Origin of the sequence: Sedimenticola thiotaurini, assembly GCF_001007875.1 — a bacterium.
Taxonomy (GTDB): Bacteria; Pseudomonadota; Gammaproteobacteria; order Chromatiales; family Chromatiaceae; genus Sedimenticola; species Sedimenticola thiotaurini.
The window spans coordinates 57,672-288,357 of record NZ_CP011412.1 but is presented as its reverse complement, the minus strand read 5'-3'; the positions used below and the strand labels follow the sequence as shown (position 1 = coordinate 288,357).

The following is a 230,686-nucleotide window of genomic DNA, read 5'->3' as shown; positions in this document are numbered from 1 at the left end:
TGAAGCGTTCAACCATGATAAAACTGCTCGGCTTTTCAGCATTCACCCTGTTATCCGCTGCCACATATGCGGGCAATATGGATACCGCCCAGTTTGGTACCCTGGACCAGAACCAGGATGGACAGTTGACCGCTGAGGAAGCGGCCAAGGACGTGAGCCTGAGCGAGAACTGGACTACGATTGATAAGGATGCCAATGGGGCCATCGACCAGGCAGAGTTCAGCGCCTTTGAATCCATGCAGATGCAGGAAAACAAGCCAGCCGCTGAGTAATCAATCTGGTTAACTGAATGGACGTTTGCACAGGGAAGTGCGGACGCTCCTCTTCTGTATCGGTGATTCAACCGGCTACAGTTTCAGAACGGACTCTCGTTACCAATCTGACAGCGGCTCTGCGGAATAGATTCGGGAGGGTTAAACAGAGGAGTATTGGGACGGTTGCATCGCGAGACTAGCGACGACGACGTCCATTCGGCCGGGGGGTCTCAAAATTAACCTTCAGCAGGTTACCGTTAAACTCCCTGCCATTCAGGCCGGCGATAGCGGCACGTGCTTCGTGACCTTCCATTTCGATAAAACCAAAGCCTTTGCATTGGCCTGAAAAGAGGTCCATGACGAGTTTCAATGTCCGGACTGTACCAAACTCGGCAAATAACATCTGAATGTCGTTTTCACTGGTGCTGGATGGCAGATTTCCGATAAATATCTTTTTCAATACAACTCCCTACATAGTTGAGTGACACAACAAAGAACCCCGCCTAAGCGGGGTTCTCCAGTATCTATACAACGATACCAAGTCTAGCTGACTTTGCTTGCCTGAAGACCCTTGGGACCTTTCTCGACATTAAAAGTGACCGGCTGACCTTCCGCCAGGGTTTTGAAACCCGAGCCTTCGATCGCGTTGAAATGTACGAATACATCCGGGCCACCATCATCCTGAGAAATAAACCCGAAACCTTTGGCCTCGTTAAACCATTTTACTGTGCCTGTAGCCATAAAAATCTTACCTGTAATAAATTAACAATTTGCTTTTTGCTTACAGATAATGAAACGAGGAATTGAGGGGGTAACAAGATCGGAACAACCAAAACTGCTTATCACAAAAACTGTAGCTGCAGGTACTATAGGTGAACCCCCGCAGAATAGCCAGCATTATATTCGTTATTCTGAATAAATCCCGTGACCGCCACACCACCGGGCAATTCCACCGGCTCTATTTTGCCTTTTTCCCCTTCTTATCTTTCTTCTCTTTCTTCTCTTTCTTCTCTTTCTTTTCCTTCTTATCCTTTTTCTCTTTCTTCTCTTTCTTCTCTTTCTTCTTTTTCTTCTCTTTACTCTTCTCCTTGTCCTCGGATAATTTCCTGTCATCCGTCTTTTTATTGGATTTCTTCTTTTTCTTCTTTTGGTGGGCCAGTTCTTCATCCGGCTCCGCCTTCTTCTTGTTTGCTTTCTGCTTCTCTGTTTTCTCCTGTGCAGCCCCATCGCTGTGCACCGGGTCTTGGTCCAGCGCCACGGGACCGGCGCTTTGCTCCCCATCTGACTGCGGCTTTCCAGTCGCTGGCCGGGAAACAGTCCCATTCACGCCGCCGGGGGCGCTATCGGTTGGGAGAGCCGTCCCAACGTTAGAGCCGCTCTGCTCAGCCCTCTCCATACGCCTTAACAGCCGTCGCGCCCCCTTGACGAAGGCCTCTGCCCGTTTTTCCAGGGTCGGACAGACCTGTTTGAATTCAGCAATGGACATATTGGCCAGTTGCTCAATGGTATTGATCCCACACTGCCCCATTCTGGTGGCGGCACTCGGACCCACTCCCCTGACGCGCGTCAAAGGAAGTTGCTGATCATTCCACATAGCCGGATTACCTTTTCTCTATCGGATCGCGAAAGATAGGTGAATTTTAGCTTTTTCGCAATCAGGCCAGTACATCAGGAGGCCCCAATACATCTGCCTGTAACAATTAAATATTTATTATTATCAATGAGATATAACTCCCATAAAAAATATGCAAGTTTTATGTTGCACCGCAACATTCAGAGTGCTATGCTGCATCGCATCATCAATACAACCCCACACCACAAGGAAGGAAATCACGATGACTAACGAAATTTTTGAGAAATTCACTGCCCAGGCCCAGACCTTTTTTGCTCCTGTACAGGAGCTGAACAAGCTCTACATCTACAACATTGAGAAACTGTTCGAGATCCAGTTGAACAGCGCTCGGGATTACACCGAAATCTGTCTTGAGCAGATGCGTTCCGCCAGCGAAATTACCGACCAGAAAGCTCTGGAATCCTTCCTGAGCAAACAGGGCGATACCTTCAAGTCCATTGGCGAGAAAGTGATTGCCGACTCCCAGGCCGTTGCCAACATCGGCACCCAGTTCTCCACCGAAGCACAGAAGATCGCAGAGAAGAGCGTTGAAGTCGCTACCGCTGCCGTCAGCCAGGCACCTGCTGCAGCCAAAAAAGCAACTGTAGGTCCCAAGAAAGCCGCTTAATTCCGCTTTCTGAAGTTCAAAAACCGCTACCTGGTTATCCGGGTAGCGGTTTTTTTTATCCCTCTCAACAGGTCAGCCGGGATTCCCCTTCCTACCGCCTCAGACAACTATTACCGCTAACCATCCGGCAACAGAGGCTAAAGCTCCTGTGTCAGGTCATCTGCCCGGTACGGATGCGCCACCCCCCCGCAGACCCCGGCCATCCCCGGTCTGAATTCAACCACTCCCCTGTATACAGTTGCTTTGGAATTGCTGCCAAGCGCGGGAAGAGGGATTATACTTCTCTCAAGGCGCTGGAATTGGAAAGGATTTTGGGCAATGGAGATGGCGATTAATGCACTTCTCACGGAATAAGGCTGGCCAGTCACGGATAGGACATGAATATTTTGTTGCTTGATGACGAGCAGTTTATGCTCAAAATCCTTTCCCGGCAGTTGGCCAACCTAGGATTTAAAAAAATCACTCCGATATCCAACCCCATTCGCGCGCTGCTGATGCTGGAACAGGGCGATGAAATCTTCAATCTGCTGTTGCTGGATCTGCAAATGCCCGGTATCGACGGGGTGGAGTTCATACGACACCTGGACCGGGTCAGATACACCGGCGGGTTGATCCTGATCAGCGGTGAAGATGAACGGATTCTGCAGACGGCCAAAAGGCTTGCTGAGGCCCACAAACTGCAGGTCCTGGGGGCATTGCGAAAACCCGTGACACCCGACCAACTAAAAGCGGTTCTGAAAAGCGCCCCCAAAGGCAGCAGTCGCGCTCCGGGTAAGATCTATGACGCAAAAGCGCTGCAAAAAGGACTGGATAACCGGGAACTGGTCAACTATTACCAACCCCAGGTGGAGCTTGTTTCTGGCCGTTTATGTGGTGTGGAGTCCCTGGTTCGGTGGCAGCACCCGGAAGATGGACTGGTCTTTCCCGACCAGTTTATCGATACCGCTGAAGAGCACAACCTGATCGATGCACTGACCGGTCAGGTTCTCGACATGGCGCTGCAGCAGGCGGCACGCTGGCTTAAATCAGAGCTGTCACTACAGGTTGCGGTGAACATCTCCATGGATAATCTGGCCAACCTGGACTTTGCCGACGAGGTAGCATTTGCACTGGAGCGGGCAAACGTGCCCCACTCCAGTCTGGTACTGGAGGTCACTGAAAGTCGACTGATGAAGAACCCGTTGGCGCCACTGGATATTCTGACACGTCTGCGTCTGAAGCATATCGGTCTTTCCATTGACGACTTCGGTACCGGCCACTCCTCCCTTGCACAATTGCGGGATATTCCGTTTGACGAACTCAAGATTGATCGTGGATTTATTCACGGCGCATATCGGGAAGAGGCGTTAAGGGCCATCGTCGAGGCGAGTCTCGGTATGGCAAAACACCTGCGCATGAAAACGGTCGCGGAAGGCATAGAGGACCAGTCAGACTGGGATCTCATCCAATCCATGGGATGTGATTACGCACAGGGTTATTTCATTGCCAAGCCGATGCCGGCGGAACAGCTGGAGCACTGGATTACCGAATGGGAAGTACGGCGTCATAACCTGATCCCGGTCGTCTCATGAGCAGTCCGGGTCCAATAATGATCGCTACTGATGTAGTCACGGACGCGGAACTGGTCCGTGATCTACTTAAGAATGAGTTTGACCATATTGTTCTTTCCACGGATGCTGATCACACCGTTGAGGATTTTGAGAAACACCGACCAGCCCTTCTGATCCTGGCATTCAATCAACTGGAGAAGGCGAAACTCTACTATCTGGGACTCTACCGGTTGAGCGAAAAGGTCCATGACATCCCCCACCGAACCCTGATTCTCAGTAACAAGAATGACCTGAAATCGGTCTACACACTCTGCAAGAAGGCCTATTTCGACGACTTTATTCTGTTCTGGCCACCGCCCAATGATCCATTTCGTTTACCCTACTCGGTGTACCGCGCATTGAAAGAGCTGCAACAGGCCAACGAACCGACGGTGGAGGATTTTGCCGGTCCGGCCCGCCATCTGTCCGGTCTGGATGCCTTGATCGAAAAACATACCGAGACCGGCAACCGGTTTATGGAGCAGTCCGTTCAGTCGGCCCAACAGGCGGAATCAACGGCGCTGGACCGGTTGGAAAAATGCTACGCCTCCCTCAGTTCCAAGGCATCCGGCGATGCCGGGGCAACAGAGAACGGCGCGATTATTGAGCGGGAACTGGAGCAACTGAAGAAAGAGGGTATTGAGAAGCCCTTCAAACATCTGGACAAAGCCATGCAACCGATGCGCCAGTGGGCGGAGAATATGCGCACTGATCTGGAGCCACATCTGGAGGCGACCCGCACCCTGAGCAAGCTGTCCGCCCAGGTTCCCATCATACTTATGGTTGATGACGACAAGTTCCAGCACAAATTGATCAAGCAGATCTTGATCAATGAACGACTGAAGCTGGAGTTCGCCACATCCGGTACCGAGGCATTAGGCATATTGCGCCGCTGCCGACCTGACCTGATCCTGATGGATGTGAATCTCGACAATGAGAACGGCATCGAGGTCACCCAACGGATAAAGGCAGTCAAACAGTTTACCACCATCCCGGTGATCATGATCACCGGCGAAGGGGCAAAGGATATCGTGGTTGACAGCGTCAAAGCGGGTGCGGTGGATTTTATTGTGAAGCCATTTAACACCAGTACGCTGATTAAGAAGATTTACCGCTTCATCAATCACCCGGCAGGCATGTCGGACTGAAATCAAAGATCCGCGGTTCCGGACTACCATCGGTTCACCTGAATCAGACTGACAGATGACAGAGATATTCACCATTCTGGCTCTGACCATCGCCTCCGGTGGTTGCATTCCACTAGGTGGCCTGATCGCCAGCTTCGAGCATATCCGGCCCCACTGGCTGCAGCGGGAGTTCCGGCATTTTCTGATCGCCCTGGGTGGCGGCATTCTACTGGGGGCGGTCGCGGTGGTGCTGATACCAGAAGGTATTGCACGCATGGAACGGTCCCTGTTCTCCATACCACTGTTTCTGTTTGGCGGATGCCTGTTTTTCCTGATTGAACGGGCACTGGGGTTACGACGCCGGGAATCGCCTCAACTGATGGGCATGATCCTGGATTATCTTCCCGAAGCAATCGCGCTGGGCGGCATGGTTGCAGTCAGCTCCCCCTTGGCTCCCCTGCTGGCACTGTTGATCGGTTTGCAAAATCTTCCGGAAGGCTTCAACACCTACCGGGAATTGATTGCACACAATCGGAGTAACCGGCGAACGGTTCTGAAAGTAATGGGGGCCATGGTGCTTATCGGCCCACTGGCGGGTCTGGTGGGTTATCTCTTCCTGTCCGGTTACCCGGCGCTACTGGGTGGCATTATGCTGTTTGCCTCCGGCGGGATTGTCTACCTGATATTCCAGGATGTGGCTCCCCAGGCGCGCCTGAAGCGACACTGGGGTCCACCCCTGGGAGCGGTTGTGGGCTTCTCCATCGCCATGTTCAGTGAGATGCTGGTGGTGGCGTGACAGCCGATCCGTACTCCGGGCCGGCTGTCGCAGACAACCTGTACTAGTGCAGATCCCCCACCAGGGAGTTGCGAACATTATCCTCCAGTACCGTCTCTCCGGTATAGGCGGGATGGGTAATACCGACCCGAATGCTTGCGCCCTGCTTTGCTGTGGCCACCATCTCTGGGGTCAGCTCAAAGCGGACAAAATGGACCGAAGAGGTTTTATCTTCGGTGGTGCGGTCCAGATCCTCATTAGCCACCGGATGCACCTTCTCCAGTTCATCAACCTGCACCCAGAGCGCTTTCTCCACGCCGATCAGTCGGGCCAACGCTTTCCGCCGCTCCTCCACGTCACCGTACTCAATCATGAAAGTGGCTTTCCAGTTCTGTCCGTCCGGTATCAGGGGATTGTAGACATCCAGTTCATCCTGAATGCCTTCGGCCTCGAATATCCGTTCGATGCGGAGCATCTCCTGAACCTGGTACTGCATGGTGAGGGCGTCTTCAAAATAGAGTGCTGCATGTTCACCGATGGCGACCCGCCGATCCTTCTTGTGCTCCATCACCCGGGCACGGAACTCTGGACGTATACGGGCATACTCTTCCAGGCTGTAGAGATCCTGATGTGACAATTTACTCATGAGTGAAAACTCCTCGTTCTCGCTTAATCCATCCTCAGGTCCGTAGACGGTACATCCCTGTACCACCTCTTGCGCCATTACTCGTGTGCAATCGGTTTTTCCGTGAACAGATAGTCTTTCAGTTCATGGTCGAAAGTGGGGTCTTTGCGACGAATCCACTCCAGTACCATCGCGGCGTGCTCTTTCTCTTCATCCCGATTATGGGCCAGGATCGCCTTCAGTTCGGGATTCTGACAGGCATCCACCCGCTGGTTGTACCAATCCACCGCTTCCAGTTCCTCCATGAGCGATACGATAGCCCGATGCATGTCCCGGGTCTCGGTGGATAGCTCCTCAATCGGTTCGTGATAACCCTCGCTTGCCATTGGTTCTCTCCTTCAAAACAGTTCAAGTTCAAATGCCGTAAGCCTTTCTGAGCAGACTCATGGGGTGTTCGGTCTGGCTGCCATCCGCCAGGCCATGTTCAATATGATGCCCGGCCATGGGACAGTCACTACCGTAATGGTCCGCCTCGGCCTGCTTCACCCGGTTCACCACCGGGCGCACTATCTTCATGGAAATTTCGTGAAACTCTTTCTTCACCGCATAGGTGCCATCGTGCCCCGAACAGCGCTCAATAACTGTGACCGCAGTGTCGGGTACCAGCGCCAGCACATCGCGGGTTTTTGCACCGATATTCTGCACCCGCTGGTGACAAGCGGCGTGATAGGCCACCTTGCCGAGGGAGTGCTTGAAATCATTTTTCAGCTTGCCGTGTTTATTGCGCAGGAACAGATATTCAAACGGGTCATAGATCGCCTTACCCACCTTGATCACATCGGCGTTATCCGGGAACAGCAGTGGCAGCTCCTGTTTGAACATCAGGGCGCAGGAGGGCACGGGCGCAACGATATCCCAGCCTTCATCCACCAGTTTGGCCAACGCGGGAATATTGGCTTTCATCGCCTGTTCCACCGCATCCAAATTACCCAGTTCCAGTTTCGGCATGCCGCAGCACTGCTCCTTGGGAGCCAGGGTGACCGGGATTCCGTTATGTTCAAACACCGCGATCAGATCTTCACCGATAACCGGCTCATTGCGATTGCCGTAACAGGTGGCGAACAGGGCCACCTTGCCCTGGGTTGGTCCGGCTGGCTCGCCCTCCCCGCTGGCACCCACATGCTGACGCTGTCGCTTGCGCAGCGTATTGGAGTGATACTCCGGCAGCCGGGCATCAGCATGTACACCCAGAACCGATTCCAGCAACTTTCGGGTCGGCTTCGTCCTGTTGGCCGCATTGACAATACCTGCCACCACGGGAATGCCGGCCAGGGAGCCTACGGTGTCGGTGCTGGTGAGAATCTTGTCACGGGTCTTCATCTCACCTTTTTTGTACTTCACTGCCTTGGCCCGCAACATCAGGTGGGGAAAATCCAGATTCCATTCATGGGGCGGGGTGTAGGGACACTTGGTCATGTAGCAGAGATCACACAGGTAACAGTGATCCACCACCTGCCAGTAATCATCCTTTTTTACCCCGTCTATTTCGTAGGTCGGGGATTCATCAATCAGGTCGAACAGGGTGGGAAAAGCGTGACAGAGACTGACGCAACGACGGCAACCGTGGCAGATTTCATAAACCCGCTCCAGTTCATCCATCAGCAAGGCTTCATTATAATAGTCGGGCTCTTTCCACGCGATCGGGTGGCGTGTCGGTGCCTCCAGATTACCCTCTTTTACCGCCATATCAGCTCTCTCCTGAATTCCTTATTGCAGTTGAGTGGGCCGGGAACGATCCCGGCCCGGTATTAAAAGGCTACATTCACTCCATTTCGTCCAGCGCACGCTGGTAACGGTTAGCGTGGGAGCGTTCTGCCTTGGCCAGGGTCTCGAACCAGTCGGCCACTTCATCGAAGCCTTCTTCACGCGCGGTTTTGGCCATGCCCGGGTACATATCCGTGTACTCGTGGGTTTCACCGGCTACTGCGCTCTTCAGGTTGTCCACGGTACTGCCGATCGGCATACCGGTGGCAGGGTCACCACAGCTCTCCAGATACTCCAGATGACCGTGGGCATGTCCGGTTTCACCTTCAGCAGTGGAACGGAACAGGGCGGAGATATCGTTGTATCCCTCCACATCAGCCTTGGAGGCGAAGTAGAGGTAGCGACGATTGGCTTGAGATTCACCAGAAAACGCATCTTTCAGATTCTGTTCGGTCTTGCTACCTTTCAGTTCCATATCTATCTCCTCGTCAAATTTCTTTTGAACGCGTACTTCTGTCAGTACGTCGCTAAAGGATAGATGATGAATACTGTTTTATCTAATAGATTTTTTTTAATTTTATAATCGTTTTTTTTAATTTATTTATATCCCTCGCAAACAGCTCTCCAGACCGCCCGCAGCCGCCCGAAACCGCGTGTTTTGTCTATTTAATACCGCCCCCCGTCGCCGGGGCTCTAATCCACGTAGCTTTTACCGATCGCGGAGATCGGTAATGCAGTTGTCAGTTCCAGTTCCGGCACCCGCTTGGCTATCCAGGCAGTAAAGGTGTTGCTGTTGGGTCCCGGAAACACGGTGTACTGGTTTTTCCACGGATACTCCCGGGCTGCCTGCTCCACCGCGTCGATCAACTGATCCACCCCTTCGCCCCTGTACTCCTTGATAATCTCCGGTTTCTCACCAAACCAGTAACGGTCGGGAACATCCCGGGTAATCTGCATGACCGGCTCTCCACGCCGGGCGCGCCAGCCGATCACATCGTATACTTTGTAGGCCGGCTCTCCTGTGCGCTTTGCGGCAACCCAGGTGTGAATGGCGAACCATCCGCGCCAGCCCCAGGCATCCGCGCCATACACCTGCAACACCGCCTCCTGGGTGGTCTCAGGATCGGGGGCCAGATTTGCCGATTCCCGGCTGGCGCTGCGCCAGTCGCCGCTGGAGGAGCAGCCGGCAAGAATCAGCCCAAGCAGTAGTCCGGTGGTTAGTCGTTGCAGATACGTCAACAGTCTCTTCCCTTCTTAATAGAATCAGTAACCATGGGACGACCTGAATCCCACTTGGTTCCATACGGAGGCGTATGCCCCGGATTGTCGCTGGACGCCATCAGGATCACCTGTTCCGTTCAGCCGCCCCATCCCCAGAGCCTTTCTTCGCGGTGGCTTTTTTCGCCACGGTTTTTTTTGCCGCCTTTTTCTTGCTCGCCTTTTTTTTACTTGAGCGCTTCTTTACCACCGGTCTGGATGAAGGGACAACCCGTTTTTTACCACTCGCCGCCAGCTCATCCGCAGAAAAATCGTCCACACCGATCAGCGACATCACTTTTCTATCAAAGCTCCTCAACTGTTCGGCTTCTTCATTACTCAGAATGCCTTTCTGTTCCGCTTCTGCAATCAGGGATGGGGTGTCCTGTGCCACCAACTGACCACCCTTGCGGGCATCGAACACCTTGCGCTCCAGGGGCCTGACCGACTCGCTCAACTCAAGCGCCTCCTGCAACAGGCCGAGGGGATTGCCGGGTTCCACGGTTGTGTAGATTCCCTGACAGAGCCGGTCACGACTGTCACTGGGGCGCATAATCAGTTCAACAATCTGTTGACCCAGTTCGTCGGAGGGGGCCGAATAGGTACGGCCACGGGGAAAAATTAACAGACGCAGTATCCCACTCACCCAGCGATTCGGCAGATTGCGCAACAACCCGTGGAGCTGTTCCTGGGCGTTATACAGCAGGGATCGGCAAGCCCACTCCACCAGCGGCAGATCCTGCTCCGGGCTACCCTGGTTAACGTGGTGCTTCAGCACCATGGAGGCGAGATAGATGGCGCTGAGCACGTCGCCCAGTCGGGCCGACAGCAGCTCTTTGCGTTTCAGTGCCCCACCCAGGGTGAGCATGGCCACATCGGCCGCCAGCGCGAACGAGGCGCTGTAACGGGAGATGTGCTGGTAATAACGGTGCGTGGCGTCCCGGGTCGGCGCCTTCACGTAACGGGCCTGGGTCAGCGCCATCACCAGTGACCGGGCCGCGTTGCCCATGGCGTATCCGATATGGCCGAACAGCGCCCGGTCAAACGCCCGCAGTCCCGCCTCACCCTCCATGGCAGCCGCCTCCATCTCCTGCCGCACATAGGGATGACAACGGATTGCACCCTGGCCAAAGATAATCAGCCCCCGGGTCAGGATATTAGCCCCCTCTACCGTGATGGCGATGGGAATCCCCTGGTAATTGCGCCCCAGGTAATTCTTCGGCCCCAGCATAATGCCCTTGCCACCCTGCACATCCATGGCGTCGTTGGCGATGGCGCGACCCATCTCCGTGTTGTGATATTTCAGAATGGCCGCCGGCACGGCGGGCTTCTCCCCGGCATCGATAGCACCGATAGTCACATCGGAGGCAGCGGTCATGATGTAGGTGCGACCGGCCATGCGGGCCAACACCTCACCGACGCCATGAAACTTGCCTACCGGCAGTCCGAACTGACGCCGGATACGGGCGTAGGCACCGGAGGCGTAGACCGCCGCCTTGCCGGTACCGATCGCATTGGACGGCAAGGTGATACCCCGTCCCACCGAAAGCTGTTCCACCAGCATTTTCCATCCCTGCCCGGCCCGCTCGGGCCCGCCGATAATGGCATCCAGTGGCACGAACACATCCTTACCCTGGGTGGGACCATTTTGGAACGGGATATTCAAGGGAAAGTGGCGACGACCGATCTTCACCCCGGGCAGCCGGGTCGGCACCAGGGCGGCGGTGATGCCATACGCATCCTGCTCCCCGATCAGGTGCTCCGGATCGTACAGTCTGAAGGCCAGCCCCAACACAGTGGCAACAGGTGCCAGGGTGATGTAACGCTTATCCCAGTTGAGCCGGATGCCGATGATCTCCTGCCCCTCATATTCGCCCCGGCAGACTACGCCGGTATCGGTAATGGCGGTGGCGTCGGAGCCGACCCGGGGGGAGGTAAGGGCAAAACAGGGGATCTCTTCGCCGGCCGCCAGGCGCGGCAGATAGTACTCCTTCTGCGCCTCAGTGCCGTAATGGAGCAGCAACTCCCCAGGCCCCAGGGAGTTGGGCACGCCCACGGTCGAGGCAGCCACCAGGCTGCGACTGGCCAGTTTGCTCAGTACCCGGGACTGGGCCAGGGCGGAGAACTCCAGGCCACCGTACCGTTTTGGTATGATCATGGCGAAGAACTTTTCCTGGCGCATGTAGTCCCACACCTCCGGCGGCATATCCGCCAGTTCATGGGTGATCTGCCAGTCATCCAGCATCCGGCATAGGGTCTCGGTGGGGCCATCAAGAAACGCCTGCTCGGCTCGGGAGAGGCGGGGCGCCGGCAACTGACAGAATCTATTCCAGTCCGGTGCACCGGAAAACAGCTCCCCCTCCCACCAGACCGTGCCCGCCTCAAGGGCCTCCCGCTCGGTCTGGGACATGGGGGGCAGCATCTTCCGATAGATGTTCAGCAGCCGACGGGAGAGTCTGTCACGTCTGAACCGCTCCACGTTGAGCAGTAACATACCCAGGTAGAGCAGCCACAGCAGCAGCAACAGGAACCAGCCGCCGGCGCCGAACAGGGTGTAGGCGAGCAGAACGCCGCCCATTACCAGTGTGGCCCGTTTCAGGCACACCCGCCGATAAGCCAGCACAATAGCCGCAACCGGAAACAGCAGAAACCAGAAAAGTGTCGAAACCATCCCCTATATCCCCAGAAAACCAGATTCAAGTTGCCATCTCGGCGGCATGGATCATACCGACCCTACCGCACTTTAAAGAGTAGGTCAGAACAGTTGAGAGGTAAATGCGGTAAGGTCGTCGGACCGGACGACCTTACTGTGCAGCGGAAGAACTGGATCGCTTCAGGCTTGGGTTGCCAATTTAAAATGGTCACCCAGGTCCACCATCTCGCCGGAAAGTTCAGCCAGTTTCCGGGTTGATTGGCTGGTTGTGGCTCCGGACTCATGCACCTGAATGGAGAGGTCGTTGGCACTGACAATATTTCGATTGACCTCCTCCGCCACGGACCGCTGTTCTTCGGCGGCACTGGCGATCTGCAGATTCGCACCACTGATAATATTGATCCCCTGGGTGATCTGCCCCAGCGCAGCGCCCGCCTCCTCTGCCAGCACGACAGTGGATTCCACTTTTTCGGTTCCCTGCTGCATGGCACTGGCGGCGTTCCGGGTCCCAGTCTGCAGGCGTTCAATCATAGCCTGAATATCCTGGGTGGACTTGCGGGTCTTGTCAGCCAGAGTGCGCACCTCGTCAGCGACCACGGCGAAACCGCGGCCGTGTTCACCGGCCCGCGCCGCTTCAATGGCGGCATTCAGGGCCAGCAGGTTGGTCTGCTCAGCAATGCCATGGATCATATCGACCACAGAGCCGATCTCTGTCGAATCCGCTTCCAGGGCCCGCACTTCACCCGCCAGGCCCTGTATCTCCCCGGACAATTGACTGATGGCATTCACTACCTGGGAGACTTTCTGATTACCCTGTTGCGCCAGTTGATCCGCATCCTCGGCCTGCTGGGCGGTTTCGGTGGCGTTTTTCGCCACCTCCTGGATAGTCATGGTCATCTCGTTCATAGCGGTGGCCACCATCTCCATCTCGCTACGTTGCCGGGACAGCGCCTGCTGGTTTGACTCGGTAATGCCGGCAACCTCGTCAGAAGCCCCGTTTACCTGTCCTGCCATGGCAACCAGCCGCTGAATCACATCCCCCAGTTGCTGTTGCACCTGGTTGACACTCTCCGCAATCCGTCCGAACTCATCCCGGCTATCCAGCGTCATGGAACTGGATAGATCCCCTTCCGCAATCTTGCCTAACTGATTCTGAATCCGAATGGCGGGCCTGACCAGTTGGGAGTTGATGAACAGCAGGATGACGGCCGCGGTCAGGATAAAGATCACTGCCAGTATTGCCGCGCTCAGCTGCAACCCCTTTTTACTCTGCTCGATCTGTCGCTCAGCCGCATTGAACGCGACCTTACCGATCTCTCCGATCGCCTTCTCCAGTAACTGGGTCGGAGCGCGGTCGATACCCGCCACCAGGGCGTCGCTGGCCCGATGATCAAAGCCGGAGTCCTTGAAGCGCTGCAAACCCAGGCGATACTGCTCCCCGATAGCTTTATGGGCATTAAGAAAATCCGTCACCATCTGCCCGATCGGTCCATCAAGACGCTGTCGGAGCGTCTCCCCGGTGCGCTGGATATCGGCCTCTATATTTTCAAAACGGCTCCAGTACTTATCCAACTGCTGGCTGTCCGAACCCCGAAGCAGCACATTCTTCCACTCCTGGACCTGTTTCTTGAACTGAAAGGCCAGGCTCTCCACCTGACGCTCATTATCCACTTGTTGAAAAATCACCTGCTCCACATGCACGACACTCTGCCAGGCCGAGTAATATCCATACAGCACCACCGCCGTCACGATCATCATCGCGACGGCCACCAAGGTCAGCAATTTCCCCCGAATACTATTAAACTTCATCGCAAAACTCTCCGTAATACTATCCGTGACCGCACTTGACAATTGCTGAATATCCAGCACTGATTCGATAATTTCAGTATGTTGACTGCCGGTGGAAACCGACACTTGAAGCGGTTCAATCGGGCACAGGAAGATCCCGATGAAAGAAACCGATCAACCTTACCCGGTATCGGCGGAGCAACCGATCACTTGAGCGGTTTTCTATTGTTAGGGAGCGATATTCAACCCCGGGCCAATACTTTTATTCCTTGGCACATAAGGACTCGCTCACCGCAGATTCCGGCCGGGGTAATCATGCATAAAACGGATAACCAGTAGCGGCGATGTCCGGATAGGGTCCGGCAGCAGAAAGGCGGCTAGATGGCCAGTATCTCCAGCAATTCATCACTGCTCATCACCTGACAATAGATCATGTTGATGATCTCCAGCTCCCGGCGATGCAGTTGCTCCGTACCGGCGGCACAGCCGTCCTCAATGACGATCACGTTAAAACTCTCATCAGCCAGACTGCGCACCGTGGAGGAGACACACTGGTCGGTGAAGATACCGGTCATCACGACGTTTTTGACTCCCATATTCTGCAGTATCAGGCGCAGGTTGGTGCCGGTGAGTGCACTGTCGGTGGTCTTGGTCACCACTACTTCACCCGGCTGGGGAGAAAGCTCCGGGACGATCTGGGAACTCGGCTCATCTTTGGGCAGCAACAGGTAGTTCCAACCCGGCTTCTTCTGGCTCAGGGATCGATCCCGGCCATCGTCAAGCAGACAGGCGATACGGGCATGCAGCACATCCATGCCATGAGCGCGGAATCCCGTTTGCAATTTTTGTACTGTCGGTATGACTATCTCGCGCATTCGCTTGATAAAGGGAGACCAGCGCGTCCGCTGTACCGGATCATCGGCGAGTTGCATATAGATATTCTGGATATCTATAGTAAGCAGTACAGTCTCCTGGGGATTAAGCAACGGATCATCGGGCTCGGGAGCACCCTCATAATAGAAAGAGCGATAATCGGTTTTCCAGCCCATAGTTCCTCCTGTCGGTTGGAGCATTAATTGTGAATCCGTGCGGATTAACCGCGAATGTGCTTAGCATAACCCACAATCAAAAAAGGCGGGGCTAAGCCCGCCTTTTTACCGTCCAGGATAGATTGCCTCCCGGCTTGGGACAGAGACTACCTGTACCCGGCAAGCTCCTCACCGATTCTGGACATATCCTTTCTGGTTTTCAAGAACTCATAGAGGCCAAATGAATCTTTTCCATCAATAAACTCTTTCGGACTTTCGATTTTAAGCCTTGGGTTTGCTCCATTCCTTAACAGCAGTCTTACCAATCTCGGATGATTCAGCAAAATCGCCGCGTTCAGTGGTGATAGACCGACGGCATTTGGTTCGTTCAGGTTACATCCTGCATCAATTGCCGTTTGCATTACTGCGACTATCACTTGATTTGGCAGCCTTGGATGGTGATCGTAAGCATCGACCATCAGGCCAATGGTGGGACCCACTAACCTCTCCCCATCAGAAAGATAGCAACCATCTTTTCCGCTTGCCTCTAATCCGACGGAACGAAGACTTCCGGGCGATGCCCAGCTATGCATTACAGCCATACAAAGTAACGCGGCGAGTAGAATATTCTTCAAGAGGCCTCCTTGCATTCGCTTCCATATTCGAGTGGCGTGTTCGAGCCTGTGTTTTACAGGTTGACTACCCTAATCAATCTGTTCAGGGAGTCAACCAGAGCGCGGCAGGCTATAGCCTATTTCATGACCTTCGTCATATTTTTAATAGGTCTCGAATAGTTTGACACTCACACTCCCCATCAAGCGCCCACTCATAAGGTGTTTGTCCCTCTTTATCATCTTTGATTTGAATATCTGCACCACTATTTGTGAGAAGTTCTACCACCTCTTTTTCACATTTATACGCAGCCATATGCAGCGCCGTTGAGCCCCAGGCCCCTTTTTTATTAACGTCCGCCCCTTCCCTGATCAGATACTCCATAATATGGATATGTTTAATCGTTGAATGCAATACACCCGGCGCGTTGATCTCGGCCCCATGACACAACAACATTTCCACAAGCTCCAGATCACCTGTACCCGCCGCCCAAAGCAACGAGGTACCGTCTTCAGGATTACGCGGATTCAGGTTCGGATCGGCTCCCCGGCGAAGCATCTCTTTAGCATATTCCACCAGATTCTTATAGGCAGCCCGGAACAGTGGCGTCTGTCCATCATCACTAATGACATTCACTTCCGCATTGTGTTTAAGCAGGATATCTATGACAGGCCCATTCTTTTTCCCTACCGCTATAGATAAGGCACTCTCCCCTTTGGCGTTACGCGCATTAATATCGGCACCCTGATCGATTAACAACGCCATGACCTCTGCAAGCGGCCTGTAGGTACAACAAGTCAGGAGCGGAGTATCACCATCACTGTTTTTTTCCTCCATATTGATACCGGCATCCAAGATAGATCTCACCCGGTCTATATCGCCATCAAAAATGGCATCGTGGATAGAATGAATCACACCTAATACTTCCTTTTTATAACTACTTATTGATTAACAGCCAGGCCGTTCGACACCAACAAAGTCGGCAATATTTAAATCCAAACAAGCACCCTGTTATCCGCCTGACAGCAGCCCAAACGGCCAAGTCAAATTACCGCAATACATAACAGAATTACATACTATAAATTGATTTATAAGAAAGCCCGCAAACACACCTGTAGAACCCACCGCAAATATTCCAAAGGGGTTTAAGGCGCTACTTTTCAACCATAACCCTGTCAAGACAATACCTACTGCCAATCCTGGCAAGGAAAGCAGGTGACCCAGGCCCAGCAGCCCTTCAGGGTGTTCCGTGAATAGGTTGTGGTAGAAATAGGGGATGTACGTGGCCAGTATGGCAAAGCTAACCGCAGTCAAAAAGAGTGGTTTTGGCTTTATAGTTATTGCTAAAAGATATGCAACGGCAGGAAGCGCAATATAATACCAAAAGCCGACATACATAACGTCGCCGACCACGACAACAGTGCTAATACCAATTAGCGATATTACAACAAATAACGCGCTATCCATGAATTTACTACTCCTACGGCCAACACCAGACATATGGGACAATCCGCAGCGAAAGGATAGTGCGTCCCATCGGTGCACAATGGGCGTTGCGTTTTTCGACGCAAGGGCTATTCGAACATTGGGAAACCTTGGCCATTTTGCAGAAGGCGCGAACTGTTGTACAGCCACCTCATCTGCACCGGCCAGTGGATGATTACAACTTTCAGCCGAAAGAGGTAGCGATAGAGCATTACATTAGCTCGAACAGGGAGGCCCCGGTTCGCCGGTCGATAGTGATGTGCATTTCACAATAGATGGGCTCGTTGACCGGATCATCGCCACAACTGCAACCGACAATGATCTCGTTGAAAAACACTCCCACCTTGACCTGCAGTTGTGTCGGCGTCGCCGACTGCTGCAACAGGGTGATCTGGAGATTCGAACCATCCACATAACCACCCCGGGTCGCCTGTTGCAGCGGCAGGTTGTTCAACGGCAGGGCAAGCAGCTCCGTTTTCAGCGACTGCTCGAATCTGTTACTGGACCAGTCCCGCAGACTGTGGGGCAGCTTTACCAATGGGCCACCCGCTCACGGCTGGACATCGACACACTCCGTCTCCGGATTCTGATCGCTGCCGCTGTCTTTGCAATAGCGCAACCCGCCATTGGCATGCCCGATCCATGCGCGATGGTCGTTGGTGCTGATGTCGGTGACGGCGGAGCCATTGGCTTCCAGCACACCGGCGCAGGTGGTCCAGAACGGCACCGCAGTACCCCCACCTCCATTGCAGAAACGTACACTGCCATCGTCATAGCCAATCCAGGCGCCGTTAACGCCGTTGTTGCTGATCACTGTGACACCGGCAGCCGCCATGGCTGTGCCCATAGTCATGGCCAGCAGTAGCACCCCTATCCATAATCTGTTCATGATCACACCTCTCTCCATCCATTCGGGATCAGACGCGCTGACCCCACTCGATTAATCCATCCGCCCGGTTACTCCATTGTAGAACAGTTCCCTGTTCGGGCTGGCGCTGCCATATTCATTGAGTGACGAGACGTACCTGACTCCCCTGCCGGCTGGTCTGGATATCCAGGCGCAGCGACATCTGCTCTTTCAACTCCGCGACGTGGGAGATGATACCGATCATGCGACCGGATGCTTGCAGATCGATCAGAGCGCGGATCGCCAGGTCGAGGGATTCGGGGTCGAGCGAGCCAAAACCCTCGTCGATAAACAGGGTGTCGAGTCGGATGCCACCGGAGTAGGCCTGCACCACATCGGAGAGTCCCAGCGCCAGCGACAGCGCGGCCAGAAAACTCTCACCACCGGACAGGGTGGCGACGGGCCGGCATTTGCCGGTGTAGGCATCCTCCACTTCCAGATCCAGTCCGGAGGCCCGGTTGCCCTTGGCCCGCTCATTTTTGCGTAACAGCTGATAGCGACCTTTGCTCATCAGGTGCAGACGTCGACTCGCCTCCAGCAGCACGTCATCCAGCAGTACACTGAGTACGAAACGTTGCAGGCTGATCTTGTCACCGACCTGGCCATTGGCCACATCACTCAGGGTCCCCACCACGGCGTACTCCTGTTCCAGGGCCTGATGCTGACGCTGGTTTTCCGCCAGCTGCGCCGCCGCCCGTTGTAGCTGGTCCTGTCGTTTGTCCAGTTCGCGCCACGCCTGATCGGCACTGTTTCGCAGCGCCACCGCACTGCTAAGTTGCTGCTCCAGGGCCGGGATATCCGGTGGCGACTTACCCTCCAGGGCTGTCTGTTGCTGCTGCAAGGCGCCGGCAATCCGTTGACTGGCCTGCTCATAACCATCCACTTGCTGGCGCAGTTCCAACTGCTGCTGATCGGTCATCAGGGCTTGGGTAAACGCCTCCGGGCTCTCAAAGGGAGCGGTATTCAACGCCCCACGCCACCGCTCGCTGGCCTGTTGCGCATCCGCCTCCGCCGACGCCCGGGTTTGCGTGGCCGACTGGCAGGCCGCTTCGGCAGCGGCCCGCTCGCTGCTGGCCCGCTGGTGGTCGGCACGGGCCTGTTCAATGGCCTGTTCCAGGCCGGCAATCTGGATCTCACAATCTTTGATCGCCTGCGCCAGCGCACCCGGCTCCCGGTAGACGGCGGGTAACTCCTGTTCGGCCGCCTGTAACTCGCTGCGGGCGGCGGCCACCTCGGCCTGCTGCTTCATCAACTGTTCATTCAGTGCGGCCAGTTCCGTACGGAGTTGTGCGGTATTCTGTTTCAAGGTCCGCTCGCTGGCTTCGATCTGTTGCAGCTGTTGGCGGACCGTTTCCAGACGCTGCACCGACCCGCTCAACTGTTTTGCCCGCTCGGTGAGTTGCACCAGGGGTTCATCCTTGACCGTCCCGAGTTGCTGCTCCAGCTCCCCTATCCTGGCGACCAGGGTTTTCAGCTCGCTCTTTTTGCTGGCGTAGCTCTCGCGCTGCCGGGTTAACTGATCCTGAAGCATCTGCACCGCCTGACGTGCCTGTTCCAGGGCCTCCTGATCCGGCAGGTCGCTGTCGGACCGGGCCGGCGCCGGGTGCTCCAGACTGCCGCAGACCGGACAGGGCTGATCCAGCTTCAACTCCCGGGCCAACAGTGCCGCCTGCCCCCGGTGCCAGTCCAGCTCCATGTGACGGGCTTTTGCCTGGGCCGTGGTATGTTCGGCAGCCAGCTGCTTGCCGGTCTGTTCATCCTGCTGCAGTTGTTGATTGAGATTCAACAGATCGAGCCGCGTCTGCTCCAGCACCCGCCGATCCCGCAACTGCTCTTTTACCTGCTGCTGTTGCAGTGGCGCATCTTGCAACTGGTCGAGTTGTGCCTGCTGCGCCTGGCGCTTCTTATCGAGCTGCTCCTGTTGCCGGATAGACTGATCCAGTTTCGTCTGTTTGTGTGACAGGGCGTCGCTGGTCTTGCCTGCGTCCAGTTCTGCCCGTTGCTGCTTGTCGGTCGCTTCATCCAGCCGCGTGGCACGTTGCCGGTAACTCTGCAGCCTGGTCAGCTGGGCTTTCAGCTTATCCAGGGTTGCGGCGGACGCCTGCTGTTTTTCCAACGCTGCCTCAGCAGCCAGCAGCCCCTGCTTGGCCTGCGCCAGAGCATCCAGTGCCTGCTGTTGCCTCCTCACTGAATCCTGTCGCAGGCGATCGGCGGCGCTGTATTGATCAAACAGCGGCTTGAGCCGTTCGGCCTGCTGGGCCAGATCGAGTTGCTGTCGCCAGGCATCGATCTCTCCCTGCCGCTGATGCAGGGTGGTCGCCTGCTGTTGCAGATCGGCCAGCCGGTTAAAATCCTCCTGCAGATGCCGTCCCCGCTCCAGTGCAGCCAACGCTTCGCTGTGCTGCTGCTCCGCCTCCTTCCGTTTCCGGGCGGCCCGCTCCAGCTCCGGTTGCAACTCCTGGCGGGCCTGTTCAATCTGTTCCGGCTGCTCCAGATCCACACTGTGCAGAATGGTTTGCCGGGACTCCCGTACCTGCTCCACCCGGTGCCGGATCTCCGCTGACTGGCTCTTCAGACGCTCCTCCAGTTGTCTGTAGATGCGGGTCTGGAACAGCTGACTGAAGATCTCCTCCCGCTGTTTCGATTCCGCCAGCAGCAGCTCCCGGAACTTGCCCTGGGGCAGCACCATGACCTGGCGAAACTGATCCACGTTCAACCCGGTGAGCTGTTCAATCTCCCGGTTCGCCTCGGTCACCTTGTTCGGTACCAGCAGACGCTCCTCCCCGTTCGGCCCGATGACCCAGAGCTGCGCCTCGGTGGACTGAGTGGTGGTGCCCTCGCCCCGGGCCTTGGGCCGCTGCTGTTCCGGTACCCGCCGGATGCGGTAGCGTCGTCCGGCCAGTTCGAAGCTGAAGATCACCTCGGTCAGGGTGTCCGGCGCGGCGTGGTCGCAGCGCATCTGGCTGCCCTCCCGCTCGTTACCGGTGGTGCGGCCATAGAGCGCAAAACAGATGGCATCCAGGATGGTGGTCTTACCGGAGCCGGTCGGGCCGTTGATCAGAAACAGGGGACTATCCCCCAACTGATCGAACGGGATGGTCTGCACATCCTGGAACGGCCCGAAGGCGGACAGGGTAAGGCTCAGAGGGCGCATCTCAGCCGCCCCCCTCTTCCTGGTGGATCTGCTCCAGCAGGTCGGCGATCAGGCTTCGCTGTTCCGGCGTCAGGTTTTCACCCCGGACCTGCTGGTAGAAATCATCAAACAGTGCCAGCTCACCCCGTTTCAGCTGCTCCCGATGCAAGGTGCGCTGCTCACCGTTGGCCATCAGTCCGGGACGCTCCAGGTGCAGCACGTTGGGATAGACCTGGCGCAGCTTGCCCATGATATCCAGAATGGCGTGACTGTCGCTGAGACGTACCAGCAGATAGTCCTCCCGCTGCGGATCATCCGCACCCTGGGCCAGCAGGGTTGCCAGTTCCCCCTCCAGGATACGCATATCGTGCAAGGGTTGAATATCCACCTGCTCGATCCGGGTGACGCCGGAATCATTCAGATCCACCAGGGTGACCGACTTGTGGTGACGGGTTTCGGAGAAGGAGTACTTGAGGATGGAGCCGGCATAACGGATATGCTCCGCACCGCGAAACTGGCGACCGTGCAGATGGCCCAGGGCCACGTAATCGAACGGCTTGAAGTGCTCGGGGGAGACCCACTCGGCGCCGCCTATGGCCAGCGGCCGCTCCGACTCCGACGCCTCGCCGCCGGCCACGAAACAGTGGCTCAGCAACACGCAGGGTGAACGTCCGGCGTTATGGGCCAGGATCTGGCCGGTCAGAAACGCCATCGCCTGGTCGTGATTGGACACCTCGATGCCAAACAGCTGGCGGACGCTGGCGGGATCGGCATACGGCAGGGCATAGAAGGCCACTTCATGGCCCGGTTTACCGAGCAGGATCGGCTCCGGTTCCGGGCGCAGGTGGCCGACGATATGCAACCCGGCCCGGGTCAGGTGGCGGGCGCCAAAGGCCAGCCGTTCCGGGCTGTCATGGTTACCGGCAATCATGATCACCGGCACGCCCAGTTCCAGGCAGATACGGCTAAGCACCTCATCCAGCAGCGCCACGGCCGCCGCTGGTGGTACCGAGCGGTCGTAGATATCCCCCGCCACCAGTACCACGTCCACCTGCCGCGCTTCGACCAGATCGGTGATCTGCTGCAGGGCATGGCGCTGCTCATCGAGCAGGGAGAGATTGTGCAACTGGCGGCCGATATGCCAGTCGGCGGTATGCAGCAGTCTCATCGTGCCATCAACCGACGCCATCCGGCGATACCCTGCTCCATCAACAGGTAGTTGACCGGCACCAGGAGCAGCGTGATAACCGTGGCGAACAGGATACCGAAGCCGAGGGAGATGGCCATGGGGATCAGGAACTGGGCCTGGGTGGACTGCTCAAACAGTAGCGGCATCAGGCCGATAAAGGTGGTCAGGGAGGTGAGCATAACCGGCCGGAACCGGGCCACGCCGGCATTCAGGATCGCCTCCTGCAGGCTCTTCTCGCGCCGATGCTGATTGATAAAGTCCACCAGCACCAGGCTGTCATTCACCACCACGCCCACCAGCGCCATCATACCCAACAGACTGAGCATGGTGAGATCCATACCCATAATCCAGTGCCCGCCCAGCGCCCCGATGGCACCAAACGGAATGATGGACATCACCACCAGGGGCTGCAGGTAGGATTTAAAGGGGATCGCCAACAGGGCGTAGATCACAAACAGCATGATCCCCAGACCGATACCCATGGAGCCGAACGACTCCTGCTGCTCCCGCATCTCACCCTCGAAGCCGTAGCTGATGCCGGGATACTGCAACAGCAGCTGATCCATGAAGTCACTCAGCTCACTCTGCAGGATGGTCATGTTGGCGGTTGCCTTGTTGATATCGGCAGCGACCGTCACCGTCCGATAACGGTTGATGCGAATAATCGAGGTGGGACTCTTGCCCGGAATCAACTCCACCACCTGTCCCAGCGGTACGCTCAATCCGCTGGCGTTGGTGATACGCAGATCCTCCAGGCTGGCAACCGACTTCCGCTCCGATTCCGGGTAACGCACCATCACCCGGATATCATCCCGGCCCCGCTGTATGCGCTGCACCTGAAAACCGTAGAAGGCGTTCCGGATCTGGTTGATCACATCGGACCGGGTGAGCCCCAGGGCATGGGCCTCATCTTTCAGCTCGATCTGCAACTCCTGCTTGCCATCGGACAGGGTGTCGCTGATATCAAATACCGCCGGATAGAGGGCCAGCTGCTCCTTCACTTTGTCCGCCACCTCCGACAGGGTGGTGAAATCGAGACCTGACAACTGGATCTCAATCGGATCGGAGATACGACCGATCTCGGCCCGAAAAGTGAGATTCTCGGCACCGGGAATCACCCCGATCATTTTACGCCACTCCCGCACCAGTTCGATACTGGTCACCTGGGAGGTGCGATCCTCCGGTGCCACAATCTCGAACATCACCAAACCGGTGTGGGAACCCCCTCCCCGTGAACTGCTGCTGCCGGTGGTGGACTGGATATCCAGGATCAGATCGACCCCCTGCTCGTCACGGTACTTCTGCTTCAGGCTGAAAGCGGCGTCGGTAATCCTGCGGACATAGCGATCGGTCACTTCAAACGGTGTGCCGGTGGGCATGGTCAGGGAGGCCCGGGCCAGTTCACTCTGCACCCGGGGCCAGAAGGTAAAGCGGGTCCAGCCGGTGGAGACCAGGGTCACCATGATCAACAGAATGCCACAGAACAGCACCAGGGTGCTCCAGCGGTGGTTCAGGGCAAGTTTCAACAGGGGGCGATAATAACGCAATATCACCCGCTCAAAACCATCGGCGAAACTGTGTTGCAAGCGCTCCAACACTCCCGGCTGATGGCGTTCCGAACGCAACTTGATGTGCTTCAGATGGGCCGGCAGCACAAACTTGGACTCAATCAGGGAGAACAGGAAAATCGGGATCACCACGATGGGGATCTGGGCAAACAGCAGCCCACGGCGCCCCTCGATAAAGGCCAGGGGCAGGAAGGCGGCGATGGTGGTGAGAATACCGAAAGTGACCGGCACCGCCACCTCCCTGGTGCCCCGTATAGCCGCCTCCAGTCCGTTTTCCGCGTGGCGCAGATGGGTGTAGACGTTCTCCCCCGTAACAATGGCGTCATCCACCACGATACCCAGCACCAGCAGGAAAGCGAACAGGCTGAACACGTTGAGACTGACGTCGAAAAACGGCATGGCGACAAAGGCCCCCATGAAACTGACCGGTACGCCGATAAACACCCAGAAAGCGATGGAGGGCCGCAGGAACAGGGTCAGCAGCAGCAGTACCAGCACGCCGCCCTGGATGGCGTTGTTGGTCAGGGTCTGGAGGCGCTTCTTGACTATCCGGGAGCGATCCCGCCAGGTGGTCATCTCCACCCCCTGGGGCAGGGTGGCCTGGCGTTCCGCCACGTAGGCCTTCACCTTGTCCGCCACATCAATGGCGCTCTGATCACCCACCCGGTACACATCCACGAAGCCGGCCATCTTACCGTTGAAGCGGCTGCGCAGGGGCGACTCCTCAAAGCCGTCATTCACCCGGGCCAGATCCTTGACCCGGACAATACTGCCGTTCGGCTGGGTCAGCACAATGATGTCGTCAAACTGATCGCGCCGGTAGGCCTGCCCCTTGGAGCGGATCAGAATCTCCCCTGCATCGGCCTTGATATTACCGGCCGACAGATCCAGCGCACTGTCAGATATCGCCTGCGCCACCTCCCGCAGGGTGATGCCGTATTGGCGCAGGGTATCTTCAGAGACCTCGATGGCGATTTCGTAAGCGCGTACCGCGTCCAGCTCAACCTGGGTTACCCCCGGGATGCGCAGCAGATCATCCCGCACCTGTTCAGCCAGACCGCGAATCTCCCGCTCCGGGTAGTCACCGGCAATGGCCACGGTGATCACTTCACGGCGGAAGGTGGCCAGACTGACCACCGGTTTTTCCGCATCCGCCGGCAGATTATTGATGGCGTCCACCCGACTCTTGATATCGGCCAGCATCTCCCGGGGATCATAGCCGGTATCGATCTCCAGACCGATACTGGCACTACCCTCGGCTGAGCGGCTGGTGATCTCTTTGATTCCCTCCAGATCCTGCACCGCCTCCTCCACCAGGATGGCGATACCCTGTTCCGTATCCTCCGGCGTGGCGCCACGCAGGGTGATCTCCACATTGACCTGTTGTGCTTCCAGGGTGGGAAAAACCTCCAGCGGGATCTGGAAGTACAGGGATGACAGGCCAAGCACCAGCAGGCTCACCATCAACAGGTTGGCTGCGACATGGTTACGGGCAAACCAGGCAATCATGGGCAGGCCTTAATTAAGCGCGGACGCATCGACGGATCGTCCGGTGAGATTTTCAACCGGGGTGCGGGCCGTTTTGTCCGCCGCCACCTGTTTGACCGGAGTACCACTGCTGACCTGTCCCAGGGGCGTCAGTACCAGCTGGTCGCCCGCTTTCAGGCCACTGCCGATCAGCGACTCCTCCCCATTCTGCCAGACGACCTCTATTCCGGTACGCTGCAGCAGCCCCTGGTCAATCAGATAGACATAGCTGCCCTGGTAGATGGCCGAGTTGGGAATAACAATGGCGTCCTTGATGACCCGCCCCTGGATCTGTGCCGTGACATACTGACCGATCTTCAACTGGCGGCGCCCATCCTGGTCCGCCAGGTAGGGGTTTTCGATCTGTGCGGTGACGTAGAGCTGCTGACTCTGTTCGTCAATGGCACCCGCGGTGCGCACCAGCCTGGCCTGCCACTGCTCCGGCTGCGGCCCCAGGTTGTTGATTATGGTGACCGACGGCAGGGAGTCGCCGCCGACAGCCTGATTGCGATAGTTCTCCGGCAAATCCACGTAACCGAGCTCACTGTTTTTAAGTGGTAATTTCACCTCGACCCGATCGGTGGCGTAGATCCTGGCCAGCGCCTGGTTGCTGGAGACCACCACACCCCGATCCACGCTGCGGGAGAGTATGCGGCCGGCATAGGGCGCCTTGATCCGGGTCCGCTCCACCGCCAGTTGGGCCTGGGCCAGTTTCGCCTGGGCGGCATCGATCTGGGAACGGGCGGCGGCCACTTGCGGTTTGCGCAGGGCGTAATCGGAGGCCAGACCACGCTTGTTCAGGATCTCCCGATCCTTCCGGGCCTGGTCTGCCAAGGCCAGCTGCTCCTCCAGGTTCACCTTGGCGTTGGCCAGTTCGGCTGCCGCAATGTCCACCTGAATCCGGTAGTCCCGCGGATCAATGGTGACCAGGGTTTCTCCCGCTTCAAAGAACCCGCCATCGCGGAAATTGGGACTGATATCCATAATCTGGCCAGACACCTGGGCCACCAGTTCACCTTCGGTGCGGGGCTGGACCCGGCCAAAGGAGTTGAGCACCACCCGGTAGTCGCGGGGCAGCAGCTGCTCGGTCTCCACAGTGATAACCGGAACCGGCGGCTTGTCGCGGACCGCCGCTTCCGGTTTAAAATGGGTAATCAACTGAACGACGCCAATAAACAGGGCCAGTAACAGCAGCGGCAAGAGCTTGCGCATCCTCATACTCGACAGCAAAGTATTATTATAGATAGGCCAACCGCGACTTTTGACGGTTGCCCCTTGTAAACAGATAACCGGAAACCCGGATAGACTGCCCAAGATAGCGAATCGCCAATTCTAGGCGGTTCATCCTTCCAGGGAAAGACACCCGTCCGCCACTTCGGTTCCCGGATACGCCCCCCATCGCCACCCTATGGCCGCAAGCGACCAATTTCAGTGGGGTTCGCAGCGCAAACCCTCAAGTTAGTTTAATCTTGAATCTTCCCATGCAGACCGCATAGAATTATATTCCTATTTGATTAAGTCCTGCCCTATTCCGCTTTTTTTTACTATTCTGTCAGGTGGGGGGAGTAGAAATGGAATCTCACCCACCTGTATTCAAAGGTTACAGCCATCTATGCCGACAGAATTCCGCAAGGAGAAGACCGTCCTCATTATCGATGACAGTCCGATCAATATTGAGCATCTGGCACAGGTGCTGAAGTCAGAGTACAACATCAAAGTAGCCAACAGTGGTGCATCGGGTATAGAAGTCGCGCGCAAACAGCGTCCAGACCTGATCCTGCTGGACATCGTCATGCCGAACATTGACGGCTATGAGGTGTGCCGCCGTCTCAAGGCGGGGGATGGAACTCGCAAGATTCCCATCATTTTCATCTCCACCAAGACTGATGTGGAAGATGAGACCCGGGGGCTTGAACTGGGTGCCGTGGATTACATAACCAAACCGTTCCGCACACCGATCGTCAAAGCACGGGTGAGAACCCAGATCCAGCTCAAACACAACAGTGACCTGCTGGAAAAACTGGCCCTGATCGACGCCCTGACCAACCTGCCCAACCGGCGACGCTTTGAACAGATACTGAAGCGGGAATGGTCACGCTGCCGGCGCTCACAGGCGCCGATTTCCATCATGCTGCTGGATATTGATCACTTCAAACAGTTTAACGACCACTACGGCCACCCAGCCGGGGACCGCTGCCTGAAACAGGTTGCACAGGCCCTGCCGCTGCCACTGAAACGTCCGGCCGACAGTATCTTCCGCTATGGAGGGGAAGAGTTCATTGCCGTGCTGCCCGAGACCGAATACAGCGTGGCGTTGAAACTGGCGGAGAAGATGCGCCTCCAGGTCGCCAACCTGGCAATCCCCCATGCCCAGAGTAGCGATACCCATCCCTACATCAGTATCAGTATCGGTGTAACCGCAACAACGCCCAGTTCCAGAAGCAATCCAAAAATGCTGGTACAGCTGGCGGATACCATGCTCTACGAAGCGAAAAACTCCGGAAGAAACTGCGTAAGAGGAGAGGAATTCAGCAACCAGACAGATTCCCAGCCCAGTCCGGGAAGCGTCTAGTATGATCAGATTCACGGCATAGGACCTTTATCTGATAATACGATTGGGCACAGCTGTAACCAGACATAACGAAACAACCTGGCTCGGACAAGCAGCAAACGTCCGCTACCCAATTTTGATCCAGACCGCATATCAGGGGGACGTCTGAGTATCGTATGAGTATCCGACTGAAATTTGTTCTGTTCACCCTTGGTATGGTGATCATGCTGATTGTCCCCATTGCGGCAGGTGGTTACTGGATTATTAACCGTATTGTTTTCAATCTGTATGAAAACAACCTGCAGCGGGAAATCACCAACATCGACAACAGCATCAGAGCCAGGGTGAAGAGGCTGGAGCCGATCGGCATACTTTCGCAGGAGAACTTCCTTAAAGCGGAAAAAGGGCACCTGATTGATGAACTGAAAAGGTTTCAACTTGGGGAAACAGGCAGTCTGGTTATCCTGGACAGCGCCTCCAACACCCTGCTCATATCCGAGGCGAGTCGACACGCACCACCCCCCGTCGAACTGATTGAACAGGCACGTGTCCAGGATGGTACCGGCAGTTTCACCTACAACTCAAACAATGAGGCGATGTTTGCGGTATTTACGCGATCGATATGGAACTGGACCATTGTACTCACCATCACCCAGGCAGAGATGCTTATTCAGCGCAACCTGTTTGCGTTCTTCGGACTGCTGTTGACCCTGGTGCCGCTGATTGGGGTCAGCCTGCTCTTTCTGATCTTCTACCACCGTTTTTACAAACAGATCAGCCGAACCCTGGAAGCGCTGAAGCTGATTGAACAGGGCCGGCTTGATACGCGTATCAGCAATCCGGCAAACAATGAACTGGGGGAAGTCCAGACCGGTATCAACAGCATGGCCAGCACCCTGAACGACCTGATCACCAACCTGGAACAGCGGGTCAACCTACACACCCACGAATTACGTCATGCGAAGGAGCTGGCCGAGGCGGCCAACCGGGCGAAGGGGGATTTCCTGGCCAACATGTCCCATGAGATCCGCACTCCGCTGAATGGCGTACTCGGCATGTGCCAGTTGCTGCAATCCACTGAGATGACACAGAAGCAGCAGCTCTATCTGAACACCATCGGTGCTGCCGCCAACTCCCTGCTGGTGATCATTAACGACATTCTCGATTTCTCCAAGATAGAAGCGGGAGAACTGAAATTTGAAGAGAGCCCGTTCAACCTGAGCCAGGTGCTGGAGGAGCTTTCTGACCTGATGACCCCGGCCATGGAGCAGAAACACCTGCGCCTCATCTACGACACGCCAGGCGACCTGGATGATCAGATCATCGGTGACAGCCTGCGCATAAAGCAGGTGCTGACCAACCTGATCAACAACGCGGTGAAGTTTACCCAGCAGGGTCAGGTGGTGTTACGCATCACCCTGAAGCAGCAGACTCGGGACTACCTGGTCTTGCAGTTTTCCGTTGAGGATACCGGTCAGGGCATAGAGGCTGACCAGATCGAACGGCTGTTCAGGCCCTTCACCCAGGCGGATGCATCAACCACGCGGCGTTATGGCGGCACCGGCCTCGGCCTCAGTATCTGTCAGCGGCTGGTGAACAAAATGGGGGGAGAGATCAGCGTCAGCTCAGAACCTGGGAAAGGCAGCTGTTTCAGTTTCAATGCCACCTTCGGCCGACTCAAACATGACCGGAAACCATCCGGAAAGACAGCCGCCGTCCTGTCAAATAAGCGCGTCGCACTGATCTGCAGTGATCCCCTCACCGGCACGATTGCAGGCAGGCATCTGAAGGAGTCCGGCTGTGTTATCCGGCGCTTCGCCAGCCTCCAAGAATTTACCGACGCGCTGGGTGATACCAGCACCGACCATGGGCTGGACATCCTGATCATCGATGGGTCGGCGATCCACAGTGCAGATGATCTGCTGCAACCACTTCTGCAAAGCGGGCAGATACCAGATTCGCTCCCTACCCTGCTGCTCTACGACTTCGAAGATGAACGGCGAGAGATATTCAGCCAGGTACTGAAGAAACCGCTGATCCGGGAGAAATTGGATACCGCCCTGCTGGAGACATTGCAACCTGAGCGATCCAGCGCACGATCCAGGCAGTCCCCGGCACAAAAGTCGCAGATCGAACAACTGGCCGGGATGCACATCCTGCTGGTTGAGGATACGGTGCTCAACCAGCAGGTGGTGATTGAGATCCTCGATCAGCTACAGATCACCGTCAGTGTGGCAGACAACGGCAAGACCGCTCTGGCAATGCTGGAGGAACAGGGGATTGAAGCGTTCGATGCGATCATGATGGATATCCAGATGCCGGTCATGGATGGTTTTGAAACAACCCGCCGAATCCGCAAACATCCGCTGTTGAAGGCGATTCCGGTGATTGCCATGACAGCCAATGCCATGAGCGGCGATCGTGAACGCTGCCTGGCCGCAGGAATGGATCTCTATCTGACCAAGCCGATTAACCGGGATCAGTTGATCCAGGCGTTGAGCCAGTCACTGCGGCTGCTTGAAGACGATACCGGGGACACCGAGCTGAGCGAGCCACCATCAAACTCCGTAGCCACCATTGACCTGGCCATCCTGTTGAACCGATTTGATGGCGATCGCCCCCGGGTGCTGCGGCTGCTGCTTCAGGCTGAGGAGAGTTTCCAGTCAGACCTGCTGCAGATCCGGCGCTGCCTGGAAGAGGACGACTGGCAGGGTCTGGCCCAATCCCTGCACCGGCTCAAGGGGGTTGCTGGCAACATGGCCACCATGGGGCTGTATCACCGCTGTGCCACCATGGAGGCGGCCCTGGCCGGAGGTAAAACCGCCCAGTTGATTGCCCACTACCAGGAGCTGGAGAGTGAGCTGGACCGGGTCATCAGCCGCATCAGCGCCCTCTCTGAACAGTTGGCGGCTGAAAACAAGATGCAGCAGAACAGTGCTCCGGCCAATCATACGATTATCGACCTGCTGCCAATGCTGACGGTGCTGCGCAAACAGCTCATTGAGCATGACCTGGTGGAAAACAGTACAATCGACAGCCTCGAACAGCAGATCGACAATTTCGCCCACCCGGAAATCATCACCCTGCTGGTTCAGCAACTGCGGGCGTTCAACTACCCGGCAGCCATCAAACCGCTGGATCAGTTGATCAGGGAATTGGAGCTATCCCGCTAGGACGCGGCGCCCCGCAAACACTTGCCGATATAGGCCAGGTGCTCATGGGCCGCATGCCTGGCCTGACTGGCATCACCCGCACAGATCGCTTCATAGATCTCCCGATGCTGGTCATGGATGGCCTGGTAACTCTCCTCCATGGTGTATATTTTCTCCCAGTTATGCAGCACCACATCGCCCAGCAGATCAAACAGGCTCTGGGTCAGATGAATCAGCGCCACATTGTGGGAGGCATCGGCTACCGCCATGTGGAAGGCGGCATCCGCCTGGGCCTCCAGCTCCAGATCCCGTTGTTCATGGGCTGCCCGCAGAGCTTCAAAGCGCTCCCGGATCACCGCCTGATCCAGCGCCGAAGCCCGATTTGCCGCGTAACTGGCCGCCAACTCCTCCAGGCCATGGCGACACTCCATCACATCGGAAAGCGCCTCCGGATTATCCTTGAGCAGATTGGCCAACGGATTGGTGATGGCGGCACCCAGGGCATCCAGCACAAAAGTCCCCTCTCCCTGCCGACTGTAAATTAACCCCTGGGCTTCCAGTTTCAGCAGCGCCTCGCGCACCGACGGCCGGGATACTTTGAGCTGATCAACCAGCTCCCGCTCCGCCGGTAACTTGTCACCCGGTTTTAATACACCCTTGATAATCTGGGCTTTCAACTGCTCAACAATCGAATCCGAGACCCGGGCGGGTTTGATGGGTTGTAACTGCATGGCACTTCTCCGTTGAATGGGCGATCAGAAGCCCCCTCCCTGGGGCGTGACCTGAACGGAATCGGAAAACAAAATCGGCCGATTCCCTGTTGCCCATGGTCTACAGTTGATAACTGCGGGTAATCAAAAATGCACCGCATCCATGCATCGCGCAGGCACCTCTGGATCAGACCAGGTGAGGAGGTACCTTCCCTATTATATACAACCATTAATTTGTCTGACCATTTTTCAACCATAAAAATAAATAGCTGGTGAAACAATAATAACTATTTACTTTTTAAATAGTTAAGAGATCCATTCATTCCACACGCTAAGCGATTGTTATAGATCATATAAAATAGTTTGACTTATTATTTAACATACCTTTAAATGGTCTGACCATTGAAATAAATAACAATATGCCACACAACTCAGCAGCGTGCTAAATCAGTCGAGGAGAGAAACCAGATGAGCTATCGCTTAAGTGACTATCGGGATGTCGACCCCCAGGAGACCCTGGAGTGGATGGAAGCCATCGATGTGGTGCTGGAAAAGGAGGGGCCGGAACGGGCGCAATTCCTCATCAAGCGGACTATCGACAAGGCCACTGTGGCCGGAGTGGAACCGCCCAACTGCTCCCGGACCGCTTACTTGAATTCAATCCCGGTCAGTCGTCAACCCGCCCTCCCGGGGGACCCGGCGGTTGAAGCGAAACTGCGCGACATTATCCGCTGGAATGCCATGGCCATGGTGGTGCGGGCAAACCGCAAACCGGCGGCACCGGGCGGCCATATCGCCAGCTTCCAGTCCTCCGCGGTACTCTACGAAACCGGTTTCAACCACTTCTGGCGCGCCGCCAGCGATGTGCACGGTGGCGATCTGATCTACTTCCAGGGTCATGCGGCACCGGGCATCTACGCCCGCGCCTTCCTGGAAGGGCGCATCAGCGAGGAGCAACTGGACAGCTACCGCTTTGAAACCGACGGCAAGGGCCTCCCCTCCTATCCCCACCCCTGGTTGATGCGTAATTTCTGGCAGTTCCCCACCGTCTCAATGGGCCTGGGGCCACTGATGGCGATCTACCAGGCACGTTTCATGAAGTATCTGGAGAACCGGGGCCTGATCCCCAAATCGGATCGCAAGGTGTGGGTGTTCCTGGGCGACGGCGAGATGGACGAGCCGGAATCCCAGGGCGCCATATCATTGGCGGTACGGGAGAAGCTGGACAACCTGATCTTCGTCATCAACTGCAACCTGCAGCGCCTGGATGGCCCGGTCCGCGGCAACGGCAAGATCATCCAGGAGCTGGAGGGCAACTTCCGCGGCGCCGGTTGGAATGTCCTGAAAGTAATCTGGGGCGCGTCCTGGGATAAACTGCTCGCCCAGGATCACAACGGCCTGCTGCGCAAGCGCATGGAAGAGTGCGTGGATGGGGAATACCAGACCTTCAAAGCCAAGGATGGGGCCTATGTACGGAAATATTTCTTCGGCAAGTATCCCGAGCTGCTGAAGATGGTGGAACACATGACCGATGATCAGATCTACCATGATCTGATCCGTGGTGGTCATGACCCGCAAAAGGTGTATGCGGCCTACTCCGAGGCGGTCAAAGCGGTCGAGCAACCGACTGTCATCCTGGCCAAGACCGTTAAGGGCTACGGAATGGGCGAGGCCGGTGAGGGGCAGAACATCTCCCACCAGCAGAAAAAGCTGGGGAACGAACAGTTGAAGAAGTTCCGTGCCCGGCTGGAACTGGATATCTCGGAAGAGGATGTGCTGCAGGCCAACTACCTGAAGCCGGCCGACGACAGTCCGGAGATGCGCTATCTGCACAGCCGGCGCCAGGCCCTGGGGGGGTATCTGCCGGAGCGGCGCACCCAGGGCGACCGACTCCAGATCCCCGATCTCTCCATGTTCGACCTGCTGCTGAAAGGCACCGGCGCCCGCACCATGTCCACCACCATGGCCCTGGTACGCACCATGGTCTCCATCTCCCGCAACAAGGAGATCGGTCCGCGCCTGGTGCCGATCGTACCGGATGAGGCCCGAACCTTCGGCATGGAGGGGATGTTCCGCCAGATGGGTATCTACGCCCCGGAGGGACAGCTCTACACCCCCATGGATTCCAGCGACATCATGCCCTACCGGGAAGACCGGAAGGGCCAGCTGCTGCAGGAGGGTATTAACGAGGCCGGCGCCATGTCATCCTGGATTGCCGCCGCCAGCGCCTACAGCAATCACGGGGTCACCATGATCCCGTTCTACATCTACTACTCCATGTTCGGCTTCCAGCGCATCGGTGACCTGGCCTGGGCCGCGGGTGACCTGCAGGCGCGGGGCTTCCTGGTGGGTGGCACCGCCGGTCGCACCACCCTGAACGGTGAAGGACTGCAACATCAGGATGGACACAGCCAGGTATTTGCCAGCTTCATCCCTAACTGCGTCTCCTACGACCCCACATTCCACTACGAAGTGGCGGTGATTGTGCACGAAGGTATGCGCCGCATGTTCCAGGAGCAGGAGAACGTGTTCTACTACCTCACCACCATGAATGAGAACTACAGCCACCCCGATATGCCGGAGGGCGCCGAGGAGGGCATCCTCAAGGGGCTCTACCACCTGCGTAGCAGCGAGGCGGAACAGAAAGGCAAGAAGAAGGGCCTGCGGGTGCAACTGCTGGGTTGCGGCACCATCCTGAACGAAGTGATCGCGGGTGCCGAGCTGCTGAAAAACGATTTCAACATCTCCGCCGATATCTGGAGCGCCACCAGCTTCAATGAACTGTGCCGCGATGGTCAGGACGTGGAGCGCTGGAACCGGCTGCATCCGGAGCAGACGCCGCGGGTCAGCCACGTGGAGGCGTGCCTGAAGGATCGCGAAGGCCCGGTGATTGCCGCCACCGACTATATCAAGACCTTTGCCGAACAGATTCGCCCCTTCGTACCGGGCAGCTACCACACCCTAGGTACCGATGGCTTCGGCCGCTCCGACAGTCGTGAGGCGCTGCGTCACCACTTCGAGGTGGATCGTTACTATGTCGCCATTACGGCCCTCAAGGCGCTGGCGGACGAAGGCAAGATTCCGGTCAAACAGGTCAGCCAGGCGATTGAACAGTACGGCATAAACGCCGACAAGCCCAATCCGGTTATCGCTTGAACCGCGCACAGAATAAGGAGAAACAGACGTGACCATTAAAGAGATAGTTGTACCGGACATCGGTGACTTCACAGACGTTGAACTGATCGAGATCCTGGTTGCCCCCGGTGACGCGGTTGCCGTGGATGATCCCCTGATCACTCTGGAGAGTGACAAGGCCTCCATGGAGATCCCCTCCCCTGAGGCCGGTGTGGTCAAAGAGCTCAAAGTGGCGTTGGGAGACAAGGTCTCGGAAGGCAGTCCGATCCTGCTGATGGAGGTTGTCGCCGATGCCGGCGTGGCGCAACCGGCCGAGCCCCCTGCCGCACCGGCAGCGCCGCAACCGACGGCTCCGGTCACTCCGGACCCGGCCCCGACTCCGGCAGCTGCACCGGCCGCCGCCAGTGCCGCGCCGGCCGCCGATCTGCGCCATGTCTCCTTCGAGCGCACCCACGCCAGTCCGTCGGTACGCCGTATCGCCCGGGAGAAGGGCATTGACCTGAACACCCTGCAGGGTACCGGCCGCAAGGGCCGTATCACCCGGGAAGACCTGGCCAACGCCGGACAACGGGTCCTGCAGGCCCTGGTTAGTGGCCAACTGGAAGAACCAAAACCGGCCGCCCCAGCCGCCGGGTCGGGCATCCCGCCCATCCCCGAACAGGACTTCTCCAAGTTTGGCGAGGTGGAGTTCCAGCCCCTGAGCAAAATCAAGCGCCTGACCGGTATCAACCTCAGTCGCTCCTGGCTCAACGTACCCCATGTCACCCATCACGACGAAACCGACATCACCGAGGTGGAGGCGTTCCGCAAATCCCTCAAGGCGGAGGCGGAAAAACAGGGCGTACGGGTCACCCTGCTGAGCTTCTTCATGAAGGCCTGTGCAGCCACCCTGAAGGCCTATCCAACCTTCAACTCCTCCCTGGACGGCAGCGGTGAGAACCTGATCCTGAAGAAGTATTTCCATATCGGGGTCGCGGTCGACACCCCGAATGGCCTGGTGGTGCCGGTGATCCGGGATGTGGATCAGAAGAGTATTTTCCAGATCTCCGCCGAACTGATGGAGATGAGCGCCAAGGCGCGGGACAAGAAGCTGAAACCGGGAGATATGCAGGGTGCCACCTTCACTATCTCCAGCCTGGGTGGTATCGGTGGCACCGCCTTTACCCCCATTGTCAATGCGCCGGAAGTGGCCATTCTCGGTCTCACCCGCTCCCAGATGAAACCGGTCTGGAACGGCAGTGAGTTTGTTCCCCGCCTGATGCAGCCGATGTCGCTCTCCTACGACCATCGGGTGATCGATGGTGCCCAGGCCGCGCACTTCGTGCGTCACCTCGGCGTACTCATGAATGACGTGCGGCGGTTGCTGCTCTGAACTCTCCCAACGTACAACAAACGGAATATGACCATGAGCAACATTGAACAGATTCATGTCCCCAACATCGGGGAGTTCGACAATGTGGAGATTATCGAGATTCTGGTATCGGTAGGGGACGCGATCAACATCGACGACCCCCTGATCACCCTGGAGAGCGACAAGGCCTCCATGGAGATACCCTCACCTCTATCGGGAACGGTGCAGGAGATCCACGTCAACCTGGGCGACAAGGTCTCGGAAGGGAGCCTGATTCTGAGCCTGGAGAAGGCGGTAGAGCCGAAGGTCGCTGCCCAGGAGCCGCAACCCCTGGTGCAGAAGAACGCCAGTAGCGGTGCGGCGCCCGGTGATGCCGGAAAGACCGTCCTGAAGGATGTCTACGTGCCCAATATCGGCGACTTCGAGAACGTGGATGTGATCGAGGTACTGGTGGCACCAGGCGACCGCATCCATGAAGAGACACCGGTTATCACCCTGGAGAGCGACAAGGCCTCCATGGAAGTACCCTCCCCCGGCAGCGGTACAGTCCATTCAGTGCACGCCAAAGTTGGGGACCAGGTCTCCCAGGGCGACCTGATCCTCACCCTGGAGGTGGCCAGCCCCCGTGGCGCCGGCACCACGGCCACAGCCACAACCGATTCTGCCCCGGTTCCGGTCATTCCGGGACTGGCCGTCGATGACCAGCCAACCCCCTACATCGGCAACGCCGACCTGCAGGCCGACGTGGTGGTCCTGGGTGCCGGCCCCGGTGGGTATACCGCCGCCTTCCGGGCCGCTGACCTGGGCAAGAAAGTGATCCTGATCGAACGCTACAGCAACCTGGGCGGGGTCTGCCTGAACGTCGGCTGTATCCCCTCCAAGGCGCTGTTGCATGCCGCCAAAGTGCTGGAGGAGTCACGGGACTTCCGCAAGCACGGCTTGAAATTCGTTGAGCCGGAAGTGGATCTGGACGCCCTGCGGGAGTGGAAAAACGGCGTGGTCTCCCGCCTCACCGGCGGTCTGGCCGGGCTGGCCAAGCAGCGCAAGGTCCAGGTGGTGCACGGCTACGGCAGATTCATTGACCAGAACAATATCGAAGTCACCGACGCGGAAGGCGCCACCACCACCGTCGGCTTCACCCAATGCATCATCGCCGCCGGCTCCACAGCGGTGAAGTTGCCGTTCCTGCCGGAAGATCCACGCATCATCGACTCCACCGGCGCACTGCAACTGAAAGAGATCCCCAAGCGCATGCTGGTGATCGGCGGTGGCATTATCGGCCTGGAGATGGCCACCGTCTATCACGCCCTGGGCAGCCAGATCACCGTGGTGGAGATGCTCGACAACCTGATCACCGGCGCCGACAAGGATATTGTCAAACCGCTGCATAAACGGCTGGAGAAACAGTACGAGGCGATCTACACCCAGACCCGGGTCGCCAAGGTGGAGGCTCTCAAGAAGGGCTTGAAAGTTACCTTCGAAGGGGCCAAGGCGCCTGAACCGCAGCTCTACGACTCGATCCTGGTGGCGGTGGGACGCTCCCCCAATGGCCACAAGATCGAGGCCCAGAACGCCGGTGTGGCGGTGGACAAGCACGGTTTCATCCAGGTGGACAAACAGCAGCGCACCAACGTGCCCCATATCTTCGCTATCGGCGACCTGGTGGGCCAGCCCATGCTGGCGCACAAAGCGGTGCATGAGGGCAAGGTGGCGGCCGAAGTGTGTGCCGGTCTCAGCACCTTCTTCGACGCCTGGGTGATTCCATCGGTTGCCTACACCGACCCGGAGATCGCCTGGGTCGGCAAGACCGAGGCGGAGGCCAAGGCCGAAGGCATCAAGTACGGCAAGGGCACCTTCCCCTGGATGGCCAGCGGCCGCTCTCTCTCCCTGGGCAGGGACGAGGGGATCACCAAGATGATTTTCGACCAGGAGAGTGGCCAGGTGATCGGTGCCGGTATTGTCGGTCCCAACGCCGGGGATCTGATCGCCGAGGTGTGTCTGGCGATCGAGATGGGCTGTGACGCGTCCGATATCAGCCTCACCGTCCATCCCCACCCAACCCTGTCTGAGACAGTGGCTATGGCAGCGGAAGCGTTCGAAGGCACCCTCACCGATCTCTACATACCGAAACGTAAAAAGTAACAGCCGTCTCCGCCAAATGGCGGACCGGGGCAGGCAGATCTTGCGAAAGCGCTGCCTGCCCCGGTGGGCCAGGTGCGGATCAAACACCGTACCGCAAAACATCCCCGGCTCGACCAGTCGTCCGCGATGGATCCCCGGCACTTTTTCTTACCTGCATCAGGGTGACGGTCTATAGTTCCCTATAGCATTGAGTCATGGCCAGCACAGTTCACCTGTTCCGGCCGAAAGTTTTCCCAACCACGGAATCCCCCCATGCCCAGCAGCCGTTGTTTATACTCCCTCATATGCACCCTGTTCAGTTGCCTGATCAGCGGTACAGCCGCAGCGGTGGAACCGGGCCCGGTCAGGAGCGAACCACAGCAGTACAATCTTGGCTTGGGTCGCGTGATATTCACCACCCAGTGCATCAAGTGTCATGGCAAACCGGACTCCGGCGCTCCGCAACTGGGCGCCGTGAATGACTGGGAGGAGCGGCTCAAGCGACCGCTGCCCTTGCTGATCAGCCACGCTATCAACGGCCATGGCGAGATGCCGCCCAAGGGGGGCCTGGACGAACTCACCGAACACGATATCTCAGCTGCGGTGGCTTACGTGGTGAATCGCAGCCGTCGCCTGTTCGTGGAGTACGGGGGTCACTCCACCCTGCTGTTCGACAAGATCTGCAGCGAAGACAGACAACTGGAGACCTGCCAGCAGTCACGCCTGCATAACACCCTGCTGCTGCAGATGCTGTGGCTGATCACCGGGCAGAAAAAAGAGTAGTCAAACCGCTGTCATCAAGCTGTCGCATTCAGTTATTAGCCTGTGCCCTGATGCCATTATCAGGAGACAGAACCATGTATGAGACACTCACCAACGGTTTTTCTGAAGCCAGTTTCGAGCACGACGAGTTCGACTACAGCTACTTCGACCTGGATGATCTGGACGAGTTGGACGACGAACAGGTGCAGGACTATTTCGAGACCCTGTATCAGCAATAAACCCTATCCAGCCGGCGTTCCGGGAACGCTGATCAACTCACGCCTGGTGACGGTTCAGTCGACGCTCGATGCGGCGGAACACGAATACAATCGCGTAAGTGATAATCAGGTAGAGCACCGCCGTGGTGATATAGATTTCATAGACCGCAAAGGTCTTGGAGATGATACGACCCGCCACACCGGTCAGATCCAGCAGCGTGATCACGCTGACCAGAGAGGTGGCCTGCATCAGAAACACCACCTCATTGCCGTACATGGGCCACGCCAGGCGGATAGCCTTGGGTAGGATAATACGCCGGTACATCAGCACTTTGCTCATACCGCAGGCCCGGGCCGCTTCAATATCCCCCGCCGGCACCGCCTGGATGGCACCACGCAGGATCTCCGCCGTGTAGGCACCGGTATTCAGGGTCAGGGCCACCACCCCGCAGAAGTAAGCATCGCGGAAAAAACCCCACAGCCCCAGATCACTCAGCTCGGCCCGGAACTGCCCACTGCCGTAGTAGATCAGGAACAGCTGCACCAGCAGCGGCGTACCCCGGAAATAGAGAATATAGGCGTAGGCGGGCATCCACAGCACCGCATGGCGGGAGAGCCGCATCAGGGCGAACGGTATGGCAATCGCCAGCCCGATCAGCAGACTGATGACGGTGATCTCCAGGGTGAGCTGGGCGCCCTGAAGCAGTTTTGGCAGATTTTCCCAGATGACCTCCAGATCCATCATCACCTCCCCGCGACGCCGCGGTTGGCCCAACGTTCCGCCCGCTGCTGCAGCAGCATGGAGACCACGGTCAGTCCCAGATAGATCAGGGAGGCGAGCAGATAGAAGGTAAAGGGCTGGTGGGTGGCGTTGGCGGCGATCTTGGTCTTGCGCATCAACTCTTCCAGCTGAATGATGGAGACCAGCGCCGTGGCCTTGATCAGCACCATCCAGACATTGCCGAGACCGGGCAGCGCAAAACGCATCGCCTGGGGCAGCAGAATACGCCGGAAGGCGAGCAGGCGATTCATCCCCATGGCCCGGGCCGCTTCCAGCTGGCCGGGGTGAATGGAATTAAACGCCCCCCTGAACACCTCGGTGCTGAATGCGCCATAGATAAAACCGATCGCCAGGGTACCGGCCAGGAAAGGGTTCAGGTCGATGGTGATGTCGTGGCCGAAGCGCTGGGCGATATCCTGAATCAGGGTCGGGATACCAAAATAGACCAGCAACAGCAGGATCAGCTCCGGGATACCACGCACCACCGTGGTATAGGTGTCGGCCAGAAAATTGGCCAACCGGTTCCTGGACAGTTTCGCCCAGGAACCGAGCAGCCCCAGAAAAATGGCCAGCAGCATGGAGCTGAGGCCAACAGCAATGGTCAACCAGAGGCCGTCCAGTAGCAGGCCGCCATATCCTTTCAGGTCAAACATGGATCCGCCTGCCGCCTGGATAATACACCGTTAAAACGTAAAACTGCCGGCTCTGGTTAACCGACCGACTCATTCGCCATACACGTCGAAGTCGAAGTATTTATCATTGATCCGGGCGTAGGTGCCGTCCTCACGGATCTGTTTGATCGCCTGGTTCAGTTTCTCCAGCAACGCCGTATCCTCTTTCCTTACCGCGATGCCGATGCCTTCACCAAGATACTTTTTATCGGTATAGCCGGGGCCGACAAATTCAGCCGCCTGACCACTCTCTGACTTCAGGAACTCACCCAGTACAAAGGAGTCGGCCAACAGCAGGTCCACCCGACCGGACAACAGGTCCAGATTGGCCTCGTCCTGGGTGCCGTAGGCGCGCACTTCCACGATGTCTCCGAAACGACCACGCAGGAAATTCTCCGCGACAGTGGATGCCTGCACACCAACGATCTTGCCCTTCAGTGCCTCATCGCTGATCTCGAAATCGGTTCCCTTGGCCCGGGCGAACCGAACCGGGGTGGTGTAGTACTTGTCGGTGAAAGCGACTTTTTCCTTGCGCTCTTCAGTAATCGACATGGAAGCGATAATGGTATCGAACTTCTTCGACAGCAGAGCCGGGATGATGCCCTCCCAATCCGAGGTTACCCATTCACATTCCGCTTTCATTGCCGCACAGAGGGCTTTGCCGATCTCGACATCAAATCCGGCCAGTTCGCCATTCTTGTCGATCAGGTTGAACGGAGGATAGGCACCTTCGGTTCCCATACGGATCTTCATCGTTTCAGCCACTGCCAGGCCACTAATACAGAGCAGCAGCATCAGGAGCATGGCCCGTAGTTGGATATGTTTCATAGTCGTCCCCTTCGATTGAATTAACGATTACTGGCGGATTGCCACAGTAAATCGGTTGTTATAGATGACTGGCAAGGAATTGTCGACAACGTTCCGACGTCGGATTATTGAACACATCGGCAGGTGTGCCCTGCTCTTCGATCTGTCCCTGGTGCAGAAACAGCACTTTCGACGAGACCTCCCGGGCGAAACCCATCTCGTGGGTCACCACCAGCATGGTGCGTCCCTCTTCCGCCAGCTGACGCATCACCTTGAGCACCTCGCCCACCATTTCGGGGTCGAGGGCCGAAGTCGGTTCATCGAACAGCATCAGTTCCGGCTCCACGGCGAGCGCCCGGGCGATGGCGGCACGCTGCTGCTGACCACCGGAGAGCTGGGCCGGGTAGGCATCCAGCTTGTCACCGATACCAACCTTCTCCAGCATGGCGATGGCCCGCTCCCGGGCCTCATTTTTCGGCACTTTCAGCACATGCACCGGCGCCTCCATGACATTCTCCAGCACACTCATGTGACTCCAGAGATTGAAACTCTGGAACACCATGCCGAGCCGGGAACGGATCCGGTCCACCTGCCGGGGGTCGGCGGCGACCGGCTCACCACGGCGATTCTTTGTCATCTGAATCTGCTCCCCGTGAATAAAGACGTCCCCGGAATCGGGCGTCTCCAGGAGATTGATACAGCGCAGCAGGGTGCTCTTGCCCGAACCACTGGAACCGATCAGTGAAATTACATCGCCTTCAGTGGCCGACAGGGAGATACCCTTGAGGACTTCCAGATCACCAAAACATTTGTGGAGGTTATCGACCACCATGACGGTGTCGCGATTGCCAGTTGTCACTTGAGACATGAAAATATCCGGGCTTGTTGGCTGTTTTCGGCAGCATCCCTTGTCTCTGAGACGGGCTCGCTCTTTTTTCAGGGATACACTTCGCCGGGATTATAGAACAAAGCGTCCGTAAACAGTAGAATTGTTGCTTTTGCAATCACCCTTTCACACCGCCCTTACAGCCGATTAGCGAGTCCGCCCGATGAAATCACGCACCTGGCAAGCCGATGGCCTGTTGATGGTCACCGCCATTATCTGGGGACTCGCCTTTGTGGCGCAGCGCGCCAGCATGGAGCATATCGGTCCGTTTGTCTTCAACAGCGCCCGCTTTGCCCTGGGCTGCCTGTCACTGCTGCCACTGCTCTGGTGGCGCAGAAACGGCCCGGCTCAGCCGTTCCGCCCCCTGCTTCTGGGTAGTCTGGCGGCCGGTACACTGCTGTTTGCCGGATCGTCACTGCAGCAGATCGGCCTGGTCTACACCACCGCCGCCAATGCCGGTTTCATTACCGGGCTCTATATCGTTATGGTGCCGATCCTGGCCCTGTTCTGGCGTCACAAGACCGATGCCTACACCTGGATCGGCGCGTTCGTTTCCCTGGTCGGACTGTTCATGCTGAGCATGACGGATCAATGGACCCTGGCCTACGGGGATCTGCTGGAGCTGATCGGCGCCCTGTTCTGGGCCGGCCACGTGTTGCTGATCGGCTGGCTCTGCCGCCGGCTGGATCCGATCCGCCTGGCACTGGGGCAATTCCTGGTCTGTACCCTGCTGAGTCTCGGCGCGGCGCTGCTCTGGGAGCAGTTTGATCTGCAGGCCCTGTCCAACGTCTGGGTTCCAATCGGCTATGCGGGCATTCTCTCGGTGGGGGTCGCCTACACCCTGCAGGTGGTGGCACAACGCCACGCCCCGGCCGCCCACGCCGCTATCATTTTAAGCCTGGAGTCGGTGTTCGCGGCACTGGGGGGCTGGCTGCTGCTGGATGAGTCACTGGGCACCCGCGGTCTGCTGGGTTGCGCCATCATGTTGAGCGGCATGCTGATCTCCCAGTTACCGGTGATGCGGGACCGGTCCCGACCGGAACCGGCCTGACCGGAGGCCACTTGCATCACCCCGTTACAGAGGGGCTTCACCCACCTGTTCCCGACGTCCAACCAGGCGCAACAACAGTCGCCGGGGCATGATGATCAGCACATTTCCCGCCACCACCAACACCACGCCGGCGGCCGCCATCAGGCTCCAGTGATAATTTTCAAACAGGGTCGAGATACCCAGCGCCACGAGCGGGAACAGCACCGTGGCATAGGCCGCCTTCTCCGGCCCGATACGGCCCAGCAGAGTGAGATAGCTGCCGAACGCAAGCACCGAACCGAACAGGGCCAGATAGAGCAGGGACAGGTTATAGGCCATGGAGGGGTCGTAGACAAACGCCACACCCTGGAACAGGGCGTACAGAAACAGGATCAGGGCACCATAGGCCATGCCGAAGGCATTGCTCTGGATCACCGGCAGTCGCTGGCGCTGATTCCGGGCAGAGATAATGTTACCCAGGGAGGCGATGAAGGTACCCAGCAGACTCAGCACCAGCCCCTTCAGGGCACCACCGTTATGCTGCAGGTTAGCCACTTCAGGCCAGAATACCAGGGTAATGCCCAGCAGGCCGATGCATGCACCAACCACCATGGTGGCATTCACCGGTTTACGGAAAAACAGTGCGCTGTTGACAATGTTCATCAGCACGATGGTGGAGAAGATCACCGCAATCAGGCCACTGGTCAGCTCCGCCGTGGCCCAGTAGAAGATCAGGTAGTTAAGGCAGAACAGCATCAGGCCCTGCAGTGCCATCCAGAGGTGTTCCCGGCGCCCGAAGCGCAACGGCAGACCCCGCAGCAGACACCAGGCGAACAGGATCAGTGCCGCCAGTGTAAAACGGTAGGCAACCGACAGCTCGGGCGGCACCGCTCCCAACTGGAACTTGATGGCGTACCAGGTGGAGCCCCAGATAAATACCGCCGCAAAGTAGAGACTGACAGAGTGGGTTAACATGGGTAGGGGAAATTCCATGGGTGGTACAAAAAACTATCTTATACGCGCCCGGCATGTATTATTAAAGCCAATTATCATAATGGAAGTAATTAGCAACCGTAATGAAAGGTAACCCGTGCAGCGTGATATCGATATCGGTCTGATCCGTACTTTCCTGGCGGTGGCGGAGAGTGGCGGCATGACCCGGGCCGCCCAGACCCTCAACCTCACCCAGGGCGCGGTCAGCCAGCAGATCAAGCGGCTGGAGATCCAGTTCGGCAAACAGCTGTTTGACCGCCGGCAGAAGCAGATGCAGCTGACACCGGACGGCGAAAAGCTGATTGCCAGCGCCAATCGCCTGCTGGCACTGAATGACGAGGTGCTGCAGCTGATGCGTCAGCCGGAGTTCACCGGCAAGATCCTGCTCGGTGTGCCGCCGGATATCGTGCGTCCCTTCATGCCGCCGATCCTGAAACGGTTCAACCGGGAGTTCCCCAATATCCGGGTCACCCTGATCAGTGACTCGACCCCGGTACTGCTGGATATGCTGAAAAAGCAGCAGATCGACCTCACCCTCACCACCGAGTCGGTGCGGGGCGACCGGGACGAACTGCTGCTCACCGACGCCCTGGTGTGGATCGGCGCACCGAATGGTGAAGCCTGCCACCGGCACCCCCTGCCGGTCGCCCTCGGTCTGGAGTCCTGTGGATTTCGTGATTCCGCCGTGGCGGCGCTGAACAGCGCCGGGTTGGAGTGGATCTCAATCTGCCAGGTTGGCAGCACCGAACCGGTGATCGCCAGCCTGGAGGCGGACATGGCCATCGCCCCTTACATGTCCCAGGTGATCCCCGAGACCCTGAGCATGATCGACCCGGCGATCGGCCTGCCCGACCTGCCACGTTACTACATCAACCTGCGCCTGCCGGGGCACGGCGTCAACGTGATCGTCAGGGAACTGGCGCAACAGATCCGCACCGGCTTTGCCCAACGCTATCCGGCCCTGTAACCGGCCCACTGAACTATGCTTAAGGCAGTCCGGACAACACCGACCAGCAGGTACCGATCCACATGAAAATCGCCATTACCGGAGCGACCGGCTTCATCGGCAGGCGCCTCTGCACCGCACTGAACAGCGCCGGCCACCAGCTGATCCAACTGGGGCGCCAGGCACTGCAGGATGATATCGACCGGTTGGCCGGGCAACTCCAGGGTTGCGACGCCATCATCAACCTGGCCGGGGAGAACATCGGCCGACGCTGGAGCGAGGCCTACATGCAGGCTTTGTACGACAGCCGGGTACTGACCACCCGCGCGCTGGTGGAGGCACTGTCCCGGCTGGAGCAGCGTCCGGGCCTGCTCATCTCCACTTCTGCCATGGGCGCTTTTGACAGCCTGGGCCGCTACAGCGAATCCGACCCACCCAATGCAGGCGGCTTCTTCGGTCGCCTCACCCGTGACTGGGAGGCCGCCGCTCTACAGGCCGAAACCCTGGGTGTGCGCACCTTGATCTTCCGCCTGAGCCTGGTACTGGGTCGGGACGGGGGCATGATGAAACAGCTGCTGCTGCCTTTCCGCCTGGGGTTGGGGGGACCGATCGGTGACGGCAGCCAGCCCTTCTCCTGGATCCATATCGACGACCTGGTGCGCGCCTACAGCTTTGCCCTGGCCCAGCCGGAGATGGGCGGCATCTATCACCTCAGCGCCCCTGACAGCACCACCAACCGGCAGTTTACCCGGACATTGGGCCGGCAACTGCACCGCCCCGCCCTGCTGCCGGTGCCCCTGTTTATGCTCAAGTTACGGTTCGGACAGGGGGCCGAAGCCCTGGCCAGCGGACAGTATCTGATCTCTGAACGACTGCCTGAAGCAGGCTTCCATTTCCAGTACGACACCCTGGCCAAGGCGTTGCAGGAGATCACCGGTCCGGCGTGAGACAGAACCAACGAAGCAGAGGAGCAGACTTAAACCAAATGACAACAGATCGTTTCAGCCCGGTCACTATCGGTATCAGCAGCTGTCTGCTGGGGGAACAGGTACGCTACGACGGCGGCCACAAACAGGACCGTTTCGTGACCGAACAACTGGCCCCTTTCCTCCGTTTTATCCCCCTCTGCCCGGAAGTGGGCAGCGGCATGACCACGCCCCGACCGGCGGTACAGCTGGTGGGTGAAGCGGACAATCCCCGCGTGGTCGGGGTCAACCAGCCGGAGCTGGATGTCACAGCGCAGCTGCAAGCCTATTCGGAACAGGCGCTGGCCGGGCTGGATGGCATCAGCGGCTACATCCTCAAGAAAGATTCACCCAGCTGTGGCATGAAGCGGGTCAAGGTCTTTCCGGAATCGGGGGGCAGGGCCCGGCGCCAGGGCAGCGGCATCTTTGCCCGCGCCCTGATGAGCCGCCTGCCCGAGCTACCGGTGGAGGACGAAGGGCGGTTGAATGACCCGATCCTGCGGGAGAACTTCATCAATCGGATCTACGTCTACCGGGACTGGCAGCGGTTAATCCAGACAGGAGTTACGGCAGCGGGACTGATCGACTTCCACGCCCGACACAAGTACCTGGTGATGGCCCACTCCCAGGCGGCCTACAAGCGCCTCGGCCGACTGTTATCCAACCTGCCCAGGGAGGCGGTTGCATCCGCCAGCAGCGCCTATTTCAGCGAATTGATGAGCGCCCTGCGACGACCAGCCAACCGCAAGGGCCACAGCAATGTGCTGCAACACATCATGGGTTATCTGAAACGCCAGATCGACAGTCGTGACAAACAGGAACTGGGGGAGAGTATCGAACGCTACCGGCAGGGTGAGATACCCCTGGTGGTGCCGATCACCCTGTTCCGGCACTATTTCCGCCTCCATCCCGATCCCTACATCGCCCGGCAGGTCTACCTGCAACCCCATCCGGACGCCCTGGGCCTGAGAAATAATCTGTAACCGGCGATCAGTGCTCCAACCCGGCGGCATGGCGAACCGGCAGCTCCTGGGAAGTGGCCAGACTGCGGGCCACATCCTCCCAGAAGCGAGGCAACATGGGGTGTGGGTTTTCCCTGGAACGGTAGATGCGGATCTCCATGGGATAATGCCAGGTTTCATCCCCGGCAGGCACCAGTCCCTGCGCGCCCTGGCTGGCCAGCAGGCGGGCCGGCAGCCAGCCGATGCCATAACCCTCTGCCACCATCGCCTTGACGCTGACCGCCTGGGTGTTCTCATTTACGTTGAGCAGGTGGGGCAGACCGGGCCGGGCGCGGAAGCCGGCGGACAACACCCGCTGCAGAAAGGTCTGTTCACTGTAGCCGATATAGGGCAATGGGGCCGCGTCACTGCCGGGCAGGAGAAATTTCGGCTGGCCGTGGCGGTTCAGGGCGGTCACCGGCAGCAGGGTATCGGCAGACACCACCTGGTACTCATATTCGGGCCGGTCGAGCACCTCCAGGAAGTCGATATCAGGAGACCAATAGCAGAGGATCAGATCGCACTCACCCCGCTCCAGAGCCTGCACCAGCAGCCGGCCCGGCCAGGCGGTGGACTTGAGATTGACCCCCAGGTCCACATCGCTGTTGAGCGATTCAACCCAGTTACGGAAAAAGCTCAGATAGAGGGTCTGATGGGTGGCGAAACGGAGCTTGTTGGCTTCGCTCTGGATCATCTCCTGGCAGGTCTCCCGGGTCTCCCGAAGAGTGCGGGTGATCTTCTCTGACGCCTCCAGAAACACCTGCCCGGCGGGCGTCAGGGAGAGCGGCAGGGTCTCCCGGTCCACCAGTACCACCCCCATCTCCTCCTCCAGCATCTTGATACGCCGGCTGAAGGCGGGTTGGGAGATGTTCTGTTGTTCCGCAGCACGGGAGAAGTGGCGGGTCCGGGCCAGCGCAAGAAAATCCTCCAGCCAGCGAATCTCCATCAGTGCGCCGCTCCATGGCGTGCGCCCACCAGGCCCGCCGAATGGCCCGGCCCATCCGCGTTGACGAGAGTCATCTGGTAAGGAAGGTAAGGCATCGCAGGATCGTTTCCGCCGTCATCAAACTTCGCATAGTTTAACCCATTACTGCCCGATAGACTTTCACGGAAATTGGAATCGTGTCTCTATGGGTCAAAACGGCCCTTCCAGGGGCCCACTGATCAGCCAGCCCCGCTGCCCGACGCCTGCCAATTCAGCAGAGGAACAACAAAATTCCCACCAACACTGCATCCTTTTTATCCCTGCTCCGTCTTAACTATCTGGTAGGCAGATTAATGTCTATCAGCACCCAGAGTGGACTGGTTCCCTAACTCGCAGATAAGCCAGCCGATGCCTACGCAACAAGAGACGGAGTCTACCCAGATGACACAGCGCTATTCAAGACTGCACCATAACCCCGGTCGAGCCCGTTCCAATGAAAAGGGGGATGCCTGACCATGCCTGCAACCGAACCCGCCACCATGAAATCCTTAAGCCAATACCTGTTGCCCCTGGCGGCCCTGCTCCTCGCCCTTGTCGGCCTGGCCCTGTATCAGTGGATGAACAGCGAAACGCCACCTCAAAGCACAGAGGTTACTCTCCCATCCATTGTCGGCGACGGCCGCCCCACCCTGGTGGAGTTCGGCATGAACAGCTGTGCCAGTTGCAGGACCATGCACCGGATACTGGATGAGTTGGACGCAACCCATGGCGAGCGTCTGCGGATCATTCGGGTAAATATCCTGGAACAAAGCGATTTAACCCGTCAGTGGAAGATCATGGCCATTCCCACCCAGGTGTTCCTGGATGACGCCGGTCAGGAACTCTACCGGCATATGGGCGTCCTTTCAGCGCGGGCGATTGTGGAAGTTTTCACCACCCGGGGAGTGCCCCTGGAGTCAGTCGGTGATGAGTCATGATGGAGCTGTTGGCACCGCTGTCCGACGCACTCTCCGGTAGCGGCTGGATTGCGGCCCTGGCGGCCATGGGATGGGGGTTTGCCAGTATCTGGCTGAGTCCCTGCCACCTGGCAGGGATCCCCCTGGTGGTGGGTTATCTCTCCATTAGCGACAACACCCCAGCTCCCGACAGGCGCGTACGGGTGATTCTCGCCTTTGCCCTCGGCAGCCTGCTTAGCCTGATACCGCTGGGCGTGGTCACGCTATTGCTGGGACGGGTTGCCGGCGACCTGGGTATCTCCAGCAACTACCTGGTGGCGCTGATCTGCCTGGTTACCGGTCTCTATCTGCTGGAGTGGTTGCCGATGCCCAGCGGCCGCGGATTACCCCAAGTGACCTCCCGGGGCGCCTGGACCGCCCTGGTTCTTGGTATGCTCTTCGGCCTTGCCCTGGGACCCTGTGCCTTCGCCTGGATCGCCCCCTTGCTGGGAGTGGCCTGGATGCAGGCGTCTGCGGGGCTGGCCCTACCGGCGCTCCTGCTGATACTGTTTGGAATCGGCCACTGCGCCGGCATATTACTGGCTGCCGGTTCCCTGGATCGGGTACAGCGTTGGCTGAACGGTCTTGGCAGTTTTGCCTGGGGCCGCTCGATCTGCGGCGCTCTGTTACTGCTTGGAGCCGGCACGCTGGTAGTCAGCGCCTGATTCAGCGATTCGACAGGCTGTAGCAGAGCGACCATCTGTCGGCAAGGCGAAAGATCGGCCGCAGGGCTACCTCTCGACAGGACAGAGCGACCATTTACTCCCGGCAGGCAGCTACAGACGCCCCTCCTCCACACCGTGGCAGGCCACCTGGCTGCCGTCATCGTGCCAGATCAGTTGCGGTATCTCCCGCCGACAGCGCTCATTGGCATAGGGGCAACGTCCGTGGAAGACACAGCCCGGGGGCAGGTTGACCGGCGTGGGGACTTCCCCATGCAGCTTGATATGGGGCGGCTGGTTATCCTGCAGCCTGGGGATGGCGCTCAGCAGCGCCTGGGTATAGGGGTGCTTGGGGGAGTCAAACAGTCGTCGGGTTGGCGCCAGTTCGCACACCGTTCCCAGGTACATAACCGCCACCCGGGTACCGAAGTGCTCCACCACCGCCAGATCATGGGTAATGAACAGATAGGTGAGATCACGGCGCTCCTGGGCCTCCATCATCAGGTTCAGCACCTGGGCCTGGATCGACACATCCAGGGCCGAGATCGGCTCGTCGGCGACGATAAACTCCGGATCCAGGATCAGTGCCCGGGCGATGGAGATGCGCTGCCGCTGACCACCGGAAAACTCGTGCGGATAGCGCACGCCCCAGCCGTGATCCACACCGACCGAATCCATCACCTCCGCCACCCGTTCACGTACTTCGGCGGCGGAATAGTGGGGAAAATGGAAACGCAGCGGCTCTTCCAATGCCTGGGTGATGGTTTTTCGGGGATTGAGTGAAGCGTAGGGATTCTGGAAAATCATCTGCAGTTTACGCCGGTAAGGCAGCATGGCCCGGTCACTCAGATTGTCGATCCGTTCGCCCCGGTACACCACCTCGCCGGCGGAGGGCTTTAACAGCCCCATGACCACCCGCGCCACGGTGGATTTGCCACAGCCGCTCTCCCCCACTACGCAGAGCGCCTCCCCTTTGCGGACATCCAGATTGACGCCGTTGATGGCGTGTACAAACTCCCGTTTCCGCTGCAGCCTGCCACCGCTGAAGTGGAACTGGTCGAGCAGGTCACCGGACATATCAAACCGTTTGTAGAGTCCGCGTACCGTGATCAGGGACTCCCCGATACCCACCGCGTCGGCGGCCCGGGCCTCCTGTTGCAATGTCTGCCAGCTCTTTGCCATTTATATCTCCTGCCGGGCGGATTCCACCATTGCCTGAACCATGTGGCAGGCCACCGAGCAGCCGCCGGAACGGGTGAAGCCGGGGATCTCCGACTTGCAGATATCCATCACAAAATCACAGCGTGGGTTGAAGGCACAGCCGGCCGGAATATCCTGAAGCGACGGCATGGATCCCGGTATCTGATTCAGCCGATGGCCGGGTACGGTCTGCTGGGGCAGTGCATTGATCAGGCCCTGGGTGTAGGGGTGCTGCCCGTCATTGATGATCTCCTTGGTCGGCCCGGTCTCAATAATGCGTCCCGCATACATGACGATGGCCCGCTCGGTCACCTGGGAGACAATTCCCAGGTCATGGGTGATCAGCATCAGGCCCACGTTATTGGAGGCGCACAACTCCAGCAGCAGTTCCATGATCTCGGCCTGAATGGTCACATCCAGCGCCGTGGTCGGCTCATCGGCGATAATCAGGGCCGGATCCATCAGTAGGGCAATGGCGATGATGATCCGTTGGCGCATGCCGCCGGAGAGTTCATGGGGATACTGATCGAGCCGTTTTTCCGGCGACGGGATCTGCACCTGCTTGAGCTTCTCCACCGCAATGGCGCGGGCATCCCGGCGGGAGATGTTTCGATGCGCCTGGAGACACTCCACCATCTGCTGGCTGATGGTGAGCACCGGATTGAGGGTCATCATGGGATCCTGGAAAATCATGGCGATGCGGTTGCCGCGGATGGAGCGCATCTCACGGGGCGAGAGTTGCGCCAGATCCCGACCCTCAAACAGCACCTCACCAGCCGAGATATAGCCGGGCCGACTGAGCAGGTTGATCACCGCGAAGGCGGCCACCGATTTGCCAGCGCCGCTCTCTCCCACGATACCGATCCGTTCGCCCCGCTCCAGGGAGAAACTGATATCCCGCAGCGCCTTGACCGCCCCGTTACGCAGGCCGAAAGTCACTTCCAGATGGTTCACTTGCAGAAAAGACATCGGTCTAGCCCTTGTAGAGTTTCGGATTCAGCACATCCCGCAGCCAGTCGCCCAGCAGGTTCATCACCAGCACCAGGATCACCAGCACAAAACCGGGTATCACGGTAATCCACCAGGAGCCGCTGAAGATGTACTCGAAGCCACTTGAGATCAGGGAGCCCAGGGATGGCTGGGAGACCGGCATGCCAAGCCCCAGGAACGACAGCGACGCCTCGCTGATAATGGCGTTGGCCACCTGCACGGTGGAGATCACCAGCAGCGGCGACAGAGTGTTGGGCAGGATATGTCCCCACATGATGCGCCGGCTGGTAAAGCCCATCACCCGGGCCGCATCCACATACTCCTTGTGTTTCTCCGCCAGCACGGAGGCGCGAACGGTTCGCGCATACTGGGGCCACTCCGCAATACCGATCACCAGGATCAGCATGAAGATCGCCAGCTCGGCATAAAGCTCGGCACCGAAGGCGGCCTGAAACACCGCCAGCACCACGATAGCCACCATCAGGGTGGAGAAGCTGAGCTGGATATCCGCCAGCCGCATCAGGAAGCTGTCCACCCGGCCGCCGAAATAACCGGCGGTCAGGCCCACCAGCACACCCAGCAGACACTGCAGGATCACCGCACAGACACCGATCAGCAGGGAGATACGGGTGCCGTACAGCATGGTGCTGAGCATGTCCCTGCCCTGGGCATCGGTACCCAGCAGAAAACGCTCATCCGCCTCCTCCTGCCAGCTGGGTGGAATTTCCGAATCCATGATATCGATCATGGCCGGATCGTAGGGATCGTAGGGTGCAATCAGCGGCGCCAGCAGGGCGGCGACCGCGTAGAGCAGGAAGATCAGCAGACTGACCATCGCCACCCGGTCATTGACGAAGCTGTGATAGAGATGGCTGCGCTTGAAGCGCTGCCAGCGGCTGTATTCCGCTTCATTCACAGTGGTGGGAGCGGCTGTGTCGTTCATGATGCCCTCCCGGCCAGTTTGACGGTGGGATTAACCAGGCCGTAGATCAGGTCAACAACCGTATTGGTGATAACAAAAATCGCTCCCACCACGATCAGGTAGGCGACGATCAGCGGCGTATCTACCCGGTTCACCGCCTCCAGAAACAGAAAACCCATTCCCGGCCACTGGAAAACCGTCTCGGTCAGGATGGTGTAGGCCACCATGGTGCCGATCTGCACACCACCGACGGTAATCACCGGCAGCATGGTGTTTTTCAGCGCATGGACAAACCAGATCCGCATCGGTGACAGCCCCTTGGCCCAGGCATACTTGACATATTCGGACTGCAGGATCTCCATCATCTCGGCCCGAATCAGGCGCACAAACAGGGGCAGCATGATCGAGGCCAGGGAGACACAGGGCAGTAGCAGGTGCAGCAGGCCGTCCGCATTCAGAAAGCCGGTCTCCCAGCTACCGAACACATGCTCGGTGACGCCACGCCCGAACGAAGGCAGCCAGGCCAGCTCAACAGAGAACAGATAGATCGCCAGGATGGCGGTGAGAAACACCGGGATCGATATGCCGACGATACTTAACCCCATGGCGCATTTGGAAAACCAGCTTTCCGGCTTGATAGCCGCGTAGACACCGATCGGCACTGAAAAGAAGATAATAATCAGGGTGGCCCCGAACACCAGCTCCAGGGTCGCCGGCAGTTTCTTCAGGATCACCTGCAGGGCCGGTTCCTTGAAAAAGTAGGAGGTGCCCAGGTCGCCCTGCAGCGCCTTGCCAGCGAAGCGCAGGTACTGGGTGATGAACGGGTCATTCAGTCCCAACTCGTCCCGCAGCACCTGGCGCTGCTCCTCCGATACCGACTGCCCGACCAGCTCCCGCAGGGGATCACCCAGGTTGTCCTGGATGGAGAAGCTGAGCAGGCTGATCACAAACATGACAACCATCGCCTGGAACAGGCGTCTTATCAAAAACGCAAGCATGATCTGGATAACTCTCGGCTAGTGTCACTCAGACAGGGGTTGTACAACCGTTATGACATCGGGCGTATGGGTTGTTTTACCGGACCCCAACGCCCCCATCCGGAGGTCAGCAACTCAGGGATCAGTCCGGACTGATGCAGTGCCGGTGGCCCATTCAGCGGCATCACCGGCACTGCAATCATCCACCCGGCAGTCCCTACTCCTTGATCACCAGGTCGCCCAGGTAGGGGAAGTTCTGCACATTGACGATAGGAGCGATATCGACATTCCTGGCGGCAGCCCAGGCCAGGTTCTGCCAATGCAGCGGGACAAAGGCGGCGTCATCATAGAGAATCTGCTCCACCTCCTGCAGCATCGCCTTACGCTTTGCCGGGTCGGTTTCACTTGCGCTGCGGTTAACCAACTCATCAACCTTAGGATTGCAATAGTTGCCGCTGTTGTACTGACCCTTGCCGGTCTCCTCATTGGGGCACATGACAAGGAACTCGCTGAAGTTGGCCGAATCCTCGGTATCCGAATGCCAGCCGATCATCATGATATCCGCGGAGCGGGCGTCAAACTCGGGCCAGTACTGCGCCTTCGGCAGGGTCTTCAGATCCACCTTGATATTGATCTTGGCCAGCATCGAGGCGACCGCCTGGGCGATCTTTTCATCGTTCACGTAGCGGTTATTGGGTGCCATCATGGTGACGCTGAAACCCTTCTCGTAACCGGCCTCCTTCATCAGTTGGCGGGCCTTCTTCAGATCAAAACGGGGTTTCAGGCTCTCCTTGTGGCCCAGATAACCCGCCGGACTCTGCTGCGCCGCTACGGTGGCAAAGCCCTTCATGATCTTCTTCACGATGCCGGCATTATTCACCGCATGCACAATCGCCTGGCGGACCCGCACATCCTTGAACTCTTCACGCCGTTGCTGGTTGAGCTGGAAGGTGATCACCCGGGTACCACCGAGGGTAACCAGGTTGACCTTGTCATTGCCCTGGATCCGTTTATGGTCGTTGGGGGGCACCGGGGCGATAAAGTCCACATCACCCGACAGCAGGGCCGCCACCCGGGTGGGGGCCTCTTTGATCGGGGTAAAGACAATCTTGTCCACGTTGCCTTTTGAATTCTTGTCCCAGTAATCGGCAAAACGCTCAAACTCCACCCGGACACCCTGCTCCCGACTGGCCACCCGGAAAGGCCCGGTACCGGAGACATGGGTCGCTGCATAGGTACCGGCATGTTTTACCAGCCGGTCCTTGGGTTCACCGTTCTCATCGGTGCCGCTGTAGAACTTGGAGTCCATCGGGAAGATATAGGTGGCGCTGTGCAGCACCAGGGGATAGGCGCTCTTGGTGGTCAGATCGAAGGTATAGTCATCGATAATATTGACCTTATCAAACGGTTCGAAGATCGCCTTGAAGTCCGGACTGCTCTTGAGCCGGTTAAAAGTCCACTGCACATCCTGGGTGGTCAATTGGTTGCCGGAGTGGAACTTGACCCCCTCGCGCAGTTTGAATCGGACGGTTTTCTCATCAATCCGTTCCCAGCTCTCCGCCAGGCGCGGTTCAAAGGTCAGATCCTGGGTCCAGCGGACCAGTGGATCCATCACCATGTGTGACAGTTGCAGGGTACCGCCCGAAAGCTGCTCATGGGGATCGAGAGATACCGGATCGGCGTCGTAAGCCATTTTCAGCGTAGCCGCCTGGGACCCTGCAGCCAGTCCAAGAGCGAGTAGCGCGCCGCATAACAGTGAGGAGGTTCTTTTCATGCTCAATATCCCGATGTTGGTTATTGCTGTTTCCAGGGACCGATCAACTTCCACCGTCCAGTTCCCAGACGGTATGGATTGCCCGGCCTGACCATCTTTCAAGCATAGAGCCTAAAACCATGATAGGAAGGGTGACAATCGAAATCACGCAACCGGGTCATGCAAAATTCGCATAGCCTGCCCGAATAAGCCCGGCTATCCGGTCCGCCAGAGCGATAAATCCCCTGCCGATAAGACCAGGTACCCTTCAGCCCGAGCTGTTCTGCCGCTCCGCCAACTCCCCCGGGAGCACCTTAGGTGGTGGGCGATTCACCAGGTAGATACCCAGCCCGACCAACAGCAGCGCCGCCAGCAGTGCCGGCGAGAGCGGCTCATCCAGCACCAGATGGCCGGCCAGTACCCCAAACAGGGGGGTCAGAAAGGTGAAGGCGGTGAGACGGCCCGCCGGGTAGTGCCGAACCAGCCAGAACCAGGCCAGGTAGGTGACAAAGGCGATCCACAGGGTCTGGAACAGCAGACTGCCCAGGATCAGCGGGGTCAGGCGGGTAATGCCCGGCTCATTCGCCCCCCAGGAGGCCAGCAGCAGCAATGGAGCGGAGACGCCGAGTTGGTAAAGCAGGGTCTTGCTCGGCGCCAGGGAGCGCAGCACCGACGCCTTGATCACCACCGTAGTGGAACCCCAGAGCAGCGCCGCCAGTACCAGCATGCTGTCACCGATCAGCATCTCTGCGGACGGTAACCGGATGGACTCGCCAAACACCAGCAGGATGCCGGCAAACGCCCCCACCAGGCCCACCACCTGGAGCCAGCGCAGCCGTTCACCGGCGACGAAGAAGTGGGCACCGATGGCGACCACAAAGGGTGACAGGTAGAGAAAGATCACCGCCCGGGAGGCGGTGGTAAACTCCAACCCCCAGAAGATCAGCATAAACTCGCTGCCAAACAGCAAGCCGGCCAACACACCCCAGCGCCCGGAGCCATCCCGCTGCAGGATCGGGACACGCCGCAGCCACATCCACACCAGCAGTAGCAGCGCCGCACCCAGGGAGCGGATGCCGGCCTGAAAAAAAGGCGAGATACCCACGCTGGCCAGCTTCACCGCCACCTGCTGCAACCCCCAGCTGGCGCACAGTACCAGCAGCAGAAGCATGGCCAGGGGATCAAGATGGCTCTTACGATGGGGCATGGGCTGCGCTCGGATCGGGAGTGGACGGAGGAGTGGGCGGAATCAGTGACGCAGGCCGAGATAGGTACCGGCCGCTATCATGATGGACCCGGCCACCCGGTTCAGGCCATGCATGGCCCGTTCAGAGCGGAACTTTCGGCGTGCCCAGGAGGCGGAGACGGCGATCAGCATCAACCCCAGCATCAGGCCCAGCAGGGTGATCAGCGCCACCAGCGCAATATCCCGGGAAGTCAGCACGTTCAAATCCATAAAGGTCGGTAGAAAGGCGATATAAAACAGGATCACCTTCGGATTGGAGGCGGAAATCAGGAAACCCTGGACAAAGCTCTTCAACTGGTCTGCCGATTTCACCGCCCCGGCTTCAGCCGCCAGGCTGGGGCGGGTGTGCCACATCTTCCAGCCCAGGTAGAGCAGGTAAGCGGCCCCCAGGATCCGAATCAGGGTGAACAGTCCGCCCCAGTGCTCCGCGATGGCCGCCAGACCGTAACAGGCGAACACCAGGTAGACGATATCACTGATGGCCATCCCCAGAGCCAGAGCCACGCAGGCGGCCGCTCCCTCTGTCATGGCCCGCGCCAGAATGGCGAACACACCCGGTCCCGGAGTGATGGAGAAGATAAAGATGGCCACGAAGAAGGCCAGGGCACTTTCTGCCGACATAGGGGTAACGACCGCACCTGAGTTCGAATTAATCGAAAATCATACCCGATTAATCAACCGGACACAGCCGCCAGGCGATCTGCCCCACCCGACCATACTCCCTCAACTGCTGCAATTCCCCCCGGATTGGTGCTGTTATCAACTCCCTGCCGATCAGGTAGCATGGCCACTCTCCCCGGAGGAGCCGCGTCCCCCATGCCCAGACTTCCCCCCAACCCGACGTCACCCAGTTGGCGGACTCCGCTGCTGGTGATCATCGCCGGCTGCCTGATCGCCATGATCGGCTTTGGTATCCGTTCGGTATTCGGCCTGTTTCTGGAGCCCATGACTCTGACCTACGGTTGGAGTCGGGAGACCTTCGCCATTGCCATGGCGATTCAGAACCTGCTCTGGGGCATCGGGGTACCCGTAGCCGGGGCGATGGCCGATCGTTATGGCCCGACCCGGGTACTCTCCTTCGGCGCACTGCTCTATGGCCTGGGGGTCTGGGGCATGGCCACCAGCGACACCAGCCTGGGTCTGCAGCTGTTCGGAGGTGTGCTGACCGGTCTCGGCATCGCCTTCTCGGCCTTCTCCATCACCCTGGCCGCCATGGCCCGTGCGGTGGGGCCGGAACGGCGCACCCTGGTGCTGGGCCTGGGTACCGCCGCCGGCTCCCTGGGACAGGTGCTGTTCTCCCCGCTGGGTCAGCAGTTTATCAGCGCCTTCGGCTGGTCGGCCGCTCTGCTGATCCTGGCCGCCACGGCACTGTTGATTATCCCCCTGGCACTGGTTCTGCCGGGCAGTGACAGCCACCCGGGAGAGCCGCACTTCGATCAGAGCCTCGGTGCGGCGCTGCGGGAAGCGGCGGGGCATCGCGGCTTTGTGCTGCTCACCAGCGGCTTCTTTGTGTGCGGTTTCCATGTCGCCTTTATCACCGTGCACTTCCCCTCCTATGTGAAGGACCTGGGACTGTCGCCGGAGGTGGGGGCCTACGCGCTGGCCCTGATCGGCCTGTTCAATATCGCCGGCTCCTTCCTGTCCGGCGCCGCCGGTACCCGTTGGAGTAAGAAAAGCGGTCTTGCGTTTATCTATTTCAGCCGGGCGATCGTGATCACCGCCATGTTGCTGGCACCGAAAACCGATCTGACCATCTATCTGTTCGCTGCTGTGATGGGCATTCTCTGGCTCTCCACCGTACCACTGACCTCCGGCATCGTGGCCCAGGTGTTTGGTGTGCGCTACATGGCAACCCTGTTCGGCATTGTCTTTTTCAGCCACCAACTGGGCAGCTTCATCGGTGTCTGGCTGGGCGGCCGGCTGTACGATACCACCGGCACCTACGATGCGGTCTGGTGGGCAGGCGTGGTACTGGGACTGCTGGCAGGAGTCATTCACCTGCCGATCAATGAGCGCCCCCTGGCCCGACTGCTCTCGGAAGGTGATTAAGTTATATCCCTGTTTTCCTGGGGTATACTCCATACAGGGTTTTGATAGACTGATTATTTACCGTTATCTCCTGACCCGGCTTAGATTAACCAGATACGACACGGATACGCTCCGCGTCGCGGGCATGAATGACGCCATTCGAATCGATTAACTGCAACAAGGGCATTACATGACAGCACGCACCCAGATCGGCGGACTAAAAATCGCCAACGTGATCAAAGAGTTAGTAGAGAGCCAGATCTTACCCGGAAGCGGTATCAACAGCACCACCTTCTGGACGGAACTGGAGCAGATCGTCAATGACCTGACCCCGAAAAACCGTGCCTTGCTGGCGCGACGTGATGAGCTGCAGCGCCAGATCGACCAGTGGCATCAGAAACAGGCGGGCAAACCGCTGGACGCCGCCGCCTACAAGGCGTTCCTGATGGAGATCGGCTACCTGCTGCCGGAGGTGGAGGATTTCACCATCGAAACTGACAACGTGGATCCGGAGATCGCGGAAATGGCCGGACCACAGCTGGTGGTGCCGATCAACAACGCCCGCTACGCGCTGAACGCCGCCAACGCCCGCTGGGGCAGCCTGTACGATGCCCTGTACGGCACCGATGCCATCGAGCAGAGCGGTGACCTGGCCCTGACCGGCAGCTACAATCCGGCCCGTGGAGCCCGGGTGATCGAGGCGGCCCGGGAACTGCTGGACCAGGCGGTACCCCTGGCCGAGGGCAGCCACAAAGATGTGATCGAATATCAGATCATCACCGGAAAACTGTCCGCCACCCTGCGTAACGACAGCCGCACCGGGCTGGCCCAACCGGAAAAGCTGGTGGGATTCAACGGAGATGGTGATAACCCCACTGCCATCCTGCTGAAAAACAACGGTCTGCACCTGGAGATCCAGATCGACCGGCAATCGGAGATCGGCCACGACGACCGGGCCGGTATCAAGGACGTGATTCTGGAAGCGGCCATCACCACCATCCAGGACTGCGAGGATTCGGTCACTGCGGTCGATGCCGAGGACAAGGCGGAGGTCTACGCCAATATGCTGGGGCTGGTAATGGGTAACCTCAGCGCCGAGATGGAGAAGGGCGGCAAGCAGATCACCCGCCATCTGAACCCGGATCGCACCTACACCACCCCGGGTGGCGGCACCCTGACCCTGCCGGGCCGCAGCCTGCTGTTCTTCCGGAACGTGGGCCACCTGATGACCAACGAGGCGATCCTCGACCGCAATGGCGACGAGATCCCGGAAGGCATTATGGACGGCATGATAACCGCCCTGATCTCGCTACACGACCTGAAGGGCAACGGCAAATACCGTAACAGCCGAACCGGCAGCATCTATATTGTCAAACCGAAAATGCACGGTCCGGAAGAGGTCGCCTTCACCTGCGAGCTGTTCAGCCGTATCGAGGAGGCGCTGGGTCTGGAGCGCAACACCATCAAGGTGGGCATCATGGACGAGGAGCGCCGCACCACGGTGAACCTGAAGGCCTGTATCCAGGCGGCCCGGGAGCGGGTGGTGTTTATCAACACCGGTTTCCTGGATCGCACCGGTGACGAGATTCATACCAGCATGGAGGCCGGCCCGGTAGCCCGCAAGGAAGAGATGAAACAGCTGCCCTGGATCAAGGCCTATGAAGACTGGAACGTGGATATCGGCCTGCGCTGCGGTTTGAAGGGTCGCGCCCAGATCGGCAAGGGCATGTGGCCGATCCCCGACCAGATGGCCAATATGCTGGAAGCCAAGATTGCCCATCCCCTGGCTGGCGCCAACACCGCCTGGGTCCCCTCACCCACCGCTGCCACCCTGCATGCCACCCACTATCACCAGGTCAACGTGGCGCAACGCCAGGAAGAGCTGGCATACCGTGAACTGGCCAGCCTGGACGATATTCTGACCATCCCGCTGATGGGGGATCGCAGCTACAGTGCCGAAGAGATCCAGCAGGAGCTGGATAACAATGCCCAGGGTATCCTGGGTTATGTGGTGCGCTGGATTGACCAGGGTATCGGCTGCTCCAAAGTGCCGGATATCAACGATGTGGGCCTGATGGAGGATCGCGCCACCCTGCGTATCTCCAGCCAGCACATCGCCAACTGGCTGCGTCACGGCATCTGCAGCGAAGCGCAGGTGATGGAGACCCTGAAACGGATGGCCGCCGTGGTGGACCGGCAGAATGCCGGCGACCCGAACTACCGGAACATGGCACCGGAGTTCGATGGTGTTGCCTTCCAGGCCGCCTGTGACCTGGTGTTCAAGGGTTGCGAGCAGCCCAGCGGTTACACCGAACCGGTGCTGCATGCCCGTCGTCGTGAAGCCAAGGCCAAATATGCCCAGGCCTGATCAGAGCCGTTAACCCATACCACCGGGGCGCCCATCAGCGATGGGCGCCCCTTTTTTTACCGTGCAAAATCCCATCTGACAAACAAGGTAAAGACCCCTCCCTATCCTGGCAGCAGCTCCTATAATGATAATGGTTTGCAGTCACCCGACACAGGTACTGTTCAAGCCCTGCACCCGGTAACCCACGGGGTTCCGGCAAAAAGCCATAACAAAAATCCTGATCTTACAGGATGCTATAAACCAGAGAGGAGTAACAAAATGAGTAACATCGTCAAAGAGGTACTGTCCGCCAATAGCAGTTACGCAGCAGAGTTTGGTGACAAGGGTAATCTGCCCATGCCCCCGGGACGCCAGTTCGCCATTCTCACCTGTATGGACGCCCGACTTGACCCAGCCAAGTATGCCGGCCTCGCCGAGGGTGATGCCCATGTGATCCGCAACGCCGGCGGCCGGGCCAGTGACGACGCAATCCGCTCCCTGGTGATCTCCTACAAGTTGCTCGGCACCCGGGAGTGGTTTGTCATCCACCACACCGATTGCGGCATGGAGACCTTCACCAACGAGATCATGGGGGATCTGCTGTCCGGCAGCCTGAAAACCGCCACGGTAGATGCAGACGGCTGGCACGACAGCAATGCCGGCGGTGGAACCACTGACGGCAAGTACATCAACTGGCTGACCATCAGTGACCAGGCGCAAAGCGTGCTGGAGGATGTACAGCGTATCCGGAACAGCCCGATGGTGCCCGGGGATATCCCCATCTACGGCTACATCTACGACTGCAAAACCGGGAAGCTGGTGGAAGTACCCGAAGCGACCGCAGCGGGTAGGGCTCGCTAAACAGCAAAGTCAGCCCACCTAACTGCGGGCAGCCGCCCATGCTGCCCGCAGTGGGTGTCCCACCACGCAACCGGAGAACAATTCATGAGCGCATACCTGGTGGTAGACACCCGGATCAACAATCCAGACCGGTATGAAGAGTACAAAAGGCTGGCCAAACCGATTGCTGAAAAATTCGGCGGTGTCTATCGCGTCAGGGGAGGCGTCATGGATATCAGGCAGAGCGAGCTGTGGACACCCACCCGGATAGTGATCATCGAATTCCCCGACATGAGGAGCGCCCAGGCATTTGTGGACTCGGATGAGTATGCCCCGGTCAAGGCCATGCGTCTGGACAACGCCGACTGCACACTGTTTATCGTGGACGGCGGCTAACAGAATCTCCGCCCCTGTTCTGGCCTTCTCCTAGCGCAGGGATCGGTAGGTGGGGGGGCGCTTCCGTTTGGTCAGTACCAGTTGCCACAACTGCCCCTGGCGGGAGCGGAAATAGCCGGCGCAACTGTGCAGATAGTATTTCCACATACGGTAGAAACGCTGGTCATAGCGCCCCTGTAACGAGGGCCAGGCCGCATCGAAACGTTTCCACCAGGCCATCAGGGTGCGATCGTAGTCCCCACCGAAATTGTGCCAATCCTCCAGTACGAAACCGGGCTGAAAGGCCGCTATCAGGCGTTGCGGTGAGGGGATCTTGCCATTGGGAAATATATATTTGTCTATCCAGGGATCGGTGGCAATGGTGTCATTCTGCTCACCGATGGTATGCAGCAGGAAGATACCCTGATCATCAAGCACCCGGTCAACGGTCTGGAAAAAGGTCGCGTAATTCTTAGGACCGACATGCTCGAACATGCCCACCGAGACCACCCGATCGTAACGGCCGTCGAGATCCCGGTAGTCCATCAACTGAAGATTGACCGGCAATCCATCGCATCGCTGCCGGGCCAGGGTCAGCTGCTCCCGGGAGACGGTGATACCGTCAACGGTGACACCGTAATGTTCGGCCGCATGCCGGGCCAGACCACCCCAACCACAACCGATATCCAGCAGCCGCAGGCCGGGACGGAGATTCAGTTTCCGGCAGATCAGATCCAGCTTGGCCCGTTGCGCCTGCTCCAGACTGTCTGCCCGGGGCCAGTAGCCACAGCTGTAGCTCATGGTGGAATCCAGCATCGCGGTATAGATATCGTTGCCGATATCATAGTGCTGCTCACCCACCTGGAAGGCCCGCTTGCGTGACTGGCGATTAAACAGCAGATTGCGCAGCAACGCCCCCATCCAGCGCAACCGGATACGTCGATTGATGCGTTGATCCAGATCACTGGACAACAATCGGTAGATGGTTTCATCGAGTCGCCGGGAGGTCCAAAGCCCATCCATAAAGGACTCTCCGAATCCGAGCGACCCCTGCAGCAGGATGCGCCGGTAGACCGATGGATGGAACACCTGGATATCCCAGGGCCGGTCACCATTGAAATGCACATCCGCCTCGGCGGCCAGATCCCGCAGCACCTTCGGTGGTTCAACAGATCGCCCGGCTTCCCGACCGTTCCCGGACGATTGATTCGACGGCTCACCAGATATCAGATCTTCTGCACTAACCATAGGATTTCTCCCTGGACAAGTCTTATAAGCTGTTATCTATGTACGTCTGACTCAGATAGGATGAATGTACCAAAAGGGAAAATCTTCCGGCAACCCCGGCACCGGGCCAGCCAGGGGATCAGGCTACCCGAACAGGCTATAGTTAGCAAAAATAGCCAGGCGGTTTTATGATCCCGCATCATCCCGTGTTTGCCATCAAGGAGTCGTGATGCCCCGTCCCAAGTTCCCCGTGCACCAACTGTTACTCCGGTCGGTACAGGTTGCGCGGGATGAAGTGACCGCACTGCTCTGGTCATTCAGTTACTTCTTCGCCCTGCTCTGCAGCTACTACATCATCCGCCCCATGCGGGACGAGATGGGCGTGCTGGGTGGCGTGGAGAATCTGCAGTGGCTGTTTACCGGCACCCTGCTGGCCATGACAGCGGCGATCCCGCTGTTTGGCTGGGTCAGCTCCCGTTTTCCCCGGCGCCGCTTTCTGCCTTATGTGTACGGCTTTTTTATCCTGGCACTGCTGCTGTTTTACCTGTTAATGGATCAGCAGCGCGCCTCGCCGACCGTGGCGAGAGCCTTTTTTATCTGGGCCAGTGTGTTCAATCTGTTCGTGGTATCGGTGTTCTGGAGCTTCATGACCGATATCTGGGCCGATCATCAGGCGCGGCGCCTGTTCGGTTTCATCGCCGCCGGCGGCACCCTGGGGGCCCTGGCCGGCCCGGCCCTGACCACCCTGCTGGTACAACCACTGGGGGCAAGAAACCTGCTGTTGGTTTCGGCACTACTGCTGGTTTGGGCCATTTTCTGTATCGCCCGGCTGTCGCGCTGGTCGGGGAACCGGCCGACCGATCACCCGGTACCGGATGCGGACCAGTTGCTGGGCGGCGGTATCTGGGACGGTATCCGGCTGGTGATACGCTCACCCTATCTGCTGGGCATCTGCCTGTTAATGCTGCTGTTCACCACCCTGGCCACCTTCCTTTACCTGATGCAGGCGCAGATTGTACGGGACGCATTTTCCGATTCTGCACAGCGCACCGCGGTATTCGCCGCCATCGACCTGACCGTCAATGGCCTGACCCTGCTGCTGCAACTGTTCCTGACCAGTCGGCTGATCAAATGGTTCGGACTGGCCACCGTACTGGCCATTATCCCCCTGCTGCTCAGCATCGGTTTCACCGTGCTCAGCATGGCGCCGGTACTGATGGTACTGCTGGTGGTGCAGGTGATCCGACGGGCCGGGAACTACGCCATCATGCGCCCGGCCCGGGAGATGCTATATGTAGTGTTGACCAGAGAGGAGAAGTACAAGGCGAAGAATCTGATCGATACCCTGATTTATCGCAGTGGCGATGCGGTCAGCGCCTGGATCTACGCCGGCATGCGCAGCCTGGGCATGGGCCTTGGCGGCATCGCCCTGATCGCCGTACCACTGGCCCTGATCTGGGCCGGAATCGCATTTTCCCTGGGACGCCAGCAGGTGAAGCTGGCGGAGACCCGCCATTCTGAAGAGGTGTAAAACATGCCCCATCTACCAATCCTGAACCGTCGTCAGTTTATGCAGGCCAGCGCCAGCCTGGCCGCCGGTCTGTTACTGCCCGGCGGTGTTGCCGCAGCCAACCAGACCATACGCAAGGCGATCCCCTCAAGTGGCGAACTGCTGCCGGTGATCGGCATGGGTACTTCACGTACTTTTGAGACCGGCGGTGATGCCGACATGCTGGCCCGTCTGGGGGAGGTGATACAGGCGTTTTTCGATCACGGTGGTGGCATGATCGACTCCTCCCCCATGTACGGCTCGGCCCAGCAGGTGATTGGTCAGCTGCTGCCGACCATAAACGGGGAGAAAAATCTGTTTGCCGCCACCAAGGTGTGGACCCGCGGGCGGGAGAGCGGTCTCCGCCAGATGGAAGAGTCCCGGCGCCTGTGGGGTGTGGAGCGTTTCGACCTGATGCAGATCCACAACCTGCTGGATTGGGAGACTCACCTGGAGAGCCTGTTGCAGATGAAGGCCGATGGGACGATCCGTTATGTGGGCATCACCACCTCCCACGGCCGGGACCACAACGCTCTGGAGCGCATCCTGCAGCAGCATCCGTTCGATTTCGTGCAATTGACCTACAACCTGGGCAACCGGGAGGCGGAGTCACGTCTGCTGCCGATTGCCCAGGAACGGGGCATCGGAGTGATTGTGAACCGGCCGTTTCAACGCGGCGCCCTGTTCCGCAAGGTAAAGGGCAAACCCGTACCGGCATGGGCAGAGGAGTTCGGCTGTGCCAGTTGGGGACAGTTCTTCCTGAAGTTTGCCGTCTCCCACCCGGCGGTGACCTGCGCCATTCCGGCCACCACAAAGGTCAAACACATGCGGGACAATATGCAGGCGGGCTGGGGACAGCTTCCCGATCCCGAACAACGGGCGCGAATGATCACCTACTTCGCGTCACTGTGAAGAGCACCCGCGTCTTCAGCCGACAGGCAATTGCGCAAGCCATCGCCCCCGGGTTGCGGTTTGCCGCAGCGGCCTGGGGGTATCAGCAGGTGTTCAGCAGCTCGCTGACCCAGGTTTCAAACTGATCCGCCGGCAACGGCCGCTGGAAAAGGTACCCCTGGCCCAAGCGACACCCCTCCTGTATCAGAAACTCCCGTTGCTCTTCAGTCTCCACGCCCTCTGCAATCACCTCCATCTGCAGGCTCAGTGCCAGGGCGATTACCGCCCGGGTAATGGCGATATCGTTCAGGTCGCTGGGGATATCCCGGACAAAGGATTTATCAATCTTCAACTGCTCGATCGGCAACCGTTTCAGGTTGGCCAGTGATGAGTAGCCGGTGCCAAAGTCATCCATCGCCAGCCGAACACCCAGATCGCGCACGCCCCGCAACACCGCCGCCGCCTGATCGAAGTCATCCATCACCACACTCTCGGTCACTTCCAGTTCCAGGCAGTGCGGCGGCAGCCCGGTCTCATCCAGCACCCGCTGCACCAGTTGCACCAGGTTACCCCGCTGTATCTGGGGGGTCGCGATATTAACCGAGACACTGCCAAACGACAGCCCCTTGTCCAGCCAGGTTTTCGCCTGGCGACAGGCGGCATACAGCACCCATTCGCCGATCGGTACGATCAGGCCACTCTCCTCCGCCAGGGGAATAAAGCGATCCGGTGGTGTCAATCCCGATGCCGGCTGCCACCAGCGTAACAACGCCTCGGCGCCGATCAGGGTGCCACGCTCCATGTCCAGTTGCGGTTGATAGTGCAGCAGCAGCTCATCCTGCTCCACCGCCTTGCGCAGGTTGTTCTCCAGCAGCACCCGCTGCAACGCCTGTGCGGTCATCTCCTCGGTGTAGAAGGCGTAGCTATTGCGCCCCGCCTCCTTGGCCCGGTACATGGCGGTATCTGCATTACGCATCAACGAGCCACAGTCGCGTCCATCCCGGGGATAGACACTGATTCCGATACTGGGGGAGATAAACGCTTCCCGCCCCAGCAACTTGAAAGGGGCTTCAAAACTGGTGAGAATCTTCTCCGCCGCCGCCGCCACCTGGGACGGCTGCCCGCAATTCTCCAGCAGCACGATAAACTCATCGCCACCGATTCGGGCTACCGTATCTTCCCGGCGCAGGGACTCCGTCAGGCGTTTCGCAACCTGGCGCAGCAGTTCATCTCCCACCACGTGACCAAAGCTGTCATTGATATCCTTGAACCGGTCCAGGTCAATAAACAGCAGTGACAACTGCCGGCTGCTTCGGGTGCACTGGTCCAGTGCGTGACTGAGCCTGGCATGGAACAGCAGCCGGTTGGGCAGTTCGGTCAACGGATCATGGTGCGCCAGACGCTCCAGTTGTTCTTCCGACTGTTTAAGATGGGTGATATCGGAAAACAGCGCCACGTAATGGGTGGCGTTATTCTGATCATCGCTGATCGCGTTAATGATTAACTGGGCGGGATAGACGTTGCCGTTCTTGCGGCGATTCCAGATCTCTCCGCGCCAATGACCTTCATGGATAATTGAATGCCACATGGCACGATAAAAATCGGTATCGTGCCGGTCGGATCGCCACATACGGGGATTGGCGCCCAGCACCTCTTCCCGGCTATAGCCACTGATATCGCAGAACGACTTGTTGACATCCAGTATCCGCGCGTCCAGATCGGTTATCAGCATGCCTTCCGAGATATTTTCAAAAACCGCTGCCGACTGCCTTAATCGCTCTTCAGCCTGTTTGTTCTCCGTGATGTCGGTGGAGATACCGCATACCGCATAGATTTCTCCCTGGACATCCCGTACCGGAAACTTGATCGACAGGTAGGTGTGTATGCCGTCATCCTGATGAACCTGCTCCTCAACCTGCAGCGCGGCACCGCTTTCCCGCACCTGCTTGTCATTCGCCTGCAGCACCAGGGCCTGCTCGATGGGGAACAGTTCGGTATCCTGCCGGCCGATCACATCCTGCTGATCAACATTCAACAAACGTTCATACCGCTTGTTGACCATGAGGTAACGACCATCCAGGTCTTTCAGGTAGACCACTGCCGGCGCATTATCCAACATGGTCTGGTGGCGCTGTTCACTCAGGGCAAGGGCCTGCTGAGCCTCAACCTGGTTGGTGATATCCTGAATCATACCCAGGGACCGCAACGGTGTACCGTCTTCCGCAACAACCGTGTTGCAGTGCTCCCGGATAAACTTAATTCGCCCATTCGCCAGCAACACCCGATGCACCTGGTCGTAGGACTCCCGCCGCTTTAAAGACGCCTGGTAGGCAGTAGCCACAGCCTCCCGATCCTCCGGGTGGACCAGTGACATAAAAGTTTCAAAGCTGGGGACAAACTCCGATGGGTCGACTTCAAAGATCCGGTACACCTCATCAGACCACCAGAGCTTGTCCGCCACCAGGTCCATCTCCCAGTTGCCGCTGCTGGAGAGGCGTTGCACTTCGGTAAGACGCTCCTTGAACTCGCGCAGTTCGGTTTCGGTCCGCTGCCTGTCAGTGACATCGCGACCGATACCCAGTACACCGATCAGGCTCCCATCACTGTCATACATCGGTGTTTTGATGGTTTCCAGCAACTCCTGGCGACCATCATCGGCATAAGTGACCCACTCGTCATAGACAAGGGGGGTTTCCGACTCCATGGCCAGCCGGTCCTGTCGGCAAAAGAACTCCGCCTGCTCCCTGGAGACCAAGTCAAAATCGGTTTTGCCGATAATCTCCGCTTCGGGGACCCCGTACAGACGCTGCACCCGTCGGTTGCATACCAGATAGGCACCGTCGGGATCTTTCAGCCAAACCAGGTCAGGCAGAGTCTCTATCAGGCTGCGCAGCAGAGTCGCGCTAACACTCTGGGGATTATCGGACTTGGCAGCGCCAGTCATCCTATTCCCCCCGGTATCAGAGCTATGCCGGAGGGTGCGTTAAGCGGGCAATTCCTCAACTGCGTCCACTCTCCTTTCTGTGGTGTTGCTATCACTGTAAAAAGTAGCCAATCCATTTTTAAACCATGTCCAGTTTGAGTATTTACCAGTTACCGTCAGTTAACGGATAAATCCTGTTTATCTTTAATGATGCATGGCAACGAAATGATGCGTAGCAACAAATAGTACTCGACAGCGCCCAAGCCAGCCTCTACATTCTCCCCTTGGCAATTTGCAGAGTGTTCCAGAAACAATGATGACTCCGGGTAAAGCAAGCGACCAGAAGCATGCGGTCGCCAATCTGAGTAACCTGTATCGAATTTTCACCGTCCCCGAATCCCCGGACTCCACCCTGGGCAGGATTGATCAGGAGATCTCCCAGAACCTGAACGGTTTCCTGCGCAATCATATCGTTGCCACGGAGCAGGATCTGACAATTATCGAGCAGGGTTTCTCATCACCCAGGATTCCAGAGCAGCCGACCTTCGTGTCGGATTATACCGAATTCCTGCTGGATACGCTGGTTGCCCAGTCGGTACATACCGCGGCACCTGGATTTGTCGGCCACATGACATCGGCCCTGCCCAATTTCATGCTGCCCCTGTCACGCATCATGACCGCGCTGAACCAGAATCTGGTTAAGATCGAGACCTCAAAGGCCTTCACCCCCATGGAGCGGCAGGTACTGGGGATGCTCCATGCCCTGATCTACGGTAAAGATGATGCCTATTACCAGCACTGGATGCACGACCCGGAGTGCGCCCTGGGCTCCTTCTGCTCCGGTGGCACCCTGGCCAACATCACCGCGCTCTGGGTGGCCCGAAACAACCTGTTCCCGGCCGACGACGGTTTTCAGGGCATCGCCAAGGAGGGACTCTACCGGGCCTTCCGGCACTACGGGTGCGAAGGGGCGGTGGTACTGATTTCACAACGGGGGCACTACTCCTTCGGTAAGGCAGCCGACCTGCTGGGGATCGGCCGGGATTCCATTATCGCTATCCCCACCGATGCCGATAACCGGATCGATATCGGGGAACTCCAAGCGACCTGCGACCGGCTGAAGGAACAGGGCATCAGGATAATCAGCCTGGTGGGCATTGCTGGCACCACCGAAACCGGTAATGTGGATCCCCTGGACAAGTTGGCGGATATCGCCGAGCAGCAGGGTTGTCACTTCCACGTTGATGCCGCCTGGGGCGGACCGACCCTGTTCTCCGAGACCTACAAACCGCTGCTGAAAGGGATCGAACGGGCCGACTCGGTCACCATCGATGCCCACAAGCAGCTCTACGTGCCTATGGGCGCCGGCATGGTGCTGTTCAAGAACCCGGCCTCCCTCTCCAGCATCGAACACCATGCGGAGTACATCCTGCGCAAGGGCTCCAAGGATCTGGGCAGCCATACACTGGAGGGTTCGCGCCCGGGTACCGCCATGCTGGTCCACTCAGCCCTGAATATTATCGGCCGCAAGGGTTACGAACTGCTGATTGACAAGGGAATCGGGATAGCCCGTACCTTCGCTGCCATGATTGATGCCGATGCCGATTTCGAACTGATCACCGAACCGGAACTGAATCTGCTCACCTACCGTTATGTGCCAGCCCCGCTGCAGGCGCTACTGCCCAAACTGCCGGCCGGCGAACTCGCTGCAGTCAACCGGGAACTGGATGCCCTGACCATGCAGATCCAGAAAGTCCAACGGGCAGCCGGCCAGAGCTTCGTCTCCCGGACCCGGCTGTCCCGGCCGCAATACGATAATGACACCATCACCGTATTCCGGGTGGTACTGGCCAACCCGCTCACCACACCGGAGATCCTGCGGGAGATGCTGGCCGAACAGAAACAGATTGCGACAGAAGACCCGGAGGCCGCCGCGATAGTCGCCGGTTTGCTGGAGTCGGTTGCCGAAGACTAGCCCGGGGTATCGGCCGACTCGGCTTCCAGCAGGGGATAATCGGTATAACCGGCCGCACCACCACCATAGAGCGTCTGCTTGTCCAGACGCTGCAAGGGCGCATTGATTTTCAGACGCTGTACCAGGTCCGGATTGGCGATGAAGGGCCGGCCGAAGGCCACCAGCGCCTGCGGATCCGACTCGGTCAAAGCTTTGGCCAACTCCAGGTTATAACCGTTATTGGCGATATAGGTACCGCTAAAGCGCTGGCGCAGCCGGGTGAAATCGAAATCGGGATCGTGGTCACGGGAGGACATGGTGGCCCCTTCGATCACATGCAGGTAGACCGGAGCCAGTTGATTGAGCTGATCGAACACCGTTTCAAACAGGGCCAGATTATCCCGGTTGCTGACCCCATTGGCGGGACTCACCGGCGACAGCCGTACACCCACCCGTTGCGCACCCGCTTCAGCGATCACCGCCCCCATCACCTCCATCAGGAAACGGCTGCGGTTTTCAATTGAACCTCCATAACGGTCGGTGCGCTGATTGGAGCCGTCGCGCAGGAACTGATCGATCAGATAACCGTTGGCGGCATGGATCTCCACCCCGTCAAAACCGGCCGCCAGGGCGTTGGCGCTGGCCTGCCGGTACTCCTCCACAATGGCAGCGATCTCGTCGATCCGCAGTGCCCGGGGCTGGCTGGCCGGGATAAAGGCACCGTCAACAAAGGTCAGCGCATCAGCCCGGATCGCTGACGGGGCAACCGGTTGCGCGCCCCCCGGTTGCAGGCTGGTGTGGGAAACCCGCCCCACATGCCAGAGCTGCAGAAAAATATGCCCACCGGCGGCATGCACCGCTTCGGTCACCAGGCGCCAGCCGTCAATCTGTTCCTGGTTGTAGATACCCGGTGTATTCTGGTAACCCTGCCCTTGCTGGGAGATCTGCGCCGCTTCGGCGATGATCAATCCGGCCGAGGCGCGCTGGGCATAGTATTCCGCCATCAGCTGCGTCGGTACGCAACCGGCTCCGGCGCGGCTGCGGGTCAGGGGCGCCATGACAATGCGGTTGGTCAATTGGAGATTACCCAGACGGTAAGAGGCAAAGAGTGGGGCTTGCTGTGTCACGGGTGGAAAGTCTCTCTGGATGGGAGCAACAGGGATGGTCCCGACTGGAAAATGGATCCCGCCAGCGGCAGGAAGATACGGGGAGTGCCGGACGGGTCACTCCGGACCCGTCCGGCACGGCGTGTAGCGCTGTTGCGACTATTTCTTGCTGCGGAACTGTTTGTGACAACTGCCACAGACTTTACCGGTTTCGCCAAACTGGGCCTTAATTGCCGCTTCATCTCCCGTTGCAGCCACTTCCTGCAACTTGGCAGCCTCGTCCCTCAGACTCTGGATTTTGGCTTCGAACTCATCCCAGTTTTCCCAGATCTCCGGTTTCGCTTCGCTATCGCCCACCGATCCTTTGGGGTAACCTTCCGCCAAATCGAGACGGGTCGCCTTGACCAGTCCTTCGGCACGACTCTTGAACAGTTCGGCATCGAACGGCATCCTCCCCTTGACCATCGAACCCATCGGGCCCATGTACCACTTGAAGGTAGTCATGATCGACTCCCTGAAGTCAATCGCTCCCTGGATACGCACTTCGGCCTGACTGGCCGATGTCGCCGCACCCAGCAAGCTAATAATCAATGCAGATTGAAGCAGACCCTTTTTCATCCCTTATATCTCCTGAAAAATACCATACCATTAAAGGTGAATTCCGTATTGCCGGCCAGACCGGGAACTATTTAAAAATCATTCCAGTTCATCTGGATCGAGTAGCATGAAGTTCCGCCATTCGGGAGTCAAGTGCAGACGCTCAGACAGAGCGGTTAGCGATCCGCAGCTTTGCTGCAATAAAGACCGAATGGGGCACATGGAGCAGCTCCGACAGACGCCGGATCACATGCTCTTCGTAATGGTGCAGAGACTGGTCGGCAAAGGCGACCTGCCACAGGGACTCAATCAACTGGTTCTTCTGTTCGGGCGTGTAATGCTGATTGATCAGGCGGGTAAACTCAAAATAATCCGTGGAGTCGGCATGCTCGGACCGGGCCACATCCAGTAACTCCTCCGCCTGTGCCTGGGTCAGATCGAAACAGTCTCGCACCACTTTCAGCAGAGCAGCCTCCTCCTCCGGCAGTTGCTGATAATCAGACTCAGCCACTTCCAGTAACAGCACCGTCACCGCCAGTTGCAGGGCCTGTTGCGGCTCTTTCGCCATGTTGTCGAAATCGGGAACCAGATGGGTCTCAAAGAACTGCTTAATCTTGTCAATCATGCCAATCCGGCTCCTGTTTCATGCTCCACGGGAGTGTCATCGATAAAGGGCAGCGCAAGACAGAACTGGGTACCGCTGCCGACCGCACTTTGGACAGTGATCTGACCCCGATGTTTCACCGCCACCACTTTGACAAAGGCCAACCCCAGTCCGGTCCCCTTCTGCTGATTACCCTCTCCTCTCCTGACCTGTTGAAACGGGGCAAATATCCGCTGCTGGTCGGACTCCGCGATCCCCGGCCCCTGATCCCTGACCAGGCAACGCACCTCCCCCTCCCCGGTCTCAACCCGAAGCTCCACCACGCCTCCCACCGGACTGTGGCGCAGGGCGTTCTCCAGCAGATTGATCAGGGCACGCTCCAGCAGCATGCCATCCGCCTTGATCCAGGCGCTTTCGATCTCCATGTCACGCACCAGTCGAATCGACTTCTTCTGCGCCTCGGCATAGACCGCATCGACCGCATTCTGTCCCACTGTCACCAGGTCAACCGGCTGGAACTCGGCATAATCCGCATTCTCCGCTCTCGCCAGGCGCAGAAAATCGTCCGCAAGTTTCAGCGCCTTATGGGCGTACCACTCGATACGTTCGGCCATTTCGGCCCGATCCATCTGGCCAACCGCCGAGCGCTGTATCTCCAGCATGGAGATCATGGAGGCCAGGGGAGAGCGCAGATCGTGGGAGAGGAAATTGAGTGTCTCGGTGCGTCTGCGCTCGCTCTCTTTCAAGCGGGTAATATCGGAAAGAATGATGATCGCACCGTGGAAACTGCCGCCTGCCGCGGTCAGCGGCGACACCTGTATCAGCAGCTCATTACCCGCCACCAAGCGCCCCTCCAACGAGTGGCTCTCCCCCTGCACCAGCACCTGGCGAAACGCCGGAATCAGGCCCTCGCCATTTTTCATCTCGATCCGCTCGGACAGGGTGAGCATATCCAGGCTGGAGAGGTCGGCCTCCTGGGACATGCCGAGCAGCCGAACCGCCTGCTCATTGTTCATCACCACTTCGCCACCCAGATTGACCACCAGCAGGCCATCCACCATCTGGCGCAGAATATCCGATAGCAGACGCCGTACCGCCCGCAGGTCGGCGATAGCGGACTGGACCCGGCGCACCTGGCGCTCCACCCGTTCTATATTGCTCCTGCGTTCGCGCAGATGGGTGATGGCATACTGGCCCGCATAATCCGAGAGCAGTTGCAGCGAGGGACTGTCCGACACCGGCTCCCCATCCAGTACCACGCCCAGCTGCCAGTAGGTATCACCACGCGGTATCCGTATCCAGACCCGCTGCTGTTGGATCAACGGTTCCAGCGGAATCGCCAGCATGGGTGCGGTGGGCGGTGCGGTCCATTTTTCCCGGCGCAACACGGTTCCGTTGGCATCCAGCAGGATCCAGCCATGCAGGGGCAGCAGCATGCGCAGAAAAACGAGTCCCCGGGAGATGTGGGTGGTGGACGGGTGGAAGCCAATGCCCCGGGGCTCAGCGCGCAGGCGGGTCAGCTCCTGCTCGAAATAGTGTACCGTTCGCACCATGCGGCGCCAGCTCCAGAGCGGGAATCCAAACAGCAGACCGATCAGAATCGCCGTCGGCGGATACCAGAGTTGAAACAGGTGCAGCAGCAAGCCACAGATGGCCAGTGTCAGAAACGCCATGCCGGTAACCACCGGCAGCACCACGTTCGGTTTCAGCAGGGGGAATGAGAGAAACACCAGCAGCAGAAACAGTCCATCCAACTGGATCTGCCAATTCAGGGCCAGGGACTGGATGGTGATACCACGACGCAGCGCATCGATCAGGTTGGCGTTGACCTCCACCCCCGACATGGGTCGGCTATAGCCGGATACCGGGGTGGGTAACAGATCACCCAGTCCGGGCGCGGTGGCACCCACCAGCACTATCTTGTTGGCAAAAGTATCCTCGCTGAACTGGCCCGCCATAACATCCTGGTAGGAGACCCGGTGAAAATGGCCCGGTGAGCCGGCAAACGGCAGCAGGATATGGTGGTCCCGCACAATCGTGTTCGGATCGGCCGGCGTGCCGGACGGATTGCGGCTGCCGGGCAGCGGGTCTACCGCGTCCGGTTGCAGTGCCTGCAGCACCGCCACGCTGATACTGGGCCAGCGGGGTGATCCCAGCCCCTCACGGAGATACACCCGGCGGGCGATACCATCCGGGTCCAGGTCGATATCCACGTGGCCCAGCCCCCTGGCCTGCATCCGCAACGCCGGCATCGGCAGGGTCTCGCTCAGCCGGCCGTCATGACGTTCGATAATCACCGGCAGGAATACCCGGCCACTATCAGCCACCGCCTGTTCCAGGCGCAGATCCCCCTCCGGGTCCCGGTCATCCGGTTCGACAAACAGGATATCCATAAAGATGGCGCTGGCGCCCGCGTCACTCAGACGGTCAATCAGTTCGCCATGCAGGGCCCGTGGCCAGGGCCAGCGCCCGTACTTCACCAGACTGGCGCTGTCGATGGCGACAATCACCAGATCATCCGGTGCCGGGCGTGACCAGGCATCGAGCTGGGCGTCATAAAGCAGCTGGTCAAGCCGCCACAGCCACTGGGAGTGAACCATGTAGAGGATCCCGCCGGTCAGTAACAGCGATAACAGCAGCCACTCGGGTGAAAAGCGCAGCGGCCCGCGACCCACGCGAAGAATGGTGGACGCTACCCTACGCAGCATGGTCGGCACACCGGCACGGGACAGCGATATCTTGATCCGATCCTATCATCTGAACAGGTCATCTCCCTGCTGATCGACCAGCACCCGCGCCTTGCGCAGGGTCTCGGCAATGCAGGTTTCGTGGCTCGGCAGCAGGTCGGCACGGATAAAGTGGTGGATCTGTCCCGCCCGACTGATCCAGCCCTGTACACGGAACTGTCCATCCTCGGCCTTAGGCTCCGCCCGGATCTCGAACCCCTTGTACTCCAGGGTGGTCTCCAGCTCCGGTTCCGGCTCCTCTGCGCCGGCAGCAACGAACAGTGACTTCAGATATTCGATCAACCCCATGCCTCTTCCTCCCAGATCCTGTGGACATTTATCCCATATCATCCGGTTCACATAAAGCCCGGGGATTCCTCCCGCCTGGTCCTGGCAGCTATAGTGGGCCACTTATTGGTGCTCCGAAGCTGACCAAACTACACTCTGGGGTATTCTGCAGGAGACCAGCACAATGAAACGCATCAGAGCAGCAACCGAGCGCGGCCATAGCCGGCATGACTGGCTCGACAGCTACCACAGCTTTTCTTTCGCCGACTACCATGACCCGGAACAGATGGGGATCTCCATCCTGCGGGTGATCAATGATGACCGTATCGCACCGGCCGGCGGGTTTCCCACCCATCCACACCGGGATATGGAGATCGTCACCTACCTGCTGGATGGTGTGCTGGAACACAGGGACAGCCTGGGTAACGGCTCCCTGATCCGTCCCGGGGAGATCCAGCGTATGAGCGCCGGCAGCGGAGTACAACACAGTGAGTTCAACCACTCCGATCAACAACCGGTACATCTGCTGCAGATCTGGCTGCTGCCCAACCGGCAGGGGGTGGAACCCGGCTATGCCCAGAAGCAGTTCCCCCTCCCGGAACGTCGTAACCGGCTCCGCTTGCTGGTCTCCCCGGATGGCCGCGACGGCTCTCTGAGCGCCCATCAGGACGGCCTGATCTACGGCAGCCTGCTGGATCGGGATCACCCCATCACCCATGTTCTGGAGCCGGGTCGTATCGCCTATGTGCATATCGCCAGGGGTGCGGCGTCGATCAACGGCGAACAGCTCACCGGTGGTGATGCCATCGTGCTGGCGGATGAGCCTGAGGTGGCACTGACCGGCCTGGAGCAGGCAGAGATTCTGCTGTTTGATCTGCCTGCGGAGCCAGCCGCCCATTGATCGGACCATCCAGAAACTCAACCCGCTGTCAACCTGCCGCGAGCGCTCACGAAAGCGTATCATTGGCCAGCTTACGGATCCGCAACCGATAGACAGAGAAAGTGTACAGAGCCCCCGGCATACCCCTGGACTGTTCCGCCAATGAGTGACCTGGAGAGTTATCAATACCTGTTGATTGGCCTGATTTTTGTCTGGAGCGGTTTTGTCCGCTCCGGTCTCGGCTTCGGTGGCGCCGCCCTGTCTCTCCCCTTTCTGCTGCTGATCGACAATCGGCCGCTGATTTTCCTGCCCATTATCGCCATCCACCTGCTGGTGTTCTCCTCCTCCACTGTGCTGGTGAATGCTCGCCGCTCCCGGTCGGCCGAGGCCAGCGGTGAGGTCATGCGGCAGAATATCGACTGGGCCTACCTGCGCTATGCGCTGGCGGTGATGATCATACCGAAACTGCTGGGTGTGTTCGGTCTGATCACCCTGCCTCCAGCGATAATGAGTGGCATCATCTTCTCTATCGTGGCGGTATATGCGGTCGGCTATATCCTGAACCGTCCCTTCCGCAGCAAGAGCAAGAGCGTAGACGCCCTGTTTCTGATGCTGGGGGGTTATATCAGCGGCTCATCCCTGATCGGCGCCCCCCTGATCATCGCCGTATTCGCCAACCATGTGGATAAACACCAGCTGCGCGACACCCTGTTTGTCCTCTGGTTCATCCTGGTCACTATCAAGATGGCCGCCTTTATCGCCGTGGGTATCGACCTGCAGCTGATTCATCAGCTCTGGTTGCTGCCCTGCGCCACCATCGGTCACCTGCTGGGGTTGCGACTGCACCGCCGGATGCTGGACCGGGAATCGCCCCTGTTCTTCCGGTTGCTCGGTTCGGCCCTGCTGTTGATCAGCGTGGTGGGACTCCTGAAAGAGCTTTGGTAACAGCCACCCGGAACAGCCTGCCACCCCCGCCGGCCGTTTGCCCTGTCCCGCTTCTCCTGAGATGATTCGGGCCTAACCGGCAGTCGATTACGAGGAAGCCCCATGGAACGTATCACCATCTCCCTGGATGATGAACTGATCAGCCAGTTCGAGGAGTATCTGAAACGGCGTAACTACAGGAACCGCTCGGAGGCGATCCGGGATATGATCCGCGATACCCTGGAGGCGGATCGCATGGAACAGACCGACTCCAGCCACTGCGTCGGTACCCTCAGCTACGTGTTCAACCACGAGGAGCGGGAGCTGGCCCGGCGCCTGACCCATGCCCACCACCACCATCACGATGTTTCGGTCTCCACTCTGCACGTCCACCTGGATCATGAGAACTGCCTGGAGACCGTGGTGGTGAACGGCCCCACCCGCCAGGTGGAGGCGTTCGCCAACGCCGTCATCACCCAGCCCGGAGTACGACACGGCAGGCTCAACCTGATCCCGGTGGAGGTACATCAGGAGCACCACCACCACGGCAGCGGTGCCCAGAAACACAGTCACACCCACCCCCAGACCTGAAGCGGCAAACCAACCCGACACCGGCCGGGCGTCGACGTTTGTATTACAAATTATTTTTTTGTAATATTTCTTAATCTTCCCCCGGTACGCGGTAGGAACCCCCGACCGCTTTCACCTCTGGAGTTCGCCCATGTTTAAACGGTTTGCCCCCTGCCTGATTCCGGCCATTGTCGTCCTCTTCCCGTCGTTTGCCGCCGCCCACTTCCAGACCCTGATCCCGTCCCATGATCTGATCCATGAGGCAACGCCGCGGAGCATACAACTGGATATGCGTTTCACCCATCCCATGTCCCGGGGCCCGGCCATGGCGATGGGGGAACCGGTACAGTTCGGGGTGTTGGGACCCGATGGCCACCAGGATCTGCGTGACGCACTCACCCCCTATCAGGTAGCCGGTGCCACTGCCTACCGGGCCGATTTCCGCTTTAACCGGCCCGGCGATTACCTGTTCTACCTGCAACCCGCCCCTTACTGGGAGCCGGCCGAGGGGGTGATGATCGAGCACTACACCAAAGTGGTGGTGGATGCCTTCGCCGCGGAAACCGGCTGGGACAGGTCGGTGGGATTTCCGGTGGAGATCGAGCCTCTGACCCGTCCTTTCGGGCTCTGGACCGGCAACCAGTTCCGGGGCGTAGTGCAGCAAAATGGTCAGCCGGTGCCCTTTGCAGAGGTGGAGGTTGAGTGGCTGAATGACGGCAGCGTGACGCCGCCGGCAGACGCGTATGTCACCCAGGTGATCAAGGCGGATGCCAACGGCACCTTCAGCTATGTCATGCCCCGGGCCGGCTGGTGGGGATTCGCCGCGCTGCTGGAAGGGCCGGAGAAGATGAACAATCCCGCCGGTGAAGCGGTTCCGGTGGAACAGGGGGCACTGATCTGGGTATTTACCCGGGACATGCCATAGCCAAGGAGCCACCACAATCGCCCATATCCCTGACGGGGTGCTCTCCAGCCCCATACTGATCACCGGCGCCGTTGCCACCGCCGGCCTGTTGGCGGTGGCGATCCGGCGACTCGACTACGACCGGATACCCCAGGCGGCGGTACTCTCGGCCGCCTTCTTTGTCGCCTCCCTGGTCTCCATACCGGTCGGGCCCAGCAGTGTTCACCTGATTCTGAACGGGCTGATGGGATTGATCCTGGGTTGGGCGGCAGTACCCGCCATTTTTGTCGCCCTGATCATGCAGGCGGTCTTTTTCGGCTACGGGGGGCTGCTGGTGCTGGGGGTCAACACCCTGAATATCGCCCTGCCGGCGCTGCTTTGCGCGGCACTGATCGGCCCGGTACTGCGCCGTTCCAGCGGCAGGGCCACGCTGTTCTGGGGTGGTCTCGGTGGCGCCCTGGGGGTGCTGCTGACCGCTCTGATGGTAAGCTTCAGTCTCGGCCTGAGCAGCAGCGAATTTTTACCGGCGGCCAGACTGGTGCTGGCCACCTATGCACCACTGATCATTGGCGAGGCCGCCGTCACCGGCTTCGCCCTCGGTTTCATACTCCGGGTGGCGCCGGAACTGATCACTGTACGGGAGTAACCCGATGTCGCGTCTGTGCCTGATTATCCCGTTCCTGCTGCTCTGTAACGGCGTGGCCGAGGCCCACCTGCTGAAACTGTTTGCCTATGTTGAGGGCGATCGTATCCACGGCAGCGCCTACTTCGCCGGTGGTGCCGGCGTGGCGGACGCTCTGGTCACCATCAGCGATGCCGATAACCAAACAGTGGCGGAACTGAGGACCGACCCCCGGGGGACCTTCAGCTACCCGGTGACCAGCGCCGGGGAATACCGGCTGCGGGTCAACACCGGCGAGGGGCATCAGGCCGAGTGGCAGATCCATTCCAGCGAGTTTGCCCCCGCACCGGTCAGCTCAGTCACACCACCGGCAGCGACCGATCACAGCCCCGCGCCACAGTCTGGTTCCGTCACTCCGCCCGATACACAATTGGCCAGATTGATCGAGCAGGCCGTGGCCCGGCAGATCGGCCCCCTGCGTGAACAGTTGCAGCGCAGTGATGATCGGGCCCGGCTGAGCGACATCCTGGGCGGCATCGGTTTCATCTTTGGTCTGGCCGGGGTGGCTCTCTGGTGGCGCGCCAGGCGGGGAGCCCCCGACCGATGATGCAGCTGGCTCTGATTGACGAGGCATCCCGCCACAACCGGCTGGCCCGTTTCGATCCCCGCCTGCGGGTGATCAGCGCCCTGCTGATGGCCCTGACCCTGGTCTCCCTGGAACGGATCTCCCTGTTACTGCCCAGCCTGCTACTGAGCCTGGCTGCGGCCTGGTGGATCGGGCTGGGGGGTGCCTCACTGGGTAAACGGCTGCTGGCTATGGAGGGATTCATGATCCTGCTGCTGGTGATGCTGCCCTTCTCCATCCCCGGAGAGAGCCTGATCAGCCTGGGACCGTTCAGCGCCAGTGTGGAGGGGCTGCAGCGGGCACTGGGGATCGTACTCAAGGCCAATACCATCGTGATCCTGCTGATGGCCCTGGTGGGCACCCTGGAACCGGTGGTGCTGGGCCACGCTCTGGGCCAGTTGCGCTTACCGGACAAGCTGATCCACCTGTTCCTGTTTACCGTGCGCTATATCGGCGTCCTGTTTGAAGAGTACCGGCGCCTGCGGCTAGCCATGCGGGCGCGCGCCTTTGTGGCCGGCAGCAACCGACACACCTGGCAGACCTTCGGCTGGCTGGTGGGAATGTTGCTGCTACGCAGCCTGAAACGTTCCGAACGCATCCTGGCGGCCATGAAATGCCGCGGTTTCAATGGCCGCTTCTACCTGGCCAGACAGACGCTCTGGGGTCGCCACGACTCCCTGGCGCTGCTGCTGGTACTGGGAGTCGCCGGTACACTACTGCTGCTGGAGCAGATCCTATGAATGAAGCCCTGATCCGGTTGCAGGACATCGCCTTTGGCTACCCGGGACACCCGGTACTGTCCGGGATTGATTTCCACCTGCACGCCGGTGAGCGGGTCGCCCTGCTGGGGGGGAACGGTGCCGGCAAGACCACCCTGCTGCAACTGATGGTGGGGTTGCACAAACCCACCCAGGGAACGATCCACGCCTTCGGCCGGGAGCGTCACAGCGAGGCGGATTTCCGGGAAGTCCGGGCCCGGGCCGGGCTGCTGTTCCAGGATGCGGATGACCAGCTGTTCTGCCCGACTGTGCTGGAGGATGTGGTTTTCGGGCCACGTAACCTGGGCAAAACCGGGACCGAAGCGGAGGTGATAGGAAGACAGGTGCTGGACTCCCTGGGTCTCGCCCACTATGCCGACCGCATCACCTACAAACTCTCCGGCGGGGAAAAACGGATGGTTGCGCTGGCCACTGTGCTGGCCATGCAACCCCAGGTGCTGTTGATGGATGAACCGACCAACGGGCTGGATGAGAAGGCCGAACAGCGCCTGCTGGAACACCTGGAGTCGCTGCCCCAGGCGATGCTGTTTGTCTCCCACGACCGCAGACTGGTGGAACGGTTGGCCACCCGTGCGGTGGTGATCAAGGACGGCACCCTGAGCGAGGGGGTGATACACAGCCACCCCCATGTGCATACCCATTCCCATCTGCATATCCACGCCAGCGGCCTGGATGCCGGACATGAACACGATGACACCGTTCCCGGACACAGCCATCCCCATACCAACGACTGATCGCCACTGCACCCCATTCTGTACAGAACGATCCGGCACACCCCCGGACCTGGCCGGAAATCGACCCCGGGGGCGGCCAGAGAAGAATAGTATCTGTTGACAACACCACCGGGGGGTGGGATTTTGAACCAACCGCTCCAGAGCGGGTCAGTATCTGCCACATCGGCTACTAATGAGCGCACCTCCGGGGAGATCCGTGCTGAACCTCCTGATCCAATTTCGGCCACTGTCCAGGCTGCTGCCGATACTCCTGTTGAACCTGGCGGTCATCCTGCCCATTCTGGCGGCGGACCCGGTCGACCCACTGGAGTCCACCGCCCTGACCATCGAGAGCGCCCGGGCCAAGGTTACCGAGCTGGAAGCGATCGCCGGGCAGGAAGGGAGCGACAGCAAGGAGCTGGAGGTCTACCGCCAGATTCTGGACCTGCTGCAGCAGGCCGAGCGGGAGCAGAAGCAGGCAGAGCTGTACAAGCAGACAGTCGACAACGCTGAACAGCAACTCAAGGAGCTACGCAATGCCCTCAGCCTGTTCGCCGGCCAGAGCAAACCCTCCACCCCATCCGCCAATCTGACATTTGAGGAGCTGAGTCGACGCTATAACCTGGCCCAGTCGGAACGCCAACTGGCCCAGACCGAGCTGCAGGAGCTGGAGGAGCAGCGCAGCCGGCAGCGACTCCGGCCGGAACAGTCCGGTAAGGAGCTGGCAGATGCCAAGCGCTGGCTGGAGGAGATCGAACAGCAGCTGAGTGGCGAATCGGCAAACCGGCTCCAGGCGTCGCAAAAACAGCTCGCGTCAGCCACCCAGCTGATGCTGAAAAACAAGATAAACCGCCTGCAGATGGAGCGGCTCAGCCATACCCACCGCATGGACCAACTGGCGGTTCAGATTGAACTGGCCCAGGCCCGGTTGAAACAGGCCGACGCCCAGGTGCAGCAGTTCCAGGAGCAGACCTCCCTGGTGCAGTCCGAAGAGGCGCAGCAGGCCCAGCAGCAGGCGGCAATTGCCCAGCAGGAGGCAGCGGGGAAGCATCCGCTGATCCAGCAGTACGCCAACCAGAACAGCGCTCTCAGCCAGAAGCTGGCCCAACTGGCCAGCCGGACCGAAGCGATCACCCTGGAGCTGGAGAAGACCGTGGCCCGCAAAGAGGCGATCCGCCAGAGCCAGGAGCGGGTTCAGCAACAGATCAGTATCGGTGGCCTGGATGAACAGCCGGGCCGCGTCCTGCAGAAGCAGCGCACCAGCCTGCCCCGCCTGGCGGATATCGAGAAAAGCGTCGAGAAGCGACGCGCCGAGATCGCCACCGTGCGGCTGGAGTCTTTTCAGATCGATGATCAAAGAAAACAGTTACAGGCGGAACTCGAACATGACCTGATTGATGAACTCCGCCCGGCTGATCTGTCTGCCGCGGAGTGGAGCGGTATCCGCCTCGAACTGAAACAGCTGCTGGATGATCGACTGGTGCTGCTGGACAAACTGATAACGGCCTATGGGCGCTATGAGAAGACGCAGGCCGACCTCAACGCCGAACAGTTGCAACTCTACGACCGGGTGGCCCAGTATGGTGAACTGCTGGACCGCCATCTGCTCTGGATACCTTCCACCAGCCGAATATCCGCGGATACTTTCCGGGACACAATCGCGGCAATCGGCTGGTTCTTCTCCGCCCAGAACTGGCACAGCGCCGCCGATGGCATCATCAACGGCCTGGAACGCTATCCCTACCGGTTTATACTGCTGGTGATGATAATGGGCCTGCTGTTGGCCTACCGAAAGAAGATGCGCCGGCGGCTGGCTGAAATTGCCCCTGCTGTCGGCAATGTGACCCGGGACAGCTTCGGCAATACCGGCAGCGCCTTTCTCATCACCCTGCTGCTGGCACTGCCCTGGCCGCTGCTGATGGCCGCCCTGGGATGGTGGCTCACCAAGGGCTCCGATCACTCTTTCACCGTAGCGCTATCCATCGGACTGCGGCGCGTGGCGGTGTTCTTCTTCATCATCCAAATTGTCCGTTACCTGTTTATCAGGAACGGCCTGGCCGAAGTGCACTTTCGCTGGAACCCGGCACACGGCACCCATTTCCGTCAACACATGCATTGGCTGGTGGCTGCCCTGGTTCCCATCGGCTTTACTGTCGGGGTGTTTGAGTGGGTCGAGAATGACGCCTATATCAACTCCCTGGGGCGTTTGGCCTTTATCGCCGGGCTGCTGGTCATGACGCTGTTTTTCCATCGCATGCTCAACCCCTGGAGCGGTTTTCTGGCAACCGATGGCAACGACAATCGCACCACCCTGAGCAGGCTCTGGTATCCAGCGGTGGTGCTGGTCAACCTGAGCCTGGCCATACTGGCCTTTGAGGGCTACTACTTCAGTGCCCTCAACCTGGAGCGCATGCTCTATTTCTCCATGATCGGCGGAATATTCATCTTTCTGACCTACCACCTGCTGGAGCGCTGGTTACTGGTGGCGGAGCGCCGTCTGGCGCTGGCACGGGCCAGGGCCAGACGACAGGCGGCCCAGGAAGCCAAGCTCACCAAGGAGGCCGCCGAGGCCGCCGGTGAGGGGGTACCGGAACTGGCGGAGTTCGAGGCGATCAACCTGGCCACCATCAACGAACAGACCCGGCGACTGCTGCGGGTCGGTGCCGGCCTGCTGTTTGCCGTGCTGATCTACCTGATCTGGGAACAGCTGACACCCGCCCTCAGCTGGCTAAACACCGTGGTGCTGTGGCGGTTCGAAAGCGCCGGCGAGATCTCCGACATCTCCCTCTGGGAGGGTCTGGCGGCGCTGGCGGCGGTGGCCCTCACCATGGTTGCCGGACGCAACCTGCCGGGATTGCTGGAGATCACCCTACTGCAACCGCTGAGCCTGGACCTGGGCACCCGCTATGCGGTCTCCACCATCAGCCGCTATACCATCTACGGTGCCGGCAGTCTGCTGGTACTCAATCTGGTCGGCCTGCGGTGGGATGATGTGCAGTGGCTGGTGGCAGCCATGGGCGTCGGCCTCGGGTTCGGACTGAAGGAGATTTTCGCCAATTTCTTCTCCGGCATACTGATCCTGTTTGAACGCCCGATCCGCATCGGCGACACCGTCACCATTGGCGACATCAGCGGCACCGTCTCCCGGATCCGTATCCGCGCCACCACCATCACCGACTGGGACAACAAGGAGCTGGTGGTGCCGAACAAGAACTTCATCACCGATCCCCTGATCAACTGGACCCTGACCGATCCGGTGACCCGTATCGTCATCACGGTGGGCATTGCCTACGGCTCGGATACCGACAAGGCGCTGAAGATCATGACCGAGGTGGTGGAAAATCACCCTGAAGTGATGAAGGAACCCCGCTCCACCATCTTCTTCACCGGCTTTGGCGACAGTTCGCTGAACTTCGACATCCGCGTCTTTGTCAGCGACAACTTCAAGCGCATGCCCCTGTTGCACGATCTGCACATGGCCCTGAACAAGGCGCTGGCGGAGGGCGGTATCGAGATCCCCTTCCCACAACGGGATCTGCACCTGCGCTCAGTGGATCCGAAGATCGATTGGCAGGGCGGAGAGAAGCGATAACGGCGAGCTGTTCCAGCGCCACTCCACCCCACAATCCCTCCCTGACCAGACGGGGTGACTTCCCTTTGAACCCTTTTTCGATTTCCTGCGACAGAGTTGTACATCCAGCAACCAAACAGGGAAATCATCATGAAGAAACACGCTTTTTTATCCGCTATCGCTCTCTGCCTGGTGGCGTTCAGCGCAGGTTTGATCGGGACTGCCCTGGCGGCCCCGCAGAACCAGGCAAAACCCGTTGTACCCAAATTGGTTCTGTCAGCGACGCAGATTGTCAAACCGGCGCAGTGCGGAGCCGGTTTTACGCCAATCAACATCAAGCTGATGGAGCATGAGGGTAAAAAGTGGTACCAGTATGATTGTGCACAACAAAAAGTTATCAAACGCACCTGTAATGCGGACACAGATGTCATCAAGGTGAAGAATAGGTTTATCGACCTGCCTTCTGATGGTCAGAACAATGACTCCAAGATGTATCTGTCCTACACCTGCTTCAACTATGTACCGGTCAAGTAGCCGTTAACAACTCGAACTTTACAACACCAGACGCTGGGCTTCGGCCCGGCGGCTTTGCGCTTGTATTGAACTTTTTCGACTGGCATTATTATTGCACAATAATAAACCCATAAGGATATCGGTATGACTACGCTGGCAAGCCATGGGAGGCTATTGGTCTCCCTCAGTCTGATACTTTGCTGTCTGCAGACACAAGCAGCGGACGATATAGCTCTCCAGTTCCAACATCCGCCGAAGGGAAAACCCGTTAGTTATTTCAGTGTCGAAATCGGCGGTTACGATGTCACTCAGTTCGCACATTTCAGTGATACGGGTGTAACGGTGACTGTGGAGAGTGATCTGGAACCGGGCAACTACGAAGCCTATGTAGTGGCCTATTATGAGGACGGCGAGGTCGAAACCCTGACCGAAACCATGCTCAGCATAGCGCCCAAGAGCCATACCCAGTGGTCAATCAACTCCACCTTATCCACCCAGTACCGCGTTGATGAAGATGATCAGGCCGACTACAGCAATAGCGATCACTGGCAGAGTAATGCCGCTATTGATGGTGCGCTGACTTATCAGAATGGCAATGCCCGGGTGGACGCGCGTATCCAGGCCATTTATGACTCAATGCAGCAGGGGCACGTCCCCGAAAACCAATGGCAACTGGCTGATTACCAGGCCACCCTGTCTCATGATGGTGACCAGTATTCCACCGGAATACAGGTGGGCAACAACAGTGTGGAACAGGAGAGCCTGCTCTTCTCCGGCTATCAGCGCCGCAGCATCAACCTGTTCAGCAAGCGCCACGATGATCGATTTAAAGCATCCCTTTTTGGCGCGGTGAGCGAGACCACCAACAGTGCCGGGGAGGATCTGTTCTGGACCGATGAACAACAGAACCAGACCGTCGGCGGCACCCTTTCTTTCAGCCCCATCAGCAATCACCCGGAGCGCTTGATTATCGGTGCCAGTTACGTGGACGGTAAGGGGACCTCGGCCGGCAGCGGCTTTACGGTGATTGATTCTGATACCGTCTATGGCGGTCACAGCTGGGGCCTATCGCTCGATTCCATATGGATGAACCGTGCCCTCTGGCTGCACTGGGAGAGCGCCGCTTCAGATTTTGACAGTGACGGCCTTGAGTATGGCGATGACACCCTGAACGATAACGCCAGCAAGTTTCTGGTGCAGCTCAATTCCGGCGAGGCCATGCCCACCCTGGGACTGGATTACTGGCAGCTCAACCTGCAGCGCCAGCGGGTAGGTGAGTACTTTTACAGCATCGCCAATCTGGCGCTGCCCGGCGACCTGATCTCGCACCAGGCCACCTTCTCCGGCGGTGCCGGCTCCCTGAGTTTTAATGCGGACTTGCAGCAGCAGGAGACCAACGAATCTGACCGCAGTGATCGTGCCACCCGCAAAATGGATTATCGTGGACTGGACTTGTACTACACGCCCACCGTCGACACCGGGCAAGGTGTCTGGTCAACCCTCGGTGCACCAAGCCTGAACGCCTATTACCACTTCACTAAAAATACCCAACGGGATGGCGACCAACTGCTCAGCGGCATGGATATCGATAACACCCAGCAGGAGTACTCCATCGGCTTTACCCTCAGCCACGACACCTGGAACTGGGGACTCAGCTATGCCCGGGTGGATGTGGAAGACCGCAGTGAAGCGGTAATGCAAAATGCCGTCGAGATATATACCCCACTGGGTGATACCACGAATCACATGACCACGTTTCAGTTGGGGTGGTATCCAAACAGCCGCTTCAGCATCACGCCACAACTACAGTGGAATCGTTATCGCGAAAAGCGTAACGGCAATGAACAGGAGACGCTCAATGCCGGCTTTGATACCCAGATCGGCTTGATTCCCCGTAAGTTGACAATGAATCTGAACTATTTTTACGGTCGCTTCGACAACCAGTATGGAAACCCTGTTTATCTGGACAGCCGACAGGACACCCATACCGGTAACTTGCAATTAAGCTGGAAAGCTATTGAAGCGCAATCTCGTAAACCCGGCCTGGATCTGTTCCTGAAAGGCAGTTACGGCAGACAGGAGGACTCCATCAACACAAGCGACTATGAAAATTGGCAGATCCTGATGGGCTTCAGTGTCTACTGGTCTGGCAATAACGAGGGTTAAAAGAGCTGCCATGAAAAAACAACTGTTAACACAAACTACCTCCCGCCTGCTGGTCGCCCTGCTGCTGATCGGCAGTTGTCTGGGCCTGTTGTCCACGGCCCGGGCCGATGTCACTGCTGCCTCAGGTTCATCCTCCACCCTGGTATTGCAGGCAAACAGAAACAATCACTTCACCATTCAGTGGCACGTCAGCTCCACTTCCGACAGATTCTCATCCCAGGCGCGGGTGGAGAACCTGGCAACACCACTGGTAATTGCGGGTGCCATCACACCACCCGGGCAGGTTTACCCGGAGAGTTTCAATATCAGCGCCAGCCAGGTGCAAAGCTGGATCAACGCCGGCTACAAAACCATTGTTATCCGCCGCTCCTTTGCGGACACTAGTGGTGCCCCTACCCCCGGGATTAATGCCGATGTCCGTTTTCGCCTGAACGATAGTGGTCTACGCACCACCCGTGACCAGAGCCAGTTTGCCGTGCAGATGATGCAGCTGAGCTTCCCCAATCTCTCCAGCATGACCGTCGTGGAGTCCGGTGAAGAGTTGTTCAGCTACCTGGATGTAAATTACAGCGGAAGCGGCGTGCTGGAAGGTTACTGGCAACTGGCTGAGCCCGGCAGTACGGAAGCCAATCCCATCTACCGCACCCTGAAGCTGGAGCGCAAAACCCTGAACCAGCTGCAACACAGCCGCCTGATCAGCCCCAGGCTGCCCACCAATAAACCCGGCAAGTACCTGTTGCGTTTCTGCCTGCTGGATCGTGCCAATAGCGATGATACCAATCAGGATTGTGAAACCAGTGGCAAGCGGGTGGAAGTGCTGTACCAGGTCCTGATGAAGTCCGATATCGCCCTGACCATGATGACCCTGACCCCCAGCAGCCAACCCATCAACGGCGACACGCTCCTGGACTGGAGCCAGGTCGATGGTGCCGTGGTTTACCAGTTACAGGTATTCCAGCCGTCCGGGGATGCCTCCCCAGCCTTTGTCACCGGCATGCTGATTCCCAAAGGCAGCACTGAGACTACCCTGTCTCCCCTGGTGCTCGGCAAGCTGCAAAGCCATCAGCAATACCTGTGGCGGGTGAACGCCCTGGATCAGCAGGGTCAGATCATCGGTAAATCCCCCCTCAAGACCTTTGCCTTTGTCCAGCAATGAGCTACAGGATAAACAGTTGGGAGCTGACGCCTCGCCATGGATGACGACAAGGCCCTGCTACAGGGGATAATCGCGGGCCAGGAATCGGCACTGGAACGGTTCTATCGCAAATACTCCGGCATGGTTTACAACTTTGCCCTGCGCACAGTGAAAAACCCGGTGGATGCCAGCGAGGTAATGAACGAGGTGATGACGGAGGTATGGCACAAAGCCACCGGGTACACCGGTAAATCTTCCGTCAAAACCTGGCTGTTCTCCATCACCCACCACAAGGCAGTGGACATGGTGCGCCGTAACGTGCGCCATGACCACGAAGACGAAACCCATATTGATGAAAATTCACCGGACCGAATGGGCTGCTCCCTGGAAATCGGCGAGATCGCCCGGGAGAACCGGGGACACGTCAAGTTCTGCCTGGAGGAGCTGGGGCAGGGTCATCGTCAGGTTGTCTATCTCACCTTTTTTGAAGGTTGCAGCTATCCGGAAATAGCCCAAACCCTGAGTATTCCTGAGGGCACAGTCAAAACCCGCATGTTACATGCGAAAAAACTACTGCTGGCCTGTTTGAGTCGCTTCCTGTCGAAACTGGATTGAACCCTTTTCGCACCGCCAACGACAGATAGACCAACAGACCCAAGCGAGTGAGTGACATGAACGACAAGGCCAAAGACGACAAACTGATCGAACTGCTGCCCTGGTACGTCAACGGTACCCTGTGCGGCGAAGAACGCCAGGCCGTCGACGAGCTGCTTGAACGTTCCGCCGAGGCACGTGCCGAAAAAGCCATGCTGGAGTCCCTTCAGGATCATGTAAAGGCCCAGTGGAAATCGGTTGAACCTGGCGAGCTGGGTTGGAAACGACTGCAAAAAAGTCTGCACAAACCGCCAGTCGATAACCGCAAGGCCGGCACCGGTAACTTCTGGAATCGTTTCCTCGCTGCAGCCGCGGTGCTGGTTATCTGTCTGCAGGTGGGCATCTATTTCAAACCGATCGATCAGACACCGACCCAGGTACTGGGTGGTGACCCGCAGGTACAACAGCTGGATGGGCAACTGTTTCGCGTAGTGATCAAACAGGATGCGCTCTGGGGCGATATTGAAGCCCTGTTGTTCACCCTGCAGGCCCAGGTTGTGGATGGACCCTCTGCACTGGGGGTTGTCACCCTGGCGGTTCCCAAAGAGGCTGACAGCCAGGCTATTCTCAACCAGCTGACTGGCGCCAGCTTTATCGAGCACGCCCAGATCATTGGCCATGAGTAGGCCTCTGCTGCACCTGACATTGGGAATTTCACTGCTCTGGTCAGCAGCTGGTTTGGCCCAGAGCACGGACCCGGCAGGCGTTCCGGGATCTGCCAGCACAGCTGCAAACCCCACTACAACACCGGTCGTCATACGGGCCACAACCAGCGCACCGGATCAGCACCTCCAGCCTACCGGCGCACCTGTCGCGGATACCGCGCCTGACAGGGCTGCCGCTACCAACGCCGGTTCAATATCCGCAGGTAGCGCCACCGCAGGCAGACAACCGGATACCACAGGAACACTCCAGGATCGAGGTGAACCCGACGCTCCCCCACCGACCGGCCAGCGGGAACTCCAGCTGCTTGGCCAGCTCCCCTCCATGCCGGCTATCAGCAGTCAGCGGGAACGGGCAGGGGTACTGATCAAGTCGGAGATCCTGATCATAGCCAACACATTGGCTGAAGCCCAAACCCAGCAACAACTGCTGAGAGAGTACGGCCTGCGGATTAAACGCCGTCTGGTGTTGAAAAGCCTGTCCATGGTGCTGAGTGTTTATCGGGTACCCACAACCACCGATAGCGATGCATTACTGAAGCGGCTGCAGCAACACCACCCGCAACTCCAGGCCGAGTTCAATCGCTATTATTTTCTGCAGAGCAGTCGAGGCCGGGAATATGCGCGGCCGCTGACCGGCCTGCCGGACCCGGGGTCGATCGGTTCAGATCCCTACATCGCCATGCTGGATGGCAAGGTGGATACTCAGCACCCGGCATTACGCAACAGCCGGATCGAGAGTCTGGATATAACCGGTCAGGACACAACAGCCAGCCGCCATGGCACCGCCGTGGCGAGCCTGCTGGTGGGCCGGAATTTTGTCAGCGGCGCCCTGCCGGAGGCGCGCCTATTGGCCGTCAATATCTTCAAACCCGGAACCCAGGGTGAACTGCGTACCCGCACTGATTGGTGGTTGCAGGGGCTGGAAACTATTTTTGCCCGTATGGAAAGGCCCGACGCGCTGAATATGAGTTTTGGGGGCGGTGACAGCTGGATAATTGCCCAGGCACTGACTCGGTTTCACCAGGCCAACATAGTGCTGGTTGCCGCCGCCGGTAATGGAGGCCGGGATTCGCCCCTGCTCTTCCCGGCCAACCATCCCGATGTGATTGCCGTGGCCGCCGTCGATATCCAACACAGCAAAGCCAGGACCTCACCCGACAGCCCATTACTTGACGTGGTAGCCCCAGGAGTGGATGTCTGGGCCGCTGACCTGGGAGGCAAGGGCTTTTACGCCAGCGGCAGCTCCTATGCCGCGCCCTGGGTTACGGCGGTTCTGGCGGCTCACCCGGAGACCCTGCCCGCCCTCACAACAGATCTGGGCATCCCTGGTCGGGACCCGGTATTTGGTTACGGAATCATTCAGTGGAAAAAATAGTGAACCGTTTTGCTGCGAGCTTCGACTCAAAGGTGTCTGGATAACAAATTCAAATGGAGAGCACCATGAACACCAATCGTATTATAGCCACCAGCTTACTCGCCATCACGACCGGTGGCCTGAGCCTGCCCGGTTGGGCACTGCTGGACCGTGTCGAATATGTTGATATCCGCAAGGCTGATGGCATCCACATCAACGACGGAAAAATAGTAGTTGAGGCGACTAACGGGGAATACAACAAGGTTACCAGTGGCAATAGTGTTAACTACCACATGGAGATGAAAGCCGGCTGTAAAAACTACAACATCCTCAAGTCGACCGACATGGTCTTCGGAAACCCAAATATAGGCGGCGGTATTGCTGAGTACCACCCCTATTACACCGTCCACTTGTTCGCCAGGGGACAAAAATCGATCGGCTATACCAGCGCAGAGATGCAGGTTCCCTTGAGTGAACTGCCGTTCAATCCGGTCCAGCTGTGTAAGGATATGCTGCAAACCAAGCAGAATCAGGGCGTCAGCAAACTACAGGTGATGAACTCTGATCAGCACCTGTCCAGAAACATCGCTTTGTCCGCAGTAGCTTCCTGTGGCCCCAAGTCGAATGCGTCCAAGCGGTATTTTGAGAAAGCAACCACCAACGTCGCGGTGGATATCATCTGTAAGGCTTCCGGTGGGGTCGGTTCTATCAAAGCCAAGAGCACGCCGATCTCCGGTGCGAACAGTATCGGAGGTGGATATCAGCCGCTCATGATCACTCAGGCACAAATCACCACCAACAAAATTCACGACGCAGGCTATTGCCCCAGCGATAAGCAATTCACTGTCAGCTTCAAAGGCCATGGCAAAGGTTACATCCGTTACAGCATCGTCATGGGTGGCAATTCCGTCTACCAGTCGTTCCCTATCAGCTACAACAGTGACGAGGGTTACAAACAGCACCATTTCAGCTATACAGCAGCCCTGGATGAGAACAAAACCTGGGAGAAGATAAACAAAGAGTTTAAGCGCGATTTCAGCCTTTTGATTGAGGAGAAAGATGAGAACGCAAAAAAATTCACCTGGAGTAAAAAAGGTCACTTCACCGGCCTGAGCTGGTACTACACCTGCAAGCCGAAACCCGCGGTGCCTACAGTTAACCCGGGTTTCAAGGCCCCCGGCAGCACCCCGGTGATACCCGGTCAATTGACACCCAGGGCTCAGGCCACTTCGCCCAGCAAGCCGGTCCGGAAAATCACCACCACGCCCCCTGGGCCCCAGCCAATACCCCAGTTGCAGCTCAAATCCCCGACGAGTGAAGAGCAACCGAAAAGGGTGATCCGTTAAATCCCTTCCCCGCCAGATTCCACGGCGGGGAGCTGTTCCAGGCCCCGGCGTGATCACCTTCGGTCAGGATGCCCCGGACACCCCCTCCATGCGGGGGGTGTCCGGGTTCCAATTGTGGCCCTCCCCTGCAACCTTTAGAATGCCCGGATGAATCCAACCCCAGCCAGCCCGGATCGGCTCGACCAGACCCTCAACCGGGTGTTCGGTTACCGCCAATTCCGCCCCCACCAGCGACAGATCATCGAGCAACTGGTCGCCGGACAGTCCGCCTTCGTGCTGATGCCGACCGGTGGTGGCAAGTCGCTCTGTTACCAGATCCCGGCGCTGCTGCGACCCGGTGTTGGAATCGTCATCTCGCCGCTGATCTCCCTGATGAAGGACCAGGTGGACGCACTGCGGGCAAACGGGGTCACGGCGGCCTTTTACAACTCATCCCTCTCCCCGGATAACGCCCGCCAGGTGCTTGCCCAGCTGCACAGCGGTGAACTGGATCTGCTCTATATCGCCCCGGAGCGGCTGATGCGGGCCGATTTTATCGAGCGGCTGCGGGATATCGAGATCGCTCTGATCGCCATCGACGAGGCCCACTGTGTCTCCCAATGGGGGCACGACTTCCGGCCCGAGTATGCGCAACTGGGGGAGCTGGAGACACTGTTTCCCCAGGTCCCGCGGATCGCCCTGACCGCGACCGCCGACCCCCAGACCCGCAAGGATATCCTGCGGGTATTAAAGCTGGAGCAGGCGGCCTGCCACATCACCGGTTTTGATCGCCCCAATATCCGCTACTCGGTGCTGGAGAAGCACAACCCCCTCAGCCAGCTGCAGCAGTTTCTGGCCAACCATGCCGACGAAGCGGGCATCATCTACGCCCTCAGCCGTAAGCGGGTGGAGCGACTGACGGCCCAACTGTATGAGAAGGGCTTCCGTGCCGCCGCCTACCACGCCGGCCTGTCGGCCGAGCAGCGCGCCTGGGTGCAGGATCAGTTTCTGCGTGACGAGATCGACATTGTGGTGGCCACGGTCGCCTTCGGCATGGGCATCGACAAGCCCGACGTGCGCTTTGTGGTGCACTACGATCTGCCGAAAAATATCGAAAGCTACTACCAGGAGACCGGTCGGGCCGGGCGCGACGGTCTGCCGGCGGAGGCGCTGCTGCTGTTCGGTACCCAGGACATGGTGCTGGTGCGCCAACTGGTGGAGAGTGGTGACAACCCGGAGCGGGTACGGATTGAACTGCACAAGCTGAACACCATGATCGCCCTGGCGGAGAGTGTCACCTGCCGTCGCCAGGTACTGCTCAACTACTTCGGCGAGCAGATCGAGGGCTGCGGCAACTGCGATCTCTGCCTCGATCCGCCAGAAACCTTCGATGCCACCGAAGATGCCCGCAAGGCACTCTCCTGCGTCTACCGGGTCGGTCAGGCGTTCGGCATCCGTCACGTAGTAGATGTGCTGCGGGGTGCCGACACCGAACGGATTCGACGCCTTGGCCATGACCAGCTCAGTACTTACGGTATCGGCAGTGACAAGAGCGAGATCGAGTGGTCGAGCCTGATCCGCCAACTGATTCACCACGGTTACCTGCTGCAGGATATCGAACACTACTCGGTATTGCGTCTCACCCCCGAGGCGCGCCCGGTGTTGCGGGGTGAAAAGCAGCTGCAACTGGCGCTGCCCCGGACCCGGGAAAAAGCCAAGCGCAAAACCAGGGCGCCCCGGGGAGCGGCGGAAATCGGCCCCTATGACGAGGCGCTGTTCGAACGCTTGCGCAAGCTGCGTAAAAGCCTGGCCGACGAGGCAGGTGTGCCGCCCTACGTGGTGTTTGGCGACAACACACTGCTGTTGATGGCCAGGGACAAACCCACTGAGACCGACGAGTTCCTGCAGATCAGCGGCGTCGGCCAGACCAAACTGGAACGTTATGGTGACGCTTTCATGAATGAGATTGCAGCGCACTCGGCGTCCCGGCCATAACACCGTTGCCAGCCGGGCAAAAGCCCACAGGCGAGTCGCCCGACTTCCATGATCCCGCCTGTGGATTTTAAAGTGGGGAGAGGATAACCTCGACTAGAGGAATTACTGTCATGATCGGGTTTCATGGCCGAAATTGAACAGCGGTTACGAATCAAACGAATTCTCCTGTATGAAGACAGAAGTAAAAACCAGTGTTGATGGGCTTGAAATCGGGATGTTTGTATCCAGACTGGATCGTCCCTGGATCAGGACCCCGTTCGATCTGGAGGGAGTAAAAATCACATCGCCGGAGGATATTGAACGTATCCGCAAATATTGCAGCTATGTCTATATCGATGTGGAACAGGGCATCTCCCCCCATCCGCGCTACTGGATACTGGACAAAGCCGCCGATCAACAGCTATTCGGAGAGACGCCCAACCCCCAGTCCCAGGCAGCCATTGCGGAGATAAAACGGGAGTACCAGTCACTGCGCAAGACCACCTATCAGAACACGGAAGAGTTCCGTACCGAGATAGAGACCGCCACCAAGGCCTCCGAGTCACTCACCCATGAGTACAGGCAGTTGCTGGTGGACCTGGAGAAGGGCCGTGATATCGACCTGAGTGTGGTCAAGGCCGGTGTATCGGACATGGTGGAGAGTGTCAACCGCAATCCGGCCGCCATGATGTGGATCGTGCAGCTCAAGAAGCTGGACGAGTACACCTACTCCCGGGCGTTGGGTACCTCGGTCTGGTGCGCCACATTCGGTCGGCACCTGGGGCTGGAGATCAGCGGCATCAACAAACTGGCCCTCGGTGGCCTGCTGCTCGACCTGGGCAAGAGCCGTATTCCACCGGATATTCTGAACAAAAAGGGTGAACTGACCGATGCGGAACTGGAGATTATTCGCCAGCATGTCGACCAGAGCGTACGGGTACTGATTTCCGAGGAGAGGAAAAAAGGCGGCAAAAACAGCCTGGACTATGATGTGTTGCAGATGGTCGCCACCCACCACGAACGCTACGACGGCAGCGGTTACCCGCAGGGCCTGGCGAACAATGATATCCCTATGTACGGCCGGATAGCCGGCATTGTGGACAGCTATGACGCCATGACCAGCGAACGTCCCTACCGTGAATCCCGACCACTCTCTCCCCACGAAGCCATTACCGAACTGTACAGTCTGCGTGACGATAAATTCCAGGGGGAGCTGGTGGAGCAGTTTATTCAAACCGTAGGACTCTACCCCACCGGTTCCCTGGTGGAACTTAACACCGGACAGGTGGGGGCGGTCATCGAGACCAACGGACTGCGTCGGCTGCAACCTACGGTGATGCTGCTGCTGGATGAAAACAAGGAGCCCTACAGCCAGTTCAAACGGATCGACCTGACAACCACAGGGGAAGCATTCCGGGTCGAACGGGGATTGGAGCCGGGGGCCTACGGCATCAACATGCAGGAGCTGTTCCTGTGAGCGGTTTCACTCAACACCATGAATGACCTGCTCACCGGTCTCTATAACCGTCCCCGGTTCATGGAACTGCTCAACCAGATGGTTCAGGACGCGGTGGACTTCAGCGCCCCCATGGCGCTGCTGATTATTGACATTCAGCGCTTCCACAAAATCAACAGACACTTCGGCCATCACACCGGCGACGCGGTGTTGAAAGCGGTGGCCGAAGTGCTCAAACAGGTGCGACGCAAGGATGACTACCTGGCCCGCATCGGTGACGACCAGTTTGCCCTGATCCTGGATCGGGTGGCCAACGTCGGGCATGCCCAACTGGCCGCCATGAAGATCCAGCGCTTGCTCGATCTGCCCATCAACGTTGAGGGGCGGGATTTTCGTTGCAAGGCGGTTATCGGAGTCAGCCTCTGTCCCGCCAATGCCGATACCGCCACTGCCCTGTTACAGTCGGCCGAACTGGCACTGGCAGAAGCCAAGTACCAGGAGCAGCCGATCGGCTTCCCGAAACTGACCCGGGAGCAGGAGATCCCGGAGAACTGGGATATTGAGGTTGCCCTTGGTGATGCAATCAATCACTCCGAGTTACAGGTGTTCTTCCAACCCAAAATCTCCCTGGACACCGGCAGACCGGTGGGGGCGGAAGCCCTGGTTCGCTGGCAGAACAGAACCCGTGGCCTGCTCTCCCCGGACCAGTTTCTGCCGGTCGCGGAAGCGATCGGTTTCCTCAAACCCCTGACCATCTGGATGCTGAACAGCGCACTGCGGCTGAGCGGTGAGTGGACAGAGCAGTGGGGCCGGCTGTCGGTGTCGGTGAATATTCCCCCCAACATTCTGGCCCAACCCGATTTTGTCGATCTGGTGATGAGCGCCGAGAAACTCTGGCAACGGGACAACGTGGACCTCTGTCTGGAGGTGCTGGAACAGTCTTTCATCACCGACATCGACACGGTGTTTGAAAAACTCAACGCCCTGAGAAATCTGGGCATCGGGATCGCCATTGATGACTTTGGCACCGGCTACTCCAGCCTCTCCTATTTCCGGGACATTCCCACTGACGAACTGAAGATCGACCAGTCCTTTATCCGGGGCCTGAAGGATGATAAGGCCAATCTCCACATTGTCAGCCTGATTATCGACATCGCACACCGGTTTGAGTTACAGGTGGTTGCCGAAGGTGTGGAAACAGAGGAGGCGGCACTCTACCTGAAGAAAAACGGCTGCGACCTGGCACAGGGCTACTTCTTCGCCAAGCCCATGCCGGCCCGGGAGTTTGCCGAGTGGTTAAAAAACTATCGGCCTGAAAAAGCGTTTATGAAAGCAGCCAACCCCACTGGCTGAGCCGGTCTGCAACCCGGGCAATTAACATGTTAATCTAGCCCTAATACCAGAAAAGCGGGGCAAGACCGGGACAGAAACACCGCCGGTCAACAGACACCCGGAACAGGCCACCACAATAACAACATTGGCTACCTGTTTGGCAGCCGCAAATGAGCATCTGATATGGATCGACGCTGGATTACGCTGACCGGGGCAACCGTGATCGCCCTGGTACTCTATTGGGGGATAAACCTGGACGAACCACTGCGCATCGGTCTGTCCATACTCGCCTTTATCGCCCTGCTCTGGATTACCGAAACTTTCCACATCACCATCACCGCCCTGCTGATCCCATTACTGACCGTCGGCAGTGGGGTGTTCAGCGCCAGCGAGGCGCTGCGCAATTTCGCCCATCCGATCATATTTCTCTTCCTGGGCGGCTTTGCCCTGGCGGCGGCCCTGCACCGGCAGCAGATCGATGTCCGCCTCGCCTCCCTGGTGATGCGGGCGGCCCATGGCCAGCTATCCCGGGCAGCCCTGCTGCTGTTCGCCACCACGGCGTTTGTCTCCATGTGGATATCCAATACTGCCACCACCGCGATGATGCTGCCCCTGGCACTGGGTCTGCTTGCCCGCCTACCCTATGAAAAGTATCGCGCCACCCACTGGTATCTGCTGCTGGGCCTGGCCTATTCAGCCAATATCGGCGGCATCGGTACCCTGGTGGGCAGCCCGCCCAATGCCATTGCGGCCGCCGCCAGTGGCATCAGCTTTGTTGAATGGTTCAGCTTCGGTCTGCCGATCGTACTGGTGATGCTGCCCCTGGTGGTGATATTACTGAGACTGCTGTTACAACCGGACCTGTCCTACCACCTGGAACCGACCACGGAGCTCTCTGCCGAACAGGGCCCCCTGACCCTGCAGCAGCGCTTGACCCTGGGCGTATTCCTGCTCACCGTGCTGCTCTGGCTGCTCAGCCGGCCGATCTCAGAGCTGCTGGGTATCGGCGCAGGATTCGACTCCCTGGTGTCGATCATGGCGATTGTCCTGATCGCCGCCCTGCGACTGGTGGAGTGGAATGATATCGAAGGGTCGGCCAACTGGGGTGTACTGCTGCTGTTCGGCGGTGGCCTGACCCTTTCGGCCATGCTCAAGGAGACCGGCACCAGCGTATTTCTGGCGGAGGGGGCCGCCGGCCTGTTACAGGGGGCGCCCCTGTTGATGCTGCTGCTGGTGATCGTGCTCTTCATGGTCTTCCTGACCGAGGTGGCCAGTAACACCGCCAGCAGCGCTCTGATGGTACCGATCTTCGCCTCCATCGCCGAGGCGATGGGGGTCTCATCCACTGTGATGACGGTGGTGATTGCCATCGCCGCCTCCTGCGCCTTCATGCTGCCGGTGGCCACGCCGCCCAACGCCATCGTATACGGATGCGGCTATGTCCCCCAGGGGCAGATGATGCGGGCCGGGGTTGTGATGAACCTGGTGCTGGCCTGCCTGATCAGCCTGGGCGCCTGGTGGATCATCTGATCGACCTCCATCTCGCCGTCTCCACAACCGGCAGCTGAGCCACCCCGCCCGCCCTGTTGAAACAGGCGGTGACAATCCACATCCAATGGGGGAGACTGGCTCCATGGACAGAACCGATACTGCTTTGGTCTGGTTTCGCAGGGACTTGCGCCTGGCTGACAATCCGGCCCTGACGGCGGCGGTGAACCAGTGTGCCCGGGTAATCCCGCTCTATATTCACGCGCCCGACGAGGCGGCGCCCTGGATTCCGGGCAGGGCCAGCAACTGGTGGTTGCATCACAGTCTCTGCGCCCTGCAACGGGAGCTGCATCAGGCGGGCGCGAAACTGATCATCGCCACGGGCCCCACACTGGAACGGCTGCAGCACATAGTCCGGCAAACCGGGGCCACCCACCTGTTCTGGAACCGCAACTACGATCCCACCAGCATGAGCCGGGACCGTGACATCAAGCAGAGGCTGACCGGCCAGGGTCTGTCCTGCCAGTCGTTCAACGCCAATCTGCTGAGCGAACCGGCCAGTATCCTGACCGGCCAGGGCACCCCCTATAAGGTGTTTGGCGCCTACTGGCGAACCGTCAGCGGGCAGCTGCATCAGATACCGCCTCCCCTACCCCCTGTCCGACGGATCAGTTCACCATCGAAAGATCTGCCCACCCTGTCGCCCGGCGATCTGGCACTGCTCCCCCGGATACCCTGGGATGGTGGATTTCACAGCGTCTGGCAAACGGGCGAACAGGCGGCCCTGGAGCGCTGGGAACAGTTTCTGTTGCATGCACTGCCGGCCTATGACCGGTTACGGGACTTTCCCGACCGTGACGGCACTTCCCGCCTGTCGCCCCATCTGCACTTCGGCGAGATTTCGCCACGCCAGCTTCTGTGGGGTTTGCGGCAGCAGGCTGACCAGTCACCCGCCACGGTCACCCACCTGGAGCGAATCCACAGCCAGCTCGGCTGGCGGGAATTCGCCCACTATATCCTCTATCACTCACCCCGCAGCGCCAATCAATCGCTCGACCGCCGCTTTGAAAAGCTGGCCTGGAAGGCTGACGACGAACAGGATGCCGAGTTGCAGGCATGGCAACGGGGTGAAACCGGTATCCCGATTGTGGATGCCGGTATGCGGGAGCTGTGGCAGACCGGCTGGATGCATAACCGGGTCAGGATGCTTGTGGCCTCGCTGCTGACCAAGAACCTTGGCGTTCACTGGCTGCAGGGTGCCCGCTGGTTCTGGGATACCCTGGTGGATGCGGACCTGGCCAACAACAGCCTGGGCTGGCAGTGGAGCGCCGGCTGTGGCGTTGATGCTGCCCCCTATTTTCGCATCTTCAATCCGGCCACCCAGGCCAAACGCTTTGACCCTGAAGGCCGTTATATCAAGCGGTGGTTGCCGGAGCTGACCGGGGCCGGGAAAAACGTACTGTATAGCGGCCGACTCAGCGATGAGCCCTTCGACTATCCCCTGCCCATCCTGGATCTGAGCCGGAGCCGCCGCGATGCGCTGCAACGCTGGGAACGGATCAAGCGACAACAGCGCGAGTAATCCTGCCCAGCAAAGGCCGACCGGGACGGCTTGCTCCCGGCTCAACCACCGCTGCCACATCTCACCGCTGTTGATAGTCGAGCAACTCAAAGGTATCGGTATTGATGCGCTGCCCGGACGCCGCTGTAGTGGTGCGCACCATCTTCACATAACGTTTGATCCCGGCCGCGTACCAGATCTCGTATCGGATCCGCACCGGTTCCGCATCCTTTTGTGTCCGGCCACCGGAGGCGGCCCGGGCACTCCAGATCTCCAGCTTGAGTGCATCGTAAGTACCCGCTGGCAGTGTTACCGATTCCCGCCCCTCCACCTTGCCGGTGCTGTACCATTTGGTCCAGAAACTGTTGATGTCCGGGGTGGGTATGCCTTGCCACTCTGATTGGGCCGTGACACCTCCATAGGCATTCAGATAGGGACTGAACTCGCCACCTAAGTGGGGAGACTGGGTCACATAGGCCACCGGCCCGCGCACCTGCCGCTGGCCCAGGTTACGGTTCGAGTCCGCTTCAAGCCGTGACAACTGCTCCCCGACCCCAGCGGAGGTGACAGACACTAACGACACCCGGACGGTCTGTTTGGGTGAAGATGCCCAGCGCCCGCGAATCCGGTAGGTCCACTGATCCCCCACGTTGGGCAAACGGTTGTTCACGGGATCGCCGACGCCCCCATCCCCGGCCGTGGCCTCCGGTGTGACCACTGGCGCAGGTGGGCTCTCCGGGGTCGCCACCAGGCTGTCCGAGGCGCGACGATCCGCACCCTGGACAACGATTCTGAAGGTGGTTCGTTCGGTGATGGAAACCGTCACGCAACCGCGATGGGGATTTTTCAGGCGGCCTGGCCGGGGGCTGATGGTGGCCTGCTCCGCATTGGCGGTCCGGTAGCAGAGTTCAACAGCCTTACCACTCACCTTGCTGCCAAAGCGGAGAATTTTCGGCTCTGGTGGTGGGTCGGGTTTGGATACTACGGTTGGCGGTCCGGGAGACGCCAGGATCGGTTCCTTGACCGGTGGCACGACCTTTTCCACCACCTGGCCGATCAGGGCAACCGACAGCGGCGTCTCATTCACCGACTGGATCCCAAAGCGGATATTCAGCGGTCCGGTTTTAAGCGGTTTCACTACCAGTTCCACCCGGCAACTCTGGCCCGGAGCCAGTACCTCGGGACAGTGCTGAACAATGGTGAGTCCCGCCACCTTGGTCCCCTCCAGCCCGGGAACCGGCAGATCCCCATCGCCGCTGTTTCTCAATCTGATCAGCGCCGAGTCCTGTGTACCCAGGGTAATGGTTCCAAGGTCCACCTGGCGGGGGTCAACCTCCAACCGACCAGGCTTTGGATCAGCTGGGTGATCGATCTCCGGCGTGGGACCGGCAGCAATCACCACGGGTTCAGTGACCGGTTTCTGTTCGGATGAGGCGTCCTCAGCTGGATCGGTTGTCCGGGACGGCACATCCACCTGCCCCGTCTCCGGCGTGACGATGGGCACCTGTGCTTCCCGGGTGATGGCATTAATCGTTACATCATCGCCGTTGTCACCAGGTAACAACCAGCGTTCCGCCAGCCATCCTCCGACCAGAAGCAAAATCACGCCCACAGCCAACCAGCGCCACCGGGGGGGTGGCGGTGGTGGCGATGTTTCGAAGTCCGTCTCTTCGGATCCGGCAGTTGTCGGTGATGGCTCGACCACGGCATCCGGAAAGTAGATCTTATCCAGCGCTTCGATCAGGTTGCCGGTGCTCGCCTCCCACTGTTTGTGGCTGACTTCAATAGCCTGGCGGCGACTCAGCCCGGACAGCTCATCGGGCAGTTCATCGGCACGTGGCATCAGTGCCCCTTCCACCAGCACCGGCACTACCCGGATATCCCGTTTCAGAGCGGTACTGGTCTCCAGGCGAATAAAGTCGTTCGGATCATCCAGGCGACGGCGACCGCTGTTGTCCTGGATAGCAGTCCACTCCTTGCCGATCAGTACGATCAACACCTTGCAGGAGGTGACGGCACGCTCGATCGCGTCAACAAAATCGGTGCCGGGCGCGATACCCTCCACATCCATGAAGACACGCTCCGCTCCGAAATGGGCCGCTAACCTGTCGTACAGGCGACCGGCATAGCCGGCGGAATCTTCACGTCTATAGCTGATAAAAATCCCGTCCAAGACCCGACACCCCCACGGTTTCTCCAATGGCCCGGCCCCCATCACACTGACGGTTGCATATCCCGGTTGTCATTCAAGCATAGGAGAAACCGGGGGAATCAGAGAGAATTCTTGACCGCTGAACAGCACAACAGCAGCACCACTCCACGTCCCTGGCATCACTCAACGACCTAATCCGGCCTGAAAATTCAAAGAGTTGCGCTCCATCATGGCGCCCACCCCTCCACACCGCGTATCCTTTAGCCGAACCAACGGAGTTACACAACGCCATTTTTTCTCAAGCCGGTTGCCAACGCGCCACTGCCAGGGCAACCGGTAGACCGGAGCAAGGAGTCCCATACATGTTGTTGAAGCCAGCGCAGCTCTATCATGCGTGCAATCCCGACCTGCTGACCTTTGAAACGACTGAAGAGTTGGAGCACCTGTCCGAAACCATCGGTCAGGAGCGGGTCATTGAGTCCATCAGGTTCGGTGTCGACATGCCCCACTCCGGTTACAACCTCTACGTGATGGGATCCAACGGCCTGGGCCGCCACACCCTGGTGCATGAATCTCTGATCAAACAATCCATGGATACTGCCGTCCCCCTGGACTGGTGCTACGTAGCCAATTTTCAGGACCCACACAAACCGACCGCCCTGGGCATCCCTGCCGGCATGGGCCGGCTGCTGAGCCGGGATATGGAACAGCTGATTGACAACCTGATCAAGGCGATTCCGGCGGCCTTCCGGGGGGACGAATACCAGCGCCAGGCCCGGGAGATCCAGGAGGACTTCAGCCGGCGGGAAAGCGCCATGGTGCAGCGGCTCGGCGAGGAAGCCGAGCGGCTGGATGTGAAGCTGATGCAGGGCCCTTCCGGCTTCACCCTGGCGGCGCAGAAAGACGGCAAGATACTCTCACAGGAAGAGTTCAAGCAACTGCCGGAGGAGGAGCAGGCCCGACTGGGTAACAGCATCGAAACCATGAAACAGGCGCTCAAGGAGAGCATGAGCCACGTGCCGGAATGGCAACGGGAGATGCAGCAGCGCTTCAGTCAACTGAACCGGGAGACCATGCAGCTGACGGTTACCGAATTCATCAATGAACTGGTGCAACGTTACCGGGACAACAGCAAGATCAGCACCTACCTGGAGCAGGCCAAGCAAGATATTATCGAGAACGTGGATATCTTCCGCCAGGCTGGCGAGTCCAACGAAAAGAGCTTTACCGCCCAGGATCCGGAGTTCACCCGCTACCGGGTCAACGTACTGGTGGACAATGGGGATACCCAGGGTGCACCGGTGCTTTTTGAGGACAATCCCACTTACCAGAACCTGCTGGGACGCATTGAACACCAGGCGCGTTTTGGCGCCCTGCAGACCGACTTCACCCTGATCAAGCAGGGCGCCCTGCACCGGGCCAACGGCGGCTTCCTGATGCTGGATGCAGAGAAGGTGTTAACCAACCCTTTTGCCTGGGAAGGGCTGAAACGGGCGCTCCGCTCCCGGGAGATTCGTATCGAATCCCTGGAACGCCAGCTGAGCCTGATCAGTACTATATCGCTTGAGCCGGAAACCATTCCGCTGGACCTGAAGGTGGTATTGATCGGCAGCCGGAGCCTGTTCTATCTGCTGAAAGAGTACGATCCGGAGTTCGGCCTGCTGTTCAAAGTATCCGCCGACTTCGCTGAGCAGCTGCCCAGGGAGCACGAAAACGAGCTGCTCTATGCCCGCCTGATCGCCACCCTGCAGAAGAGAGAGGGCATTCGGGCGATCCAGCGGGACGGGGTGGCCCGGATCATCGAACAGCTGGTACGCCTCTCCAGCAACGGGGACAAAATCTCCCTCAGGATGAGCAGCCTGCTGGAGCTGCTGCTGGAAGCCGATCACCGGGCCGGGCTGCGCGACAGCAAACAGATTGAGCGGATGGATGTGGAGGCGGCCATCCAGGCCCGGCGATTCCGCAACAACCAGTACGAGGAGCAGCTGCAGGAAGCAATTCTGGATGGCACCCTGCGTATCGACACCAGCGGTATCCAGTTGGCCCAGATCAACGGCCTGACCTACCTGCAACTGGGGGATCACGCCTTCGGTGCGCCGACCCGCATCAGTGCCACCGCCCGCATGGGTGGCGGTGAATTCATCGATATCGAACGGGAAACCAAACAGGGCGGCCCCATTCACTCGAAAGGAGTGATGATCCTCTCCTCCTACATCGGCCAGCGTTATGCCAAGAACCAACTGCTCTCGGTCACCGCCAGCCTGGTATTCGAACAGACCTACGGGACCATTGAGGGCGACAGCGCCTCGGCCGCCGAGCTGTGCGCGCTGTTATCGGCCATGGGTGATATACCGCTGAAACAGTCTCTGGCCATTACCGGCTCCGTTAACCAGCACGGCCAGATGCAGGCCATCGGTGGGGTGTGCCAGAAAATTGAGGGCTTTTTCGATATCTGCCAGGCACGGGGCTTGACCCGGGAGCATGGCGTCATCATCCCCACTGCGAACGTTAAGGACCTGATGCTGAAACAGGAGATCGTTGAGGCCGCTGAAGCGGGTCTGTTCAAGGTTTACGCGGTAGAACATGTGGAACAGGCGATGGAGTTGCTGACCGGCCTGCCGGCAGGGGTCCCGGACGAAGAGGGTCTGTTCCCGGAGGGCAGCATCAACTATCTTATCCAGCTCAGGCTTGCCGAATGGATCACCCTGCGGCTGCACTATGCGGGACAGAGCTTGGACGGGGAACCCCGGGATTAGCCCTGGCGCGCATGGGACCCGTCACCGGGCGCACAGGGCTCCCCGGCAAACACAGCTGTTTCGGTTTTCCCCAATAGGCTACCAAATGGGTCTCACTTATGGTTGGTCTGCCGAAGTGCTGTGACAGTAAGGATCATGATTTCACGAACCCCCGTTAGCCTTATCCACCGTCTGCTGATCTGCCTGGTCGTACTCTGGGCCGGGTCGATCGGTGCCGATGAGAAAGGTGGCCGGGACTCCGGACAACCGTTGAAAATCGGTGTACTGGCGTTTCGCGGTGATCAGCAAACGGAGAAAAACTGGGGGCCCACCATCGACTATCTGAGCCTGGCGGTGCCCGGGGTCAATTTCACCCTGGAACCCCTCACCCTGGAGCAGATGGAACAGGCCGTCCAGACCGATCAGGTCAGTTTTATAATCACCAACCCCGGCAACTACGTCGATCTCGAGTACCGCTACGGCGTCAGCAGAATCGCCACGCTACAGCGTTTTCCCGATCAATCCCCCAGCGAGCGCACCTACTCCACCATCCTGGTCCGGGCCGACCGGGAGGATCTGCGGGAGCTGAGCGACCTGAAACACCAGAGCGTCATGGCCGTCAGTGCAAACGCCTTCGGCGGATTTCAACTGGCCTGGGGTGAAATGCAGCGCCATGGTCTGGATCCCTTCGCCGATCTGTCGGAACTGGTGTTCAGCGGTTTTCCCCTGGACAACATCGTCACATCGGTTCAGTCCGGCCTGGTGGATGCAGGCATTGTGCGGGGCTGTCTGCTGGAGAAGATGGACAGGGCAGGCCTGATCAACATGGCCGATTTCCGGGTGCTGAACGAAGGCATGGACAGCAGCGGCCAATGCCGGGTAAGCACCCCCGGCTATCCCGACTGGCCGCTGGCCAAACTGGCCAACACATCCGATCGATTGGCCAAACGGCTCACCATGACACTGCTGGCCATGCCCCGAAATCATCGCGCCGCCATCGCCGGAGAGTACTCCGGCTGGACCATTCCGGTGGAGTACCAGGCGGTCCACGACCTGTTTCGGGAGCTGCAGGTCGGCCCCTACGAATGGATGCGCCAGCCTACCGTTAACCTGCTCTGGTCCCGATACTGGCAGTGGTTTCTGATCGCCTTCATGGGGGTAGCCTGGTGGCTATGGCATGTGTATCGGGTTGAACAGCTCGTGCGGGTACGAACCACCCAGTTGACCGAGGCCAACACCCGTTTACAGACAGAGATGAACGAGCGGCAGCAGGCCGAGCAGAAACTGTTGAGTCAACAGAATGAACTGGCCCATGTGGTACGGGTCAGCACCGCCGGGGAACTGGCCAGCGGCCTGGCCCATGAGCTCAACCAACCCCTGTCAGCCATCAGCAGTTATGCCCAGGGCTGTATCTGGCGCCTGGAGTCAGGCCGCATCACCCAGGATGAGTTGCGGGAGATTATCCAGCGCATGGTGTCGGAAGCGGAGCGGGCCGGAGCCATCATCCAGCGCTTGCGCGGATTTCTGCGTAAGGAGCACGCCCTCTGCCGTCCCACCGACATCAATGGGGCGGTGCGTGATGCCATGGAGCTGTTCAACGCGGAAGCCAACAAGCGTGGTATCAGCCTGTCGCGCGATCTGCAGGAGGATCTTCCACCGGTATGCAGTGAAACCATCCAGCTTCAGCAGGTCATTATCAATCTGCTGCGCAACGCCGCCGACGCCCTGAAGGGTCTGCCGGCGGAACGGCTGCGGATAGAGCTGAGTACCCGCCACGACCCGGACGAAGGGATGGTGCACATCGATGTACGTGATTTCGGCCCCGGCATTGATCCCGACAGCAAGCCTCATCTGTTTGAACCCTTTTTCACCACTACTTCGGATGGCATGGGTCTGGGCCTGTCACTGAGCCAGTCGATCGTGGAATCCCATGGCGGCACCATCCGGGTGATCGACGATGTCCATCCGGGGGCCTGTTTCTCCATCCTGTTACCCGTCCACAAGGAGGCCTGTGATGCCGAATGATCCCGAACTGGTCCATATCATCGATGATGATGCCTCTATCCGCTCCTCCCTCACCTGGTTGCTGGAAGCGGTGGACATCGCCGCCCGCAGCTACGATTCAGCGGAGGCCTTTCTGGCCGATCTGGAGCCGATCAGCGTCGGTGTGCTGATCCTGGATGTGCGCATGCCGGGAATGAGCGGCATGCAACTGCTCGAACACCTGGTGGCCCAGGAGAGTACCCTGCAGATCATCATCCTCACCGGCCATGGCGATGTACCCATGGCGGTGCGGGCCATGAGCCATGGCGCCTTCTATTTCGTCCAGAAACCGGTCAATGGCCCGCAACTGGTGGAGAAGGTAAGGGAGGCGATGCTGAAGAGCCGCGCCGCCTACTCACAAAAAATCCGCCTGGATGACATCAAGACCCGGTTTGAACGGCTCACACCCCGGGAACGAGAAGTGATGGGACTGATTGTCTCCGGCTGCGCCAACAAGGTGATCGCTGCCGAACTGGGCGTGGTGGAACGGACGGTAGAGGTCCATCGCCATCGGGTCATGGAGAAGATGGAAGCCGCCTCCGTGGCCGACCTGGTGATGATGCAACAGACCCTGACACCGGACGTCGCCGAGTAACCGGAACGATCCAACCTGCCTGCCGACGATACCCCAACAGCAGCTTCTCCCCACCGAGCGGTAATCTGCCACCCGCCTCTCACCCTCCAGTGTCATGGGAATGCGGATTTGTTTCGGTTTCCCACAATACGGCTATCCACAATTTTTTAAAGGTTTAGCTGGATGTAGCCTTATTACCAGAAGAAAGCACTCCGTGTGCATTCATGGCGTCGATCAAAAGGGTATCAAAATGGACAGCTCTCGAAGAAAATTCCTGGCCACGGTCGCGACCACCGTAACCGCCCCGGTGTTGGGCAAAGCATCAGCCGCTCAATCGACAGAAACCGACCCGGACTCCCCCCGTTGGGTGATGGTTGTGGATCTGCGCAAGTGCATCGGTTGTCAGGCCTGTACGGTGGCCTGTTCCACGGAAAACCGGGTTCCGGACAACCAGTTCCGCACCCTGGTGAACCAGTATGAAGTGGAGAAGGAGAACAAACCCCGCAGTGCCATGCTACCGCGGCTCTGCAACCACTGTGAGAATCCGCCCTGTATACCGGTCTGCCCGGTGCAGGCCACCTATCAACGGGACGATGGCATTGTGGTGGTGGACAACACCCGTTGCGTGGGATGCGCCTACTGTGTTCAGGCCTGCCCCTACGATGCCCGCTTCATCAACCATGAGACCCACACCGCCGACAAATGCACCTTCTGCGTCCACCGCGTTGAGGCCGGATTGTTACCAGCCTGTGTGGAGACCTGCGTCGGTGGTGCACGCATCTTTGGCAACATCAGAGACCCCCACAGTGAAGTGTCACAACTGCTAAGCCGCTTCCAGACCAAGGGGCTGAAACCGGAATTGGGCACCAGTCCGCAGGTCTATTACATCGGACTGGACAGTCGTCTGCAGCATAAGATCGAAGGCACTCCGGGGGCCTGGTCGACTACCGACAACTTCAAACAGGAGGCCCTGTCATGAACAGCAACCTTATTGAAATCATCAGTGTCAGCCAGGCCAGCACCTGGAACAGTTGGGCGGTGCAGTACTTCTTCTTTATCGGTCTCAGTATTGGCGGTGTGTTGCTCACCATACCGGCCCTGGTCCTCCGTAAGTCCCACTGGTTGCCGATCGCCCGACTGAGTCTGATAGTGGCCGTCACCACAGGACTGGTGGCACCGGTGGCGCTGTTGGCGGACCTGCATCAACCGGCCCGGTTCTATAACTTCTATCTTCACTTTACCCCTACCTCCTGGATGTCCTGGGGTGCCTTTCTGTTGCCGACCTACCTGCTCTCCCTGATGCTGTTTGGCTTCCAGGCACTCTATCGGGACAGGGACAACAGGCACTCCCTGACACGCCTGGCGGCAATAGCAACCAGCGTGCTGGGTGCAGGCATTGCGCTCTACACCGGCAGTGAGATGGGCATCCTGATCAGCCGGGTACTCTGGCAGGTGGGTTGGTTGGTGCCGGGTTACCTGATCAGTGGACTGGCAGGAGCCGCCGGCCTGGCCCTGGTACTCAACAATCTGCAGTCTGACACCAGCCAGGATGCCAACCAGCGACTGGTCAACTGGCTCAACCTGTTTCTGATCCTGACCGGTGCATGGATCGTCGCCTGGGGCGGTGCCGGCCATCTGAACCTGAGCAATTCCGGCATGGAGTTACTGCGCCTGATGCTCGTCTATCAACCAGTTGAAAGCCTGCTGCTCTGGATAGGCCTGGGTCTGGCATTGCCTCTACTACTGGGACTGATCAATCAATCCGCCATGAACGTGGTGACCGGGCTGCTGGCCGTGTTCGGTGCCTGGATGCTGCGCTGGGTGATGTTCATCGGCGGGCAGGGCATCCCAAAGAATGGCGCCGGTTTCTATCTATTCGACCTGCCGCTCGGCACTGAAGGCCTGTTGGGCATCCTGGGATCGCTGGGTCTGTGGATGGTATTTCTCATCGTCATCCGAACCCTCTTGTCCCAGTACCACCCCCAAGCCCGGGCATGACAGGACAGAACAATTCAGGAGAATCAACATGACTACTTCACGTCGTAACTTCCTAAAAGGCGCAGCTGTGGCGGGGGGATTGACCACTTTCGGCTTTGGCTACAGCCACACCGCACAACAGCTACTGCGCGGCGCCTGGGCGGGCGATAAACCGGCACACCCGATCAGTGGCAAAGCACCCAGCCCGGAATTCACCGTTGATCCAGAAACCGGTGAATTGAAGGCCAATCCCGATCAGTACATGGCCTATACCATGTGCGAAGGCTGCACCACCATGTGTGGCGTGCGGGTGCGTATCGACAAGAAAGAGAACCAAATCCTGCGGGTCACCGGTAATCCCTATCACATGCTCTCCATCGACGAGCACATTCCCTACAGCACGCCGGTCAAGGAGAGTTTTGTGTCACTCAGCCGTTTCCGGGAGCAGGGCCTGACGGGCCGCTCCACCGCCTGTGGGCGGGGCAATGCGGTATTGAGCAAGATAACCGATCCCAACCGGGTCAGGGTGCCGCTCAAGCGCATTGGCCCGCGCGGCTCCGGCCAGTGGGCACCCATCTCTCCGGAGCAGTTGCTGCAAGAGGTGGTGGAAGGGGGTGATCTGTTTGGAGAGGGCCACGTGGATGGTTTGCGGGCTATCCGGGATCTGCAGACGCCGATCGACCCGGAGAATCCCGAGTTCGGCCCCAGGGCCAACCAGCTGGCGGTCATGTCCTGGTTCAAGAACGGGCGCCTCGGCTTCGCCGCCCGGTTTGCCAAGCAGAGCTTCGGTACGGTCAACTTCACCGGTCACAGCGCCTACTGCGGTATGTCCATGCGGGCTGGTTACGCCGCGCTGCTGGGGAACTGGAAACAGCAACCGCACCTGAAGCCTGACTTCGCCAATGCGGAGTTTCTGCTGTTCATCGGCACCGCTCCCGGCAACGCCGGCAAACCGTTCAAACGGCAGGGCCAGCAGATCGCCAAGGCCCGCAGCAGCGGCAATACAAAGTATGTTGTAGTGGATCCGGTATTGAACAACAGCGACAGCATGGCGGCCGGTGAGAACAGCCGCTGGGTACCCATCAAGCCGAACACTGACGGCGCTTTGGTAATGGGTATGATTCGCTGGATCCTGGAGAACCAGCGTTATGATGAGACATTCCTGCGCCAACCCAACGCCGACGCGGCAAAAGCCGCCGGTGAAGTGAGCTGGTCAAACGCCTCCCATCTGGTGGTGGTGGAATCGGACCATCCGCTTGAGGGACAGTTTCTGCGTGCCAGCGATCTGCAACTCTTCTCTGGAGATGCGGCAAAATCACCCTTTGTGGTAATTGATCAGCAGAGCGGGAAACCGGTCAATCAACAGGAATCCGGACCGGCAGAGCTTTTCTACCAGGGCCGTCTGACCCTCGCCGACGGCAGTAAGGTCAAGGTTAAAACCAGCCTCAGCCTGCTCCGGGAAGAGGCTGAAAAACAGACCCTGGAGGAGTATGCCGCGGACTGTGGCGTACCGGTTTCCACCATAGAGGAACTGGCCCGGGAGTTTACCGCCCATGGCAAGCGATCCGCCGCCGACTGCCATGGTGGCACCATGGGCAGCAATGGCTTCTATACCGCCTATGCCATCGTCATGCTCAATGCCCTGGTTGGCAATATCAATGCAAAAGGGGGCACCAGCGCCGGCGGTGGTCACTTCAGGGAGATCGCCCCCGGCCCACGCTACAACCTGAAGAAGTTCCCGGGTATGGTGAAAGCCCGGGGTGTGGGTCTGGGTCGCCAGGGATTCCCCTATGAAAAGAGCAGCGAATATAAACGCAAGGTTGCGGCCGGCCAGAACCCGTACCCGGCCAGGGCACCCTGGTATTCCCTGTCGTCGGCGGTCGCATCGGAGTTTCTGACCTCCGCCATCAATGGCTACCCCTACCCCCTGAAGGCCTTGATCCTGTGGAGTTCCAATCCACTCTATGGGGTGGCCGGATTGAGACAGCAGGTTCAGACCAAACTGGCGGACCCCGCCACCCTACCCCTGATCGTCTCGATAGATCCGTTCATTAACGAGACCAACACCTATGCCGATTACATCGTTCCCGACTCGGTGCTGTACGAGAGCTGGGGCTGGTCCAGTGTCTGGAGCAATCTGACCAAGGTGAGCACGGCACGCTGGCCAGTGATTGAGCCGGCCCAGGTCAAGGATCAGAATGGCACGCCGGTCTGCATGGAGTGGTTCTTCATCGAGGTGGGCAAACGCCTCGGCCTGCCCGGCTTCGGCAACAACGCCATACAGGCCGCCAGTGGTGAGATACACCCGCTAAACCGTCCGGAGGATTTCTACCTGCGTGCCGCAGCCAATGCCGCCTTCGATGGCAGCATCGTACCGGATGCAGAGATGGAGGAGTTGGAGCTGACCGGTGTGGAGCGACTGATGGATGACCTGAAATCGGTCCTCAAGGCCGATGAATGGAAAAAAGCCGCCTACCTTTACGCCCGCGGCGGCAGATTCGAGGATCTCTCCCGGGCTTACCAGGGGGATGCATTGGCCAGACGATATAATCATACCGTGCAGATTTATGACGAGAAACTGGCCACCACACGCAACAGCATGAGTGGTAAACGCTATATCGGCACACCCACCTGGATTAAACCCTCCCTGGCCGACGGTACGACACTGGAGAGCCAGTTCCCGGCCTCGGCCTGGCCCTACAAGGTGATCAGCACCAAGTCACCCTATATGTCATCCCACACCACCGGCATCCAGAAACTGCAACAGTTTCACCCCTCCAATGCCATCCTTATGCATACGGATGACGCAGCCAAAATCGGTATCGAATCCGGCGACAAGATCCGGGTCATCACGCCGGGCGGCATTATCAAGGGGCCAGCCTTGGTGCGTGACGGTATCCGGCCCGGTGTGCTGGGTATCGAACACGGCTTCGGACACCGGGAGCTGGGGGCGCGCCGGCACCGGATTGGCGATCAGTTTACCCAACCGTCAACACTGGCCGGAATGGGGGTCAATATCAACGACCTGGGCTTTGCCGATCCCCTGCGCGAAGGGGCCTCGGTGCTGGCAGACTGGGTCGTCGGCAGTGCGGCCCGGCAGGGTCTCCCGGCCCGGGTGGAGCCGGCCTGACAAACAGGCCGGAGGGGCAATCCCTCCGGCCTCTCCTCAACTGGCCACAGGCAGACATCAGGACGGTTTGAACCGGCTTGAAATGAGGCTATCGGAGCCGAACCCGTTGGCTCCGATAGCCAACTGTTTTTAACGCCGGCAAAAAAATAGGGGCCCGCAGGCCCCTACTGATGCTCAACCATTCAGCCCATTACATAGCGGCTTTCTTGGCCTCGGCTATCCAGCTATCGAACAGTTCCTGATGACCCTTGATCCAGGCATCGGCATGCCGTTCGATATCGGCAGCGCTCTTCTCACCATCACGCATGCGAAGATTCTGCGCACTGATGTCGTTGTTGCTCAACTGCATGATGGCGAACAGCTTGGCAGCGGCCGGGTTGGCTTCCGCCCAGGCACGATTGGCAATAATGCGCTGGGTATTGGCCTGGAAACCGTAGTTGCTGCCATCCGGCAGGCTGGTATCCACATTCTCACGTGCACCAGGCAGGCTGGAGAACGGTACCTGCAACCAAACCACATCCTTGCCCGGGACCAATACACCACTCACCCAGTAAGGTGTCCAGGTGTAGTAGAAGATCGAGTCACCCTGCTTATAACGGGCAATGGTATCGGCGATGATTGCGCCATAGGAGCCCTGGTTATGGGTAACCGTGTCGCGCAGTCCGTAGGTATCCAGGTGATGCTCAATCACCTTTTCACAACCCCAACCCGGGTTACAACCCGCCAGGTCGGCCTTACCATCACCATTGCTGTCAAACAGCTTGGCAATTTTCGGATCTTTCAGCTGGCCAACATTCTTGATGCCGTACTTGTCTGCCGTCTTCTTATCGATCAGATAACCCTGCAGCGCACCGCCGGAGTATACACCTTCACGATAGAGCTTCTCGTCACCGCCGGCCTTGTTATAGAAATCCACATGCAGCGGATCCCAGTGGTCTGCCAGGAAGGTGCCATCGCCATTGGCGATAGCGATATGTCCGGCAGCGTACTCGATCTCCTTGATCGGTTTTACATCGTAACCGAGTGCCTCGAGCGCTTTCATCACCACCAGAGTCTGGAAAGTCTCTTCCGCAATGGAGCTCTTCAGGGGCTGTACTTCGATACCCTTGCCTGGCAGGTCAGCCGCCTGGGCGGTTCCACCAAGACTGATAACCGCCGCTGCTGCGGACAGTTGTAACATCCTTTTCAATTTGATCAGTTTCATAATTTTCCTCGTTATTCGTACAACAATAAAGGTCCCTGCCGTGCCCTACTTCGGACTCGCTTTGGACTTCCCGGCAGGCTTAAACAGGTTCATGACCAGACCCAGAGGCCCGGTCTGGTACCAGCGCGCTGCCGGTTTGCGGCGTTCCTGCTCACCCATCGACTGGGTAATACGATCCAGCACAATAGCCAGCAGAACGATACCTACTCCACCGACAGCGGCCAGCCCCATATCCAGCCGGCCAATTCCACGCAACACCATCTGCCCCAGTCCACCCACGGCAATCATGGAAGCGATAACTACCATGGAAAGGGCAAGCATCAAGGTCTGGTTCACGCCAGCCATGATGGTCGGCATTGCCAGTGGCAGCTGTACTTTGAACAGCAGCTGTCGGGGTGAGGCGCCGAATGAACGGGTCGCTTCCACCAGGTCAGCCGGTACCTGACGGATGCCCAGATTAGTGAGACGTATCAGGGGTGGCAGAGCAAAAATAATAGTCACCACCACGCCGGGTACATTGCCGATACCAAACAGCATCACCACCGGTACCAGATAGACAAAGGCGGGGGTGGTCTGCATGGCGTCCAGGATCGGCCGGAACGTCGATTCCGCCCGATCGTTTCGGGCCAGCAGAATGCCGGTTGGCAGGCCCAGCAGAATACAGAAAAACACCGACGTGAGTACTAGGGCCAGGGTCACCATGGCTTCCGGCCAGGCGCCTATCAGTCCAATAAAGACCAGGGATGCCATGCTTGCCAACGCCAGTCGGCGACCGCTGACCTGCCACGCAATCAGGCCAAACAGGATAATCATGATGATGGATGGCACCGCCAACAGGGCGGACTCGATACTGGTCAGGGTGGCATCGATGGGCCAACGCACTGCCTGAAACGCGGGCCGGAAATTATCCACCAGCCATTCCAGTCCCTGGTCCACCCAGTGATCCAACGGGATCAGTTTTTGCGCAAACGGATCAAGCCAGTTAAAGGCTTCCTCCGGTGCTGCTGCCTGCTGATTGTTCAACCAATCGCTTGTTGAATCGACAGGCGCCGGAGCCCCGCCACCCCAGGGATTGGCGGCCGCCGCTTCGGATGCCGGTTCAGTCACAGCCGGCGCATTGACTGCAGTGTCACTGCTGCTTGCAGCCGCCCAGGGATTACTACTGTTATCGCTACTCATGGCTCACCTTGCCTGTCTATCTAAAGTTTTAAGCATGGTGGCCTTGCTCACCGCACCAAGATAACGACCATCCGCTGAAACCACCGGCAGTCCATAACCGTGTTGCGCCAGAGGACCAAACAGATCACCCAACGCGGTATCGTGGGAAACCGGTTCAACGTCGGGAATAAAGGCGTTGGTTAAACGGGGTTCATCCTCTTCCAGCTCGCGCTCCAGGCTGTCGACCGACACCACACCTTCGAACCGCTGTCGCCTATCGATCACATAACCGTAATCCCGGTCATGCTGACTGAGACGTTCAAGTGCCGCCCGCACACCCAGACCACCATGTTCAATCACCGTCACCTGGGTTTTCCGGGCAATATCTCCGGCAGTGAACACCGTGGAGACATCCACGCCACGGAAGAAGGAGCGCACATAATCGTCGGCCGGGTTCCGCAGAATCTCATCCGGCGTGCCAACCTGCACGACACGCCCACCCTCCATAATGGCGATACGATCGCCGATGCGGATCGCCTCATCCAGGTCATGGGAGATGAAGATAATGGTACGTTGGTGGGTCTCCTGCAGATTAAGCAACTCATCCTGCATCTCGGATCGAATCAATGGATCAAGCGCTGAAAACGCCTCATCCATCAGCAGTACGGAGGGATCGTTGGCCAACGCCCGGGCCAGCCCGACTCGTTGCTGCATACCACCGGATAGCTCGTGGGGAAAACTGTCGCCCCAGGCATCCAGCCCTACCTGTTGCAGGGCCTGTTCAGCCCGCTCCAGACGTTCATTCAGAGGGGTTCCGCCCAGCTCAAGTCCAAATGCGGCATTCTGCAAAACGGTCAGATGGGGCATCAGGGCGAATGACTGGAACACCATGCTCATGTCCTTGCGGCGCAACTCTCGCAACTGCTCGTCCGACATGGCTGCGATATCCCGACCATCCACCAGCACCTCACCCGCGGTGGGTTCGATCAACCGGTTAAGCAGTCGAACCATGGTCGATTTACCCGAACCGGACAGCCCCATGACAACGAATATCTCCCCTTCCATGACATCGAAAGAGGCATCGTTGACACCAACGGCCTGACCGGTCTTCTCAAACACGGTCTCCTTATCGACACCCTGACGAGCCAGGCGGAGCGCTTCCTTAGTATTTTTTCCAAATATCTTGAACAGATTCTTTACTCGAACCTTGACAGGCGATTGCTGCATATAGAGATCACTTTCTGGATGAGGTGGTTGCATGCTTGTACAAATCGCCACCTGACCAGGAGTAACAACGTCAAGCGACTGAATTGATTAGTAGACTATGTTTATTCCAGCTACCCTGCCGGCCAAACGAATTATGATACGCTTCAAAATTTATTTATTCGGCATACGGCACATACAAAAGTATAACGCATTGATTATAAATCATTTTAAATAATTTTTATTCAACACAATTAAGTTAGAATACTAACAATTTTTGTGCCATCCCGTCAAACAAAGCACCATTCGACAGCACAATTACCATCGACATCAAATGATTTTCCGCACCAAACAGTCCCCTTGAATCGATTTACAACACAATCGATTCTGCCAGTAATTCGCTTGAACTAAGATGGCGACATACCCTTTAAGACGCTGATTTTACGAGCAGAAGGGATTTAAACGGCCAGCAAGTGGTATTTTATTTCCCCTCCAAAAGCAGAAACCGGGATGTGACACAGGGGACTAGTTGCAGAGGAAAGGCCTGCCCTCCATCCTGGCCTTTCCCCCGGGTATCAATTTGGCGGGCACTCTAGAACCAGAATAGAAAGCACATGGTGCGTCAATATCTTTACTGCTTACAGATAAAGTGAACTCATCTACATTGATGGGGACTTTCACTATCGAGTTTTTTACCATCCGTGGCAGATGTTATATAGACAATCTCACCTGGATAAGTGGCACATAACGCGTTACGCATACTGTAGATACCGGTTCCTTCAGCAATCAGATTAAATTGAGTAGCGACCGGATTTCCTTGCTTGTCCACAGCCGTTAACTTATAGATACCTGATGTTGTAATACAGCCTGTCAGTAGAGTTACTAGTACAGGCAACGCAAAGACCCTTATCATCTGAATTCCCTTTCATATTTTAATTAACTACAGTCCTGTAATAGTTAGCTCCTTATGGTAAACACTCTGGTGGGGGATTTTTATACCCTTCCGGATTACATGCAGGGGGGTTAACTGCATGCTTGAGACAATATTGATAGTCCGTTTTTAGCTTGCAGTACCAGCTGTTCAATCTTCGTTCTATGCTGGGTTTCGGTATCTTCGCACCGGGCTGGCAGACAGGCAGATCTTTATGATGGCTCCAAGAGCACTTTTCCTTAAAAGTCCAATTTGATGAAGTAAAACCAGCTTGTTCCATACAAGCATCTGTGATGAGAATGTAATTAATAACATCCCTTTCTTCCTTTAAACCAAAAGCATACTCATACATTTGATATGTAGATGATGGTGATGCATCACCGCACTCCAACAATGCCTTCTTTACATCCAATTCATCGAACCCTGGTTGATTCCACACTTTATATATTGGTGGGGGCGGTTTAAAAGATTTGCTCACACAACCAGACAAGCAAAGTATTAAACAAATACTAAGCACCCTTATCATTTTTGCATTTCTACATTTTTATATTAAGGCTGAACAACCATTGTCGGAGCTTTTCCATAGTTAGGTATACAATCCTTGTTAGCACTACCCGTCCCGTAACAAGTATGAACATTGGCCGCATCAATTAACATTCTCAATCCCTCTCTAAATGAACTACTTCTCTCAGGACGCTTATCATAAGTTGCTGGATTTCTACCGATCCAGCTACCTACAAAATCGTCTGCATGATTCTGCAGCTCGACGCCAGCACTATAACCATCGCGGATAGTGACAAAAATCTTTCGTACTTTTCTTGGCGGTGACTTCGTAGTTACGCAGTAATCGAGTTCTCCAGGTCCTATTTCTCCAGTGCCTCCATCGACAGATAGCGACGGGTTCCCCATTTGGTCCCCGCGATGTGCCTGAGACGGGCCGCCACCAGCATCAGCGCCACCTGCCCGTGGTTGATGGCCGTTCACGGTTAAGCGACTGGGAACTCGATACGATTATCGGCAAAGGCCACAAGCAGGCCATCGTTTCAATCACCAAGCTGCACCAACCCATCGCTGACCGCATTAACACGCTGATCTCCGATAACGACAAGGAATTCGCCGGTCATGAGACCATTGCGAAAGGCCTCAATGCCAGGTTCTTTTTTGCCCATCCGTACGCCTCCTGGGAGCGAGGGTTGAATGGGAACACCAACGGCCTCATTCGCCAGTACTTCCCGAAACACCGGGACTTTACAAGCATCACGCAGGAGGAGATCAACCAAGTCATGGAGGAACTAAACAATCACCCCCGAAAATGTCTTGGAAGAAAAGCGCCTAATCAGGTATTTTTCGGGGTCAACCCGCCTATTGCACTAGTGAGTTGAATCCGCGCTTATTCATAGCTACCTATCCATAGCTATTGCTGGCCTTTACGATAGGCAGTTACACAGTTTTATCTACAGTCCCAACTCTACTTAATAAACGCCGCTATTTTTCCGAGGAATTACCTTTTTGACACTACCTTAGGTCGATAGCCACGCAAGCCGCTTTTACGCCGGAGTTCACGGCTGACGGTGGATTTATAGCACACTAATATCTCGGCTATCTCTGTTTGATTGTGACCTGCTTTCATCTGTTCCTAAATCTGGTATTGCTCTCCTGTACAAGCTGCATGTACATGGTGCTCCTCTAACTTTGGTTGGTGGGGGAAGCTATCTATGCTACCGCTACTTGCCCTCTAACCAACTCTGTCGAGTTGCACTTGGTAATTGAGTTCGCGTTACTCATAAAAGCACATAGTTATCAGTATACCCAATGCGTACTACATACAGTCTTAAAGTGTAACTGGATCAAAAATGATAGTTTGACGCTTGTCCATACTATTTCCTACGATTCCTGTCCAGGGGCTGAATGATCATGCCTGCATGATTTCATCAAACTGTATTTCACCATCTGCTAGTTTGACCAAACGTCTCTCCGTCATTCCTGCTATTCCTAGACCTCCTTCACTGCCGCCACTTGCGTCCGCAAAGCGGATATAAAGTACTCCGTCCATGCACCCGACCCCGGATTGCCCAAGATCCAGCTGTACTTTGCGGTATATAGTATTGCCAGATAACAGACTAACCGTTATTAATGATGGTAATTGTTCTATCTCAATGAATGCAGTGGAAAAAAACTGTTCTAACTCTTTTTCGTATATGTGCCTTGAAATACGGGCGGGAGCAATACCTTTTCCAATAGTTTTATCCTCTGTTGAAGAATTTCGTGCTAGTTCCCGTTGCACAGGGTATGGACGTTCCAATATGAGTTTTGACCTTGGAATCAGTTGCCCTCCATATTTTGGGGCCCGCACAAATGGCGCTTCGTCCTTAGTCGTTGGTAACACAGACGTAAAAAATCTTCTGTCTCCTGCATATTTTCCAGTCAATAACGGGCACTCTGCCGTCGATAGTTCTTCCGGGTCCCATTTAATAGAATCATAAAATATTTCATACTGAGATACGCACCCATTCAATAGAGCCGCACTTAGACAATAAGAAAACTGCTTTACACCCCTCATAAGCCTTCCTTACCTATAGCTATTAATAGAGTATTCCATACTTCCGGAGGTAGCAGTGCACTTAATGTAATTTGTAGCCGTAGCGAGGATATAAAGGACCCATTATGGCAAACACTCCGGCGGGGGATTTTTATACCCTTCCGGATTACATGCAGGGGGGTTAACTGCATGCTTGAGACAATATTGATAGTCCGTTTTTAGCTTGCAGTACCAGCTGTTCAATCTTCGTTCTATGCTGGGTTTCGGAATCTTCGCACCGGGCTGGCAGGACGATAAATACCTTCTCTCTGGATATCTCATACAACTTTCGTACGAACTAACATGTTTACTAGTATATCCAGATAGCTCCATACATTTATTCGTCGTTATATAATAATTTAATCGTTCATCATCATATAAACCGTATGCTAGCCGATACATTTCAATAGTTGGATCAGGAGAAGGTTTACCACACTCTAACATAGCCTTCTTAACGTCCAATTCACTCTTGCCAGGTTTTGACCAAAACATATAACTGGGAGCTACTGGCTGAAACGATTTCGCACATGACATCAGAAGCAGGCTTATACTCGACAACAAATAAACATAGGTCAAAACACCGTGCTTATGCTGCATTCTTAAAATGCGATGACCATCATCCCGTTTATCACTCATACTGGTAGTCCCATATTAGCCATGAAAAGTAGGTGCTTAACTATTTGTTGATCTGAAAAGAATCAATGATCATCGCCATATTTTTTATTCTGCCAATCGAATACCACCACCCGCCTGCCGATTAATTGCTCGCTTCAGCAAGCCGGATATCACCGACTTTACCCGTCACTATTACCAGCCGCAGCACACCATCGGTGAGTTCCTGGCTGGGAGCCAGTACCCGGGTGGTTATCAGGCCGGCATCAATCAACAGATTCTGCATGTGGGTCATCAACAGATGAATGCCCCGGGTACCCAGGCATTTTCCTACCGCCCGTTGCCGCAATTTTTCTACCAATCGCTGGATGCGACGATTCCCACCGTCCAGATCTACAGTGGAGATGGGGAAACAGGGTGACTCCAGGGGAAAGTGGATAACCTTTTTGCGTCTGACAGAGCGCCGGCGGATCTCTGGTGGCTCTGGCTGCAGACGTGTTTCCAGGGCCTCACGACGCTGCTGCTGATGTAGCTCTTCCTGGGCAAACGACGTTGTAGTGACAGGGTCAGCAGCCGCGGTCAGGCTGATCAGCCCCAAAACGGGAAGTGACAATCTCAGATGCCAAATGATACGAATACCAGACACCAGAATCCTCCTGATTCCGACAAAATCCGCACGATTCCAAACCCAAAGCACAGCAACGGGAGCGGATAAGTAAAGAATATTGTGAGATCTAAGAGCGAACGGGGTTTGGGTTAAGACGGATGGCTCAATGCAGTATTGATCCGTCAACACTCTGAGTAAGATGAATTATATTCATAAACCCTATTAAGTAAAGGTTTTTATTTCTTCCCCTGATAACCCTCACAAAATCAGTCGCAAAAATGCGAAACAGATTCAACTTCTCCGACAGGCCCTGTTTTCCGGCCATCCACTGGGCTCACCTGCCTGAATGCAGTCCTGGAAGGGCCCCGCTTCCATCGCCAGCTAAGCCATTGGCCCGAACGAGCGCTGCTATACTCAGGCCAGGCGCCATGCATCTTTCCAGTGCCAACCCTTTCAACTGGAGGTAAGCCATGAGTCACACAATATTGAGCACCTATGCCAACCATCGGAAACTCGTCCAGGTTGAGGAGATTACCAGTGAACACCCCTGGCGCTGGTTGGTGGCGGGCTGGCAGGATCTCAAGCAGACACCGGCAACCAGTATCGGCTACGGCGCACTGATCACCATCATCAGCTACCTGGTGACCCTGGTCACGGTGCTGTCCGGGCTGTTCTACCTGATACCCGTGCTGCTCGGAGGATTTTTCCTGGTGGCACCGGCGCTTGGCCTGGGTCTGTACGAGATCAGCCGCCGTAACGAACTGGGTGAACCTGCAAATATCCTGCACACATGGCGGGCCATCCGTGATCACAGCTTCGCTGTCAGTACCATGGGTGCTGCCATGGCGATCTGTTTCGTCGCCTGGTTTCTCACTGCCAGTCTGATTTTCATGTTGATGAGTAGAGGGTTTACACCCAATCTGGAAAACGCCCTTCCTTACCTGTTTTCACTGGAAAACCAGCCCATGTTGGCGGTCGGGACCCTGGTTGGTGGCTGCTTCGCTGTGGGAGTGTTCTCCATCAGCGTGGTGTCCGTGCCGTTGTTGCTGGATCGGGAGGATGTGGATGTGATGAGCGCCATGCGCATCAGTTACCAGGCGTTTCGCTTTAACCTGGTGCCCCTGCTGGCCTGGGCGGGGCTGATCGTATTGGTAATCATGGCGGGTTTTCTGACGCTTTACGTCGGGCTTGCCATAGGGTTTCCGGTTGTGGCACATGCCTCCTGGCACGCTTACAGAGATATGATCAGGCGGTAGTCCCGGCTGACAACAACCCGGACCAGCAGTTGCCTGAACAGACAGATCGGGAACTCCTAACCCATCATCCCACGCAGAAACTCGCGCCGAGTGGCGGTTTTTTTCTCGCCAGTTTTTGCCTCCCGCTCCACATCCAGTCTGCCCGGCATGGCCACCTTGACCGACTCGCCCTGCGGTTGGGTTTCAGCTGACTGGAACAGCAGTGACATCACCTCTTCAGCCGTATTCCGGATAACCGCTTGAGAGGGGTAGTCATGCAGTGGGGACATCAGGGAACAGGCCAGGTAGGTCCCCAGATCGGGGTTATCGGAAGCCATGAATACAATCTCCCCCTGGGGAAACTGCATTGTCCGGCATGCCCCCTCCGGCAGGTTTTCTGCCCGGTCGGTGGCCGGCAGCAGAATCAGTTGCAGGGTCCAGGGGGTGATCAGCACCCCGAGCCAGTACTGGTCAAACCGGCGCAATCCCACTACTTCGGTGGTGAGCTTCGCATTGCAGACCGGCAGGCCCCGCATCTGGTTCTGTTCGATCTGACGAAATGCCTGGGTAATCTGGTCAGCGGGTGCAGTGGTAAAAAACGCCGGACAGGTCACGATCGATCAACCCTGATCGCCAGGAAAGCTGCCGGGCTTACGGTTAGGATCAGCCAGGTCGGCAAAATAGGTATCCACATCCACTTCCCCGTCACTGTTCATGATCTGCTCCAGCGCATCCAGAGCGTCATTGGTCTGTTTTGCCTCTGCTTCGCTGAGCACTTCCCGGGCGGAACCGATGAAATTGAGAATCCAGGTGCCCGGCTCCTGGGGACCGATCAGCATGGTATTGACCATCTCCTCGCGCCCGCGTCCACGACACAGCGCCATCAGATCACGCTGCTCTATCACCTGCATTGGAATTCCGATACACATGTTTTACCTGACCATTACCTGTTGGCTTGCCTGTCCCGCTTCCGCCCAGAAGCCCTGATTTCCATCCTGCCTGAGTTTTGGCTCAATGCCAAGTGAACGCAATTCATCCACCAGCATCTCCACCATCTCATCCATTTTGGCACTCACTCCATCCGTGAGGCCTACGCAGGTGCGAAGGGATTCGGGAACCATGCCGATAATGGTGATCTTCTCCGGGGCCTCACCCTGTACCGTCAGTAGTGCCAGCAGATCGGACAGGCCGAGTTGATGGGGCGATATCTTGGTCTGGAAAAATTTGGGTATCTCCTCATCCGCCAGCCGCACCAGGGTGCAGGGTGGTGCACCGGTCTTTACCGCATCGGCGATAATTACCTGTCGATTATTGCTCAGTGGGTTCAGCAGATCCATGGCGGAAGTGCCCCCATCGATCACCTCAACAGACTCCGGCAGACTATACCGCTGTACCAGTAGTTCAACGGCGCGAACCCCCACTCCTTCATCGGAGAGCAGGACGTTTCCCAGACCTATCAATGCCACGCTCATCTTCTCTTCACCTCGTCAGGAAAGGGCTCGCATTGAACCGATTCGGAACACCAGCTATATACATAACTCGATCGCCCCGTGAACCAACCGTGCAACTTCACTCCGAAAAAAAGCCTCCCCCCCATGGCAGGGGGAGGAAAGGGAGGATAACAGGAGTGATTCGGGTGGTAGATAAATTGATGCTCAGAGCGCCTTGACCTTGATAATCTCCTGCTGCTCGGTATCCGCCAAATGAATGGCACAGGCGATACAGGGATCAAACGAGTGCACGGTGCGCAGCACTTCCAACGGCTGCTCGGGATCGGCTACCGGGTTACCCATCAGCGAAGCTTCGTAGGGACCCATGGCGTCATTCTCATTGCGTGGACCGGCGTTCCAGGTACTGGGTACTACGCACTGGTAGTTTTTGATCTTGCCATCGTTGATCACCACCCAGTGTGAGAGCACACCGCGCGGCGCCTCGTGGAAACCAAAACCCTTGATTTCGCCCTTGGGGAAGACCGGCTGGTTGAAGGTGTCGGTATCGCCCTTGCCGATGTTCTCCACCAGCATGTTCCACTGCTCGCTCATGTTGTCCAGCATCACCGCCGTGCGTACCGCACGGGCCGCATGCCGGCCGATGGTGGAGTGCAGTGCCGCCAGCGGTATCTCTTCTCCCGCTACGGTATTCAGGGTGCTCATGGCCGTATTCAGATGTTTGTTGGCGGATTCATTGCCGGCCGCCACCATACAGAGCACATTAGCCAGCGGACCGACCTGGGCCGGCTTACCATAGAAGGTCGGGGATTTGATCCAGGAGTACTGACCCTCATCCTGGAAGTCGGTGTACTGGGGTTCGGTCTCCCCCTCCCACGGATGCAGTGCAGCGTCGCCTTCGTACCAGGCGTGCTTGGAGCTCTCTTTCACCCCGTCCCGGAACAGGGCGTCCTGGTAGCTGGTGATCGGTTTAAAGGTACTCAGATCACCACCGGTAATCACCCCACCCGGCAGGGCAAACCGGGTACCCTTGGTATCGATCGGCATATCCGGAACCGACAGGTAGTCGGTAACGCCCTGACCGTAACCGGCCCAGTCGAGGTAGAAGGCGCCGATCGCCGGCACATCCACCAGATAGACGTTGTGTACGAAATCGGCCAGCTTGTCGATCCAGCCCTTGATCGCCAGCAAGCGTTCCATGTTCAGGGTCGACTGGCTGTCCAGGTTGATGGAGTTGGAGACACCGCCCACCGCCAGATTCTGGATATGGGGAGTCTTGCCGCCCAGGATGGTGACGATCTTGTTCGCGTAACGCTGCACTTCCAGCGCCTGCAGATAGTGGGCAACCGCCAGCAGATTAACTTCCGGCGACAGCTTCATGGCCGGATGGCCCCAGTAACCGTTGGCAAATGGACCCAGCTGTCCACTGGATACAAACGACGCCAGTTTATCCTTGACCGCCTGCATCTCGTGTGGACCATTGCTGCCCCAGGAGGAGAGACTCTCCGCCAGTTTGGCAGTGGCCTTGGGATCGGCCTCCAGGGCCGATACCACGTCCACCCAATCCAGCGCGGACAGATGATAGAAATGCACAATATGATCATGTACCGCCTGGGCGGAGACAATCAGGTTACGCACAAACTGGGCGTTCAGCGGAACTTCCAGGTCCAGCGCATTCTCTACCGCTCGCACCGAGGCCAGGGCATGCACGGTAGTGCAGACACCGCAGATACGCTGGGTAAAAACCCAGGCATCACGCGGATCACGACCTACCAGGATCTTCTCGATACCCCGCCACATCTGGCCGGAGGACCAGGCATTACTGACCTTGCCATCCTCAACCTCGACATCGATACGCAGGTGTCCTTCGATGCGGGTGACGGGATCAACAGTTATACGAGTAGCCACAATATTTTCTCCTACTTAAGGAATGTCTGTTCTGCCTTACGCGTGTTCAGCAGAGTGCAGAACGGGCAGTTTCTTAACGAAGACCAGATAGGCCATGATTTCAATCGCCACAATGCCCACGGTCACCATGATCTCGGGGACCGACGGGAAGTAGCTGTAACCGGGGCCGGGATCGTAGGTAATCAGGAACGCATTGAAACGGTACAGAGCACCACCGAACAGCAGCGACACCGCGGCGAGCAGCAGCAGGCGGGCATTATCACGGCGCCCCCGAAAGAGCATCACCAGCAACGGGAAGACAAACAGCGCCAGTTCCAGCAGGAACATGTTGCCGGCCAGATCACCGGCAAAGACAAAACCCAGTTTGTCACGCAACACCAGTTCGGTCAGACGCACTATCAGGAAAACTGAGATAAGCCAGATAATCGCTTTGCTCAGACGGGCCAGCAGTGGGGTCTCGGGCCGCCGATTGAATCCAACCGCAGAGAACGACGCTTCAAAAATGACAATGGAGAAACCCATGGTAAGGGCAGACAACAGTGCCATCAGTGGCAGCCACTGTAGCGACTGCCAGAGCGGATGCACCTTGGCGCCCATGATGATCAGCAGAGAACCCAGGGAGGACTGGTGCATAGTTGGCAGCAACACACCCAGGGCGATGAAAAAGAACAGAACCTTGTTCAACCAGCGCAACGCCTTTTTGGCTCCGATGGTCTCCAGCACGGTGGGGGCAAACTCGATAAACAGCACGAAGATGTAGGTGATCACACAGAGCCCCACCTCCAGCATGACCGAGTTGAAGTTCCAGTTGGACGGCATGGCGATGTTATAGAACTGCCAGTAGCGTCCCATATCGAAAAAGGCACCAAAACCGCCCAGGGCATAACCAAACAGACTGGCCAGGATGGCCGGTCGGATCAGCGGATGGTATTTCCCTTTGTTCAGCACGTAGATAACAAAGGCCAGGGCGTAACCGCCACAGGCCAGGGCCGTGCCCACCACCACGTCGTAGACGACCCAGATACCCCAGGGATAACCTGAATTGATATTGGCTACCGCTCCCATTCCGTCAATGAATCGTACACCGAGGAAATAGAGCCCGATGGCAGCCAGCACACCCAGGAACATGAATGGCAGGGTAAAAATCTTACCTTCCACCGGTTGATGTTCACTCATGGTTCACCTCTATTGGTTTGAGTCCGGGATGCTTACTCATCATCCTGGTCCGATTGACTGGTGTTACGCTTGACCACGTAGGCCAACCCCGCCAGGGCGATCGCCGGCGCGATCATGCCCTTGTAAAGCGTGTGCTGAACCCCTTCTGCAATGGAAGCATAGGAGCGCTCAGGCAGTTCCGGCATACCGAGCTTTTTCAGTGGTACGCCAGCGATATGCATCACTTGAGTACCACCCACTTCGTGCTCGCCATAAATGTGCTGCTGGTATTCCGGCGCGGCTTTCTCATGGGTATGCACCTGATCGGTGACACGACCCCGGGGATAGGTGAGCGTCTCGCCCGGTTTGGCAGCAAGTCGCCGTTTCGCTTCGGCCAGCAGATCCTTGCGGGTGCCGAACAGGGTCGCACCGGTGGGACAGACATCGACACAACCGGGCAACAGTCCCTGGGAGATCCGATCAACGCCCGCCTGGTTACAGAAGAAACATTTCTGGATCTGCCCCCTGGGGTCGTGAAATTCATACTGGGGAATGTTGAAGGGACAGGCCACCATGCAGTTGCGGCAACCGATACAGGTATCCGGGTTGTACTGCACAATACCGGTCACCGGGTGCTTGGTCATGGCGGAAACCGGACAACTGGAGACGCAACCGGGATCGACACAGTGCATGCAACTCTTCTTGGCAAACGAAAAGCCGTCGATCTCTCGATCCTTCACTTCCGAGGTGCCGTTCTTATACACCTTGATCACGTTGTAGGTGGCACCGGTGACGCCGCGGGAGGCGTCGTACTGCACCTCTTCGCCCTGGGTCACCGGCGGCAGATCATTAATCTCCTTGCAGGCCCGCACACAGGCCTTGCAGCCGACACAGAGGGTCGCGTCATAGAGTATGCCAACGGCATTCTCCAGCGGTTCTTTATTCGGTCGGGCCTCGACACTGCCAGCACCGCAGAGCGCTGCGGCACCACCCGCAGCAGCTTTGATAAAATCTCTACGTTTCATCACGCCCCCCTAGGACTGGCTGTCGTCGCCATCGGCCTGCTCGCTGCTGCCCAGTTTCCTGGCTGCCATAGCAGTTGCCCCGACCACGGCACCGATCACGCCACCCACCAGGGCGGCAGCAGCCGGAGTGGCATTTCTGGCACCCGGGCGATCATTGACATAGGGGAAGGCATTCGGCGGCGTATGGGTCTTCACATCAGCCAACTGGTGGATCCCCTTGGTAAAGCCCACACCCTGCTCGGTACAACCGAAGCAGGGGTGACCCACACCCACTGGCCAGGCACCGCCACCCACATCGCCGAACTCCACAGCCGGGCAGTTGGCATAGGTCTCGGGGCCTTTGCACCCGAGCTTGTACAGGCAGTACCCCTTGCGGTGTCCCTCATCACCAAACTCCAGTGCAAAACGACCGGCGTCGAAATGTGGGCGCCGCTCGCAGTTCTCGTGAATCAGCCGACCATAGGCGAACTTGGGCCGATTCAGATGGTCCAGCGCCGGCAGCTTGCCGAAAGTAACGAAGTGCAGCACGGTGGAGAGGAAGTTATAGGGGTTGGGCGGACAACCGGGGATAGTCACCACGGTCTTGTCTGTAAGTATATCCGGTGCCCCCTTGGCCTCGGTGGGATTGATGCCGCTGGAGGGGATACCACCCCAGGACGCACAGGAGCCGATAGCGACAATGGCGGCCGCGCCATCAGCAGCCTCCTTCACATGATCCAGCATGGTCTTGCCACCGATCTTGCAGTAGATGCCACCATCTTTCACCGGCGTGGCACCCTCAATCACCAGCAGATACTTGCCCTTGTTGGCCTCCATCGAAGCCTGCTTGGCTGCCTCCACCTGGTGCCCGGCGGCGGCCGCCAGGGTCTCATGGTAATCCAGTGAGATCAGATCCAGGATCAGGCTCTCCAGGGTGGGATGCTCAGAGCGCAGCAGGGACTCGGTACAGCCCGTACACTCCTGACCATGTAGCCAGATTACCGGCGGTCGTGCCTGGGGGGTGGCCACCGCCTCGGCCATCGCCATGGCATCACTGGTTGTCAGCCCCATGGTCGCCGCCACACCGGTACAGAACTTCATAAAGTCCCGACGTGACACACCCAGTCTCTTTTCGAGTAGCTCAAATTTGCGCTCTTCGTTCATTAACCCCTGCCTCAGTTATCAGTGCTGGAAGGTGACTAACTCTGTAGCCGGTACTCCCGCCAGCTTCAGGTTTCTTATTTCAGGAGGCAGTACAATTTCCATGCCATGAAAGTGGTATGGAAAAGTTTCAATCGGGCACTCAACTGCTTAGCGCATTGTCTGACATATATCAGATGGAAAAATTGGAAGGTTCTATTTCACTTTTATTAACTTATCGTTAAGTTTCTTTTCATGTCGATCTCCTTTCTCTAAAGTCCTACTATTCCCTAACCAGGGACTGGAAACAGACATTGCACTCCTGTCAACCCCGTGCCGCCCGCAGCCCATGCCACTCCCGAGCAAGCATTTCCCGGTCATCCGGGTGAGCAATGGCGATCAGCGCTTCGGCCCGCTCATTCAGGGTACGTCCATAGAGATTCGCCACACCGTGCTCCGTAACTACGTAGTGGACATGGGAGCGGGTGGTGACGATACCGCCACCCGGCTTGATGGTGGAGACGATACGGGACAGCCCAGTTTTAGTTCGACTGGGCAGAGCGATTATCGGTTTACCTCCGGGCGACAGGGACGCGCCCCGGATGAAATCCATCTGCCCGCCCACCCCGGAGATGATGCGATGGCCGATGGAGTCCGCACACACCTGACCGGTCAGATCCACTTCAATTGCCGAATTGATGGCTGTGACGCGGGGATTTTTGGCAATCTCATGGGGCGCGTTAACCCAGTCGATGCGGGCCTGGATGACGGACGGATTGTCATCAATAAATTCATAGACCCGCTTTGAACCCATGACAAAACCTGACACCGTCTTGCCCCGATGGCTCTTCTTGCGCGAATTATCCACCGCGCCATTCTCGATCAGATCCAGCAGACCATCCGACCACATCTCGGTATGTATCCCCAGATGGCGATGCCCGTGCAGGGCGGCCAGCACCGCGTCGGGTATGGCGCCAATACCCATCTGCAGAGTCGCGCCATCTTCGATCAGCGTGGCCGCATGACGCCCGATGGCCTGTTCCACGTCACCCAGCACCGCCCGGGGCACCGCCGGGATGGGGTCATCCACCTCAATGGCATGATCGATCTGGGAGATATGCACAAAGCCATCCCCGTGTACCCGGGGCATTTGGGGATTGATCTGGGCAATCACAGTACGGGCCGCGTATACCGCCTCCAGCGCCACATCGACGCTGCAGCCCAGGGTACAGAATCCGTGGGCATCCGGTGGCGAGAGATGCACCAGCGCCACATCGATAGGACGTTGACCGGAACGAAACAGCGCCGGAATTTCCGACAACAGACACGGTAGATAGTCAACCCGATCGCCATCGTAGAAAGCCCGCATGTTACCGCCGACGAACAGGTTGGCGACACGAAAACTGTCCGCATAATCGGCCCGGGCGTAAGCCGGATCGCCAAAAGTATGCAGATGCATGATCTCCACATTCCGGAGCCGTTCGGCATGGGAAACCAGCCCTTCGATCAACCGTGTCGGCGTCGCAGCTGCCCCGTGCACGAACACCCGCTGTCCCGATTCCACTGCGGCAAGTGCCTGATGTGCATTTTTATGCTGTTTCATCTCAATTACCTGATTCCCTGCATCGATTTTTAAGCGTAAAATTTACCCTTACGGCCTGTGGAGAAAACGATTCTACTTCCGGTTGGCGGCCGATTAGGTTGAACAATGTCAGACGTAAGAATGAGTAACAATCCTGAGAATGGTACCCGTCGTATTATTGCGGACAAAGAGTGCGTCTTCTACGACGGTTACTGGATCCGCTACTATCCCACCCCGGAAAATACCCTCGCCAATCGGAAAAAACTGATTGACGACCTGACCCGGCGCGCTTTCCACCATACCGAGAGCGGGATCAACACACCGGGCGAACGGCTCGAAGAGGCGCGCGAAGCCTATGAGCAGCAGCAGGATCCGGCCCGCAAGCGGGTGAACGGCGCCATGCTGGCCGGCGCCCTGTTCAATCGGGCCTCGGATATCTTTAACGCCATCGTTGACCTGGAGGCCAAGGGGGTCAAGGTCAATCCCGACAATGAACTGATGATCCGTTGTGGGGACTGCTTCAAGGAAGCGCTGGAACTGGGCAAACTGGTGAAGCACTACAGCGGTCACGAGGGTATTGATGAACTCTGGGGCGAACCGTTCAAGGCCTTCTCCCACCCCCTTGACCAGCTCTTCGAGTCGCGTTATCGAAAAATCGCCCAGTCGATGAAGGATATCGATCGCATCACCACCCATATGGTGGAGACCTTCACCGACGACGAGATATTCGGCCCGGCGGTCCCCTTCATTCGCAACTACAGTCGGGCAGCCAAGCAGCAGATAGAACTGATCAAGCAGGACAAGGCCCTGTTCAGTGTCTGGCCGGAATTTGTTGCCTCGCGGGAGCAGGTGGAAGAGTTTGTCAGCGACTTGCCGATGCGGGCCAGCAAGGAAAGACAACGACATATTGACCAAGGCGTGAAACTGATCACCGCCGGGACTCAACTTATCACTTATCTTTCAGGGGCCAGGGTACCCATGCCCAAGAGCACCGGAGCGTTTCTGGAGCAGTGCCAGTACTTTGAACTGACCTGGTCAGATAAATAAACCAACCGCCTGGGACTCGCAATCTTGTGAATACACCACCGGAGATACCGGTCATGGACGATTTAACGCGCACCACGATTGGTAAGTTCCAGATCCGCAAACTGCTGGGGAAAGGGGCAACCGCCTCGGTCTATCTGGCCCAGGATCCCTTCTCAAATCAGGAAGTGGCGATCAAGATCGCCCATCAGAATATCTTCAATGACCCGACCAACGGCGCCCGCTTCAAAAAGATGTTTATCAATGAAGCGAGTCTGGCGGGCAAGCTACGCCATCCTTATATCGTCTCGGTGTTCGACGCCGGGACCGAAAAGGATATGCACTATATCGTCATGGAGTATATCGAGGGCCACACCCTCAAGCAGTACACCAAACCGGAGAATCTGCTTCCCCTGGACGATGTGGTGGAGATCATTTTCAAGTGCTGTAACGCCCTGGAGTATGCCTTTGTCCACGGGCTGATTCACCGGGACATCAAGCCCGCCAATCTGCTGACCAGCGGCGGCACCGACATCAAGCTGACCGACTTCGGAACCGCCCTGCTGGCCGATTCTGAACTGACCCAAGTGGTGGACGCGGTGGGTACGCCCAGCTATATGTCCCCCGAACAGATCATGGGCCATGAACTGAGCCAACAGGCGGATATCTACTCCCTCGGCGTGGTCATGTACCAGCTGCTGAGCGGCAGGTTACCGTTTACTGCTGAAAACCAGTATGACCTGATACAGAAGATCTCCAACAGCCCGCCAACGCCACTGCAGGAAGTGCGGGGGGGCATTCCGGCGGGAATCCTGCGGATCGTTGAGCGCTGCCTCTGCAAACGGGCGGAGGATCGCTACAGCAGCTGGGCGGATCTGGCCTGCGATCTGGCCACGGTGCATGAGCAGTTGGAACCGGCGACCAATACCGTCGTGTCGGACACCCGGAAATTCAACATCCTGAAAACCCTGCACTTCTTCAACCATTTTACTGACGTGGAGCTCTGGGAAGTTCTGCGTATCAGCAAATGGCGGCGGTTTCAGGCCAACAGAACCCTGATTGACGAAGGCAAGATCGGCGGATCCATCTTCATACTCGCCTCCGGCAACGCCAGGATTATGAAAAATGATGCCTTTCTGGGGCTGATCGAGACGGGTCACTGCTTCGGCGAGATGGCCTATATTCACGGCAGGAAAAAACCCCGCAGCGCCAGTGTGGTGAGCAATCTGCCGGTGACGGTGATCAAGATCCGCACCGAGTCACTGCAACAGGCATCCACCCAGCTGCAGACCAAGTTTGACAAGGTGTTGATGCGCACCCTGGCTGATCGCCTGGAAAAAACCTCCGTGATGGCCTCGGCACTATAAGGAGAAAGCCATTGAACAGCCCGACCTTGCTGTCCATTGCCCACCGGATCACCCCAAAATTCCCAGGCATCTGACGCCTACCAACGCTTTCTGTATGACGGCTGCATCACACCACGGCCATCATCCCGCCAGAATGGAAAAGCCTGGCGGAAAAGGCAACTTCACAGGCGGAAGGGATGAATGTCATACTCCCCGCAGTATCTTACTGTCGGCGTGGTGAAGCAGGTTCCATTCTCCACCGCTCCACGCGGCACTCAATGTTAAAACACTAACCGGATATGGATTAAACAGATGAGCAGAACAGTATTGATCACAGGTAACAGCAGCGGACTGGGCCATGGCCTCACCGAGGTCTATCTGGAGAAGGACTGGGAGGTGTACGGCCTAAGCCGGCGTGGCGTCTCCGATCTGACCAACATCAAACTGAAGGATATGCGCTGCGATCTGACCGATTTCGACATGGTGCCAAAGATCCTGGAGAAGCTGCTGATGGGCATCAGTCACCTGGATGTGGTGATCCTCAATGCCGGCATCTTGGGCAAAGTGCAGGATATGGTGGATACCAGCCTGGAGGACATCCAGCGGGTGATGGACGCCAATGTCTGGTCCAACAAGGTACTGCTGGACTGGCTGCTGAGATCGGGTATCCGCATCGACCAGATCGTGCTGATCTCCTCCGGGGCCGCCATCAACGGCAATCGGGGCTGGGGCGCCTACGCCCTCTCCAAGGCGACCCTGAACATGCTGACCCAGCTCTATGCCCATGAATTTCCCCACACCCATCTCACTGCACTGGCGCCGGGCCTGGTGGATACCGCCATGCAGGATGTGTTGTGTGACCCGTCCCAGGTGGATGAGGAGCAGTTCCCCTCGGTCGGCAAACTGCGCGCCGCCCGGAACACCCCGGCGATGCCCGATCCCTACCAGGCGGGAAAACTGATCGCCGATACCATCCCGGGGCTTAAGGAACTGCCCAGCGGCAGCTTTGCGGACATCCGCACGCTGAACCAGCACTGACCCATCGATGCCGGAGATCATCCTAACCACCCTGAACGCCAAGCATATACACGCTTCGCTGGGGCTGCGTTACCTGTATGCCAACCTGGGTGAACTGCAGCCCCGGGCAGTGATCCGGGAGTTCACCATCGATCCCTGGCCAATCGATGTGGCGGAACAGTTGCTGGCGGATCAACCGCGCATCATCGGCCTCGGGGTCTATATCTGGAATGCGGAGCGCTGCCGGCAGCTGGTGGCCCTGCTGAAACAGGTCAGTCCGGAGACTATCGTCGTGTTGGGTGGACCGGAGGTGAGCCACGAGTGGCAGGATCAGGAGATCGTGGCGCTGGCGGATTACCTGATTACCGGCCAGGGAGACCTCGCCTTTGCCCAACTCTGCCAACAGCTGTTACAGGGTGAACGGCCGATCCAGAAAGTGACCGAAGCGCCGCCACCGCCGCTGGACCAGTTGCAACTGCCCTACGCCTGGTACACCGACCAGGACATTGCCCAGCGGCTGATCTATGTGGAGGCCTCCCGCGGCTGTCCGTTCAAGTGTGAATTCTGCCTCTCGGCCCTGGACCGAACCGCCGTGCCGTTTGAGCGGGAGCGTTTCATGGCGGCCCTGGAGCAGCTCTATCAACGTGGCGTCAGGCACTTCAAGTTTGTCGATCGCACCTTCAATCTCAACCCGGCCCAGAGCGTTGCGCTGCTGGAGTTTTTCCTGGCCCGTCTGGACGAGCAGCTGTTCCTCCATTTTGAGGTGATACCGGATCACCTGCCGGAACGGCTGAAGGCGGTCCTGCAGCGCTTTCCGGCCGGCACCCTGCAACTGGAGATCGGCATCCAGAGTTTCAATCCCGAGGTGCAGCGGATTATCAGCCGCAAGCAGGACAACACCAGGAGCCGGGCCAATCTGCAGTGGCTGCGCAACGAGACCCGGGCCCACCTCCATGCTGATCTGATCATCGGCCTGCCCGGTGAAGACATGACCAGCTTCGCCGACAGTTTCAATCAGCTGGCCGCCCTCGCTCCCCATGAAATCCAGGTGGGCGTACTGAAACGGCTTAAAGGCTCTCCCATTATCCGCCACAGCGAACCGTTCCGTATGCGTTACAACCCGGCCGCCCCGTACAACGTATTGAGCACAGACCGGATCAATTTTCCCACTATGCAGCGGCTCAACCGGTTTGCCCGTTACTGGGAGATGATTGCCAACTCCGGCCGCTTCCAACAGAGCCTGCCGCTGGTATTGGCAGATCAACCCTTTGAGCGCTTTATGCAACTGAGTGACTGGCTGTTCGCCACCACCGGCCAGGTTCACCGGATTGCCCTGAAGCGGCTGTTCCAACTGATATATGACGGTCTCACCGGGCCACTCGGCCTGTCTCCGGGGAGTGTTGTCCCGGCGCTCGAGGCCGATTTCAATTGCTCAGGCATCAAGGGACGGCCGGGTTTCCTGCGCGATCAGGGCGGAACGGAGAGCAGCGCGGCAGCACCGACCAGTCGCCTTGCCAGTCGTCAGGCAAGACATCGCTAGAAACCGCCATGGGCCATGCAGACTGTTGCTTCCGACACCTCCTTACCCGGCAGTATGGACACTGCCAATCCGTGTATAATGGCAGCGTCAGTAGCTTCGCCGATATTTACCAGTCGATGGCAGGTCCCCGCTCAGACAGCACACATCCCCGGATCCGATAACCGCAAAATTGATCGGCACAGACAAAAAAAGGAATGTCGACCCATGAAATCATTACGTAACCTTACTGCCTGCGCACTGCTGCTCAGTACCTCACTACTCAACGCAGCGGACACCGATAGCTATATCCAGGATGCGAAAGCGTACCTGGAGAAGGGCGAAGCAAAATCCGCCGTTATCCAGTTGAAAAATGCCCTGCAGGAGAACCCCACCAACATCGAGGCCCGCCTGATGCTGGGGGAGATCTACCTGAAGGCCGGTGATGGCGCTTCCGCTGAAAAGGAGTTCAGCCGGGCAAAAGATCTGAACGCCGCCAGCAGTTACTGGGAGATGAATCTGGCCAGGGCCTACCTGATGCAGCGTAAATATCAGGAGATACTCGACCTGATCCAGACCGGAGATGACGCGCCGTCAGAAGAGCAGGTGAAAAGATGGCTGATCCGCGGCGATGCCCACTTCGGTCTGCGCCAGTACCAGGATGCCCGTGACGCGTACGGTAAGGCCGGCAGTCTCGATCCGGAGTCCCAGGCATCCATGCTCGGCCTGATCCTGACCAACATTTCTGACAACCGCCGCAACGAAGCAACGGAGGGCCTGGAGAAACTGATCAGCGCCTATCCCGACAACAGCACCGCCCTGGAGGTACGGGGCGAACTCAAGTTGCAGGAAGGAGAGCAGGAATCGGCACTCGCCGACTTCAACCGGGCTATCGAACTGCAACCGAACAGTGTCAGGGCCCTGCTTGGCCGGGCACAGATCAACCTGGCCCAGGGGGAGCTGGAAAAAGTCAGAACGGATGTAGCGACCCTGGAAACCTTGGTGCCGGGCCATCCGAAACTGCTGCAGATCTCCGGTACCGTCGCACTGCTGGACAAGGATCTGGACAAAGCCGATACCTTGCTACAGAGCGCCCTGAACGCCGATCCGAACAACCTGGTGATCCAGAATCTGCTGGGCTCGGTGAACTACTACAAGGGCAACCTGGAGTCCGCCCATGACTACCTCTCCCAGGTACTGAAGCGAGCACCGAACCTGTTGCCAACCGTCCGCCTGATGGCCTCGATACTGCACAAGCTGAAACAGTTTGATGACGTGGTAAAACTGCTGGAGCCGGCCCTCGAACAGCATCCTGGCGACGCCCAACTGATGGCCATGCTGGGAACCGCCTATATGCAGACCGGCCGTTTCGAAGAGGGCTCAAACCTGATGAGTCAGGCGATCGAAATCTCCCCCGATCTGGCCGCCTACCGTACCCAGTTAGCGCTCGGGCTGATGGCCCAGGGCAAGAACAGTGAGGCCATCAGCCAGCTTGAAAATACCATTGGCATGGACCAGGACTTCGTCCAGGCAGACGTGCTGCTGGTACTCTCCCACCTGAGAGAAAAGGATTACGCCAAGGCACTGGAGGCGAGCCAGGCACTGGAAAAGAGATTGCCGGACAATCCGGTCGGCTATAATCTGACAGGCATGTCCTACCTGATGTCTGGCGACCTGGAACAGGCGGAACAACGTTTCAAAAAGGCCCTGGAGATTGATCCCAAGTTCGTCACTGCAGAAGCCAATCTGGCACGCCTGGCACTGCAGAAGGAGGATACGGCACTGGCCGAATCCCATTACAAAAATGTCCTGAAAAAATCCCCCAAAAATGCCACCGCCCTGATGGGACTGGCGGACCTGGCCAGGCGCCAGGGCGACAGCAACCGGATGCATGAACTGCTGGAGCAGGCCTATCACGGCGAACCGAAAACGGCCCGTCCCGGCATGATTTCCGCCATGGCCTACCTGGATGAGGAGCAGCCGCTCAAGGCCCTGCGCATGACCAGCCAGCTCTCTGCCGACTTCCCGGACAATCCAGCCGTGCTGACTCTGCATGGCAAAGCCCAGTTCGCCGCCGGTGACCCAATCAACGCGGTCAACACGTTCAGGCAGGTGACAGCCCGGCAAAAAAGTGCGGAATCCCTGCGCCTGCTGGCGAATGCCCAACAGGCGGCCGATCAGCCGGACGCGGCCCGAAAGAGCTATCAGCAGGCGTTACAGGAGCAACCGGGATTCATTCCCGCTCTCATGGGTCTGTTCGGACTGGAGTTGAGCGCCGGCAACCATGAACAGGCCCTGACCCAGGCCAGGCTAATCCAGCAGGCGCTGCCAGACAAAGCACCTGGCTATGAATTTGAAGGCACGGTCTACGCAGTACAGGGCGACACGGAAAAATCGATTCCCCTGCTTGAGAAGGCCCACCAGATACAGCCCAGTCAACGGCTGACGAATATGCTGGCACGCCAGTATGTACAGGCCGGTGATGCCGGACGTGGTCTGAACCTGTTAAGGACATGGATAGAAAAGCACCCGGATGACCTGCAGACACAGATCAGTCTTGGCAGCATGCTACTGGCCCAGGGAGAAGAGGATGCCGCCATTGAGACCTATGAAAAGGTGCTGCAGCGCGACGCCAACCAGGCGGTGGTGCTGAACAACCTGGCCTGGATCTACTCCACCCGGAATGACAGCAAGGCGATGGAGCTGGGCAAACAGGCTTACGAACTGGCACCCACCCGACCGGAGATTGTGGATACCTACGGCTGGATACTGGTACAGCGCGGCGAGCTGAGCGAAGGATCGCAAATACTGAAACAGGCGGCGGAGTTGAGCCCAAAGAACCAGGAGATCGCCTACCACCTGGGCTACGCCCTGCACAAGTTGGGTAAACAGGCGGAGGCGAAAACTATCCTGAACCGGGCCATTGCTCTGGATGACAAGAGCGAACTGGCGAAATCGGCCAGAGAACTGCTGGAAGCGGCTCGCTAAACAGATCCCCCTGGCCCGCTCCGGGCCAGGGGGGCCGATAGCCCATCAGAACCAGCGTCGCCAACGGAAAAAGCCGAGCAGCCCCACCGCCAGCAGCAGCATCCCCAGCACCACCAGGAAAAATCCCAGGGAACTTTCAGCACCGGGAATCCCCCCCACATTGATCCCCAGCAGACCGGTCACAAAGGAGAGCGGCAGAAAGACAGCCGCGATCACCGAAAGAATATACATACGGTTATTAGTCTGTTCAGTCAGGTTGCTGACCAGCGACTCATGCACCACGCCGGCCCGCTCCCGTGCCGCATCCAGATCCTCCACGAAGCGGGTCAGACGGTCAGAAGCCTCCCGCAGATAGAGATGGTGTTCATTGGAAAACAGGGCGCTCCGTTCCGCCGCCAGGCGATTCAGCGCTTCCCGCTGTGGCGCCAGGAAGCGGCGCAGGGTGATGGCCTGTCGGCGAATACTGGCCAGTTCCCCCCGCTGCTCGTGTCCGGAGACAGTCAACACCGACTCTTCAAGTTCATCCACCCGGTCGTACAGGTCATCAATCACCCTGCCGACCCGGTCCAGCAGCAGGTTTACCAGCATCACCAGAAAATCACCCTGCCCTTCGGGACCGGTGCCACGGGCCATCAGCTCCCGCAGATCATCCAGGGACAACAGATGGCGCAAACCCAACGTGTAGATGCGTCCCTCGCCCATCCAGATACGCAGGCTGACCATATCCTCCGGGTCCGCCCCGGGATTGAGATTGACTCCGCGCAGAAAAATCAGCAGACCGTTGTCAGCCACTACACAGCGGGGGCGGGTTTCCGCCTGCAGTAGCGCCTCCACCGTGAGTTCATGCAGCTGGCTGTAGCGGTACATCCACGCCTGTACGGCGGGCCGGGAATAATCGAGATGCATCCAGAGCCACTGACCGTCCATCGGTTCACAGTTTGCCACCTGCGCGCCGCCTAAACGCTCTCCACCGCCCTTACCATCAAGTAACCAGGCATCGGTGAGCCCGTCCAGCTCAACCGGTGCTCCCTGTTCAAAAAGTCTGCTCATCATTTGCGTCGCCGCCCGGCCGTTCCAGCACGCCATACAACAGTACGGCACTGCCGTTTAGTATAGCTCCCCAGGGAGAGCCTGAGATGGGCCGGATTCCCTCCGGCGGGAAAACGCCACCAAAGCGGGACGGGGACGCTTTATGCGGTAATCACAGGCGGGCTAGCAGCATCCCAGCGGTCATTTTCCTGCCAGCCGTGATGGCTACTCCTGCGGTGCTTTGTTCACACTTAAGTCGTCATCCCAGTCGGCAGGGTCAGACGGGAAATCTTGCAGCGGCCCCAGTGGCCGTTCATCCCGTTCGAACAACTGATCGCTCTGCATATACATGGCAAGCAGGCGGGCCACCGCCAGGGCCGACTTTTCATGGGTTCGTTCATGGCCGTGGGAGGCATCCAGGGCGAAACAGATCAGCCCGGTACGGATGTCATTACCCGCCTCCACCGCGGCCGCCGAATCGCTGCGGTAGTAACGAAAAACATCCCGGCTGTGCTCGATACCGCAGGTCTGGCAGAGTGAGATCAATCGCCGGGTCAGGTACCAGTCGAATGGACCACTGGAGTCCTGCATGGCGATGGTAACACCGTACTCGGAGGTGTTCTGTCCCGGCGCGATGGTACCGTTGTCCACCGCCAGCAGCTCGGCCACATCCCCATGCAGGATGTGGGAGGCTCCGACACCGGTCTCTTCTGAGATAGTGAACAGCAGGTGGCAATCCATCGGCAGGGGTACACCGGCATCACAGATCGCCTTGGCCGCCGCCAGCACCGCCGCCACCCCCACTTTGTCATCAAGAAAACGGGATACCCAGAAGCCGTTGCTGAGAAACTCGGGATTGGGATCGATGGAGATCATATCCCCAGGATGGATGCCCAGCTGTTCCAGATCACTGTGACTGTGTACCACCTCGTCCAGACGCAGTTCCAGGTTCTGCCAGCTCGCCTCCTGGGTATCCACTTGCTTGCCAAATACATGGCCGGATGCCTTCAGCGGCAACAGGGTACCCCGGTACTGTATCCCCTTGTCGATATACAGGGTTACCCGGGCACCTTCGGCGGAGCGAGCCGGCCAGGTCCCCACCGACACCACCTCCAGGCGGCCATTCGACTTGAGGTTTTTCACCATCGCACCCAAAGTATCCAGGTGGGCCGCGATAGCCCGGTCCGGTGAGTGAACCTTACCGGTCAGATTGGCCCTGATAGCGCCGCGACGGGTCAGTTCATACTCTACCCCGATCGCCTCCAGCTTCTGACACACCAGCTGCACCACGGTATCCGTCATGCCAGTGGGACTGGGTACCTGGAGAAGTTCCAGCAGGGTTTCCCGCAGATAGGTGCGGTCGATATCAAGCACTCTCATGGTGTTACCTGTTAGCAAGGGCTGTTTGTGGAAACAGCATGTCCAAAAGTTTTTCTGCCGTGGGCTGGGGCTCGTGATTGGCCAGACCGGGACGCTCATTGGCTTCAATGATGACATATTCCGGTAGGGTCACATCCGGCACGATGAAATCAAAACCCACCAACGGCATATCCAGCACCTGGGCGCCACGAATGGCCGCCTCCACCAGCACCGGATGCAAGCGATCCGTCACATCCTGCAATGTGCCGCCGGTGTGCAGGTTGGCGGTCTTACGCACTTTCAGGCGCTCGCCCCGGGGCAGCACCTGGTCCATGGCGAAACCGGCATCACTGACGCAGCGTTCGGTCTCCTCATCCAGGGGAATCACGCTCTCGCCCTGGGTGGCTGCGGCCCGTCGGCGGCTCTGTTTGCGGATCAGTTCGATCACCCGATGCTCTCCGTCACCCACGACGGATGCAGGACGTCGCACCGCCGCGGCCACGACTTGATCGTTGATCACGATAATCCGCACATCATCACCCGGCATAAAACGTTCACCCACCACCCGGTCACAAATGCCGGCGGCCAGTGCATAGGCCGAGACCACCTCGGCAGGTTCAGTGAGATCGACACAGACCCCGGCCCCCTGCTCCCCACGGGCCGGTTTAATCACGATGCGTTGATGGCGTTGCAGGAAATCAATCGCCTGCTGTTCATCCTCCAACAGCTCCTGTTCCGGTACCTGAAGTCCGGCCCGGGCGAGAAAACGGCGGGTCACCGCTTTGTCGTCACAACGGCTCATGGCAACGGCACTGGTAAGGTCAGTCAGCGACTCCCGGCAGCTGACTGTCCTGCCCCCCAGGCTGAGATCAAAGAAACCACCGGCGGCATCCACAATCTCCACCGCGACACCACGACGATACGCCTCATCGACAATGATCTGCGCATAGACGTTCAGCTTCTCATCGTTTTTGGGTCCGATGTAGAGCTGTTCATTGATCGCGTTCTTGGTCTTGATGCAGTAGACCGGCACCTGGAAAAAACCGAGCTTTTCATACAGCTGGATCGCCTGTTCATTGTCATGCATGACCGACAGGTCCATAAATGAGCGACCGGCAGACTTGAAAGCGTTGGCCAGGGCGATGACCAGCGCCTCACCGACACCGGAGTGCTCACACTGGGGGTCCACCGCCAGTGCCCAGAGACTGGAGCCGTTATCCGGGTCTTCAAAAGCCCGGAAGTGATCCACGCCGGTGACACAACCCACCACCCGGCCGGTCTGCCGCTCCACCGCCAATAGAATCCGCAACTCATGGTGTTCCTGCTGGTAGGTGAAAAAGCCGTCCCGCATCGGCACCATGGAGCGCGCCTTGTAGATCCGGTTGATCTGCTCAATATCCCGGGCATCCGCCAGCGGCCGGATCGTTATTCCATCGGCGAGTATCTCCGTCAACTCGGCCTGTTCCAGGTTCAGACGATAAGTCAGGGAGGGATCGATAAACAGTTCCTGGGGAGCCTGGGACACCACAACCTGGGGGTCCCGGCTGTACAGCGCCACATCCCGCCGTCCCATGCCTTCATCACGCAGCTTGTCTGCGAGCTGCCGACTGGAGCGATAGGTCTGGCCGAAAATCAGCCGGCCCCAGCCACAATCCACCGCTGCCTGCTTGTCCAATTCGTCGGCGATGGAACTTGGCGGAGCGCCCCAATGTTTCAGGGATCCCATCTGCTCGATATTCAAATTACTCTGCATCCTTTTGTCTGATTTGCTCATCACTCAATGCCTTAGAGATGATGGGTCTGCAACCACAACTCCAGCAAAGCCACCTGCCATAGTTTGGATCCCCGTAGCGGGGTGATGTGATCCTTCGGGTTGTCCAGCAGCATTTTCAGGTAGTCCCGCTTGAACAGACCCCGGTTAACAGCCCGGCTGTCATTGAGCGCATCCCGTACAAATTCCAGGTAGGGTCCTTCGATATATTTCAGCGCCGGCACCGGAAAATAGCCTTTGGGCCGGTCGATCACCTGGTGCGGAATCACCTGACGGGCCGCCTCTTTCAGCACCCACTTGCCATCACCCCGCACTTTAAGATCGGCCGGCACCCGGCCGGCCAGTTCCACCAGTTCGTGATCCAGAAACGGAACCCGCGCCTCCAGGCCCCAGGCCATGGTCATGTTATCCACCCGCTTCACCGGGTCATCCACCAACATGACCGTGGTGTCCAGTTGCAACGCCCGGTCCACCGGGCTGCCGCCATCTTCATCGGCGAAGCGCTGTTCCACAAAGGCGCTGGCAAAGTCGGAATCCACATAGTCCGCTTGAATTGCGGCGCTGTACTCGTTGAAATCACGATCCATGAACAGGCGCCGATAGTCGGCCGCACCGTCGCTGCTCTCCAACAGCGGCGGATACCAGTGATAACCTCCAAACACCTCATCGGCACCCTGTCCCGACTGCACCACCTTGAGATGTTTGGAAACCTCCTGGGAGAGCAGGTAGAAGCCGATATTGTCATAGCTGACCATGGGCTCCGACATGGCGGCAAAGGTCTCGGGCAGGGTCTCCAGCAGACGACTCGAGGGAACCATGATCTTGTGGTGGTCGGTCTGGAAGTGTTCAGCCACCAGGTCGGAATAGTGGAACTCATCGCCCTTCTCACCACCCGCCTCTTCAAATCCGACCGAGAAGGTGCTCAGGCCACTCTGGCCCTGCTCCGCCAGCAGACCCACGATCAGGCTGGAGTCGAGCCCACCGGACAGCAGTACTCCGACCGGCACATCCGCCACCATGCGCCGGCGTACCGAGCGCCGCAGTGAGTCCAGGACCCGCTCCTGCCACTCGGCAGCAGTCACGTCTCGATCCTCTTCCCGACTGCCCACCTTGAGACGCCAGTAAGTTTCACTGCGGTGGGAGCCGTCCCGTTCGTAGAGATGAATGGTTGCCGGCGGCAACTTACGCACCCCCTTCAACAGGGTGAATGGAGGCGGTACCACGGCATGGAAACTCATGTAGTGGTTGAGTGCAACCGGATCGATAGCGGTATCGATATCGCCCGCTTCCAGCAAGGCCGGCAGGGTCGAGGCAAAAGCGATACGGTCATTGTCCGCAGCAATATAGCAGGGCTTGATACCCAGACGATCCCGGGCCAGCACCAGGCGCCCCGAGTCGCGCTCGTGAATAGCGAAGGCAAACATGCCGTTGAACCGCTTCACACACTCCAGACCCCAGGCGTGGTAAGCCTTCAACACCACCTCGGTATCACCGTTGGAAAAGAAGCGGTAGCCCTGCTCCTGCAGCTCCCTGCGCAGCTCCTGGTAGTTATAGATACAACCGTTAAAAACCAGATCCAGCCCCAACTCGGCATCCACCATGGGCTGCTGGGCATGTTCTGACAGATCAATTACTTTCAGGCGTCGATGGCCCAGGGCCAATCCATTACGAACCACAATTCCTTCACCGTCGGGACCCCGGGGGGCCAGTTTCCGGGTCATTCGCTCGACCCTTCCGACATTCGACTCACCCATCCCGGGCGCATAGATCCCGGCAAAACCACACATATATCGACTCCTGATCGCTTTATTACGGCGTTTTCAACGAAAACACCCGGTTCGGCCAATCCCGGCGAACCTTTTCATGGTAATTCTAACCAACTATTATTACACTTCTAATATTTAGAGTTCAAATTATTTCACTCGTCATTGGTTGAGTTTATGAAATCTGGCTATAATCCCCCCTCCTTCAATATGAACCTGACCCAGCAAATGGCCGAAAATCAGTACTGGCACGAAGTACTTGTCTCACTGCGCCGAATCATTCGCGCAACCGACCTGCAATCGAAACGCATGGTGAAGAGCTGCGGACTGACTATTCCGCAGGTGATGGTGATGCGCGCCATTGACGCGCTGGGGGATGTCACGGTGAAGCGGATATCGGATGATGTGTCGTTAAGCCAGGCCACCGTCACCACGATTCTCAACCGTCTTGAAGATAAAAAACTGGCGGAGCGGGTGCGTAGCAGCGTGGACAAACGGGTGGTCAATGCACGCCTCACGGAAGCCGGCGCCCAGGTACTGCTCACCACCCCGCCCCTGCTGCACGAAAAGTTCATTGAACGGTTCGAAGCGCTGGAAGACTGGGAAAAGACCCAGATTCTCTCAGCCCTGCAGCGCGTTGCCACCATGATGGACGCCGAAGCCATCGACGCGGCACCGATGCTGGATATCGCCTCGCCCAATCCCTGAACAGCCTGCAACTAAAGTTCGGCGATTACTGATCCTGCTCATCGTACACGACCGTGTAGCGATTTATCGCCTGCCGGAGTTGCAGTTCATCCACCGGTTTGGCCAGAAAATCGTCCATGCCCACCTCGGCACACGATTGACGAACCGTGGATGAAATGTTGGCAGTCAGGGCGATGATCGGCAAACGCTGCCCACCCCGCTCCTGCTCACGTATCGCCCGGGTAAAGGCCAGGCCATCCATTTTCGGCATGCGCAGGTCGATAAAAGCTATATCGAAAGTCCTGGCTTGTACCAGCTGCAGCGCCTCTTCACCATTTCTCGCCCAACTCACCTTGCAGCCGATATTCTCCAGCAGAGTACTCAACACTTTCGCATTGATGGTATTGTCCTCGGCCATTAAAACCTTGACCGCAGATGTCGACTGGAGCGGAGAAGGCGATGCCGGCTTAAGCTCAGGAGGCCCGCCGCGCCGCAAAAGCGACTCGATATGGCCCAACAATTCGGATGTCAGAAACGGCTTGATCAAAAAATCGCTGGCCGGGTGGCTATCCCGCAACTTTCGCTCCATGTAGCCCAGGTAGATAATCGGAAGCTCATCCCCCAGATGGTCCCGCAAAATCCGGCCGATCCGGTATACATCCTGACCATCCGGTGAATCTGCGATGATGGCAAAATCGAGCTTGCCACCGGTCTCGATCTGCTGAACCAGGACCGGGAGCTCGCTGATCCTGGATGCGGTATAGCAGTGAATACCCCGCATAGTGCATGAGCGTCGGATAACCTCTCTTGAGGTGTGGTTCATTTCATAAACCAAGCCATTGAACCCCTCAAAGTCGTGCGGCTGGTGCAACAGCCGGTTAGGAATCTGTCCGGTCAGGGGCAGCCGTATCCTGATAGTGGTGCCCTTTCCCAGAGAACTCTCAACGCTCAACTCCCCCCCCATCAGCTGGGTCAGGCGCTGGGTGATTGTGGCGCCAAGACCCAACCCCCCCTGATCACGGGTAGTGGAAGCATCCGCCTGCCAGAAACAGTCGAAGAGTCTCTCCTGGGTCTGCCGGGACATGCCGATACCGGTATCTCTGACCGAGATCAGCAGCACCTCGTCGCCCTCCCCTATCTGCTTGTCCTTAGCCGGTTCCAGCCATGCGGATAGCAGGATTTCCCCCACCTCTGTGAACTTCAGGCTGTTGGAAAGGAGATTGCTGAGTATCTGGCGCAGGCGCAGATCATCGTAATAGAGCTTTTCCGGAATACGTTCATCGACACTGCAGATCAGCTCCAGCCCCTTGTCCAGGGCCTGGTGCGACAGGGTCAGGCTGACATCCCTGAACAGTCCCCGGATATTGAACAAGCGCGGCTTTAACTCAAAACCATCCGCATCCATTTTGGAAAGGTCGATCACCTCACTGATCAGGGAGTCCAGCACATTGGCCGAGGAGGTGATGGAGTCCACATACTCCCTCTGCTCGGCATTCAGCGCTGTTCCCCGGAGCAGTTGCGACATGCCCATAATGCCACTCAGCGGCGTACGCAGTTCATGGGTCATACTGGAGAGGAAGATACCTTTGGCCTTGTCGGACTGCTCCGCTTCCACCCGTGCACTGTGCAGCCGCCGTAACAATACATACTGATACAGAGGCAGCATGATCAGCAGCAACAGGAAAAAGATAACTTCAAAAGTATATTTCTCCCACTGTCCCAAGGTGGTCAGCACCACGGTATAGGCGATGATACTGAGCAGGGAGGCCGCCTTCAGGTAAGCACTGCCGTAGCGGGTACCGTAGGAGATGAATATCCAGATATAGAGCAGATAGAACGGACTCACCACCTCCTTGGTCAGGTAGATACAGAGGCTGGTGGCGGAAATATCCAGCAACAGAGAGAGATAGCGTCGCGTGGCGGAGACGGGACGAAAAAACACACTGGCAAGCAGACTGAGAAACAGCACCAGGTAGCCGCCAAACAGCAGTGTATAGCCGCTGATGTCGACGGAGTAGTAGTCTGTCAACGCACCCAAACCGATGTAGACAAGCGCAAAAATCCAGATGGACAACCGCACCAGGGCCGACTGGAATTCCGGGTTTTTCCTCAGGTGCGGGGGTAACAGGTTGAACATCCTTGGCCTCGTTTGTCTCTTATGGATCTCACACTATCAAGCCATAGTACTTTATGTCTTGATTAATTCCGAACCAGGAATTGACGGGATGCGACACAGCTCCCACACCAGCCCGGCAGCACGGTTTGTGTCGGTGTCATGGCCAGGTCATGTTAAAATCCGCGCCATGAACCAGACTATCCGACGCCAGATCTTTGAGCGGTTGCGGGAGCAGAACCCGCACCCCACCACCGAACTGAACTACAGCACCCCTTTCGAGCTGCTGATTGCAGTGATTCTCTCCGCCCAGGCCACTGACAAAGGGGTCAACAAGGCAACTGCGAAACTCTATCCGGTGGCCAACACCCCGGAGGCGATAGTGGCTCTGGGTGAAGAGGGGCTGAAGTCCTATATCAAGACTATCGGCCTGTTCAACAGCAAAGCGGCCAATATAATCAAAACCTGCCAGCAACTGATTGAACTGCACGACAGCCAGGTACCCCAGGACAGGGCCGCACTGGAGGCACTGCCCGGGGTGGGCAGGAAGACCGCCAACGTGGTGCTGAACACTGTATTCCGGCAACCCACCATGGCGGTGGATACCCATATCTTCCGGGTAGCCAACCGGACCCGGATCGCGCCGGGAAAAAATGTATTGGAAGTTGAGAAAAAACTGCTCAGGTTTATACCGAAAGAGTTTCTGCTGGATGCCCACCACTGGCTGATTCTGCATGGGCGCTATACCTGTCTGGCTCGCAGCCCCCGCTGCGGATCCTGTATCATCGAGGATCTGTGCGAATATCGTGGCAAGAATCTGGACTGAGGATTCCGGGATTATGTTTGGAAATGATCGAACCCAGATGCGCCGCTACTTTACCGAGGCGTGGCGCAAAGCGTCAGCCGGCGAGGAACTGATCCCGCTGGAGCGGATGATTGCCGACGTCATTCAGCAACACCCGGAGTACCACGCCATGCTGGAAACTGAGGAGAGTGTGCTGGACAAGGACTTCCTGCCCGACCTGGGCGAAACCAACCCGTTCCTGCATATGAGTATGCATATCAGCCTGCAGGAGCAGATCAGCACGGATCGGCCGAACGGCATCCGCCCACTTTATCAGCAACTGGTGATGCGGGCGGGCGACAGCCACGAAGCCGAACACAGGATGATGGAGTGCCTGGGCCAGATGCTCTGGGAAGCGCAGCGACAGAACAGGATGCCGGATGAACAGGCCTATCTGAGCTGTATCCGGAAACTGGCGGGGAGATAGGTTGGCCGCTCGGCCGTTTACTGTTGCCCTTGGGCCGCCCGTGCCTGGCGTATCTGGGCACCCTGCCGCTGAATCACGTGTTGAATCAGCACATCCCGGTCCCGTTCCCGGATGTGCGCAAAGGTGGCGCGCAGGTTATACCTCTGCGGGTCGCTTTGATCACCGGTGGGATCACAGCCAATCACTTCCGCAAAGCAGAGTATGCCCGCATAGGAAGGGGTCAGGAGTAGCTTCAGCTCCAGGATGGTGCCTGGCTGTATCGCCTCCTCCACCTGAAATGAGATGCCCGTACCACTGAGGTTGACCGACTGGGCGGGCTGGCCCAGTAACTCCGTGGTGTGGGCCATCAGTACCCGGCCCAGTATTTCGATCTTCTTATCCAGGGACTTCAGGTAGCTCGCCACCTCCGGCTGACGCCTGTCAATCTTGTTCAGCGTCCCGGCCATCTCCTGGCTGACCGCCGCCAGGCTGCTGACCACCGTGAAATCACTGTCCACCCCCGTTTCCAGGGACTCGACTGACCCGGCCAGCTGATCGGCCGGGATCTGTCGATAGCTGAGACTGAGACTGTCATCGATTCGGAAAAACTGCCTGCGCTCATTCTGGTCGGTGTTCAACAATCCCTACTCCATTTATCCAGAAAACGTCATCTTATTGTCTGTTCTGTGCCGGCTGAAGCACCTCTCCACCTTAACCTTGAGGCAGCCCCAGATCCAGCAGATGTCCATTGTCCAGGTCTGAACCGCGCTGAATAATCAGCTCGACCCGTCGATTGATCGCACGATTCTCCACCGAATCGTTGGGCACCAGGGGTTGGGAATCGGCGTGTCCCTCCACCGCTATGCGCTTGGGATCCACTTCCGGATCATCCAGCAGTGCGTGCACCACTGTCACCGCCCGGGCCGAAGAGAGCTCCCAGTTGGAGCGGAAACGGCTGTTGGAGATGGGTACATCATCGGTGTGCCCGGCCACCACCACCTTGCCGGGGGTGCGCGCCACCGCCTCGCTGATACGCACCATCACTCCATAGAAATCATCATTCAACTCGGCGCTGCCGGAGGGGAAGGAGCCCTTTTCGTTAATGCGGATAATGATCTTGGTCTGTTCGGTCTCGACGCTGACCAGGTTCTCCTCGATCTCCAGCCTGAGCGCCTGCCGGATCTCCTCGGCCTGCTGCTCTACCTCCATCAGCACCTTCTCCCTGGCCGCCTCAACCACCGCATCGGCCACCGCATCCGGTACGTCCAGATTCTGTTTCTGGATATCGGTGGTCTGTTGCCGCACTTCATCAATCAGCGATGGCTCGGGAATGGTGGAGGGGCTGAACTCCTGCTTGATCACACTGGTACCCATGACGATCTCCGGCGCCGGTATCTCCCGCTGCACGCCGAAGGCGTCTCTCATCGACTCCGCCATCTTCTTGAAACGTATCGCATCGATCTCGGCGAAGGAGAGCAACAGCACAAAAAAGCACATCAGCAGAGACATCAGATCGGCAAAAGTGGCCAACCAGGGGGCGGGACCTTTTTCGCATTTTGGGCAATCGTCCGCCATATGGGTTACTCAATCTCGTCCTGGGGCCGCTTGTTGGAGGGCAGATAGGTGGAGAGCAGCTGTTCCAGAACCCGCGGATTCATGCCCTCCTGAATACCCGCAATGGTCTCTATAATCAGGGATTTGTTAATCCTCTCCAGGGCGCTGGCCCGGGCCAGTTTCTCGGCCAGTGGTTGGGCAAATGCATTGGCGATAACCGCTCCGTACAGGGTGGTCAACAGTGCCACCGCCATGGCCGGACCGATACTGGCCGGATCAGACATATTGGCCAGCATCTGCACCAGACCGATCAGAGTACCGATCATCCCCATGGCCGGTGCCATGGTAGCCATGTTCTTGAACATGGCCTGTCCCACTTCGTGGCGGCCTATGGTGAGGTCGATATCCTTGCTCAGCAGACGATTCACCAGCACAGGATCATGTCCATCCACGCAGAGAGCGATTCCCTGTTTCAGAAATGTATTACTGATCTCCTGCCCTTCCAGCGCCAGCAGGCCGTTCTTGCGCGCCACATCGGCCAGCCTGACCGCCTCTTCAATCAGTGCGGCAGCATCATCGGTCTTGTAAAAGAAGGCCTTCATGCCGATGGTGAAAGAACTGAGAAAATCCTTCAGGGAGACCTGCATCAGAGTCACCATGAAGGTGCCTCCCACCACAATCAGAATAGACGGCACATTCACAAACAACATGATATCGCCGCCGGTGGCGATCGCCCCGATAATGATACCGAAGCCGCCCAGCAATCCAACCAGTGTAGCTATATCCACAAACACTCCCTCGTCATGCTACTGACAAAACTCACCCTAAAACAGAGATACGCTATCCTGTAGCGGACGGCGTACGCGAAACTTTAGATCGGAAAAACAGCATCGATTCAGCAGATTCCGTGCAATTCTTCCATATTGTCAGTGCCACTGAAATACCCGCCGACCATATTACTCTAGCGCGGAAAACCGGCCGAAACCGAATCATAGAGGGCGCCACACCGGGGCCACCGGGCCAGTCCGGCGAATGGAAATTTGCCAAATCATCCTGATCATGTTTATTTGCCCTCCTCTCCAGGCTGATTCACCGGAACAGTGATCGGATCAGCCGGACTCACGGGTAGCCATCCCGACAACGGACAAGGAGGAGTGAAGTGCACGAGCCAGCCAGCAGACCTGTGCTGATTACCGGCTGTTCCAGCGGCATCGGCCTGTGTGTGGCCAAGGGCCTGCATCAGCGGGGTTATCGTGTCATCGCCACTGCCAGGAAAAGCGAGGACGTGGAACGGCTGCGCAAGAGTGGCCTGGAATCCGTGGTGTTGGATCTGGCCGATTCCGCCAGTATTCAGCAGGCAGTCACGGCGATACTGGACATGACTGGAGAACGAATCTACGCCCTGTTCAACAACGGTGCCTATGGTCAGCCTGGCGCGGTGGAGGATCTGTCCCGGGAAGCGCTGCGTGCCCAGTTTGAAACCAACCTGTTCGGCTGGCATGAGCTCACCTGCCAGATTATCCCGGTGATGCGCCGACAGGGCGAGGGGCGGATAATCCAGAACAGTTCAGTGTTGGGCTTTATTGCCCTGCCGTATCGTGGTGCCTATAACGCCAGCAAATTTGCCCTGGAGGGCTTGAGCGACACTTTGCGACTGGAATTGAGAGGAAGCGGCATCCAGGTCAGTCTGATCGAGCCGGGACCGATTGAGAGTCGTTTCCGGGCTAACGCCTATGCCATGTGGCAACGCTATGTTGATCCAACCCAGAGCCCCCACCAGGACGCCTACCGTGCCATGCAGGAGCGGCTGAAGCGGGACGGCCCGGCCGCCCCGTTTACCCTGCCACCGGAAGCGGTATTGAAACGGGTCATCCACGCACTGGAGAGTCCCCGGCCCCGGGTGCGCTACCCGGTGACCTTCCCCACCTACCTGTTCGCCGGGTTAAAGCGGATCCTGCCTGACCGGTTGCTGGATCAGCTACTGCGACGGGTCTGAAGCAGCGCCGGTGGAGCTTCACTGCTGGGCAAAATAGTCAGCCAGGAACTGCCCGAATGAGACATCATCAGCCAGCTCCATGTCACGCTGCCTGGCCAGGGAAGCTTCCGCCTCCTCCAGGAACATCCGATAACGCCCGGCGTCCGGCACGAAATCGCTGAAATAGTCCCGTTGCTGCAGAGACTTACGCTTGGCAAACTGGAAAAAGCCTTCGCCCTGATCACGCATCTCCTGCAGCATCCGGGCAGACGGGGTATTTTCCGGATTGTCCACACACTCCTGCTGCTGTTTCAGTGTCCTGCTGTAGGGTTTTCTCTCATCCCACCTGTCCAGCAGTTCACACACCGGTTCCATGGCCTGCAGCAGATCCCGCGCCCAGTCCAGCAGGCGGACTTCCCGGCCCAGGCGCGACAGGGAGAGTGCGGGATCCCGGCCGCGATGGGCAGCTCCGCCGATATTCTGGTCGATCTCCTTGCGCTCCTGCACATTGATCGGCGGACTCTCCAGCAACAGGCAGTAGACCATGAAGGCGCGCAGGAAACAGAGCTGCTCTTCGCTGACACCCAGGGGATGGAAAGCATTCACATCCAGCGAGCGTAATTCAATATAGCGCACGCCCCGCCGGCGCAGGGCCAGGGTCGGCTTCTCCAGCCCCTCCAGCACCTGCTTGGGACGCACGGTACTGTAATATTCGTTTTCGATCTGCAGGATATTGGCATTCAGTTGTTCGTAGTGACCATCCACCTCCACGCCGATCTTCTCCCACAACGGGCTGGGCGTCTCGATGGCATGGGTAAGACTGCGGATATAACCTTCCAGGCTGTTGTAGTTGGCCTTGATGCCAACCCCTTTCTCCTTGCTGTTGGTGTATCCAATATCTCCCATGCGCAGCGAGGTGGCGTAGGGTTCGTAGTAGGTATGGGGATCAAACTCCAGCAACTCGGTGGGCTTGTTGCCCAGAAAGGATTTACACACTGCCGGAGAAGCACCAAACAGATAGGGAATCAGCCAACCGAAACGCTGCAGATTACGGGTCAGCTCCAGATAGGCGCTATCGACAAAGTCCCGGGGTTTGACCCGGCTCTGACGCAGATCCTGATAGAGTGGCCAGAACGCTTCATCGAATGAAAAGTTGAAATGCACCCCGGCAATGACCTGCATGGTCCGGCCGTAGCGATGCCCCAACCCCCGGCGGTAGACATTTTTCATAATCCCGGGATTGGAGGTGCCGTAGTAGGCCAGTGGGATATTGTCCCCACCATCCAGCACACAGGGCATACTGGTGGCCCAGAGATACTCATTTTCCAGGTGGTCATAGACGAACTTCTGGGTATCCCCGAGAAACGCCAATGCCTCATCAACCCGGGTACAGGGCGGCGTGATCAGTTCGGCCAGCGCCTCGGAGTAGTCGGTGGTGATGTAGGGGTGCGTCAGGGCCGAGCCGAGTGCCGCTGGATGGGGTCGCTGGGAGATGCTGCCATCCTCGGAGACTCGCAAACACTCTTTTTCGAGTCCCACCGCACCCCCGGTGGAGAGGAGGCGTCCCATATCGTCCGACAACTGCCGGACACGGTTTTCAACTGATTGATACAATCGTATTGTCCCAGGTCTTGTCTGTTCTGGTTGTTACCCCACAGGCACCGAAAAGTGGCCCTCCTGGCCGGTTCGTATTATAACCGGTGAAGCAACCTGCTGTCCGATGCATGGTCGAGCTCCGCCAGACCGTTACCACAGGACACTCCCCGCATGGGGAAACCGCTCTCTTTTTGCAATTAGCTTCAGGTTGGGCAAAGATGTTCGATTTTCAATAGTCGGGATAAACTAACTTCGATGAAGTACCTTATTGTTCCTGCCCTGCTCCTGATCGCTGCCACCCTGCAGGCCGGTCAGTCATCACTGCACCCCACGCCCCGGAAAGTCGCTTTCGAGAGCCCGCCCCGTACCGACCATGGTGAATGGCGCGGCCTGGATGAAAAGAAACTCGATCTGCGCTCAGCGTCGGCCCTGATCGTCGACAGCAATGGTAATAAAATCTATAGCAAACAGAGTGATACACCGCGACCTATCGGCTCCATAACCAAGCTGATGACAGTCATGGTGATACTGGATGCGGGATTACCCCTGGATGAAAAGATTCGTATCACCAAGCAGGACCGGGACCTGATCAAGCTGACGGGATCCAGACTCCAGTATGGCGCAAAACTGACCCGGCGCCAGTTGATCGATCTGGCCCTGATGGCATCTGAGAACCGGGCGGCGGCCGCACTGGGGCGCACCTACCCAGGTGGAATGGAGGCCTTCGTTCAGGCAATGAATGAGAAAGCCCGGCAACTGGGCATGGCAGACAGCCAATTCACCGACCCGGCGGGGCTGGATGCCGGCAATGTGGCCTCACCCAACGACCTGGCTAACATGGTCCTGGCCGCCAGTCGCTATCCGGAGATCGTACAGGCCACCACCCGGCTCAAAATGGATGTGCGTCCCTATGCCAAGCGGGGCCCCCTGACCTACGGAAACACCAACCGCCTGCTCAAGAATCGCTCCTGGGAGATCCTGCTCAGCAAGACCGGTTATATCAATGAGGCGGGCCGCTGCCTGGTGATGCAGGCCCGGGTAAAAGGCCGCAAACTCACTTTCGTGCTGCTCAACTCATTCGGTAAGCTGACCCCGTTCGGCGACGCGAACAGGGTCAGAAAATGGATTGAGCGAAGTTTGGGGGGATAGGGCCTGTCTGGTCAATTGACCATCGCGGCCCGGGCGTTCCCACCGATGTAGTCAGCCAGAATGTGGGCCGCCTCGTTGAGCATGATCCTGGACACCGGATCGTCCTCATCATCAATCGGTTCCGCATGGCTGTCCTCAGCCGCATCCTCCGGCTCCGGATCACGTCCGATCGCCATCAGGAAACGATTTTTCTCCGCTTTTCGACGCTCTTCCCGCTGATTCCACTCGATCTCCCGATCCCGTTCCAGCAACGACACCGTATCCTGGGCCTTCACCTCCTTACGCATCGCCTCCAACTGGGAGAGATAGATGAATCCCGGATCATCCTTGATCCGCAGCTGATGCATCCGGCGATAGGGCTCCAGGGAACCCAATCCCTCGACCTGATAGTTCACGGGCTTGATTTTCGCCCAGGGGAGCGAATTATCCAGACTGCGCTCCCCCAGATCATCGGACTGCACAGCGGAGGGGTATTCGATGTCCGGCACCACTCCCTTGAACTGGGTACTGCCGCCATTGACACGGAAAAACTGTGCCATGGTGAGGCGCAGACGCCCCAGATTCTTCTCGCCGTAGCGTACAAAGCGTCCCAGATCCACCAGGGTCTGTACGGTTCCCTTACCGAAGGTGGGCTCACCGATAATGATGCCCCGGCGATAGTCCTGGATGGCGCCGGCGAAAATCTCCGATGCGGAGGCGCTGTGACGGTCAACCAGCACCGCCAGGGGGCCGGTGTAGACCTGCTCCGGATCGGGATCAGTCTCCACATCCAGATCCCCGGAGGCATTTTTCACCTGCACCACCGGCCCGGACGGGATAAACAGGCCGGTCAGTTCAGTCGCCTCCACCAGGGAGCCACCACCGTTTTCACGCAGATCGATGACAATGCCATCGACCCCCTCCTGCTCCAGTTCCCGGATCAGCTTACGTACATCCCGGGTGGTGCTGGTGAAATCCTTGTCGCCCTTGGAGTAGCCTTGAAAATCCCGGTAGAAGGCAGGGATATCGATCACACCGATACGGATATTACCCATGTTACCGAGACCATCAATGACGAACTTCTTGGCCGCCTGGTCCTCCAGCCGGATCTGATTGCGCACCAGGGTCACTGTCTTGGAACGACCGGCGGAGCCCTCCTCTTCCGGTAACAGCTGTAACCGCACAGTGGTCCCCTTGGCGCCACGGATCAGCTCCACCACGTCCTGCAGGCGCCAGCCGATCACATCTTCCATATCGCCATCAACGCCCTGGGCAACACCGATGATCCGGTCACCCGGATTGACCTGTCCGCTCAGGGCTGCCGGACCACCCACCACGGTGCGCTGAACCACCGTATACTCATTTTCATTTTTAAGCACCGCGCCGATACCTTCCAGCGACAGCCGCATGCTGATATCGAAATTCTCCGACACCCGGGGCGACATGTAGGAGGTGTGGGGCTCCAGGCTCAGCGTGTAGGAGTTGATGAAGACTTGGAAGATATCATCCGAGTCCATCTGGTGAGTGCGGCGCTGAATACCCTGATAACGCTTGCGAAGGGTGCTCCTGATCTCATCCAGGGGTTTGTCCTTGAGCTTCAGGCTGAGAATATCGCTCTTCACCTTCTTGCGCCAAAGCTCATCCATCTCCGCCTGATCAGCTGCCCAGGGGGAGTTTTCCCGGTCAAACTGGTAACTTTCATCGATGGTGAAATCGTAGTCCCGCTCCAGCAGCTGGAGTGCATGCTTTACCCGCTCGTCAATCCGCTGCCGGTAGACCCGGAAAACACTGAATGCGGAATTGAGGCGCGCCTCCTTCAAATCATCATCCAGGCGATCGCTGATCACATTGAAGCGGTCGATATCATCCTGCAGGAAGAAACTTTTATTCGGATCCAGTGTATCCAGATACCGGTTCAGAATGGCCCGGGACATCTCATCATCCAGACTGTGCTTCTTGTAGTGATACTCATCGATCACTTTGAGGATGATCAGGGTGGACTGGCGCTGAGCGCGTGTGGGCTGCAGTTCATCGACAGGGACTTCCTTGACACTGGCCCAGGCAAGCGTCACACCCTGGAACAGCAGTAATGACCAAAGCAGCAGATATCTGAATTTCATAGACTTGGTTCGCATCCTAAATAATCACCCAGATTGGACCCGCGCAGGTACCAATTGGTTTCATCGCATCAATAACCGGAAGTGTAACACGCCGACTAGCCGGGTGATGGCTCCAGTGGCGGGAGGGAGGGATGCAACGCCGCCAGCAGCGTTAAATAGGCCTCATCATCCGGACCTATATAGCCGTGCCGAATCAGGAAATCGATTATGACCAGATTACAGTTGAGTTTAAAATCGTTGCTGTTCCGTACCCGATCCATCACCTCTTCCACTGGCCAGAGGTAGAAAGACTGCACCTCGCCATCCATACAATCGGGAACAAATTCTTCTGGCAATTCAAGATCATAGCAATACAGCACGTCATGCTTGAAGCCCATCTCCGTATCCATGTGATAGCTGACAGCGCCCACCGGAACCGCCTGCCTGGCCAGTTCCGGCGGAATACCCGCCTCCTCCCAACACTCCTTGGCCAGGTTCTCGGCCAGGCTGATGCCGTAGGGTAGCCCGCCGGCCGCCAGATTATCCAGCCGGCCCGGGTAGTGACGCCGATCATCGGCACGTTTGCCGATCCATAGTTTGAGGCCATCCCCGGTACGGACATAACCGTTGACATGCTGCCCGTAGGCCCGGATACCAAACAGGGGGGCCATACCCCGGTCGACCAGCAACAGGGGCCGTCTCTCCCCCTCCGCGGTGACAGCGTAGCGCTCCCCGTGAAAGGGGCGCAACTCACCCCGGTCCACCAGCTTCCCGAGCACCCGGGACACCTCAGCGGAGCGATCCTCCAGTCCCGGCGCACGACAGCTCAGGGTGACGGCTTGCTCGGTCACCGAAAACACCTCCGGCCAGGGCTTCAGCGATTCAGCAAAGCGGGGCTGCATACGGCCCACCACCCGCTCCTCTACCAGGAACGGTATAAAACGACTGACATCGTGATCATTACAGGCGACGATGTGATCGATAAAACTCATACAGAAATCCTGGGTGCGGCCGGTATCAACGAACCGGCAGACTGTGGAACAGCCCGGCAGAGCTGGCAGCTAACCGTTCCGGTCATTACTCCGCAACGGTCGCAGCGATAACACGGCTGCTCCAACGCTTCAGTTGCTGTGGATCGGCCAGCCGGACACCGGTTTTGAGGGTGATCGAGCGTCCGGCACCCAGGCTTCCCGGCACCCGGTATGCGGACCTGACCATCACCCCGCCACCGGCACTTAACTCACCCAACTGTACCCGAATATTCCGGGCCGTTACAGCGGTCGGGTTCTGCACATGAATCAACACCGTCCCGGACCGGTCAATTCCCAGCTGGCTTCTGATATAGCGCTCCGGTCGATTGGGCATATCCAGTTTAACCAGCGCAACAGCGGCCGCTTTGCCCCGGGCATTGGAAGCGGAGGCGGCGTGCTGATAATGGGTAATGGCAGCTGAACGATCACCCCCGCGCATCGCCAGACCGCCAAGCAGGTAGTGGGCATCCGCCGTCGGCAACAGGTCCAGACTGCGGTTCAGATCCTGTTGCGCCCCCCGTCGATCCCCCAGCTCGGCTTTCAGCGCCCCCCGGGCCAGATAGTGGCGGAAGAAGCCGTTATCCAGAGTGATCGCCTTGTCATAGGCAGCCAGGGCCTTGCTATCGTCACCTCGCTGCGCCAGTACATCGCCCTTCAGACCATAGAACAGCGCCTCCCGGGGTTCGATCCGAATAGCCCGCTCGGCCAACATCAACGCCTTGTCGTACTGTTTACTCTTCAGTGCCGCCTGTCCTTCATCATAGGCTTTGTAGGCTGGTGCGCTCTTTTTCAGGCCGCTGACCATCTGCCGGTATGTCTCCACACCCAGCCTGCCGCCAGATGCCAGCTCCCGGGCCCGTTGACGATTTTTTTCGACCCGTTCAGCCGACGGCGGGTGACTGGCGAACAGGCCACTCAGCCAGTTCTCATTACGGTCCTTGGAGAGACGCACAAAGGTCTCCTGCAGACCTACCGCCGCCTGGGGATCATAGCCGGCCCGGGCCATGTAGAGCATGCCATAGTAGTCCGCCTCCAGCTCGGCATCCCGGGAGTAGCGCTGATTGATCAGGTTGGCTCCGACCGCGGCGGCACCCACGGCCAGTTGGGAATAGTCACTATCCCTTGTCGCCACACCAGCCGCCATCAATGCCCCCTGCAGCAGCACCCCCCGTTCGACCCCTTTGGCGCCGTGCCGGGCAGCGGCGTGGACGATTTCATGTCCCAGCACCGCCGCCAGCTCGGCCTCGTTGTTCAACTCCAGTAACAGTCCCCGGTTTACCGCTATCTTGCCGCCCGGCAGGGCCCAGGCATTGGGCGTGGAATCATTCAGCAGGACAAATTCATAGGGGAGTTTCCGGTCACTGACCGCTGCCAGCCGTTGCCCGACCTGCTCTACGTAGCGGTTCAGTTGCGGATCGAGTTTGTAGTCTCCACCCTGCATCTGTCGGCTCGGCTGATACTGCTTCTGCCCCATCGCCAGTTCAGTCTGCTCCGAGATCAGCGCCAGTTCGCTCTTACCGGTAACCGGGTTGGTGGCACAACCGGACAGACCCGCCAGCAGGAGGGCAGCGCTAATCGGTCCCCAGATGATTTTAACGATTTGCCGGCTATATCCGTTCATTCATCGGCTTCCTTCTGCTTGATTTCATCCCAGGTGGCATCCATGACAGACAGGGTTGCACTCTCCAGGGTCACACCCCGCCGTAGCAGCGTCGTTTCCATGGCATTGAAACGCGTCTCAAACTTGCTATTGGCTGATCGTAACAGACCTTCCGCCTCCAGCCCCAGGTGCCGGGACAGGTTGACACAACTGAATAACAGATCACCCATCTCCTCGGCAATCCGCGCCTGATCTCTTTGCGGTCCTTGCAGTTCCGCCTCCAGTTCCTGCAACTCCTCTTTTACCTTCTCCAGCACCTGGCTGCTCTCCGGCCAGTCAAATCCCACCTTGGCCGCCCGCTTCTGCAGCTTACCCGCCCGCAACAGGGCCGGCAGGGCCTGGGCGATGCCATCCAGGTGCGATACCGTCCGCTCGCCGGCACGATTTTGGCGCTCCTGGGCCTTCAGTTGTTCCCAGACCAGACTCTGCTCCTGGGCATCCGCCACGGACTGATCACCGAACACGTGGGGATGGCGCCGCACCATTTTTTCACAGATCCCGTCAATCACATCCTGCATATCGAACTGTCCCTGCTCGCTGGCGATACGGGCGTAGAATACGACCTGGAACAGCAGATCCCCCAGTTCACCGCAGAGCTCCTCCATGTCACCCCGGGCGATACTGTCCGCCACCTCGTAGGCCTCTTCGATGGTGTAGGGAACCAGACTCTCGAGTACCTGTTCCCGGTCCCAGGGACAACCATGTTCCGGGTCACGGAGCTCCGCCATGATATCCACCAGTCGCTTTATGCTCATATCTTTTTCCGGACAATCATCTGTTAGGCAATGGAACCAATCGGGATATTTTCAAACTGCGAGAAATTCCATTGAAACTTAATTCTGCAGGGAGCGGTCTTTATATAAAACCCAGGTTTTTTTTACAAACATTCACGGCAAAACAAAAAAACATCAACTAAGCTTTCCTAGTAACAAGGCAGTAAAACAGCGCCGAATGATACTAACGAAAAGCTTGCGCCGCGTGCGCAACAGGCAACCAGGCAGCGGGCAAACTGGGCGAGGAGAATAGTGACACCATACTGCGGTTAGTGCGGATGGCTGTACCGTGTAACACTACAGGAGGGACGACTCCATGACCATCTTTGACCATTTCCAGGGTCGCTATGAAGCGGCACAAGAATCTGAATTATCCATCGAAGCCTATCTGGATCTTTGCAAGGAGGACAAATCGGCCTATGCATCCGCCGCCGAACGTCTGCTCATTGCCATCGGCGACCCGGAACTGGTTGATACCAGCAAGGATCCACGCCTGAGTCGCATCTTCTCCAACAAGGTCATCAAAACCTATCCCAGCTTCAGTGGATTTTACGGAATGGAAGATGCCATAGAATCTGTGGTGTCATTCCTGCGTCACGCAGCCCAGGGTCTGGAAGAGAAAAAACAGATCCTGTACCTGTTAGGCCCAGTGGGTGGCGGCAAGTCGTCCCTTGCCGAACAACTCAAATACCTGATGGAGAAAGTACCCTTTTATGCATTAAAAGGTTCTCCGGTTAATGAGAGCCCACTGGGCCTATTCGATCCGGACGAGGATGGGGAGCTGATCCTGGAGCGATACGGTATTCCACGTCGCTACCTGGAACATATTCCCAGTCCCTGGGCAGTCAAGCGACTGCGTGAATACGGCGGGGACATCTCCAAGTTCAAGGTGGTCAAGCTCTGGCCCAGCCGGCTCAGCCAGACTGCGATTGCCAAAACCGAACCAGGCGATGAAAACAATCAGGATATCTCCAGCCTGACCGGCAAGGTGGACATCCGCAAACTGGACGAGTTTTCCCAGGACGATCCGGACTGCTACAGCTTCTCCGGCGGACTCTGTCAGGCAAACCAGGGCTTGCTGGAGTTCGTGGAGATGTTCAAGGCTCCTATCAAGGTACTGCATCCCCTCCTCACCGCAACCCAGGAGGGGAACTACAAGGGTACCGAAGGGATCTCCGCCATACCCTTCGAAGGCATCATTCTGGCTCACTCCAACGAGTCGGAGTGGCAGAGCTTCCGCAACAACAAAAACAACGAGGCATTCCTCGACCGGGTCAATATTGTCAAGGTGCCCTATTGTCTGCGGGTTACGGAAGAGATCGAGATTTATAAAAAACTGATTTCCAACTCCAGCCTGGCCAACGCCCCCTGTGCGCCGGACACCCTGAAGATGATGGCCCAGTTCGCCGTACTGACACGACTGAAAGAGCCGGAGAACTCCAACATCTGGAGCAAGATGCGGGTCTACGACGGCGAGAACCTGAAGGACACCGATCCGAAGGCCAAGAGCCTGATGGAGTACAAGGACTACGCCGGCGTCAATGAAGGGATGAATGGCCTCAGCACCCGGTTCTCCTACAAGATCCTCTCCAAGGTGTTCAATTTTGACAACACCGAGATCGCCGCCAACCCGGTACATCTGCTCTACGTGCTGGAACAGCAGATCATGCAGGAGCAGTTCCCGCCGGAGTTGCAGGAACGTTACCTGGAGTACATCAAGGGCTACCTGGTACCGGAGTATATTAAATTCATCGGCAAGGAGATCCAGACCTCCTACCTGGAGAGCTACTCCGAGTATGGCCAGAACATCTTCGACCGTTATGTCACCTACGTGGACTACTGGCTGCAGGACCAGGAGTTCCGCGATCCCGACACCGGCGAATTCCTCAATCGGGCTGCGCTGAACGAGGAGCTGGAGAAGATCGAGAAACCGGCCGGCATCTCCAATCCCAAGGACTTCCGCAACGAGATCGTCAATTTTGTCCTCCGGGCCAGAGCCAACAACAACGGCAAGAATCCGAACTGGACCAGCTATGAAAAACTGCGCACGGTGATTGAAAAGAAGATGTTCTCCAATACCGAAGAGCTGTTGCCGGTCATCAGCTTCAATGCCAAGGCGTCAACCGAAGATCAGCAGAAGCATGAAGATTTCATCAGCCGTATGATGACCAAGGGTTACACCAGAAAGCAGGTCCGACTGCTATCCGAGTGGTACCTGCGGGTACGTAAATCGAACTGAGCTTAAGCGAGGTGATAAGCGATCAACAGGTAGAGTCTCACAGTAAGGAAGTACGCCATGGCCATGATCATTGACCGAAGACTTGACGGACGCAACAAGAGTGCCGTTAACCGCCAGCGGCTGATGCGGAGGTACAAGCAGCAGATTCGAAAGTCTGTATCAGACGCGATCAGCAAGAGATCGATCACTGATACCCAGTCTGGCGAAAAGATCAATATCCCCGCCCGGGATGTAACGGAGCCGATCATCCATCACGGCCAGGGGGGCTCCCATGAACAGGTGCACCCCGGCAACAAGCAGTTCAGTCAGGGCGACCAGATCAAGCGTCCGGATCAGTCGGGTCAGGGTGGCGGCGGCAGTCAGGCATCCAACTCTGGAGAAGGCGAAGATGATTTCGGTTTTGATATCTCCAAAGAGGAGTATCTCGATCTGTTGTTTGAAGAGCTGGCGTTGCCCAATCTGGTAAAAACCAAAGTTGTGGCACAATCGGCCAAAGCGATGGTCAGGGCCGGCTTTTCCAACACCGGCGTCGCCTCCAACCTGAACCTGTTACGCACCATGCGACGCGCCAAGGGCCGTAAACTGGCTATCGCCTCCCCCTACAGTAAACGGTGTCGTGAGCTTGAACAGCTGCTCGAACAGGAACTCGAAAAAAAGCCCCATAATGAGGAGAAGATAAAGGAGCTGCGCGAAGAACTGGCACTGCTGCGCTCCCGCATCAACGCCATTCCCTTTATCGATACCTACGACCTGAAATTCAACCAGTTTATTCCGCAACCGAAGCCGATCACCCAGGCGGTTATGTTCTGCATCATGGATGTGTCCGGCTCCATGAGTCAGGCCACCAAGGATATCGCCAAACGCTTTTTCATCCTGCTCTACCTGTTTCTCAGCCGCAGCTATGAAAAGACCGAGGTAGTGTTCATCCGCCACCACACCTCTGCCAAGGAGGTGGATGAGGAAGAGTTCTTCTACTCCCGGGAGACCGGTGGCACCATCGTCTCCAGCGCACTGAAACTGATGCGCGACATCATCCGGGAGCGCTATCCAACCGAAGACTGGAATATCTATGCCGCCCAGGCCAGCGACGGCGACAACTGGGAAGACGACAGCGCCACCTGCCGTAACCTGATGATCGATTCCATCATGCCCTATCTGCAATATTACGCCTATGTGGAGATCCACAACCAGGAGCATCAGGGTTTGTGGCGTGAGTATGAAAAGGTCGCAGCCATGTTCGATACCTTCTCCATGAAACAGATCAGGGACACGGGCGAGATCTATCCGGTATTCCATGAACTCTTTAAAAGGCAAGAGGCATGAGCAGGTCCGGTAACAAGCAGCGGACAGAAGAGAAACGCCAGGTGATATCCACCGACTCGGACTGGACTTTCGACCTGATCGAAAAGTACAACCGGGAGATCGAACGGATCGCCAAGGATATCTATCAGCTGGACTGCTATCCGGTACAACTGGAACTGATCTCCAGTGAGCAGATGATGGACGCCTACGCCTCAGTCGGCATGCCAATCGGCTATAACCACTGGAGCTTCGGCAAGCAGTTTGTCATTACAGAGAAAAATTACAAACGGGGCCAGATGAATCTGGCTTACGAAATTGTCATCAACTCCAATCCCTGCATCGCCTACCTGATGGAGGAGAACACCCTGACCATGCAGGCGCTGGTGATAGCCCATGCCGCCTATGGCCATAACAGCTTTTTCAAGGGCAACTATCTGTTTAAGATCTGGACCGACGCCGAAGCCATTATCGACTATCTGATCTTCGCCAAAAACTACATCGCCGAGTGTGAAGAGAAATACGGCATCCAGGAGGTTGAGGAGATTCTCGACTCCTGTCACGCCCTGATGAATTTTGGGGTGGACCGTTACAAACGTCGGGCCGGTGAAACCCTGGAGGATGAGCCCCACGTACAGTCGGACCGGGAACGGATTCTGCAACACCACGTCAACGAACTGTGGCGTCAACTGAATATCCATGAGCCACAGGAGCAGGAGAGCCAGGTCAAGCGCATTCCTCCGGAGCCGCAGGAGAACATTCTCTACTTTCTGGAGAAGAACGCCCCCCTGCTGAAACCGTGGCAGCGGGAGATCATCCGCATCGTGCGCAAGATCGCCCAATACTTCTACCCGCAACGCCAGACCCAGGTGATGAACGAGGGGTGGGCCTGTTTCTGGCACTACACGATCCTGAACCATATGTACGACGAAGGGTTGATCAATGACGCCGCCATGCTGGAGTTCATGCACACCCACACCAATGTCATCGCCCAGCCCGATTTCGACAGCCCCTACTACTCGGGCATCAACCCCTACGCCCTCGGTTTCAAAATGATGATGGACATCCGCAATATCTGTGAAAACCCGACCGAAGAGGATCTCCAGTGGTTCCCGGATATTGCCAACACGGACTGGCGCGAGACCCTCGATTTCGCCATGCGCAATTTCAAGGATGAGAGTTTCATCGGACAGTACCTCTCGCCGCGCTTGATTCGTGAATTCAGACTCTTCTCGGTACTGGATGATGATCAGGAGGAGAACCTGATGATCTCTGCCATTCACGATGAGGCGGGTTACCGGGCGGTGCGGGAGAAACTGAGTGCCCAATACAACCTGAGTAACCGGGAACCCAATATCCAGGTCTACAACGTGGATCACCAGGGTGACCGGACCCTGACACTGCGCTATTACAAAGACCGTAACCGCCCCCTGTCAGACTCCACGGACGAGGTGATCAAACATCTGCACCGGCTGTGGGGGTTCAATGTTCAGATCGAAGTGGAAGAGAGTGACGGCAGCACCCACATCACCCATCGTTGTCCCCAACCGGCCGGGGAAGAGGCGGGCTGAACAGCCAGGCAGATCGGATCACCAGTTGACGCTTCAGGCCCGATCCTGTCGGCTGTAGCGTTTCGGTGAGACCCCCAGTTCACTCCTGAACATGGCGGTAAAAGCGCTGCTGCTCTGGTAACCCAGTTCCAGGGCGACCCGGGTCACCGACTCCCCCTGCCCGAGTCGCTCTATCGCCTCCATCAAGCGCAGGCGCCGGCGCCAGGCACCGAAACTCATGCCGGTCTCCCGGACGAACAGACGGGACAGGGTGCGGGAACTGCTACCGACCCGTTTGGCCCAATCCTCGATTTTGCCCGGATCGGCCGGCTGTTCAACCAGGGCATCGATCACTTTCCGCACTTTCGGATGGCCGGACATGGGGAGATAAAAGGGTGCCCGCCGCATCTGGCGCAACTCATCCATGATCACCTCCATCAGACGACGCTCCGGGCCCTCCGGCGGATAGTCATTGCCGATCCTGACCGCGCGCAGAATCAATTCCCGCAGCAACGGACTCAGGGCGATGACACAACAATCATTGGGCAGTTCACTGCTCCAGGCGGGATCCACATAGATGGAGCGAATCGAGATCGCTTCCGTGGCAATCACCTGATGCTCCATCATGGAGGGAATCCACACCGCCTGACTCGACGGGACCATCCAGGTCCCCAGCGCCGTCATTACCCGCATCACGCCTTCAACAGAATAGAGCAGCTGGGCCCGCAGATGGGTATGGGGCGCGCGCTGTTCCCGCTCCAGATCAAAGGCGACCGATACAACGGGAAGATCAGGATTTAATATCTGACTGGTAGCCGGAGGAGACATTTTGGCAGCTTTTCGATAAATAATGTCTTTTTAACTGTAACACGCCACCGCCAATTGAGCGACAATCAGCCCATGAACACCCGAATCACCCACTCCTGGCAACGCCCGGAAATCCTGCTGATGCTGATGGCGGCCGCTGTGCCGATCAGTTTCGCTGCCTGGCAGGCCCTGCTGAACAACTTCGCCATCGAGATGGCTGCCTTCACCGGCAAGGAGATGGGTGTCCTGCAGAGCCTGCGTGAGATTCCCGGCTTCCTTGCCTTCGGTGTTATTTTTCTGCTGCTGCTGTTCCGGGAGCAGACCCTGGCCTATGTCGCCCTGCTGCTGTTAGGTATCGGTACCGCATTGACCGGTTTTTTCCCATCGGTACTGGGGCTCTATCTCACCACCGTGATCATGTCGATCGGTTTTCACTATTACGAAACCCTGCAGACATCACTGGCCCTGCAATGGATCGACAAGCAAACCTCCGCTGAAACCCTGGGGCGCCTGATCGCCACCGGCTCCATGGCGGCGATTCTTACTTTCGGACTGATCTGGCTCGGCAGCGACCTGCTGCAACTGGACTATCAGTGGCTCTACCTGCTCACCGGTGGTATCACTGTGTTAATTGCCCTGGTTGCCTGGAGAGCCTTTCCGCTCTTCCCCCAGGGTACTGAACAGCACAAGCATATGGTGTTGCGACGTCGCTACTGGCTCTACTACGCCCTCACTTTCATGTCCGGTGCGCGCCGGCAGATTTTCGTGGTGTTCGCCGGTTTCCTGATGGTGGAGAAGTTCGGCTACTCGGTCAGCGATATCGCCATGCTGTTCCTGCTTAATGCTGCTATGAACGTGCTGTTTGCCCGGCGTATCGGTCGCCTGGTGGGTCGCATTGGTGAACGCAACGCCCTGCTGATCGAGTATACCGGTCTGATCCTGGTGTTCAGTGGCTACGCCCTGGTGGAACAGGCCGGGCTGGCGGCCGGCCTCTATGTACTGGATCATCTCTTCTTCGCCATGGCCATTGCCCTGAAGACCTACTTCCAGAAGATCGCCGCACCGGAGGATATTGCATCCACTGCCGGCGTCAGCTTCTCTATCAACCACATAGCCGCTGTGGTGATACCGGCCAGCTTCGGCCTGCTCTGGCTCGCCTCCCCCGCACTGGTTTTCTACCTGGGAGCAGCCATGGCACTGATTTCACTGCTGCTCTCCCTGCTGATCCCGGATGCACCGAAAGCCGGCTATGAGCACCGCTTCTCCCGCCTGGCGGTGGAATCCTGAACACACCCACCAAGCAGCGCTCCCCCACTACCCGGATTTTGCGGACACGCTTCACGTCCTGAGCAGCCGTTGTTGACAGTACTGTGCAGGGGTCTAGAATCAGCGCTTCATAATTGACGAATCGTCAATTCCAGCCACAAATCCCGGGTCCCTGAACCATGAGCCAAGCAAGCGCCAAGAGAGAAAAGCTGCTGGCCCGTGAACAGGAGCTGATCAGAACCGCCCTGAAGATTATGGCGCGTGAGGGTGCCGCGGGTCTCACAATGGACAAAGTGGTGGAGCGGGTACCCTATTCAAAAGGAACCGTCTACAACCATTTCTGCAGCCGCGAAGATCTGTTAACCGCCATCTGCAACGCCGGCATGGAGCGCCTGGCGGAGAAGTTTACCCGCGCAATAAGGTTTCAGGGCACCACCCGGGAGCGACTGCTGGCCACCCACTACGCCTATCTGCTGCACGCGCTGCTCGATCCCATCCAGTACGCCCTGATCATTTCGGCCAAAACCACCAGCCAGATTGAGCGGACTTCCGAGCAGCGGCTCAACACCCACTACCAGCTGGAGAAGCTGCTCATGGGACCGGCATTTGAGCTGGTGACAGAAGCGATCGACAACGGCGACCTGGTCCTACCGCCCCGGATGGGTCGGCGCCAGGTGGTGTTCTGCAACTGGGCCAGCTGTTTCGGCACCATAACCCTGCTGATCAACAATAAAAGCAGTTGCGGTGGCCGGTTTGAACTGGATATCCGCAACGAGGTTTTCAGTCACGCCAACCTGTTGTTGGACGGTCTGCAGTGGCGTGCATTAAGCAGCGAGCAGGATTATGAAGCAACCCTGCGGCGCATTGAGACGGAGATATTCCCCCGGGAATCCGCCCTGATCAGCCAACAGACCGCAACAGTGTCAACAGATAACCCGTCACCAGCGAAAGCCTGTGCAGAGCACCGGCCAGTTCCTGTGACCAAACCGCCCGTAATAACGTAATTGCCACATGCAGGTGCACCGATTTAGGAGAGAGAGCGTATGCACCAGAAGTTGACAGCCTGGATTATCAAGCACCCGATCCTGGTCATACTGCTGACGCTTCTGCTGGTCGTGACGGCGACCTATGGCGCCCGTCTGTTGGTTTTTGAAAGTGACTACCGGGTATTCTTCGGCTCGGACAATCCGCAACTGAACGCCTACGAGTCGATCCAGAAGATCTACAACAAGAGCGATAATGTCGCTTTTATCATCGCCCCGCAGGATGGCCGGATCTTTACCAGGGAGCGGCTGGAGGCGATTCGGGCGCTCACTGAAGAGAGCTGGCAGATCCCCTTCTCCACCCGGGTCGACTCCATCACCAACTACCAGTACAGCTATGCGGACGGGGATGACCTGATCGTCGAGGATCTGGCCCTGGAACCGCTGGCGATGGACCAGGCCGCGCTGGAGCGGGCCAGGCGCATCGCCATCAATGAACCCCTGCTCAGGAACAAGCTGATCTCCCCCGATGGCCATGTAACCATCGTCAACACCACCGTGCAGCTGCCGGGCGTCAACCCGGTAGAGGAGATCCCCCAGGTCGCCACCAAGGTACGGGAGCTGCGTGACCAGTTCCTGGCCCGAAACCCGGGCGTAACCGTCCATCTCTCCGGCATGGTGATGATGAACAACAGCTTTGCCGAGGCCTCCCTGGCGGACAGTACCACCCTGGTGCCACTGATGTTCCTGATCGTGGCGCTGACCATCGGCCTGCTGCTACGCACCATCACCGGCACCCTCTCCACCCTGCTGGTGGTTCTGTTCAGTATCGCCGTCACCATGGGGATCGCCGGCTGGACCGGCTTCTACCTGACCGCACCATCCGCCAGCGCACCCACCATGATCCTGACCCTGGCGGTAGCCGACTGCATCCATATACTGACCACCCTGTTCTACGAGATGCGCAACGGGGTTGAAAAGCGCCAGGCCATCCTGGACAGCCTGCGGATCAATTATCAGCCGATCTTTCTCACCAGCATCACCACCGCCATCGGCTTCCTGAGCATGAACTTCTCCGACTCCCCGCCGTTCCGGGATCTGGGCAACCTGGTGGCCATCGGCGTCATGCTGGCGTTCCTCTTCTCCGTCACCCTGTTTCCGGCACTGCTGGCACTGCTGCCCCTGAAAGTGAAACCGCACAAGGCGCGCGGTGACCTGATGATGCACTTTGCCGACTTCGTTGTGCACAACCGCCGCTGGCTGTTGCCGGTCACCTCCCTGATCATGATCGCCTTCATGCTGTTTCTGCCACAAAACCGGCTCAATGATGATTTCGTTAAATATTTCGATACCACGGTGCCGTTCCGGCAGGCCACCGATTTCATGCAGGAGAACATCTCCGGTATGGCCACCATGGAGATCTCCCTGGACAGCGGCACATCCGGCGGTATCAATGACCCGGTATTTCTGCAGAAACTGGATCAACTGAGCCAGTGGTTGCGGGATCAGCCGGAAACCGATCATGTCAACACCCTGAGTGACACCCTCAAGCGACTCAGCCGTAACATGCATGGGGATCGGGATGACTGGTATCGGCTGCCGGACAGCCGGGAACTGGCCGCCCAATATCTGCTGCTGTACGAGATGTCCCTGCCCTATGGACTGGACCTGAATAACCAGCTCAACGTGGATAAATCCTCCACCCGGCTGGTGGCCACCTTCAACAACATGACCTCCAACGAGCAGATTCAGCTGGAGCAGCGCGTTCGGGACTGGCTGGCGAGCCACGCCCCGGACTATACGGCAACCATCGCCAGCCCGGCCCTGATGTTCGCCCATATCAGCCAACGCAACATCCGCAGCATGCTGTTGGGCGTCACTCTTGCGTTGATCCTGATCTCCCTGTTGCTGGGTGTGGCCCTGCGCTCCCTCAAGTTTGGCCTGATCAGTCTGCTGCCCAATCTGACCCCGGCCGCCGTGGGCTTCGGTGCCTGGTATTTCATCAACGGCCAGGTGGGTCTGGCGCTGTCCGTGGTGGCCGGCATGACCCTCGGCATCGTGGTGGACGACACGGTTCACTTCCTGAGCAAGTATCTGCGCGCCCGCCGGGAACGTAATGCCGATGCCCACGCGGCGGTACGCTATGCTTTCAGTAGCGTGGGTCGGGCCCTCTGGATCACCACCCTGGTGCTGGTGGGAGGCTTTCTGGTGCTGGCCCAGTCCAGCTTCAAAGTGAATGCCGATATGGGACTGTTAACGGCGCTGACCATCCTGATCGCGCTCGCCATCGATTTCCTGTTCCTGCCGCCGCTGCTGATGCTGCTGGATCACCACTCAACCCATGGCACCGACAAAGAGAGAGAGAACACCCATGTCACCTAGAATATGCCTGATACTGGCCCTGCTTGGCGTCCACACCCTGCTGTATGCCGAGAGCGCGGAACAGAAAGGCCACGCCATCGCGGCCGAGAGTATTGCCCGGGACACCGGCTGGGGCGACATGCAGGCCGATATGCAGATGATTCTGCGCAACCGCCAGGGTGAGCAGAGCCTGCGTGAGCTGCGTATGCAGTCGCTGGAACAGGAGAACGATGGCGACAAGAGCCTGACCGTTTTCGACCAGCCTCTGGATGTGAAGGGCACCGCCTTTCTGAGCTTTTCACACGCCCTCGAGGCCGATGAACAGTGGCTCTATCTGCCGGCGCTGAAACGGGTCAAACATATCTCCTCGCGCAACAAATCGGGACCATTCATGGGTTCCGAATTCGCCTATGAAGATCTCAGCTCGTTCGAGATCGAAAAGTACAGCTACAAATATCTCCGGGATGAGGTGCTGGACAATCAGGCCTGTTTTGTGGTGGAACAGTTCCCGGTGGATAAGCACTCCGGTTACACCCGTCGCGTGGTCTGGCTGGACCAGGCGGAGTACCGGAATCTGCGGGTGGAGTTCTACGACCGCAAGAACAGCCTGCTGAAGAGCCTCAGCTACAGCGGCTATCAACAGTATATGAATCGATACTGGCGTCCGGATCGCATGGACATGATCAATCACCAGACCGGCAAAAGCACCGAACTGCGCTGGACCAACTACCGATTCGGCACCGGCCTGGATGAGTCGGACTTCAACAGGAACAGCCTGAAGCGGGCCCGCTGAGATGCAGCCGCAATGCCTGACCAAAAACTGGCTGCCCCTGTTGCTGTTTCTGCTGCCGGCACTTGCCGGCGCGGATAATGATCTGGCGATCAGCGGCAAGGTGGGAGCGGAACTGCGCCTGTTTCCCCACAGCCCCCAATTCACCGGGCAGTACGACGCCGCCAACCTGTCAGGCTTTTTTGAACCGCAGTTCTATTACGCCTGGAACCAGGACCGGGACTATGTGGAGTTCATCCCCTACCTGCGCTGGGACCAACATGACCCGGAGCGCAGCCATGCCGACATCCGCCAACTCACCTGGAGCCACGTCGGGGATGACTGGGAACTGCACAGCGGCATCGGCAAGGTGTTCTGGGGCGTCACCGAGTTCCAGCACCTGGTGGATACCATCAACCAGACCGATGGGGTCGAGGACATCGACGGCGAGGATAAACTGGGCCAGCCGATGATCCACCTCTCCCTGGTCAGGCGCTGGGGCATCCTGGATCTGTTCGCCCTGCCCGGATTCCGTGAACGCACCTTTGCCGGGCTGGACGGACGTCTGCGAAGCGGCCTGGTGGTGGACAGCAGCCAGGCCGCTTACGAATCGGCGGCCGGTGACAACCATCTCGATCTGGCGGCCCGCTGGAGCCACACTCTGGGTGATTATGATATTGGTCTGCACTGGTTTCGCGGCACCAACCGGGAGCCCCGTCTGGTGCCCGGCACAGACGGCAACGGCAACCTGGTGCTGACACCCTATTATGAGCAGATCAACCAGCTGGGCATGGATCTGCAGGCGACCCTGGATGACTGGCTGTGGAAACTGGAGATGCGCTGGCGGGATGGTCAGCAGGAGAGCTTCTGGGCGCTGCAGGGCGGTTTTGAATATACCCTGTACGGCATCGCCGACAGCAACACCGACCTGGGTCTGCTACTGGAGTATGGCTGGGACGAACGGGGCACCCGCTCCACCAGCCTGGCCCAGAACGACCTCTATTTCGGCGCCCGTATCGCCCTGAATGACGCCGCCAGCAGCGAGTTGCTGGCGGGTATCGGTTATGACCTGGACTTCCACAGCCACATCCTACAGCTGGAGGCCAGCCGCCGGATCGGCAACGCCTGGAAAGCCAGTCTCGATCTGCGGCTGTTTTCCGGTGATGAACCAAACGATCCGCTGTCGGCGATACGCCGGGATGACCATCTACAACTCACCCTGGAGCGCTATTTCTGACCGGGCGAAGGGGACGACTCAGCAGCCCGGTCAACCCAGTACCGAATCCCAGTCCTTCCACACCGGATCGAACCCCTGGCGACGAATCATCGCCACCACTTCGTCGACACTGCGATCGTCACTGATCTCAAACTGCTCCAGCGCCTCCTCCTCAATGGCATAGCCACCCGGCTCGGTCTTGGAACCGGCGCTCATGGAGGTGATACCCAGTTTCAGCAGGTGATCGCGGAACTCGGGGCGCTCCCGGGTGGAGAGGGAGATCTCCACGTTTTCACTATAGATCCGGTAGGCACAGATCATCTGCACAAAATCCCGATCCGTCACCACCACGTTGGGTGATTGCACCCCCTCGGCCGGGCGCAGGCGCGGCAGCGAGATGGAGTACTTGGTCTGCCAGTAGCGACGCTCCAGATAACCCAGGTGCAGGGCCACGAAGGCGGCATCGGTACGCCAATCCTCCAGCCCCAGCAGGGCACCCAGACCGATACGATGGATACCGGCTCGGCCGAGCCGATCCGGCGTCTCCAGGCGGTATTCAAAGTTGCGTTTCTTGCCTTTCGGATGGTACTGGCGGTAGTTATCCCGGTGATAGGTCTCCTGGTACAGCAGCACGCTGTCGAGCCCCTTTTTGATCAACCGCTCATAATCGGCCTGATCCAGCGCCTGCACCTCCAGTGACAGACTGGAGAAATGGGGCCGCACCCACTCCAGCGCCTGCTCCAGGTAGTCCACGCCCACCGTGCGGTGGGCCTCACCGGTCACCATCAGCAGATGCTCAAAGCGGTGCGCCTTGATCGCCTCCACCTCCTGCAGCACCTGTTCCCGGGTCAGGGTACGGCGCTTCAGCTTGTTATCCACGCTGAAACCGCAATAGGTGCAGATGTTGTGGCACTCGTTGGAGAGGTACATCGGAATATAGAGCTGGGTGGTGTTGCCGAAGCGTTTGCGGGTCAGTCGGTAGCTCAGCTGTGCCATGCGCTCCAGGTAGGGGGTGGCCGCCGGAGAGATCAGGGCGCAGAAATCATCCAGATCCCGTTTACCCGGCTTGTCCAGCGCCCGCTCCACATCGGCGGCCTGCTTGCCGTTAATCCGTTCTGCCATCCCTTCCCAGGTGTGCTGTTCAAAAACCGATAAAAAACTCATGACATGGTCCCAGTGCCCTTAAACGGACACTTAACAAGTGTGCGAAATATCTGTACTGCCCACCGGTCGGAGACCGGAGATGCAGAGGCAGAACAGTACCAACGGCTACTCCTGGGCCAGGAAGGCGGTCAACGGGCTGCTCGCCTCGGCGGCCTTGCTGACATTACCCAGTCTGGCCTGATAGGCCATGCGTCCGCATTGCGTGGCCATGCGGAACGCCTCGGCCATCACCACCGGATCACCCGCCACCGCTATGGCAGTATTCACCAGTACCGCATCGGCCCCCATCTCCATCGCCTCGGCCGCCTGGGAGGGTGCACCGATACCGGCATCCACCACCACCGGCACGCCACTCTGCTCGATAATGATCTCCAGCATGGCGCGGGTCTGCAGCCCCTGGTTGGTACCGATGGGCGCGCCCAACGGCATCACCGCCGCGGCCCCCACATCCTCTAACCGCTTGCACAACACCGGGTCGGCGTTGATATAGGGCAGCACCACAAAACCCTCCTTAACCAGGATTTCCGTTGCCGCCAGAGTCTCGATGGGATCCGGCAGCAGATAACGGGGGTCGGGATGGATCTCCAGCTTCAGCAGGTTGGTCTGCAGCGCCTCCCGGGCCAACTGTGCCGCCAGTACCGCCTCCTTGGCGGTGCGCACTCCCGAGGTGTTGGGCAGCAGATTGACGCCGGGAATCTGCAGATGGGAGACCACCTCGTCCTCCTGCTCCTGCAGCCGCACCCGACGCAGCGCCACTGTCACCAGTTCGCTGCCGGAGGCGACCACCGCATCGTGCATCAGTTGATTGGAGCCGAACTTGCCCGTACCGAGAAACAGCCGCGAGCCGAAAAGGTGTTCGGCAATTTTCAATGGATCACTATTCATGTTTTACCCGCTCCTTGAATGACGGAGAAATCTGCACACTGTTCAACCGCCCTGGACCGGCGCGATGATCAATACCCGGTCCTGCTCCTGCAGCCGGTAGCCGGGCCACTCGTCCTGGCGGATCACGGTGTCGTTCACCGCCACCGCCACATTGCGGCCGCCGGTCAGGCCGGTCAGCAGCGCCTCCAGGGTTGTGTCAGGTTCAATCCGGGTCTCTTCATCATTCACAAAAATATACATCGCCGCGTCTCAGGCCTCTTTGTAGATCTCACTGCCACCGGCGGTGAACTCCTGGGACTTCTCGCTCATGCCCACTTCAACCGCCGTGGCCAGGTCATCCAGCCCTTTCTTGTTGGCGTATTCGCGCACATCCTGGGAGATCTTCATGGAGCAGAACTTGGGACCGCACATGGAACAGAAGTGGGCCACCTTGGCCGACTCCTTGGGCAGGGTCGCATCGTGGTATTCCCGTGCCCGCTCCGGATCCAGCCCCAGGTTGAACTGATCATCCCAGCGGAACTCGAAGCGCGCCTTGGACATGGCGTTGTCGCGGATCTGGGCACCCGGATGACCCTTGGCCAGGTCCGCTGCGTGGGCCGCAATCTTGTAGGTGATAATCCCTTCCCGCACATCCTCCTTGTCCGGCAGACCGAGATGCTCCTTGGGGGTCACGTAACAGAGCATGGCGCAGCCGTACCAGCCGATCATGGCGGCACCGATACCGGAGGTGATGTGGTCATAACCGGGAGCGATATCGGTCACCAGCGGACCCAGGGTGTAGAAGGGCGCCTCGTAGCACTCCTGCAACTCCTTATCCATGTTCTCCTTGATCATCTGCATCGGCACATGACCCGGGCCCTCGATCATCACCTGCACATCGTGCTCCCAGGCCTTCTTGGTCAGTTCACCCAGGGTCTCCAGTTCGGCGAACTGGGCCTGGTCGTTGCCGTCGGCAATGGAGCCGGGACGCAGACCGTCACCCAGGGAGAAGGAGACATCGTAGGCCTTCATGATCTCGCAGATCTCGTCAAAACGGGTGTAGAGGAAGTTCTCCTTATGGTGGGCCAGGCACCACTTGGCCAGGATGGAGCCACCCCGGGAGACAATGCCGGTCACCCGTTGTGCGGTCATGGGCACGTAGCGCAGCAACACGCCGGCGTGGATGGTGAAGTAATCCACCCCCTGCTCGGCCTGTTCGATCAGGGTATCGCGCATCACTTCCCAGTTCAGGTCCTCGGCGATTCCACCGACTTTTTCCAGCGCCTGGTAGATCGGCACGGTACCGATCGGCACCGGCGAGTTGCGCAGAATCCATTCACGGGTTTCGTGAATGTTCTTGCCGGTGGAGAGGTCCATGATGGTATCGGCACCCCAGCGAATGCCCCAGACCATCTTCTCCACCTCTTCCTCGATACTGGAACCCAGCGCTGAGTTGCCGATATTGCCGTTGATCTTGACCAGGAAGTTACGGCCGATAATCATCGGCTCCAGCTCGGTGTGGTTGATATTGGCGGGGATAATGGCCCGACCACGGGCCACCTCTTCGCGGACAAATTCCGGCGTGATCTCCTTGGGGATGGCGGCGCCGAAACTGAAACCCGGATGCTGCTGCTTCAACAACCCAAGATCCCGGGCCTCCTGCAGCCGCATATTCTCGCGCAGGGCGATGAACTCCATCTCCGGGGTGACGATACCCTTACGGGCATAGTGCATCTGGGTGACGTTGGCGCCCGATTTGGCCCGGCGCGGTTCGCGCAGATGCTCAAAGCGCAGCGCATCCAGTTCCGGGTTCTCTTTTCTCTGACGGGTAAACTGGGAGCTGACACCGGAGAGTCGCTCGGTATCGCCCCGCTCCTCAATCCAGTTACGTCGAATTTCCGGCAGGCCCGCGCGCAGGTCGATTTTCGCATCGGGGTCGGTATAGATACCGGATGTGTCATAGACCAGTACCGGGGGATTTTTTTCTGCACCGAAACTGGCCGGGGTATCGGTGAGGGAGATCTCACGCATCGGCACCCGGATGTCGGGACGACTCCCCTGCAGGTAGATCTTACGGGAACCGGGAAAGCTTTCGACCGCCATGTTGTCGGTATCAACCGAATGCCGGGACTGCGTGTTGTCTTTGGATTGCATTGCGTTTCGTCCTCCGATAAGGGGATGGTTCAGACGAAACGGGGATGTGAACAGAAAGGAAAGGGGTTTGCTCTGGTTTAGCTTGTAGAACAGAGCCAGCTTCCCTACGCCGGTATGACCCGGATCAGGTTCAAAGGGTATTTCTCAGCCACCTGCCGGCGACACCCCCGCTTCGATCAGGGCGGAGTATCCGCCCACATGCCCACCATGGTACAGCAAACCGCCAGGTCAAATCCACCAGGAGAGAATCAATCTCCAGCACCAGTCAGACCAGCCGCCCAGCGCGATGCCGTAGTGCTCAGAACTCCAGGCGCATCAACAGCTCCGCCAGATCCGGTTGCCAACCGAACGCTTTCAGCCTGACCCGGTTATTCAACACGATCACCCCCTCCTCCTGCAGATGCCCTTTCTGTCGTTCGGCCTGGGGTGAACCGGCCGGGAAGGCGATCCGGCCGTCGCTGCGCAGCACCCGGTACCAGGGGACACTCATGGTTTCAGGCACCTGGCCCAGGGCCCGCCCCACCAGTCGGGCACGCCCCGGCAGACCCGCCAGATCGGCAATCTGGCCATAGCTGGCCACCCGGCCCGCCGGTATGGCCAGTACAGTGCGCCAGATACGTTGATAGTTGTTCACCTGCCTACCTATTCCCGGCTCCATACAGATCCCCAGTTTAGCTATGACGACTCGCAACCGGATGCGAATTTAACTACTGCACCCGAGGGAGATTTATATTTCCAGATTGGCAGCAAATAGGATAGCGAAACCAATGGCCCTATGGGTCTCCATTTGTGCCCAAACGTCTCTCCTCCCCCAATTGACGGCCTTTTGTTGCAGCGCACAATCAAGAGCGATACACTCTCCAGCATCAATCAAACCGTTCGCTGGGAGCGACTATGATGCGTCGAGTGGTATTCAATCAGAAGGGAGGCGTTGGCAAGTCCACCATCACCTGTAACCTGGCCGCGATCAGCGCCGCCCGGGGCAAACGCACACTGGTGATCGACCTGGATCCCCAGGGCAATTCGACCCGTTACCTGCTCGGCACCAATCCCGCTGAACTGGATCACACCCTGGTGGATTTTTTCAAGGAGATTCTCTCCTACAGCTTCAAACCAAAAGGCCCGGATGCCTATATCCACGATACGCCTTTCGAGAATCTCCACCTGATGCCGGCACACCCGGAACTGGAAGACCAGCAGGGGAAGCTGGAGTCACGCTACAAGATGTTCAAGCTGCGCGATGCCCTGGAGACCCTGGAAGGTTTTGATGAAATCTACATCGACACCCCCCCGGCACTCAACTTCTACACCCGCTCCGCACTGATCGCGGCAAAAGCCTGCCTGATCCCGTTTGATTGTGACGACTTCTCCCGGCAAGCCCTCTACACCCTGCTCGGTAACGTGCGGGAGATCCAGGAAGACCACAATGATCAGCTGGTGATCGAAGGCATTATCGTCAACCAGTTCCAGTCCCGGGCCCGACTGCCCCAGGCACTGGTCAATGAGCTGGTTGAAGAGGGCCTGCCGATCCTCGACACCTACCTGTCACCCTCCATCCGCATCCGGGAGTCCCACCAGAATGCCCGGCCGATGATCCATTTCGACCCGAAACACAAGCTGACCCGGGAGTACGAGGCGTTATACGCCGCACTCGATTAACGGTTAGTGTCAGTCACCGGATGGGTCGGGCATGCGGGCGGACAGCTCCTGCAGAAACCGGCTGGAGAGATCCCGCGCCCCCCTTTGGCGTGCCTGGGCAACCTTCTCCCATGCAGCCCGGTAATCACCCTGCCGGTAAAGTGACCTGGCCCAGCGTTGCCAGACCGGTAGGTAAGTCCCATCCAACACCACGGCCGCCGAGAATCGGGCATTGGCCTGTTCAAACAGCGCCTGCCCCTGCCCCGTCTGAAGTGCTTCCGCTTCCGTACCCAACAGCGAATAAACCGTTCCCATATCGGTCAGCAGCGCCGGTTCCTGGTAGGGGTCATCGACCAGTTCCAACGCCCGCTCAAGATGTTCCGCCGCCTCTGAAAGCTCATCGCGGATCACCAGCACCTGGGCAAATCCCCAATAGACCTGGTAGTTCTGCTTATCCAGCAGCCAGGCCCGGTTCAGCCGGCGCATGGCACTGTCCGGATCACCCAGTCTCAGGATATCCAGCGCCTGACCGCTCCACTCCCGGCTGGCCCGTGCCAGATCTCCCCGGTAGCGGTAGTTTATCTGCCGGATAAAGGCATCATCCTGACTCTTCAGATAATCGCTGCGGACCAGCTCCGGCTGGCCATACATGGGCAGTGCCTCGATCGCCTCTTTTTCCGCCACCGTCATACAGCCGCTCAACAGCAGCGCGATCAGCAGGATGACTGGTATTCTGACTGAACTCATGGGGTGCCTGTTCAGCTGTTAACCCTGTTCCCGAAGGCGGGCGATGCGGTCCTCAATGCGGGGATGGGTCCTGAACAGGTCACTTAACCCTTTGCCGCCGGCGATCCCGAAGGCGGCCAGTTGGTCCGGTAAACCTTCCGTCTGCTGCACACCACCCAGTTTGGCCAGGGCATTGATCATACTGGTGCGACCGGCCAGTTTGGCACCCCCCGCATCGGCCCGGTACTCCCGCTGACGGGAGAACCACATGACGATAATACTGGCCAGGATACCCAACACCAGTTCAGCCACGATGGTGGTGATCCAGAAAGCCGGGCCATGTCCCCGCTCGGTCTTGAATACCACCCGATCCACCAGGTGCCCCACCACCCGGGAGAGCACAATAACGAAGGTGTTTACCACGCCCTGGATCAAGGCCAGGGTCACCATGTCGCCATTCGCCACGTGACTGATCTCGTGGCCCAGCACCGCCTCCACCTCGGCCCGATCCATCTGTTGCAGCAGTCCGCTGCTCACCGCCACCAGGGAGTCATTGCGATTCCAGCCGGTGGCAAAGGCATTCATCTCTGCCCCTTCGTAGATCGCCACTTCCGGCATGCCGATCCCGGCCTGCTCGGCCTGTCGCTGGACCGTATTGATCAGCCACTGCTCCACTGCGGTTGCAGGCGTTTCGATCACCCGCAGTCCCATCATCCGCTTGGCGGTCCATTTGGAGATAAAGAGGGAAATCAGCGAACCACCAAAGCCCAGTACCGCAGCAAAGATAATCAGGGAGTTCATGTCCAGCCCCACCCCCTGCTCATCGAGAATGCGTTCCACGCCCAGCAGGCGCAGAGTAACAGAGAGCACCGCAAGGACTGCCAGGTTGGTGGCCAGAAACAGGACTATTCGCTTCATCAGGTCAGGACTCCGTAAATTAACAACACCCGGGAGATAGGGATAATCACAAATATTTTCAAGAATGTAGCAGGGTCTCAGCCCCCCGGGCAATGTGCCCGTAGCTTACTCTCTTATCCGGGATATGAATCATCTTATCCGGCACAAAAAAAGCCCCGCTATGCGGGGCTTTTGGACTACGGGTTGTTGAGTTGGTTCAGCTGGCTTTGCGGCGCCGAGTAGCGCTGAAGCCCAACAGACCGGCGCCCATCAGCAACAGGGTTGCCGGTGCAGGTACGGACGTATCGCCACCACTGGTTTCAACCACCAGTTTGGTTTTGATACCGTTGGAGAAATCATCAAAATCGGTCGCGTGAAGCGCAAAACCATCACTGGTAATCACATTAGCGATGTAGAAATCATTGATACCCTGACTACCAATGGTGATACCGTTGATGGTGATACCTGCCGCTTCTGCCGCATCCCGGGCGGCCTGAGTAAAGAATGCAGTGGAGGTGCCGTCACCGGAGACATCCATAATCAGGTTGGTGCTTTCAAAGCCGTTATCAGCAGTCAGCAGAGCTGTCGCAGCATTAACACCATCAAAGATGTCGGTTCCACCACCCCCGGGACGAGCGAAGTTATCCAGGGTATCGGCAAAAGTATTAATCGCTGCCGCTGAGTCCAGCAGGGTAAAAGTATCCAATGCGGTTGTGTAGAAATTTGAAGCAAAGAAGACCACATTCACCGCGATCTGCCCCAGATCGCCATTGGCGGTACTGAGGATATTGTTCTGGATGGTGGCATCGCGGAAGGCGTTAGCATACCCGTCCATCATCAGATTGTATTCACTCGTGCTGACACTACCGGATACATCGATCACCAGGGACAGTTCCAAATCCACTGGAACCGCCGACACCTGGGTTGCCCCAAACAGAAGGGGCAAAGCCGCCAGCGCACCCCACAGTTTTTTCAGTTTTTTCATCTCGTAACTCCCTTGCTCTAACCTGAGCATTAAAATTGGTCAGCGTGTTTTCGTAATCGACATAAAGCACTAGTCGTGCCAACCCCACACATACCCTTATTAATCAATAAGTTAAAAAGCTCACTCAGTCATTAAAATCACCCACTGTAAAAAATACTGACGATTTTTACCCGATATGGATTCCTAGGCTATCAGCGTGCAGCGTTTTTATTCATTCCGGCGAGTTCAATGCAGGAACAACAGTCATTGGATAAGTTGGACCCAGGAGTGCGCATCTATCAGGAATGCTTTCACCGAACGGGGGCAAACCCGGTGGTTGAAACCAGCCGTTACCGGATCAGATCAATCTATCAGTGATCCGAAAGACCAACAGTTGAACTGGGAACAGCAAAGGAGTCTATATCACCGGTCAGGGAAGTTCGTCCCGGGTATAGCGAAACAGGGCAGCGATCTCCGCATCGCTGAAGGGATTTTCATAACCGGTATAGGCATCACCCCGCAGCCCTCCCAGCAGACGGGCCAGCCATTCACTATCCGGCATGGAGCGGGCGAAACTGCCGAAGTTGCCTATCACAACGGACGACTCGGGGGCCGATGTTATGTGACAACCAAGACACAACTGCTGGTAAACCGTTTTAATCTCTGACTCGGCGGAGACGCCCAGCGGCTGCTGAAAATCGACGGGAAAGGGGATGGGAAACTGTTGACTCAATTCACGGGCCGCCGTCAGCAGCGCGACAGAGCCCGGTCTCTGCTGCTGCAGACCACCCAGCCGCTCCAACAGGCTGTTATCCGTCAGCCCGGACTCTTCCAGAAACTGTCTCGCCAATAACGGTAATACATTCAAGGCGCTGGTGATGCGTCCCTCGATCCAGCGGCGTTTTTCGACAGACAGGCTCTCTTCCTGCAACAGGCGACTGTCACCCGCGAGCAGGGCCAGTTCCACCGTGAAGCGGCGCTGCTGTTCGCCAGCTGAAATAACGGTGGCCGGAATCAACAGGGCGATTCCGGCCACCAATCCGATTAAAAACCGGCTCATCAGAGCTTGACTTGCTCACTCATCGGCAGTGCGCTATCCACTGTCCACTCTACCATGGAGCCATCATAGAGACGGGATTGCTTGTTACCCAGCAGTTCGCTGCCGACAAACCAGCCCAGGGATGCCCAGTGACCGGTATTGCAGAAGTTGATCGTATCACCCTCAGGGGAGACATCTGCAACCTGGTAGAGCTTTTTCAACGACGCCGTATCGCGGAATTTACCCCCGCCATTTACGGTCAGCCAGCTCTCCGGCAGATTTTTGGACTGCGGTATGGTGCCATTACGGGTCGCCTTGGGATGCCTGTTGATACCCAGGTATTGATGGTTCGGCCGGTTATCAATCAGGGTCACGCCGCTGTCGATGGCTGCCTTAACATCCTCTTTGGTCGCCAGCACCGATTCGTTCAGGGTCGCCTTGAAAGTTTTTGGTTCAGCCTTTTTGTTGCCCTTCTCCAGCGGGTTTTTCTTGTCTGCGGTGTAAGCGGCAAAACCACCATCGAGAATAGAGACATTATCATGACCCAGCACCTTGAAAGTCCAGTAGACCCGGGTGGCGCTGCCAAGATCCAGGGCGTTTTTACCGGCGTGATAAATCACCACATGGGTCTGATTATCCACACCCAGGCCACCGATCAGTTTTTCCAGCTTATCCACCGGGGGTAGCAGGCCGGGCACTTTATTGACCGTAATGCGCCAACCATCCTTGGCGTAGTCGGTGTGAATCGCACAGGGAATATGTCCCCGCATGTAGGTTGTTTTGGATCCGCCATCCAGCTTGTTGCGTATATCCAGCACCCGTACATCCGGATTACAGCTATTTTCTTTTACCCAGTTCGCATCAACCAGTGGCGTTGCGCCCCAGGCTATCGAACAGAAACCCAGTAACGCCAATCCACTGCCGATCTTGTTGATTATTTTCATATCCATCCTCCTGTTGTTTTTAGAGCACGATCAGACGTTCAGCATCCAGAATCTCATCAAGGATCTGATCCCAGTCACTGTCCGAGAGATCGTCACGTGTTGCATCATACTGATACAGGTTGCAACGCGATAATAGGTGGTCGATCCCCTCTTCGACGGTTTCACTGTCGGGGAACAGACCGGTTTTTAATACGGCTATATTCATTGTTATACGGGTCCCTTAAAGATTGATCACACTGTCCGCCTGGAGCAGAGCCAGCGACAGAGCGGCACTATCCATATAGGGCAGTTCTTCGCCACGAACCGTGGTCTCCGGCTCGATATCACACAGCTCCAGCGTCTCCGCCTGCTCCATGTTTTCAGGCGTCTCTTCCACCGGACCGGTCATGAAGATCAGACGAACCCCGTGGCCGGCGATGGTCAGGCCGGCCGCCACACGCATCGCTTCCGCGTGATCCCGCCGCGCCAGTACAACCAGATTTTTATTTGCCATAGCTCCTCCCCTACAGACTCACAATCCGATCGGCTTCACCGACCATGATGCTGTTCTGGGTCTGGCTGCCCAGCTCTACCGGGCAGGGCTTATCCCCCATGAAACGGGCCCAGGAGTGCTCGCAGACCACCACCCGTTGCGCGCAACAGGACAGATCCTCCATCCCGGGTTCGGCCAGAATACTTACCCCGTCGTTGGTAAAGAAACAGCTCCATCGGGTGCCCTTGCGCTTACAGGCCGCCGCCAGCGACTTCAGCAAGCGCCCGGCACCCGGCGTGGATACAATAAACAGCAGATTCACACATACCTCCCTTAGCCCGAAGGCGTTTCTATAGACTACTGACGTTCCGGTGATCAGGAATCGATCAGCGTCTTGTTATCGTTATAAGTTTCCGCATCGACCGGCAGAGTGGCGTCCGCCGACCAGGCACGCCAGCCTTCGATCAACACCTGTACAGGTCCACTCCACTGCCCCTGTAAGCGGGCGAAGGCGGCGATCGACTCAAACGGCCCATGGCCATAGATCACTGTACTTACACCGGCCTGTGTCGGCCGGAGTGACAGCACATCCAGAGAGGCGACAAACTCCGCCCCCGGGATGTGACCGCCCCGCCAGCCGCGTATCTGTTCGCCCCAGTACTCGGCCTGGCTGCGTACATCCAGCAGACGCAGGACTTCCTGTTGCACCAGACGTCGCTGCAGTTCACGACGCAGCACGATCAGGTGATCCCGTGGGCGCGCCACGTAGTGTTGCTCACGGCTCATGCTGCGGGTCCGACCCATGTCAAGTGGCACGGTTGTACCGGACATCACCCGACTCAAGGGTGGTTGCAGCACCAGCACCTGCTTCTGCCCGGCCAGATAGAGCAGACCGGCAATAAAGTCTCTAGCGGCTCCCGTTTGGCCCGCCACGACCACGGTCTCATCACCTTTCAGCCCCAGGGTGCCGAGTAACCAGACAATGTCCCGCAGGCTTGGCAGACGACCGCTGTGGCCGAGCAGATCGCTGGCGGCCAGGCAGCGCCCCCCCTTGATCGTGCGTTTTTCACACTGACTGTGGGGCCGGGTGTCCAGCATCCGCCAGCTGTCGTCCCCGGGCAACCGGTCGATAAACCGTAACCCGGTTTCGGCCGCCTGCAGCGATAACGCCACCAGGCCCAGGCAACAGAGCGTGGCGAACCGGATCACCACCTAGCAGCCACCAAAATGGCGCTGCACCGGCGCCGCTGTCGCGGACTTTACCGGCGGATTTTCCAGATAGTAATCCACCAGTTCGAATACCGGTATCTCACCATAATCGGGCCCCAGATCCACATCCTCGAAAGCCTCCACCGGCTGTGGCTCACTGGCGGCAAGGCGCTTCTCGTCCGGCACCGAGGCACTACCGAAAAGCAGTGCACTGATACCCAGAGTAACCAGCAGGCTGAGCAGGTTGAAAATCACTATTTCACGGCGCATCTTGCACTCTCCTCAGGTTGAATCGCTGGTCATGCTGATATAAAGCACGGCCATCGCCAGTACGAACATGCCCAGTTGAATCCAGGTTTGCAGACTCAGCTCCATATCACTCTCCCTTAAAGTGGCGAATCAGCTCGCCCATACTCAATGGCTCGCCCCCTTCCGGGTTGATCACCTTGGGGGTGTAGAACGGCACCCCGTCACGATCGGAATGGAGATAGTCCGGCTGGGCCGAGATGATATAGCCGAGTGAAGCGACCGAGACACCCGTCACCGCCAGGGAGAGTGTCAGCATCAGGATATAACCTTTGCTCATAAGCCCACCCTACTGTCGACGGACGATGACACGCCAGTAACGGTCGTCTTTGACCGTGCCCAGGTGTGTACTGCCCAGTTCCGGCATCATGGGCGGGATCGCTTCCATCGAAGTGGGATTGTCAATCCGCACCTCGATTACATCGCCCGACGCCGCGTTGGAGAGCGCCTTCTTGGTCATCAACTGGGGACGGGGGCAGGAGTCGCCGATACAGTCCACGATCTGATTGACCGGATAGGTGCTGCCATCTTCCAGCGTCACTTCGCCGGTGGGACCTGCGGCTTCTGCCGGTTGTTTTTTCTTGCGTCCGAAAAGTGCCATGTTTTCTCCTCCTCTGGAGTGCAATTCAGGATTTGCTTTCTAATGGTGATTGGGTTGTTACCGCCGGCTGGCTGGCCGGGGCACGCTGTGCGGCAATACTCCGCTCCTTGCGCAGGATCGCCTGGTAGATGGCGTAGAGCACCGCGGTCTGGATCAGACCGAAGAAGAGTGCCGGAATACCGGTCTCCTCCTGCAGGGTGGCCGCATTGGCAAAACCGAACTGCAGCCCGGCCAGGTTGGGTTCACCGGACATGGTGGCTGAGGCCGGCGGCCAGTAGGTGAAAGACCAGACCAGCGAGAACAGGAACATACCGATAAAGGTGAACAGCAGCGCCCAGATGGCCCCCACATTACCTTCACCCGCCTTGACCCAGGTGGAGACGGTACAGGCTCCGGCCAGCACCATACCAATACCGAACAGGAACAGCCCGATGATCTGGTTGATACCCACATCAAACTGTAACGGATAGCCGTCACCGAAGGTCATGAAGGTGGTGAATCCCACCGTCAGGATCATCATGGTGACCAGCAGCGCCTTGGTATTGCGATAGGTCTTGAACAGCATGGCATCACGCAGTGCGGCCGTGTTGCAGAAACGGGAACGCTGTACCAGGAAACCCACCGCCGAGCCGAAGATAAAGGCGGCAAGACATTGACCGACAACCGACATATCAACCCTCCAGAACTTTCTTATAGATGAGTGAACCGACCCAGGCACCGGCAATGATGCCGGTAATCGACAGATAACCACCCAGGTTCATTTGCGGGGTCAATCCAAAAAAGGTGCTCACATTGCAGACAAAAGCGAGTCGGATACCGATACCCATCAACAGACCGCCGATGGTAATCATGACCCACTCGGAAAGATGTTTGGGCACGCGCCAGTAGAACTCCTTGCTGAGCAGCGCACCCACCAGGGCCCCGAACAGCATGCCGAGGCTGATGTAGATTTTCCAGTAACCGGCGTCGGGCTGGAATACCAGATCCCAGAACGGGATGCGGGCCAGCTCCTCGCCCAGGAAAAACTCGGCGATGAGCCCGGTCATCATGGTCTCACCACCACCCACGGTCCAGGCACCGACCGTGAGAAACAGGAAGATATTCAGAACCGAGATGATCGCCAGGGAGATCACCGGGTCATACGTCTTTTTAAAAAAATCCATGCACCCTCCAAATGCCAATTTATTGTTGTAGCTGGAGAAGTGCAAACCGGATGCCAACCGGTAAATAAAAATTTTTCTTTTTATTTACAATAAGTTAAACAGTTCATGAAATACTGATTCTGATCTGTTTTGAACAGGGGCTGTAGCAAAATGAATCACCCCATCTGACTCATTTTGCGTCTCAGGGTGGAACGGCTGATCCCCAATACACGGGCTGCCGCCACCTGGTTGTGGTTGTTCGCTTCCAGCACCGCCCGGATATGACGCGCCTCCAGTTCGGCGATGGTGAGGGTGGTCTCGTCGCGCACTTCACTGGCCGCACCCTTACCGGGCGTGGAGATGATAATTTGGTGAGCATCCAGCACCGGCCCGGGAAAGAGGGCAAAACTGCGCTCGATAACATTCTCCAGCTGGCGCACATTGCCGGGCCAGTCATACTGCTGCAACTTCTCCTGGGCCGCCGTGGAGAGACCCAGGTCATCCCGCCCCAGGCGCTCATGCAGCTGGTGGATGAAATGCCAGGCCAGCGGCAGGATGTCATCGCGCCGCTCCCGCAGGGGCGGCAGGTGAATCGGCAACACGTTGAGACGAAACAGCAGGTCGCTCCGAAACTCCCCCCTGTCGGCCATCTCCTCCAGATCCCGGTTGGTCGCCGCCACCACCCGGACATCCACATTGACAATGTTGTTGCCACCCACCGGCCGCACCTCACCCTCCTGCAGGGCCCGCAGCAGCTTGGCCTGCAGACGGGGGCTCACATCCCCCACTTCGTCCAGAAACAGGGTGCCGCCGTCGGCCTGCTGGAACAGCCCCTCCCGGCTGCCGCCGGCACCGGTAAAAGCGCCCTGCACATGCCCGAACAGCTCGGAATCGAGCAGATCTTCAGGCAGGGTACAGCAGTTGATCGGCACGAAGGGCTTGTCCGCCCGGGCACTGCTGCTGTGCAAGGCCTGGGCGATCACCTCCTTGCCGGTACCGGTCTCACCGGTAATCAGCACCGGGATGTCCCGATCCTGAATACGCGCCACCACGTCCAGCACCTGCTGCATGGCGGCGCTGGCGGCCACGATGGAACGCATCTGCTCGCGGCCATCCAGCACCATGCGCAACCGTTTCACCTCTTCCCGCAGGGCGCGGCGCTCCAACACCTTGCGGACCCGCAGCATCAACTCATCCGGGTTGATCGGTTTGGTCAGGTAGTCATAGGCGCCCAGGCGCATCGCCTCCACCGCGCTCTCAATCGTGCCGAACGCCGTCATGACAATGCTTTCCGTGGCCAGACCGCGATCCTGTAACTTTGCCAACAGATCGATACCGCTCTCCATCCCCAGGCGCAGATCGGTGATTACCAGGTCGATCGATTGGGTCTCGAAATAGCCCAACGCCTCATCGATACCGGCCGCCTCAAAAGGGACAAAGCCCTCCCCTTTTAACAGCAGGCTGACGGTCTTACGGATGGAAAACTCATCATCCACAATCAGTACATTACTCATCGCTCGTTACTTCCAGGTCAAACGCCATTTCAGTGCCGTACCCCTCCAGGCTGGTGATGCTGAGTGCCGTCCCGTGCTGCGCCAGGATGCGTTGCACCACCGGCAGACCCAGGCCGGTTCCATCCTTTCGGCTGGTAAAAAAGGGCTTGGTCACTTCCGACACCATATCCTCCGGAATTCCCCGGCCGCTATCCACGATACTGACGTTGAGGTGATCCTGTTCCCGTTGCAGACGGATAATCAGCTTCCCCTCCCCGTTGATTGCCTGGATAGCATTCATGATCAGATTGAGCAGCACCTGGCGCATCAGGTCGGAATCGAAGCGGCAGTGGTTATCCGCCTCGTAGCGGCACTCGAATTGGACCCCCTCCCCGTAGCGCGGATCCTGGCCGATCAAACCGATGGTCTGCTCCACCAGGGTTTTCAGGTCGCCCGATTCCAGCTTTGGCATCGGCAGGCGGGAGAACATCAGGAAGTCGTCCAGGATGCGTTGCAGACGACTGGACTCGGTATTGACAATATCCACCACCGCCGCCCGATCCCCGGCGGGCAGCTGGCTGTCTTCCAGCAGTTTCACCGAGTTGATCAACGCCACCATCGGGTTGCGTATTTCGTGGGCGATGGAGGCCGCCATCTCACCAACACAGGCCAGGCGTTCCGCCTCGGTGCGCTTGCGATGTTCCTGTTCCATCTGCCGGGAACTGCGTTGCAGGGAGGCCGCCATCAGGTTGAACGCCCGCGCCAGGGTGCCGGTCTCATCCTGGCCAGGCACATTGACCCGGACGTTCAGATCCCCAGCACCGATCTTTTTCGCTGCCTGGGTCAGGTCACGCAGATTCCGGGTCACAGCCAGGGAGAGTAACCAGGCCGCCACACTGCCGATCACCAGTGCCAGCAAAATATACTGAATACCCCGATTGCGGGTATCCACCAGGGCGTTGTCCAGATTGATGGTGGACAGCCCCAACAAAACAAAACCGACCCGATCCTTTCCGATCAGGACATCCTCCCGCAGATCCAGCACCCGGTCATCGGCGGCCAGGGGGAACCGGTCATTCCGTTCAATCATCGGCCCCACCATCCGACCCACCCGTCCCTCCCGGGTACTGGCCAGGACGAAGCCGCGCATATCCACCACCTCACCGTAGGCAACGTCCTCCCGCACCCCGACCCGGCGGGTCACCTCCGCCAGCGAGGCCAGATCCTCCGCCAGCAGGGCGTTGGTGGAAGCCACCACCATCATACTGGCCAGGGAGCGCCCCTGATTGACCATCTCCAGGCGCAGTTCATGGGACTGACGCTCCACCGCCTCCCAGGTGAACAGCCCCATCAACACCACATGCACCAGTGCCACGGAGATAATCAGACGCACACGCAGGGTATAAAACGGTCGCGGAATCCAGCGGCGCTGCCGACGTCGAACCGATGCAGCGGAAAACAGGGGGGCATCCATTACCGGCTCACCTCACGGTACTCCTCATCCCGCGCGGCCTCGAAGCCCCGCTTGAACCCCAGACGCCGCACAATTGCCTGGCCCTGCTCACTGCCGGCCAGCCCGGTCAGCGCCCGGGAGAGTCGTTCAATCTGATCGGCGGGCAGGTCATCCCGCACGGCGATAGGCATCTGCGGCTGGGGTGGTGTCTCGGCAATAATCCGCAGGTCATCCCGGACCGCCCGGGGCATGGAGCGCAGAGACGGACGCCAGGTCCCGGTCACATCCACCAGACCGTTATGCAGCGCCAGGATAGCCGAGTCCTGGGAACCGAAATACTGCACCTGCAGTTGCCGATCCACGTCGATCCCGATCGAACGCAGATACTCCCGCACCATCACTGTCGCCGCATAGGCTCCCGGATCCGGGAAACCGATCCGCAGTCCCGCCGGCAGTGACTCAGCCGACAGAGACTGGATCGGCCCATCCCGGCGCACCACCAGAATACCGGTAAAGGGCTCGGAAGCTACCTTGGCAATCACCCGGTAACCGTATTGGCGGGCGCGGCTGTAGAGCATGGGGTTGAGATAGATGATGTCATATTCCCGCCGGGACACCTTCTCCATGAAGGTATTGAAGCTGCCGCTGGTGACGAACTGAACCGGATGGTCCAGCTGTTGCTCCAGGTAACCGGTCAGGGGCAGAAACATACCCGCCAGTTTGGTCGGACTCTGCAGCGGCAGGACACCAAAACGGAGGTGCCCCGGTTCCGGGGTGGCAGCCGGGAGCGCACCGGGTAACAACAGGCTCAGTAACAGCGCCAGCCAGCCGTATTTCTCCCTCAAAATCCACCTCCTGCCGGATTAATTCAATGCGTGGAGTCGATGCACCCTGTGTCCGGAGCCAGCTGTCCCGTAGCAAACCGATGACGTTGCCGGGGACCCGGGCGGTAAATTCTTGTTTTGAGTTTAAGTGCGGGCCAGTCTGTTTGATTTTAGTTGGTAGACAATGACCCGTCAGGGGAGCACTCCTTAACGTACAACCATATCAGACATTTGCCTGATGACTCCAGCCTGTCGCAGTGGGATAGACGGAAACCTCACCCGGCTGCATACCGTTGATGGGCACTCGGTTACGGCAAATGGGTTATTTTCAGCGACGTTTCAGGGCAATTGACGTTCCGGCCTGCTTGCCACCACAACGCACTCCTTGCGGCCGATCCGATCCGCCTGAATTTCCTGTCTCGCCTGCCGGATAATCAGGGTGGATGAGTGCAGAAACAGTCCCGCCATCGCCGCTGCCACCAGCAGATCCGGCCAACGGGTCTGGGTGTAGTAAACCACCACCGCAGCCAGCATGACCGCCAGGTTGCTGATCGCGTCGTTACGGCTGCAGAGCCAGACCGACCGCACATTGGCATCACCGTTCCGGTAGCGGAGCAGCAACAGTACACTGGTGGCATTGGCCGCGAAGGCCATCAGCGCCACCGAGCCCATGATGGCTTCGTTGGGAATGCCGAGAATGAAAACCCGGTACAGCGTGGCGCCCAATACCCACAAGCCCATGAGCGCCAGGGTCACCCCTTTGAACAGGGCCGCCGAGGCCCGCCAGCGAATCGAGTGACCGATGGCCATGAGGGTAATGCCATAGGTCAGGCTGTCACCGAGAAAATCCAGCGCATCGGCCCGTAACGCCATGGAACCGGACGCCAGACTGGCACCCACCTCCACCACGAACATCACTGCATTGATGGCAATAACGATCCACAGAATCCGTTTATACGCCACCGACAAACCATCAAATTCCAGATTGTTACCACAATTACAACCCGCCATTCCGCTTCTCCCGGGTATCAATTTCATGAACCATGTCCTAACCTTACTACCTACAGCGACTGTAGCTTCAAGGGGTGATTTGCGGTGAATGTGCGTTATTCCATCGGACAGATGGCCAGAATCAGCAACAGCAAAGTACAGACTATCCGTTACTATGAGCAGATCGGTCTGCTGCCCGCACCGGAACGGACCCCGGGCAACCAGCGCATCTATCGTCAGGCTCACCTGGATCGGCTGGGATTTATCCGTCACAGCCGTGAACTGGGCTTCTCCCTGGAGCAGATCAAGGAGATCCTGGCCCTGAGCGACGATCCCGGCCAACCCTGTGCAACTGTGGATCAGATCGCACGCCGCCACCTGCTGGAGGTGGAATCCCGGATTGAGCGGTTACAGAGTATGGGCAGGGAGCTGAAGCGGATGCTCAACCAGTGCAGCGGCAACAAGGTGGCGGACTGCCGCATTATCGAGGCACTATCCAATCATCAGTTCAGCCGGCCGGACGAGCCGGTCTCCGACCGCAAACCGCCGCCCCCGCACCGGTCTGCCTAGACCGGCAGCCCCAGCAATGCCTGGATGGCAATGGAGGTGGCTCCGGAACGGTTATCCACCTGGAGCTTGGGATAGATCTGTTCCAGGTGCTTGTTGACGGTGCGGGGACTGAGTGAAAGCAGTTCACCGATTTCCCGATTGGTTTTCCCATGGGCCACCCACAGCAGCACCTCCGCCTCGCGCCGGGTGATGGGCAGAGCGTTCCCCAACAGATCCGCATCCATCAGCAGGTCATGGCCGACGATACGCAGCAGATGTTCATCACTGTCAACGGCCTTGAAATAACGGATCGTCAGGGGCTTCCCGGAGGTCTGCACCACCAGATCATGCTTGATCTCATCACCGGTGATCCAGGCTTTCAAGGCGGCGCTGAAGGGACTGCTGTTATCCCGGTAATCGATCCCGTTTCCGTTCAGCAGTTCGCGGGTTTCCGGTGTGGCCCACAAGCTCTCCCCGGCGCTGTTGACCGCCAGCACGAACTGTTTCGCCACATCCAGTGCCGCCCGGGCATTCTCAATCATGTTAGCGCTGTTGACGTGTGTCCGGATACGGGCCAGCAGCTCTTCCGGCTTGATCGGCTTGGTGATGTAGTCGTTACCACCGTGTTCAAAGGCCCGCACAATATGCTCCACCTCGGTCAAACCGGTCATGAAGATCACCGGCAGCAGGGGCAGGGATTGACGCATCTGCTTGCAGCACGCATACCCATCCATCACCGGCATCACGGCATCCATCAGTACCACGTCCGGTTTGATCTGCGCCACAATATCCAGCGCCTGCTGGCCATTGAGTGCCACCAGCACGGTATACCCCGCCTGGTTGAGCGCACTGTTGATCATGCCCAGGGAGTCTGGTGAGTCATCCACCACCAGTACAATCGGATTACTGTTATCAAGCGCCATAACTCAACCCCTTGATCGCCTGGGTCATGCCGTCAAAGTCACACAGTTCGGCCCGGGACTTCAGGTACTGTAGAAATTCAGAATCGATATTGGCTTTTTCCATAGCATCCAGTTTCTCCAATATGCCGTTCAGATAACCGATCTTGGCCATCGAGATCAGGCCTTCAATATCCGTGTTGGATGGTAACTTGTTGGCCACCGGTGGCGACCGCTTGGCGCTCTCCCGCCCGACGCTCGCCGGTTCATCATGCAGCCAGTCGATATGCATGCACTTCTCCATCTTCTCCAGCAGTGTCTCCAGGCGTACCGGCTTGATCAGGTATTCATCATGCAGGTCACTGACCATCTCGGCCCGGTGATCCTCAATGGCGTTACCGGACAGCATGAAGATGGGGGCCTGGACTTGCATCTCCCGTAACCGGGCAGCCAGCGTCCAGCCGTCGGTGATCGGCATATGGACATCCAGCAGGTACAGGTCAAAGTTTTTTTGCGCCGCCATCTGCAGGGCAAATTCGGCGTTATAGGCTTCCAGCACCTCAAACCCCAGGGGGGTCAGGAAGTCCCCGATCAATGCCCGATGACTCGGCTCATCATCCACCACCAGTACTCGCTTGCGTTGACCCCCATACCCCCGGATCCGTTTCGACGGCACCGCCAGCGCCTTGGGGGCATGTATCACCGGCAGCATGAGTGACAGGGTGAACACGGTTCCCTGGCCATATTCACTCTGCAGATCCAGGTCCCCGCCCATCAGGTTGGTAAGCAGGCGCGATATGGTCAGGCCGAGCCCGGTGCCACTGACAAACTGGGTCTGTTCGTCCCGGACGCGCTCAAATGGGTTGAAAATATTGTCCAGGTGTTCCGCTTTTATCCCCACACCGGTATCACTGACAATGAACCTGGCCACTTCGTTACGATAACTGACCTGCAGCGACACCTGACCCTCACGGGTGAACTTCACCGCATTGGAGAGCAGGTTCATCAGAATCTGGCGCAGCCGTTTTTCATCCGCCAGGATATAGTCCGGCAGGTCGCTCTCACAGCGATATTGGAAAGCGAGATTTTTCGCCCGCGCCTGAATATCAAACATCTCCACCAACTGCTGGATCAGGGAGCGCAGGTTGACCTGATCACGGTGCAGATCCAGGCGGCGTGCCTCGATCTTGGAGATCTCCAGCAGCCCCTCGATGACGTCGGCCAGATGCTCCCCGCCCCGCTGAATGACCGCTGCCGCCCGTTTGTTGCGGTCCGGCAGCTTGTCGTCTGCCTCCAGCAACTGGGCATATCCGAGAATGGTATTCAAGGGTGTGCGCAGCTCATGGCTTACCCCCGAGAGATAGCGACTCTTGGCCTGGTTGGCCGCCACCGCCGCCTCCTTGGCGTCCTGCAGTTTTTTATAGGTCTTGTCGTGGGCCTCCACCTCCTGGCTGAGCAGTTCGGTCCGCTGCTGCGACTCATCCAGGGCGTTCCGCTTGCTGTTTTGTGCCAGCACGTAGAGCCAGATCAGCACGCCCGCCACGATAATCAGCAGAAAAAAGGTCTTGAACAGGGCATTGCCCACCAGGACAGCGGCCTGAACCGAGCTGTAATCCAGGGAGAAGTAGACCAGGGTAAACAGCCCCGCAATCAGGGTCGCCGTGACCAGCAATATCACCAGAAAATGCCCCACCGTGGAGTGCAGTCGCTCCACCCAGACATCCGGTAACCACCGGCTCAACAGATTAAACGTCTGTACCCCCATGTGGGCATCCGGCCGACAGCGATCCTGGCAACTGGAATCCAGGGCGCAGCAGAGGGAACAGATGGGACCCCGGCAGGCCGGACAGCTGCTCATATCTTCCGGTTCAAAGCTGTTTTCGCAAATCGAGCAGACCAGCTCTTCCCGGGTTCCCAGCAGCTCATTCGGTCTTGCCAGGTAGTAACGTCCACCGGTCGCCCAGGCAATCAGGGGCGCCGTAATGAAGGGGGTGAACAGCGCCACAAAGGGTGACAACGCCTTGAAGGTCGGACCCAGCAGCTCCAGTTGGCCGGCGATGCCCAGGGTCGATGCGATCAGCATGGAGCCGACCCCGACCGGATTAATGTCATAGAGATGGCCCCGTTTGAACTCAATCTCCGGGGGTCGCAGACCGAGTGGCCGGTTGATCGCCAGATCCGCCACCAGGGAACCGACCCAGGCCAACACCAGGGGCGAGAAGATGATCAGGATGGTCTCAAAGGCGTGATACAGACCCAGTTCCATCAGAAGCAAGGCGATCGCCACGTTGAAAAACAGCCAGACAATGCGCCCCGGATGGTTGTGGGTGACCCGGGAGAAAAAGTTCGACCACGCCAGTGAACCGGCGTAGGCGTTGGTCACATTGATCTTTAACTGGGAAATAATCACGAAGGCGGACACCAGCACCAGTGCCAGTTCCGGGTTGTGGGTGATATAGCTGAACGCCACCAGGTACATGTGGGTGGGATCATCCGCCAGCTCCAGCGCCACCCCCTGCCGGTAGGCCAGCACCGCCAGGAAAGAGCCGGCGAACAGTTTGATCAGACCGAACAGACTCCAGCCGGGGCCGGACAGGGTCAGCGCCAGCCACCACTTTCCGGAGTTGGCCTCCTCCTTGGGCAGAAAGCGCAGATAGTCCACCTGCTCGGCATTCTGTGCCATCAGTGGAAAGATCACCGCTGCCGCCGCCCCAAAAAGCAGCAGATCAAACGACTCGCCGGCCTGCCCGTCCACAGCGGCGAACTGGCTCCAGGTCAGTACCGCATCGGTATGGTGGTAGATGATGAACACCAGCGGTGCCACCTGAAGCACGATCCAGATCGGTTGGGTCCAGAGCTGGAAACGGCTGATGCGTGTGATGCCGTGGGTCACCAGGGGAATAACCAGCAAGGCACTGATCACATAGGCCCAGGCCAGGGGAATATCGAACAGCAGCTGCAGCGCCATGGACATGATGGACGCTTCCAGGGCAAAGAATATAAATGTGAACGAGGCGTAAATCAGCGACGATACGGTGGATCCGATATAGCCGAAGCCGGCCCCGCGGGTGAGCAGATCCACATCCAGCCCCGACTTGGCCGCGTGGTAGCAGATGGGCAGGCCACATAAAAAGATCAGCACGCAGACCACCAGGATGGCCCAGGCGGAATTGACGAAACCGTACTGCAGGGTGATCGCGCCCCCGATCGCCTCCAGGGCCAGAAAGGCCACAATGCCCAGCGCGGTGTTGGCAATCCGCACATCAGACCACTTGCGCGCCCGCGAAGCGATATAGCGGAGAGCAAAATCCTCCATCGTTTCGTTGGCAACCCACTGGTTGTAACGTCGCTTGGTGGGAACTACCCGTTGATCCATCGCCATAATCCAAACATATCTGCCACCCCTGCCCCATGAACGTGCATGCCACGCCCAACACCCGCTATCACGCACCATTCCGGTGCAGACCGGCGCCCTTCAGGCTCGGCAGTCTGCCGGTTATACGTCATTTGACGTACCCCTATGGGTCCTTCGCCGAATAGTTATCGGGAATTAGCCGCGCAATACTGGCAGCACGTAAAAAACGTCACTCAGGTGATAGCAATTCCAGTGCCAAACCTTAAACAGGAGCAACACCTATATGAACAAGCGTCCCGTAAAAAACCTCGTGCTGTCTCTTGCCGTGGCTGCCGCCTGCCTCGGTAACGCCCAGGCCGCCGACACTATCAAGGTCGGTATCCTGCACTCCCTGTCCGGAACCATGGCGATCAGTGAGACCACGCTGAAGGACACCATGCTCATGCTGATTGAAGAGCAGAACAAAAAAGGCGGACTGCTGGGCAAGCAGCTCGAGCCGGTGGTGGTGGATCCCGCCTCCAACTGGCCTCTGTTTGCCGAGAAGGCCCGTGAGCTGATCAGCAAACATCAGGTCGCCGCCATTTTCGGCAACTGGACCTCGGTATCACGTAAATCGGTGTTGCCGGTGGTTGAGGAGCTGAACGGATTGCTGTTCTATCCGGTGCAGTACGAGGCGGAAGAGTCCTCCAAGAATGTGTTCTATACCGGTGCGGCACCCAACCAACAGGCCATCCCGGCGGTCGATTACCTGATGAACGAAGTGGGTGTGAAACGTTGGGTGCTGGCCGGCACCGACTATGTCTATCCCCGCACCACCAACAAGATCCTGGAGGCCTATCTGAAATCCAAGGGTGTGGCGGACGACGACATCATGATCAACTACACCCCGTTCGGTCACTCCGACTGGCAGTCGATCATCTCTGAAATCAAGAAGTTCGGTTCCACCGGCGCCAAAACCGCGGTGGTCTCCACCATTAACGGCGACGCCAACGTACCGTTCTACAAGGAGCTGGGCAACCAGGGCATCTCGGCCGAGGACATCCCGGTAGTGGCCTTCTCCGTGGGAGAAGAGGAGCTCTCCGGCATCGACACCAAACCCCTGGTGGGTCACCTGGCCGCCTGGAACTACTTCATGAGTGTGGATGCCCCCTCCAACGACGCCTTTATCGAGAAGTGGCAGACATTCATCAAAAACGAGGACCGGGTCACCAACGATCCCATGGAGGCCCATTACATCGGTTTCAACATGTGGGTGAAAGCGGTTGAAAAGGCCGGCACCACCGATTCCGACGCCGTCCAGGAAGCCATTATCGGCGTCACCGTACCCAACCTGACCGGCGGTGTCTCCGCCATGATGCCGAACCACCATATCACTAAACCGGTCCTGATCGGCGAGATCCAGGACGACGGTCAGTTTGATGTGGTCTGGAAAACATCCGGCCTGGTAGCCGGCGACGCCTGGTCCGATTTCCTGCCCGGCTCCAAGGACATCATCTCCGACTGGAGAGCCCCCTTGAGCTGCGGTAACTACAACGTAAAAACGGCCAAGTGCTCAGGCCAGAACTACGAGTAAACCGACTTTCAACAAATGACCTCCTGCTTGTTAGCAAGCAATTTAAGCCGGCCCTGCCGGGCCGGCATTTTTTAACCAACGAGGACGTGTCCTTCACTCCGTTCCGGATTGATCAGACACGTTTTAGTTTACTGGTCACACAGCTATGCATATGACACGGCTAACTCACTGGTTGCTGCTGACGCTATGCCTGGTGGCACTGCAGCCAGCAGTGGCGGCCCCAGCCGCTCCTGATAACCTGCTGAACCAGGCGACCGAACTGCTTAAATCGGGCAGTTTCGACGACAAGTCCCGGGCCGTATCACTGTTGGCCGAGGATGCCGGCAAATCGGCCCTGACACTGCTGAACACCCTGCTCGACGGTCAACTCTATTACGTCAAGAAAGATAAACGTATCGTCATCGTCAGCAAACAGGATAAAGGCTATCTGATCAGCGACCCGCTTACCGGAACAGAACTCGGCGTTGTCGGTAAAAGGAAGGTGAAGAAGATCGCGGTGAACAACAGTCTGCGCAGCCAGATCCGCAGCGCCCTGGCGGTGATGGACCTGCACAGTCCCGATGCGGACAAACGGCTCCAGGCGGTCAACCAGCTGATCGATCACCCCGACAGTGAAAATGCGCGCCGCATCGAACCCCTGCTCAGTCAGGAGCAGGACCCGGATGTGCGCGAAGCGATGGAGATCGTGATCGCCCTGGGTCACCTGGTCTCCGAGGACAAGAGTGAACGCATGGCTGCGGTGGACGCACTGGCGGGCAGCATCCATCCGGCAGTAAGAAACGGCCTGATCAAACTGCAACAGACAACCGAAGACCGGGAGTTTGCCGCCACCATCCAACAGGCCCTGAACAAGATCGATTTCCGGCTGCAGATCTACAGCGTCATTGAGAACATCTTTTTCGGTCTCAGTCTCGGCTCGGTGCTGGTACTCGCGGCCATCGGCCTGGCCATCACCTTTGGCGTCATGGGGGTCATCAATATGGCCCACGGTGAGCTGATCATGATCGGCGCCTATACCACCTACGTGATCCAGCTGCTGCTGCCCGATCAGATCGGCATCTCGGTACTGGTTGCCATACCGGCTGCCTTTATCGTCTCCGGCCTGGTGGGCGTAGCCATAGAACGGGGCGTAATCCGCTTTCTCTATGGCCGCTCCCTGGAGACCCTGCTGGCCACCTTCGGTATCAGCCTGATCCTGCAGCAGACCGTGCGCTCCATCTTCTCGCCCCTGAACCGCTCCGTCGAGACACCGGCCTGGATGAGCGGCACCTGGGAGATCAACAGCGCCCTGTCACTCACCCTGAACCGGCTCTACATCATCCTCTTCTGCCTGCTGGTGTTCGCGGCCCTGTTCATGGTGCTCAAGAAAACCACCCTCGGGCTGCAGGTGCGGGCCGTCTCCCAGAATCGCGCCATGGCCCGGGCCATGGGGGTACGCTCCGAGTGGGTGGATGCCATGACCTTTGGACTCGGCTCCGGCATTGCCGGGGTAGCCGGGGTGGCCCTGAGCCAGCTCACCAACGTAGGCCCGAACCTGGGGCAGTCCTACATCATCGACAGCTTCATGGTGGTGGTGTTCGGCGGTGTCGGCAATCTCTGGGGCACCCTGGTCAGTGGCATGAGCCTGGGAGTCGCCAACAAATTCCTGGAACCCTGGTCCGGTGCGGTGCTGGCCAAAATCCTGGTGCTGGTATTCATCATTCTCTTTATCCAGAAACGGCCCCGGGGACTCTTCCCCCAGAAAGGCCGTGCAGCGGAGGGTTGATCCATGGGTATTGTCAATCTTCTGAAAAACGATCGCGGCGGACAGGTGTTCCTCTCCCTGCTTCTGCTGGCGGCGGTGTTGGCCCCCCTGCTGAACCTGTTGGTGCCGGAGAGCAGCCCGCTGCATGTCAGCACCTACACCATCACCCTGCTGGGCAAGTATCTCTCCTTCGCGCTGCTGGCCATCGCGGTGGACCTGGCCTGGGGTTACCTGGGCATCCTCAGCCTCGGACACGGCGCCTTCTTCGCCCTCGGCGGCTACGCCATGGGTATGTACCTGATGCGCCAGATCGGTGAACGGGGCGTTTATGGCGACCCGGTTCTGCCGGACTTCATGGTGTTTCTGAACTGGGACAGCCTGCCCTGGTTCTGGTACGGCTTCGACATGTTCTGGTTTGCCATGCTGATGGTGATGCTTGCACCGGGTCTGCTCGCCTTCGTATTCGGCTGGCTGGCGTTCCGCTCCAGGGTTACCGGGGTCTATCTCTCCATCATCACCCAGGCGCTCACCTATGCTCTGATGCTGGCTTTTTTCCGCAACGAGATGGGCTTTGGCGGCAACAACGGGCTGACCGACTTCAAGGACATTCTGGGCTTCAGTCTGCAGGAGGATAGCACCCGTATTGTGCTATACCTTGTGACAGTGCTGGCGTTGGGTGCCGGTTATATCGCCTGCCGTGCCGTGGTTAGCTCACGCCTTGGCCGGGTGGCAGTGGCTATCCGGGACGCCGAGGATCGTACCCGTTTCGTCGGCTACAAGGTGGAGCATGTCAAGCTGGCCATCTTCACCTTCTCGGCGGTGCTGGCCGGTATCGCCGGGGCGCTCTATGTACCCCAGGTGGGCATTATCAATCCGGGCGAGTTCTCACCGCTCAACTCCATCGAGATCGTCATCTGGGTGGCGGTGGGTGGACGGGCCACCCTGTTTGGCGCCGCCGCCGGCGCCCTGATGGTCAACTATGGCAAATCCTACTTCACCGCCGCGCTGCCGGAAGTATGGCTGTTTGCCCTGGGCTCGCTGTTTGTCCTGGTGACCCTCTTCCTGCCCAAGGGGGTGATCGGTCTGCTGAAGAACAGGAAAGGGGCTGAATCATGAATGCACTGGATAACCTGCGCGAAACCATGCGTCCCGACCGGGTGTTTGACTTCATGCTGCAGACCCGCGGTCTGGAGGTGGACATCAGCCATGGGAACATCCTTTACCTGGAGGATATCTCGGTCAGCTTCGATGGTTTCAAGGCGATCAACGATCTCAATCTCTATATCGAAGCAGGCGAGTTGCGCTGCATTATCGGTCCCAACGGTGCGGGCAAAACCACCATGATGGACATCATCACCGGTAAAACCCGACCCGACCGGGGCAGCGCCTATTTCGGCCAGAACATCGACCTGCTGCACCTGAGCGAACCGGAGATATCCCAGGTCGGCATCGGCCGCAAGTTCCAGAAACCGACCGTCTTCGAGTATCACAGCGTGTTCGAGAACCTGGAACTCTCCATGGCCGGAGACAAACGGGTCTGGGCGATCCTGACCGCCAGACTCAGTGCTGAACAGCGCGACTTTATCGACGAGGTGCTGGAGATCATCGGCCTGCAGGCAGAGGCCAGGCAACTCGCCGGATCCCTCTCCCACGGCCAGAAGCAGTGGCTGGAGATCGGCATGCTGCTGATGCAGAACCCCAAACTGCTGCTGGTGGATGAGCCGGTGGCCGGCATGACCCATCAGGAGATGGATCGCACCGCCGAGCTGCTCACCTCCCTGGCCGGACAGCACACGGTGGTGGTGGTGGAGCACGACATGGACTTTGTCCGTTCCATTGCCCGCAAGGTGACCGTACTGCACCAGGGCAGTGTGCTGGCGGAGGGCAGCATGGACGAAGTGCAAAATGACCCCCGCGTGGTCGAGGTCTATTTAGGTGAATGAGATGCTGCAGATAGAACAACTCAATCAATACTATGGCCAGTCCCACACCCTGTGGGATCTGGACCTGCAGGTGCCGGAAGGCACCTGCACCTGCCTGATGGGACGTAACGGCGTGGGCAAGACCACCCTGCTGCAGTGTGTGATGGGGCTGCTGCCCATCAGATCGGGGGAGATCCGCTTTGCCGGAAACAACCTCAACAAACAGATCGCCGAGCGGCGCGCCCCCCTGGGAATCGGCTACGTTCCCCAGGGTCGCCAGACCTTCCCCATGCTCACCGTGGAGGAGAACCTGCGCATTGGATTGCCGGCCCGAAAGGACAAGGCAAAACAGATCCCGCCGTTCATCTTCGAACTGTTCCCGGTACTCAAGGAGATGCTGGGTCGCAAAGGGGGGGACCTGTCCGGTGGACAGCAGCAACAACTGGTGATCGGTCGCGCCCTGGTGCTCGACCCCAAGCTGCTGATCCTGGATGAACCGACCGAGGGTATCCAGCCCAATATTGTGCAGGAGATCGGTGACATCATCCTGCGCCTCAATCGTGAGATCGGACTGACCGTGCTGCTGGTGGAGCAGAAGCTCCCGTTCGCCCGCAAGGTGGCGGATCGCTTCTGCATTCTGGACCGGGGTCGCCACGTGGCCGCGGGCGAGATGGGGCAGTTGGATGACGAGCTGATTCGTCAATACCTGACGGTTTAAGACAGAGGGAAAATCATCATGCAGTTACCGCACACCCGACCCACCACCGCCATGCCCCGGCGTAGCGTCGTGGCCATCCGCTGCCACAGGAGATGCGGCTGAAGATGTCCTCCCTGGCCGAACAGCACGAGGCAGGTTGGTACGCCAGGCTGCAGCTCGGTTTTCAACGCCGACCGGGGCGGACGGTGTTGGCGGAACGCACCCGCCAGGGTCCGCTGGCGGTTCAGCGCAGCTTTTATCCGGAGGGTGATCTCTGCCACGTCTATCTGCTCCATCCCCCCGGTGGTGTGGCCGGCGGTGATCAGCTGAATATTAATATCCACGTGGCGGAACAGGCAGCGGCCCTGATCACCACACCGGGCGCCACCAAGTTCTACCGCTCTGTCGGCCCCATGGCCCGCCAGCAACAGCAGATAACCGTGGAAGGGGGCTGCCTGGAGTGGCTGCCCCAGGAGAATATCATCTTCCCCGGCGCCCGGGCCGAACTGGCCACCCGGGTCGATCTGCACGGCGATGCCCGCTTTATCGGCTGGGAGATCAACTGCCTGGGACGCCCGGTGGTGGATGAGCAGTTCAATCACGGCAGTGCCAGCTTTGCCTGTCACCTGTTCCGTGACGGTCTCCCCCTGCTGCACGAACGGCAGCTGATCGACACTGAACAGGCGCTGGCGGCGGCCGCCGGACTGCGCAACCAGCCGGTGCTGGGCACCCTCTATGCAACGCTGGCAGAGCGGAGTCTGCTGGAAAAACTGCGCGCAACCATTCCACTCCGGGATCAGCACGCCATCGGCCTCACCCTGGTGGACGATCTGTTTATCGCCCGTTACCTGGGCGACTCAACCGAAACGGCCCGGCGACTCTTTATTGAGATCTGGAAAATTCTCAGGCCCGTGGTGGTCAATCGGCCACCCAGTGAACCGCGCATCTGGAACACCTAATCCCGTAGGAGCATCCCATGGAACTCACCCCAAGAGAAAAAGACAAACTGCTGCTCTTTACCGCCGGCCTGCTTGCCGAACGACGCATGGCGAAAGGGCTGAAACTCAACTACCCGGAAGCGACCGCCTATATCAGCGCGGCCATTCTGGAGGGTGCCCGGGAGGGCAAGAGCGTGGCCGAACTGATGGATTATGGCCGCACCCTGCTGACCGGTGATGATGTGATGGATGGAGTGGCCGAGATGATCCACGATGTCCAGGTGGAGGCCACCTTTCCGGACGGTACCAAGCTGGTCACGGTGCATGAACCCATTCTGCCCTCCGCCAGCGCGCCAGCGGGCGGACCGATCCCGGGAGAGGTGATTGCCGCTTCCGGTGAGCGCACCCTCAATGCGGGACGGGAGACTGTGACACTCTCGGTGGCCAATACCGGAGACCGCCCCATTCAGGTTGGCTCCCACTACCACTTTGCCGAGACCAACCCGGCCCTGCAGTTTGATCGTGACCAGGCGATGGGCTTTCGCCTCGACATTGCCGCCGGTACCGCAGTCCGCTTTGAACCGGGCCAGACCCGGGAGGTGACCCTGGTGGCCTATGCCGGTGAGCGAAAGGTGTTTGGTTTCAACGGAGAGGTTATGGGGGATCTGGACTGATGGCTAAGATAAGCAACCAGGCCTACGCGGAGATGTACGGCCCCACCACCGGCGACCGGGTCAGACTGGGTGATACCGAGCTGTTGATCCAGGTGGAACAGGACCACACCATCTATGGCGACGAGGTGAAATTCGGCGGTGGCAAGGTGATCCGGGACGGTATGGGCCAGAGTCAGCGACCCAGCCAGGAGGTGGTGGATACGGTGATCACCAACGCCCTGATCGTCGACCACTGGGGTATCGTCAAGGCGGACGTGGGGATCAAGAACGGACGTATCGCGGCCATCGGCAAGGCCGGCAATCCCGACGTACAACCGGGGGTCAATATCATCATCGGCCCGGCTACCGAAGCGATCGCCGGTGAAGGGAGCATCCTCACCGCCGGCGGGATCGACTCCCATATCCATTTCATCTGCCCCCAGCAGGTGGACGAAGCGCTGATGTCCGGCATCACCACCATGCTGGGTGGTGGAACCGGCCCCGCCACCGGTACCAACGCCACCACCTGTACACCGGGCCCCTGGCACATACACCGGATGCTGGAGGCGGCCGAGGCACTGCCCATGAACCTGGGTTATCTCGGCAAGGGCAACGCCAGCCTGCCCCAGGCATTGGAAGAGCAGGTCAGCGCCGGGGCCATCGGTCTCAAGCTGCATGAGGACTGGGGTACCACCCCGGCCGCCATCGACAACTGCCTTTCCGTGGCCGATGCCTTCGATGTACAGGTGGCCATCCATACCGATACCCTGAACGAATCCGGCTTTGTGGAGCACACCCTGAACGCCATGAAGGGGCGCACCATTCACACCTACCATACCGAGGGCGCCGGTGGTGGCCATGCCCCGGACATCATCAAGGCGTGCGGGCAGTCCAATGTTCTGCCCTCCTCCACCAACCCGACCCGGCCCTACACAGTCAACACGGTGGATGAACACCTGGACATGCTGATGGTCTGTCACCATCTCGATCCCAACATCGCCGAAGACGTGGCCTTTGCCGAGTCACGCATACGCCGTGAAACCATCGCCGCCGAGGATATTCTGCATGACCTGGGTGCCTTCTCCATGATCGCCTCCGATTCCCAGGCCATGGGACGCGTCGGCGAGGTGATCACCCGCACCTGGCAGACCGCCCACAAGATGAAGGTGCAGCGGGGCAGCCTGGCGGGTGACCCGGCACAGCACGACAACCTGCGGGTAAAGCGCTATATCGCCAAGTACACCATCAACCCGGCCATCACCCACGGGATCGCCCATGAAGTGGGTTCCGTGGAAGTGGGCAAGCTGGCCGACCTGGTGCTGTGGAAACCCGCATTCTTCGGTACCAAGCCGAGCCTGATCATCAAGGGTGGCATGATTGCCGCCGCCCCCATGGGTGATCCCAACGCATCGATCCCGACCCCCCAGCCGGTGCACTATCGCACCATGTTCGGTGCACTGGGTTCGGCCCGCCACGCCACCCGTATGACCTTCCTCTCCCAGGCCGGTTTCGAGGCGGATGTGGCGGGCGCACTGGCACTGAAATCCATGATCGGTGTGGTGCGTGACTGCCGCCAGGTGAGCAAGGCCGACATGCGGCTGAACGATTACCAACCGGTGATCGAGGTCGATCCCCAGACCTACCAGGTGAAGGCGGATGGCCAACTGCTGACCTGCGAACCGGCAACCGTACTGCCCATGGCGCAGAAATTTTTCCTCTTTTAAGGCTTGGCAGAACCATGATCAGACTGACCATCAAAACCGAACAGGTGGACCACATTGATACCACCCTCACCCTGCCACTGCATCAGCGGATCAGAAGCCGCCTGCGGGTGGTGCTTGATAACGGCCTGGAGGCCGGGCTGTTTCTCAACCGGGGAACCACTCTGAAGGATGGCGACCTGCTCTGCACCGAGGAAGGTTACAGCGTGCAGATCCGGGCGGCCAATGAATCGCTCTCCCAGGTCACCAGCCACGACCCCCATCTGCTGGCCAGGGCCTGCTATCACCTGGGTAATCGCCATGTCTCGATCCAGATCGAACCAACCTGTATCAGTTACCCCCATGACCACGTCCTGGATAAGATGCTGCGCGGCCTCGGCTTTACGGTAACCCATGCCGACGCCCCCTTCGAACCGGAGCCGGGGGCCTACGGCGGCAGTGCGGCGCAAGCACACAGCCATGGACATCAGCATGCCCATCACCACTAACGACTCCCTCGCCCCGCTGCGCCTGCTGCAACTGGTCAGTCCCTCCCTGCCGGTGGGCGCCTTCACCTACTCCCAGGGATTGGAGTGGGCCACGGAGTGTGGCTGGGTCGCTGATGAACAGACCCTGAAGAGGTGGATCGAAAGCCTGATGGAGAGCAGCATGGCCTATCTGGAACTACCGGTTCTCGCCCGGCTCTACCAGGCTGCAGCCACGAAAGACGCAGAGGCGCTGACCTACTGGAGTCACTACCTGGTGGCCAGCCGCGAAACCGCCGAGTTACGCCTGGAAGAGCGCAACCGGGGCCGAGCCATGGCATCCCTGCTGCCGGAACTGGGCATTCCGGTCAGTCAGGAGAACCTGCCCCTGTTCAGGCAGTGCCAACTGGCCGGTTTTGCCCAGGCGGCACAGCATTGGCAGATACCGTTAAAAGCGGCGGCCGCCGGTTACCTGTGGGGCTGGCTGGAGAGCATGACCCTGGCCGGAGTCAAGATCATCCCCCTGGGCCAGACCGCCGGCCAGCGGATCATCGCTTCATTGACCCTCCGGGTACCGGAGATCGTCCGCATCGGGCTGGACGTGGACGATGCGCAGATCGGTGCCTCCTGCACCGCCCAGGCCATTGCCAGCAGTCTGCATGAAACCCAATACACCCGAATCTATCGATCATGAGAGAACCAGACATGAATAATCCATCCCCGCTTCGCATTGGAGTCGGTGGCCCGGTGGGCTCCGGCAAGACCGCACTGCTGGAAGTACTCTGCAAGGCACTGCGTGACCGGTATCAGCTTGCCGTGGTCACCAACGACATCTACACCCAGGAGGACGCCCGCATCCTGATCGAGAGCGAAACCCTGGAGGCGGATAGAATCATCGGCGTGGAGACCGGTGGTTGTCCCCATACCGCCATCCGGGAAGACGCCTCCATGAACCTGGCGGCGGTTGAAGACCTGAGCAACCGTTTCCCGGACCTGGATGTGATCTTCATTGAAAGCGGCGGCGACAACCTGAGCGCCACCTTCAGTCCCGAACTGGCCGACCTCACCATCTACGTGCTGGACGTGGCCGAAGGGGAGAAGATGCCCCGCAAAGGCGGCCCCGGCATCACCCGCTCCGACCTGCTGATTATCAACAAGATCGACCTGGCTCCCTATGTGGGGGCATCACTCCAGGTGATGGAGGAGGACACCCTGAAGATGCGCAAGCAGAAACCCTTCGTCTTCACCAATATGAAAACCGGTCAGGGTCTGGATGAGATCATCGGCTTTATCGAACATGCCGGGATGTTGACCCCCCAGCCACAGCAGATCACTCGCCAATCTCCTGCAGTGCCATACTGATGTAGAGCTCCCGCAGACGCCGGCTGACCGGACCGGGTCGACCGTCACCCACCGGTTGACCGTCGATGCCCACCACCGGCATCACGAAGGTGGTGGCGGAGCTGATAAAGGCCTCGGCCGCATCCAGCGCCTCCGGCACGGTGAACGGGCGCTCCTGGATCTTCAGGTCGCTGGTACGGGCCAGCTCCAGCACCGCCTTGCGGGTAATCCCGGCGAGGATCTCGTTACCCAGCTGGCGGGTCACCAGGGTACCGTCCCGGGTAACGATATAGGCGTTGTTGGAACTCCCTTCGGTCACCTTGCCCGCTTCCACCAGCCAGGCGTCATCCGCCCCGGCCCGTTTCGCGATCATCTTCGCCATGCTTGGTGCCAGCAGACCGACGGTCTTGATATCGCGCCGCTTCCAGCGGATGTCCTCGGTGGTGATCACCCGGATACCCCGTTCCGCCTGGGGATTCTGCAACAGATTTTTCGACTGGGTGAACATCACCAGGGTGGGCTGGACCCCCTCCGGATAGGCAAAATCCCGATCGGCCACGCCCCGGGTCACCTGCAGGTAGACCAGTCCCTGCTGCACGTCGTTGCGCTCGATCAGCGCCTTCTGGATCGCCTCGATCTCCGCATCGCTGGCCGGCGCCGCCATCTCCAGTTCCGCCAGCGAACGGTGCAGACGGGCCAGGTGGCCGGCATTGTCCACCAGCCTGCCATGCAGTACCGAAGAGACCTCGTAGACGCCATCGGCAAACAGGAAGCCGCGATCGAATACCGATACCTTAGCCTCCTCTTCCGGTAGGTAGGCCCCATTCACATAGACGATTCGACTCATGACTTATCCTCACTAGCGCTAAATTGAAGTATTGGCGGTCAACCCCACAGGGCCGGCTCCGGCGGGTGGATCAGACCTTGTGCGAAATCGAGCCCGTGGGAACGGTCCCGCTCCAGCAACAGCGGGCCATCCAGGTCCACCACCGCCACCCCCTGGGCCACCAGCAGGGCCGGCGCCATGGCCAGGGAGGTGGCCAGCATGCAGCCGACCATGATCCGCATCCCCGCTGCCTCAGCGGCCTGGCGCAACGCCAGTGCCTCGCTCAGACCACCGCTCTTATCCAGTTTGATATTGACCATGTCGTAGCGACCCACCAGCGTCGCCAGCGACGCCCGGTCGTGGCAGGATTCGTCAGCACAGATCGGAACGGGTCGCTCCAATTCGGCCAGCACCCCGTCGTCACCCGCCGGCAGGGGCTGTTCAATCATCTCCACCCCCAGGCGCTGCAGCTCCGGGACGAAGCGCTGGTAGAGCTCGACTGTCCAGCCCTCGTTGGCATCCACGATCAGGCGCGCATCGGGCGCCCCGGCACGCACCGCGGCAACCCGCTCCAGGTCACCCGCGCCGGACAGCTTCAGTTTCAGCAACGGCCGCCAGGCGTTCGCCAGCGCCGCCTGACGCATCTTTTCCGGGCTATCCAGTGACAGGGTGTAGGCGGTCACCTGGGGAGTCATCGTCGCAACACCGGCCAGTGCCCAGGCGCGCTGCCCGGCCTGCTTCGCCGCCAGGTCCCAGAACGCGCAGTCCAGGGCGTTACGGGCGGCGCCGGGCGGCAGGCGCTGTTGCAGTCCCTGCCGGTCCAGACCATTGGCCAGGTCGTCCCGCAGGTCCAGAATCTGCTCCATCACGCTGTCGCAACTCTCGCCGTAGCGGGCGTAGGGAACACACTCACCCCGCCCCCGCTGCTCACCCGCATGCAACTCCACCGTCACCACCTCGGCCCGGGTCTTGCTGCCACGGGCGATGGTAAAGCTGCCCCGTATCGGCCAGGACTCCCGCTTGACGTGCAGGCTTACCACCGCGCCAGCTCATCCACGATCCGCTCCACGCCCTGGCGCACCGGATCCACCGTAGTCAGGCCGTAACGGGCCTCGGTCTCCTCCAGGTAGGCCTTGGCATCCGCCGGTGACAGTTTGGAGCTGTTCACGGCAATAGCCACGAAGCGGGCATCCGGGTTGGTCAGACGGGCGGTGCGCAGATTCGCCTCCATGCACTCGCCCAGTTCCGGCAGGGGAAAATCGGGCAGACCACGCATATGGGTGCGGGTCGGCTCGTGACAGAGCACCAGGGCATCCGGTTGGGCGCCGTGAATCAGGCCGGTGGTGACACCGGCGAAGGAGGCGTGAAACAGGGAGCCCTGCCCTTCGACGATATCCCAGTGATCGGGATCATTTTCCGGTGTCAGGGTCTCCACCGCACCGGAGATGAAGTCCGCCACCACCGCGTCCACCGGCACGCCACCACCGGCCACCAGAATCCCGGTCTGGCCGGTGGCACGGAAATCGGCCTTCATGCCACGCTGGCGCATCGCCTTCTCGATCGCCAGAGCGGTGTACATCTTGCCACAGGAGCAGTCGGTGCCCACCGGCAGCAGCCGCTTGCCGCTGCGCCGCACGCCGGTTGCCACCGGGAACTGGGTCGTTGGGTGGCGCACATCAAACAGGGTGCGCCCCAGACGGGCCGCCTTCTCCGCCAGGGCGGGGATTTCCGACAGCTGGTTGTGCAGACCAGCGGCAATATCCATGCCCTGCTCAAGGGCGTCCAGCATCACCTCGACCCAGGCATCGGAGATCACACCACCCCGGTTGGCGACGCCGATCACCAGGGTCCTGGCGCCGGCCCGGGCCGCCGCTTCCAAAGAGAGGTCGGGCAGGCCGAGATCGGCCTGGCAGCCGCTCATCCGGTACTGGCCGATCGCCTGTTCCGGCCGCCAGTCACAAATTCCCTGGGCCACCTTGGCCGCCAGGGCGTCCGCAGCATCACCCAGGAAGAGCAGATAGGGGGTCTGAATATGCATAGTTGAAGTCTCACCTGCTGCTGGGGCTCGGAACCACTCGCTCCGAACCACTGGTTCTCACCCTGACCCGGGGCCCGGTCCCTTCCGACCCACCCGGCCCCGTGTATGTCACACTGTGCGTTATAGCCTAGTTTTGCCCCACCCGTGCTGGCGGAATAGGCAAGCAAACATTGGCTGGCATTATTCTCCAGATGGAGAGCAAGATGTAACCAAATTACCGTCAAATCCGCGCTGTTTTTTAAACATAATTCGGTTATTGGAAAAATTTTAGCAGTTTATGTTCCGATCAGCTGTCCGACTCCGCCGGGATCAGGTACGGATCACCGCCCCGACAACCGTTCCAGGTGGGCATGCTTTCAGTGTCCCCCCTGCGAAACTACCCCGTCAGACTCGGTCGGGCGCACTATCCCCCGGAAATATTTCCCTACGGTCAAGCGGCACCGCCGGACTATCCCCCGAAAAAAAACTCCCTGAATTTTGAACGGATATCCGCCGGCCGATCCGTGCGAAACTTCCACTATGAAACTCAGCAACAGCTATGCCGAACTACCGGATCATTTCTACGCACCGGTACAAACCGATCCGTCCCCAAGTCCCCGCCTGCTCGCCTGGAATGGTCCACTGGCCAGCCAGCTCGGTCTGGATGAACTGGCACAGGATCGGGAGCGCCTGGCAGCGATCTTCGGTGGTAACCAGCCCCTGCCCGGCGGCAGGACCATCGCCCTGGCCTACGCCGGGCATCAGTTCGGAAACTTCGTGCCCCAACTGGGCGATGGACGGGCCGCCCTGCTGGCGGAGGCGATCAGCCCCGGGGATGGGCAGCGCTACGATATCCAGCTGAAGGGCTCCGGGCAGACCCCGTTCTCGCGCAACGGCGACGGCAAGTCGCCGCTGGGGCCGGTGATCCGGGAATACCTGGTGAGCGAGGCGATGCATCGACTGGGGGTGCCCACCACCCGATCCCTGGCGGCGGTGGCGACCGGCGAAGCGGTGTTCCGTGACCGGATGGAACCGGGCGGGCTGCTGACCCGGGTGGCCAGCAGCCATATCCGGGTCGGCACTTTCGAGCTGTTTGCTGCGCGGCACGACAACGCGGCCCTGCGCACACTGGTTGATTATGCGATCCAGCGCCACTATCCGGATAGCGCAACAGAGGCGCACCCGGTCGGCAGTTTCTACGCCGCCGTGGTCGACGCCCAGGCCCGTCTGGTGGCCCACTGGATGGCGGTCGGGTTCATCCACGGCGTGATGAATACCGACAACTGCGCCATCTCCGGCGAGACCCTGGATTACGGCCCCTGCGCTTTCCTGGACACCTTTCATATCGGCAAGGTGTTCAGCTCCATCGACCATCAGGGTCGCTACGCCTATGGCCGTCAGGCAGAGATGGCGCACTGGAACCTGGCCCGACTGGCCGAATGCCTGATGCTGATCGACGGGGAGCGGCAGGAGTACGAGGCCCGACTGGATCAATTCCAGGCCAGCTTCGAGGATCACTATTTCCAGCTGATGAGCCGCAAACTTGGTCTCACTCAACCGAACGGAGAAGACCGGGAACTGGTGACCGACTGGCTACAGCAGTTGCAGGATAATCAGTTGGACTATACCCGAAGCTTTCGCCAGCTTGCATCGAGGCTGGCCGCTGATGATACCCCCTGCTTCGGTGAGTTCGAGGCCCGCTGGTTACAGCGTATCGACCGGCAACCCGGCGGTCGGGAAAAGGCAGCCGCTCTGATGGCCGCGGCCAACCCCCTTTTCATCCCCCGCAATCACCAGGTGGAGCGGATCATTCGTGCCGCCTATGCGGGGGATCTGAGTCCTTTCCATGAGTTGCACCAGGTACTGTCGGCACCGTTCGATGAACACCCGGGGCTGGAGCACTATGCGGAACCACCCGCTGAAAACGAGCAGGTGCTGGCCACCTTTTGCGGGACCTGAACAGGCAGCTCCCCACTCTGCAGCCCATCACCAACCGTGGGGGTGGGCAGCTCTTTTCTGCCCACAGGGCGACCACCCCACAAGATGACTGCGTGGGCTAATTGAACTCTATGTGGATCAGACGTTGGCCAAAGCTTGGTCGATATCCCCGAGCAGATCATCCAGATCCTCCAGCCCCGCCGATAGTCGTACCAGCCCCTCGTTGATCAGGTGAGCAGCCCGCTCCTCCGGCGTATAGACCGAGTGGGTCATACTGGCCGGATGCTGGGCCAGGCTCTCTGCATCACCCAGGCTGACCGCACGGGTGATCAATTGCAGCGCGTTCATAAATCGGCAACCGGCCTCCAATCCCCCTTTCAACTCAAAGGCCACCATGCCACCCGGCGCGCTCATCTGGCGCTCGGCCAGCTCACGCTGCGGGAACGACGCCAGTCCCGGGAAGTGGCAAACCTCCACCTTGGGATGGTCTGCGATGAACTCAGCGATCCCTTGTGCATTCTGACAATGCCGGTCCATGCGCAGCGCCAGGGTCTTCAGGCCGCGCAGGACCAGGAAAGCGTCCTGGGACGAGAGCACCGCCCCGGTCATATCCTTGAGGCCGTAGAAGCGGACCTCGTCCAGCGACTCTTTCGGACCGACAATGGCGCCGGCAATCAGGTCGCCGTGTCCGCCCAGGTACTTGGTGGCGGAGTGCACTACGTAATCTGCCCCCAACTCCAGCGGTCGCTGCAGATAGGGGGTGCAGTAGGTGTTGTCCACCACCACTTTCGCATCATGGGATCGGGCGATAGTCGCCACCGCAGCTATATCCACCAACCGCATGTTGGGATTGGCCGGTGTCTCGAAAAAGATCAGCCGGGTCTTCTCACTGATCGCCCGGGCCAGATTGTCCGGTTCGGTTAGGTCAATATGGGTGATCTTGACCCCGAAACGGGCCAGTCCATGATTGAAATAGGCATAGGTGCAACCGTACAGCGTCTTATCCGCGATCACCTCGTCACCCGGCTTAAGCAGGGTCCAGAGTAACGAGGTCGTGGCCCCCATACCTGAGCCCGTCACCAGCGCCGCTTCCCCCCCTTCCAGCTCGGCAATGCGCTGCTCCAGCAGCGCCGTGGTCGGATTGCCGACCCGTGAATAAACATATCCAACCTGCTCGCCAGCGAAGCGTGCACTCCCGTCAGCCACGGTGGGGAAGGTGTAGGTTGAGCTCATGTAGACTGGCGGATTCAGGGCACCATCACCCGCGTAAGCATCGTAACCATGGTGAATCGCCCGGGTGCTGAAGCCCCGTCTGTCATCTGTTGATCTGCTCATATGTCTGCATTACTCCTCGGGTGCCACAGCGCGAATCGGGACGATGGAAAGAGTCACCGGCAGAAATACCGTTATCCTTGATCGCTCAACCCTCTATATGTGGTATCTTACTAATATAATTCGTTAATTACTGAGTTAATAAGTATATTGCTCGTTGGATAATATTTTCTATAAAAGAGTTTTCGGTAAACAGGGGGCCAAATGATGCTCGACCGAATTGACATCGAAATAATCAGGCTTTTGCAGAACAATGGTCGGCTCTCCAACAAGCAGATCGCCGCCGAGGTGGGGCTGGCCCCCTCCAGCGTGCACGAGCGGATGAAGCGACTGAGGGAGAACGGGGTGTTGACCGGCACCCATGCGGAGGTCGATCTGGCAAGTCTGGGGATCGGGCTGGAAGCGCTGTTCATGATCGAACTGGCAAAACACGGGCGGAGCACCGTCGACCGGTTCATGGATGATATGCTGGAAATACCCGAGGTACGCTCTGCACACCTGATCACCGGCCGTTACGACCTGGTGATCCACGTGGTGGTGCACGACACCCGGCATCTTAAAAACCTCGCCCTGGACCAGTTCACCAATCGCCCCGGTGTCACCCGTATCGAGACATCTATCATTTACGATACCCGGGTAAATCATCAACTGCCGGATCTGCGGAACCGCACTCCGCAGTAGCCCTTCCTACCTGACCGCATCTTCCCAGCCAAGACTGGCCTGATTACTGCTGCAGTTTTGTCCAGCCTCGCCCGATGTTTTGAGGAGGCATGCACAATCAATGGGTTAGGTGATCTGCCGGACACCAAACGATAACAACAGACACCCTGGCTTGGTGCATACCCATTGATACCGCACGAAACCAGTGCACGCGAACCAGCAATGGAGGATAAAACCATGCTTACCTTGAAAGACTGCGCAGATTTTTGCGACCTGTCCGAAGACGAACTCCTGGGCCTTCTCGGAGGTGCCGGCATGAGTCCGATTGAAGTCTGTGCAACGGTGCAACAATTTGCCGACACCCCGAGCGAATGCAGAAAGATGGTGGGCTTTTTACAGAGCTATCTGGAAAAAGTGGAAAGCAAGGGGGATACCAGGCGGGCTCACGAAGTACACGAAGCGATCGACCACTTCGTCTCAAACCACGCTATGATTTAGCCGACCCGGTTAATCCCCTCCAGGGGGATTAACCCGCGCCCCGGTTTACAGTTTTCCGCAAAAGGTAATGGCGCAGCTGCTGGCGAAGAGGCTGCGTCTGCACTGTTGGCCGCGGATCACTGTTACAGACTTACCCGAGGTATCAGTCGGCCTCCGTCGTCAGCTTTCTGACCAGTGTCTTGTAATCGATTTTGAGGATACGTGCCGCCTGGGCCTTATTGCCCTTTGTGTAATCCATGACACCGAGGATATGGTGCTGGATCATCTCAGAGAGGGGAACCGGCTCACCGGCGCGTATCCGGGTATTCCGGGTCGATGCGCAATCCGCAACCGACGGAACATTAAGCAGATAATCCAGGGTTATTTCCCGGGTATCCGCGGGCAGCAGTACAACCACTTCCTCGATAAAATTTTCCAACTCCCGGACATTTCCCGGCCATTTTCTGCTGGAGAGCCAGCTGATGGCTTCTGCCGAAAAACCCTGCGCGGCTCTGTTATGGATGGACGTGTAATAGCTCAGAAACTCATTCGCCAGTAGCGGGACATCGGCGGTACGCGCCCGCAACGGTGGCAACTTGTAACTGAGCACTTTCAGCCGGTGAAACAGATCCCGGCGGAAACGGCCCTCATTGACCAGTTGTTCCAGATCTTCATTGGTTGCGCTGACCAGACGAAAGTTGACATCAAACTCCCGGTTGGAACCCACAGGACGGATTTTACGCTCCTCGATAACACGCAACAGTTTCGCCTGGAGCTGCAAGGACATGGCATTGATTTCATCCAGAAACAGGGTTCCGCCATTGGCCTCGAACAGCAACCCTATCCTGTCCCCGTCGGCGCCGGTAAACGCACCCTCTTTGTGTCCGCAAAGCTCCGAATCAACCAGGTTATCCGCTATGGCTGCCATGTTGATCGCAACAAATGGCCCCTGCCCGGCATGTATGGCACGGGCCACCAACTCTTTACCGGTACCGCTCTCCCCGCAAAGCAACACATTTGCCTGTACATCCCGGACCTTCTCAATCCAGGCCCGCATCTCTTGTATCGGTTGTGAATTACCTTTTATGAATTCCAGCGGACACTGTTTGGGTTCATCACGACCAACCGTATCGACATGGGACGCCATATCCACCAGTGCGCCGTTGGACATATCTGAAAAATAGCTGCTGGATTGACCAGCGACAGATCGCAATCGTTGTCCGGTACTGTTATTTTTATTGGTAATTTTTTTACCGTACATAATTAAGGTACTCCTTGTTAAACCCGTTCCGTCTTTGTCTAAACGGATCTCTTCAATCAATTATTTTCTATAAACAGCGCTCTACTCTTTCCAGTCTTACCCCACTGCCTATTTTTCAGCAGAGCGCACTTGCCTGTTTTTTGTCGCCTCTTCTGCCGGCATCCCCAAGCGGTACCAACAGGGAACCAGCCCCAACCGTTACCCCATCCGGATCTGTTTATGGACGCTCGAATACCAGTGCCTGTATGGGATGGGATAGATCGGCTTTTTCATCCAGCCGCTGCAATCGAAGCAGCGCGCCGGTGACCAGTTGGGTCTCGTCCCCATCGATTCTCACCAGGGTGCTGTTAATCGCTCCATCCAGCTGCACCAGACCGAAGGTCAGTAGTGCCGTCTCATTCGCCTGTGGTAACTTCACCGGTCCCGTGGTCCAGGAGAGCAGGCGGGCAAAACCTGTCAGCTCCGCCAGTTCGGTCTCTACATGGTGCACCGAACAGCGCATACGTGGAGGAAAACACACTTCGTCACAGATCGGACAGCGGCTACCCAACAGCCGGCCCTGCATTAGGGCCTCGAAAAAAGGAGTGAAACCACCAAACCCATGACTGTAGGAGAGCGAAAGATCGATCGGCATCAGACCGTTTTGGTCCCATGGGAATCTACTGTTCTCCCCTGCTGTCCGCTTGTATAGACGGCTCATATTCAATCCTCCCGTTCAAACACATGGGTCACGTTGACAGTGGCGACCCCGGCGTGACAATCGGTCACGCCGCGCCGATAACTTCTACCTGCCTGCAGACCGGACCAGTAACGTCCCTCCAGGAGACGGGTCACAGTAATCGCCTGGGCCAGCCCCACCGCACCGGGCGCCCCGCCCTGACCGATCAGGCCGCCGGAGAGGTTGACCGGCAAGGCACCATCCCGGTCAAATACGCCATCGCAGAGTCGGGCCGCCGCCTCTCCTGCGGGCGACAGTCCGAGCGCTTCAATAGCTTGCAGTTCAGCGCCCGTATAGGCGTCGTACAACTCGACCACCTCGATCTGCCGTTGCGGATCGGTGACCCCGGCCATGGCATACGCCTGGCGGGCCGAACGCTCCTTGGCACTGAACCTGCCCGGCTGATCCCGATCACCAAGCCGCACCGTATCGGTTGCGCAACCACTACCGGTGACACGCACCGACGGCCGCTCGGTCTGTTTGGGAGCCGCGTCCGGATGGGCCAATACCAGGGCTGCCGCACCGTCACTGATCAGACTGCAGTCCAGCATTCGATAGGGTGTGCTGACCATGGGGGACGCCAGCACGTCATCGACGGTGATGGTCATCGGTTTATGCGCCCAGGGGTTATCACAGGCATTCCAGTGATTCTTCACTGAAACCGCCGCCAGCTGCTCGGAGGTCGTGCCGTGGCGAACCATGTGGTTCTGCACGGACAGGGCGTAGAGCATGGTGGCGGTGGCGCCGGCCCACCCCTCCAGTTCGGCATCAAAAGAGAGCCCGTAAAGCAGCCGCACATCGTCCCCGGCCAGATGGCTGGCGGCGTGTTCATAGCCGATAATCAATACCCGGCGGGCAAAACCCGACAGGATGTGCATAACCCCGGAACGCAGTGCATTACCACCACTGGCGCCACCGGTTTCCACACGGCTTACCGCACAACCGGAAAGCCCTATCTCATCCAGGAGAAGGGGGGCCGGCACCAGTTGCAGCGACAGAAAGTCGGTTTCCGAGGCGATAATCACCGCATCGATATCGGCCGGGTCGATCGCCGCATCGCTAAGCGCTTCCCCTGCTACGGTGCGCACCCAGTCTCGGGGTCCGCTACCGTCCCGGTAACGACGGAACGGCACCACCGCACTGCCAACAACCAATGGCATGGATTTCATAATCTCGTTCCTCAGCTCGCAATCATCTGTTCGGGCAGCCAGGTGGCAATTGACGGAAAGGCGATCAACATCAACAGCACGAGGATCTCCATTAACAGGAACGGCAGCACCCCTTTCACCACGTCCTGAAACTGCGCCTGGCCCGATACCGAGCCGAGCACGGCGAACAGGTTAATGCCTACCGGTGGTGTGATCACCGATATCTCGATCAATTTAACCAGCACGATACCGAACCAGATCGGATCGATATCCAGCTGCTGAACAGCCGGAAAGACAAACGGCAGGGTCACCACAAGCATCGAGGTGGTGTCGAGGAAACAGCCGAGGATGATGTACATGATCGAGATGAATATCATGAACCGGAGCGGCGAATAGGCAAACGTATTGACCAGTTCGACGAACCCGTCAATCACCCCGGATACCACCAGCATCCGGGAGAAGATCAAGCCACCAATCAGAATAATGAAGATGATGCAGCTGACCGACGCGGCATCCCGCAACGACGAGGTGAGCCACTTGCTACCCTGTCCCCACTTGCGGGTTACCGCAATACAGAAGGCGCCGAAAGCACCAATGGCACCGGCGGCCGAAGGGGGGAAGAAACCGAAATAGATACCCCCAAGCACCAGCACGATCAGTAGGGCAACCGGCGACACACCCCATAAGGCAGACCACTTCTCGGCCCGGGTCGACAATTCTTTGATATCGGGGGCCAGTGAAGGTCGGATGCGAACCATCACGCTGATACCCATCAGATACACCACTGCAGTGAGAATGCCCGGCAGGGCTCCGGCGATCAGCAGTTTGCCGACCGACTGTTCGGTGATAATGGCGTAGATCACCATGGTGATTGATGGCGGAATCATGGCGGCGAAACTACCCGCTGCTGCAATCGAACCGATTGACAGGGCGCGGGAGTAACCGAAACGGATCATGTGCGGGAAGGCCAGCCGGGTGAACACCACCGCATTGACAATGGTCGATCCGGACACGGCGGCAAAGATAGCCGACCCCACCACCACTGCCTGGTACAACCCGCCCTTGCGGTTACGCAGCCACAGCTCACCGGCATGAAACAGTTGCGATGTGATGCCCGAAGACTCCGCCAGCACACCCATCAGGACAAACATCGGCAGCACGGCAAAGGCGTAATTATTGACCACTGAAAACGGTAATGTGCGGAGTTGACCGAACGCGAACGCCTCCCCGAAGCCGACATACATGCCCGCCACACCCAGCACCCCCATGGCCACGCCAACAGGCACACCGAGGGCCAGGAAAATGAACAGCGCAGCAACACAGATATAACCGATAGTTAAAGGATCCATATCCGGCTCCTAAATTTTCGGTTGGGAGGTGGTGTGGTGCCGTCCCAGGAGTTCGTTCACAAAATCCCAGGCACACTGGATTGTCATCAGCATTGCGCCGAATGCCAGTGCTGCCTTGGCCGGCCAGATCGGAAAATTGATAATGCCGGAGGAGTACTCGTTAACCGTAAAGCTCTCGATGGCCGCCTCCGATCCGAACCAGGCAATCAGTCCGAACAGAACGAGACTCAACAGGCTTCCCAGTGCAGCCGCGATACGCTGCACAATGGAGGGAGTGAGACCGATCAGCACCTCCACACTGATGTGCGCACCCCGCTGCTGGGAGAGTCCCAGCGCCAGAAACACGGAGGTCACCATCAACGCTTCCGTGGCTTCGAATGCAGCCGGAATGGGCGTGGAAAAGAGACTGGTACCGATTGCATCGGCAGCCCCGATCAACATCATGATGAACAGGGCCACACCGGATAACAGAGCGAAGGAACGATTGAACGTCCTTAGCAGCCGTGCGAATTTCGGGCACAGCGGTTGGGTGGATGTATCAGCCATGGCATCCTCCAGAGAATCAATGATTGGAACGCCCCGTGACCACCGGAATGGTCACGGGACCCAAACGGCCGGGTCGTTATTCGCCGACCACTTCCTTCCAGATCTGGACAGTCTGGCGGGCACCGTCACCCTTACCCTGCTCGTCCATACGCTTGATCCAATCACTGAAGAAGTCCGGTAGCGCTGCACGCCACTTGGCCTTTTCTGACTCCGGAAAGGCGTGGAACTGGACCCCTTTTTCAATCAATGTTTTGCGCGCCTCCGCTCCCTTGGCGAGCACCGCATTGCGATCCCGTTCCATTGCCTCGTTGGCTACTTGTTCAAAAATCTTCTGTTGCTCTGGGGTCAGTTTCTGCCAGGCCGATTTGGAGATCCAGATGCCCCAGGCAGGCCCCTCCCACAGGGTTATTTCACTGATGTTTTTTGCCACCTCGAAGATTTTGTAATTCACCACCAGGTCCACAGCAAACGGGGCGGCATCCACAACCCCACGGCTCAGGCTCTCATAAATCTCCGGCAGCATCAGGGTCACCGGCGTACCGCCAACCGCCTGCACCATGCGGGGCATATCGGCACCCCAGGTACGCACTTTCTTTCCGTTTACCTGGTCGGTGGAGACGATCTTTTCCCGGGATACCAACAGGTAGGGATTCAGATGATGAAAGAACAGTGCTCTGACGCCGTTTGCCTCCGCCTCTTCGCTATAGGCGGGAACCTCTTTCAACAACCGTTGCATCAGGGTGTTCGCCTGATCGACCGTTTCTATAGCCATCGGAATGGAGTTGGGCGCACTAAAAAAGGGCAGCTGCGCCGGAAAATAGGCGGGTGAAATGGCCGCCATATCTATCGCACCATTCTGGAGCAGCGATAAACCCTCTTTGGCTTTTCCGAGACCTTCCGACCAGAAAATCCGGATCTTCACCTGGTTGTTGGTTCGCTTGGCTATCTCGTCAGCGAACCATTGGTCAACCTGTGAACCGGTGGTGGTCGCCGGCCACTGGTGATTGAGGTTAAGCGTGGTCGCCGCCTGCGCACCTGTCACCATACCGCTTGCAAGCACCAGGGCTGCCAACTGTTTTATCATGGGTTTCATACACTACTCCTCCTATCCAAATAGATAAGCCTTTTTACTTGTAATTGGAATTCTCTGCTAACTCTTTTAAGCGGAGTGCTTTTCGATTTATCTTGCCAGTGCTTGTCAGTGGAAAATCACTGACAAATTCAATTTTTCGCGGATATTTGTAGGCTGCCAGGCAACGCTTGACGTGCAGTTGAATCTCTCTCGCCAACTCCGCACTCGGTGCATGACCTGCCGCCAGCCGGACGAATGCCTTCACCACCTGTCCCCGGTCCGGGTCCGGGCTGCCCACAACGGCTGCCTCGTCAATCGCCGGGTGTTCAACCAGTGCATCCTCCACTTCCGCCGGGCCGATTCGATACCCGGCGCTTTTGATCAGATCGTCATTGCGGCCGTGATACCAGAAATAGCCATCACTGTCCCGATACCCCAGATCACCGGTGCGTACCCAGCGCCCCACCCGCATGGAAGCGGTACGGCCCAGCTGATTCCAATAACCGAGAAACAGGGTCGGATCATCATCCCGGGCCGCTATCTCGCCCATCTCGCCATCCGCTACCGGATCTCCTGCCTGGTCGATAATCGCCACCACATGGCCCGGGTAGGCCTTGCCCATGGAGCCGGGGCGAACCGGAAAGAGAGTACGGCAGTTACCGATCAGGTGATTAACTTCTGTCAGCCCGTAGAATTCGTTAATGGGCACATTGAGCACCTTATCTCCCCAGGCAAGTACAGCGCTGGGCAGGGGTTCGCCACCGGTCCCGATTGAACGAATGGCAAGATCCGGCCATCGGCCGTAGGGGTCGTCAATGGCCGCCATCCGTTTTAACGCGGTGGGTGTCAGGAAACAGTGAGTCACACCGTGACGGGCCATTAATTCAAAAGACCCTTCCGCCGAAAAGCGTGCGCGACTAGCCACAACGGTTTGGCCGAAAAACCAACCGGTGAGCATGACATTGAATATTCCCGCGACCCAGGACCAATCAGAGGGTGTCCAAAGCACAGCGCCGGGCCTGTTCATCTCCAGTTCATAGAACAGCGATACGGAAGCCAGATAACCACGCAGTATCCGGTGGGCGTGCAGAATGCCTTTCGGCATACCGGTAGAGCCCGAGGTATAGAGCAGCAGTGCAGGCTCGACGGCCCGGGTTGACTCCAGATGGGCATCGCTGGAAAACCGTTGATACTGATTGAAATCCACAATACCCTGCTGACCGTCCGGGTCAGTAAGCACCACGGTGGCCAGATCCGGGCATCGATTCTGCTGCTCGGCAATGCGTGCCCACAGATCAGACTCGCTCACCAGTATGGTTGCACCCGAGTCCACCAGCGCATGGATAACCGTATCCGGGCCGTAGAGCTGGGAAAGGGGGGCGACGATCCCCCCCAGGCGAAACACCGCCAGATAGGTCAGAGCAGCCTCGAGACCCGCACCAAGATAACAGGCCACGACGGTGCCCCGGCCAACCCCCAACTCCTGAAACAGGTTTGAAAGACGCGCTGAACGTTCGGCAAGCTCTGCATAACTGAAACGGTTGATCAGACCGTCGGCATGTTCGGCAATCAGGGCAATCGCCTCGCCATTGCCGGCCTCCACCTGACGAAGCACGGTATCGCCTGCCATGTTGTAGTATTCGGGAATGTCAATCCGGAAATGTTCGATGACACGTTCGTAGGTAACCGGCTCACCGATTGAGGCTTTCAGGGCATCCGGATTCATACCGTCACCGCTAACATATATCTCTTTCTCTTGGATAGGCTTCGCCGACATACGCTCCTCGCTAAATGGCCTGTCTAATAACGGTATCGCTCTGCTACCAACCCTGATGTCGACGGAGCATAACAATCACCATACATCGGTACTAATGATATTTATCGATGTTTTTTAATAGTGTATTCTTATCAATATGAACATACGTCATCTCGAAGCCGTGGTCTGGATCTCCCGTCTCGGCAGCTTTGCAGCAGCGGCAGAAAAACTGCACCTCACCCAGCCCACCATCTCCCAGCGGGTCAAGGAGCTGGAGAGTCATCTGGGCGTAAAACTGTTTAAACGGAGTGGACGACGGGCCATCCTGAATGATCGCGGACGGGCACTGATACCCATGGCCGAACAGATGCTCGGCATGGAGCAGACCATCTGCAAAGCAGTCGGTAACCTGACAGCCATCACCGGCGTTGTACGGGTCGGCGTGGCTGAACTGATTGCCCTGACCTGGTTGCCAACCCTGGTGGCCGAGGTCAACCGGCGCTACCCGGACGTCAACATCGTGATCGATGTGGATTTAACCGGGAATCTCTGGTCCAAGTTCGACAAACGAAAACTGGACATCGTCCTGCTACCCAGCCCGATATCCAGACCGAATGTTCGCGCCATACCCCTCGGGGGTGTCACTTTCTCCTGGGTGGCCAGCCCCAAACTCAATATTCCGGACCAGGTGTTGGGTGCCAAAGAACTTGCACAATGGCCGGTAATACTGCTGCCAGCCAAATCCAATATCTATGAAATTATCAAACGCTGGTTCAATGACGCCAATGTCAACTTCAGCGACGTTGGCTTTTGTAATAATCTTCAGACCATTGCCACACTCACTCTGAACGGATTGGGCATCAGCACCCTGCCGGCAGATATCTACCAGAAAGAGGTTGAAAGCAACAAACTGTTGCTTCTCAAAACAACCACACCTTTACCATTCATTGACTACCAGGCTGTTTATCACGGCGACAAGGAGTTGATGTTGGAAGAACTGATCGCCGAAATCGCCGGAGAGGTGAGCAGTTTCCAAAAGTCGATGCCACCGTCCGGTGGGACGAAGTAGTTCAGCAAAATCACTTCTGGATGAAATCAACTACTCCCGTGATAAAAACACCAGCCTCTGCTCAACCACCTGACATACCCCATCGGTGGAAAAATGCGGCCTCACGCCGAGGGGGGACTCGGCTAGGAGGATGAGGCCGCCAAGCGCGGAGGATCTATTTTTTAGCGTAGAGGAAGGTCATTACATCAATGATCTCGCTCTTGGTAAGAACCCGGTTCGGTCCGAATACCGGCATGTGTGCATCGGGACTCAGTACACGCGGATCCCAGATTCGCTGGAATGTGTAGCTGTAAGGGAGCGAACGCTCGGCATAGTCCACCAGGCTCGGTCCCACGGTACCGCTGCCGGCTTCATGTCCCGGCAGCTTGTGGCAGGCAACACAGTTACCCCAACGCAGGTTGGTGGCTATCTTTTCGCCACGGGCAGCATCACCGTTCAGCTCTGTATCATTAAACTCCACCGTCTCAACCGGTGGCGGCGGAAGGTGGCCGCACTCCAGTTCATAACTGTGGCAGGGATACTGATCCAGCAGTTCAGGGGGATAGGGTTCCCCCGGCACCCACTGGCGCTGCTCTTTCTCTGCTGCGGCGGCGACAGCGCCAATCCCCAGCAGCATTACTATGGCCAGCCCCTGCATTAACAGGTTGCTGACTGATAATTGAAAACAACTTTTTTTCGACATTGTTCAATCTCCGAAATACTCGTCTTACACAACTCCGGTAGCGGACTTGCGCAGGATTAAGGTTCAAGCGATAGGATCAATCGATTATGTTTTTCTATTGATTGTATTCCCGCTCAAGGTAGTCAGTATTCATGTTGTACTCGGCTACAGGTACACTCATGGGATAGCCGTTTGCGGATGCCCGGATAAACACCTCAATATCCGTCATACTGGCACTACCTTCTTTACCCTGGTACATGCGCGACAGCTGCTGACAGCTGCGAATCTGGTGCTGCATGGTAAAGACGTAGGAGTAGTCATCGCCCGCCAACTGGTAAGGGAAATGGTAAATCGGGTACTGGGCCGCATCGCCAAAGAAGGTTGTCGGACGCTGTCCCCGCAGGTAGCTACCTGCAGTGGGTGGCGTATGACAACTGGAGCAGGCGTAGTGGAACTGTCCCACCCGTTTAAAAAACAGGTCACGTCCCCGGTTGTATGATGCAGCCATCGGTTCTGATGTGGTATCCACGTTGATTACCGCACCATCAGCCAGTGATGCGACGTAAAAAGCAAGCAGCGAGTTGGGACGGGTATCCGGTCCCCAGTCATCACGCTGCAGACGCTCTTTGGCGCACACTTCGATCTGTGATGGTCCGGTGAGAACCCGTTTTACACGCTCATTATATTTCGGAAATGTCGCGTAAACGTCTTTCAGCTCCGCTCCATCCTCGCCGTGACAGGATGCACAGGACTTTCCATCGGCATTCTTCTGATTGAAGTACTCCAGCCCCTCTTCCAGTACCATTTCGCCTTCCAGGCTTTTCTCCATCCAGCGGAAATCCTTAAAATTCATTTCGTGGGACATCAGCCCATCTTTGATCGCTTTCTTCAGCGACTCGGGATCTTTCCAATACTGGTAGGTATTGGAAAACTCCTTATCCCCGGAGACATGGGGAATGGCCTTTTCACGGCCAGGCATATATTCATGCTGGACATTCGTATCGGCAGCCATGCTCGACGTGACTTGCAGCAACGAGCAGACTAACAAACATAGCGGGATTCGATTACGCCTCATTACTCCTCCTTACACCTTATCGGTTATATTTTTTTAAATTGGCGATCTTGGGTAAAAGTTACAGAACGACTTCAGTTGAATCGGTCGCTCCCTTGTTGTCATGCCAGCTGACCATCAACCGATCGCCTTTCTGTACGCCGGTGAGCGTGAACGAGAGATAGGGATTCTTTGACACGCCCTGTCCCCAGTCTGCGTTGATCAGAGACTCTCCGTTCCGGTCAATTTTGACTTTATTGATAAAATGAGCGGGTATCTTTTCGCCGGTCTTCTTGTCGACCCGCTGCACACTCATCGGGTGTTTGATCAGCAATCGAATGACTGCTGAATCGTCTTGCATTTTTGTGCGAACTTTTATTGTTTTACTCACGGTTTATACCTCTGGGTTTATTTATCACTTACTGATCATCACGAATTGGAATCCAGCGTCAGCCACCGCAACCGCCGACAGTAACCTTGACCTGTTTCTTTCCGGTGAACAGTTTTCCATCAGCACTGACGACAGCCCATACATCCTGTGTTTTACCCAGTTTTATACGGGTTGCTATGTGACCGGCAGTCTGGTTACTCATCTGAAAGCTGGCAGCCAGCGGGTAGGGATTTTTTTCGGCGATAATCGTGATCGACTGGATGTTGGCCAGTTTTGTTCTGATCGTAACGGGTACCACGGTGCCGTTTTCTGCAATGTCCGGTGCCACCACAGTCACTTCGTCACTGGGGGTAGTAGTGGTGGTTTCAAACAGTTCGTTCAATACCTCGTCAACCGTGCGGAATTCAAAAGCATTGGCGATCGACTTACCATGCGAAATAGTCGGTACCAGCAATCCACTGGCCACCATCGCACCGAGGGCCGCGCCACTTCCGGTAACCTTGAGAAACTTTCGCCGCGCTATATCGGCCATGATTCACCTCCTAATCGTGTAATCAATTAATTTGTCTGTTGTTTTTCTATCGCACCCAAATCGAGTGCGTCCAGCGGTTAGAGCAAATTCGATGCCAACATCCAAAAATAACGTAACTAATTGATTATTCAATAAATACCTCATTCATCTCAGAAACAATGAAAAAGCAGATATCGGGAAGTTTGCCTATGGCAAGGGTGTAACGACTGGAGTTTTGCCCGAACGATGCAGGCGAAAATAAATTGTATGACGCGGTTATTGTGCAATTCCGCTGGCTGCCTTTAATGCATCAGCGCGGTAAACGAGATGGACATAACAGCAAAACAGATATTGGTGATGAGGAAAATGACTGGCTGGTCCGACTTAACATTCAACGGATTAAAAAAGGTTTCACCACACTAAGGGGGGTTCACCCGCCCCCCAGCGCCTGCCTGGAGATACTTTGGTGACCCATAGTATCCAAAAGACTTTCCCCGATCTGCCTGTCACTCGGATACTTTGCGTTTGAACTGTCGGCCAATCGGGGATTTATAGTGTTCTGACATTGAACAACTTTTGTTCGGGGATGGCTCGTTTTCTTCAGTGTTTGATGCTGGTTTCTATTTTTCCCTGATAAGCTCCGTGCAGCTCGCAATAGACTCCAATTTACTGTCTGACAGAGAACGCCCCGATGGGATGGCGGCTTGGCCTTTACCCAAAAACAAAAAAATAGAATTGCAATGGAACATTTAATTCACGTAAAGTCTTTAAAAAAAGATTTCGCGTATCCTGCCATTGTTAAAGATCATTATCATGTTAAAGCTAATTCGTCCCGCGTTCGCTGCGCTGTTCTTTGTCCTGTTAACCGGCTGTGTCCCCACTGTCACCCAAAAGCCCACATTGGCTAAGCCGAATTCAACCCAGCCCGCCACCCCCGTTGTAAACAACGACAAAGACCCGTTATACCAGCCCCTTAAAAACGTCGATCTGTCGCAATATAAACGTGCGGGTGACGGTCTGCTGCTTGTTGGACGGAAAGGTGAGTACGATCTGTTGCTGACCGAACCGGGCAGACCTTACAAGGTTTCCAAGTCGAGATTCGAGGGCATCAAGAAATTCAATAATGATCAGTTCATGAACTATTCGGGCTACATGCTGCGCTGGGTGAACAACAAAAATGAACCCGCGCCGTATATCGGGCGCCTGACGTCATTTGCCGATGACGGCCGTAAAGCCGTATACAAGGGTGCTTTCGTGGCAACTCATTATAAAGCGAAAGCATTCGGTTCGACCCCTACCGGCCCCAAGGCATTTCTAGAGGGTATCGAAACGCAGTTCGACGCCTCAGGACGCATCGTCGAGATGGATTATAAGATCCATCGCTATACCTCAAAATGGCTAGGCCCCAAAAACAACCGCAAAATAGTCTACTACACCTTTCCCGAACGGACGACACGAGAGGTTGAACTCACGCCCGCCACAAAGGAACAGGCTGCAGTCGCGACCCGCGCAACTGGCCTGCCGGATTTCCAGTTCGTACTGCCTCACCCCCGGCAACTCGCAGAGAAGATGTCTAGTCTCGATCGTGCACTGTTCACTCGGGCGTATTCACTGGTTGATCTGTTTGAGCAGAAAAAGATCAATACCGACCATCTTCTGCTCCAGCCCTTTGCTCCCACGAAAGGCGAGTATCGAGAAATACGGCGATTTCAGTGGGAACTTCTCGCACCAGAACATGCCATGGTTCACAAAGGGCAATCAGCTTTTATCTACAGCCCGATGACTCGCCATACCTACCTGTTGCCCCACCCCGGTGACTCCTATAAAAATCGTTCACCGATCCTGACGCTGCCCTCGTTACAGGACATCGTGATCAATGGGCAACTTGCCGTGAACCAACAGTGCCTGGGCAAGACCGATGGCATGGTCGTGCTCTCCGGACAGTGCGACCCGGAAGCGCCGGGGTTTCCGCTAACCGTGCTCACGCAGCTTTCCGCTGACCAGTTCATCATCAACATCTGGTCGGACATCGATCGTCGCAGCACCTACCTGTTGACTGGCAGCAAGTTCCCCAAGGAAGCACATTATCGCTGGTCGGTCGACGCCTTCATGGTGGATGAGTCGGTCGCCCCGGATACTACGCTCGCAGTCCTGGCTACGGGTGAAGATTCGTTTTCTGACAAACTGGTAGCCTTCGCCAGCCGGGGCCAGGACCAGCAGGCTTGTGACAGGATGTCAACCGCCGTCAGCCACGCCGAACAGGCCCTGCGCTTCGACCCCAGAATCGACAGGCGTCTGGCCAGCTACCAGAAGCAGCTGCGTTTCTGGGAAGATACGAACCTTGCGATCTACGAGCTCAAAAGAAATCCCTCGAAAACCCCGGTCACCGATTTCAGGAGAGCTGTCTGGAATGACCTGGTCAGCATGAAACGCGATATCAACCAGCGTTTGGCTACCCTGAAGCGTCATCGCGACGTCAACAACAGCGCATGCCAGCCCGACTCACAACGCATGGATGAGCTGGTGTCAGCCCTTACCGACTTTGAACGTAATCTTTCTGCTTCAATGAAGCAGCTGGACGAGACCTATTATGCCCAGGCCGAAGCCCTCAAAAACGACCTCTTCTCCCTGGTCGCTCGGCAGGAGGAGGCGCAAAACAATGCGGCGATGGCCCTGTTCCTGAGCA

At 58.0% G+C, this 230,686-nt stretch carries 199 protein-coding genes and 1 riboswitch (2 of these 200 only partly in view); of the genes, 90 read left to right on the top strand and 109 right to left on the bottom strand.

Annotated elements, in window-relative coordinates; genetic code table 11:
- Positions 1-272, top strand: partial view of an EH domain-containing protein gene (locus tag AAY24_RS01250; RefSeq protein ID WP_046858133.1) — the 3' portion only. It extends 1 nt beyond the left edge of the window; only the last 272 of its 273 coding nucleotides appear in the window; the start codon is cut by the window's left edge — 2 of its three bases fall inside, at positions 1-2; its stop codon occupies positions 270-272.
- Between the two features lie 178 nt (positions 273-450).
- On the opposite strand, the gene AAY24_RS01245 is transcribed toward AAY24_RS01250, so the two are convergent.
- The 3 genes from AAY24_RS01245 to AAY24_RS18350 all read right to left on the bottom strand — a co-directional run bounded on the left by AAY24_RS01245 (position 451) and on the right by AAY24_RS18350 (position 1,740).
- Positions 451-714 carry an RNA recognition motif domain-containing protein gene (locus AAY24_RS01245; protein WP_046858132.1) on the bottom strand — a complete coding sequence of 88 codons (264 nt, stop codon included), beginning with the start codon at positions 712-714 and terminating at the stop codon, positions 451-453.
- 83 nt (positions 715-797) lie between these two features.
- Positions 798-995: a cold-shock protein gene (locus AAY24_RS01240; RefSeq protein WP_046858131.1), complete on the bottom strand. Its 198-nt coding sequence runs from the start codon at positions 993-995 to the stop codon at positions 798-800.
- A 217-nt stretch (positions 996-1,212) separates the two neighbouring features.
- Positions 1,213-1,740: a hypothetical protein gene (locus tag AAY24_RS18350; protein WP_199930446.1), complete on the bottom strand. Its 528-nt coding sequence runs from the start codon at positions 1,738-1,740 to the stop codon at positions 1,213-1,215.
- Positions 1,741-2,089: 349 nt separating this feature from the next.
- Here AAY24_RS18350 and AAY24_RS01230 point away from each other — a divergent pair, with 349 nt between their 5' ends.
- The 4 genes from AAY24_RS01230 (at position 2,090) to AAY24_RS01215 (ending at position 6,006) form a co-directional block, all read left to right on the top strand.
- Positions 2,090-2,494: a phasin family protein gene (locus AAY24_RS01230; protein WP_046858130.1), complete on the top strand. Its 405-nt coding sequence runs from the start codon at positions 2,090-2,092 to the stop codon at positions 2,492-2,494.
- A gap of 377 nt (positions 2,495-2,871) precedes the next feature.
- The gene (locus AAY24_RS01225) at positions 2,872-4,065 is read left to right on the top strand and encodes an EAL domain-containing response regulator (protein ID WP_046858129.1); all 1,194 of its coding nucleotides are present in this window, start codon (positions 2,872-2,874) and stop codon (positions 4,063-4,065) included.
- Positions 4,066-4,082: 17 nt separating this feature from the next.
- A complete protein-coding gene (locus AAY24_RS18345) occupies positions 4,083-5,231 on the top strand; it encodes a response regulator (RefSeq protein ID WP_052760981.1) in 1,149 nt (382 codons plus the stop codon).
- Between the two features lie 55 nt (positions 5,232-5,286).
- Entirely contained in the window at positions 5,287-6,006 is a 720-nt protein-coding gene (locus AAY24_RS01215; RefSeq protein ID WP_046858128.1) for a ZIP family metal transporter, read from the top strand.
- A gap of 43 nt (positions 6,007-6,049) precedes the next feature.
- Here the strand turns inward: AAY24_RS01215 and AAY24_RS01210 are convergent, their stop codons facing one another.
- The 17 genes from AAY24_RS01210 to AAY24_RS01130 all read right to left on the bottom strand — a co-directional run bounded on the left by AAY24_RS01210 (position 6,050) and on the right by AAY24_RS01130 (position 26,733).
- Positions 6,050-6,631 (bottom strand): DUF3501 family protein, encoded by a 582-nt coding sequence (locus AAY24_RS01210; RefSeq protein WP_046860911.1) that lies wholly within the window; start codon positions 6,629-6,631, stop codon positions 6,050-6,052.
- Positions 6,632-6,708: 77 nt separating this feature from the next.
- Positions 6,709-6,996: an encapsulin-associated ferritin-like protein gene (locus AAY24_RS01205; RefSeq protein ID WP_046858127.1), complete on the bottom strand. Its 288-nt coding sequence runs from the start codon at positions 6,994-6,996 to the stop codon at positions 6,709-6,711.
- Positions 6,997-7,024: 28 nt separating this feature from the next.
- Positions 7,025-8,356, bottom strand: a complete 1,332-nt coding sequence (locus tag AAY24_RS01200; protein WP_046858126.1) for a heterodisulfide reductase-related iron-sulfur binding cluster — start codon at positions 8,354-8,356, stop codon at positions 7,025-7,027.
- A 76-nt stretch (positions 8,357-8,432) separates the two neighbouring features.
- Entirely contained in the window at positions 8,433-8,849 is a 417-nt protein-coding gene (locus tag AAY24_RS01195) for a rubrerythrin family protein (protein ID WP_046858125.1), read from the bottom strand.
- 218 nt (positions 8,850-9,067) lie between these two features.
- Complete coding sequence (locus AAY24_RS01190) at positions 9,068-9,613, bottom strand: DUF3750 domain-containing protein (RefSeq protein WP_234422222.1); 546 nt, start codon at positions 9,611-9,613, stop codon at positions 9,068-9,070.
- 106 nt (positions 9,614-9,719) lie between these two features.
- Positions 9,720-12,302, bottom strand: coding sequence for an acyl-CoA dehydrogenase (locus tag AAY24_RS01185; RefSeq protein ID WP_063370437.1), 2,583 nt, complete (start codon positions 12,300-12,302; stop codon positions 9,720-9,722).
- Positions 12,303-12,464: 162 nt separating this feature from the next.
- Positions 12,465-14,093 (bottom strand): methyl-accepting chemotaxis protein, encoded by a 1,629-nt coding sequence (locus AAY24_RS01180; protein ID WP_046858124.1) that lies wholly within the window; start codon positions 14,091-14,093, stop codon positions 12,465-12,467.
- A 356-nt stretch (positions 14,094-14,449) separates the two neighbouring features.
- Complete coding sequence (locus AAY24_RS01175; protein ID WP_046858123.1) at positions 14,450-15,121, bottom strand: cysteine hydrolase family protein; 672 nt, start codon at positions 15,119-15,121, stop codon at positions 14,450-14,452.
- Between the two features lie 146 nt (positions 15,122-15,267).
- Positions 15,268-15,735 carry a hypothetical protein gene (locus AAY24_RS18340; RefSeq protein WP_199930445.1) on the bottom strand — a complete coding sequence of 156 codons (468 nt, stop codon included), beginning with the start codon at positions 15,733-15,735 and terminating at the stop codon, positions 15,268-15,270.
- 133 nt (positions 15,736-15,868) lie between these two features.
- Positions 15,869-16,627, bottom strand: coding sequence for an ankyrin repeat domain-containing protein (locus AAY24_RS01165; protein ID WP_046858122.1), 759 nt, complete (start codon positions 16,625-16,627; stop codon positions 15,869-15,871).
- Between the two features lie 96 nt (positions 16,628-16,723).
- Positions 16,724-17,179 carry a hypothetical protein gene (locus AAY24_RS01160; RefSeq protein ID WP_046858121.1) on the bottom strand — a complete coding sequence of 152 codons (456 nt, stop codon included), beginning with the start codon at positions 17,177-17,179 and terminating at the stop codon, positions 16,724-16,726.
- Between the two features lie 229 nt (positions 17,180-17,408).
- Positions 17,409-17,735, bottom strand: a complete 327-nt coding sequence (locus AAY24_RS01155; protein ID WP_046858120.1) for a hypothetical protein — start codon at positions 17,733-17,735, stop codon at positions 17,409-17,411.
- A 12-nt stretch (positions 17,736-17,747) separates the two neighbouring features.
- Positions 17,748-18,086, bottom strand: a complete 339-nt coding sequence (locus AAY24_RS01150; RefSeq protein ID WP_199930444.1) for a hypothetical protein — start codon at positions 18,084-18,086, stop codon at positions 17,748-17,750.
- A gap of 115 nt (positions 18,087-18,201) precedes the next feature.
- Complete coding sequence (locus AAY24_RS01145) at positions 18,202-21,258, bottom strand: AAA family ATPase (RefSeq protein WP_046858118.1); 3,057 nt, start codon at positions 21,256-21,258, stop codon at positions 18,202-18,204.
- 1 nt (position 21,259) lies between these two features.
- Positions 21,260-22,405 carry an exonuclease SbcCD subunit D gene (locus AAY24_RS01140; RefSeq protein WP_046858117.1) on the bottom strand — a complete coding sequence of 382 codons (1,146 nt, stop codon included), beginning with the start codon at positions 22,403-22,405 and terminating at the stop codon, positions 21,260-21,262.
- The gene (locus AAY24_RS01135; protein ID WP_046858116.1) at positions 22,402-25,503 is read right to left on the bottom strand and encodes an efflux RND transporter permease subunit; all 3,102 of its coding nucleotides are present in this window, start codon (positions 25,501-25,503) and stop codon (positions 22,402-22,404) included. The genes AAY24_RS01140 and AAY24_RS01135 overlap by 4 nt, the downstream gene beginning before the upstream one ends.
- A 9-nt stretch (positions 25,504-25,512) precedes the next feature.
- Positions 25,513-26,733 carry an efflux RND transporter periplasmic adaptor subunit gene (locus AAY24_RS01130; protein WP_052761333.1) on the bottom strand — a complete coding sequence of 407 codons (1,221 nt, stop codon included), beginning with the start codon at positions 26,731-26,733 and terminating at the stop codon, positions 25,513-25,515.
- Positions 26,734-27,133: 400 nt separating this feature from the next.
- On the opposite strand from AAY24_RS01130, the gene AAY24_RS01125 reads away from it, so the two are divergent.
- Together AAY24_RS01125 and AAY24_RS01120 are read left to right on the top strand one after the other, a co-directional pair.
- Positions 27,134-28,093 carry a diguanylate cyclase domain-containing protein gene (locus AAY24_RS01125; protein ID WP_046858114.1) on the top strand — a complete coding sequence of 320 codons (960 nt, stop codon included), beginning with the start codon at positions 27,134-27,136 and terminating at the stop codon, positions 28,091-28,093.
- Positions 28,094-28,248: 155 nt separating this feature from the next.
- Positions 28,249-31,245, top strand: coding sequence for an ATP-binding protein (locus AAY24_RS01120; protein ID WP_046858113.1), 2,997 nt, complete (start codon positions 28,249-28,251; stop codon positions 31,243-31,245).
- Here AAY24_RS01120 and AAY24_RS01115 read toward each other — a convergent pair.
- The gene (locus AAY24_RS01115) at positions 31,242-31,955 is read right to left on the bottom strand and encodes a GntR family transcriptional regulator (protein WP_046858112.1); all 714 of its coding nucleotides are present in this window, start codon (positions 31,953-31,955) and stop codon (positions 31,242-31,244) included. The two genes, AAY24_RS01120 and AAY24_RS01115, sit on opposite strands and share 4 nt — an antisense overlap.
- Positions 31,956-32,402: 447 nt before the next feature.
- Here AAY24_RS01115 and aceE point away from each other — a divergent pair, with 447 nt between their 5' ends.
- The 5 genes from aceE to AAY24_RS19060 all read left to right on the top strand — a co-directional run bounded on the left by aceE (position 32,403) and on the right by AAY24_RS19060 (position 39,542).
- Positions 32,403-35,090, top strand: coding sequence for a pyruvate dehydrogenase (acetyl-transferring), homodimeric type (gene aceE / locus AAY24_RS01110; protein ID WP_046858111.1), 2,688 nt, complete (start codon positions 32,403-32,405; stop codon positions 35,088-35,090).
- A gap of 28 nt (positions 35,091-35,118) precedes the next feature.
- Entirely contained in the window at positions 35,119-36,441 is a 1,323-nt protein-coding gene (aceF, locus tag AAY24_RS01105) for a dihydrolipoyllysine-residue acetyltransferase (protein WP_046858110.1), read from the top strand.
- Between the two features lie 33 nt (positions 36,442-36,474).
- Complete coding sequence (gene lpdA, locus AAY24_RS01100; protein ID WP_082116969.1) at positions 36,475-38,562, top strand: dihydrolipoyl dehydrogenase; 2,088 nt, start codon at positions 36,475-36,477, stop codon at positions 38,560-38,562.
- A gap of 252 nt (positions 38,563-38,814) precedes the next feature.
- Positions 38,815-39,324, top strand: a complete 510-nt coding sequence (locus AAY24_RS18335) for a c-type cytochrome (RefSeq protein WP_052760979.1) — start codon at positions 38,815-38,817, stop codon at positions 39,322-39,324.
- 74 nt (positions 39,325-39,398) lie between these two features.
- Complete coding sequence (locus tag AAY24_RS19060; protein ID WP_199930443.1) at positions 39,399-39,542, top strand: hypothetical protein; 144 nt, start codon at positions 39,399-39,401, stop codon at positions 39,540-39,542.
- Between the two features lie 37 nt (positions 39,543-39,579).
- Here AAY24_RS19060 and AAY24_RS01090 read toward each other — a convergent pair whose 3' ends face one another.
- The 4 genes from AAY24_RS01090 to AAY24_RS01075 form a co-directional block, all read right to left on the bottom strand.
- The gene (locus AAY24_RS01090; RefSeq protein ID WP_335337201.1) at positions 39,580-40,266 is read right to left on the bottom strand and encodes an ABC transporter permease; all 687 of its coding nucleotides are present in this window, start codon (positions 40,264-40,266) and stop codon (positions 39,580-39,582) included.
- Positions 40,266-40,955 (bottom strand): ABC transporter permease, encoded by a 690-nt coding sequence (locus AAY24_RS01085; RefSeq protein WP_046858109.1) that lies wholly within the window; start codon positions 40,953-40,955, stop codon positions 40,266-40,268. The genes AAY24_RS01090 and AAY24_RS01085 overlap by 1 nt, the downstream gene beginning before the upstream one ends.
- Before the next feature lie 69 nt (positions 40,956-41,024).
- Complete coding sequence (locus AAY24_RS01080) at positions 41,025-41,801, bottom strand: ABC transporter substrate-binding protein (RefSeq protein WP_046858108.1); 777 nt, start codon at positions 41,799-41,801, stop codon at positions 41,025-41,027.
- A gap of 58 nt (positions 41,802-41,859) precedes the next feature.
- The gene (locus tag AAY24_RS01075) at positions 41,860-42,648 is read right to left on the bottom strand and encodes an ABC transporter ATP-binding protein (protein ID WP_046858107.1); all 789 of its coding nucleotides are present in this window, start codon (positions 42,646-42,648) and stop codon (positions 41,860-41,862) included.
- 181 nt (positions 42,649-42,829) lie between these two features.
- Between AAY24_RS01075 and AAY24_RS01070 the strand changes: the two genes are divergently transcribed.
- The gene (locus tag AAY24_RS01070) at positions 42,830-43,717 is read left to right on the top strand and encodes a DMT family transporter (protein WP_046858106.1); all 888 of its coding nucleotides are present in this window, start codon (positions 42,830-42,832) and stop codon (positions 43,715-43,717) included.
- Positions 43,718-43,741: 24 nt separating this feature from the next.
- Here the strand turns inward: AAY24_RS01070 and AAY24_RS01065 are convergent, their stop codons facing one another.
- Entirely contained in the window at positions 43,742-44,671 is a 930-nt protein-coding gene (locus AAY24_RS01065; RefSeq protein ID WP_046858105.1) for a DMT family transporter, read from the bottom strand.
- A 115-nt stretch (positions 44,672-44,786) separates the two neighbouring features.
- On the opposite strand from AAY24_RS01065, the gene AAY24_RS01060 reads away from it, so the two are divergent.
- The 3 genes from AAY24_RS01060 (at position 44,787) to AAY24_RS01050 (ending at position 47,583) form a co-directional block, all read left to right on the top strand.
- Positions 44,787-45,656, top strand: a complete 870-nt coding sequence (locus AAY24_RS01060) for a LysR family transcriptional regulator (protein WP_046858104.1) — start codon at positions 44,787-44,789, stop codon at positions 45,654-45,656.
- 62 nt (positions 45,657-45,718) lie between these two features.
- The gene (locus tag AAY24_RS01055) at positions 45,719-46,582 is read left to right on the top strand and encodes a TIGR01777 family oxidoreductase (protein ID WP_046858103.1); all 864 of its coding nucleotides are present in this window, start codon (positions 45,719-45,721) and stop codon (positions 46,580-46,582) included.
- Positions 46,583-46,620: 38 nt separating this feature from the next.
- Positions 46,621-47,583 carry a YbgA family protein gene (locus AAY24_RS01050; protein WP_046858102.1) on the top strand — a complete coding sequence of 321 codons (963 nt, stop codon included), beginning with the start codon at positions 46,621-46,623 and terminating at the stop codon, positions 47,581-47,583.
- A gap of 7 nt (positions 47,584-47,590) precedes the next feature.
- Here AAY24_RS01050 and AAY24_RS01045 read toward each other — a convergent pair whose 3' ends face one another.
- Entirely contained in the window at positions 47,591-48,547 is a 957-nt protein-coding gene (locus tag AAY24_RS01045) for a LysR family transcriptional regulator (RefSeq protein ID WP_046858101.1), read from the bottom strand.
- A 494-nt stretch (positions 48,548-49,041) separates the two neighbouring features.
- Here AAY24_RS01045 and AAY24_RS01040 point away from each other — a divergent pair, with 494 nt between their 5' ends.
- Both AAY24_RS01040 and AAY24_RS01035 read left to right on the top strand, forming a co-directional pair.
- On the top strand, positions 49,042-49,503 hold the full coding sequence (locus AAY24_RS01040; RefSeq protein ID WP_046858100.1) for a thioredoxin family protein: 462 nt from the start codon (positions 49,042-49,044) through the stop codon (positions 49,501-49,503).
- Positions 49,500-50,186 carry a cytochrome c biogenesis CcdA family protein gene (locus tag AAY24_RS01035; protein WP_046858099.1) on the top strand — a complete coding sequence of 229 codons (687 nt, stop codon included), beginning with the start codon at positions 49,500-49,502 and terminating at the stop codon, positions 50,184-50,186. Before AAY24_RS01040 ends, AAY24_RS01035 begins: the two co-directional genes overlap by 4 nt.
- Before the next feature lie 111 nt (positions 50,187-50,297).
- Here the strand turns inward: AAY24_RS01035 and AAY24_RS01030 are convergent, their stop codons facing one another.
- From AAY24_RS01030 to AAY24_RS01000, 7 genes are all read right to left on the bottom strand, one after another.
- Entirely contained in the window at positions 50,298-51,365 is a 1,068-nt protein-coding gene (locus AAY24_RS01030; RefSeq protein WP_082116968.1) for an ABC transporter ATP-binding protein, read from the bottom strand.
- Positions 51,366-52,352: an ABC transporter ATP-binding protein gene (locus AAY24_RS01025; RefSeq protein WP_046858098.1), complete on the bottom strand. Its 987-nt coding sequence runs from the start codon at positions 52,350-52,352 to the stop codon at positions 51,366-51,368.
- Between the two features lie 4 nt (positions 52,353-52,356).
- Positions 52,357-53,316 (bottom strand): ABC transporter permease, encoded by a 960-nt coding sequence (locus AAY24_RS01020; RefSeq protein WP_046858097.1) that lies wholly within the window; start codon positions 53,314-53,316, stop codon positions 52,357-52,359.
- A complete protein-coding gene (locus AAY24_RS01015) occupies positions 53,313-54,293 on the bottom strand; it encodes an ABC transporter permease (RefSeq protein ID WP_046858096.1) in 981 nt (326 codons plus the stop codon). The genes AAY24_RS01020 and AAY24_RS01015 overlap by 4 nt, the downstream gene beginning before the upstream one ends.
- Before the next feature lie 196 nt (positions 54,294-54,489).
- Complete coding sequence (locus AAY24_RS01010) at positions 54,490-56,046, bottom strand: ABC transporter substrate-binding protein (protein WP_046858095.1); 1,557 nt, start codon at positions 56,044-56,046, stop codon at positions 54,490-54,492.
- A gap of 247 nt (positions 56,047-56,293) precedes the next feature.
- Positions 56,294-57,232: a DMT family transporter gene (locus AAY24_RS01005; RefSeq protein ID WP_046858094.1), complete on the bottom strand. Its 939-nt coding sequence runs from the start codon at positions 57,230-57,232 to the stop codon at positions 56,294-56,296.
- A 42-nt stretch (positions 57,233-57,274) separates the two neighbouring features.
- Complete coding sequence (locus AAY24_RS01000; protein WP_046858093.1) at positions 57,275-57,892, bottom strand: LysE family translocator; 618 nt, start codon at positions 57,890-57,892, stop codon at positions 57,275-57,277.
- Between the two features lie 195 nt (positions 57,893-58,087).
- Here AAY24_RS01000 and AAY24_RS00995 point away from each other — a divergent pair, with 195 nt between their 5' ends.
- The 4 genes from AAY24_RS00995 to AAY24_RS00980 all read left to right on the top strand — a co-directional run bounded on the left by AAY24_RS00995 (position 58,088) and on the right by AAY24_RS00980 (position 62,882).
- Positions 58,088-59,320, top strand: coding sequence for an MFS transporter (locus tag AAY24_RS00995; protein WP_046858092.1), 1,233 nt, complete (start codon positions 58,088-58,090; stop codon positions 59,318-59,320).
- Between the two features lie 169 nt (positions 59,321-59,489).
- Complete coding sequence (locus AAY24_RS00990) at positions 59,490-61,667, top strand: malate synthase G (protein WP_046858091.1); 2,178 nt, start codon at positions 59,490-59,492, stop codon at positions 61,665-61,667.
- A gap of 258 nt (positions 61,668-61,925) precedes the next feature.
- The gene (locus AAY24_RS00985) at positions 61,926-62,507 is read left to right on the top strand and encodes a beta-class carbonic anhydrase (RefSeq protein WP_046858090.1); all 582 of its coding nucleotides are present in this window, start codon (positions 61,926-61,928) and stop codon (positions 62,505-62,507) included.
- Between the two features lie 84 nt (positions 62,508-62,591).
- Positions 62,592-62,882, top strand: coding sequence for a DUF1330 domain-containing protein (locus AAY24_RS00980; RefSeq protein ID WP_046858089.1), 291 nt, complete (start codon positions 62,592-62,594; stop codon positions 62,880-62,882).
- A 30-nt stretch (positions 62,883-62,912) separates the two neighbouring features.
- On the opposite strand, the gene cfa is transcribed toward AAY24_RS00980, so the two are convergent.
- Positions 62,913-64,109: a cyclopropane fatty acyl phospholipid synthase gene (gene cfa, locus AAY24_RS00975; protein ID WP_046858088.1), complete on the bottom strand. Its 1,197-nt coding sequence runs from the start codon at positions 64,107-64,109 to the stop codon at positions 62,913-62,915.
- A gap of 208 nt (positions 64,110-64,317) precedes the next feature.
- Between cfa and AAY24_RS00970 the strand changes: the two genes are divergently transcribed.
- Both AAY24_RS00970 and AAY24_RS00965 read left to right on the top strand, forming a co-directional pair.
- Positions 64,318-65,619, top strand: a complete 1,302-nt coding sequence (locus AAY24_RS00970) for an NTP/NDP exchange transporter (protein WP_052760978.1) — start codon at positions 64,318-64,320, stop codon at positions 65,617-65,619.
- 3 nt (positions 65,620-65,622) lie between these two features.
- Entirely contained in the window at positions 65,623-66,549 is a 927-nt protein-coding gene (locus AAY24_RS00965) for an aldo/keto reductase (RefSeq protein ID WP_082116967.1), read from the top strand.
- An 82-nt stretch (positions 66,550-66,631) separates the two neighbouring features.
- On the opposite strand, the gene AAY24_RS00960 is transcribed toward AAY24_RS00965, so the two are convergent.
- Positions 66,632-69,472: a sensor domain-containing protein gene (locus AAY24_RS00960; protein ID WP_052760977.1), complete on the bottom strand. Its 2,841-nt coding sequence runs from the start codon at positions 69,470-69,472 to the stop codon at positions 66,632-66,634.
- Positions 69,473-69,764: 292 nt separating this feature from the next.
- On the opposite strand from AAY24_RS00960, the gene panP reads away from it, so the two are divergent.
- Positions 69,765-71,426: a pyridoxal-dependent aspartate 1-decarboxylase PanP gene (gene panP, locus AAY24_RS00955; RefSeq protein ID WP_234422221.1), complete on the top strand. Its 1,662-nt coding sequence runs from the start codon at positions 69,765-69,767 to the stop codon at positions 71,424-71,426.
- On the opposite strand, the gene AAY24_RS00950 is transcribed toward panP, so the two are convergent.
- The 5 genes from AAY24_RS00950 to AAY24_RS00930 all read right to left on the bottom strand — a co-directional run bounded on the left by AAY24_RS00950 (position 71,423) and on the right by AAY24_RS00930 (position 76,747).
- Complete coding sequence (locus tag AAY24_RS00950) at positions 71,423-72,532, bottom strand: alkene reductase (protein ID WP_046858086.1); 1,110 nt, start codon at positions 72,530-72,532, stop codon at positions 71,423-71,425. The genes panP and AAY24_RS00950 overlap by 4 nt on opposite strands.
- 138 nt (positions 72,533-72,670) lie before the next feature.
- The gene (locus AAY24_RS00945; protein WP_052760976.1) at positions 72,671-73,129 is read right to left on the bottom strand and encodes a c-type cytochrome; all 459 of its coding nucleotides are present in this window, start codon (positions 73,127-73,129) and stop codon (positions 72,671-72,673) included.
- Between the two features lie 142 nt (positions 73,130-73,271).
- Positions 73,272-73,733, bottom strand: coding sequence for a tellurite resistance TerB family protein (locus AAY24_RS00940; protein ID WP_046858085.1), 462 nt, complete (start codon positions 73,731-73,733; stop codon positions 73,272-73,274).
- The gene (locus tag AAY24_RS00935) at positions 73,730-76,420 is read right to left on the bottom strand and encodes a CHASE2 domain-containing protein (RefSeq protein ID WP_046858084.1); all 2,691 of its coding nucleotides are present in this window, start codon (positions 76,418-76,420) and stop codon (positions 73,730-73,732) included. Before AAY24_RS00935 ends, AAY24_RS00940 begins: the two co-directional genes overlap by 4 nt.
- Positions 76,421-76,465: 45 nt before the next feature.
- Positions 76,466-76,747, bottom strand: a complete 282-nt coding sequence (locus AAY24_RS00930) for an HlyU family transcriptional regulator (RefSeq protein WP_046858083.1) — start codon at positions 76,745-76,747, stop codon at positions 76,466-76,468.
- A 163-nt stretch (positions 76,748-76,910) separates the two neighbouring features.
- Here AAY24_RS00930 and AAY24_RS00925 point away from each other — a divergent pair, with 163 nt between their 5' ends.
- The 21 genes from AAY24_RS00925 to AAY24_RS00825 all read left to right on the top strand — a co-directional run bounded on the left by AAY24_RS00925 (position 76,911) and on the right by AAY24_RS00825 (position 101,958).
- Positions 76,911-77,627 carry a pirin family protein gene (locus AAY24_RS00925; protein ID WP_046858082.1) on the top strand — a complete coding sequence of 239 codons (717 nt, stop codon included), beginning with the start codon at positions 76,911-76,913 and terminating at the stop codon, positions 77,625-77,627.
- 141 nt (positions 77,628-77,768) lie between these two features.
- On the top strand, positions 77,769-78,551 hold the full coding sequence (locus tag AAY24_RS00920) for a sulfite exporter TauE/SafE family protein (RefSeq protein ID WP_046858081.1): 783 nt from the start codon (positions 77,769-77,771) through the stop codon (positions 78,549-78,551).
- A 102-nt stretch (positions 78,552-78,653) separates the two neighbouring features.
- Complete coding sequence (nikR, locus tag AAY24_RS00915) at positions 78,654-79,121, top strand: nickel-responsive transcriptional regulator NikR (protein ID WP_046858080.1); 468 nt, start codon at positions 78,654-78,656, stop codon at positions 79,119-79,121.
- A gap of 130 nt (positions 79,122-79,251) precedes the next feature.
- On the top strand, positions 79,252-80,025 hold the full coding sequence (locus tag AAY24_RS00910) for a DUF4198 domain-containing protein (RefSeq protein WP_046858079.1): 774 nt from the start codon (positions 79,252-79,254) through the stop codon (positions 80,023-80,025).
- 37 nt (positions 80,026-80,062) lie between these two features.
- Positions 80,063-80,650, top strand: a complete 588-nt coding sequence (cbiM, locus tag AAY24_RS00905) for a cobalt transporter CbiM (RefSeq protein ID WP_335337200.1) — start codon at positions 80,063-80,065, stop codon at positions 80,648-80,650.
- Between the two features lie 4 nt (positions 80,651-80,654).
- On the top strand, positions 80,655-81,233 hold the full coding sequence (locus AAY24_RS00900) for a carboxypeptidase-like regulatory domain-containing protein (RefSeq protein ID WP_046858077.1): 579 nt from the start codon (positions 80,655-80,657) through the stop codon (positions 81,231-81,233).
- Positions 81,230-81,991 (top strand): cobalt ECF transporter T component CbiQ, encoded by a 762-nt coding sequence (gene cbiQ / locus AAY24_RS00895; protein WP_046858076.1) that lies wholly within the window; start codon positions 81,230-81,232, stop codon positions 81,989-81,991. The genes AAY24_RS00900 and cbiQ overlap by 4 nt, the downstream gene beginning before the upstream one ends.
- Entirely contained in the window at positions 81,988-82,764 is a 777-nt protein-coding gene (locus AAY24_RS00890) for an energy-coupling factor ABC transporter ATP-binding protein (protein ID WP_046858075.1), read from the top strand. Before cbiQ ends, AAY24_RS00890 begins: the two co-directional genes overlap by 4 nt.
- Before the next feature lie 196 nt (positions 82,765-82,960).
- The gene (locus tag AAY24_RS00885; RefSeq protein ID WP_046858074.1) at positions 82,961-86,335 is read left to right on the top strand and encodes a mechanosensitive ion channel domain-containing protein; all 3,375 of its coding nucleotides are present in this window, start codon (positions 82,961-82,963) and stop codon (positions 86,333-86,335) included.
- A 129-nt stretch (positions 86,336-86,464) separates the two neighbouring features.
- Positions 86,465-86,848: a hypothetical protein gene (locus AAY24_RS00880; protein ID WP_046858073.1), complete on the top strand. Its 384-nt coding sequence runs from the start codon at positions 86,465-86,467 to the stop codon at positions 86,846-86,848.
- Positions 86,849-87,169: 321 nt separating this feature from the next.
- Positions 87,170-88,993, top strand: a complete 1,824-nt coding sequence (locus AAY24_RS00875) for a hypothetical protein (protein WP_199930442.1) — start codon at positions 87,170-87,172, stop codon at positions 88,991-88,993.
- Between the two features lie 10 nt (positions 88,994-89,003).
- Positions 89,004-90,149, top strand: a complete 1,146-nt coding sequence (locus AAY24_RS00870; protein WP_046858071.1) for a hypothetical protein — start codon at positions 89,004-89,006, stop codon at positions 90,147-90,149.
- A 36-nt stretch (positions 90,150-90,185) separates the two neighbouring features.
- Positions 90,186-90,743 (top strand): RNA polymerase sigma factor, encoded by a 558-nt coding sequence (locus tag AAY24_RS00865; protein ID WP_046858070.1) that lies wholly within the window; start codon positions 90,186-90,188, stop codon positions 90,741-90,743.
- Positions 90,744-90,790: 47 nt separating this feature from the next.
- Positions 90,791-91,408: a hypothetical protein gene (locus AAY24_RS00860; protein ID WP_199930441.1), complete on the top strand. Its 618-nt coding sequence runs from the start codon at positions 90,791-90,793 to the stop codon at positions 91,406-91,408.
- A gap of 361 nt (positions 91,409-91,769) precedes the next feature.
- Positions 91,770-92,822 (top strand): S8 family serine peptidase, encoded by a 1,053-nt coding sequence (locus AAY24_RS00855; protein ID WP_046858068.1) that lies wholly within the window; start codon positions 91,770-91,772, stop codon positions 92,820-92,822.
- Positions 92,823-92,887: 65 nt separating this feature from the next.
- Positions 92,888-94,147 (top strand): hypothetical protein, encoded by a 1,260-nt coding sequence (locus AAY24_RS00850; RefSeq protein ID WP_199930440.1) that lies wholly within the window; start codon positions 92,888-92,890, stop codon positions 94,145-94,147.
- A gap of 147 nt (positions 94,148-94,294) precedes the next feature.
- A complete protein-coding gene (gene recQ / locus AAY24_RS00845) occupies positions 94,295-96,121 on the top strand; it encodes a DNA helicase RecQ (RefSeq protein WP_046858066.1) in 1,827 nt (608 codons plus the stop codon).
- Between the two features lie 169 nt (positions 96,122-96,290).
- Positions 96,291-97,577: an HD-GYP domain-containing protein gene (locus tag AAY24_RS00840; RefSeq protein WP_046860899.1), complete on the top strand. Its 1,287-nt coding sequence runs from the start codon at positions 96,291-96,293 to the stop codon at positions 97,575-97,577.
- An 18-nt stretch (positions 97,578-97,595) separates the two neighbouring features.
- Positions 97,596-98,909, top strand: coding sequence for a putative bifunctional diguanylate cyclase/phosphodiesterase (locus AAY24_RS00835; protein WP_046858065.1), 1,314 nt, complete (start codon positions 97,596-97,598; stop codon positions 98,907-98,909).
- Between the two features lie 162 nt (positions 98,910-99,071).
- Positions 99,072-100,418, top strand: coding sequence for an SLC13 family permease (locus tag AAY24_RS00830; protein ID WP_052760974.1), 1,347 nt, complete (start codon positions 99,072-99,074; stop codon positions 100,416-100,418).
- A 103-nt stretch (positions 100,419-100,521) separates the two neighbouring features.
- On the top strand, positions 100,522-101,958 hold the full coding sequence (locus AAY24_RS00825; RefSeq protein WP_046860897.1) for a cryptochrome/photolyase family protein: 1,437 nt from the start codon (positions 100,522-100,524) through the stop codon (positions 101,956-101,958).
- A gap of 61 nt (positions 101,959-102,019) precedes the next feature.
- On the opposite strand, the gene AAY24_RS18330 is transcribed toward AAY24_RS00825, so the two are convergent.
- On the bottom strand, positions 102,020-104,110 hold the full coding sequence (locus tag AAY24_RS18330; protein ID WP_082117223.1) for a TIR domain-containing protein: 2,091 nt from the start codon (positions 104,108-104,110) through the stop codon (positions 102,020-102,022).
- Between the two features lie 341 nt (positions 104,111-104,451).
- Here AAY24_RS18330 and AAY24_RS00815 point away from each other — a divergent pair, with 341 nt between their 5' ends.
- From AAY24_RS00815 to AAY24_RS00790, 6 genes are all read left to right on the top strand, one after another.
- A complete protein-coding gene (locus tag AAY24_RS00815; protein ID WP_046858064.1) occupies positions 104,452-106,845 on the top strand; it encodes a Lon protease family protein in 2,394 nt (797 codons plus the stop codon).
- A gap of 135 nt (positions 106,846-106,980) precedes the next feature.
- The gene (locus AAY24_RS00810; protein WP_052760972.1) at positions 106,981-108,849 is read left to right on the top strand and encodes a sensor histidine kinase; all 1,869 of its coding nucleotides are present in this window, start codon (positions 106,981-106,983) and stop codon (positions 108,847-108,849) included.
- Positions 108,839-109,462 (top strand): response regulator transcription factor, encoded by a 624-nt coding sequence (locus AAY24_RS00805; RefSeq protein WP_046858063.1) that lies wholly within the window; start codon positions 108,839-108,841, stop codon positions 109,460-109,462. Before AAY24_RS00810 ends, AAY24_RS00805 begins: the two co-directional genes overlap by 11 nt.
- A gap of 229 nt (positions 109,463-109,691) precedes the next feature.
- The gene (dsrO, locus tag AAY24_RS00800; protein ID WP_046860894.1) at positions 109,692-110,420 is read left to right on the top strand and encodes a sulfate reduction electron transfer complex DsrMKJOP subunit DsrO; all 729 of its coding nucleotides are present in this window, start codon (positions 109,692-109,694) and stop codon (positions 110,418-110,420) included.
- Positions 110,417-111,439 carry an NrfD/PsrC family molybdoenzyme membrane anchor subunit gene (nrfD, locus tag AAY24_RS00795; RefSeq protein WP_046858062.1) on the top strand — a complete coding sequence of 341 codons (1,023 nt, stop codon included), beginning with the start codon at positions 110,417-110,419 and terminating at the stop codon, positions 111,437-111,439. Before dsrO ends, nrfD begins: the two co-directional genes overlap by 4 nt.
- 28 nt (positions 111,440-111,467) lie before the next feature.
- A complete protein-coding gene (locus AAY24_RS00790) occupies positions 111,468-114,548 on the top strand; it encodes a molybdopterin dinucleotide binding domain-containing protein (protein WP_046858061.1) in 3,081 nt (1,026 codons plus the stop codon).
- Positions 114,549-114,738: 190 nt separating this feature from the next.
- Here AAY24_RS00790 and proX read toward each other — a convergent pair whose 3' ends face one another.
- Genes proX through proV form a run of 3 tightly spaced genes read right to left on the bottom strand, consistent with a single transcriptional unit; the run spans position 114,739 to position 118,137 of the window.
- Positions 114,739-115,752: a glycine betaine/L-proline ABC transporter substrate-binding protein ProX gene (gene proX, locus AAY24_RS00785; RefSeq protein ID WP_046858060.1), complete on the bottom strand. Its 1,014-nt coding sequence runs from the start codon at positions 115,750-115,752 to the stop codon at positions 114,739-114,741.
- Between the two features lie 45 nt (positions 115,753-115,797).
- Complete coding sequence (gene proW, locus AAY24_RS00780; RefSeq protein WP_046858059.1) at positions 115,798-116,931, bottom strand: glycine betaine/L-proline ABC transporter permease ProW; 1,134 nt, start codon at positions 116,929-116,931, stop codon at positions 115,798-115,800.
- 3 nt (positions 116,932-116,934) lie between these two features.
- The gene (gene proV / locus AAY24_RS00775; RefSeq protein WP_046858058.1) at positions 116,935-118,137 is read right to left on the bottom strand and encodes a glycine betaine/L-proline ABC transporter ATP-binding protein ProV; all 1,203 of its coding nucleotides are present in this window, start codon (positions 118,135-118,137) and stop codon (positions 116,935-116,937) included.
- A gap of 1,830 nt (positions 118,138-119,967) precedes the next feature.
- Between proV and AAY24_RS00770 the strand changes: the two genes are divergently transcribed.
- Positions 119,968-120,426 carry an IS30 family transposase gene (locus tag AAY24_RS00770; RefSeq protein ID WP_199930439.1) on the top strand — a complete coding sequence of 153 codons (459 nt, stop codon included), beginning with the start codon at positions 119,968-119,970 and terminating at the stop codon, positions 120,424-120,426.
- 530 nt (positions 120,427-120,956) lie between these two features.
- Here the strand turns inward: AAY24_RS00770 and AAY24_RS19055 are convergent.
- Together AAY24_RS19055 and AAY24_RS00765 are read right to left on the bottom strand one after the other, a co-directional pair.
- Complete coding sequence (locus tag AAY24_RS19055; protein ID WP_199930438.1) at positions 120,957-121,604, bottom strand: hypothetical protein; 648 nt, start codon at positions 121,602-121,604, stop codon at positions 120,957-120,959.
- Positions 121,605-122,379: 775 nt separating this feature from the next.
- Positions 122,380-122,880: a POTRA domain-containing protein gene (locus AAY24_RS00765; protein WP_046858056.1), complete on the bottom strand. Its 501-nt coding sequence runs from the start codon at positions 122,878-122,880 to the stop codon at positions 122,380-122,382.
- 431 nt (positions 122,881-123,311) lie between these two features.
- Here AAY24_RS00765 and AAY24_RS00760 point away from each other — a divergent pair, with 431 nt between their 5' ends.
- The gene (locus AAY24_RS00760) at positions 123,312-124,097 is read left to right on the top strand and encodes a DUF2189 domain-containing protein (protein ID WP_046858055.1); all 786 of its coding nucleotides are present in this window, start codon (positions 123,312-123,314) and stop codon (positions 124,095-124,097) included.
- A 56-nt stretch (positions 124,098-124,153) separates the two neighbouring features.
- Here AAY24_RS00760 and hybE read toward each other — a convergent pair whose 3' ends face one another.
- The 8 genes from hybE to AAY24_RS00720 form a co-directional block, all read right to left on the bottom strand.
- Positions 124,154-124,690 carry a [NiFe]-hydrogenase assembly chaperone HybE gene (hybE, locus tag AAY24_RS00755; RefSeq protein WP_052760970.1) on the bottom strand — a complete coding sequence of 179 codons (537 nt, stop codon included), beginning with the start codon at positions 124,688-124,690 and terminating at the stop codon, positions 124,154-124,156.
- A 6-nt stretch (positions 124,691-124,696) separates the two neighbouring features.
- A complete protein-coding gene (locus AAY24_RS00750; RefSeq protein WP_234422220.1) occupies positions 124,697-124,987 on the bottom strand; it encodes a HypC/HybG/HupF family hydrogenase formation chaperone in 291 nt (96 codons plus the stop codon).
- A gap of 21 nt (positions 124,988-125,008) precedes the next feature.
- On the bottom strand, positions 125,009-125,548 hold the full coding sequence (locus tag AAY24_RS00745; protein WP_046858053.1) for a HyaD/HybD family hydrogenase maturation endopeptidase: 540 nt from the start codon (positions 125,546-125,548) through the stop codon (positions 125,009-125,011).
- 183 nt (positions 125,549-125,731) lie between these two features.
- The gene (locus tag AAY24_RS00740) at positions 125,732-127,432 is read right to left on the bottom strand and encodes a nickel-dependent hydrogenase large subunit (protein WP_046858052.1); all 1,701 of its coding nucleotides are present in this window, start codon (positions 127,430-127,432) and stop codon (positions 125,732-125,734) included.
- A gap of 36 nt (positions 127,433-127,468) precedes the next feature.
- A complete protein-coding gene (gene hybB / locus AAY24_RS00735) occupies positions 127,469-128,608 on the bottom strand; it encodes a Ni/Fe-hydrogenase cytochrome b subunit (RefSeq protein WP_046858051.1) in 1,140 nt (379 codons plus the stop codon).
- A gap of 32 nt (positions 128,609-128,640) precedes the next feature.
- Positions 128,641-129,612, bottom strand: coding sequence for a hydrogenase 2 operon protein HybA (hybA, locus tag AAY24_RS00730; protein WP_046858050.1), 972 nt, complete (start codon positions 129,610-129,612; stop codon positions 128,641-128,643).
- 9 nt (positions 129,613-129,621) lie between these two features.
- Positions 129,622-130,755, bottom strand: coding sequence for a hydrogenase small subunit (locus tag AAY24_RS00725; protein WP_046858049.1), 1,134 nt, complete (start codon positions 130,753-130,755; stop codon positions 129,622-129,624).
- Between the two features lie 301 nt (positions 130,756-131,056).
- Entirely contained in the window at positions 131,057-132,334 is a 1,278-nt protein-coding gene (locus AAY24_RS00720) for an acetyl-CoA hydrolase/transferase family protein (RefSeq protein WP_046858048.1), read from the bottom strand.
- A gap of 105 nt (positions 132,335-132,439) precedes the next feature.
- On the opposite strand from AAY24_RS00720, the gene AAY24_RS00715 reads away from it, so the two are divergent.
- The 5 genes from AAY24_RS00715 to prsT all read left to right on the top strand — a co-directional run bounded on the left by AAY24_RS00715 (position 132,440) and on the right by prsT (position 140,203).
- Positions 132,440-133,360, top strand: coding sequence for a hypothetical protein (locus tag AAY24_RS00715; RefSeq protein WP_234422219.1), 921 nt, complete (start codon positions 132,440-132,442; stop codon positions 133,358-133,360).
- A gap of 53 nt (positions 133,361-133,413) precedes the next feature.
- Positions 133,414-134,703, top strand: a complete 1,290-nt coding sequence (locus AAY24_RS00710; protein WP_046858046.1) for a serine/threonine-protein kinase — start codon at positions 133,414-133,416, stop codon at positions 134,701-134,703.
- A 291-nt stretch (positions 134,704-134,994) separates the two neighbouring features.
- Positions 134,995-135,720, top strand: a complete 726-nt coding sequence (locus tag AAY24_RS00705; RefSeq protein WP_046858045.1) for an SDR family NAD(P)-dependent oxidoreductase — start codon at positions 134,995-134,997, stop codon at positions 135,718-135,720.
- Positions 135,721-135,727: 7 nt separating this feature from the next.
- Positions 135,728-137,239, top strand: coding sequence for a B12-binding domain-containing radical SAM protein (locus AAY24_RS00700; RefSeq protein ID WP_046858044.1), 1,512 nt, complete (start codon positions 135,728-135,730; stop codon positions 137,237-137,239).
- Positions 137,240-137,443: 204 nt separating this feature from the next.
- On the top strand, positions 137,444-140,203 hold the full coding sequence (gene prsT, locus AAY24_RS00695; RefSeq protein WP_046858043.1) for an XrtA/PEP-CTERM system TPR-repeat protein PrsT: 2,760 nt from the start codon (positions 137,444-137,446) through the stop codon (positions 140,201-140,203).
- 45 nt (positions 140,204-140,248) lie between these two features.
- Here the strand turns inward: prsT and AAY24_RS00690 are convergent, their stop codons facing one another.
- The 4 genes from AAY24_RS00690 to AAY24_RS00675 form a co-directional block, all read right to left on the bottom strand.
- Positions 140,249-141,256 (bottom strand): zinc transporter ZntB, encoded by a 1,008-nt coding sequence (locus tag AAY24_RS00690; protein WP_052760969.1) that lies wholly within the window; start codon positions 141,254-141,256, stop codon positions 140,249-140,251.
- A 201-nt stretch (positions 141,257-141,457) separates the two neighbouring features.
- Positions 141,458-142,612 (bottom strand): osmoprotectant NAGGN system M42 family peptidase, encoded by a 1,155-nt coding sequence (locus AAY24_RS00685; RefSeq protein WP_046858042.1) that lies wholly within the window; start codon positions 142,610-142,612, stop codon positions 141,458-141,460.
- Between the two features lie 4 nt (positions 142,613-142,616).
- Positions 142,617-144,365, bottom strand: a complete 1,749-nt coding sequence (ngg, locus tag AAY24_RS00680) for an N-acetylglutaminylglutamine synthetase (RefSeq protein ID WP_046858041.1) — start codon at positions 144,363-144,365, stop codon at positions 142,617-142,619.
- 11 nt (positions 144,366-144,376) lie between these two features.
- On the bottom strand, positions 144,377-146,149 hold the full coding sequence (locus AAY24_RS00675) for an N-acetylglutaminylglutamine amidotransferase (protein WP_046858040.1): 1,773 nt from the start codon (positions 146,147-146,149) through the stop codon (positions 144,377-144,379).
- A gap of 153 nt (positions 146,150-146,302) precedes the next feature.
- Between AAY24_RS00675 and AAY24_RS00670 the strand changes: the two genes are divergently transcribed.
- Positions 146,303-146,833, top strand: a complete 531-nt coding sequence (locus AAY24_RS00670) for a MarR family winged helix-turn-helix transcriptional regulator (protein WP_335337199.1) — start codon at positions 146,303-146,305, stop codon at positions 146,831-146,833.
- Positions 146,834-146,858: 25 nt separating this feature from the next.
- On the opposite strand, the gene AAY24_RS00665 is transcribed toward AAY24_RS00670, so the two are convergent.
- Positions 146,859-148,949 (bottom strand): response regulator, encoded by a 2,091-nt coding sequence (locus tag AAY24_RS00665; RefSeq protein ID WP_046858039.1) that lies wholly within the window; start codon positions 148,947-148,949, stop codon positions 146,859-146,861.
- 166 nt (positions 148,950-149,115) lie between these two features.
- On the opposite strand from AAY24_RS00665, the gene nth reads away from it, so the two are divergent.
- Both nth and AAY24_RS00655 read left to right on the top strand, forming a co-directional pair.
- On the top strand, positions 149,116-149,751 hold the full coding sequence (gene nth, locus AAY24_RS00660; RefSeq protein WP_046860890.1) for an endonuclease III: 636 nt from the start codon (positions 149,116-149,118) through the stop codon (positions 149,749-149,751).
- Positions 149,752-149,764: 13 nt separating this feature from the next.
- On the top strand, positions 149,765-150,196 hold the full coding sequence (locus tag AAY24_RS00655; protein WP_046858038.1) for a DUF1841 family protein: 432 nt from the start codon (positions 149,765-149,767) through the stop codon (positions 150,194-150,196).
- Positions 150,197-150,213: 17 nt separating this feature from the next.
- Here AAY24_RS00655 and AAY24_RS00650 read toward each other — a convergent pair whose 3' ends face one another.
- The 3 genes from AAY24_RS00650 to pomA form a co-directional block, all read right to left on the bottom strand.
- Positions 150,214-150,816, bottom strand: coding sequence for a PilZ domain-containing protein (locus AAY24_RS00650; RefSeq protein WP_199930437.1), 603 nt, complete (start codon positions 150,814-150,816; stop codon positions 150,214-150,216).
- Positions 150,817-150,886: 70 nt separating this feature from the next.
- Complete coding sequence (locus AAY24_RS00645) at positions 150,887-151,750, bottom strand: flagellar motor protein MotB (RefSeq protein WP_046858036.1); 864 nt, start codon at positions 151,748-151,750, stop codon at positions 150,887-150,889.
- A gap of 5 nt (positions 151,751-151,755) precedes the next feature.
- Positions 151,756-152,517 (bottom strand): flagellar motor protein PomA, encoded by a 762-nt coding sequence (pomA, locus tag AAY24_RS00640; protein WP_046860889.1) that lies wholly within the window; start codon positions 152,515-152,517, stop codon positions 151,756-151,758.
- Between the two features lie 371 nt (positions 152,518-152,888).
- Between pomA and AAY24_RS00635 the strand changes: the two genes are divergently transcribed.
- Positions 152,889-153,725 carry an SDR family oxidoreductase gene (locus tag AAY24_RS00635; protein ID WP_046858035.1) on the top strand — a complete coding sequence of 279 codons (837 nt, stop codon included), beginning with the start codon at positions 152,889-152,891 and terminating at the stop codon, positions 153,723-153,725.
- An 18-nt stretch (positions 153,726-153,743) separates the two neighbouring features.
- Here the strand turns inward: AAY24_RS00635 and gshA are convergent, their stop codons facing one another.
- The gene (gene gshA / locus AAY24_RS00630; RefSeq protein ID WP_046860888.1) at positions 153,744-155,273 is read right to left on the bottom strand and encodes a glutamate--cysteine ligase; all 1,530 of its coding nucleotides are present in this window, start codon (positions 155,271-155,273) and stop codon (positions 153,744-153,746) included.
- A gap of 282 nt (positions 155,274-155,555) precedes the next feature.
- On the opposite strand from gshA, the gene AAY24_RS00625 reads away from it, so the two are divergent.
- Entirely contained in the window at positions 155,556-156,449 is an 894-nt protein-coding gene (locus AAY24_RS00625; RefSeq protein WP_063370436.1) for a serine hydrolase, read from the top strand.
- An 11-nt stretch (positions 156,450-156,460) separates the two neighbouring features.
- Here AAY24_RS00625 and AAY24_RS00620 read toward each other — a convergent pair whose 3' ends face one another.
- From AAY24_RS00620 to mazG, 4 genes are all read right to left on the bottom strand, one after another.
- The gene (locus tag AAY24_RS00620) at positions 156,461-158,548 is read right to left on the bottom strand and encodes a carboxy terminal-processing peptidase (RefSeq protein ID WP_234422218.1); all 2,088 of its coding nucleotides are present in this window, start codon (positions 158,546-158,548) and stop codon (positions 156,461-156,463) included.
- Positions 158,549-158,643: 95 nt separating this feature from the next.
- Positions 158,644-159,519 carry a DUF4743 domain-containing protein gene (locus AAY24_RS00615; RefSeq protein WP_046858033.1) on the bottom strand — a complete coding sequence of 292 codons (876 nt, stop codon included), beginning with the start codon at positions 159,517-159,519 and terminating at the stop codon, positions 158,644-158,646.
- A gap of 85 nt (positions 159,520-159,604) precedes the next feature.
- Positions 159,605-161,179, bottom strand: a complete 1,575-nt coding sequence (locus tag AAY24_RS00610) for a M48 family metalloprotease (RefSeq protein ID WP_046858032.1) — start codon at positions 161,177-161,179, stop codon at positions 159,605-159,607.
- Complete coding sequence (gene mazG, locus AAY24_RS00605) at positions 161,176-161,973, bottom strand: nucleoside triphosphate pyrophosphohydrolase (RefSeq protein ID WP_046858031.1); 798 nt, start codon at positions 161,971-161,973, stop codon at positions 161,176-161,178. The genes AAY24_RS00610 and mazG overlap by 4 nt, the downstream gene beginning before the upstream one ends.
- 334 nt (positions 161,974-162,307) lie before the next feature.
- Here mazG and AAY24_RS00600 point away from each other — a divergent pair, with 334 nt between their 5' ends.
- The 3 genes from AAY24_RS00600 to AAY24_RS00590 are packed head-to-tail and all read left to right on the top strand — an operon-like array spanning position 162,308 to position 167,100.
- On the top strand, positions 162,308-164,230 hold the full coding sequence (locus AAY24_RS00600; RefSeq protein ID WP_046858030.1) for a PrkA family serine protein kinase: 1,923 nt from the start codon (positions 162,308-162,310) through the stop codon (positions 164,228-164,230).
- A 57-nt stretch (positions 164,231-164,287) separates the two neighbouring features.
- Positions 164,288-165,553 (top strand): YeaH/YhbH family protein, encoded by a 1,266-nt coding sequence (locus AAY24_RS00595; protein WP_046858029.1) that lies wholly within the window; start codon positions 164,288-164,290, stop codon positions 165,551-165,553.
- Positions 165,550-167,100 (top strand): SpoVR family protein, encoded by a 1,551-nt coding sequence (locus tag AAY24_RS00590; RefSeq protein WP_046858028.1) that lies wholly within the window; start codon positions 165,550-165,552, stop codon positions 167,098-167,100. Before AAY24_RS00595 ends, AAY24_RS00590 begins: the two co-directional genes overlap by 4 nt.
- Positions 167,101-167,133: 33 nt before the next feature.
- Here the strand turns inward: AAY24_RS00590 and AAY24_RS00585 are convergent, their stop codons facing one another.
- Positions 167,134-167,907 carry an AraC family transcriptional regulator gene (locus tag AAY24_RS00585; protein WP_046858027.1) on the bottom strand — a complete coding sequence of 258 codons (774 nt, stop codon included), beginning with the start codon at positions 167,905-167,907 and terminating at the stop codon, positions 167,134-167,136.
- 72 nt (positions 167,908-167,979) lie between these two features.
- Between AAY24_RS00585 and AAY24_RS00580 the strand changes: the two genes are divergently transcribed.
- The 5 genes from AAY24_RS00580 (at position 167,980) to AAY24_RS00560 (ending at position 174,502) form a co-directional block, all read left to right on the top strand.
- The gene (locus AAY24_RS00580) at positions 167,980-169,173 is read left to right on the top strand and encodes an MFS transporter (protein ID WP_046858026.1); all 1,194 of its coding nucleotides are present in this window, start codon (positions 167,980-167,982) and stop codon (positions 169,171-169,173) included.
- Between the two features lie 158 nt (positions 169,174-169,331).
- Positions 169,332-170,156 (top strand): TetR/AcrR family transcriptional regulator, encoded by an 825-nt coding sequence (locus tag AAY24_RS00575; RefSeq protein ID WP_052760968.1) that lies wholly within the window; start codon positions 169,332-169,334, stop codon positions 170,154-170,156.
- A gap of 39 nt (positions 170,157-170,195) precedes the next feature.
- Positions 170,196-172,517, top strand: coding sequence for an efflux RND transporter permease subunit (locus AAY24_RS00570; protein WP_046858025.1), 2,322 nt, complete (start codon positions 170,196-170,198; stop codon positions 172,515-172,517).
- Positions 172,507-173,289 (top strand): outer membrane lipoprotein-sorting protein, encoded by a 783-nt coding sequence (locus AAY24_RS00565; protein WP_046858024.1) that lies wholly within the window; start codon positions 172,507-172,509, stop codon positions 173,287-173,289. Before AAY24_RS00570 ends, AAY24_RS00565 begins: the two co-directional genes overlap by 11 nt.
- Before the next feature lies 1 nt (position 173,290).
- On the top strand, positions 173,291-174,502 hold the full coding sequence (locus tag AAY24_RS00560) for a hypothetical protein (RefSeq protein WP_046858023.1): 1,212 nt from the start codon (positions 173,291-173,293) through the stop codon (positions 174,500-174,502).
- A gap of 30 nt (positions 174,503-174,532) precedes the next feature.
- Here AAY24_RS00560 and thiH read toward each other — a convergent pair whose 3' ends face one another.
- From thiH to AAY24_RS00535, 5 genes are all read right to left on the bottom strand, one after another.
- A complete protein-coding gene (gene thiH, locus AAY24_RS00555; RefSeq protein ID WP_046858022.1) occupies positions 174,533-175,645 on the bottom strand; it encodes a 2-iminoacetate synthase ThiH in 1,113 nt (370 codons plus the stop codon).
- Positions 175,646-175,750: 105 nt separating this feature from the next.
- A complete protein-coding gene (locus AAY24_RS00550) occupies positions 175,751-176,530 on the bottom strand; it encodes a thiazole synthase (protein WP_046858021.1) in 780 nt (259 codons plus the stop codon).
- Positions 176,531-176,572: 42 nt separating this feature from the next.
- Complete coding sequence (gene thiS, locus AAY24_RS00545; protein ID WP_046858020.1) at positions 176,573-176,770, bottom strand: sulfur carrier protein ThiS; 198 nt, start codon at positions 176,768-176,770, stop codon at positions 176,573-176,575.
- Positions 176,771-176,779: 9 nt separating this feature from the next.
- Positions 176,780-178,663 (bottom strand): phosphomethylpyrimidine synthase ThiC, encoded by a 1,884-nt coding sequence (gene thiC, locus AAY24_RS00540; RefSeq protein WP_046858019.1) that lies wholly within the window; start codon positions 178,661-178,663, stop codon positions 176,780-176,782.
- A gap of 83 nt (positions 178,664-178,746) precedes the next feature.
- Positions 178,747-178,842, bottom strand: a riboswitch (TPP riboswitch).
- Positions 178,843-178,961: 119 nt separating this feature from the next.
- On the bottom strand, positions 178,962-179,297 hold the full coding sequence (locus AAY24_RS00535) for an MGMT family protein (protein ID WP_335337198.1): 336 nt from the start codon (positions 179,295-179,297) through the stop codon (positions 178,962-178,964).
- A gap of 260 nt (positions 179,298-179,557) precedes the next feature.
- On the opposite strand from AAY24_RS00535, the gene AAY24_RS00530 reads away from it, so the two are divergent.
- Complete coding sequence (locus AAY24_RS00530; RefSeq protein WP_470406626.1) at positions 179,558-180,322, top strand: ParA family protein; 765 nt, start codon at positions 179,558-179,560, stop codon at positions 180,320-180,322.
- A gap of 9 nt (positions 180,323-180,331) precedes the next feature.
- On the opposite strand, the gene AAY24_RS00525 is transcribed toward AAY24_RS00530, so the two are convergent.
- From AAY24_RS00525 to AAY24_RS00440, 18 genes are all read right to left on the bottom strand, one after another.
- Complete coding sequence (locus AAY24_RS00525) at positions 180,332-181,048, bottom strand: tetratricopeptide repeat protein (RefSeq protein ID WP_046858017.1); 717 nt, start codon at positions 181,046-181,048, stop codon at positions 180,332-180,334.
- A gap of 18 nt (positions 181,049-181,066) precedes the next feature.
- Positions 181,067-181,945 carry a protease HtpX gene (gene htpX, locus AAY24_RS00520; RefSeq protein ID WP_335337197.1) on the bottom strand — a complete coding sequence of 293 codons (879 nt, stop codon included), beginning with the start codon at positions 181,943-181,945 and terminating at the stop codon, positions 181,067-181,069.
- Between the two features lie 196 nt (positions 181,946-182,141).
- Positions 182,142-182,909 (bottom strand): DUF1194 domain-containing protein, encoded by a 768-nt coding sequence (locus AAY24_RS00515; protein ID WP_052760967.1) that lies wholly within the window; start codon positions 182,907-182,909, stop codon positions 182,142-182,144.
- A gap of 409 nt (positions 182,910-183,318) precedes the next feature.
- Entirely contained in the window at positions 183,319-183,948 is a 630-nt protein-coding gene (locus tag AAY24_RS00510) for a c-type cytochrome (protein WP_046858015.1), read from the bottom strand.
- Entirely contained in the window at positions 183,948-184,871 is a 924-nt protein-coding gene (locus AAY24_RS00505; RefSeq protein WP_052760966.1) for a sulfurtransferase, read from the bottom strand. Before AAY24_RS00505 ends, AAY24_RS00510 begins: the two co-directional genes overlap by 1 nt.
- Positions 184,872-184,890: 19 nt before the next feature.
- On the bottom strand, positions 184,891-185,076 hold the full coding sequence (locus tag AAY24_RS00500; RefSeq protein ID WP_046858013.1) for a hypothetical protein: 186 nt from the start codon (positions 185,074-185,076) through the stop codon (positions 184,891-184,893).
- 15 nt (positions 185,077-185,091) lie between these two features.
- A complete protein-coding gene (locus tag AAY24_RS00495; protein WP_046858012.1) occupies positions 185,092-185,364 on the bottom strand; it encodes a hypothetical protein in 273 nt (90 codons plus the stop codon).
- 10 nt (positions 185,365-185,374) lie between these two features.
- Positions 185,375-185,665: a hypothetical protein gene (locus AAY24_RS00490; protein ID WP_046858011.1), complete on the bottom strand. Its 291-nt coding sequence runs from the start codon at positions 185,663-185,665 to the stop codon at positions 185,375-185,377.
- Positions 185,666-185,718: 53 nt separating this feature from the next.
- The gene (locus tag AAY24_RS00485) at positions 185,719-186,555 is read right to left on the bottom strand and encodes a rhodanese-like domain-containing protein (RefSeq protein WP_046858010.1); all 837 of its coding nucleotides are present in this window, start codon (positions 186,553-186,555) and stop codon (positions 185,719-185,721) included.
- The gene (locus AAY24_RS00480) at positions 186,556-186,822 is read right to left on the bottom strand and encodes a hypothetical protein (protein WP_046858009.1); all 267 of its coding nucleotides are present in this window, start codon (positions 186,820-186,822) and stop codon (positions 186,556-186,558) included. It lies immediately after the preceding gene.
- Positions 186,823-186,928: 106 nt separating this feature from the next.
- Positions 186,929-187,138, bottom strand: a complete 210-nt coding sequence (locus AAY24_RS00475) for a hypothetical protein (RefSeq protein ID WP_046858008.1) — start codon at positions 187,136-187,138, stop codon at positions 186,929-186,931.
- A 9-nt stretch (positions 187,139-187,147) separates the two neighbouring features.
- Positions 187,148-187,459 (bottom strand): sulfurtransferase TusA family protein, encoded by a 312-nt coding sequence (locus AAY24_RS00470; RefSeq protein ID WP_052760965.1) that lies wholly within the window; start codon positions 187,457-187,459, stop codon positions 187,148-187,150.
- 25 nt (positions 187,460-187,484) lie between these two features.
- Positions 187,485-188,129 (bottom strand): YeeE/YedE thiosulfate transporter family protein, encoded by a 645-nt coding sequence (locus AAY24_RS18325; protein WP_052760963.1) that lies wholly within the window; start codon positions 188,127-188,129, stop codon positions 187,485-187,487.
- 1 nt (position 188,130) lies between these two features.
- A complete protein-coding gene (locus AAY24_RS00460; protein ID WP_046858007.1) occupies positions 188,131-188,622 on the bottom strand; it encodes a YeeE/YedE thiosulfate transporter family protein in 492 nt (163 codons plus the stop codon).
- Positions 188,623-188,777: 155 nt separating this feature from the next.
- Positions 188,778-190,115: a sigma-54-dependent transcriptional regulator gene (locus tag AAY24_RS00455; protein WP_046858006.1), complete on the bottom strand. Its 1,338-nt coding sequence runs from the start codon at positions 190,113-190,115 to the stop codon at positions 188,778-188,780.
- A complete protein-coding gene (locus tag AAY24_RS00450; protein ID WP_046858005.1) occupies positions 190,108-191,568 on the bottom strand; it encodes a sensor histidine kinase in 1,461 nt (486 codons plus the stop codon). Before AAY24_RS00450 ends, AAY24_RS00455 begins: the two co-directional genes overlap by 8 nt.
- A complete protein-coding gene (locus tag AAY24_RS00445; RefSeq protein ID WP_046858004.1) occupies positions 191,568-192,392 on the bottom strand; it encodes a phosphate/phosphite/phosphonate ABC transporter substrate-binding protein in 825 nt (274 codons plus the stop codon). The genes AAY24_RS00450 and AAY24_RS00445 overlap by 1 nt, the downstream gene beginning before the upstream one ends.
- A 318-nt stretch (positions 192,393-192,710) precedes the next feature.
- The gene (locus tag AAY24_RS00440) at positions 192,711-193,382 is read right to left on the bottom strand and encodes a cation efflux transmembrane domain-containing protein (RefSeq protein WP_046858003.1); all 672 of its coding nucleotides are present in this window, start codon (positions 193,380-193,382) and stop codon (positions 192,711-192,713) included.
- A gap of 84 nt (positions 193,383-193,466) precedes the next feature.
- On the opposite strand from AAY24_RS00440, the gene AAY24_RS00435 reads away from it, so the two are divergent.
- Positions 193,467-193,931: a helix-turn-helix domain-containing protein gene (locus tag AAY24_RS00435; RefSeq protein WP_335337195.1), complete on the top strand. Its 465-nt coding sequence runs from the start codon at positions 193,467-193,469 to the stop codon at positions 193,929-193,931.
- Here AAY24_RS00435 and AAY24_RS00430 read toward each other — a convergent pair.
- Both AAY24_RS00430 and AAY24_RS00425 read right to left on the bottom strand, forming a co-directional pair.
- On the bottom strand, positions 193,928-194,833 hold the full coding sequence (locus AAY24_RS00430; RefSeq protein WP_046858002.1) for a response regulator transcription factor: 906 nt from the start codon (positions 194,831-194,833) through the stop codon (positions 193,928-193,930). The two genes, AAY24_RS00435 and AAY24_RS00430, sit on opposite strands and share 4 nt — an antisense overlap.
- Positions 194,823-198,185, bottom strand: coding sequence for an ATP-binding protein (locus AAY24_RS00425; RefSeq protein ID WP_234422217.1), 3,363 nt, complete (start codon positions 198,183-198,185; stop codon positions 194,823-194,825). The genes AAY24_RS00430 and AAY24_RS00425 overlap by 11 nt, the downstream gene beginning before the upstream one ends.
- Before the next feature lie 262 nt (positions 198,186-198,447).
- Here AAY24_RS00425 and urtA point away from each other — a divergent pair, with 262 nt between their 5' ends.
- From urtA to ureG, 11 genes are all read left to right on the top strand, one after another.
- Positions 198,448-199,737, top strand: a complete 1,290-nt coding sequence (gene urtA, locus AAY24_RS00420; RefSeq protein ID WP_046858000.1) for an urea ABC transporter substrate-binding protein — start codon at positions 198,448-198,450, stop codon at positions 199,735-199,737.
- A 151-nt stretch (positions 199,738-199,888) separates the two neighbouring features.
- A complete protein-coding gene (gene urtB / locus AAY24_RS00415) occupies positions 199,889-201,502 on the top strand; it encodes an urea ABC transporter permease subunit UrtB (RefSeq protein ID WP_046857999.1) in 1,614 nt (537 codons plus the stop codon).
- Between the two features lie 3 nt (positions 201,503-201,505).
- A complete protein-coding gene (gene urtC, locus AAY24_RS00410) occupies positions 201,506-202,597 on the top strand; it encodes an urea ABC transporter permease subunit UrtC (protein ID WP_046857998.1) in 1,092 nt (363 codons plus the stop codon).
- Positions 202,594-203,424 (top strand): urea ABC transporter ATP-binding protein UrtD, encoded by an 831-nt coding sequence (gene urtD / locus AAY24_RS00405; RefSeq protein WP_046857997.1) that lies wholly within the window; start codon positions 202,594-202,596, stop codon positions 203,422-203,424. Before urtC ends, urtD begins: the two co-directional genes overlap by 4 nt.
- A 1-nt stretch (position 203,425) precedes the next feature.
- Positions 203,426-204,121, top strand: a complete 696-nt coding sequence (urtE, locus tag AAY24_RS00400) for an urea ABC transporter ATP-binding subunit UrtE (protein ID WP_046857996.1) — start codon at positions 203,426-203,428, stop codon at positions 204,119-204,121.
- Between the two features lie 104 nt (positions 204,122-204,225).
- A complete protein-coding gene (locus AAY24_RS00395; RefSeq protein ID WP_052761332.1) occupies positions 204,226-205,059 on the top strand; it encodes an urease accessory protein UreD in 834 nt (277 codons plus the stop codon).
- 17 nt (positions 205,060-205,076) lie between these two features.
- Complete coding sequence (gene ureA / locus AAY24_RS00390; protein ID WP_046857994.1) at positions 205,077-205,712, top strand: urease subunit gamma; 636 nt, start codon at positions 205,077-205,079, stop codon at positions 205,710-205,712.
- Entirely contained in the window at positions 205,712-207,415 is a 1,704-nt protein-coding gene (gene ureC, locus AAY24_RS00385) for an urease subunit alpha (RefSeq protein WP_046857993.1), read from the top strand. The genes ureA and ureC overlap by 1 nt, the downstream gene beginning before the upstream one ends.
- Positions 207,416-207,429: 14 nt before the next feature.
- A complete protein-coding gene (gene ureE / locus AAY24_RS00380) occupies positions 207,430-207,900 on the top strand; it encodes an urease accessory protein UreE (RefSeq protein ID WP_046857992.1) in 471 nt (156 codons plus the stop codon).
- Positions 207,884-208,570: an urease accessory protein UreF gene (locus tag AAY24_RS00375; protein WP_046860880.1), complete on the top strand. Its 687-nt coding sequence runs from the start codon at positions 207,884-207,886 to the stop codon at positions 208,568-208,570. The genes ureE and AAY24_RS00375 overlap by 17 nt, the downstream gene beginning before the upstream one ends.
- A gap of 11 nt (positions 208,571-208,581) precedes the next feature.
- Entirely contained in the window at positions 208,582-209,238 is a 657-nt protein-coding gene (gene ureG, locus AAY24_RS00370) for an urease accessory protein UreG (RefSeq protein WP_046857991.1), read from the top strand.
- Here ureG and AAY24_RS00365 read toward each other — a convergent pair.
- Genes AAY24_RS00365 through dgcN form a run of 3 tightly spaced genes read right to left on the bottom strand, consistent with a single transcriptional unit; the run spans position 209,207 to position 212,081 of the window.
- Entirely contained in the window at positions 209,207-210,064 is an 858-nt protein-coding gene (locus tag AAY24_RS00365; protein WP_046857990.1) for a D-amino-acid transaminase, read from the bottom strand. The two genes, ureG and AAY24_RS00365, sit on opposite strands and share 32 nt — an antisense overlap.
- Positions 210,065-210,102: 38 nt before the next feature.
- Positions 210,103-211,083 (bottom strand): N-acetyl-D-Glu racemase DgcA, encoded by a 981-nt coding sequence (gene dgcA, locus AAY24_RS00360; protein WP_046857989.1) that lies wholly within the window; start codon positions 211,081-211,083, stop codon positions 210,103-210,105.
- Complete coding sequence (gene dgcN / locus AAY24_RS00355; RefSeq protein WP_046857988.1) at positions 211,077-212,081, bottom strand: N-acetyltransferase DgcN; 1,005 nt, start codon at positions 212,079-212,081, stop codon at positions 211,077-211,079. Before dgcN ends, dgcA begins: the two co-directional genes overlap by 7 nt.
- Positions 212,082-212,600: 519 nt before the next feature.
- Here dgcN and AAY24_RS00350 point away from each other — a divergent pair.
- Entirely contained in the window at positions 212,601-214,019 is a 1,419-nt protein-coding gene (locus AAY24_RS00350) for a protein adenylyltransferase SelO (RefSeq protein WP_046857987.1), read from the top strand.
- Positions 214,020-214,136: 117 nt separating this feature from the next.
- Here the strand turns inward: AAY24_RS00350 and AAY24_RS00345 are convergent, their stop codons facing one another.
- Entirely contained in the window at positions 214,137-215,333 is a 1,197-nt protein-coding gene (locus tag AAY24_RS00345; RefSeq protein WP_046857986.1) for a methionine gamma-lyase, read from the bottom strand.
- 201 nt (positions 215,334-215,534) lie between these two features.
- On the opposite strand from AAY24_RS00345, the gene AAY24_RS00340 reads away from it, so the two are divergent.
- Positions 215,535-216,011, top strand: a complete 477-nt coding sequence (locus AAY24_RS00340; protein ID WP_046857985.1) for an Lrp/AsnC family transcriptional regulator — start codon at positions 215,535-215,537, stop codon at positions 216,009-216,011.
- A 216-nt stretch (positions 216,012-216,227) separates the two neighbouring features.
- Positions 216,228-216,488, top strand: coding sequence for a hypothetical protein (locus AAY24_RS00335; protein ID WP_046857984.1), 261 nt, complete (start codon positions 216,228-216,230; stop codon positions 216,486-216,488).
- 142 nt (positions 216,489-216,630) lie between these two features.
- Here AAY24_RS00335 and AAY24_RS00330 read toward each other — a convergent pair whose 3' ends face one another.
- The 7 genes from AAY24_RS00330 to AAY24_RS00300 all read right to left on the bottom strand — a co-directional run bounded on the left by AAY24_RS00330 (position 216,631) and on the right by AAY24_RS00300 (position 224,338).
- Entirely contained in the window at positions 216,631-217,728 is a 1,098-nt protein-coding gene (locus AAY24_RS00330) for a sigma-54 interaction domain-containing protein (protein ID WP_052760962.1), read from the bottom strand.
- Between the two features lie 217 nt (positions 217,729-217,945).
- The gene (locus tag AAY24_RS00325; protein WP_199930436.1) at positions 217,946-218,362 is read right to left on the bottom strand and encodes a Zn-ribbon domain-containing OB-fold protein; all 417 of its coding nucleotides are present in this window, start codon (positions 218,360-218,362) and stop codon (positions 217,946-217,948) included.
- Positions 218,363-218,430: 68 nt separating this feature from the next.
- Entirely contained in the window at positions 218,431-219,615 is a 1,185-nt protein-coding gene (locus AAY24_RS00320) for a thiolase family protein (RefSeq protein ID WP_052760961.1), read from the bottom strand.
- An 11-nt stretch (positions 219,616-219,626) separates the two neighbouring features.
- Positions 219,627-220,943, bottom strand: coding sequence for a TRAP transporter large permease (locus AAY24_RS00315; protein ID WP_046857982.1), 1,317 nt, complete (start codon positions 220,941-220,943; stop codon positions 219,627-219,629).
- 9 nt (positions 220,944-220,952) lie between these two features.
- Positions 220,953-221,489, bottom strand: coding sequence for a TRAP transporter small permease subunit (locus AAY24_RS00310; RefSeq protein WP_046857981.1), 537 nt, complete (start codon positions 221,487-221,489; stop codon positions 220,953-220,955).
- A gap of 76 nt (positions 221,490-221,565) precedes the next feature.
- Complete coding sequence (locus AAY24_RS00305) at positions 221,566-222,582, bottom strand: TRAP transporter substrate-binding protein (RefSeq protein ID WP_046857980.1); 1,017 nt, start codon at positions 222,580-222,582, stop codon at positions 221,566-221,568.
- Between the two features lie 34 nt (positions 222,583-222,616).
- Positions 222,617-224,338 carry an acyl-CoA synthetase gene (locus AAY24_RS00300; RefSeq protein WP_052760960.1) on the bottom strand — a complete coding sequence of 574 codons (1,722 nt, stop codon included), beginning with the start codon at positions 224,336-224,338 and terminating at the stop codon, positions 222,617-222,619.
- A 136-nt stretch (positions 224,339-224,474) separates the two neighbouring features.
- Here AAY24_RS00300 and AAY24_RS00295 point away from each other — a divergent pair, with 136 nt between their 5' ends.
- The gene (locus AAY24_RS00295; protein ID WP_052760959.1) at positions 224,475-225,386 is read left to right on the top strand and encodes a LysR family transcriptional regulator; all 912 of its coding nucleotides are present in this window, start codon (positions 224,475-224,477) and stop codon (positions 225,384-225,386) included.
- A gap of 154 nt (positions 225,387-225,540) precedes the next feature.
- Here AAY24_RS00295 and soxX read toward each other — a convergent pair whose 3' ends face one another.
- From soxX to soxY, 4 genes are all read right to left on the bottom strand, one after another.
- Positions 225,541-226,068, bottom strand: a complete 528-nt coding sequence (soxX, locus tag AAY24_RS00290; protein WP_082116955.1) for a sulfur oxidation c-type cytochrome SoxX — start codon at positions 226,066-226,068, stop codon at positions 225,541-225,543.
- Positions 226,069-226,162: 94 nt separating this feature from the next.
- A complete protein-coding gene (gene soxA, locus AAY24_RS00285) occupies positions 226,163-227,026 on the bottom strand; it encodes a sulfur oxidation c-type cytochrome SoxA (protein ID WP_046857979.1) in 864 nt (287 codons plus the stop codon).
- A 154-nt stretch (positions 227,027-227,180) separates the two neighbouring features.
- Positions 227,181-227,489, bottom strand: coding sequence for a thiosulfate oxidation carrier complex protein SoxZ (gene soxZ / locus AAY24_RS00280; RefSeq protein ID WP_046857978.1), 309 nt, complete (start codon positions 227,487-227,489; stop codon positions 227,181-227,183).
- Between the two features lie 58 nt (positions 227,490-227,547).
- Positions 227,548-228,021, bottom strand: coding sequence for a thiosulfate oxidation carrier protein SoxY (soxY, locus tag AAY24_RS00275; protein WP_052760954.1), 474 nt, complete (start codon positions 228,019-228,021; stop codon positions 227,548-227,550).
- A gap of 792 nt (positions 228,022-228,813) precedes the next feature.
- Here soxY and AAY24_RS00270 point away from each other — a divergent pair.
- Positions 228,814-230,686 carry the 5' portion of a hypothetical protein gene (locus AAY24_RS00270; protein ID WP_199930435.1) on the top strand. 713 nt of this gene lie beyond the right edge of the window, so 1,873 of the gene's 2,586 nt are visible here — the first part of the coding sequence; the start codon lies at positions 228,814-228,816; its stop codon lies off the right edge, out of view.

Bases quoted from the DNA above. Each gene is read 5' to 3' on its own strand.
- AAY24_RS01240 (WP_046858131.1), bottom strand. From the start codon at position 995: ATGGCTACAGGCACAGTAAAATGGTTTAACGAGGCCAAAGGTTTCGGG.
- AAY24_RS18350 (WP_199930446.1), bottom strand. From the start codon at position 1,740: ATGTCCATTGCTGAATTCAAACAGGTCTGTCCGACCCTGGAAAAACGG.
- AAY24_RS01230 (WP_046858130.1), top strand. From the start codon at position 2,090: ATGACTAACGAAATTTTTGAGAAATTCACTGCCCAGGCCCAGACCTTT.
- AAY24_RS01225 (WP_046858129.1), top strand. From the start codon at position 2,872: ATGAATATTTTGTTGCTTGATGACGAGCAGTTTATGCTCAAAATCCTT.
- AAY24_RS18345 (WP_052760981.1), top strand. From the start codon at position 4,083: ATGATCGCTACTGATGTAGTCACGGACGCGGAACTGGTCCGTGATCTA.
- AAY24_RS01215 (WP_046858128.1), top strand. From the start codon at position 5,287: ATGACAGAGATATTCACCATTCTGGCTCTGACCATCGCCTCCGGTGGT.
- AAY24_RS01210 (WP_046860911.1), bottom strand. From the start codon at position 6,631: ATGAGTAAATTGTCACATCAGGATCTCTACAGCCTGGAAGAGTATGCC.
- AAY24_RS01205 (WP_046858127.1), bottom strand. From the start codon at position 6,996: ATGGCAAGCGAGGGTTATCACGAACCGATTGAGGAGCTATCCACCGAG.
- AAY24_RS01200 (WP_046858126.1), bottom strand. From the start codon at position 8,356: ATGGCGGTAAAAGAGGGTAATCTGGAGGCACCGACACGCCACCCGATC.
- AAY24_RS01195 (WP_046858125.1), bottom strand. From the start codon at position 8,849: ATGGAACTGAAAGGTAGCAAGACCGAACAGAATCTGAAAGATGCGTTT.
- AAY24_RS01185 (WP_063370437.1), bottom strand. From the start codon at position 12,302: ATGGTTTCGACACTTTTCTGGTTTCTGCTGTTTCCGGTTGCGGCTATT.
- AAY24_RS01180 (WP_046858124.1), bottom strand. From the start codon at position 14,093: ATGAAGTTTAATAGTATTCGGGGGAAATTGCTGACCTTGGTGGCCGTC.
- AAY24_RS01175 (WP_046858123.1), bottom strand. From the start codon at position 15,121: ATGGGCTGGAAAACCGATTATCGCTCTTTCTATTATGAGGGTGCTCCC.
- AAY24_RS01160 (WP_046858121.1), bottom strand. From the start codon at position 17,179: ATGGATAGCGCGTTATTTGTTGTAATATCGCTAATTGGTATTAGCACT.
- AAY24_RS01150 (WP_199930444.1), bottom strand. From the start codon at position 18,086: ATGAACAGATTATGGATAGGGGTGCTACTGCTGGCCATGACTATGGGC.
- AAY24_RS01145 (WP_046858118.1), bottom strand. From the start codon at position 21,258: ATGCGCCCTCTGAGCCTTACCCTGTCCGCCTTCGGGCCGTTCCAGGAT.
- AAY24_RS01140 (WP_046858117.1), bottom strand. From the start codon at position 22,405: ATGAGACTGCTGCATACCGCCGACTGGCATATCGGCCGCCAGTTGCAC.
- AAY24_RS01135 (WP_046858116.1), bottom strand. From the start codon at position 25,503: ATGATTGCCTGGTTTGCCCGTAACCATGTCGCAGCCAACCTGTTGATG.
- AAY24_RS01130 (WP_052761333.1), bottom strand. From the start codon at position 26,733: ATGCGCAAGCTCTTGCCGCTGCTGTTACTGGCCCTGTTTATTGGCGTC.
- AAY24_RS01125 (WP_046858114.1), top strand. From the start codon at position 27,134: ATGCCGACAGAATTCCGCAAGGAGAAGACCGTCCTCATTATCGATGAC.
- AAY24_RS01120 (WP_046858113.1), top strand. From the start codon at position 28,249: ATGAGTATCCGACTGAAATTTGTTCTGTTCACCCTTGGTATGGTGATC.
- AAY24_RS01115 (WP_046858112.1), bottom strand. From the start codon at position 31,955: ATGCAGTTACAACCCATCAAACCCGCCCGGGTCTCGGATTCGATTGTT.
- aceE (WP_046858111.1), top strand. From the start codon at position 32,403: ATGAGCTATCGCTTAAGTGACTATCGGGATGTCGACCCCCAGGAGACC.
- lpdA (WP_082116969.1), top strand. From the start codon at position 36,475: ATGAGCAACATTGAACAGATTCATGTCCCCAACATCGGGGAGTTCGAC.
- AAY24_RS18335 (WP_052760979.1), top strand. From the start codon at position 38,815: ATGCCCAGCAGCCGTTGTTTATACTCCCTCATATGCACCCTGTTCAGT.
- AAY24_RS19060 (WP_199930443.1), top strand. From the start codon at position 39,399: ATGTATGAGACACTCACCAACGGTTTTTCTGAAGCCAGTTTCGAGCAC.
- AAY24_RS01090 (WP_335337201.1), bottom strand. From the start codon at position 40,266: ATGATGGATCTGGAGGTCATCTGGGAAAATCTGCCAAAACTGCTTCAG.
- AAY24_RS01085 (WP_046858109.1), bottom strand. From the start codon at position 40,955: ATGTTTGACCTGAAAGGATATGGCGGCCTGCTACTGGACGGCCTCTGG.
- AAY24_RS01080 (WP_046858108.1), bottom strand. From the start codon at position 41,801: ATGAAACATATCCAACTACGGGCCATGCTCCTGATGCTGCTGCTCTGT.
- AAY24_RS01075 (WP_046858107.1), bottom strand. From the start codon at position 42,648: ATGTCTCAAGTGACAACTGGCAATCGCGACACCGTCATGGTGGTCGAT.
- AAY24_RS01070 (WP_046858106.1), top strand. From the start codon at position 42,830: ATGAAATCACGCACCTGGCAAGCCGATGGCCTGTTGATGGTCACCGCC.
- AAY24_RS01065 (WP_046858105.1), bottom strand. From the start codon at position 44,671: ATGTTAACCCACTCTGTCAGTCTCTACTTTGCGGCGGTATTTATCTGG.
- AAY24_RS01055 (WP_046858103.1), top strand. From the start codon at position 45,719: ATGAAAATCGCCATTACCGGAGCGACCGGCTTCATCGGCAGGCGCCTC.
- AAY24_RS01050 (WP_046858102.1), top strand. From the start codon at position 46,621: ATGACAACAGATCGTTTCAGCCCGGTCACTATCGGTATCAGCAGCTGT.
- AAY24_RS01045 (WP_046858101.1), bottom strand. From the start codon at position 48,547: ATGGAGATTCGCTGGCTGGAGGATTTTCTTGCGCTGGCCCGGACCCGC.
- AAY24_RS01040 (WP_046858100.1), top strand. From the start codon at position 49,042: ATGCCTGCAACCGAACCCGCCACCATGAAATCCTTAAGCCAATACCTG.
- AAY24_RS01035 (WP_046858099.1), top strand. From the start codon at position 49,500: ATGATGGAGCTGTTGGCACCGCTGTCCGACGCACTCTCCGGTAGCGGC.
- AAY24_RS01030 (WP_082116968.1), bottom strand. From the start codon at position 51,365: ATGGCAAAGAGCTGGCAGACATTGCAACAGGAGGCCCGGGCCGCCGAC.
- AAY24_RS01025 (WP_046858098.1), bottom strand. From the start codon at position 52,352: ATGTCTTTTCTGCAAGTGAACCATCTGGAAGTGACTTTCGGCCTGCGT.
- AAY24_RS01020 (WP_046858097.1), bottom strand. From the start codon at position 53,316: ATGAACGACACAGCCGCTCCCACCACTGTGAATGAAGCGGAATACAGC.
- AAY24_RS01015 (WP_046858096.1), bottom strand. From the start codon at position 54,293: ATGCTTGCGTTTTTGATAAGACGCCTGTTCCAGGCGATGGTTGTCATG.
- AAY24_RS01010 (WP_046858095.1), bottom strand. From the start codon at position 56,046: ATGAAAAGAACCTCCTCACTGTTATGCGGCGCGCTACTCGCTCTTGGA.
- AAY24_RS01005 (WP_046858094.1), bottom strand. From the start codon at position 57,232: ATGCCCCATCGTAAGAGCCATCTTGATCCCCTGGCCATGCTTCTGCTG.
- AAY24_RS01000 (WP_046858093.1), bottom strand. From the start codon at position 57,892: ATGTCGGCAGAAAGTGCCCTGGCCTTCTTCGTGGCCATCTTTATCTTC.
- AAY24_RS00995 (WP_046858092.1), top strand. From the start codon at position 58,088: ATGCCCAGACTTCCCCCCAACCCGACGTCACCCAGTTGGCGGACTCCG.
- AAY24_RS00990 (WP_046858091.1), top strand. From the start codon at position 59,490: ATGACAGCACGCACCCAGATCGGCGGACTAAAAATCGCCAACGTGATC.
- AAY24_RS00985 (WP_046858090.1), top strand. From the start codon at position 61,926: ATGAGTAACATCGTCAAAGAGGTACTGTCCGCCAATAGCAGTTACGCA.
- AAY24_RS00980 (WP_046858089.1), top strand. From the start codon at position 62,592: ATGAGCGCATACCTGGTGGTAGACACCCGGATCAACAATCCAGACCGG.
- cfa (WP_046858088.1), bottom strand. From the start codon at position 64,109: ATGGTTAGTGCAGAAGATCTGATATCTGGTGAGCCGTCGAATCAATCG.
- AAY24_RS00970 (WP_052760978.1), top strand. From the start codon at position 64,318: ATGCCCCGTCCCAAGTTCCCCGTGCACCAACTGTTACTCCGGTCGGTA.
- AAY24_RS00965 (WP_082116967.1), top strand. From the start codon at position 65,623: ATGCCCCATCTACCAATCCTGAACCGTCGTCAGTTTATGCAGGCCAGC.
- AAY24_RS00960 (WP_052760977.1), bottom strand. From the start codon at position 69,472: ATGACTGGCGCTGCCAAGTCCGATAATCCCCAGAGTGTTAGCGCGACT.
- panP (WP_234422221.1), top strand. From the start codon at position 69,765: ATGATGACTCCGGGTAAAGCAAGCGACCAGAAGCATGCGGTCGCCAAT.
- AAY24_RS00945 (WP_052760976.1), bottom strand. From the start codon at position 73,129: ATGAAAAAGGGTCTGCTTCAATCTGCATTGATTATTAGCTTGCTGGGT.
- AAY24_RS00940 (WP_046858085.1), bottom strand. From the start codon at position 73,733: ATGATTGACAAGATTAAGCAGTTCTTTGAGACCCATCTGGTTCCCGAT.
- AAY24_RS00935 (WP_046858084.1), bottom strand. From the start codon at position 76,420: ATGCTGCGTAGGGTAGCGTCCACCATTCTTCGCGTGGGTCGCGGGCCG.
- AAY24_RS00930 (WP_046858083.1), bottom strand. From the start codon at position 76,747: ATGGGGTTGATCGAATATCTGAAGTCACTGTTCGTTGCTGCCGGCGCA.
- AAY24_RS00925 (WP_046858082.1), top strand. From the start codon at position 76,911: ATGAAACGCATCAGAGCAGCAACCGAGCGCGGCCATAGCCGGCATGAC.
- AAY24_RS00920 (WP_046858081.1), top strand. From the start codon at position 77,769: ATGAGTGACCTGGAGAGTTATCAATACCTGTTGATTGGCCTGATTTTT.
- nikR (WP_046858080.1), top strand. From the start codon at position 78,654: ATGGAACGTATCACCATCTCCCTGGATGATGAACTGATCAGCCAGTTC.
- AAY24_RS00910 (WP_046858079.1), top strand. From the start codon at position 79,252: ATGTTTAAACGGTTTGCCCCCTGCCTGATTCCGGCCATTGTCGTCCTC.
- AAY24_RS00900 (WP_046858077.1), top strand. From the start codon at position 80,655: ATGTCGCGTCTGTGCCTGATTATCCCGTTCCTGCTGCTCTGTAACGGC.
- cbiQ (WP_046858076.1), top strand. From the start codon at position 81,230: ATGATGCAGCTGGCTCTGATTGACGAGGCATCCCGCCACAACCGGCTG.
- AAY24_RS00890 (WP_046858075.1), top strand. From the start codon at position 81,988: ATGAATGAAGCCCTGATCCGGTTGCAGGACATCGCCTTTGGCTACCCG.
- AAY24_RS00880 (WP_046858073.1), top strand. From the start codon at position 86,465: ATGAAGAAACACGCTTTTTTATCCGCTATCGCTCTCTGCCTGGTGGCG.
- AAY24_RS00870 (WP_046858071.1), top strand. From the start codon at position 89,004: ATGAAAAAACAACTGTTAACACAAACTACCTCCCGCCTGCTGGTCGCC.
- AAY24_RS00865 (WP_046858070.1), top strand. From the start codon at position 90,186: ATGGATGACGACAAGGCCCTGCTACAGGGGATAATCGCGGGCCAGGAA.
- AAY24_RS00855 (WP_046858068.1), top strand. From the start codon at position 91,770: ATGCCGGCTATCAGCAGTCAGCGGGAACGGGCAGGGGTACTGATCAAG.
- AAY24_RS00850 (WP_199930440.1), top strand. From the start codon at position 92,888: ATGAACACCAATCGTATTATAGCCACCAGCTTACTCGCCATCACGACC.
- recQ (WP_046858066.1), top strand. From the start codon at position 94,295: ATGAATCCAACCCCAGCCAGCCCGGATCGGCTCGACCAGACCCTCAAC.
- AAY24_RS00840 (WP_046860899.1), top strand. From the start codon at position 96,291: ATGAAGACAGAAGTAAAAACCAGTGTTGATGGGCTTGAAATCGGGATG.
- AAY24_RS00835 (WP_046858065.1), top strand. From the start codon at position 97,596: ATGAATGACCTGCTCACCGGTCTCTATAACCGTCCCCGGTTCATGGAA.
- AAY24_RS00830 (WP_052760974.1), top strand. From the start codon at position 99,072: ATGGATCGACGCTGGATTACGCTGACCGGGGCAACCGTGATCGCCCTG.
- AAY24_RS00825 (WP_046860897.1), top strand. From the start codon at position 100,522: ATGGACAGAACCGATACTGCTTTGGTCTGGTTTCGCAGGGACTTGCGC.
- AAY24_RS00815 (WP_046858064.1), top strand. From the start codon at position 104,452: ATGTTGTTGAAGCCAGCGCAGCTCTATCATGCGTGCAATCCCGACCTG.
- AAY24_RS00810 (WP_052760972.1), top strand. From the start codon at position 106,981: ATGATTTCACGAACCCCCGTTAGCCTTATCCACCGTCTGCTGATCTGC.
- AAY24_RS00805 (WP_046858063.1), top strand. From the start codon at position 108,839: ATGCCGAATGATCCCGAACTGGTCCATATCATCGATGATGATGCCTCT.
- dsrO (WP_046860894.1), top strand. From the start codon at position 109,692: ATGGACAGCTCTCGAAGAAAATTCCTGGCCACGGTCGCGACCACCGTA.
- nrfD (WP_046858062.1), top strand. From the start codon at position 110,417: ATGAACAGCAACCTTATTGAAATCATCAGTGTCAGCCAGGCCAGCACC.
- AAY24_RS00790 (WP_046858061.1), top strand. From the start codon at position 111,468: ATGACTACTTCACGTCGTAACTTCCTAAAAGGCGCAGCTGTGGCGGGG.
- proX (WP_046858060.1), bottom strand. From the start codon at position 115,752: ATGAAACTGATCAAATTGAAAAGGATGTTACAACTGTCCGCAGCAGCG.
- proW (WP_046858059.1), bottom strand. From the start codon at position 116,931: ATGAGTAGCGATAACAGTAGTAATCCCTGGGCGGCTGCAAGCAGCAGT.
- proV (WP_046858058.1), bottom strand. From the start codon at position 118,137: ATGCAGCAATCGCCTGTCAAGGTTCGAGTAAAGAATCTGTTCAAGATA.
- AAY24_RS19055 (WP_199930438.1), bottom strand. From the start codon at position 121,604: ATGAGGGGTGTAAAGCAGTTTTCTTATTGTCTAAGTGCGGCTCTATTG.
- AAY24_RS00760 (WP_046858055.1), top strand. From the start codon at position 123,312: ATGAGTCACACAATATTGAGCACCTATGCCAACCATCGGAAACTCGTC.
- AAY24_RS00750 (WP_234422220.1), bottom strand. From the start codon at position 124,987: ATGCAGGTGATAGAGCAGCGTGATCTGATGGCGCTGTGTCGTGGACGC.
- AAY24_RS00745 (WP_046858053.1), bottom strand. From the start codon at position 125,548: ATGAGCGTGGCATTGATAGGTCTGGGAAACGTCCTGCTCTCCGATGAA.
- hybB (WP_046858051.1), bottom strand. From the start codon at position 128,608: ATGAGTGAACATCAACCGGTGGAAGGTAAGATTTTTACCCTGCCATTC.
- hybA (WP_046858050.1), bottom strand. From the start codon at position 129,612: ATGAAACGTAGAGATTTTATCAAAGCTGCTGCGGGTGGTGCCGCAGCG.
- AAY24_RS00725 (WP_046858049.1), bottom strand. From the start codon at position 130,755: ATGAACGAAGAGCGCAAATTTGAGCTACTCGAAAAGAGACTGGGTGTG.
- AAY24_RS00720 (WP_046858048.1), bottom strand. From the start codon at position 132,334: ATGAAACAGCATAAAAATGCACATCAGGCACTTGCCGCAGTGGAATCG.
- AAY24_RS00715 (WP_234422219.1), top strand. From the start codon at position 132,440: ATGTCAGACGTAAGAATGAGTAACAATCCTGAGAATGGTACCCGTCGT.
- AAY24_RS00710 (WP_046858046.1), top strand. From the start codon at position 133,414: ATGGACGATTTAACGCGCACCACGATTGGTAAGTTCCAGATCCGCAAA.
- AAY24_RS00705 (WP_046858045.1), top strand. From the start codon at position 134,995: ATGAGCAGAACAGTATTGATCACAGGTAACAGCAGCGGACTGGGCCAT.
- AAY24_RS00700 (WP_046858044.1), top strand. From the start codon at position 135,728: ATGCCGGAGATCATCCTAACCACCCTGAACGCCAAGCATATACACGCT.
- prsT (WP_046858043.1), top strand. From the start codon at position 137,444: ATGAAATCATTACGTAACCTTACTGCCTGCGCACTGCTGCTCAGTACC.
- AAY24_RS00690 (WP_052760969.1), bottom strand. From the start codon at position 141,256: ATGATGAGCAGACTTTTTGAACAGGGAGCACCGGTTGAGCTGGACGGG.
- AAY24_RS00685 (WP_046858042.1), bottom strand. From the start codon at position 142,612: ATGAGAGTGCTTGATATCGACCGCACCTATCTGCGGGAAACCCTGCTG.
- ngg (WP_046858041.1), bottom strand. From the start codon at position 144,365: ATGAGCAAATCAGACAAAAGGATGCAGAGTAATTTGAATATCGAGCAG.
- AAY24_RS00675 (WP_046858040.1), bottom strand. From the start codon at position 146,149: ATGTGTGGTTTTGCCGGGATCTATGCGCCCGGGATGGGTGAGTCGAAT.
- AAY24_RS00670 (WP_335337199.1), top strand. From the start codon at position 146,303: ATGAAATCTGGCTATAATCCCCCCTCCTTCAATATGAACCTGACCCAG.
- AAY24_RS00665 (WP_046858039.1), bottom strand. From the start codon at position 148,949: ATGTTCAACCTGTTACCCCCGCACCTGAGGAAAAACCCGGAATTCCAG.
- nth (WP_046860890.1), top strand. From the start codon at position 149,116: ATGAACCAGACTATCCGACGCCAGATCTTTGAGCGGTTGCGGGAGCAG.
- AAY24_RS00655 (WP_046858038.1), top strand. From the start codon at position 149,765: ATGTTTGGAAATGATCGAACCCAGATGCGCCGCTACTTTACCGAGGCG.
- AAY24_RS00645 (WP_046858036.1), bottom strand. From the start codon at position 151,750: ATGGCGGACGATTGCCCAAAATGCGAAAAAGGTCCCGCCCCCTGGTTG.
- gshA (WP_046860888.1), bottom strand. From the start codon at position 155,273: ATGGGACGCCTCCTCTCCACCGGGGGTGCGGTGGGACTCGAAAAAGAG.
- AAY24_RS00625 (WP_063370436.1), top strand. From the start codon at position 155,556: ATGAAGTACCTTATTGTTCCTGCCCTGCTCCTGATCGCTGCCACCCTG.
- AAY24_RS00620 (WP_234422218.1), bottom strand. From the start codon at position 158,548: ATGAAATTCAGATATCTGCTGCTTTGGTCATTACTGCTGTTCCAGGGT.
- AAY24_RS00615 (WP_046858033.1), bottom strand. From the start codon at position 159,519: ATGAGTTTTATCGATCACATCGTCGCCTGTAATGATCACGATGTCAGT.
- AAY24_RS00610 (WP_046858032.1), bottom strand. From the start codon at position 161,179: ATGAACGGATATAGCCGGCAAATCGTTAAAATCATCTGGGGACCGATT.
- mazG (WP_046858031.1), bottom strand. From the start codon at position 161,973: ATGAGCATAAAGCGACTGGTGGATATCATGGCGGAGCTCCGTGACCCG.
- AAY24_RS00600 (WP_046858030.1), top strand. From the start codon at position 162,308: ATGACCATCTTTGACCATTTCCAGGGTCGCTATGAAGCGGCACAAGAA.
- AAY24_RS00595 (WP_046858029.1), top strand. From the start codon at position 164,288: ATGGCCATGATCATTGACCGAAGACTTGACGGACGCAACAAGAGTGCC.
- AAY24_RS00590 (WP_046858028.1), top strand. From the start codon at position 165,550: ATGAGCAGGTCCGGTAACAAGCAGCGGACAGAAGAGAAACGCCAGGTG.
- AAY24_RS00585 (WP_046858027.1), bottom strand. From the start codon at position 167,907: ATGTCTCCTCCGGCTACCAGTCAGATATTAAATCCTGATCTTCCCGTT.
- AAY24_RS00580 (WP_046858026.1), top strand. From the start codon at position 167,980: ATGAACACCCGAATCACCCACTCCTGGCAACGCCCGGAAATCCTGCTG.
- AAY24_RS00575 (WP_052760968.1), top strand. From the start codon at position 169,332: ATGAGCCAAGCAAGCGCCAAGAGAGAAAAGCTGCTGGCCCGTGAACAG.
- AAY24_RS00570 (WP_046858025.1), top strand. From the start codon at position 170,196: ATGCACCAGAAGTTGACAGCCTGGATTATCAAGCACCCGATCCTGGTC.
- AAY24_RS00565 (WP_046858024.1), top strand. From the start codon at position 172,507: ATGTCACCTAGAATATGCCTGATACTGGCCCTGCTTGGCGTCCACACC.
- AAY24_RS00560 (WP_046858023.1), top strand. From the start codon at position 173,291: ATGCAGCCGCAATGCCTGACCAAAAACTGGCTGCCCCTGTTGCTGTTT.
- thiH (WP_046858022.1), bottom strand. From the start codon at position 175,645: ATGAGTTTTTTATCGGTTTTTGAACAGCACACCTGGGAAGGGATGGCA.
- AAY24_RS00550 (WP_046858021.1), bottom strand. From the start codon at position 176,530: ATGAATAGTGATCCATTGAAAATTGCCGAACACCTTTTCGGCTCGCGG.
- thiS (WP_046858020.1), bottom strand. From the start codon at position 176,770: ATGTATATTTTTGTGAATGATGAAGAGACCCGGATTGAACCTGACACA.
- thiC (WP_046858019.1), bottom strand. From the start codon at position 178,663: ATGCAATCCAAAGACAACACGCAGTCCCGGCATTCGGTTGATACCGAC.
- AAY24_RS00530 (WP_470406626.1), top strand. From the start codon at position 179,558: ATGATGCGTCGAGTGGTATTCAATCAGAAGGGAGGCGTTGGCAAGTCC.
- AAY24_RS00525 (WP_046858017.1), bottom strand. From the start codon at position 181,048: ATGAGTTCAGTCAGAATACCAGTCATCCTGCTGATCGCGCTGCTGTTG.
- htpX (WP_335337197.1), bottom strand. From the start codon at position 181,945: ATGAAGCGAATAGTCCTGTTTCTGGCCACCAACCTGGCAGTCCTTGCG.
- AAY24_RS00515 (WP_052760967.1), bottom strand. From the start codon at position 182,909: ATGAAAAAACTGAAAAAACTGTGGGGTGCGCTGGCGGCTTTGCCCCTT.
- AAY24_RS00510 (WP_046858015.1), bottom strand. From the start codon at position 183,948: ATGAGCCGGTTTTTAATCGGATTGGTGGCCGGAATCGCCCTGTTGATT.
- AAY24_RS00505 (WP_052760966.1), bottom strand. From the start codon at position 184,871: ATGAAAATAATCAACAAGATCGGCAGTGGATTGGCGTTACTGGGTTTC.
- AAY24_RS00500 (WP_046858013.1), bottom strand. From the start codon at position 185,076: ATGAATATAGCCGTATTAAAAACCGGTCTGTTCCCCGACAGTGAAACC.
- AAY24_RS00495 (WP_046858012.1), bottom strand. From the start codon at position 185,364: ATGGCAAATAAAAATCTGGTTGTACTGGCGCGGCGGGATCACGCGGAA.
- AAY24_RS00480 (WP_046858009.1), bottom strand. From the start codon at position 186,822: ATGCGCCGTGAAATAGTGATTTTCAACCTGCTCAGCCTGCTGGTTACT.
- AAY24_RS00475 (WP_046858008.1), bottom strand. From the start codon at position 187,138: ATGAGCAAAGGTTATATCCTGATGCTGACACTCTCCCTGGCGGTGACG.
- AAY24_RS00470 (WP_052760965.1), bottom strand. From the start codon at position 187,459: ATGGCACTTTTCGGACGCAAGAAAAAACAACCGGCAGAAGCCGCAGGT.
- AAY24_RS18325 (WP_052760963.1), bottom strand. From the start codon at position 188,129: ATGTCGGTTGTCGGTCAATGTCTTGCCGCCTTTATCTTCGGCTCGGCG.
- AAY24_RS00460 (WP_046858007.1), bottom strand. From the start codon at position 188,622: ATGGATTTTTTTAAAAAGACGTATGACCCGGTGATCTCCCTGGCGATC.
- AAY24_RS00455 (WP_046858006.1), bottom strand. From the start codon at position 190,115: ATGAGTAATGTACTGATTGTGGATGATGAGTTTTCCATCCGTAAGACC.
- AAY24_RS00450 (WP_046858005.1), bottom strand. From the start codon at position 191,568: ATGGATGCCCCCCTGTTTTCCGCTGCATCGGTTCGACGTCGGCAGCGC.
- AAY24_RS00440 (WP_046858003.1), bottom strand. From the start codon at position 193,382: ATGGCGGGTTGTAATTGTGGTAACAATCTGGAATTTGATGGTTTGTCG.
- AAY24_RS00430 (WP_046858002.1), bottom strand. From the start codon at position 194,833: ATGGCGCTTGATAACAGTAATCCGATTGTACTGGTGGTGGATGACTCA.
- AAY24_RS00425 (WP_234422217.1), bottom strand. From the start codon at position 198,185: ATGGATCAACGGGTAGTTCCCACCAAGCGACGTTACAACCAGTGGGTT.
- urtA (WP_046858000.1), top strand. From the start codon at position 198,448: ATGAACAAGCGTCCCGTAAAAAACCTCGTGCTGTCTCTTGCCGTGGCT.
- urtB (WP_046857999.1), top strand. From the start codon at position 199,889: ATGACACGGCTAACTCACTGGTTGCTGCTGACGCTATGCCTGGTGGCA.
- urtC (WP_046857998.1), top strand. From the start codon at position 201,506: ATGGGTATTGTCAATCTTCTGAAAAACGATCGCGGCGGACAGGTGTTC.
- urtD (WP_046857997.1), top strand. From the start codon at position 202,594: ATGAATGCACTGGATAACCTGCGCGAAACCATGCGTCCCGACCGGGTG.
- urtE (WP_046857996.1), top strand. From the start codon at position 203,426: ATGCTGCAGATAGAACAACTCAATCAATACTATGGCCAGTCCCACACC.
- AAY24_RS00395 (WP_052761332.1), top strand. From the start codon at position 204,226: ATGTCCTCCCTGGCCGAACAGCACGAGGCAGGTTGGTACGCCAGGCTG.
- ureA (WP_046857994.1), top strand. From the start codon at position 205,077: ATGGAACTCACCCCAAGAGAAAAAGACAAACTGCTGCTCTTTACCGCC.
- ureC (WP_046857993.1), top strand. From the start codon at position 205,712: ATGGCTAAGATAAGCAACCAGGCCTACGCGGAGATGTACGGCCCCACC.
- ureE (WP_046857992.1), top strand. From the start codon at position 207,430: ATGATCAGACTGACCATCAAAACCGAACAGGTGGACCACATTGATACC.
- AAY24_RS00375 (WP_046860880.1), top strand. From the start codon at position 207,884: ATGCCCATCACCACTAACGACTCCCTCGCCCCGCTGCGCCTGCTGCAA.
- ureG (WP_046857991.1), top strand. From the start codon at position 208,582: ATGAATAATCCATCCCCGCTTCGCATTGGAGTCGGTGGCCCGGTGGGC.
- AAY24_RS00365 (WP_046857990.1), bottom strand. From the start codon at position 210,064: ATGAGTCGAATCGTCTATGTGAATGGGGCCTACCTACCGGAAGAGGAG.
- dgcN (WP_046857988.1), bottom strand. From the start codon at position 212,081: ATGCATATTCAGACCCCCTATCTGCTCTTCCTGGGTGATGCTGCGGAC.
- AAY24_RS00350 (WP_046857987.1), top strand. From the start codon at position 212,601: ATGAAACTCAGCAACAGCTATGCCGAACTACCGGATCATTTCTACGCA.
- AAY24_RS00345 (WP_046857986.1), bottom strand. From the start codon at position 215,333: ATGAGCAGATCAACAGATGACAGACGGGGCTTCAGCACCCGGGCGATT.
- AAY24_RS00340 (WP_046857985.1), top strand. From the start codon at position 215,535: ATGATGCTCGACCGAATTGACATCGAAATAATCAGGCTTTTGCAGAAC.
- AAY24_RS00335 (WP_046857984.1), top strand. From the start codon at position 216,228: ATGCTTACCTTGAAAGACTGCGCAGATTTTTGCGACCTGTCCGAAGAC.
- AAY24_RS00330 (WP_052760962.1), bottom strand. From the start codon at position 217,728: ATGTACGGTAAAAAAATTACCAATAAAAATAACAGTACCGGACAACGA.
- AAY24_RS00325 (WP_199930436.1), bottom strand. From the start codon at position 218,362: ATGCCGATCGATCTTTCGCTCTCCTACAGTCATGGGTTTGGTGGTTTC.
- AAY24_RS00320 (WP_052760961.1), bottom strand. From the start codon at position 219,615: ATGAAATCCATGCCATTGGTTGTTGGCAGTGCGGTGGTGCCGTTCCGT.
- AAY24_RS00315 (WP_046857982.1), bottom strand. From the start codon at position 220,943: ATGGATCCTTTAACTATCGGTTATATCTGTGTTGCTGCGCTGTTCATT.
- AAY24_RS00310 (WP_046857981.1), bottom strand. From the start codon at position 221,489: ATGGCTGATACATCCACCCAACCGCTGTGCCCGAAATTCGCACGGCTG.
- AAY24_RS00305 (WP_046857980.1), bottom strand. From the start codon at position 222,582: ATGAAACCCATGATAAAACAGTTGGCAGCCCTGGTGCTTGCAAGCGGT.
- AAY24_RS00300 (WP_052760960.1), bottom strand. From the start codon at position 224,338: ATGTCGGCGAAGCCTATCCAAGAGAAAGAGATATATGTTAGCGGTGAC.
- AAY24_RS00295 (WP_052760959.1), top strand. From the start codon at position 224,475: ATGAACATACGTCATCTCGAAGCCGTGGTCTGGATCTCCCGTCTCGGC.
- soxX (WP_082116955.1), bottom strand. From the start codon at position 226,068: ATGTCGAAAAAAAGTTGTTTTCAATTATCAGTCAGCAACCTGTTAATG.
- soxA (WP_046857979.1), bottom strand. From the start codon at position 227,026: ATGCCTGGCCGTGAAAAGGCCATTCCCCATGTCTCCGGGGATAAGGAG.
- soxY (WP_052760954.1), bottom strand. From the start codon at position 228,021: ATGGCCGATATAGCGCGGCGAAAGTTTCTCAAGGTTACCGGAAGTGGC.